The 185,598-nt window shown below is 73.2% G+C and carries 169 protein-coding genes and 1 riboswitch (1 of these 170 running past the window's edge); of the genes, 97 read left to right on the forward strand and 72 right to left on the reverse strand.

Going from position 1 to position 185,598, the window contains the following annotated elements; translation table 11 throughout:
- From ACZ514_RS23275 to ACZ514_RS23290, 4 genes are all read right to left on the reverse strand, one after another.
- Positions 1–528, reverse strand: partial view of a branched-chain amino acid ABC transporter substrate-binding protein gene (locus ACZ514_RS23275; protein WP_468697691.1) — the beginning only. The gene continues 705 nt to the left of window position 1, outside the view; 528 of the gene's 1,233 nt are visible here — the first part of the coding sequence; it begins with the start codon at positions 526–528; its stop codon lies beyond the left edge, outside the window.
- 302 nt (positions 529–830) lie between these two features.
- Complete coding sequence (locus ACZ514_RS23280) at positions 831–1,460, reverse strand: Tat pathway signal sequence domain protein (protein WP_469125553.1); 630 nt, start codon at positions 1,458–1,460, stop codon at positions 831–833.
- Between the two features lie 178 nt (positions 1,461–1,638).
- Positions 1,639–2,100 (reverse strand): PaaI family thioesterase, encoded by a 462-nt coding sequence (locus tag ACZ514_RS23285; protein ID WP_468167080.1) that lies wholly within the window; start codon positions 2,098–2,100, stop codon positions 1,639–1,641.
- Between the two features lie 54 nt (positions 2,101–2,154).
- On the reverse strand, positions 2,155–4,449 hold the full coding sequence (locus tag ACZ514_RS23290) for an FdhF/YdeP family oxidoreductase (protein ID WP_469125554.1): 2,295 nt from the start codon (positions 4,447–4,449) through the stop codon (positions 2,155–2,157).
- Positions 4,450–4,553: 104 nt separating this feature from the next.
- Here ACZ514_RS23290 and polA point away from each other — a divergent pair, with 104 nt between their 5' ends.
- On the forward strand, positions 4,554–7,277 hold the full coding sequence (gene polA / locus ACZ514_RS23295) for a DNA polymerase I (RefSeq protein ID WP_468697687.1): 2,724 nt from the start codon (positions 4,554–4,556) through the stop codon (positions 7,275–7,277).
- A gap of 36 nt (positions 7,278–7,313) precedes the next feature.
- Here polA and ACZ514_RS23300 read toward each other — a convergent pair whose 3' ends face one another.
- Complete coding sequence (locus tag ACZ514_RS23300; protein WP_468167086.1) at positions 7,314–8,174, reverse strand: DUF4184 family protein; 861 nt, start codon at positions 8,172–8,174, stop codon at positions 7,314–7,316.
- Between the two features lie 144 nt (positions 8,175–8,318).
- On the opposite strand from ACZ514_RS23300, the gene ACZ514_RS23305 reads away from it, so the two are divergent.
- The 3 genes from ACZ514_RS23305 to pgfA all read left to right on the forward strand — a co-directional run bounded on the left by ACZ514_RS23305 (position 8,319) and on the right by pgfA (position 10,873).
- A complete protein-coding gene (locus tag ACZ514_RS23305) occupies positions 8,319–9,569 on the forward strand; it encodes a lytic transglycosylase domain-containing protein (RefSeq protein WP_469125555.1) in 1,251 nt (416 codons plus the stop codon).
- Between the two features lie 176 nt (positions 9,570–9,745).
- The gene (locus ACZ514_RS23310; protein WP_468167090.1) at positions 9,746–9,886 is read left to right on the forward strand and encodes an SPW_0924 family protein; all 141 of its coding nucleotides are present in this window, start codon (positions 9,746–9,748) and stop codon (positions 9,884–9,886) included.
- 12 nt (positions 9,887–9,898) lie between these two features.
- Positions 9,899–10,873 (forward strand): cell envelope lipid trafficking protein PgfA, encoded by a 975-nt coding sequence (gene pgfA, locus ACZ514_RS23315; RefSeq protein WP_469125556.1) that lies wholly within the window; start codon positions 9,899–9,901, stop codon positions 10,871–10,873.
- Here pgfA and hrpB read toward each other — a convergent pair.
- Positions 10,863–13,394 (reverse strand): ATP-dependent helicase HrpB, encoded by a 2,532-nt coding sequence (hrpB, locus tag ACZ514_RS23320; protein ID WP_469125557.1) that lies wholly within the window; start codon positions 13,392–13,394, stop codon positions 10,863–10,865. The genes pgfA and hrpB overlap by 11 nt on opposite strands.
- A gap of 4 nt (positions 13,395–13,398) precedes the next feature.
- Positions 13,399–14,247, reverse strand: coding sequence for a class I SAM-dependent methyltransferase (locus tag ACZ514_RS23325; RefSeq protein WP_468167096.1), 849 nt, complete (start codon positions 14,245–14,247; stop codon positions 13,399–13,401).
- A 371-nt stretch (positions 14,248–14,618) separates the two neighbouring features.
- Here ACZ514_RS23325 and rpsA point away from each other — a divergent pair, with 371 nt between their 5' ends.
- The 4 genes from rpsA to ACZ514_RS23345 all read left to right on the forward strand — a co-directional run bounded on the left by rpsA (position 14,619) and on the right by ACZ514_RS23345 (position 18,506).
- Positions 14,619–16,133 (forward strand): 30S ribosomal protein S1, encoded by a 1,515-nt coding sequence (rpsA, locus tag ACZ514_RS23330; protein ID WP_007263497.1) that lies wholly within the window; start codon positions 14,619–14,621, stop codon positions 16,131–16,133.
- A gap of 234 nt (positions 16,134–16,367) precedes the next feature.
- Entirely contained in the window at positions 16,368–17,306 is a 939-nt protein-coding gene (locus ACZ514_RS23335; RefSeq protein ID WP_468167372.1) for a PAC2 family protein, read from the forward strand.
- Positions 17,307–17,417: 111 nt separating this feature from the next.
- Positions 17,418–18,032: a dephospho-CoA kinase gene (gene coaE / locus ACZ514_RS23340; RefSeq protein ID WP_469125558.1), complete on the forward strand. Its 615-nt coding sequence runs from the start codon at positions 17,418–17,420 to the stop codon at positions 18,030–18,032.
- Between the two features lie 141 nt (positions 18,033–18,173).
- On the forward strand, positions 18,174–18,506 hold the full coding sequence (locus ACZ514_RS23345) for a tetratricopeptide repeat protein (protein ID WP_468697923.1): 333 nt from the start codon (positions 18,174–18,176) through the stop codon (positions 18,504–18,506).
- A gap of 33 nt (positions 18,507–18,539) precedes the next feature.
- On the opposite strand, the gene ACZ514_RS23350 is transcribed toward ACZ514_RS23345, so the two are convergent.
- Both ACZ514_RS23350 and ACZ514_RS23355 read right to left on the reverse strand, forming a co-directional pair.
- Positions 18,540–18,800, reverse strand: coding sequence for a DUF6343 family protein (locus ACZ514_RS23350; RefSeq protein WP_468697921.1), 261 nt, complete (start codon positions 18,798–18,800; stop codon positions 18,540–18,542).
- A gap of 103 nt (positions 18,801–18,903) precedes the next feature.
- Positions 18,904–19,518, reverse strand: coding sequence for a hypothetical protein (locus tag ACZ514_RS23355; protein ID WP_469125559.1), 615 nt, complete (start codon positions 19,516–19,518; stop codon positions 18,904–18,906).
- A 405-nt stretch (positions 19,519–19,923) separates the two neighbouring features.
- On the opposite strand from ACZ514_RS23355, the gene ACZ514_RS23360 reads away from it, so the two are divergent.
- Positions 19,924–22,824 (forward strand): DEAD/DEAH box helicase, encoded by a 2,901-nt coding sequence (locus ACZ514_RS23360; RefSeq protein WP_468167102.1) that lies wholly within the window; start codon positions 19,924–19,926, stop codon positions 22,822–22,824.
- Positions 22,821–24,026, forward strand: a complete 1,206-nt coding sequence (locus tag ACZ514_RS23365) for an SWIM zinc finger family protein (protein ID WP_469125560.1) — start codon at positions 22,821–22,823, stop codon at positions 24,024–24,026. The genes ACZ514_RS23360 and ACZ514_RS23365 overlap by 4 nt, the downstream gene beginning before the upstream one ends.
- On the opposite strand, the gene ACZ514_RS23370 is transcribed toward ACZ514_RS23365, so the two are convergent.
- Positions 24,007–24,555: a hypothetical protein gene (locus tag ACZ514_RS23370; RefSeq protein ID WP_469125561.1), complete on the reverse strand. Its 549-nt coding sequence runs from the start codon at positions 24,553–24,555 to the stop codon at positions 24,007–24,009. The two genes, ACZ514_RS23365 and ACZ514_RS23370, sit on opposite strands and share 20 nt — an antisense overlap.
- Before the next feature lie 126 nt (positions 24,556–24,681).
- Between ACZ514_RS23370 and ACZ514_RS23375 the strand changes: the two genes are divergently transcribed.
- Positions 24,682–25,374, forward strand: coding sequence for a chaplin (locus ACZ514_RS23375; RefSeq protein WP_469125562.1), 693 nt, complete (start codon positions 24,682–24,684; stop codon positions 25,372–25,374).
- On the opposite strand, the gene ACZ514_RS23380 is transcribed toward ACZ514_RS23375, so the two are convergent.
- Complete coding sequence (locus tag ACZ514_RS23380; RefSeq protein WP_468167110.1) at positions 25,367–26,026, reverse strand: DUF2293 domain-containing protein; 660 nt, start codon at positions 26,024–26,026, stop codon at positions 25,367–25,369. The two genes, ACZ514_RS23375 and ACZ514_RS23380, sit on opposite strands and share 8 nt — an antisense overlap.
- 123 nt (positions 26,027–26,149) lie before the next feature.
- On the opposite strand from ACZ514_RS23380, the gene ACZ514_RS23385 reads away from it, so the two are divergent.
- Positions 26,150–26,578, forward strand: coding sequence for a cupin domain-containing protein (locus tag ACZ514_RS23385; protein ID WP_469125563.1), 429 nt, complete (start codon positions 26,150–26,152; stop codon positions 26,576–26,578).
- Here ACZ514_RS23385 and ACZ514_RS23390 read toward each other — a convergent pair.
- Complete coding sequence (locus tag ACZ514_RS23390; protein WP_468167114.1) at positions 26,542–27,987, reverse strand: WGR domain-containing protein; 1,446 nt, start codon at positions 27,985–27,987, stop codon at positions 26,542–26,544. The genes ACZ514_RS23385 and ACZ514_RS23390 overlap by 37 nt on opposite strands.
- A gap of 92 nt (positions 27,988–28,079) precedes the next feature.
- Between ACZ514_RS23390 and ACZ514_RS23395 the strand changes: the two genes are divergently transcribed.
- On the forward strand, positions 28,080–28,742 hold the full coding sequence (locus ACZ514_RS23395; RefSeq protein ID WP_469125564.1) for a nucleoside/nucleotide kinase family protein: 663 nt from the start codon (positions 28,080–28,082) through the stop codon (positions 28,740–28,742).
- Positions 28,743–28,834: 92 nt separating this feature from the next.
- Here ACZ514_RS23395 and ACZ514_RS23400 read toward each other — a convergent pair whose 3' ends face one another.
- Positions 28,835–29,734, reverse strand: coding sequence for a carbohydrate kinase family protein (locus ACZ514_RS23400; RefSeq protein WP_468697654.1), 900 nt, complete (start codon positions 29,732–29,734; stop codon positions 28,835–28,837).
- Complete coding sequence (locus ACZ514_RS23405) at positions 29,716–30,660, reverse strand: pseudouridine-5'-phosphate glycosidase (RefSeq protein ID WP_468167120.1); 945 nt, start codon at positions 30,658–30,660, stop codon at positions 29,716–29,718. The genes ACZ514_RS23400 and ACZ514_RS23405 overlap by 19 nt, the downstream gene beginning before the upstream one ends.
- Before the next feature lie 290 nt (positions 30,661–30,950).
- Between ACZ514_RS23405 and ACZ514_RS23410 the strand changes: the two genes are divergently transcribed.
- Positions 30,951–31,325 (forward strand): cupin domain-containing protein, encoded by a 375-nt coding sequence (locus ACZ514_RS23410; RefSeq protein WP_469125565.1) that lies wholly within the window; start codon positions 30,951–30,953, stop codon positions 31,323–31,325.
- Here ACZ514_RS23410 and ACZ514_RS23415 read toward each other — a convergent pair.
- The 3 genes from ACZ514_RS23415 to ACZ514_RS23425 form a co-directional block, all read right to left on the reverse strand.
- Positions 31,315–32,526, reverse strand: a complete 1,212-nt coding sequence (locus ACZ514_RS23415; protein ID WP_469125620.1) for an MFS transporter — start codon at positions 32,524–32,526, stop codon at positions 31,315–31,317. The genes ACZ514_RS23410 and ACZ514_RS23415 overlap by 11 nt on opposite strands.
- A 270-nt stretch (positions 32,527–32,796) precedes the next feature.
- Positions 32,797–33,360, reverse strand: a complete 564-nt coding sequence (locus tag ACZ514_RS23420; RefSeq protein WP_469125566.1) for a methylated-DNA--[protein]-cysteine S-methyltransferase — start codon at positions 33,358–33,360, stop codon at positions 32,797–32,799.
- Between the two features lie 72 nt (positions 33,361–33,432).
- Positions 33,433–34,335, reverse strand: coding sequence for a glycerophosphodiester phosphodiesterase (locus ACZ514_RS23425; RefSeq protein ID WP_468167125.1), 903 nt, complete (start codon positions 34,333–34,335; stop codon positions 33,433–33,435).
- 247 nt (positions 34,336–34,582) lie between these two features.
- Between ACZ514_RS23425 and uvrB the strand changes: the two genes are divergently transcribed.
- The 4 genes from uvrB (at position 34,583) to ACZ514_RS23445 (ending at position 40,792) form a co-directional block, all read left to right on the forward strand.
- Complete coding sequence (gene uvrB, locus ACZ514_RS23430; RefSeq protein WP_469125567.1) at positions 34,583–36,727, forward strand: excinuclease ABC subunit UvrB; 2,145 nt, start codon at positions 34,583–34,585, stop codon at positions 36,725–36,727.
- Positions 36,728–36,810: 83 nt separating this feature from the next.
- Entirely contained in the window at positions 36,811–37,389 is a 579-nt protein-coding gene (locus tag ACZ514_RS23435) for a TerD family protein (protein WP_468167380.1), read from the forward strand.
- A 141-nt stretch (positions 37,390–37,530) separates the two neighbouring features.
- Positions 37,531–39,516 (forward strand): TerD family protein, encoded by a 1,986-nt coding sequence (locus ACZ514_RS23440; RefSeq protein ID WP_469125568.1) that lies wholly within the window; start codon positions 37,531–37,533, stop codon positions 39,514–39,516.
- A 289-nt stretch (positions 39,517–39,805) separates the two neighbouring features.
- Positions 39,806–40,792: a TerC/Alx family metal homeostasis membrane protein gene (locus ACZ514_RS23445; RefSeq protein ID WP_469125569.1), complete on the forward strand. Its 987-nt coding sequence runs from the start codon at positions 39,806–39,808 to the stop codon at positions 40,790–40,792.
- 118 nt (positions 40,793–40,910) lie between these two features.
- Here the strand turns inward: ACZ514_RS23445 and ACZ514_RS23450 are convergent, their stop codons facing one another.
- From ACZ514_RS23450 to ACZ514_RS23460, 3 genes are all read right to left on the reverse strand, one after another.
- Positions 40,911–42,239 carry an MFS transporter gene (locus ACZ514_RS23450; RefSeq protein WP_469125570.1) on the reverse strand — a complete coding sequence of 443 codons (1,329 nt, stop codon included), beginning with the start codon at positions 42,237–42,239 and terminating at the stop codon, positions 40,911–40,913.
- Positions 42,240–42,743: 504 nt separating this feature from the next.
- Entirely contained in the window at positions 42,744–43,400 is a 657-nt protein-coding gene (locus ACZ514_RS23455; protein ID WP_468167135.1) for an MBL fold metallo-hydrolase, read from the reverse strand.
- Positions 43,401–43,409: 9 nt separating this feature from the next.
- The gene (locus tag ACZ514_RS23460; RefSeq protein WP_468697641.1) at positions 43,410–44,105 is read right to left on the reverse strand and encodes a maleylpyruvate isomerase family mycothiol-dependent enzyme; all 696 of its coding nucleotides are present in this window, start codon (positions 44,103–44,105) and stop codon (positions 43,410–43,412) included.
- Positions 44,106–44,290: 185 nt separating this feature from the next.
- Here ACZ514_RS23460 and uvrA point away from each other — a divergent pair, with 185 nt between their 5' ends.
- Positions 44,291–47,266, forward strand: a complete 2,976-nt coding sequence (uvrA, locus tag ACZ514_RS23465; protein ID WP_469125571.1) for an excinuclease ABC subunit UvrA — start codon at positions 44,291–44,293, stop codon at positions 47,264–47,266.
- 121 nt (positions 47,267–47,387) lie between these two features.
- Here the strand turns inward: uvrA and ACZ514_RS23470 are convergent, their stop codons facing one another.
- Positions 47,388–48,275: a carbohydrate kinase family protein gene (locus ACZ514_RS23470; RefSeq protein ID WP_469125572.1), complete on the reverse strand. Its 888-nt coding sequence runs from the start codon at positions 48,273–48,275 to the stop codon at positions 47,388–47,390.
- Positions 48,276–48,377: 102 nt separating this feature from the next.
- On the opposite strand from ACZ514_RS23470, the gene ACZ514_RS23475 reads away from it, so the two are divergent.
- On the forward strand, positions 48,378–48,809 hold the full coding sequence (locus ACZ514_RS23475) for a Rieske (2Fe-2S) protein (RefSeq protein ID WP_468167143.1): 432 nt from the start codon (positions 48,378–48,380) through the stop codon (positions 48,807–48,809).
- A gap of 51 nt (positions 48,810–48,860) precedes the next feature.
- Here the strand turns inward: ACZ514_RS23475 and ACZ514_RS23480 are convergent, their stop codons facing one another.
- Positions 48,861–49,808, reverse strand: a complete 948-nt coding sequence (locus tag ACZ514_RS23480; protein ID WP_468697634.1) for a hypothetical protein — start codon at positions 49,806–49,808, stop codon at positions 48,861–48,863.
- A gap of 230 nt (positions 49,809–50,038) precedes the next feature.
- On the opposite strand from ACZ514_RS23480, the gene ACZ514_RS23485 reads away from it, so the two are divergent.
- The 13 genes from ACZ514_RS23485 (at position 50,039) to pgi (ending at position 65,899) form a co-directional block, all read left to right on the forward strand.
- Positions 50,039–50,653 carry a papain-like cysteine protease family protein gene (locus ACZ514_RS23485; protein WP_468167147.1) on the forward strand — a complete coding sequence of 205 codons (615 nt, stop codon included), beginning with the start codon at positions 50,039–50,041 and terminating at the stop codon, positions 50,651–50,653.
- Complete coding sequence (locus ACZ514_RS23490) at positions 50,650–51,441, forward strand: hypothetical protein (protein ID WP_469125573.1); 792 nt, start codon at positions 50,650–50,652, stop codon at positions 51,439–51,441. Before ACZ514_RS23485 ends, ACZ514_RS23490 begins: the two co-directional genes overlap by 4 nt.
- A 218-nt stretch (positions 51,442–51,659) precedes the next feature.
- Positions 51,660–53,660 (forward strand): excinuclease ABC subunit UvrC, encoded by a 2,001-nt coding sequence (gene uvrC / locus ACZ514_RS23495; protein WP_468167149.1) that lies wholly within the window; start codon positions 51,660–51,662, stop codon positions 53,658–53,660.
- Positions 53,657–54,643, forward strand: coding sequence for an RNase adapter RapZ (rapZ, locus tag ACZ514_RS23500; protein WP_468167151.1), 987 nt, complete (start codon positions 53,657–53,659; stop codon positions 54,641–54,643). The genes uvrC and rapZ overlap by 4 nt, the downstream gene beginning before the upstream one ends.
- A complete protein-coding gene (locus tag ACZ514_RS23505) occupies positions 54,640–55,737 on the forward strand; it encodes a gluconeogenesis factor YvcK family protein (RefSeq protein WP_468167153.1) in 1,098 nt (365 codons plus the stop codon). Before rapZ ends, ACZ514_RS23505 begins: the two co-directional genes overlap by 4 nt.
- Positions 55,728–56,723 carry a DNA-binding protein WhiA gene (whiA, locus tag ACZ514_RS23510; RefSeq protein ID WP_030237199.1) on the forward strand — a complete coding sequence of 332 codons (996 nt, stop codon included), beginning with the start codon at positions 55,728–55,730 and terminating at the stop codon, positions 56,721–56,723. Before ACZ514_RS23505 ends, whiA begins: the two co-directional genes overlap by 10 nt.
- 152 nt (positions 56,724–56,875) lie before the next feature.
- Positions 56,876–59,836, forward strand: a complete 2,961-nt coding sequence (locus ACZ514_RS23515) for a M14 family metallopeptidase (RefSeq protein ID WP_469125574.1) — start codon at positions 56,876–56,878, stop codon at positions 59,834–59,836.
- Between the two features lie 232 nt (positions 59,837–60,068).
- A complete protein-coding gene (gene gap / locus ACZ514_RS23520) occupies positions 60,069–61,073 on the forward strand; it encodes a type I glyceraldehyde-3-phosphate dehydrogenase (protein WP_468167157.1) in 1,005 nt (334 codons plus the stop codon).
- A 134-nt stretch (positions 61,074–61,207) separates the two neighbouring features.
- Positions 61,208–62,419: a phosphoglycerate kinase gene (locus ACZ514_RS23525; RefSeq protein WP_469125575.1), complete on the forward strand. Its 1,212-nt coding sequence runs from the start codon at positions 61,208–61,210 to the stop codon at positions 62,417–62,419.
- 15 nt (positions 62,420–62,434) lie between these two features.
- On the forward strand, positions 62,435–63,211 hold the full coding sequence (gene tpiA / locus ACZ514_RS23530) for a triose-phosphate isomerase (protein ID WP_468167384.1): 777 nt from the start codon (positions 62,435–62,437) through the stop codon (positions 63,209–63,211).
- 115 nt (positions 63,212–63,326) lie between these two features.
- Positions 63,327–63,560, forward strand: coding sequence for a preprotein translocase subunit SecG (gene secG, locus ACZ514_RS23535; RefSeq protein WP_468167161.1), 234 nt, complete (start codon positions 63,327–63,329; stop codon positions 63,558–63,560).
- A gap of 179 nt (positions 63,561–63,739) precedes the next feature.
- Positions 63,740–64,075 carry an RNA polymerase-binding protein RbpA gene (locus ACZ514_RS23540; RefSeq protein ID WP_007263454.1) on the forward strand — a complete coding sequence of 112 codons (336 nt, stop codon included), beginning with the start codon at positions 63,740–63,742 and terminating at the stop codon, positions 64,073–64,075.
- Between the two features lie 171 nt (positions 64,076–64,246).
- Positions 64,247–65,899: a glucose-6-phosphate isomerase gene (gene pgi, locus ACZ514_RS23545; RefSeq protein WP_469125621.1), complete on the forward strand. Its 1,653-nt coding sequence runs from the start codon at positions 64,247–64,249 to the stop codon at positions 65,897–65,899.
- Between the two features lie 57 nt (positions 65,900–65,956).
- Here the strand turns inward: pgi and pgl are convergent, their stop codons facing one another.
- The 5 genes from pgl to tkt all read right to left on the reverse strand — a co-directional run bounded on the left by pgl (position 65,957) and on the right by tkt (position 72,792).
- Entirely contained in the window at positions 65,957–66,739 is a 783-nt protein-coding gene (gene pgl / locus ACZ514_RS23550; RefSeq protein ID WP_469125622.1) for a 6-phosphogluconolactonase, read from the reverse strand.
- Between the two features lie 209 nt (positions 66,740–66,948).
- The gene (gene opcA / locus ACZ514_RS23555) at positions 66,949–68,019 is read right to left on the reverse strand and encodes a glucose-6-phosphate dehydrogenase assembly protein OpcA (RefSeq protein ID WP_469125576.1); all 1,071 of its coding nucleotides are present in this window, start codon (positions 68,017–68,019) and stop codon (positions 66,949–66,951) included.
- Positions 68,016–69,545 (reverse strand): glucose-6-phosphate dehydrogenase, encoded by a 1,530-nt coding sequence (gene zwf / locus ACZ514_RS23560; protein WP_388945578.1) that lies wholly within the window; start codon positions 69,543–69,545, stop codon positions 68,016–68,018. Before zwf ends, opcA begins: the two co-directional genes overlap by 4 nt.
- Positions 69,546–69,547: 2 nt before the next feature.
- Entirely contained in the window at positions 69,548–70,669 is a 1,122-nt protein-coding gene (tal, locus tag ACZ514_RS23565; RefSeq protein WP_468167167.1) for a transaldolase, read from the reverse strand.
- Positions 70,670–70,704: 35 nt separating this feature from the next.
- Positions 70,705–72,792: a transketolase gene (gene tkt, locus ACZ514_RS23570; protein WP_469125577.1), complete on the reverse strand. Its 2,088-nt coding sequence runs from the start codon at positions 72,790–72,792 to the stop codon at positions 70,705–70,707.
- Between the two features lie 314 nt (positions 72,793–73,106).
- On the opposite strand from tkt, the gene ACZ514_RS23575 reads away from it, so the two are divergent.
- From ACZ514_RS23575 to ACZ514_RS23585, 3 genes are all read left to right on the forward strand, one after another.
- Entirely contained in the window at positions 73,107–74,054 is a 948-nt protein-coding gene (locus ACZ514_RS23575) for a heme o synthase (protein ID WP_468167388.1), read from the forward strand.
- Positions 74,055–74,078: 24 nt separating this feature from the next.
- On the forward strand, positions 74,079–74,447 hold the full coding sequence (locus ACZ514_RS23580) for a hypothetical protein (RefSeq protein WP_468167171.1): 369 nt from the start codon (positions 74,079–74,081) through the stop codon (positions 74,445–74,447).
- 106 nt (positions 74,448–74,553) lie between these two features.
- Positions 74,554–75,648, forward strand: a complete 1,095-nt coding sequence (locus tag ACZ514_RS23585; RefSeq protein WP_468167173.1) for an amidohydrolase family protein — start codon at positions 74,554–74,556, stop codon at positions 75,646–75,648.
- Positions 75,649–75,713: 65 nt separating this feature from the next.
- On the opposite strand, the gene ACZ514_RS23590 is transcribed toward ACZ514_RS23585, so the two are convergent.
- The 4 genes from ACZ514_RS23590 to ACZ514_RS23605 all read right to left on the reverse strand — a co-directional run bounded on the left by ACZ514_RS23590 (position 75,714) and on the right by ACZ514_RS23605 (position 79,608).
- Positions 75,714–76,703, reverse strand: coding sequence for a COX15/CtaA family protein (locus tag ACZ514_RS23590; protein WP_468167175.1), 990 nt, complete (start codon positions 76,701–76,703; stop codon positions 75,714–75,716).
- 4 nt (positions 76,704–76,707) lie between these two features.
- Complete coding sequence (locus ACZ514_RS23595; RefSeq protein WP_469125578.1) at positions 76,708–77,844, reverse strand: hypothetical protein; 1,137 nt, start codon at positions 77,842–77,844, stop codon at positions 76,708–76,710.
- Positions 77,845–77,917: 73 nt separating this feature from the next.
- On the reverse strand, positions 77,918–78,685 hold the full coding sequence (locus ACZ514_RS23600) for an ABC transporter permease (RefSeq protein ID WP_468697608.1): 768 nt from the start codon (positions 78,683–78,685) through the stop codon (positions 77,918–77,920).
- Positions 78,682–79,608, reverse strand: coding sequence for an ABC transporter ATP-binding protein (locus ACZ514_RS23605; RefSeq protein ID WP_468167181.1), 927 nt, complete (start codon positions 79,606–79,608; stop codon positions 78,682–78,684). Before ACZ514_RS23605 ends, ACZ514_RS23600 begins: the two co-directional genes overlap by 4 nt.
- 373 nt (positions 79,609–79,981) lie before the next feature.
- Here ACZ514_RS23605 and ACZ514_RS23610 point away from each other — a divergent pair, with 373 nt between their 5' ends.
- From ACZ514_RS23610 to ACZ514_RS23645, 8 genes are all read left to right on the forward strand, one after another.
- Entirely contained in the window at positions 79,982–80,719 is a 738-nt protein-coding gene (locus tag ACZ514_RS23610; protein WP_468167183.1) for a helix-turn-helix transcriptional regulator, read from the forward strand.
- Positions 80,716–82,131, forward strand: coding sequence for a Fe-S cluster assembly protein SufB (sufB, locus tag ACZ514_RS23615; protein WP_030846245.1), 1,416 nt, complete (start codon positions 80,716–80,718; stop codon positions 82,129–82,131). The genes ACZ514_RS23610 and sufB overlap by 4 nt, the downstream gene beginning before the upstream one ends.
- Positions 82,132–82,216: 85 nt before the next feature.
- A complete protein-coding gene (sufD, locus tag ACZ514_RS23620; protein ID WP_468167185.1) occupies positions 82,217–83,395 on the forward strand; it encodes a Fe-S cluster assembly protein SufD in 1,179 nt (392 codons plus the stop codon).
- On the forward strand, positions 83,395–83,712 hold the full coding sequence (locus ACZ514_RS23625; RefSeq protein ID WP_427716286.1) for a bifunctional 3-phenylpropionate/cinnamic acid dioxygenase ferredoxin subunit: 318 nt from the start codon (positions 83,395–83,397) through the stop codon (positions 83,710–83,712). Before sufD ends, ACZ514_RS23625 begins: the two co-directional genes overlap by 1 nt.
- Positions 83,713–83,719: 7 nt before the next feature.
- Complete coding sequence (sufC, locus tag ACZ514_RS23630) at positions 83,720–84,487, forward strand: Fe-S cluster assembly ATPase SufC (protein WP_007263436.1); 768 nt, start codon at positions 83,720–83,722, stop codon at positions 84,485–84,487.
- The gene (locus ACZ514_RS23635) at positions 84,484–85,740 is read left to right on the forward strand and encodes a cysteine desulfurase (RefSeq protein WP_468167187.1); all 1,257 of its coding nucleotides are present in this window, start codon (positions 84,484–84,486) and stop codon (positions 85,738–85,740) included. The genes sufC and ACZ514_RS23635 overlap by 4 nt, the downstream gene beginning before the upstream one ends.
- Positions 85,741–85,762: 22 nt before the next feature.
- The gene (sufU, locus tag ACZ514_RS23640; RefSeq protein WP_468167189.1) at positions 85,763–86,224 is read left to right on the forward strand and encodes a Fe-S cluster assembly sulfur transfer protein SufU; all 462 of its coding nucleotides are present in this window, start codon (positions 85,763–85,765) and stop codon (positions 86,222–86,224) included.
- Positions 86,221–86,565: a metal-sulfur cluster assembly factor gene (locus ACZ514_RS23645; protein WP_007263433.1), complete on the forward strand. Its 345-nt coding sequence runs from the start codon at positions 86,221–86,223 to the stop codon at positions 86,563–86,565. The genes sufU and ACZ514_RS23645 overlap by 4 nt, the downstream gene beginning before the upstream one ends.
- 122 nt (positions 86,566–86,687) lie before the next feature.
- Here ACZ514_RS23645 and ACZ514_RS23650 read toward each other — a convergent pair whose 3' ends face one another.
- Both ACZ514_RS23650 and ACZ514_RS23655 read right to left on the reverse strand, forming a co-directional pair.
- Complete coding sequence (locus ACZ514_RS23650; RefSeq protein ID WP_468167191.1) at positions 86,688–87,536, reverse strand: hypothetical protein; 849 nt, start codon at positions 87,534–87,536, stop codon at positions 86,688–86,690.
- Positions 87,537–87,714: 178 nt separating this feature from the next.
- Complete coding sequence (locus ACZ514_RS23655) at positions 87,715–88,590, reverse strand: winged helix-turn-helix transcriptional regulator (protein WP_468167193.1); 876 nt, start codon at positions 88,588–88,590, stop codon at positions 87,715–87,717.
- 92 nt (positions 88,591–88,682) lie between these two features.
- On the opposite strand from ACZ514_RS23655, the gene ACZ514_RS23660 reads away from it, so the two are divergent.
- Both ACZ514_RS23660 and dapD read left to right on the forward strand, forming a co-directional pair.
- On the forward strand, positions 88,683–89,981 hold the full coding sequence (locus tag ACZ514_RS23660) for an MFS transporter (RefSeq protein WP_469125623.1): 1,299 nt from the start codon (positions 88,683–88,685) through the stop codon (positions 89,979–89,981).
- Between the two features lie 9 nt (positions 89,982–89,990).
- A complete protein-coding gene (gene dapD, locus ACZ514_RS23665) occupies positions 89,991–90,971 on the forward strand; it encodes a 2,3,4,5-tetrahydropyridine-2,6-dicarboxylate N-succinyltransferase (RefSeq protein WP_468697599.1) in 981 nt (326 codons plus the stop codon).
- 104 nt (positions 90,972–91,075) lie between these two features.
- Here dapD and ACZ514_RS23670 read toward each other — a convergent pair whose 3' ends face one another.
- Together ACZ514_RS23670 and ACZ514_RS23675 are read right to left on the reverse strand one after the other, a co-directional pair.
- Positions 91,076–91,330, reverse strand: a complete 255-nt coding sequence (locus ACZ514_RS23670; RefSeq protein WP_469125579.1) for a hypothetical protein — start codon at positions 91,328–91,330, stop codon at positions 91,076–91,078.
- A 256-nt stretch (positions 91,331–91,586) separates the two neighbouring features.
- Positions 91,587–93,428, reverse strand: a complete 1,842-nt coding sequence (locus tag ACZ514_RS23675) for an endonuclease/exonuclease/phosphatase family protein (protein ID WP_468697596.1) — start codon at positions 93,426–93,428, stop codon at positions 91,587–91,589.
- Between the two features lie 374 nt (positions 93,429–93,802).
- On the opposite strand from ACZ514_RS23675, the gene ACZ514_RS23680 reads away from it, so the two are divergent.
- A complete protein-coding gene (locus ACZ514_RS23680) occupies positions 93,803–95,296 on the forward strand; it encodes a hypothetical protein (RefSeq protein WP_469125580.1) in 1,494 nt (497 codons plus the stop codon).
- A gap of 416 nt (positions 95,297–95,712) precedes the next feature.
- Positions 95,713–97,170: an alkaline phosphatase PhoX gene (locus tag ACZ514_RS23685; RefSeq protein ID WP_468697591.1), complete on the forward strand. Its 1,458-nt coding sequence runs from the start codon at positions 95,713–95,715 to the stop codon at positions 97,168–97,170.
- 105 nt (positions 97,171–97,275) lie between these two features.
- On the opposite strand, the gene ACZ514_RS23690 is transcribed toward ACZ514_RS23685, so the two are convergent.
- The 4 genes from ACZ514_RS23690 to ACZ514_RS23705 all read right to left on the reverse strand — a co-directional run bounded on the left by ACZ514_RS23690 (position 97,276) and on the right by ACZ514_RS23705 (position 100,626).
- Positions 97,276–97,452, reverse strand: coding sequence for a hypothetical protein (locus ACZ514_RS23690; protein ID WP_468167205.1), 177 nt, complete (start codon positions 97,450–97,452; stop codon positions 97,276–97,278).
- Between the two features lie 114 nt (positions 97,453–97,566).
- Positions 97,567–98,775 carry a TerD family protein gene (locus tag ACZ514_RS23695; RefSeq protein ID WP_469125581.1) on the reverse strand — a complete coding sequence of 403 codons (1,209 nt, stop codon included), beginning with the start codon at positions 98,773–98,775 and terminating at the stop codon, positions 97,567–97,569.
- A gap of 62 nt (positions 98,776–98,837) precedes the next feature.
- Positions 98,838–99,059 (reverse strand): hypothetical protein, encoded by a 222-nt coding sequence (locus tag ACZ514_RS23700; RefSeq protein WP_388945499.1) that lies wholly within the window; start codon positions 99,057–99,059, stop codon positions 98,838–98,840.
- 40 nt (positions 99,060–99,099) lie between these two features.
- Positions 99,100–100,626, reverse strand: coding sequence for an aldehyde dehydrogenase (NADP(+)) (locus ACZ514_RS23705; RefSeq protein WP_469125582.1), 1,527 nt, complete (start codon positions 100,624–100,626; stop codon positions 99,100–99,102).
- A 136-nt stretch (positions 100,627–100,762) separates the two neighbouring features.
- Between ACZ514_RS23705 and ACZ514_RS23710 the strand changes: the two genes are divergently transcribed.
- The 9 genes from ACZ514_RS23710 to ACZ514_RS23750 all read left to right on the forward strand — a co-directional run bounded on the left by ACZ514_RS23710 (position 100,763) and on the right by ACZ514_RS23750 (position 111,094).
- Positions 100,763–101,563, forward strand: coding sequence for an IclR family transcriptional regulator (locus ACZ514_RS23710; RefSeq protein ID WP_468167211.1), 801 nt, complete (start codon positions 100,763–100,765; stop codon positions 101,561–101,563).
- A 94-nt stretch (positions 101,564–101,657) separates the two neighbouring features.
- Complete coding sequence (locus ACZ514_RS23715) at positions 101,658–102,776, forward strand: hypothetical protein (protein WP_469125583.1); 1,119 nt, start codon at positions 101,658–101,660, stop codon at positions 102,774–102,776.
- A 105-nt stretch (positions 102,777–102,881) separates the two neighbouring features.
- On the forward strand, positions 102,882–104,237 hold the full coding sequence (locus tag ACZ514_RS23720; RefSeq protein ID WP_469125584.1) for a sensor histidine kinase: 1,356 nt from the start codon (positions 102,882–102,884) through the stop codon (positions 104,235–104,237).
- Positions 104,234–104,899 (forward strand): response regulator, encoded by a 666-nt coding sequence (locus ACZ514_RS23725; protein WP_469125585.1) that lies wholly within the window; start codon positions 104,234–104,236, stop codon positions 104,897–104,899. Before ACZ514_RS23720 ends, ACZ514_RS23725 begins: the two co-directional genes overlap by 4 nt.
- Before the next feature lie 62 nt (positions 104,900–104,961).
- Positions 104,962–106,410 (forward strand): peptidoglycan D,D-transpeptidase FtsI family protein, encoded by a 1,449-nt coding sequence (locus tag ACZ514_RS23730; RefSeq protein ID WP_468167219.1) that lies wholly within the window; start codon positions 104,962–104,964, stop codon positions 106,408–106,410.
- Positions 106,411–106,482: 72 nt separating this feature from the next.
- On the forward strand, positions 106,483–106,974 hold the full coding sequence (locus ACZ514_RS23735) for a GNAT family N-acetyltransferase (RefSeq protein ID WP_468167221.1): 492 nt from the start codon (positions 106,483–106,485) through the stop codon (positions 106,972–106,974).
- A 61-nt stretch (positions 106,975–107,035) separates the two neighbouring features.
- Complete coding sequence (locus ACZ514_RS23740) at positions 107,036–107,740, forward strand: DsbA family oxidoreductase (RefSeq protein WP_468697575.1); 705 nt, start codon at positions 107,036–107,038, stop codon at positions 107,738–107,740.
- A gap of 272 nt (positions 107,741–108,012) precedes the next feature.
- Positions 108,013–109,917 (forward strand): DNA/RNA non-specific endonuclease, encoded by a 1,905-nt coding sequence (locus tag ACZ514_RS23745; protein WP_469125586.1) that lies wholly within the window; start codon positions 108,013–108,015, stop codon positions 109,915–109,917.
- Positions 109,918–110,026: 109 nt separating this feature from the next.
- Complete coding sequence (locus ACZ514_RS23750; protein WP_469125587.1) at positions 110,027–111,094, forward strand: aminotransferase class V-fold PLP-dependent enzyme; 1,068 nt, start codon at positions 110,027–110,029, stop codon at positions 111,092–111,094.
- A 109-nt stretch (positions 111,095–111,203) separates the two neighbouring features.
- On the opposite strand, the gene ACZ514_RS23755 is transcribed toward ACZ514_RS23750, so the two are convergent.
- Complete coding sequence (locus tag ACZ514_RS23755; protein ID WP_469125588.1) at positions 111,204–112,277, reverse strand: aminotransferase class V-fold PLP-dependent enzyme; 1,074 nt, start codon at positions 112,275–112,277, stop codon at positions 111,204–111,206.
- Between the two features lie 67 nt (positions 112,278–112,344).
- Here ACZ514_RS23755 and ACZ514_RS23760 point away from each other — a divergent pair, with 67 nt between their 5' ends.
- Positions 112,345–113,439 carry an amidohydrolase family protein gene (locus ACZ514_RS23760; RefSeq protein ID WP_468697567.1) on the forward strand — a complete coding sequence of 365 codons (1,095 nt, stop codon included), beginning with the start codon at positions 112,345–112,347 and terminating at the stop codon, positions 113,437–113,439.
- A gap of 205 nt (positions 113,440–113,644) precedes the next feature.
- The gene (locus ACZ514_RS23765) at positions 113,645–114,535 is read left to right on the forward strand and encodes an SCO1860 family LAETG-anchored protein (RefSeq protein WP_469125589.1); all 891 of its coding nucleotides are present in this window, start codon (positions 113,645–113,647) and stop codon (positions 114,533–114,535) included.
- Between the two features lie 4 nt (positions 114,536–114,539).
- On the opposite strand, the gene ACZ514_RS23770 is transcribed toward ACZ514_RS23765, so the two are convergent.
- Positions 114,540–115,739 carry a CapA family protein gene (locus ACZ514_RS23770; RefSeq protein WP_469125590.1) on the reverse strand — a complete coding sequence of 400 codons (1,200 nt, stop codon included), beginning with the start codon at positions 115,737–115,739 and terminating at the stop codon, positions 114,540–114,542.
- 165 nt (positions 115,740–115,904) lie between these two features.
- A complete protein-coding gene (gene cobC, locus ACZ514_RS23775) occupies positions 115,905–117,326 on the reverse strand; it encodes an Rv2231c family pyridoxal phosphate-dependent protein CobC (protein ID WP_469125591.1) in 1,422 nt (473 codons plus the stop codon).
- Positions 117,327–117,433: 107 nt separating this feature from the next.
- Between cobC and ACZ514_RS23780 the strand changes: the two genes are divergently transcribed.
- Positions 117,434–118,198, forward strand: a complete 765-nt coding sequence (locus ACZ514_RS23780; protein ID WP_468167239.1) for a ZIP family metal transporter — start codon at positions 117,434–117,436, stop codon at positions 118,196–118,198.
- A 20-nt stretch (positions 118,199–118,218) separates the two neighbouring features.
- Here the strand turns inward: ACZ514_RS23780 and ACZ514_RS23785 are convergent, their stop codons facing one another.
- From ACZ514_RS23785 to ACZ514_RS23815, 7 genes are all read right to left on the reverse strand, one after another.
- A complete protein-coding gene (locus tag ACZ514_RS23785; protein ID WP_469125624.1) occupies positions 118,219–119,604 on the reverse strand; it encodes a cobyrinate a,c-diamide synthase in 1,386 nt (461 codons plus the stop codon).
- A gap of 5 nt (positions 119,605–119,609) precedes the next feature.
- The gene (gene cobO / locus ACZ514_RS23790; protein WP_468764376.1) at positions 119,610–120,209 is read right to left on the reverse strand and encodes a cob(I)yrinic acid a,c-diamide adenosyltransferase; all 600 of its coding nucleotides are present in this window, start codon (positions 120,207–120,209) and stop codon (positions 119,610–119,612) included.
- Positions 120,209–122,332, reverse strand: coding sequence for a putative cobaltochelatase (locus tag ACZ514_RS23795; RefSeq protein WP_469125592.1), 2,124 nt, complete (start codon positions 122,330–122,332; stop codon positions 120,209–120,211). Before ACZ514_RS23795 ends, cobO begins: the two co-directional genes overlap by 1 nt.
- Before the next feature lie 121 nt (positions 122,333–122,453).
- The gene (locus ACZ514_RS23800; RefSeq protein WP_469125593.1) at positions 122,454–123,974 is read right to left on the reverse strand and encodes a cobyric acid synthase; all 1,521 of its coding nucleotides are present in this window, start codon (positions 123,972–123,974) and stop codon (positions 122,454–122,456) included.
- The gene (locus ACZ514_RS23805) at positions 123,971–124,945 is read right to left on the reverse strand and encodes a cobalamin biosynthesis protein (protein ID WP_469125594.1); all 975 of its coding nucleotides are present in this window, start codon (positions 124,943–124,945) and stop codon (positions 123,971–123,973) included. The genes ACZ514_RS23800 and ACZ514_RS23805 overlap by 4 nt, the downstream gene beginning before the upstream one ends.
- A 58-nt stretch (positions 124,946–125,003) precedes the next feature.
- Positions 125,004–125,089: riboswitch (cobalamin riboswitch) on the reverse strand.
- 168 nt (positions 125,090–125,257) lie between these two features.
- Positions 125,258–125,479: a hypothetical protein gene (locus ACZ514_RS23810; protein WP_468167247.1), complete on the reverse strand. Its 222-nt coding sequence runs from the start codon at positions 125,477–125,479 to the stop codon at positions 125,258–125,260.
- Positions 125,480–125,507: 28 nt separating this feature from the next.
- A complete protein-coding gene (locus ACZ514_RS23815) occupies positions 125,508–126,782 on the reverse strand; it encodes an inorganic phosphate transporter (protein ID WP_469125595.1) in 1,275 nt (424 codons plus the stop codon).
- Between the two features lie 342 nt (positions 126,783–127,124).
- Between ACZ514_RS23815 and ACZ514_RS23820 the strand changes: the two genes are divergently transcribed.
- Both ACZ514_RS23820 and ACZ514_RS23825 read left to right on the forward strand, forming a co-directional pair.
- Positions 127,125–128,255, forward strand: coding sequence for an alpha/beta hydrolase family protein (locus ACZ514_RS23820; protein ID WP_468167251.1), 1,131 nt, complete (start codon positions 127,125–127,127; stop codon positions 128,253–128,255).
- Positions 128,256–128,395: 140 nt separating this feature from the next.
- The gene (locus ACZ514_RS23825) at positions 128,396–129,808 is read left to right on the forward strand and encodes a hypothetical protein (protein WP_469125596.1); all 1,413 of its coding nucleotides are present in this window, start codon (positions 128,396–128,398) and stop codon (positions 129,806–129,808) included.
- Positions 129,809–129,859: 51 nt separating this feature from the next.
- Here the strand turns inward: ACZ514_RS23825 and ACZ514_RS23830 are convergent, their stop codons facing one another.
- The gene (locus tag ACZ514_RS23830) at positions 129,860–130,255 is read right to left on the reverse strand and encodes a VOC family protein (protein ID WP_468167255.1); all 396 of its coding nucleotides are present in this window, start codon (positions 130,253–130,255) and stop codon (positions 129,860–129,862) included.
- Positions 130,256–130,316: 61 nt separating this feature from the next.
- Positions 130,317–131,207, reverse strand: coding sequence for a KPN_02809 family neutral zinc metallopeptidase (gene ypfJ / locus ACZ514_RS23835; RefSeq protein WP_468167257.1), 891 nt, complete (start codon positions 131,205–131,207; stop codon positions 130,317–130,319).
- Between the two features lie 257 nt (positions 131,208–131,464).
- On the opposite strand from ypfJ, the gene ACZ514_RS23840 reads away from it, so the two are divergent.
- From ACZ514_RS23840 to amaP, 8 genes are all read left to right on the forward strand, one after another.
- The gene (locus tag ACZ514_RS23840) at positions 131,465–133,063 is read left to right on the forward strand and encodes an ABC-F family ATP-binding cassette domain-containing protein (RefSeq protein WP_468167259.1); all 1,599 of its coding nucleotides are present in this window, start codon (positions 131,465–131,467) and stop codon (positions 133,061–133,063) included.
- A gap of 363 nt (positions 133,064–133,426) precedes the next feature.
- On the forward strand, positions 133,427–133,648 hold the full coding sequence (locus tag ACZ514_RS23845; protein WP_007263382.1) for a helix-turn-helix domain-containing protein: 222 nt from the start codon (positions 133,427–133,429) through the stop codon (positions 133,646–133,648).
- 203 nt (positions 133,649–133,851) lie between these two features.
- Positions 133,852–134,631 carry an enoyl-CoA hydratase/isomerase family protein gene (locus ACZ514_RS23850; protein WP_468167261.1) on the forward strand — a complete coding sequence of 260 codons (780 nt, stop codon included), beginning with the start codon at positions 133,852–133,854 and terminating at the stop codon, positions 134,629–134,631.
- Positions 134,632–134,762: 131 nt separating this feature from the next.
- Positions 134,763–135,194 (forward strand): Asp23/Gls24 family envelope stress response protein, encoded by a 432-nt coding sequence (locus ACZ514_RS23855; protein WP_469125597.1) that lies wholly within the window; start codon positions 134,763–134,765, stop codon positions 135,192–135,194.
- Positions 135,195–135,223: 29 nt separating this feature from the next.
- The gene (locus ACZ514_RS23860; protein WP_468167265.1) at positions 135,224–135,415 is read left to right on the forward strand and encodes a hypothetical protein; all 192 of its coding nucleotides are present in this window, start codon (positions 135,224–135,226) and stop codon (positions 135,413–135,415) included.
- Between the two features lie 7 nt (positions 135,416–135,422).
- Positions 135,423–135,791, forward strand: coding sequence for an Asp23/Gls24 family envelope stress response protein (locus ACZ514_RS23865; protein ID WP_468167267.1), 369 nt, complete (start codon positions 135,423–135,425; stop codon positions 135,789–135,791).
- A complete protein-coding gene (locus tag ACZ514_RS23870; protein WP_469125598.1) occupies positions 135,788–136,318 on the forward strand; it encodes a DUF6286 domain-containing protein in 531 nt (176 codons plus the stop codon). Before ACZ514_RS23865 ends, ACZ514_RS23870 begins: the two co-directional genes overlap by 4 nt.
- Entirely contained in the window at positions 136,315–136,872 is a 558-nt protein-coding gene (gene amaP, locus ACZ514_RS23875; RefSeq protein ID WP_468167271.1) for an alkaline shock response membrane anchor protein AmaP, read from the forward strand. The genes ACZ514_RS23870 and amaP overlap by 4 nt, the downstream gene beginning before the upstream one ends.
- Positions 136,873–137,824: 952 nt before the next feature.
- Here amaP and ACZ514_RS23880 read toward each other — a convergent pair.
- The 7 genes from ACZ514_RS23880 to ACZ514_RS23910 all read right to left on the reverse strand — a co-directional run bounded on the left by ACZ514_RS23880 (position 137,825) and on the right by ACZ514_RS23910 (position 144,202).
- Entirely contained in the window at positions 137,825–138,580 is a 756-nt protein-coding gene (locus ACZ514_RS23880; protein ID WP_468167273.1) for an SDR family oxidoreductase, read from the reverse strand.
- Positions 138,581–138,590: 10 nt separating this feature from the next.
- Positions 138,591–139,376, reverse strand: a complete 786-nt coding sequence (locus tag ACZ514_RS23885) for an SURF1 family cytochrome oxidase biogenesis protein (protein ID WP_469125599.1) — start codon at positions 139,374–139,376, stop codon at positions 138,591–138,593.
- 79 nt (positions 139,377–139,455) lie between these two features.
- The gene (locus ACZ514_RS23890; protein WP_468167276.1) at positions 139,456–139,689 is read right to left on the reverse strand and encodes a hypothetical protein; all 234 of its coding nucleotides are present in this window, start codon (positions 139,687–139,689) and stop codon (positions 139,456–139,458) included.
- A gap of 86 nt (positions 139,690–139,775) precedes the next feature.
- A complete protein-coding gene (locus ACZ514_RS23895; RefSeq protein WP_468167278.1) occupies positions 139,776–140,753 on the reverse strand; it encodes a DEDDh family exonuclease in 978 nt (325 codons plus the stop codon).
- Positions 140,754–140,802: 49 nt separating this feature from the next.
- Positions 140,803–141,594 (reverse strand): hypothetical protein, encoded by a 792-nt coding sequence (locus ACZ514_RS23900; RefSeq protein ID WP_469125600.1) that lies wholly within the window; start codon positions 141,592–141,594, stop codon positions 140,803–140,805.
- A 120-nt stretch (positions 141,595–141,714) separates the two neighbouring features.
- Complete coding sequence (locus ACZ514_RS23905) at positions 141,715–143,430, reverse strand: MXAN_6230/SCO0854 family RING domain-containing protein (protein WP_469125601.1); 1,716 nt, start codon at positions 143,428–143,430, stop codon at positions 141,715–141,717.
- Between the two features lie 145 nt (positions 143,431–143,575).
- On the reverse strand, positions 143,576–144,202 hold the full coding sequence (locus ACZ514_RS23910) for a TetR/AcrR family transcriptional regulator (protein ID WP_468167282.1): 627 nt from the start codon (positions 144,200–144,202) through the stop codon (positions 143,576–143,578).
- A 142-nt stretch (positions 144,203–144,344) separates the two neighbouring features.
- On the opposite strand from ACZ514_RS23910, the gene ACZ514_RS23915 reads away from it, so the two are divergent.
- Genes ACZ514_RS23915 through ACZ514_RS23930 form a run of 4 tightly spaced genes read left to right on the forward strand, consistent with a single transcriptional unit; the run spans position 144,345 to position 148,551 of the window.
- Positions 144,345–145,142 carry an acetoacetate decarboxylase family protein gene (locus ACZ514_RS23915; RefSeq protein WP_469125602.1) on the forward strand — a complete coding sequence of 266 codons (798 nt, stop codon included), beginning with the start codon at positions 144,345–144,347 and terminating at the stop codon, positions 145,140–145,142.
- A gap of 1 nt (position 145,143) precedes the next feature.
- The gene (locus tag ACZ514_RS23920; protein ID WP_469125603.1) at positions 145,144–146,028 is read left to right on the forward strand and encodes an SDR family NAD(P)-dependent oxidoreductase; all 885 of its coding nucleotides are present in this window, start codon (positions 145,144–145,146) and stop codon (positions 146,026–146,028) included.
- 10 nt (positions 146,029–146,038) lie between these two features.
- Positions 146,039–147,331 carry an amidohydrolase family protein gene (locus tag ACZ514_RS23925; protein WP_469125604.1) on the forward strand — a complete coding sequence of 431 codons (1,293 nt, stop codon included), beginning with the start codon at positions 146,039–146,041 and terminating at the stop codon, positions 147,329–147,331.
- Positions 147,328–148,551 (forward strand): amidohydrolase family protein, encoded by a 1,224-nt coding sequence (locus tag ACZ514_RS23930; RefSeq protein ID WP_469125605.1) that lies wholly within the window; start codon positions 147,328–147,330, stop codon positions 148,549–148,551. Before ACZ514_RS23925 ends, ACZ514_RS23930 begins: the two co-directional genes overlap by 4 nt.
- Before the next feature lie 29 nt (positions 148,552–148,580).
- Here the strand turns inward: ACZ514_RS23930 and ACZ514_RS23935 are convergent, their stop codons facing one another.
- The gene (locus ACZ514_RS23935; protein WP_469125606.1) at positions 148,581–151,646 is read right to left on the reverse strand and encodes an NACHT domain-containing protein; all 3,066 of its coding nucleotides are present in this window, start codon (positions 151,644–151,646) and stop codon (positions 148,581–148,583) included.
- A 92-nt stretch (positions 151,647–151,738) separates the two neighbouring features.
- Here ACZ514_RS23935 and ACZ514_RS23940 point away from each other — a divergent pair, with 92 nt between their 5' ends.
- From ACZ514_RS23940 to ACZ514_RS23950, 3 genes are read left to right on the forward strand one after another with little or no spacing between them, the layout of a single operon-like run.
- Positions 151,739–152,638: a sterol desaturase family protein gene (locus ACZ514_RS23940; RefSeq protein ID WP_469125607.1), complete on the forward strand. Its 900-nt coding sequence runs from the start codon at positions 151,739–151,741 to the stop codon at positions 152,636–152,638.
- Positions 152,635–153,333, forward strand: a complete 699-nt coding sequence (locus ACZ514_RS23945) for a lysoplasmalogenase (protein ID WP_469125608.1) — start codon at positions 152,635–152,637, stop codon at positions 153,331–153,333. The genes ACZ514_RS23940 and ACZ514_RS23945 overlap by 4 nt, the downstream gene beginning before the upstream one ends.
- 19 nt (positions 153,334–153,352) lie before the next feature.
- Positions 153,353–154,396, forward strand: a complete 1,044-nt coding sequence (locus ACZ514_RS23950) for a zinc-dependent alcohol dehydrogenase family protein (protein WP_469125609.1) — start codon at positions 153,353–153,355, stop codon at positions 154,394–154,396.
- Between the two features lie 102 nt (positions 154,397–154,498).
- On the opposite strand, the gene ACZ514_RS23955 is transcribed toward ACZ514_RS23950, so the two are convergent.
- Complete coding sequence (locus tag ACZ514_RS23955) at positions 154,499–156,040, reverse strand: S8 family peptidase (RefSeq protein WP_468167300.1); 1,542 nt, start codon at positions 156,038–156,040, stop codon at positions 154,499–154,501.
- Between the two features lie 257 nt (positions 156,041–156,297).
- Here ACZ514_RS23955 and ACZ514_RS23960 point away from each other — a divergent pair, with 257 nt between their 5' ends.
- The 3 genes from ACZ514_RS23960 (at position 156,298) to moaA (ending at position 159,446) form a co-directional block, all read left to right on the forward strand.
- Positions 156,298–156,657 carry a DUF485 domain-containing protein gene (locus ACZ514_RS23960; protein WP_468167302.1) on the forward strand — a complete coding sequence of 120 codons (360 nt, stop codon included), beginning with the start codon at positions 156,298–156,300 and terminating at the stop codon, positions 156,655–156,657.
- A complete protein-coding gene (locus ACZ514_RS23965) occupies positions 156,654–158,291 on the forward strand; it encodes a solute symporter family protein (protein ID WP_468167304.1) in 1,638 nt (545 codons plus the stop codon). Before ACZ514_RS23960 ends, ACZ514_RS23965 begins: the two co-directional genes overlap by 4 nt.
- Before the next feature lie 165 nt (positions 158,292–158,456).
- Complete coding sequence (gene moaA / locus ACZ514_RS23970) at positions 158,457–159,446, forward strand: GTP 3',8-cyclase MoaA (RefSeq protein ID WP_468167306.1); 990 nt, start codon at positions 158,457–158,459, stop codon at positions 159,444–159,446.
- A gap of 28 nt (positions 159,447–159,474) precedes the next feature.
- Here the strand turns inward: moaA and ACZ514_RS23975 are convergent, their stop codons facing one another.
- Both ACZ514_RS23975 and ACZ514_RS23980 read right to left on the reverse strand, forming a co-directional pair.
- Positions 159,475–159,708 carry a hypothetical protein gene (locus ACZ514_RS23975; protein ID WP_468167308.1) on the reverse strand — a complete coding sequence of 78 codons (234 nt, stop codon included), beginning with the start codon at positions 159,706–159,708 and terminating at the stop codon, positions 159,475–159,477.
- Between the two features lie 137 nt (positions 159,709–159,845).
- Positions 159,846–160,178, reverse strand: a complete 333-nt coding sequence (locus tag ACZ514_RS23980) for a DUF3099 domain-containing protein (protein ID WP_468167309.1) — start codon at positions 160,176–160,178, stop codon at positions 159,846–159,848.
- Between the two features lie 179 nt (positions 160,179–160,357).
- On the opposite strand from ACZ514_RS23980, the gene ACZ514_RS23985 reads away from it, so the two are divergent.
- Positions 160,358–160,636 (forward strand): GlsB/YeaQ/YmgE family stress response membrane protein, encoded by a 279-nt coding sequence (locus ACZ514_RS23985; RefSeq protein ID WP_468167311.1) that lies wholly within the window; start codon positions 160,358–160,360, stop codon positions 160,634–160,636.
- A gap of 72 nt (positions 160,637–160,708) precedes the next feature.
- Here the strand turns inward: ACZ514_RS23985 and tyrS are convergent, their stop codons facing one another.
- The 3 genes from tyrS to ACZ514_RS24000 are packed head-to-tail and all read right to left on the reverse strand — an operon-like array spanning position 160,709 to position 164,947.
- Complete coding sequence (gene tyrS / locus ACZ514_RS23990; RefSeq protein WP_469125610.1) at positions 160,709–161,977, reverse strand: tyrosine--tRNA ligase; 1,269 nt, start codon at positions 161,975–161,977, stop codon at positions 160,709–160,711.
- 52 nt (positions 161,978–162,029) lie between these two features.
- Positions 162,030–163,424 carry a metallopeptidase TldD-related protein gene (locus ACZ514_RS23995; protein WP_468167315.1) on the reverse strand — a complete coding sequence of 465 codons (1,395 nt, stop codon included), beginning with the start codon at positions 163,422–163,424 and terminating at the stop codon, positions 162,030–162,032.
- Positions 163,424–164,947 carry a TldD/PmbA family protein gene (locus tag ACZ514_RS24000; RefSeq protein WP_468167317.1) on the reverse strand — a complete coding sequence of 508 codons (1,524 nt, stop codon included), beginning with the start codon at positions 164,945–164,947 and terminating at the stop codon, positions 163,424–163,426. Before ACZ514_RS24000 ends, ACZ514_RS23995 begins: the two co-directional genes overlap by 1 nt.
- Positions 164,948–165,131: 184 nt before the next feature.
- Here ACZ514_RS24000 and fabG point away from each other — a divergent pair, with 184 nt between their 5' ends.
- The 3 genes from fabG (at position 165,132) to ACZ514_RS24015 (ending at position 167,285) form a co-directional block, all read left to right on the forward strand.
- A complete protein-coding gene (fabG, locus tag ACZ514_RS24005; protein WP_388944685.1) occupies positions 165,132–165,851 on the forward strand; it encodes a 3-oxoacyl-[acyl-carrier-protein] reductase in 720 nt (239 codons plus the stop codon).
- 5 nt (positions 165,852–165,856) lie between these two features.
- On the forward strand, positions 165,857–166,627 hold the full coding sequence (fabI, locus tag ACZ514_RS24010) for an enoyl-ACP reductase FabI (protein WP_468167319.1): 771 nt from the start codon (positions 165,857–165,859) through the stop codon (positions 166,625–166,627).
- 223 nt (positions 166,628–166,850) lie between these two features.
- Positions 166,851–167,285 carry a hypothetical protein gene (locus ACZ514_RS24015; RefSeq protein ID WP_468167320.1) on the forward strand — a complete coding sequence of 145 codons (435 nt, stop codon included), beginning with the start codon at positions 166,851–166,853 and terminating at the stop codon, positions 167,283–167,285.
- Positions 167,286–167,343: 58 nt separating this feature from the next.
- Here ACZ514_RS24015 and ACZ514_RS24020 read toward each other — a convergent pair whose 3' ends face one another.
- A complete protein-coding gene (locus ACZ514_RS24020; protein WP_469125611.1) occupies positions 167,344–168,024 on the reverse strand; it encodes a FadR/GntR family transcriptional regulator in 681 nt (226 codons plus the stop codon).
- A 123-nt stretch (positions 168,025–168,147) separates the two neighbouring features.
- Here ACZ514_RS24020 and ACZ514_RS24025 point away from each other — a divergent pair, with 123 nt between their 5' ends.
- The 4 genes from ACZ514_RS24025 (at position 168,148) to ACZ514_RS24040 (ending at position 170,528) form a co-directional block, all read left to right on the forward strand.
- Positions 168,148–169,434 carry a CynX/NimT family MFS transporter gene (locus ACZ514_RS24025; RefSeq protein WP_469125612.1) on the forward strand — a complete coding sequence of 429 codons (1,287 nt, stop codon included), beginning with the start codon at positions 168,148–168,150 and terminating at the stop codon, positions 169,432–169,434.
- Between the two features lie 5 nt (positions 169,435–169,439).
- On the forward strand, positions 169,440–169,559 hold the full coding sequence (locus tag ACZ514_RS24030) for an SGM_5486 family transporter-associated protein (RefSeq protein WP_468167323.1): 120 nt from the start codon (positions 169,440–169,442) through the stop codon (positions 169,557–169,559).
- A gap of 159 nt (positions 169,560–169,718) precedes the next feature.
- A complete protein-coding gene (locus tag ACZ514_RS24035) occupies positions 169,719–169,919 on the forward strand; it encodes a hypothetical protein (RefSeq protein WP_468167325.1) in 201 nt (66 codons plus the stop codon).
- An 87-nt stretch (positions 169,920–170,006) separates the two neighbouring features.
- Positions 170,007–170,528: a SixA phosphatase family protein gene (locus ACZ514_RS24040; RefSeq protein WP_468167327.1), complete on the forward strand. Its 522-nt coding sequence runs from the start codon at positions 170,007–170,009 to the stop codon at positions 170,526–170,528.
- 94 nt (positions 170,529–170,622) lie between these two features.
- Here the strand turns inward: ACZ514_RS24040 and serB are convergent, their stop codons facing one another.
- Positions 170,623–171,822 (reverse strand): phosphoserine phosphatase SerB, encoded by a 1,200-nt coding sequence (serB, locus tag ACZ514_RS24045; RefSeq protein ID WP_467896719.1) that lies wholly within the window; start codon positions 171,820–171,822, stop codon positions 170,623–170,625.
- A 379-nt stretch (positions 171,823–172,201) separates the two neighbouring features.
- Here serB and ACZ514_RS24050 point away from each other — a divergent pair, with 379 nt between their 5' ends.
- On the forward strand, positions 172,202–174,724 hold the full coding sequence (locus ACZ514_RS24050; RefSeq protein ID WP_469125613.1) for an ABC transporter ATP-binding protein/permease: 2,523 nt from the start codon (positions 172,202–172,204) through the stop codon (positions 174,722–174,724).
- Between the two features lie 102 nt (positions 174,725–174,826).
- Here ACZ514_RS24050 and ACZ514_RS24055 read toward each other — a convergent pair whose 3' ends face one another.
- Complete coding sequence (locus tag ACZ514_RS24055; RefSeq protein ID WP_468167333.1) at positions 174,827–175,465, reverse strand: transglycosylase SLT domain-containing protein; 639 nt, start codon at positions 175,463–175,465, stop codon at positions 174,827–174,829.
- 470 nt (positions 175,466–175,935) lie between these two features.
- Here ACZ514_RS24055 and ACZ514_RS24060 point away from each other — a divergent pair, with 470 nt between their 5' ends.
- The 3 genes from ACZ514_RS24060 (at position 175,936) to ACZ514_RS24070 (ending at position 178,121) form a co-directional block, all read left to right on the forward strand.
- Complete coding sequence (locus ACZ514_RS24060) at positions 175,936–177,072, forward strand: GAF domain-containing sensor histidine kinase (protein ID WP_469125614.1); 1,137 nt, start codon at positions 175,936–175,938, stop codon at positions 177,070–177,072.
- The gene (locus tag ACZ514_RS24065; protein ID WP_469125615.1) at positions 177,065–177,748 is read left to right on the forward strand and encodes a response regulator; all 684 of its coding nucleotides are present in this window, start codon (positions 177,065–177,067) and stop codon (positions 177,746–177,748) included. The genes ACZ514_RS24060 and ACZ514_RS24065 overlap by 8 nt, the downstream gene beginning before the upstream one ends.
- A 127-nt stretch (positions 177,749–177,875) precedes the next feature.
- Positions 177,876–178,121: a chaplin gene (locus ACZ514_RS24070; protein ID WP_468697904.1), complete on the forward strand. Its 246-nt coding sequence runs from the start codon at positions 177,876–177,878 to the stop codon at positions 178,119–178,121.
- A 111-nt stretch (positions 178,122–178,232) separates the two neighbouring features.
- Here the strand turns inward: ACZ514_RS24070 and ACZ514_RS24075 are convergent, their stop codons facing one another.
- Positions 178,233–179,006, reverse strand: a complete 774-nt coding sequence (locus ACZ514_RS24075) for a hypothetical protein (RefSeq protein ID WP_468167339.1) — start codon at positions 179,004–179,006, stop codon at positions 178,233–178,235.
- A gap of 133 nt (positions 179,007–179,139) precedes the next feature.
- Between ACZ514_RS24075 and ACZ514_RS24080 the strand changes: the two genes are divergently transcribed.
- The 4 genes from ACZ514_RS24080 to ACZ514_RS24095 all read left to right on the forward strand — a co-directional run bounded on the left by ACZ514_RS24080 (position 179,140) and on the right by ACZ514_RS24095 (position 182,372).
- On the forward strand, positions 179,140–179,940 hold the full coding sequence (locus ACZ514_RS24080; protein WP_468167341.1) for an ABC transporter ATP-binding protein: 801 nt from the start codon (positions 179,140–179,142) through the stop codon (positions 179,938–179,940).
- A gap of 76 nt (positions 179,941–180,016) precedes the next feature.
- Positions 180,017–180,445, forward strand: a complete 429-nt coding sequence (locus ACZ514_RS24085) for an NfeD family protein (protein ID WP_469125616.1) — start codon at positions 180,017–180,019, stop codon at positions 180,443–180,445.
- Positions 180,446–180,530: 85 nt separating this feature from the next.
- Positions 180,531–181,505 (forward strand): SPFH domain-containing protein, encoded by a 975-nt coding sequence (locus ACZ514_RS24090; RefSeq protein ID WP_468167345.1) that lies wholly within the window; start codon positions 180,531–180,533, stop codon positions 181,503–181,505.
- 96 nt (positions 181,506–181,601) lie between these two features.
- Positions 181,602–182,372 carry a sulfite exporter TauE/SafE family protein gene (locus tag ACZ514_RS24095; protein ID WP_469125625.1) on the forward strand — a complete coding sequence of 257 codons (771 nt, stop codon included), beginning with the start codon at positions 181,602–181,604 and terminating at the stop codon, positions 182,370–182,372.
- 63 nt (positions 182,373–182,435) lie between these two features.
- On the opposite strand, the gene ACZ514_RS24100 is transcribed toward ACZ514_RS24095, so the two are convergent.
- The 3 genes from ACZ514_RS24100 to ACZ514_RS24110 all read right to left on the reverse strand — a co-directional run bounded on the left by ACZ514_RS24100 (position 182,436) and on the right by ACZ514_RS24110 (position 184,444).
- Positions 182,436–182,939, reverse strand: a complete 504-nt coding sequence (locus ACZ514_RS24100; protein WP_249765411.1) for an HNH endonuclease — start codon at positions 182,937–182,939, stop codon at positions 182,436–182,438.
- A 149-nt stretch (positions 182,940–183,088) separates the two neighbouring features.
- Positions 183,089–183,622 carry a YbhB/YbcL family Raf kinase inhibitor-like protein gene (locus ACZ514_RS24105; RefSeq protein ID WP_468167347.1) on the reverse strand — a complete coding sequence of 178 codons (534 nt, stop codon included), beginning with the start codon at positions 183,620–183,622 and terminating at the stop codon, positions 183,089–183,091.
- A gap of 39 nt (positions 183,623–183,661) precedes the next feature.
- The gene (locus tag ACZ514_RS24110) at positions 183,662–184,444 is read right to left on the reverse strand and encodes a sporulation protein (RefSeq protein WP_468167349.1); all 783 of its coding nucleotides are present in this window, start codon (positions 184,442–184,444) and stop codon (positions 183,662–183,664) included.
- A gap of 162 nt (positions 184,445–184,606) precedes the next feature.
- Between ACZ514_RS24110 and ACZ514_RS24115 the strand changes: the two genes are divergently transcribed.
- Positions 184,607–185,248, forward strand: a complete 642-nt coding sequence (locus ACZ514_RS24115) for a DNA-3-methyladenine glycosylase (protein WP_469125617.1) — start codon at positions 184,607–184,609, stop codon at positions 185,246–185,248.
- The last annotated feature ends 350 nt before the right edge of the window (positions 185,249–185,598 follow it).

The following is a 185,598-nucleotide window of genomic DNA, read 5'->3' on the forward strand; positions in this document are numbered from 1 at the left end:
GAACGGGCCCTGGATGGCGTCCGTGGTGGCGGTGCGGAAGTAGCTCTTGTAGGTGCGGGTCTTCTGGCCCTCGGCCCACTTGGGGCCCTGGGTCAGGGACGGGCTGGTGTTGGCGGGGGAGATCTGGGCCAGCTTCGCGTCGTCGAAGACCTTCTGCATGGACTCGGAGACCGAGGAGTTGAGCGGGCCGACGACGCCGAGCACGTCCTTGTTGGCGGTGAGCTTGGTGGCGTTCTGCTGGCCGGAGGAGGCCTGGGCCTGGTCGTCGAGGGCTTCTATCTTGAAGGTGACGCCCTTGACGTACTTCTTCTCGTTGGCCTGCTTGGCGGCGAGGTCGGCGGAGTTCTTGATGCCGAGGCCGAGGGCGGAGAGGTCGCCCGTCAGCGGGGCGTCGACGCCGATGACGACGGTGGTGTTGCCGCCGTCGGCGGTGGCTCCGCCCTTGTCGTCGCGGGATCCGCAGGCGGTGAGGGTGAGAGCGCCCGCGGCGAGGGCGGCGGTCACGGCGATGAGCTGACGAGAACGCACGATCAGTCCTTTCCTGGCGCCGCGTCCCCCCGTGGGACGCGTCGAGTCGAACGCGGGGAACCGAACTGAGGAAATCCGGCGCGGTCGCGGTAACTGGCGGTGACTCTAGGCGGCTCTTCGGGGGATATGGAGGGCTGAGGCCAATGATGTGACTCTCTTGTTATGCCACGGCGTAATACATAGCGGTTCACGGGGGGTGGAACGGGGGAATTCAGGCCGGTTCGTCTTGTCCGCATGGTGAGACACAGCAGGACCGTGGAGCGGTTTGGGTCCTGTCACGCCAGGACTCTGGGGGTGTTTGGTCATGACGGGCCGGTGGTGGCCGCGTCTCGGCCTACGGGACATGCCCTGGTCAGGGCCACGGAAAGATCTCGCGCATATCGGTCACCGGGGATGTAACTGTGATCCTCTTTCTGGAATCCATTACTCAGGGTCACCTCCAAAAAGGGCAGCCCGGAATTCCGTGCTACATGCACGCAGTCTTTTACCCGAATGAGCACCAGGAGCCGGCGTTCTTCTCCCGCGCCGACCGCGGCCGGCAGCGGTGGCCGGATCGTCACGCTCAGCGCCTGCGAGGGCTGGCCGATCCGCTCCACCGCGATGGCCGGCCCCCAGCCGGTCCGCACACGCACAGTGAACGCGAACGCGTAGCCGGGGGGTGGCGGCTCCATCGGTTCCCCGTACGCCAGGGACAGGGCCTGGGAGGGGGCGGCCGGAGGCTGCGGGCGGGGCGGATCGGGCCACGCCGCGTACAGCCGCACGGCGCCCGCCGCCAGTACGGCGGCCGCGGCGACGGCCAGGACGGCCCTGCGGTGGCGGGCGTAGCGCGAGCGGATCCAGGCGGCGGCCCGGGGGGTACGCGACCCCCCGCGCGGGACGTGGCCGTCCTCCGTGCCCTCCCCGGGCTCCACGGGGCCGATGCCGGCGCTCACGGCCGGCACCCGGCGGCGGCAGGATCGCGGGCGGCGCCGGTACGGGCGACGGCGGCGGCGGACCGCGGTGCCGCCGCCCGGCATGTGGCCGTGGCGCCGCGCGGCGCCGGTCCGGATCCCATGCGGGAACGCTAGACCGGCGCCGCGGACGGCACAACGGCTCGTGCACGCCCGGCTGTTAAGACTCCGTGTCGCGCAGCAGGCAGGTGAGGCGGGCGGTGCAGACGCGGCGGTCCTGTTCGTCGGAGATGACGATCTCGTAGGTGGCGGTGGAGCGGCCGCGGTGGACCGGTGTGGCGACGCCGGTGACCCGGCCGTCGCGCACGCCGCGGTGGTGGGTGCAGTTGAGGTCGACGCCGACGGCGATCTTGTTGATGCCGCCGTGCATCATGGCGCCGACGGAGCCGAGGGTCTCGGCGAGCACGGCGGAGGCGCCGCCGTGGAGGAGCCCGTAGGGCTGGGTGTTGCCCTTGACGGGCATGGTGGCGACGACGCGTTCGGCGGAGGCTTCCAGGATCTGGATCTCCATGCGCCGGCCGAGCTCGCCCGCCGAGAACAGGGCGGGCAGGTCTATGCCCAGGGCCGCGTACTCGTCGAGGACTTCCTGGGGGAACTTCACGGCGTGCTGCTCGTCGCCCATGGGCCTGCTCCGTTCGTCAACGCTCGTTAACCAGTGTGTGTGGTGGCCGTTCTATCAGGCCGGTTCGAAGCGCACGACGACGGACTTGCTGGCGGGGGTGTTGCTGGTGTCGGCGGTGGAGTCCAGGGGGACCAGGACGTTGGTCTCGGGGTAGTAGGCGGCGGCGCAGCCGCGTGCGGTGGGGTAGTGGACGACGCGGAAGCCGGGGGCGCGGCGTTCGACGCCGTCCTTCCACTCACCGACGAGGTCGGTGTAGGAGCCGTCGGCGAGGCCGAGCTCGGCGGCGTCCTCGGGGTTGACCATGACGACGCGGCGGCCGCCGGTGATGCCGCGGTAGCGGTCGTCGAGGCCGTAGATGGTGGTGTTGTACTGGTCGTGGCTGCGCAGGGTCTGCAGGAGCAGCCGGCCGGCGGGCACGCGGGGGTACTCGACGGGGGCGGCGGTGAAGTTGGCCTTGCCGGTCGCGGTGGGGAAGCGGCGTTCGTCGCGGGGGGCGTGGGGCAGCCGGAAGCCGCCGGGGCGGGCGGCGCGGGCGTTGAAGTCCTCGAAGCCGGGGACGACGCGGGCGATGCGGTCGCGGATGGCGGCGTAGTCGTTCTCGAAGTCCTCCCACGGGGTCCTGGAGGCGGTGCCGAGGACGGCGCGGGCCATGCGGGCGACGATGGCCGGTTCGGAGAGCAGGTGGGGGGAGGCGGGGGCGAGGTTGCCGCGGGAGGCGTGGACCATGCCCATGGAGTCCTCGACGGTGACGAACTGGCGGCCGCCCTTCTGGACGTCCTTGTCGGTGCGGCCGAGGGTGGGCAGGATCAGGGCGCGCCGGCCGGTGACCGCGTGGGAGCGGTTGAGCTTGGTGGAGACGTGGACGGTGAGCGCGGCGCGGCGGACCGCGGCTTCGGTGACGCCGGTGTCGGGGGTGGCGGCGACGAAGTTGCCGCCCATGGCGAAGAGGACCTTGGCCTTGCCGTCGCGCAGGGCTTCGATGGAGCGGACCACGTCGTAGCCGTGCGCGCGGGGCGAGGTGATGCCGAACTCGCGGTCGAGGGCGTCGAGGAAGGCGGGGGCGGGGCGTTCGAAGATGCCCATGGTGCGGTCGCCCTGGACGTTGGAGTGGCCGCGGACGGGGCAGACGCCGGCGCCGGGGCGGCCGATGTTGCCGCGGAGCAGGAGGAGGTTGACGACCTCGCGGATGGTGGCGACGGAGTGCTTGTGCTGGGTGAGGCCCATGGCCCAGCAGACGATCGTGCGCTCCGAGGCCAGGATCATGGCCAGGGCGCGTTCGATCTCGGGGCGGGTGAGGCCGGTGGCGGTGAGGGTCTCGTCCCAGTCGGCGTCCGCGGCGGCGGCGGCCAGGGCTTCGTAGCCGTGGGTGTGCTCGCGGATGAAGTCCTCGTCGAGGGCGCCGGACCCCGCGCCGGAGGCGCTGTCGGACGCTTCGATGACGAGTTTGTTGAGGAGGCGGAAGAGGGCCTGGTCGCCGCCGATGCGGATCTGGAGGAAGAGGTCGTTGAGGGGGGTGCCCCTGAGCATGCCGAGGGGGCGCTGGGGGTTCTTGAAGCGCTCCATGCCGGCTTCGGGCAGCGGGTTCACCGAGATGATCTTCGCGCCGGCTTCCTTGGCCTTCTCCAGCGCGGACAGCATGCGGGGGTGGTTGGTGCCCGGGTTCTGGCCGGCGACGATGATCAGGTCGGCGCGGTGGAGGTCCTCGAGGGAGACGCTGCCCTTGCCGATGCCGATGGTCTCGCCCAGTGCGGAGCCGGAGGACTCGTGGCACATGTTGGAGCAGTCCGGCAGGTTGTTGGTGCCGAACTCGCGGGCGAAGAGCTGGAAGAGGAACGCGGCCTCGTTGCTGGTGCGGCCGGAGGTGTAGAAGAGGGCCTCGTCGGGGGAGGACAGGGCCCCCAGCTCCTCCGCGATGACCGCGAAGGCCTTCTCCCAGCTGACGGGCTCGTACCGGTCGGCGCCTTCGGGCAGGTACATCGGGTGGGTGAGGCGGCCCTGCTGGCCGAGCCAGTAGCCGCTGCGGGCGGCCAGCTCGGACACCGGGTGGGCGGCGAAGAAGTCCGGGGTGACCCGGCGCAGCGTGGCCTCCTCGGCGACGGCCTTGGCGCCGTTCTCGCAGAATTCGGCGGTGTGCCGCTCGTCGCCCTCGGGCCAGGCGCAGCCGGGGCAGTCGAAGCCGTTCTTCTGGTTGACCTTGAGGAGGGTCCGCGCGGTGCGGCGCAGCCCCATCTGCTCGTGCCCGGTCTTCAGGGTGTGCGCGACGGCGGGCAGGCCGGCGGCGGCGTGCTGCGGGGGACCGACGTGCGGCGCGTCCTGTACCGGATCACCTGCGGGCGGCTTGGTGGCCATGTCGCTCCCCTTCGAGCAGTCTTCGCGTACACGTCCGATCCTGTCACGCCCGGCCGTCATCGCCGACGGCGGATTTGTCGGCGGGGGCGCCTAGGATCGGGGGCGTGGCAGAGACAGCATCGAAGAAGACCGACCAGCCGACCGCAGCGGACCGCCCCCGCCTGATGCTCATGGACGGGCACTCCCTGGCGTACCGGGCGTTCTTCGCGCTGCCTGCGGAGAACTTCACGACGGCCACGGGCCAGCCGACGAACGCCATCTACGGCTTCGCGTCGATGCTGGCGAACACGTTGCGTGACGAGGCGCCGACGCATTTCGCGGTGGCGTTCGACGTGTCCCGCAAGACGTGGCGCACGACGGAGTTCCCCGAGTACAAGGCGAACCGCTCGAAGACCCCCGACGAGTTCAAGGGGCAGGTCGAGCTGATCGGCGAGCTGCTCGACGCGATGAAGGTGCCGCGGTTCGCGGTGGACGGCTTCGAGGCCGACGACGTGATCGCGACGCTGGCGACGCAGGCCGAGGCCCTCGGCTTCGACGTGCTGATCGTCACGGGTGACCGGGACTCCTTCCAGCTGGTCTCCGAGCACACGACGGTGCTGTACCCGACGAAGGGCGTCTCCGAGCTGACCCGGTTCACTCCGGAGAAGGTCGTGGAGAAGTACGGGCTCACCCCGCAGCAGTACCCGGACTTCGCGGCGCTGCGCGGTGACCCGTCGGACAACCTGCCCGGCATCCCGGGTGTCGGCGAGAAGACGGCCGCCAAGTGGATCACTCAGTTCGGGTCGTTCGCGGAGCTGGTGGAGCGGGCCGACGAGGTCAAGGGCAAGGCCGGGCAGAACTTCCGGGACCACCTGGAGGCCGTGAAGCTCAACCGGGTGCTGACCGAGATGGTCAGGGACGTGGAGCTGCCCCGCACCCCGGCGGACCTGGTGCGCGCCCCGTACGACCGCGCCGCGGTCACGGGCGTGCTGGACGTGCTGGAGATCCGCAACGCCTCGCTGCGGGAGCGGCTGCTGGCCGTGGACCCGGGCGCGGCCGCGGCGGAGGAGGCCCCGGCCCCGGCGGCCGGTGTGGAGCTGGACGGGTCGGTGCTGGGTGCGGGCGAGCTGGCGCCGTGGCTGGAGGCGCACGGGGGCGGTCCGCTGGGCGTGTCCACGGTGGACAGCTGGATGCTGGGAGCCGGCAGCGTCAGTGAGGTCGCGCTGGCCTCGGCGGGCGGTGCGGCGGCCTGGTTCGAGCCGTCCTCGCTGGACGAGGCCGACGAGCGGGCCTTCGCGGCCTGGGCCGCCGACGCGGAGCGCCCGAAGGTGGTGCACAACGCGAAGGGCCTGATGCGGGTCTTCCCCGAGCACGGCTGGACCCTGGCGGGCGTCACCATGGACACCGCGCTCGCCGCCTACCTGGTCAAGCCGGGCCGGCGTTCCTTCGCGCTGGACGTGCTGTCCGTGGAGTACCTGGGCCGTGAGCTCCAGCCGCCCGCCGCCGCGGGGCAGCTGGCGTTCGGCGCCGACGAGACCGCCGAGGCGGACGCGCTGATGGCGCAGGCCCGCGCGGTCCTGGACCTGGGCGACGCCTTCGCCGCGAAGCTGCCCGAGGTCGGCGCGGTCGAGCTGCTCCACGAGATGGAGCTGCCGACGTCCGAGCTGCTGGCCCGGCTGGAGCGGGCGGGCATCGCCGCCGACCGCGACCACCTGGAGGCCATGGAGCAGCAGTTCGCGGGCGCCGTGCAGCAGGCGGTGAAGGAGGCGCACGCGGCGGTCGGCCACGAGTTCAACCTCGGTTCGCCCAAGCAGCTCCAGGAGGTGTTCTTCGGCGAGCTGGACCTGCCGAAGACGAAGAAGACGAAGACCGGCTACACCACCGACGCGGACGCGCTGGCCTGGCTGGCCACGCAGACCGACCACGAGCTGCCGGTGATCATGCTGCGGCACCGGGAACAGGCCAAGCTGCGGGTGACCGTCGAGGGCCTGGTCAAGGCGATCGCCGCCGACGGCCGGGTGCACACCAGCTTCAGCCAGACCGTCGCCGCGACCGGCCGGCTGTCCTCCACCGACCCCAACCTGCAGAACGTGCCGGTGCGCACGGACGAGGGCCGTGCGATCCGCCGGGGCTTCGTCGTCGGTGAGGGCTACGAGTCGCTGATGACGGCCGACTACAGCCAGATCGAGCTGCGCGTCATGGCACACCTCTCCGAGGACGAGGGCCTGATCGAGGCGTTCCTGTCCGGTGAGGACCTGCACACCACCGTCGCCTCGCAGGTGTTCGGCGTGGAGCGTTCCCAGGTCGACGCCGAGATGCGCCGCAAGATCAAGGCCATGTCGTACGGCCTGGCGTACGGGCTGTCGGCGTTCGGTCTCGCCCAGCAGCTGAACATCGAGCCGGCCGAGGCGCGCGGGCTGATGGAGACGTTCTTCGAACGGTTCGGCGGGGTCCGCGACTACCTCCAGCGGGTGGTCGACGAGGCCCGGGCGACCGGCTACACGGCGACGGTCTTCGGCCGCCGCCGCTACCTGCCGGACCTGAACAGCGACAACCGCCAGCGCCGTGAGGCCGCCGAGCGGATGGCGCTGAACGCCCCGATCCAGGGCACCGCCGCAGACATCGTCAAGGTCGCCATGCTGCGCGTGGACAAGGCGCTCGCCGAGGCGGGCCTGAAGTCGCGGATGCTGCTCCAGGTCCATGACGAAATCGTCCTGGAGATCGCCCCCGGCGAGCGGGAGCGGGTGGAGGAGCTGGTGCGCCGGGAGATGGGCGCGGCCGTGGAGCTGCGGGCCCCGCTGGACGTGTCCGTGGGCGTCGGCGGCGACTGGGAGTCCGCCGCGCACTGAGCGGGCGCGCGGCGTCCGGGCGCCCGTCCCCTCCGCCTATGCGGTGGGGACGGGCGTTCGCGCGTCCCGTTCCGGGCGGGGCCGGTCCCGGTCCCGGCGGCGGTGGCGCGACCGCACGAGGGCCCCGTACAGCAGCAGCCCCACGGTGAGGCCGGCTCCCGCTCCGAAACAGACGGTCGGGATGATGTCGAGCGGGGTGCGGACGCGGTCGTAGAAGGTGAAGAAGCGCATCACCCGCAGGGTGATCCCGGCCGCCGCGCAGCCGGCGATCAGCGCGGCGGCGGCCCAGCGCTCCGCGCGGCCGAGCACCGGGACGGGGGCCGGCGCGGGTGCGGCCGGCAGCCGCCGCAGGCCGCTCACCGTGAACCAGAGCAGGGCGCAGGCGGCCGCCGCGGAGGAGCCGTACTGGAGGTAGGAGTAGAGGGGCAGGCCGAAGGCGAGGGGGTCACCGAGCCCCGGCAGCGCGTTCGTCCCCCAGCGGTCCAGGTGCGTGAAGCTGTCCCACACCACGTGGGTGAGCGAACCGGCCACCGCCGAAAGGTAGAACCGGAGCGCGAGCCGCGGCAGTGCCCGCCCGCGCCAGCCCTCCCCCCGTACGAAGGCGTACGCCCTGCCCCGCCAGGTCCGCGGCAGGAGCGCGACGAGGGGTTCGCGCAGCAGCAGCCAGCACGCCGCGAGGAGCGCGGTCAGGACGGCGTCCACGGTGAGCACGCCGGGCAGGGAGTGCGTGAAGCGGCCGTAGCCCATGACGCCGCTCACGACGGCGTCCGCGAAGTAGAAGGTGTCGGGAGCGAAGGAGCCCAGGACGAGCGCCGAGGCGACCAGCGGGCCCCGGGCGCGCCCGGTCCGGCGTATGGCCGGAAGCACGGCGGCCGCATGGCTGAGAGTGAACGGCACGGGGGCTCCTCGGGCTTTCGGCGTCCGGACATTATGCGTGTGCTGCGAGGGAACGTGGGGATGTGGTGAATTCCGAGCCGCGGTGCCTGCCGTGTGCAGTGAGTTGACGTAGGGTCACGCGGACGTCTAGGGGAGGGGTCCGTCATGGCGGCACGAATACGCGGACGCGGGCTGCGCAGGGGCGCGGCCGCGGCACTGGTCTCGGCGGTGGTGGCCGCCGCCATGACGGCCTCGCAGGGTCCGGCCGGCGCCGGGCAGCAGCGGATCGGGGCGGCGGGTGAGGAGTCCGCGACGCGGCAGCGGGCGGACGCCCGTTCCGGCGGGGACTCCACCTACTTCACCGAACTCCCGCCGCTGGTGAGCCCCGAGCCGCCGGCCGTCGTCCTGCCGGAGGGGCCGCCCGCCGCCGGGGAGCCGCCCGCGCCCGTGCCCTCGCCGTCGGCGGCCGTGGTACCGGCGGCGGAGCTGCCGGTGGCGCGGGGCGCGCAGGGGATACCGGCCGGCGTGCTCGCCGCGTACCGGGCCGCCGAACAGCGGGTGGCGCAGAACGATCCCGGGTGCGGGCTGCGCTGGCAGCTGCTCGCGGCGATCGGCAAGGTCGAATCGGGGCAGGCGCGCGGCGGGCTGGTGGACGCCGCCGGGACCACGTTGCGGCCCATCCTGGGGCCGGTGCTCGACGGCAACGGCTTCGCGAACATCTCCGACACCGACGGCGGGACCTTCGACGGTGACGCCCGCCACGACCGGGCCGTCGGGCCGATGCAGTTCATCCCGTCGACCTGGGCCGCCTGGGGCCAGGACGCGAACGGCGACGGCCGGCGCGACCCGAACAACATCCACGACGCCGCGCTGGCCGCCGGACGGTACCTGTGCGCGGGCGGCCGGGACCTGCGGACGGGAGCGGACCTGGACCGGGCCGTGCTGTCGTACAACCACTCCGCGGAGTACCTGCGGACGGTGCGGTCCTGGTTCGCGTACTACCTCCGGGGGGTCCAGGAGGTCCCGGACGCGGGCGCCGGCGCGGGCCCCGCCGGTACGGTCCCGGGCGCCCCGGCGGGCCGGCCGTCGGACCCGAAGCCGACGCCCAGGCCGACGCCGCCCCCGTCGCCGTCGCCGTCGCCGAAGCCGACCCCGTCACCTACGCCTACCCCGAAGCCCACCCCGACGCCTACCCCGACGCCCACACCCACGCCTACCCCGAAGCCCACCCCGACCCCGACGCCTACCCCGAAGCCCACCCCGACCCCGACGCCCACGCCGACCCCCACGCCGAGTACGACGCCCACGCCGTCCCCCACGCCCACCCCGCGCCCGTCGGCGTCGGCCTCCGCCCCCGCGCCCGGCCCGTCGGCGACCCCGGCCCTGCCGAAGCCGGGTCCCGGCACCGCCGGTTAGGCCGTCTCTTCCGGATCCTGCCTGGCCCGCGCTGCCCGGCACCGGACGCCGCAGGCCCCACCGGCAAGATCCGGAAGATGCGCCCCGTGCCCCGGCGGTCCGCGGCGGTTCTCATCTCACCCCCGCGTTGCTACGGTACGCCTCCCTGACGCACCATCAGATCCGGAGGCCCCGCCATGCGCGCACTCGCCGCCGCCGCCGTCGGACTGGCCGCCGCGCTGGCCCTCGTCCTCGCCGTCACCGCCTTCGGGGTGCCGGAGGGCGGGACCTCGCCCCGGCCGCTGCTCACCACCGCGCCCGCCGCGCCCGGCGAGTAGGGGAGGCCGGCCGTGCGACGCGGAGCGAGCCTCGTCCTCCTTGCCCTGGCCGTGTTCTGCGCGGCCCTCGCACCACTGCTGCGCTGGTACGCGTACCCGCGGCTCGCCAAGGTCCCGCCCGGCCAGTACCAGGAGATGGTCCTGGAGGCCCGGGACGCCACCCTCCTCGACTACTCCGGCGGCATGCGGCCCAAGAAGGTCGACAAGGTCACGATCGTCCAGACCCTCAAGGGCAACGTCGAGGCGTCGGAGGAGATCGAGGCCGGCGCCGGCAAGGACGTGGTCGTCTGGGACACCCTCTCCCACATCATCGGCCCGGACGGCAAGACGGTCTCGCAGATCCCCGAGCGCTACATCTTCGACGCCCACACCCAGGACCCGGTGCACGCCACCGGCGAGATGGTCGACGGGGACCCGGTCGAGCGCGAGGGCATCGAGTTCAAGTGGCCCTTCTTCACCGAGCCGCGCGACTACCTCTACTTCGACGCGCAGACCCGCACCTCCTCCCCGGTCCACTACGTCGGACCGCGCACCTACCGCGGCATGGACGTCTACTACTTCGAGCAGACCGTCCCCTGGACCAAGGTCCCCATGCCGAAGAAGATGCCGATCGAGGGCATCGACCCCGCCACCATCGAGCAGACCACCGGCACCACCCTCTGGTACACGGTCACGGCCCGGTTCTGGGTCGACCCGGTGACCGGCGCGCCCGTCAACGCCGAGCAGGACATCCAGCAGGAGATGCGCGGCGGCATCGCGGCGGGAGCCCCGGACGGCAGGCTCACCGCCTTCGCCGGGCACGTCACGATGCGCGAGGACTACGCGGAGCACACCTTCGACCTGGTCTCCGCCAACCGCGCGAAGGTCCTCGCGCTGCACACCCACGCCCCGGCCGGCCTCGCCGCCGGCGGGCTGGCGCTGCTCGCCGGCGCCCTCTGGCTGGAGGCCCGGGGCCGGCGCGCCCCGGACTGCGCCGTCAGCGCCTGAGCCGGGCGTTGGTGTGGCGGGTGGGCTCCGCCGTCGCCGGGTCCTCCGGCCACGGATGCCGGGGGTAGCGGCCGCGCAGCTCGGCGCGGACGGCGCGGTAGCCGCCCCGCCAGAAGGAGGCCAGGTCGGCGGTGACGGCGGCCGGCCTGCCCGCCGGCGACAGCAGGTGGACCAGCAGCGGCACCCCCGCCACGCGCGGCGTCTCGGCCAGCCCGAACAGTTCCTGGAGCTTGACGGCGAGCACCGGCTGCTCGGCCGCGTAGTCGACGCGGATCCGGGACCCGCTGGGGACCTCGATCCGCTCGGGCGCCAGCTCGTCCAGCCGCGCGGCCTCCCCGGTGGCCCAGGGCAGCAGCCGGTTCAGGGCCTGTCCGGCGTCGATCCGGCCCAGGTCGGCACGGCGCCGGGCGCGCGACAGCTCGGGCTCCAGCCAGTCGTCGGCCCGCTCCAGCAGTGCCGCGTCGTCCGTCACGTCGGGCCAGGGGCTGCCGAGCGTACGGTGCAGGAAGGCGATCCGGGCCCGCAGCGCCCGCGCGTCCGGGGACCAGCGCAGCAGGTCCAGGCCCTCGGTGCGCAGCCCCTCCAGCAGGGCCGCCCGCACCGGCTCCGGGGCGGGGTCGCGCAGCGGGCGCGTCACCAGCCCGATCGCCCCGAGCCGCTCGGCGGAGCGCGCGACCACGTCCCCGTCCTCCCAGCGGACCTCCTCCCCGCGGGCCAGCAGGTGTCCGGCCGCCGCCCGTGCGGTGTCCTCGTCGAGGACCGCCGCCAGCCGGACCCGTGCGGACGCCGCGTGCGGGGCCCGGTCGGCGACGGCCACCGCCAGCCAGGGCGCGTTGCGCAGCGCGGAGCCCTCGCCCAGCTCGGCGCCGGTCCCCGAGGCCATCAGGAACGCGCCGGCGCCCCTGGCGCGGGCCACCCGCTCGGGGAACGCGAGGGCGGCGACGAGGGCGGCTGCGCGGTCGTCCCCGGCCGCCGCCGCGCCCGGGCCCCCGCCCGGGGAGGCGTCCCCCGCGGCGGCGTCGCCCGACACCGCGCGCTCCAGGCGGCCCACCTCCGCCCGCCAGCGGGCCGCGTACGGGTCACCGCCCCGGCGGGCCGCACGCCAGGCGGCCGCCAGGTCGTCCCCGTACTCCCGCGGCGGCTCCTCGCTCAGCAGCGCCACCACCTCGGCGGCCCGCCGCGCGCCCAGCGCCCCGGCGCCGTCCAGCAACGCCCGCGCCAGCCGCGGGTGCAGACCCAGCCGGGCCGTCCTCCGCCCGCGCGCGGTCGGCCGCCCCGCGGCGTCCACCGCCCCGACGGCCACCAGTACCTCCCGGGCGGCGGCCATGGCGCCGGCGGGCGGCGGGTCCAGCAGCGCCAGCCCGGCGGCGTCCGGGTCGCCCCAGCAGGCGGCCTGGAGCGCGAACGGCGCCAGGTCCGCGATCCGGATCTCGGGGGAGGGGAAGGCGGGCAGCCGGCCGTCCTCCGCCTCGGCCCAGCACCGGTACACCACCCCGGGCGCCTCACGTCCGGCCCGGCCCGCCCGCTGGCGGCCCGCCGCGCGGGAGGCCCGTACCGTCGCCAGCGCGCCCAGCCCCCGGGCGTGGTCCACCCGGGGCTCGCGGGCCAGCCCCGAGTCCACGACCACCCGTACGCCCGGCACGGTCAGGCTCGACTCCGCGACGGCGGTCGAGAGGATCACCCGGCGGTGCGCCGAGGCGGTCAGCGCCGCGTCCTGCACGGCGGCCGGCGCCCGGCCGTGGACCTGGAGCACCTCGGCGTCCACCCCGGCCAGCTGCCCGGCGACGCGGGCGATCTCACCGACGCCGGGCAGGAAGCACAGCACGTCGCCGGAACGTTCCGCCAGCGCCCGGCGCACCACCGAGGCCACGTGCGCGAGCTGCGCCGGGTCCACCCGCATCCCGTGCGGCGGCCGCACCGGCCGGGCCGGGGGCGCCCACACGGTCTCCACCGGGTACGCGACCCCGGCCGCCTCCACCACCGGCGCGTCCCCCAGCAGCCGGGCCCAGCCGGCCGCGTCGGTCGTCGCCGAGGCCGCCACCAGGCGCAGCTCCGGGCGCAGGGTCTCGCGCACGTCCAGCAGGAAGGCGGCGACGGTGTCGGCGTCCAGGTGCCGCTCGTGGCACTCGTCCAGGACCACCACGTCCACCCCGGCGAGCTCCTGGTCGCGCTGGAGGCGCTGGAGCAGGACCCCGGTGGTCACCACCTCCACGGCCGTGTCCCGGCCCACGACGCGCTCCCCGCGCACCGTGAAGCCCACCGAGCCGCCGACGGCCTCGCCCAGCAGCCACGCCATCCGCCGCGCCGCCGCCCGGGCGGCGATCCGCCGGGGCTCGGCGACGACGACCCGGCGCGGCGGCCCGCCGCCCGTCAGCCCGGCCAGGACGAGCGGCACGAGGGTGGTCTTGCCCGTGCCGGGCGGGGCGCACAGCACGGCCGTGCCCCGGTCGTCCAGTGCCGAGACGAGGGCGGGCACGGCCTCCCGTACGGGGAGGGCGTCGAGGGCGGCCTGGCGGATCAAGGGATCAGTCCCTCTCGCAGACGAAGATCGCGGTGCCGGGGATCAGGTTGCCGCGCAGCGGGGACCAGCCGCCCCACTCCTGGCTGTTCCACTCCGGCCACTGCGGCTCCACCAGGTCCAGCAGCCGGAAGCCGCCCGCGACCACGTCCCGGACGCGGTCGCCGATGGTGCGGTGGTGCTCGACGTAGACGGCGCGGCCCCGCTCGTCCTGCTCGACGTAGGGGGTCCGGTCGAAGTACGAGGCGGAGACGGAGAGCCCCTCGGGGCCGGGCTCGTCGGGGAAGGCCCAGCGGATCGGGTGGGTGACGGAGAAGACCCAGCGGCCGCCGGGGCGCAGGACGCGGCGCACCTCGCGCATGACGTTCACCGGGTCGGCGACGAAGGGGACGGCCCCGTACGCCGAACAGGCGAGGTCGAAGGAGCCGTCGCGGAAGGGGAGGCGGCCGGCGTCGGCCTCGACGAGCGGGACGTCGCCGCCGATGCGCAGGGCGTGCTGGAGCTGGCGGTGGGAGAGGTCGAGGGCCACCGGGCGGGCGCCCTGGGCGGCGAGCCAGCGCGAGCACTGGGCCGCGCCGGCGCCGATCTCCAGGACGTGCTTGCCCTCGAGGGAGGCGGCGGGCCCCAGCAGGGCGGCGTCGGCCTCGTCCAGGCCCTCGGGTCCCCAGACGAAGCGGTCGTCGCCGAGGAAGGCGCCGTGCTCGCTCTGGTACTCGTCGGCGTTGCGGTCCCACCAGCCGCGGCTCGCGCGGCTGCTCTCCGCCTCGCCCGCGTCACGCCGGGTGGCCTCGGCCTCGTCCTCGGCGGTGCTGTCCGCCCCGCGGGCGTCTTCGGGGGCGTAGTCCTCTTGGTTCATGGGGCCCGTCGTCGTAGTCTGCGGATGGCTCGGTGGTCGGGGCGGCCGGAAAGTCGTACGGAGTGCTCATCACCGCGTCGCCGCCCACGAATTGCGCCGGTTTTGCGGCGATCTGCCCGCGGTGTGCGCCTTCGCGCATTGACCCTTCCCGGCTGCCCCCGTATGCTACAAGTTGCGCTGCGAGCCTGTGCTCCTCAGACCTAGCAGGCTGCGCTTGCATCTGTTGATGTCCCCTCGGTTTTCGAGGCCCTTCCCCCTTCAGGGGATTCAGGGGCTTCTTTGGCTGTCCGGCTTCTTCGGCAGGTGCCGATAAGGGCTCCCGGCGTAGCAGTACCTACGACTTTCTGTCCGTAACCGGAGCCCTTTCCCACATGACGAGCAGCACCGAGACCACCGCCACCACCCCTCCGCAGGTAGCGGTCAACGACATCGGTAACGCGGAAGCCTTCCTGGCCGCGATCGACGAGACGATCAAGTACTTCAACGACGGCGACATCGTCGACGGCGTCATCGTGAAGGTCGACCGGGACGAGGTCCTGCTCGACATCGGTTACAAGACCGAAGGCGTGATCCCGAGCCGCGAGCTCTCGATCAAGCACGACGTCGACCCGAACGAGGTCGTCAAGGTCGGCGACGAGATCGAGGCCCTGGTTCTCCAGAAGGAGGACAAGGAAGGCCGCCTCATCCTGTCCAAGAAGCGCGCTCAGTACGAGCGTGCCTGGGGCACGATCGAGAAGATCAAGGAAGAAGACGGCATCGTCACCGGCACCGTCATCGAGGTCGTCAAGGGTGGTCTCATCCTCGACATCGGCCTCCGTGGCTTCCTGCCGGCCTCCCTCGTCGAGATGCGCCGCGTCCGCGACCTCCAGCCCTACGTGGGCAAGGAGCTCGAGGCGAAGATCATCGAGCTGGACAAGAACCGCAACAACGTGGTCCTGTCCCGCCGCGCCTGGCTCGAGCAGACCCAGTCCGAGGTTCGCCAGACGTTCCTCACCACCCTGCAGAAGGGTCAGGTCCGCTCCGGCGTCGTCTCCTCGATCGTCAACTTCGGTGCCTTCGTGGACCTGGGTGGCGTCGACGGTCTCGTGCACGTCTCCGAGCTCTCCTGGAAGCACATCGACCACCCGTCCGAGGTTGTCGAGGTCGGCCAGGAAGTCACCGTCGAGGTCCTCGACGTCGACATGGACCGCGAGCGCGTCTCCCTGTCGCTGAAGGCGACGCAGGAGGACCCGTGGCAGCAGTTCGCCCGGACCCACCAGATCGGCCAGGTCGTCCCGGGTAAGGTCACCAAGCTGGTTCCGTTCGGTGCGTTCGTCCGCGTGGACGAGGGCATCGAGGGTCTGGTCCACATCTCCGAGCTGGCCGAGCGCCACGTGGAGATCCCGGAGCAGGTCGTCCAGGTCAACGACGAGATCTTCGTCAAGGTCATCGACATCGACCTCGAGCGTCGCCGGATCTCGCTGTCCCTCAAGCAGGCCAACGAGTCCTTCGGTGCCGACCCGGCGTCGGTCGAGTTCGACCCGACCCTGTACGGCATGGCCGCGTCCTACGACGACCAGGGCAACTACATCTACCCCGAGGGCTTCGACCCCGAGACCAACGACTGGCTCGAGGGCTACGAGACCCAGCGCGAGACGTGGGAGCGCCAGTACGCCGAGGCGCAGGTCCGCTTCGAGCAGCACCAGGCCCAGGTCATCAAGAGCCGCGAGGCCGACGAGGCCGCTGCCGCCGAGGGCGCTGCCGCCCCGGCCGCCGGTGGCAACGCCGGTGCGGGCGTCTCGGGTGGTTCGTACTCCTCCGAGGGTGCGGACGAGACCTCCGGCGCCCTGGCGTCGGACGAGGCCCTGGCCGCGCTCCGCGAGAAGCTGGCCGGCGGCCAGAGCTGATCGCAGCGCATCACACTCCGGTGTGAGCCGGTGTGAGCCGAGCTGAACGACGAGGCCCGTCCCCTTCGGGGGGCGGGCCTCGCCGCGTTCCCCGGCCCCGCGCCGCGGAGCGCCGCGCACCGTGGGTCCGGCCGCCGTCGCGTTGCGTTTCTGTGAACACGGCCGTCCGGGGAATGGCCGCGCGGCCCCGGACGTTCTCCGCAGGGAACACGGCGCGAGGGAGGACTGGTGACGGTGCTTGATCCACAAGGTCTGTACGAATGGGACGCCAAGGGTCTGGCGGTGGCCGACCTGGCGCTGACCCAGGACTCGGCCGGACTGGTCATGCTCTACCACTTCGAGGGGTACATCGACGCGGGCGAGACCGGAGAACAGATCGTCGAACGGCTCCTCGACACCCTGCCCCACCAGGTGGTGGCCCGCTTCGACGCGGACCGGCTGGTGGACTACCGGGCACGCCGCCCGCTGCTGACCTTCCAGCGCGACCACTGGAGCGACTTCGAGGAGCCCCGCCTGGAGGTGCGCCTGGTCCAGGACGCCACCGGCGCGCCCTTCCTGCTGCTCTCCGGCCCCGAGCCGGACGTGGAGTGGGAGCGCTTCGCCGTCGCCGTCCGGCAGATCGTGGAGCGGCTCGGCGTCCGGCTCTCGGTCAACTTCCACGGCATCCCCATGGGCGTGCCGCACACCCGGCCCGTCGGCATCACCCCGCACGGCAACCGGACCGACCTGATGCCCGGCCACCGCAGCCCCTTCGACGAGGCCCAGGTGCCCGGCAGCGCCGAATCGCTGATCGAGTTCCGACTCGCCCAGGCCGGACACGACGTACTCGGTGTCGCCGCGCACGTCCCGCACTACGTCGCCCGCTCTGCCTATCCGGATGCGGCCCTGACCGCGCTGGAGGCCATCACGGCCGCCACCGGGCTGGTCCTGCCGGCCGTCGCGCACGCCCTGCGCACCGAGGCCCACCGGACCCAGACGGAGATCGACCGGCAGATCCGCGAGGGCGACGAGGAACTCGTCAGCCTCGTCCAGGGCCTGGAGCACCAGTACGACGCCGCGGCCGGGGCCGAGACCCGCGGCAACATGATCGCCGAGCCGGCCGAGATCCCCTCGGCCGAGGAACTCGGCCGCGAGTTCGAGAAGTTCCTGGCAGAGCGCGAGGGCGAGGCGTAGGCCCCGTCGGTCAGGGGTGCCCGGACCGGGCGGTCCCCCGGGCGGTGTGGCCCGGGGGGTGTCGCCCGGGCGGTGTTTTCCGCCGGGGGGACACCGCCTAGGGTGCTGACCATGCTGAAAGTGGGCCTGACGGGCGGAATCGGTGCCGGCAAGAGCGAGGTCTCGCGGCTGCTGGCGGGGTACGGGGCGGTCGTCGTGGACGCCGACCGGATCGCGCGGGAGGTCGTCGAGCCGGGCACACCCGGACTCGCGGCCGTCGTGGAGGCCTTCGGGGACTCCGTCCTCACCGCCGACGGAGGGCTGGACCGGCCCCGGCTGGGGGCGGTCGTCTTCGCCGACCCGGCGAAGCTCCGGACCCTCAACGCCATCGTGCACCCGCTCGTCGGGGCCCGCTCCGCCGAGCTGGAGCGCGCGGCCGGACCCGGCGCGATCGTGGTGCACGACGTACCGCTCCTCACGGAGAACGGCCTCGCGCCCCTGTACGACCTCGTCGTGGTCGTGGACGCGTCCCCCGAGACGCAGCTGGCCCGGCTGACCGCGCGGCGCGGGATGACCGAGGCGGACGCCCGCGCCCGGATGGCCGCCCAGGCCACCCGCGAGCAGCGGCGGGCGGTGGCCACCTTCGTGATCGACAACGACGGGCCGCTGGAGGCGCTGGAGCCGCAGGTGCGCAAGATCTGGGAAGAGCTGACGGCCAGGGCCGCCGCCGGGGCCGCCACGGAATAGGGGCCGCGGCGGAGGGCGTTGAACGCGCCCGTAGAGGGAAGGAAAGACACCGTGTCCGAAACCACGCCCCCGCCGCCGCCCACCGGACCGGGACCCGGACCCGCTGGATCCCCGGGTTCCGCGAGCCCCGAGACCCACGTCATCGACTACCGTGCCGCCGAGCACCTCCTGGCCGCCCGCGACCCTCGCGGCGCGGTCCGGCTGCTCGACTCCGTCATAGCCGCGCACCCGGAGAACACCGCGGCCCGGCTGCTGCGCGCCCGGGCCTTCTTCGCGGCGGCCCAGCTGCGGCCCGCCCAGCTGGAATTCGAGCTGGTGCTGGAACGGGAGCCGGACAACGCCTTCGCCCACTTCGCGCTCGCCCGCACCCACGAGCGGTCCGGACGCCCCGAGCAGGCCCGCCGCCACTTCCGGCTCGCCGCCGCCCTCGACCCGCAGCCCGAGTACCTGGAAGCGGCCCGCTTCGAGCACTGAGCCCCCGCTTCGAGCACGGAGCCGCGGCCCGGATCAGCGCCGGCGCGGAGGCTCGTACGGGGGCACGTCCGCCCCCGGCTGGTAGTGCGGGCCCTGACGGATGTGCCGGACGACGACGGCCAGGTCGACGGCGGCCAGCAGCGCGACCGCCGCGCAGGCGGCCGCCCAGCCGGGACGGCCGGACAGCGAGAAGGCGGCCGCCCCGCCCCCGGCCCAGATCAGTCCCCACACGCTCAGCCAGAGCCGCAGCCGCAGCGGACTGCGCGCGGTCACCGGCTCGTTCCCGGTACGCATGGCCATCGCCCCATCCCGTACGGAGGCTTCCGTTCCATGCTCCCACCCGGGGTGCGGCGCGTTAAGGGCCGGGGCGGGGGCGGGGCGGCGGCTGCCGCCGCGGTCAGGGGCTGAGCTTGTTCACCGCCGTCGTGGTCGTCTTCTTGAAGGCGGCGACGGGAGCGTCGGGCAGGTTCCCCATCTGGCCCCACTTCACGACGGTCACGGTGGAGCCGTCGCGTCCGATCCCGTACAGGTGCGCGCCGGGCTCCGACTCCGGGATCGAGGTGCCCACCCCGTAGACGTGCGCCCCCTCCTCGACGGCCGGCTTCCCGTAGTCCTGCCAGGACGCCGTCCCGCCCGGGTTCGCGCGCAGCCAGTCCGCGGCGCAGGCGGCGACCCGGCGCTCCAGGGCCGCGGCGAGCTTCGCGGCGGCGGCGTCCGAGGCGGTGCGTACGGAGATCTGGACGGCACTGGTGTCGAGGTCGGTGCCGAAGCCGCGGTGCCAGCTGCCGGCGGCGGGCAGCGCCCCCTCCAGGCAGAAGGGCGCGGTCTCGGGCAGCCCCTTGGTGACCTTGCCCGGGTACCAGGCGGAGGAGGGGTGCGGGGGCAGGTCGGTGCCGTTCAGGAACCCGGGTGCGGTGGCGGCCGCGGCGGTGCCCGAGGCGGTCAGGGCGAGGACGGCGGCCGCCGCGAGGACGGCGGCGGCGAGGGCCGAGGTGCTGGAGCGTCGGAACACGGTGTCTCCCCGTGAGAGTGCGGTCGCGTACGTCGTGCGGTGCGGCCGGTGGACGACCGCCCGCTGGGAACAGCCTTCCCGCTCGGAGGCACGAGGGCCACAGTGAGCGGCGGAACCGGGACACCGGCACGGCTGCCCCGTGCCGACACCCCCTGCGGGAGCAGCGGGCCCGGCGGGCCGGCGGGCCGGGCGCGCCCCGCCCCGGGACCGTCGCGGCGACCCTGCACGGCCCGGCGGGTCCGGCACCCTCCACCTCGGCGGCGGGATCGCCGGGCGCGCCGGTGCCACGGCGGCCGGGCCGAGCACGGTTTCGCGAGCGAGCCGGGCCGCCGGTCGCGCTGACCGCCCCGGGGCCGGGCGTACGCGCAGGTCAGGGGCGTTGTCAGTGGGCGCGCCTAGACTCGGATGCAGTGGATCCGCCATGACCGGGCGGAGCCGAACACCAGGGAGGGGGACCCCGTGACCGCGCCGCCGACACCGGTGCGGCAGCCGTCGTTGCTGCGCCGCGCCGCCGTGTTCCTCCCCGCCGCCGTGCCCCGGGAGGGGCTGGTGGCGTTCTGGTGTCCCGAGGGAGACCCCCTGCCCGAGCTGGGGACCCCGCATCCGCTGAAGGTCGTGCGGGCGCACGGGGACGGCGTCCGCACGCGTACCGTGCCCGCGGTGGCGCTGTCCGTGGCCGCCGCCCTGCCCGTGCTGGTGCGGGCCGCCCGCAGCCCCGCCGCGCATCCCGCCACCCGCGCCTGGGGCACCGCCGCCACGCAGGCGCTGGCCCTCGCCGCGCGCGGCCGCCTGCTGCCCGGGCTCACCGCCGACGGGGTCGACGCCTGGCGCGCGGGGCCGCTGGACGCCGAGGACCTCGGGTACCTGCGCGCCGTCGCGGCCGCCCTGCCGTACGAGGGGTACGCCACCCCGCTCGCCGGGCGCCGGCCGACCGCGCTGCCCGAGCCGGAGGCCCTGGTCCGGGCCTTCCTCGACGCCGTCGCCGACGCACTGCCCCGCACGCCCGCCGCGCCCTTCGCCACCGGGCGGCCGTTCGCCGCCGCGGAGCCGCAGCGGGTGCCTGGGATACGGGAATGGGCCGCGCAGGTCGCCGCCGGAGCCGATGCCGGGGTGGGGATCTCGCTCCGGCTGGACCTGTCCTCCTTCCGCCTGTTCGACGAGGCCGAGCCGGAGGACGTCCGCCGCGCCGGAGCCGCCGTGGTCCAGGTGCACAGCCTCGCCGACCCCACCCTGATCACCGACGCGGGACAGCTGTGGGCCGGGACGGCGGGCGCCGGCTTCGGCCCCCGCGCCCGGATCGACGCCGTGCTCGCGCTGCGCCGGGCGGCCAGGGTCTGGCCGCCGCTGCTGCGCCTGCTCGACCAGCCGGTGCCCGACGCCCTCGCGCTGTCCGACCCCGAGCTCGAGGACCTGCTGGGCACCGCCGCGACCCGCCTGGCCGCCGCCGGGGTCCTCGTGCACTGGCCGCGCGAGCTGGCCCGTACGCTCTCCGCGACCGCCGTCGTACGGCCCGCCGCGCCCGGATCCGCGACCGACGGCACCGCCTTCTTCGACGCGGCCGCCCTGTTCTCCTTCTCCTGGGAGCTGGCCCTCGGCGGGGACCGGCTCACCCCGGGCGAGATGGACGCGCTCGCGCAGGCGCACCGGCCCGTGGTGCGGCTGCGCGACCAGTGGGTGCGGGTCGATCCCGAGCTCGTGCGCAGGGCGCGCAAGCGGGAGCTGGGTCTGCTGGACCCGGTGGACGCGCTGGCCGCCGTACTCACCGGCACGGCCGAGGTGGACGGCGAGGCGGTGCCCGCGGTCCCCGTGGGGGCGCTGGCCGCCCTGCGGGACCGGCTCGCAGGCGAGCCGGCCGCGGTCCCGGCGCCCGCGGGCCTGCGGGCGACCCTGCGGGACTACCAGCTGCGCGGGCTGGCCTGGCTGGACCTGATGACCTCCCTGGGCCTGGGCGGCTGTCTCGCCGACGACATGGGCCTGGGCAAGACCGTCACCCTGATCGCCCTGCACCTGCACCGGGCCCGCCCCGAGCCCACCCTCGTGGTCTGTCCGGCGTCCCTGCTGGGCAACTGGCAGCGGGAGATCGAGAAGTTCGCCCCCGGCACCCCCGTGCGCCGCTTCCACGGCGCCGGCCGCAGCCTCGACGGAGTGGGCGGGGGCTTCGTGCTCACCACGTACGGGACGATGCGCGCGGCGGCCGCCCGGCTGGCCGGGCACGACTGGGGCATGGTCGTCGCGGACGAGGCCCAGCACGTGAAGAATCCCCACTCGGCCACCGCGAAGGCCCTGCGCACCATCCCCGCCCCGGCCCGCGTCGCCCTCACCGGGACGCCCGTCGAGAACAACCTCTCCGAGCTGTGGGCCCTGCTCGACTGGACGACCCCGGGACTGCTGGGCCCGCTCACCGCCTTCCGGGCCCGGCACGCCCGCCCGGTCGAGCACCAGCAGGAGGAGGACGGGGGCAACGAGGCGGCGGTGGCCCGGCTGGCCGCCCTCGTCCGGCCGTTCCTGCTGCGCCGCAAGAAGTCCGATCCCGGGATCGCCCCCGAGCTTCCCCCCAAGACGGAGACCGACCACCCGGTGTCCCTGACCCGGGAACAGGTCTCCTTGTACCAGGCCGCGGTGGACGAGGCGATGGCCGTGATCGAGGGCAGCGAGGGCATCGGGCGGCGCGGCATGATCATGAAGCTGCTGGCCTCGCTCAAGCAGATCTGCAACCACCCCGCGCAGTACCTGAAGGAGGAGCAGGGCGCGCCGGGGACCGGTCCGCGCACCGCGCACCGCTCGGGCAAACTCGCCCTGCTGGACGAGCTGCTGGACACGATCCTGGCCGAGGACGGCTCGGTCCTGGTCTTCACCCAGTACGTGACCATGGCCCGGATCCTGGAACGGCACCTCACCGACCGGGGCATTCCCTCGCAGCTCCTGCACGGCGGTACCCCCGTCCCCCGGCGCGAGGAACTGGTCGACCGCTTCCAGTCCGGCGAGGTCCCCGTCTTCCTGCTGTCCCTCAAAGCCGCGGGCACCGGTCTCAACCTCACCCGCGCCGGACACGTGATCCACTACGACCGCTGGTGGAACCCGGCCGTCGAGGAGCAGGCCACCGACCGCGCCTACCGCATCGGACAGACCCAGCCCGTCCAGGTCCACCGCATCATCGCCGAAGGCACCGTGGAGGACCGCATCGCCGAACTATTGGAGAGCAAGCGGGCCCTGGCCGATGCCGTCCTCGGCTCCGGCGAGTCGGCCCTGACCGAGCTGACCGACCGCGAGCTGGCCGATCTCGTCTCCCTGCGGAGGCCGGCGTGATCACCGCGCGGGACGACCGCCGCCGCACCTTCGAGACCGTGCCCGCCGGGGCGGGGGCCGCGACCTGGTGGGGCCGGGCGTGGGTGGCCGCCCTGGAGGAGCGCGCGCAGGACGCCGCCCGCCTCCAGCGCGGCCGGGCCTACGCCGCCGAAGGCCATGTCGACGCCGTGACGGTCACCCCCGGCCGGATCGTGGCCTACGTCCGGGGCAGCCGGGCCCGCCCCTACCGCACCGAACTGTCCCTGCCCGCCTTCGCGGACGCCGAGTGGTCCGCACTGCTGGAGACGCTGGCCGCCGACCCCTCGGCCCTCGCCGCGCTGCTGGAGCGGGAGGTCCCGCGGTCCCTCGCCGACACCCTGCTGCCCGGCGCGGGGGAGCACGTGGCGCGCTGCTCCTGCCCGGACACCGTGCGGCCGCCCTGCAAGCACGCCGCGGCCCTCTGCTACCGGGCGGCGCGGCTCCTCGACACCGACCCCTTCGTCCTGCTGCTCCTGCGGGGCCGCGGTGAGCGCGAACTCCTCGACGAACTGGCCCGGCGCAACGCCGCTCACGCGGCGCGCGAACGACCCGGCACCGCCCCGGACTTCCCCGGGGTCCCGGCCCGCGCGGCGCTCGCCCGGACCAGCCTGCCCCCGCTGCCCGCCCCGCTCCCCGCACCCGCCGCCGCGGGCCCGCCGCCGGCCTACCCCGCCGATCCGGCAGCGCCCGATCCGCTGGCCCTGGAGCAGCTCGCCGGTGACGCGGCCGCCCGCGCGCTGGCCCTGCTCGGCACCGGCGAGGACCCCATCGCCGGGCTCACCCTCTGGCAGGACGCCGTCCGGCTGGCCTCGGCGCATCCCACCTCCGGACTCACCGGCGCCGCCCGCGCCCTCTACCGCGACCTGGCCCGGGCGACCGGCCGCAGCACCACGGACCTGGCCCGCGCCGCCGCGGCATGGCGGCAGGGGGGCCTGCCCGCGCTCACCGTCCTCGAAGAGCCGTGGGACCCTCCGGCCGGGCCCTTCGACCGGGCCCGGCCCGCCCTGCTCGCCGCCGGCCAGGGTTCCTTCCGCCCCGAGCGCAACCGCCTCACCGCCCGCACCCGGCAGCTGCGTCTGAGCCGTGAGGGCCTCTGGTACGCCTACGAATCCCGCCCGGAGGCCGCTGACTGGTGGCCCACCGCCGGCCCGTCCCCGGACCCGGTCACCGCCCTGCTGCGCTGACCTCCCGCGCCCACGCGGCCAGGGCGGCGAAGTCCCGCTCGCGCAGGCCGTGGCGGGGATGAACGCGCAGCAGGAGGCTCGGAGCCGGGTGGTGGGAGGAGACCCAGGCCCGGTCCCGGGGGGTGATCATGTCGTCGACCCACGCGAAGGGCCGGCCGGCCGCCCAGTCGAGCAGCGGGCGGGTCTTCCAGAGGAGGCCGTCGGGGTCCCGGGCGAAGAGCTCCGGCCATTCCACCACGGGCAGGTCGCAGGGGAGCCCGATGTGCGGGGCGATCAGGGTGTTGGCCTGGTGCGTCCAGGCCGTGGCCCAGGCGAGGTCGAAGGGCAGGGCCCGCAGCCGGGCGCCGTGGGAGGGGTGGAGGCGCACCCGGACACCGCGCCGGGCCCTGCGGGACTCCGGGTCGCGGTAGGAGAGCCAGACGTCCGGGCGCATCCGGTGGCTCGTATAGCCGCGCAGGCCGGCGAAGCGGGACCGGAACGGGTTCAGCGGGCCGTCCACGTCGAGCAGCAGGAGCGGTCGTTCAGTCATGAAGTAGGCACTACCCAGTACACGATGGGGTGAAATGCCTACCGGCTCTATAACCCGAACGGGTCTACCGCGTTGTCTCCGGTGCGGGCTCGATGCCCCTGGAACCCTCCGGAAGGCAGGAAACTGATGCGTCACACTCGTCGGAACGGCTTGATCGCGGTGATGGTCGCGGGCGGCGGACTGGCGGTCGCGGGGGTGGGCGGCCTCGCGCACGCCGACGCCGAAGCGGGCGGGCAGACCGAGCGCTCCCCCGGGCTGCTCTCCGGGAACCTGGTGCAGCTGCCCGTGCACACCCCGGTGAACGTGTGCGGGAACACCGTGAACGTGGTCGGTGTGCTCAACCCGGCGGCGGGCAACAACTGTACGAACACGGCGTCCGGCGGCGGGAACCCGGACCCGCGGCCCTCCCATCCGTCGAAACCGGGGTCCGGGAACGGGGGAGGCGCCGTGGCCGGCGGAGGGACGAAGGGTTCCCCCGGGGTGCTGTCCGGCAACGGCCTCCAGCTTCCCGTCGATCTCCCGCTGAACGTCAGCGGGAACTCCGTGAACGTCGTCGGCGTCGGCAACGGCACCCACGGCAACACCGCCGTGAACGGCGGGGCCCCGTCCGGCCCGAAGCCGGCGCAGCCGCCCGCCGCGCAGCCGCCGGTCTCCCCGCGGCCGGTGACCCCGCCCGCCGCGCCCGCCCCCTCCGCCGCGGGCCAGGAGCCGTCGGCCCTGGCCCACACCGGCTCCGACGGGCTCGGCTACCTGCTGCCCGGCGGTGGCGCCCTGCTGCTCGGCGGAGCACTCCTCTACCGCCGTTTCCGGCTCAGCTGACGTTCCCCGCGCGCCAGCCGTCCAGGACGGCGTCGATCCGCGCCGCCAGCCGGGCCCGCGCCGCGAACCGCGGGACCCCCGCCATCAGCAGGGCGTCGTACTCGGTGTCGGTGTGCCGCACGGCGGCCCGGACCGCCACCGACACCGCCTGCTCGTCCAGTGCCCGGCCGGCGGCGGTACGCCCGACCCGGCCGCTGCCGCGCACCGAGGCGTGGGCGGCGATCGCCTGCGCCCGGTCGGGCGGACAGCCGGGGAACAGCCGTCGTATCTCGGCGGCGAAGGCCGCGGTGAAGCGGACGTCCTCGGCCGCGCGGCGCAGCCGGTCGCGCTCCCGGCGGCGGGCCCGGGCATCGGCGTCGGCCAGGCAGGCGCGCTCCGCGCGGGCCAGCGCGGCGTCCTCCACCAGCAGGCCCTGGCGTTCGTAGCGGCGGCGGCCCCTGTGCCGGCGCACGACGACGGCGTGCAGCGAACTGGCCTCCCGCGCACGGCGGGTGAGCGCCGCGTCACCGCGCGGCAGGTACACGAGATGGCCGAGGTCGGCGCAGTCCAGGCAGCGGGGCACCCCGGATTCGCGGACGAGGTGCCGCAGCGGTCCCCGTCGGCAGGCGGCGCAGTGGATCGGCTTCTGTGACTCGAAGACGACGAGACTCATGCCGTTGTGATACCGCTCGTCCGCCCCCCTATCACCTTGTGGCGTAAGGTCGTTGGTCTTTCATAAGATCCGACTGGAACTGGTGAGGTTCGTCTACCGTGAGCCGACGGCAAGGAGGGGCACATGGGTGGACGGCAGGCGACGGTACGGCGCCCGAGGGCGTCGCGGGCCTCGAGAGCGGCGGTGCCCTCGGGCCTCACCGGCCGGGAGGTCGTCATACCGCCCGGCGGCTGCACCGGATGGCACTACCACCACGTGCCGCTCATGGCGGTGGTCAAATCCGGGACGCTGACCCGCTTCCTGGCCGACGGCACCGTGGAGGTGCACCCGACGGGGGCCACCTTCGTCGAACCGGCGGGCGCCGACCACGTACACCTCGGCCGCAACCTCGGCTCCCGGCCCGTCGTCCTCCAGGTGACCTGCGGCCTGGCCGAGGACGACCCCTGGTCGGTGCCGGCCCCGGCCCCGACCGACGCCGTGCCCTGCAGCTGCCCCGAGGACCCCCGGTGCGCCGCTCAGACCAGTCGGCGTATCTCCCCGCGCACCCGGTAGAAGCCCCCGCTCGCCGCGTGCAGGCCGTCCACCACGTACCGCGCTCCGGCCTCCCGGATGCCGCGCGGGAACTGCACGTTCCAGCCGTGCTCGAAGCCCTCCGAGACCACCTGCACCCGCATCCGCCCTCCCTGCTGGACGCACTCCACCACCACACCGCCGGCCGGCACCGAGGCCACCGAGACCGTCGCCACCGCCGAGGCCGACGCCGCCGGGGTGAAGACCGGCAGCGCCGCCGCCGACTTCACGTCCACCGCGGTCGGGACGGAACCCTGCTGCGCCGCGGCGATCGCCGCCTCGCTCGCGTCCACGCACACCAGTGAGCCGTCCGTGGTGACGAGGTAGAGCCGCTCGTCCAGGTACTGCATCGAGAGCGCCGAACCGCCACCGGTGCCCAGCTTCCACAGCCGCCGCCCGTCGGCGTCGAAGCAGTACACCGAGGAGGACGAGTCCCCGGCGAAGACGTGACGGCCGTCCGGGGAGGTCGCGCACGAGTACACCGCCGCGTCGCACGGGTACGAGGCCTCGACCCGGCCCGTCGCCTTCGACAGGCGCTGCACGGTGTTGCGTACCGTGCCCGCGTACACGGCGTGCTCCTCCTGCCAGCCGAACAGCACCCCGCCGGGCGTCGCCGTGTGCCACAACTGGCCGGTGCCGTCGGCCGCGTAGGCGGTCACACCGCCGCTGTGACCGTGGTAGACGGCCCGCTCGTCCGCCCGGACCATCCAGGCCCCGGTCCCCGAGGACTTCCGGGACCACTGGTGCTCGTCCTCGTGGTCGATGACCGTCAGACCGCCGCCCGCGTCCGAGACGTTGAGCACGCCCTCGTGGATGTCGAGCCAGTAGATGTCCACGTCCGCCGCTATCCCGTACGCCCCGAACGGGACCTTCGAGGACAGGTCGTACACCGTGCCGTCGTCACAGCCCGCGTATATCCAGAACTCGTCCGCGACCAGGCACTTCACCCCGTCCGGCAGGGAGTAGCGGGCCAGCACCTCGCCGCCGTGGCTCACCGTGTAGACGTCACCCGCCTGGTTGCCGACCCAGCAGCGGTCCTCGTCCACATGGATGCCGAAGGCCGAGGAACCGGTGCGGAAGCGCCACAGGACCGGCGCCACCGCGCGGGCCGTCGACGGCGCCGAGGCCACCTGCCGGCGGGTGACCGAGCGGGCGGCGCGCGCCCCCCGGACCGCCGGTGCGTACCCCTTGCGGACCTTCTCGCCGATCTTCTTGGCGGCGGCCGCGCGGGCCTTCTCGGCCGTGGGGAAGGAGGAGCTCTGCACCTGGCCGGCCGCCCCGATGCGGCCGTAGCGCACCGAGACGGCGGTGCCGTCGACGGTCACCTCGTAGAACTTGTGCGCCGCGCCGTCCTCCTGCGACAGCTCCAGATACGTCGTCTCCCGAGCCATGACAGACCCCTCCCCAAGAGCCGGGCCGCCGGCTCCTGTCCACCGGTGATCCCTCGTGAAAAACGTTAGGGCGCACCACTGACAATGGGCCGGTGAAGCTGGAAGCGATCACCTGGCAGCGGATGGCCGAGCGGCTCGCCGGTCACCTGGACGACTCCCGCCACCCCGGGGGCCAGGAGCGGACGTGGCAGCGCGTCGGCATCGACGGCGCGCCGGCGGCCGGTACCGGGGTCCTCGCGGGAGAACTCGCCGACGCGCTGCGCTCGCGCGGGCGGTCCGTGCTCGTGGTCGCGGCCGGCGGCTTCCTGCGGCCGGCGTCGCTGCGGTTCGAGTTCGGGCGCGAGGACGTGGACGCGTACCTGACGGGCTGGTACGACACGGGCGCGCTGTGGCGCGAGGTGTTCGGCCCGACGGACCCCGGCGGCAGCGGGCGGGTGCTGCCGGACCTGTGGGACCCGGTCCGCCCCCGGGCCACCCGCAGCCCGTACGCCGAACTCCCGCCGGGCGGCGTGCTGGTGGTGCACGGGCCGCTGCTACTGGGGCACTGGTTCCCGTTCGACCTGAGCGTCCACATCAGCCTCTCCGGGGGTGCGCTGGCGCGGCGCACGGAGGAGGCGCAGCGGTGGACGCTGCCGGCGTTCGCCCGCTACGAGAGGGAGACCGGCCCGGGATCGGCCGCGGACGTCCTGGTCCGCGCGGACGACCCGCGGCACCCGGCCTGGACGGGCGTCCGGCAGCCCCGGGACCAACCGTGACCCTCCGGACCGGCGGTGACCCCACGGAGCCGGCCGTCCCCCCGGACCAGCCGTACGCCCCCCGGAACCAGCCGTGGCCCCCGGCCGGGCCGCTACGGGCGGCCGCCCAGGCGGGTGACCGCGCTCGCCGCCGCGCGGCAGCCCGCGCGGGCCGATTCCGCCGGGCCGGCGCCCGAGAGGCGGGCCGCCAGGAAGCCGCCGGTGAAGGCGTCCCCGGCGCCCGTGGTGTCCACCGCCTCCGCCGGTTCCGCCTCGACCTCGGCGGTGATCCGGCCGTCCTGCGCGACGAGCGCTCCGCCGGGACCCCGGGTGACCACCACCAGCGGCACCCTGCGGCTGAGCTCCTCCGCCGCCCGGGCCGGTTCCCGTACGCCGGCCAGCAGCCGGGCCTCGTCCTCGTTCGGCAGGAGTACGCCGGCCCCCGCCACGGCGGCCAGGAAGCGCTCGGGGCCGAGCCCGGCCAGGAACCCCGCCGAGGCGGGATCGACGCTGACGGGCACCCCCCGGGTCCGGGCGGCCCGCAGCGCGACCAGGGCCAGCTCCCGGCTGCTGTCCGCGAAGAACAGGTAGCCCGATAAGTGCAGGTGTCCGGCACCGTCCAGCAGGGCCGGCACCCAGTCGGCCGGGCACAGCCGCAGCGAGGCCCCGCTGTCGGTCAGGAACGTCCGCTCCGCGTCCCCGCCGACCAGCGCCACCACCGTCCCCGTCGGCTCCGCCGGGTCCACCACCAGCCGGGGCCGTACTCCCGCGTCGACCAGGGCCCGCTCGTGCCAGTCGGCCGACTCGCACCCCACCCGCGCCAGGAGACGCACGTCCGAGGTGCCCGCACGGGCCGCCCAGCAGGCCGCGTTGGCGCCGGCCCCGCCCGGGAGGGTGCGGATGCGGGCGGTGGTGTCGGTGGCCGGGGCCAGGGGTCCGCGGTGCACCGCCACCACGTCCGTCACCACGTCACCGACCACCAGCAGGGCGGCCGTCACGCGCGGGCCGCCCACGCCCGGGCGATGCGGGCGCCGAGCCGCACGTTGCCCCGGACCGCCGCCAGGTTCGCCTCCAGCGAGGCGCCGCCGGTCGCGCGCACCAGGAACCCCAGCAGGAACGGCGTCACCGCCTGCCCCGTGAGACCGCGTTCGCGGCACTCGGCCAGGGCCTCGGCCAGGACCCGGTCGTGGAGCGCCGGATCCAGCTGCTCCGCCTCCGCCACCGGGTTGGCGACGAGCAGCGCCGCCTCGGGGCCGCCGAGGTCGTCCTGGGCGGCCATCACCGCCGCCACCTCTTCCGGCTCCCGGACCGTCCAGTCGACCGGCTCTCCCGAGTCGGTGAGGTAGAAGCCCGGGAAGCGGTCCGTCCGGTATCCCAGGACGCCGATCCCGAGCGTTTCCAGGCGCTGGAGCGTGGCCGGCACGTCCAGGACCGACTTCACCCCCGCGCACACCACGGTGATCCGGGTCCGGGCGAGCAGCGACAGGTCCGCCGACTCGTCCTGCGAGAGTGTCCACTCCCGGTGTACGCCGCCCAGCCCGCCCGTGGCGAACACGCGCAGCCCCGCCCGGGCGGCCAGGAGCGCCGTCGCCGACACCGTCGTCGCCCCGGTCGCCCCGGTGGCGAGGGCGGGCGCGAGGTCCCGGTGGCCCAGCTTGCGCACGTCCTCGCCCGTCGCGATCCGCTCCAGCGCGTCCTTGTCGAGGCCCGCCCGGGCCACCCCGTCCACCACGGCGACGGTCGCCGGGACCGCGCCCTCCGCCCGGACCAGGTCCTCCAGTTCCAGGGCCGCCCCCAGGTTGCGGGGACGCGGCAGACCGTGCGAGATGATCGTCGACTCCAGGGCGACTACGGGCCGGCGGGCGGCGAGCGCCTCGCGCACCTCTTCCGACAGGACCGGTCCCCCGGACAGGGGTGCAGTTGCTCTGTGCTGTGGCATGTCCCCATCCCTGGCACGGGACCCGTGCCGCCAAACGCGCCCGTCCCGCTCCGGCGCGAACCCGTCCGGGGGCGCGCCCGGACGGACCGCTCCCGCACCGGGCCCCCACCGTGCCGCACACCGTGCCGGCCGACGGGGACGTGCGGGCGGCTCTGGCCGAAAGCCGCCGGGTGCCGTGCGCGCACCGGCACGGGGTGCTGACGCGCTCGACGCAATGACGCGCCGGAGGCGCCCGCGCTGGACGCTGTGGTCACCCCGCGGGCGGGGCGGCGGCCCTACGCTGACGCACCATGAGCACCCGTCATCACGAAGCCCCCGCCTCCTTCGCCGTGTCCGTCGCGGACGTCCCGGACGCCGAGCTGGAGCCCGAGGAACTCGACCCCGCGCAGATCGTCTCGGGGACCCCGGCCGTGACCGGGAAGGTGCTGTGGGAGTCAGCGGACGGTTCGCAGGTCCGGGGGATCTGGCAGATCACCCCCGGGGTGGTCACCGACACCGAGGCCGACGAACTGTTCGTGGTGGTCAGCGGCCGCGCCACCATCGAGGTCGAGGGCGGCGCGCGCTTCGAGGTGGGGCCGGGCTCGGCCTGTGTGCTGCGGGAGGGCGACCGGACCACCTGGACGGTCCACGAGACGCTCCGCAAGGCCTACCACATCAACTGCTGAGGTCCCCCGGCCCCGTGCGTGCCGGATACCGCCGGGCGGTGAACAGGGCGAGCGCCGCCATCGGCAGCAGCAGGGCCGCGCTGATCGCGTTGAGCCAGCCGTAGCCGGCCCGGGACATGATCAGCCCGGCGGCCGCCCCGCCCACGGCGGCGGCGGTGTTCATCGTCAGGTCGGCCAGGCCCTGTACGGCGGCCCGCGCGGCCTGCGGTACCGAGTCGGTCAGCAGCGCCGAGCCGACGACGATCCCGGCGGACCAGCCGAGCCCGAGCAGGAAGAGGCCGGCCGCGATCTGGGCGTGGTTCCCGCCGGCGGTCCCGGCGAGCAGGGCGGCGAGGGACAGCAGCCCGGCGGTGAGCCCGATCACGGACAGCCGGCCGAGCCGGTCGGCGAGCCAGCCCATGACGGGGGAGAAGGCGAACATGCCCGCGATGTGCCCGCTGATCACCAGGCCGATGAGCCGCAGGTCGGCACCGTGGTGACCGAGGTCGACGGGGGTCATCACCATGATCGACACCATGGCGGTGTGCGCCACGGCGACGGTGAGCAGGGCGAGCCGGGCCCGCGGTGACGCCTTGACGGCGGCGACGCCGGCGCGCAGCGAGCGGGCCTGCCGGGACTGCTCTGCGGAACCGGCCAGGGCCCGGGCGGTCAGCAGCGGATCCGGCCGCAGGAACACGGCGAGCAGCGCGCCGGTGAGTACGAAGACGGCGCCGGCCCATACGAAGGGTCCCGCCGTCTGGGGTATGGAGGTGCCGGCGAAGCTGTCGCTGGCGGGCGCCGAGAGGTTGGGGCCGAGCACCGCTCCCAGGGTGGAGGACCAGACGACCAGCGAGATCGCGCGGGCCCGCCGGTCGGGCGCGGCGAGGTCGGTGGCGGCGAAGCGGGCCTGGAAGGTGGCGCAGGAGGCCGCGCCGAAGGCGGCCATGCCCACCAGCAGCAGGGGGAAGCTGTCGACGACGGCGGCCAGGACCACCAGGGCCGCGCCGATCGCACCGATCGCGTACGCCACCACCAGCCCCCACCGGCGTCCGCGCGCGGTCATCAGGGCGGCGACCGGCAGCGAGAACAGGGCGGTGCCGATCACGGCGGCGGTCGACGCGACCCCGGACAGGGCCTCGGTGCCGCTGATCTCAGTGGCCAGGACGGGGGCCAGGGCGACGCTGATCGGCACGCCCAGGCCGCCCAGCATCTGGCTGGCCATCAGCACGGCGGAGGTCCGGCGCCGGAGCCGGGACAGCGCCGCCGCGTCGACGGGCGCGGGCGTGGCCTCGGTGCCGGCGGAGGTTCCGGGAGCGGCGCTCACGGCCGGCACCGCCGTCGCGGGGGTTCGGCGGAGGCGGACGGGAGGGGGCCTGGTGCGGCGGGAGTGGTCACGGCGGCAGTTTCCCACCGCCGGCCGCGCGGGGGAACCGCGTATCGCGGTCGGCGGCCCCCTCACCACCCGCTGTCACCGCCCGGCGGCGCCCGCGGCTCAGAACAGGGGCTGCGGGAGCACGCCCTCCAGCGCGAGCAGGATCCGCTTGGTCTCCACCCCGCCCCCGAACCCGCCGATGCCCCCGTCGTTCTCGACGACGCGGTGGCAGGCCACGACCACGGGCAGGGGATTCGAGCCCATGGCGTTGCCCACGGCCTGGGCCGCCCCCGGCTGCCCGGCCCGGGCGGCGAGCTCCCCGTAGCCGACGACCGCCCCGTACGGCACCGAGCGGTCGAGCTCCAGCAGCACCTGCCGGTTGAAACCGGAGCTGAGCCGCCAGTCCAGCGGCAGCTCGAAGCGCCGCAGCGAACCGGCGAAGTAGGCGGCCAGCTGGCGTATCGGTTCGGCCAGCAGCACCTCCTCGCCCGGCTCCGGCCGCCACGCGTCGGCGCCGAGCCGGGAGACGAGCGAGCCGATCATCCGGCCGGCCCGGTCCGGGCGCGCGTGGAACTCGACCCGGACCAGACCCTCGGGGGTCGCGGCCAGGAGCAGGGGACCGATGCCGCTGGGCACGACGGTCCATTCGAGGTGCGGCCCGCGGGGCCGCTCGGTGCTGTCCACGCCTCCACCGTACGGCCCGCCACCGACAGCCCGGACGGGCCCGTTTCCGCCACGCACTGCCGCACCGGGCCCTCAGAAGCCGAGCACGGCGTTGCGCACCACGTCGGGCGCGTTGGTGATGATCCCGTCCACGCCCATGTCCCGCACCTTGCGGGCCGTGGCCGCGTCGTCCACGATCCAGGTGTCCACCTCCATGGCCCGGCCGTGGGCCCCCAGCAGGCCGTGCACCGCCGTCACCCAGTCCGCCGAGATCGTCGTGTGCCACGGGTTGATCCGGTCCGTGAACCGCGCGTAGCGCGGCAGGTCGGCCACGGGCGGGGTGCCCAGGAAGGCCGTCACCAGACCGGGGTGCAGGCCGTGCACGGTGCGTACGGAATCGGCGCTGAAGCTCTGCACGACCAGGCGGTCCGCGACGTCGTCCTCGTCCAGCCAGCCGGTCTCGTCCAGGAGCTCCAGCGTCTCCGCCTCGATCCCCGGGTACAGCTCCGGCTTCTTGATCTCCAGCAGCAGCTTCTGCCGGTTCTCCCCGGCCCGCTCCAGGTACGTGCGCAGGGTCGGTACCCGGGCGCCCGCGAAGCGGGGTGCGAACCAGCTGCCCGCGTCCAGCCGCCCGATCTCCTCCGCGGTGAAGTCCTTGACCCGCCAGGGCCTGCGGTCGGGGAAGACCTGCTCGACGTCGGTGGTGCGGGCGAGGGTGTCGTCGTGGATCACCACCAGCTCGCCGTCCCTGGTCCGCTGGACGTCGTTCTCGACCCAGTCGAAACCCAGCCGCCTCGCCAGGTCGACCGCTTCGAGGGTGTTCTCCGGGGCGTAGGCGGAAGCCCCCCGGTGGGCGTACACGACGGGGCCCAGGACCCCGCTCGCGGCATCCGGGGAACCGGGGCGGGCGGCGGCCGGGGAGGCCGTCCCGCCCAGCACCGTGAGGGTGAAGCCCAGGATCGCGGCGGCGGCCGCGGTGGCGGGTCGGACGTACATGTGCTTTCTCCTCGGGTCGTGAGCCCTGTTCCTGCGTCAGACGGGCGCGGAGCGGCAGACGTTGCGGCGATGCACTTCACGGCGGGCGTTCACCGCGATCATGGGCTCGAAGATCACCGGGCCGCCACCGAACTACGACAAACAGACCGGAAAGGAGGAGATCCACTCCGCCCGCCGGACCTGTCCGCGGGCCCGGCGGACCCGTCGGGAGGGCGTGCGTGTCAGTGCGGGGTCGTACGGTGGACTCATGCGGCCCGTATCGAAGATCGAACGCACGGTGGCACCTTTCGAGGTCGTCAGCCCGTACCAGCCCAGCGGTGACCAGCCGGCGGCCATCGCCGAGCTGGAGAAGCGCATCCGCGCAGGTGAGAAGGACGTCGTACTGCTCGGCGCGACGGGCACGGGCAAGTCCGCCACCACGGCCTGGATGATCGAGAGGCTCCAGCGCCCCACGCTGGTGATGGCGCCGAACAAGACGCTGGCCGCCCAGCTGGCGAACGAGTTCCGCGAGCTCCTGCCGAACAACGCCGTCGAGTACTTCGTCTCGTACTACGACTACTACCAGCCCGAGGCCTACGTACCGCAGTCGGACACCTACATCGAGAAGGACTCCTCGATCAACGAGGAGGTCGAGCGGCTGCGCCACTCCGCGACGAACTCGCTGCTGACCCGGCGCGACGTGATCGTCGTCGCCTCCGTGTCCTGCATCTACGGCCTCGGCACCCCGCAGGAGTACGTGGACCGGATGGTCTCCCTCAAGGTGGGCGAGGAGATCGACCGGGACCAGCTGCTGCGCCGCTTCGTCGACATCCAGTACACCCGCAACGACCTGGCCTTCACCCGCGGCACCTTCCGGGTGCGCGGCGACACCATCGAGATCTTCCCGGTCTACGAGGAACTGGCCGTGCGGATCGAGATGTTCGGCGACGAGATCGAGGCGCTCTCCACCCTGCACCCGCTGACCGGCGAGGTCATCAGCGAGGACCGCGCGCTCTACGTCTTCCCCGCCAGCCACTACGTCGCCGGCCCGGAGCGCATGGAGAAGGCGATCACCGGCATCGAGACCGAGCTCGCCGAGCGGCTCGCCGAGCTGGAGAAGCAGGGCAAGATGCTGGAGGCCCAGCGGCTGCGGATGCGCACCACCTACGACCTGGAGATGATGCGCCAGATCGGCTCCTGCTCCGGCATCGAGAACTACTCGCTGCACATGGACGACCGCGAGCGCGGCTCGGCCCCCAACACCCTCATCGACTACTTCCCCGAGGACTTCCTCCTCGTCATCGACGAGTCGCACGTCACCGTGCCGCAGATCGGTGCCATGTACGAGGGCGACGCCTCGCGCAAGCGCACCCTGGTCGACCACGGCTTCCGGCTGCCGTCCGCGCTCGACAACCGGCCGCTGAAGTGGGAGGAATTCCTGGAGCGGGTCGGCCAGACCGTCTACCTGTCGGCCACCCCCGGCAAGTACGAGCTCTCCCGCTCCGACGGCTTCGTCGAGCAGATCATCCGCCCCACCGGCCTCGTCGACCCCGAGGTCGTGGTCAAGCCCACCGAGGGCCAGATCGACGACCTCGTGCACGAGATCCGCACGCGGGTGGAGAAGGACGAGCGGGTCCTGGTCACCACCCTCACCAAGAAGATGGCCGAGGACCTCACCGACTACTTCCTGGAGCTGGGCATCCAGGTCCGGTACCTGCACAGCGACGTCGACACCCTGCGCCGCATCGAGCTGCTGCGCGAGCTGCGGGCCGGCGAGTACGACGTCCTGGTCGGCATCAACCTGCTCCGCGAGGGCCTCGACCTGCCCGAGGTGTCGCTCGTGGCGATCCTCGACGCCGACAAGGAGGGCTTCCTGCGCTCGGGGACCTCCCTCATCCAGACCATCGGCCGCGCCGCCCGCAACGTCTCCGGCCAGGTCCACATGTACGCGGACAAGATGACCCCGGCGATGGAGAAGGCCATCGAGGAGACCAACCGGCGCCGCGAGAAGCAGATCGCGTACAACACGGCCCACGGGATCGACCCGCAGCCGCTGCGCAAGAAGATCAACGACATCGTCGCCACCATCGCCCGCGAGGAGCTGGACACCGAGCAGCTCCTCGGCACCGGCTACCGCCAGGCCAAGGACGGCAAGGCCGCCAAGGCGCCGGTTCCCGCGCTCGGCGGCGCGGCGGCCGCCAAGGGCAAGGCCGGCAAGGCGGCGAAGGGAGGGGCGGCCGCGACGCCCACCGACCGGCCCGCCGCCGAACTGGCCGCGCTGATCGAGCAGATGACCGAGCGGATGCGGGCGGCGGCGGCCGAGCTCCAGTTCGAGGTGGCCGCCCGGATCCGGGACGAGGTGGGCGAGCTCAAGAAGGAGCTTCGCCAGATGAGGGAAGCGGGCCTCGCCTGACCCGTGGGTGGTCAGTAGGGTGTGGAAACGCCGCAGGTGACGCTGCGGTCCTTTAGGGGCGGGCTATGGAGAGGGGAACGCGCGTGACGGTCAACATGACCAAGGGTCAGGCCATCAGTCTGCAGAAATCGGACGGTGGCACGCTGACCGCGGTCCGGATGGGCCTCGGCTGGCAGGCGGCCAAGCGCCGCGGCCTGTTCGGGTCGCGGACGCGGGAGATCGACCTGGACGCGTCGGCGGTGCTCTTCGCCGACAAGCAGCCGGTGGACGTGGTGTTCTTCCGGCACCTGCAGAGCGACGACGGCTCGGTCCGCCACACCGGCGACAACCTGGTCGGCGGCGTGGGCCAGGGCGGGGACGACGAGGCCATCCTCGTCGACCTCCAGCGGGTCCCGGTCCACATCGACACGATCGTCTTCACGGTGAACTCGTTCACCGGCCAGACGTTCCAGGAGGTCCAGAACGCCTTCTGCCGCATCGTCGACGAGACCAACGGCCAGGAACTGGCCCGCTACACCCTCGACGGCGGCGGCCAGTACACCGCGCAGATCATGGCGAAGGTGTCCCGGGCCGGTGCCGGCTGGCAGATGACGGCCCTCGGGAACCCGGCCAACGGCCGGACCTTCCAGGACCTGATGCCGGCGATCCTGCCGCACCTGTAGGACCGGCCCGGGCCCGGCCGCGCGACCGGCCCCGGGCCCGGCCCCCCGGGTCCGCACCCGCGAGACCGGACCTGCCCACGGGTCCGCGACGGCAAGAACAGTACGGAACAAGAGAAGAAGGCACGGGGGAGGGGCTGCACGATGACGGCCGAACTGGTCCGGGGGCAGAACCACCCCGTGCCCCACGACAGGATCGAGGTCAGGGTCTCGGCGGGCACACCCGTGCTCGCCCTCGCGTCCCTCGCCGACGAAGGGGGCCGCCTCGCCGGCCCCGGGGCGCTGGCCCGTCCGGGCGCCCCGGCCCCGTCCTGGATACGGCTGCCGGGGGAGGTCGCCGACCGGCACACACTGGCCGTCGACCTCGACGCCGTCGCCGCCGAGGTCCACCGGATCGGCCTGCTCCTCGTCTTGCCGCCCGGCGGACCGGCGGGCTTCGGATCCGTCCCGGCCGCGCACACCGCGGTGGCCGCCCCGGGCGGGCCCGAGTTCGCCGGCTTCACCCTGACCGGGCTGGACGCCGAGACGGCCGTGGTGGCCCTGGAGCTCTACCGGCGCCAGGGCGCCTGGAAGGTCCGGGCCGTCGGCCAGGGATACGCCGAAGGACTGGGCGCGCTGCTCACCGACGGCGGCCTGGCCGCGCCGGAGGCCGCCCGGCTGGCCGGTGCCGCCCTCCGGGAGGCCACCGGGCCCGGCGGTGCCGCCCCCGGGGACACCACCGCGCCCGGCGGGGGCGACCGTACGCCCGCGGCCCCGGCCCCGCGGGCCCCGGGCGCGCCGCGTCCCGGCCGGCAGCCCGCCCCCGAGCCCCCGGAACCCGTCCCGGTCTCCGGGGTTCCCTACGCAGGCACCCCCGGCCCCGCGCCGGCCACCCCGGGCGAACCCGCGGCCGGCCCGCCCACCATCGACTACGCGCACCCGCGCCGCCGGCGCACCAGCACCGAAGCCCCCGAGCCGGCCCCCCGGCCCGCGCCCGCCGCCGAACCCGGCCGGCCCCCGGTCCCGGTCGCCGGGGACGCGAGCGGCTGGTCCATGGACGAGCGGCTCTACAACCAGGTCTGGGGCATGTTCGAGGACCTGGCCCGGACCGTCGCCGCCTACCGCGGCGCCGTCGACTTCGCCGACGCGCGGCTGGACCGCGAACTGGACGAGGTCCTGTCCGACCCCCGCCACCGCGTCGGCGGCGCGGGTGACGCCGCGCGCGACACCGCCCGGGCCCGCCGGGACGACCTGGTCGCGCGGGCCAGGGCCGCCCTGGACCGGGACCTGGCCCAGCTGGCCGCCGAGTCCGAGGTGGTCGAGCCCGCGCTGCCGGCCGCGTACGCCCGTTGGGACAACCCCGTCTGGCACGGCGGGGACGTCCCCGAGGAGCCCCCGCTGGCGCTGCGCCTCGGCGACCTCAGCCTGCCCGAGAAGCCGGGCCTGCGGATCCCGATGCTGATGCGGCTCCCGCTGGAACGCGGCCTGTGGATCGACAACGGCCGCACCGGTTCCGAGACCGCCATGGCCATGGACACCGACCGGCTGCGCCGCGCCGCCATGGACATGGCCGTCGCGCACGCCGTACGGCTGCTCGCGGTCCATCCGGCCGACCGGATCTCCGTGCACGTCATCGACGCCGCGGGGGCCGGCGCCGCCTCCCTGGCCCCGCTGGTGCGCGCCGGAGTGCTCGCCGCGCCGCCCGCGGCGGGCGCCGAGGGGGTCGCGCGCACCCTGGCACGGCTGACGCGGCGCGTGGACCTCGTACAGATGGCGCTGCGCGCGGGCGCCCCCGAGGAACTGCCCGCCGACGTGGACCGGGCCGGGCAACTGCTGCTGGTGCACGACTTCCCGCACGGCTTCGACGACCGGGCGGTCACGCAGCTGCGCTACCTGGCCGACGAGGGGCCCGCGGTGGGGGTGCACCTGCTGATGGTCGCGGACCGCGACGAGGCCTCCGCGTACGGACCGCTGCTGGATCCGCTGTGGCGCTCGCTGATGCGGCTGTCGCCGGTGCCCGACAGCCACCTCGCCGACCCCTGGGTCCAGCACGCCTGGACCTTCGAGCCGGACCTGCCCCCCGAGGGCAGTGCGGTCCTCGACCGGGCGCTGGAGCGGGTGCGGCGGGCGCGGCGGGAGGCCCGCCCCTGAGCGGCCATGAGCGGCCATGGCCTGTCCATGGCCGGTCCATGACCGGCCGGTGACCGCTTCTTGGTGAGCCCTTTACCTTTTGCCTCCTCCGCGGGTACTCTGGGACCTGCGGAGGGGAGTATTCCTGCTATTTCCTGCGCGGCGTGCCCGTCAATACGGACCAGTGTGCTCATCTGGCGCAGTCGGTCCCGGGGCGTCGGCCCGCGGCCTGTGGCCGCCGGGTGGAAGAGACCTCCGGCAGCGATGACGCTGACCATGTGCTGAGCCATCCGCCGGAGGCGTGAATACCGTGGACGTTTCTCTGACCCTGTGGGCGCTGACCGTTGCCGGTCTGTGCATCCTCATCGGCGCCGACTTCCTCATCGGTCGCAAACCGCACGACGTTTCGATCAAGGAAGCGGGCGCCTGGACCGTCGTCTGGATCGTGCTCGCCGTCCTCTTCGGCCTCGGCCTGCTGTTCTTCGGCAACGGCCAGGCCTCCCAGGAGTTCTTCGCCGGTTTCATCACCGAGAAGTCCCTGAGCGTGGACAACCTCTTCGTCTTCGTGCTGATCATGGCGAAGTTCTCCGTGCCCTCCCACCTCCAGCAGCGGGTGCTGCTGGTGGGCGTGCTGATCGCCCTCGTGCTCCGAGCGATCTTCATCGCGGCCGGCGCCGCGATCATCACCACCTTCTCGTGGGTCTTCTACCTCTTCGGCGCCTTCCTGATCTACACCGCCTGGAAGCTGATCCAGGAGGCCCGCAAGGACGAGGACGAGGAGGAGTTCGAGGAGAACCGCCTCCTCAAGTCGATCGAGAAGAAGTTCGGCGTCGCCGACCGCTACCACGGCACCAAGCTCTTCATCCGGAACAACGGCAAGCGCGTCCTGACCCCCCTGATGGTCGTGATGCTGGCCATCGGCACCACGGACGTGCTCTTCGCCCTGGACTCGATCCCCGCCATCTTCGGCCTCACCCAGGACCCGTACATCGTCTTCACCGCCAACGCCTTCGCCCTCATGGGCCTGCGCCAGCTGTACTTCCTGATCGGCGGCCTGCTCAAGAAGCTGGTCCACCTCAGCTACGGCCTGTCCGTGATCCTCGGCTTCATCGGCGTGAAGCTGGTGCTGCACGCCCTGCACGAGTCCGGGGTGCACGTCCCGCAGATCTCCATCCCGCTCTCCCTGGGCGTCATCTGCGGTGTCCTCGTGATCACCACCATCACCAGCCTGATCGCCTCGAAGAAGCAGGCGGCGGCCGAGGCCTCCGCCGCGGAGGCCAGGAGCGTCGACGCCTGACCGGCCGACCGTACGGCGAAGGGCCCGGGAGCACGCTCCCGGGCCCTTCGCCGTACGTCCCCGGTACCGGTCCGGCGTACCCGCGACCGGCCGCCGCACGGGTCCGCCGGCCGCTGCCTCACACCACGGCGGGCTCGTTCCTCGCCGCCCGCGCCGGCGCGGGGCGGGTCTCCGGGAGCAGGGCGAAGCAGCCGAGGCTGGCCAGTGAGACCGCCGTCAGGTACACCGCCACGCCCCACGGCGGGCCCGGGCCGTCCGACAGGGCCGTCGCCACGAGCGGGGTGAGCGCACCGCCCAGCACGCCGCCCAGGTTGTAGCCGACGGCCGCGCCGGTGCAGCGCAGGCGCGGGGCGTACAGCTCGGGCAGGTAGGCGCCGACCACGGCGAACATCGTCACCATCGCCAGCAGCGCGACGACGCAGCCCACCGTCATCAGCAGCGGGTCCGCCGTGTCCAGCAGGGCGACGAAGGGGAACATCCACACCGCGCACGCCGCGCTGCCGGCCAGGCACAGCGGCCGCCGTCCCCAGCGGTCGCCGAGCACCGCCAGCACCGGGGTCGCCAGCCCCTTGAGCAGGACCGCCGCCATCACGATGGCCAGCATCACCGTGCGGTCCACGCCGGCGCGGCCGGTGGCGTACGCGAGGGACCAGGTGGTGACCGTGTAGAAGACGGCGTACCCGACCGCCATCGCCCCGCCGGTCAGCAGCAGCAGCCGCCAGTGGCCGCGTACCACCTCGGCGAGCGGGGCGTCGGCCTGCCGGCCGGACGCGGCGAGCGCGCGGAACTCCGGGGTCTCCTCGACCGACCGGCGCAGCCACAGCCCGGCCAGCGCCAGCAGCCCGGCGGCCCAGAACGGCACCCGCCAGCCCCAGGCGGTGAACTGGGCCTCGCTCAGGGACCAGGACAGCGTCAGGGCGAGGCCGTTGGCCAGCAGGAACCCGGCGGCCGGGCCCATCTGCGGGAAGCTCGACCACAGTCCGCGGCGCCGCTCCGGAGCGTGCTCGGCGGTCAGCAGGACCGCCCCGCCCCATTCACCGCCGAGGCCCAGCCCCTGGAGGAAGCGCAGCAGGAGCAGCAGGACGGGCGCGGCGATGCCGATGGCGCCGAAGGAGGGCACGCAGCCGACGGCCACCGTGGCGAGGCCGGTCAGGAGCAGCGAGCCGAGCAGCACGGGGCGGCGGCCGTAGCGGTCGCCGATGTGGCCGAAGAGGACGGAGCCGAGCGGGCGGGCGAGGAAGCCGACTCCGAACGTGCCGAAGGCGGCGAGGGTTCCGGCGAGCGGGGAGAAGGAGGGGAAGAAGAGCGGGCCGAGCACCAGGGCGGCGGCCGTGCCGTAGACGAAGAAGTCGTAGAACTCGATGGCGGTGCCCACGAGGGAGGCGACGGCCAGCCGCAGCATCGAGGGGGAGGCGGGAGGGGAGGGCGCGGAGGGGTCTCGTTGCATGGTGCAGCAACTACCGCAGTCCTCGCCTCCAGGACAGGCGTTCGGTCAAGGTCGACCGGAAGGAGTGCCCCGCCCCGCGGGATTGACGTCCGACGCGGGTCCGCGGTCCCGGCTGGTTCCGCGGTACGGCAAGGGCCCGCGCGGCCGGTCGGGTCGTGCGGGCCCTTGCGCCGTGCGGGTGGGAGACGGGCCGGCGGGCGCGCCGCCGCGGCGTCGCCGCCCGCCTCGGGGCCGTCCCGGGAGGGCCGTCCTCGTCAGGAGCGGAGGTCCTTCCGCTCGGCGATCAGGCGGCCGGCTGACGGATCGTCACGGCCGGTCCTGTTCGTGACTGGCTTTCTGCTCAAACGGTCTGGAATCGGCGTTCAGGACACGAGAAAGCGGAAATGTCTGAAAATCGCAGGCGGCGGCGCCCCCAGTTCCCGTCACGGGAGCGGGGGCGCCGCTGTCACCGGACCGGTTGGCGGCGGGCTCGGGCGGGACCGCCCGGCCGGGCCGTCGCCGGGGTCACCAGCCGCGCTCGCGCCACTCCGCGAGGTGCGGGCGCTCGGTGCCGAGCGTGGTGTCGTTCCCGTGGCCCGGGTAGACCCAGGTCTCGTCCGGCAGCCGCTCGAAGAGCTTGTGCTCGACGTCGTCGATGAGGCGGGCGAAGTTCTCCGCGTCGCCCCACGTGTTGCCCACGCCGCCCGGGAAGAGGCAGTCGCCGGTGAACACGTGCGGGTGCCCGTGCGGGTCGTCGTAGACCAGCGCGATGGAGCCGGGGGTGTGCCCGGCCAGGTGGCGCGCGGTCAGGGAGACCCGCCCGACGGTGAGGGTGTCCCCGTCCTCGACCAGGACGTCCGTGGCGACGGGGATGCCCTCCGCGTCGTGGACGCCCGCGTACGTCCGGGCGCCCGTGGCGTCGACGACCGCCTGGAGGGCGCCCCAGTGGTCCCCGTGCCGGTGCGTGGTGACGACGGACGCGATGCCGTCGTCACCGATCAGCTGCAGCAGGGTGTCCGCCTCGGCTGCCGCGTCGATCAGCAGCTGCTCGCCGGTGGCCCGGCAGCGCAGCAGGTAGGCGTTGTTGTTCATCGAACCGACCGCGACCTTGGAAATCATCAGGTCGGCGAGTTCGTGCACGTCGGCGGGACCGCCGACCTTGACCGCTCCGCTGTACGTCATGTCGGAATCCTAGAGCGCGGGGAGCTCGGGCAGGCGGTCGCCGGCCTCGACGGTGAGGCGGGCGCCCTTGGTGCCGCGGCCGGCCAGCCAGCCGAGCAGCTCCTCCTTCGGGCCGCTGAGGGTCACCGGCGTGCCCTCGGCGCCGCCCGTGCGGGCGACGGGCTCGCCGCCGGGGAGGGTGAGGGTCACCGGCGGGACGCCGGGGCGTCCGGACCAGCGGTCGGCGAGGAAGGCGATCTCCCGGTCGGTGAACTCCTCGGAGAGGTCGCCGAGCCCGTAGCCGATGTTCAGGTCGACGTGGTGGAGCTCGACCTCGACCAGGCGCCGGAAGGGCACGTTGGCGGCGAGGTCGGTGACGCCGTTGCGCAGCTCGACGGTGCGCTGCCAGTCCTGGCCGGTCGCGGTGGCGGCGAGGAAGCGGGCCCCGGAATCACGGAGGTCCGTCAGGTGTTCTTCCAGGGGCCGGCCGGCGTCGCGCTCGATGTCCGCGTCGCGGGCGGTGGCGCTCTCGTACATGGGGCGGCCCTCGAAGACGTTGACGAGGGCGTCGGCGTTGCGTGCCAGGTGGGCCAGGATGTGGCCGCGGGTCCATCCCGGGAGGTGTGACTCCTCGGAGAGGGAGGCGTTGTCCAGTTTCGCGACCGCGTTCAGCAGCCGTTCCGTGGCTTCACGTACAGATGCCAGGTCGTGCACATGATCAGTCATGGATCCGAGCCTAGTGGCCGCGGGCCCTCGCCACACGATCGGGTGAAGCGGGCTTGCGAGTGCCGTAAATCGAATGTGCGTGCTATACGCTCGGGAGTCAGACTCCATCCCATCGCAGAGGCGCCCCCCATACCCTGGACAGTCGGGGCCCGTGCCCCCGCTCTCTCAAGAAAGGTGCGACCGGCGTGACCGACCGTCTCATCGTTCGTGGCGCTCGCGAGCACAACCTGAAGAACGTCTCGCTCGATCTGCCCCGCGACTCGCTCATCGTCTTCACCGGGCTCTCCGGCTCGGGCAAGTCCTCCCTGGCCTTCGACACGATCTTCGCCGAGGGCCAGCGCCGCTACGTGGAGTCGCTGTCCTCCTACGCCCGGCAGTTCCTGGGGCAGATGGACAAGCCCGACGTCGACTTCATCGAGGGCCTCTCCCCGGCCGTCTCGATCGACCAGAAGTCGACCTCGCGCAACCCGCGCTCCACCGTCGGCACCATCACCGAGGTCTACGACTACCTCCGCCTGCTCTTCGCGCGCATCGGCAAGCCGCACTGCCCCGAGTGCCGCCGGCCGATCTCCCGGCAGTCGCCGCAGGCGATCGTCGACAAGGTCCTCGCCCTCCCCGAGGGCAGCCGCTTCCAGGTGCTGTCCCCGCTGGTCCGCGAGCGCAAGGGCGAGTTCGTCGACCTGTTCGCGGACCTCCAGACCAAGGGCTACAGCCGGGCGCGGGTGGACGGGGTGACCGTCCAGCTCTCCGAGCCGCCGACGCTGAAGAAGCAGGAGAAGCACACCATCGAGGTGGTCGTCGACCGCCTCACCGTCAAGGACGGCGCCAAGCGCCGGCTCACCGACTCCGTCGAGACCGCGCTGGGCCTCTCCGGCGGCATGGTGATCCTGGACTTCGTCGACCTCGCCGAGGACGACCCCGAGCGCGAGCGGATGTACTCCGAGCACCTCTACTGCCCGTACGACGACCTGTCCTTCGAGGAGCTGGAGCCGCGCTCCTTCTCCTTCAACTCGCCCTTCGGCGCCTGCCCCGAGTGCACCGGCATCGGCACGCGCATGGAGGTCGACCCCGAGCTGATCGTCCCGGACGAGGACAAGTCCCTGGACGAGGGCGCCGTCTCGCCGTGGTCGCTCGGTCACACCAAGGACTACTTCCAGCGGCTGATCGGCGCGCTCGCCGGGGAGCTGGGCTTCCGGACGGACATCCCGTGGGCCGGGCTCCCGCAGCGCGCCCGGAAGGCGCTGCTGTACGGCCACAAGACCCAGATCGAGGTCCGCTACCGCAACCGGTACGGGCGCGAGCGGGCGTACACGACGGCCTTCGAGGGCGCCGTGCCCTTCGTCAAGCGCCGGCACGCCGAGTCCGAGAGCGACGCCAGCCGCGAGCGCTTCGAGGGCTACATGCGGGAGGTGCCCTGCCCGACCTGTGAGGGCACCCGCCTCAAGCCGATCGTGCTCGCGGTGACGGTGATGGAGCGGTCCATCGCCGAGGTCGCGGCGATGTCGATCAGCGAGTGCGCCGACTTCCTCGGGCGGCTGAAGCTGGACGCCCGCGACAAGAAGATCGCCGAGCGGGTCCTCAAGGAGGTCAACGAGCGGCTGCGCTTCCTCGTGGACGTGGGCCTGGACTACCTCTCCCTCAATCGCGCCGCCGGCACCCTGTCGGGCGGCGAGGCCCAGCGCATCCGGCTCGCCACGCAGATCGGCTCCGGCCTGGTCGGCGTGCTGTACGTGCTGGACGAGCCGTCCATCGGCCTGCACCAGCGGGACAACCACCGGCTGATCGAGACGCTGGTACGGCTGCGGGACATGGGCAACACCCTCATCGTCGTCGAGCACGACGAGGACACCATCAAGGTGGCCGACTGGGTCGTGGACATCGGTCCCGGCGCCGGCGAGCACGGCGGCAAGGTCGTGCACAGCGGCTCCCTGAAGGAGCTGCTGGAGAACGGCGATTCGATGACCGGCCAGTACCTGTCCGGCAAGAAGTCGATCCCGGTGCCCGACGTACGCCGCCCCGTCAACGGCGACCGGAAGCTCACCGTGCACGGCGCCAAGGAGAACAACCTGCGGGACATCGACGTGTCCTTCCCGCTGGGCGTGCTCACGGCGGTCACCGGTGTCTCCGGCTCCGGAAAGTCGACCCTGGTCAACGACATCCTGTACACGCACCTGGCGCGCGAGCTGAACGGCGCCCGGTCGGTACCGGGCCGCCACACGCGGGTCGAGGGTGACGACCTGGTGGACAAGGTCGTCCATGTCGACCAGTCGCCGATCGGCCGCACCCCGCGCTCCAACCCGGCGACGTACACGGGCGTCTTCGACCACGTGCGCAGGCTCTTCGCGGAGACCATGGAGGCGAAGGTGCGCGGCTACCTGCCGGGCCGCTTCTCCTTCAACGTCAAGGGCGGCCGGTGCGAGAACTGCTCCGGCGACGGCACCATCAAGATCGAGATGAACTTCCTGCCGGACGTGTACGTCCCGTGCGAGGTGTGCCACGGCGACCGGTACAACCGGGAGACGCTGGAGGTCCACTACAAGGGCAAGTCCATCGCCGAGGTCCTGAACATGCCGATCGAGGAGGCGCTGGACTTCTTCGAGGCCGTACCGACGATCGCGCGGCACCTGCGCACGCTGAACGAGGTGGGGCTGGGCTACGTCCGCCTCGGCCAGTCCGCGCCGACCCTCTCGGGCGGTGAGGCGCAGCGCGTCAAGCTGGCCTCGGAGCTGCAGAAGCGGTCGACGGGCCGGACGGTCTACGTCCTGGACGAGCCGACCACGGGTCTGCACTTCGAGGACATCTCGAAGCTGATCAAGGTGCTGTCCGGGCTGGTGGACAAGGGGAACTCGGTGATCGTCATCGAGCACAACCTCGACGTCATCAAGACCGCCGACTGGGTCGTCGACATGGGCCCCGAGGGCGGGTACGGCGGCGGCCTGGTGGTGGCCGAGGGCACGCCCGAGCAGGTCGCGTCGGTCGGCGCCAGCCACACGGGCAAGTTCCTGCGGGACATCCTCGGAGCCGAGCGGATCTCCGACGCGGGTGCGCCCCCGGTTCCGGCCCGGCGGGCGAAGAAGACGGCCCCGGCGAAGAAGGCGGCGCCCGCCGCGAAGAAGGCCGCCCCGGCGAAGAAGACGGCGGCCCGCACCCGCAAGGCGTAGCCCCGGGACCCGGCCGTCGCCGGGACCCGTGGGCCGCCGGCGGGAGCGGCGGCGGCACCGCCCCGTCACGGGGGAGGTGCGGCCGCCGCCCTCCCGCGCGGCGTCGGCGGGCCGGTCGCGGTCAGCGGCCTCGTTCCAGCTCCGCCGCGTACGGCGGCTCGGCGCCCGCCCGGGTACAGGTCAGCGCGGCGGCGCGGGCCGCGTAGGCCAGCACGTCCGGCCAGTCCGCCCCGCCCGGGTCCGGGAGCCCCGCGAGCCGGTGCAGCAGCGCCGCGTTGACCGTGTCGCCCGCGCCGATCGTGTCGGCCACGGCGACCGGGCTGGCCGCCGCGCTGTGCTCCGCGCCGTCCGAGGTCCACACCGTCAGGCCCGCCGCGCCCCGGGTCAGCACCACCGCCGACGGGCCCGCCGCCAGCCAGTCCCCGGCCCGGCCGCCCAGCCACGCCGCGTCCTCCTCCGACAGCTTGAGCACGGACACGTACGGCAGCCAGCCCAGGAACCGCTCCCGGTACGCGGCCGGGTCCGCGATCAGCGCCGGGCGGACGTTGGGGTCCAGCAGGGTCAGCAGCCCGCGCCGGGACTCCCGCCGCAGCAGCTCCTCGTACGCGGACGCGCCCGGCTCCAGCACCAGCGAGCAGGTGCCGAGCGCGAGGGCCCGCGCTCCCGGCGGCAGCTCGGGCGGCAGCGCGAAGAGCCGGTCGGCCGTGCCCTCGACGTAGAAGCCGTACACGGCCGAGCCGTCCGGCCCGAGCGAGGGCACGGCCAGCGTGGTCGGCTCCGGCCCGCGCTGCACCAGCGACAGGTCCACCCCGGCGGCCCGCAGACCGGCCAGCAGGCTCTCCCCGAAACCGTCCGAAGACACCCGGGAGCAGAAGGCGACCTCGGCGCCCAGCCGGCCCAGCGCCAGGGCGGTGTTGTAGGGGCCGCCACCGGGCCGGGGCAGCAGTGCGCCCGGCGGCCGTTCGAGGGGCACGAGGTCGATCAGGGCTTCTCCACCGACGACGATCACGCGGGGAAGGTATCCCATCGGACGCCGGTATCGTCGGGTGGAGCCCGGGTGGAGCCCGGGTGGAGCCCACCCCGGGGCCCGTCACTCGTGCAGGAGAACCACATGTCCGCGTCGCAGTCCGCCGCCCGCCGTACCGTGCTCAAGGGAGCCGCAGCGCTGGCCGGGGCCGTGGGCGCGGGGACGGCGCTCACCGCGTGCTCCACCGAGACCAACAGCGGCGCCGGCGGCCCGGCCGTCCCGAAGGAGCCGGTCGAGCTGGGCGGGGTGGCCGACGTGCCGGTCGGCGGCGCGAAGCTGTTCCGCGAGCGCAAGGTCGTCGTCAGCTGCCAGGCGGAGGGCCAGTACAAGGCGTTCAGCGCCCAGTGCACCCACGCCGGCTGCGTCCTGGACAAGATCGTCGAGGGTCAGGGCAACTGCCCCTGCCACGGCAGCCGTTTCGACGTCACCACCGGCAAGGTCCTGCGCGGCCCCGCCACCGACCCGCTCCCGGCCGTTCCGGTCAAGGCGGAGAACGGCAGGCTGATCGCCGGATAGCGGCGGCCCGCGGGGGACGGCCCGGGCGGAGCTGCGGACCGGCCGCGCGGCCTACTCCCAGTCCCAGGCGATCCCCAGGATCCCGCACCGGACGCCCTGTTCCACCAGGTGCACCGCCCGGTGGCGGCCGCTCGGGGTGAGGTCGCCGAAGGCGGTGCGCGGCGACCGGGGGCCCGCGCGGGCGAAACGCCGGCAGCGCACCGGCAGGGCCGCCTCGTCGAAGGAGACCTGGAGCATGTACTGCCCGCCCGCGTAGCTGAAGCCCCGTACGTACTCCGTGCTGCGCCCGCCGGTGCCGTCCTCGATGCCGTAGCCGAAGACGTACGTGTCCCCGCGCCGCAGCCGCGCGTCGAACAGCAGCTCCGCCACCACCACGCCGGCCTCCCGGTGGCAGCGCACCCGGCCCGTGCGGCAGTTCTCGTACGCCGTCACCTCCACCCGCGTCGCGTCGCAGCCGGGATCGCCGTGGTGGACGGCGAGGTAACGGTCGACGCCGTCGCGGTGGGCCCGGACGATCTGCTGCGACTCCCGGGTGCGCAGCTCGCCGCCCGGCCCGATGCGGACCCGTTCGTGGTGGGCGAGCGAGTGCAGGCCGCCGTCCGCCGGGAGTTCCAGCCCGGCCAGCAGCTGTTCCACCGCCGCGCCCACGCTCACCAGCGCCCGGTACGAGCGGGTGGCCGGGCGGGCGCCGGAGGCGGGGACGGGGTCGGCCAGCAGGCGCAGCAGGGCGCCGGCGGGCAGCTCCAGGATCTCCTCCAGGGCGGAGACCGCCCGCAGGGACTCGGCGCGGCGCGGCCGCCGGGCGCCCTGCTGCCAGTAACTGAGACTGGTCACCCCCACCCTGACGCCGCGGGCCGCCAGATGGTGCCGCACGCGGTGCAGGGGCAGGCCGCGGGCGGCGAGGGCGGCGCGCAGCGCGAGGTGGAAGGGGCCCGCGCCGAGCAGCTCGTCCAGCTCCGCCGCGGCGGCCGTGTCCGGCCGGTCGCCGGTGGGCCGCATGGCGACTCCTCTGTGAACGTTCACGCGCGCCGGGTGGGGGGCCGGGCCGGTGGTGCCGGGGACCTGGTGGAACGGCGGCGGCCGTTCACACCGCAGCCGCACCGTTCACACCGCGATCTCACCGCGTATTGAAGCGTGTTGACCTGATCGCGACAACACCCTGATGCTCCTCCACAGCGTCCGGACGCGCTCCCCCCCACACCTCGAGTCCCCACCTCGGGAGGAACGCGATGCGCAACAGAAGCGGGCGGCTGTCCCTGGCCGCCATGATCTCCGCCCTGCTCCTCGTCCTGCTGCCCCTCGGCATCGGCGCCGGTACCGCCACCGCCGCCGGCACGGGAGCGGACACCGCGAGCACGGCCCTGGCGTACAAGCGGCTCGACATCACCATGCAGGCGCAGCAGAAGAGCAACTGGTGCTGGGCCGCCGGCGGCAACACCATCGCCACCTGGTTCGGCCGCTCCTACAGCCAGAACCAGTTCTGCAACGCCGCCTTCAACCGTCAGCAGGGCACCGAGTGCCCGAACAACCAGGCCACGCTGGGCAACGTCCAGACCGCCCTGCGCTGGGCCGGCATCAACGCCGGCAGCTATGTGAACGGCTGGCTCCAGTACTCGACCGTACAGACCGAGATCAACGCCAACCGGCCGGTCGAGACCCGCATCCAGTGGTCCAACGGCGGGGGCCACATGCACGTCGTCTACGGCTACGACACCGCCGGAAGCTGGGTCTACTGGGGCGACCCCTGGCCCTCCAGCGACCGCTACAACTGGGCCTCCCACGCCTGGTACGTGGACAACAGCACCTTCTCCTGGACCCACTCGCTCTACCGGATCGGGGCGTGACCGCCATGACCCTGCGCGCATCCGCCGCCGTCCTCGCGGCCGCCGCCGTCCTGTGGGCCACGGGCGGGCAGGCCTCCGCCGCCCCGGTACCGCAGCCCCAGAGCGTCACCGCCGAGAGCCGGGCCGCCGCCCGCGAGGCCGCCGCCGCGCCCGCCACCCTGGCGACGCTCTCCCGGTTCTTCGCCCGGGAGGGGAGGATCCGGGAGACCGAGGCCCGGCCCCGGATCGAGGGGGAGGTGACCCCCGTCAGCTACCTCGCGCCCGACTTCGTCGCCGGGAAGGCCGGGGCCCCGGTCGCCCGCCTGGAGTTCCTGGCGAGCGCGGCCGTCTCCTCGGACGGGCAGAAGGCGTCCTTGTGGACCGCGCGGACCGGGGCCGGCTGGCAGGTGGTGAACATCGCCACCGGTGACGACGAGTTCCGCTACGCCCGGCTGGGCGCGGAGAGACTGCCCGGCGGGACGGTGTTCCGCGAGCCGCAGACCGACGCCTGGTACGTGGCGCGGGAGGACCGGGTCCTTCCGCTGGACGAGGACGCGGTGCGGGCCGTGGGCGACCGGGGGGCCACGCTGGCCGCCTACCGGGCCAGGGTGACCGCGCTGTACGGGGACAAGCTGCCCGCGTCCGCGTACGCGAAGGAGGGCAGGGCCGGGGGCTTCGCCGAAGCGGGCGGGGACGCCGGCACCGGGCCCGCCGGGGCGCCGGTGGCCGTGGCCGCCGGGGCGCTGGCGCTGGGCGCGGCCGGGGCGGTGGCCCTGCTGCGGCGGCGCCGCCCCTGCGCCGGGGCGTGACCCCGGAGCCTGCTCCTCCCGCCGCGCGGGACCCGGCACCCGTCCGGGCCCCGCGCGGCCGGCGCCCCCGCCGGGCCGGGCCCCGCGAGCCGCCCCGCAGCCCGGGCCCGGCCACCGCCGGGCCCGGGCGGGGCCCACGCCGGCGGCACCGATTCCGCACCGGCCGGGCCGCCCGGCGGTGCGGGGGGTTGTCGGCCCCCGCCAGTAGGGTGGTTGGCATGGCCGACCCTTCCAGCTACCGTCCCGAGCCCGGGCAGATCCCCGACTCCCCGGGGGTCTACAAGTTCCGCGACGACCACCGCAGGGTGATCTACGTCGGGAAGGCCAAGAGCCTGCGCCAGCGCCTGGCGAGCTACTTCCAGGACATCGCCGGCCTGCACCCCCGTACCGCCACCATGGTCACCACGGCCGCCTCCGTCGAGTGGACCGTCGTGTCCACCGAGGTCGAGGCGCTCCAGCTCGAGTACTCCTGGATCAAGGAGTACGACCCGCGGTTCAACGTCAAGTACCGGGACGACAAGAGCTACCCCTCCCTCGCCGTGACCATGAACGAGGTGTACCCCCGGGTCCAGGTCATGCGCGGGCCCAAGAAGAAGGGCGTGCGCTACTTCGGCCCGTACGGGCACGCCTGGGCCATCCGCGAGACCGTCGACCTGATGCTGCGCGTCTTCCCGGTGCGGACCTGCTCCGCCGGCGTGTTCAAGCGGTCCGCGCAGATCGGCCGCCCCTGCCTGCTCGGCTACATCGGCAAGTGCTCCGCGCCCTGCGTCGGCCGGGTCACCCCCGATGAGCACCGCGAACTCGCCGAGGACTTCTGCGACTTCATGGCGGGCCGGACCGGCACCTACCTCTCGCGGCTCGAGAAGCAGATGCACGAGGCCGCCGAGGAGATGGAGTACGAGAAGGCCGCCAGGCTCCGCGACGACATAGGCGCCCTGCGCCGCGCGATGGAGAAGAACGCCGTCGTGCTCGCCGACGCCACCGACGCCGACCTCATCGCCGTCGCCGAGGACGAGCTGGAGGCGGCCGTGCAGATCTTCCACGTCCGCGGCGGCCGGGTCCGCGGCCAGCGCGGCTGGGTCACCGACAAGGTCGAGGCGGTGGACACCGCCGGGCTCGTCGAGCACGCCCTCCAGCAGCTGTACGGGGAGGAGAAGGGCGAGGCCGTCCCCAAGGAGGTGCTGGTGCCGGCGCTCCCCGAGGACACGCCCGCCCTCAGCCAGTGGCTCGCCGGCCGGCGCGGTTCCGGCGTCAGCCTGCGCATCCCGCAGCGGGGGGACAAGAAGTCCCTGATGGAGACCGTCCACCGCAACGCCCAGCAGTCCCTCGCCCTGCACAAGACCAAGCGCGCCAGCGACCTCACCACCCGCTCCCGGGCCCTGGAGGAGATCGCCGAGGCCCTGGAGCTGGACGGCGCGCCCCTGCGCATCGAGTGCTTCGACATCTCCCACCTCCAGGGCGAGGACGTCGTGGCGTCGATGGTGGTGTTCGAGGACGGGCTGGCCAGGAAGAGCGAGTACCGCAGGTTCCAGATCAAGGGCTTCGAGGGCCAGGACGACGTCCGGTCCATGCACGAGGTCGTCTCCCGGCGCTTCCGCCGCTACCTCCAGGAGAAGCTGAAGACGGGGGAGTGGTCCCCCGAGGACGGCGAACCCGAGGACGACGGGCGGCCCAGGCGCTTCGCGTACCCCCCGCAGCTCGTGGTGGTCGACGGCGGGCAGCCCCAGGTGGCGGCCGCCAAGCGGGCCCTGGAGGAGCTCGGGATCGACGACGTGGCGGTGTGCGGGCTCGCCAAGCGGCTGGAGGAGGTCTGGCTGCCCGGCGAGGACGACCCCGTCGTGCTGCCCCGCACCAGCGAGGGCCTCTACCTGCTCCAGCGGGTGCGTGACGAAGCCCACCGCTTCGCCATCCGGTACCAGCGCGACAAGCGCGGGAAGCGCCTGAAGGCGGGCCCGCTGGACGACGTACCGGGCCTGGGGGAGAGCCGCAGGCTGGCCCTCGTCAAGCACTTCGGTTCGGTGAAGAAGCTGAGACAGGCGACAATCGACCAGATCTGCGAGGTCCCGGGCATAGGCCGCAAGACGGCGGAGACCGTGGCCGCCGCCCTCGCCGGGGCGGTTCCCGCCGGTCCTGCCGTCAACACGGCGACAGGAGAGATCATTGAGGACGAGGTGTCCGCACCTGCGGAGACATCGCCCGAACGGGGGACCGCGCCATGACCGAGCACGAGACCGCACAGACCGACCAGACCGCACAGACCGCAGACACGAACGAGCACGACCGAGACGGAGCACAGGTGAGTACGGGCACGACCGTGGAGCCCGGCGACAACGCCGAGGCGGCCATCCCCGAGCTGGTGATCATCTCCGGGATGTCCGGAGCCGGCCGCAGTACGGCGGCCAAGTGTCTGGAGGACCTCGGCTGGTTCGTCGTGGACAACCTCCCGCCGGCCCTGATCCCCACCATGGTGGAACTCGGCGCCCGCTCCCAGGGCAACGTGGCGCGCATCGCCGTCGTCGTCGACGTCCGCGGCCGCCAGTTCTTCGACGCCCTGCGCGAGTCCCTCTCCGACCTGGAGGCCCGCGGCGTCACCCGGCGCATCGTCTTCCTGGAGTCCTCCGACGACGCGCTGGTCCGGCGTTTCGAGTCGGTCCGCCGCCCCCACCCGCTCCAGGGCGACGGCCGCATCGTCGACGGCATCGCCGCCGAGCGCGACCTGCTGCGCGAGCTGCGCGGCGACGCCGACCTGGTCATCGACACCTCCAGCCTGAACGTGCACGAGCTGCGCGCCAAGATGGACGCCCAGTTCGCGGGCGACGAGGAGCCCGAGCTGCGGGCCACCGTCATGTCCTTCGGCTTCAAGTACGGCCTGCCCGTCGACGCCGACCTCGTCGTCGACTGCCGCTTCATCCCCAACCCGCACTGGGTGCCCGAGCTGCGGCCCTTCACCGGGCTGAACGAGGAGGTGTCGGGCTACGTCTTCAGCCAGCCCGGCGCCAAGGAGTTCCTCGACCGCTACACCGAGCTGCTCCAGCTCATCGCCGCCGGCTACCGCCGCGAGGGCAAGCGGTACGTGACCATCGCGGTCGGCTGCACCGGCGGCAAGCACCGCAGCGTGGCCATGTCCGAGAAGCTCGCCGCCCGCCTCGCGTCCGAGGGCGTCGAGACCGTCGTCGTCCACCGGGACATGGGGCGCGAGTGACCGGTCGGACCCTGCGGCTGCGCCGCCTGCGCCGCCTCACCCCCGGCCGGGGCGAGGACGGCGCGGGCCGCGCCGGCCGCCGCGGCGCGGCGGCGAAGGTGGCCGCACCCAAGGTCGTCGCCCTCGGCGGCGGCATGGGCCTGTCGGCCTCCCTGGCCGCGCTGCGCCGGATCACCGGCGAGCTCACGGCGGTGGTCACCGTCGCCGACGACGGCGGCTCCAGCGGACGGCTCCGGGAGGAGCTGGGCGTCCTGCCCCCCGGCGACCTGCGCAAGGCGCTGGCCGCGCTGTGCGGGGACGACGACTGGGGGCAGACCTGGGCCCGGGTCATCCAGCACCGCTTCCAGTCCGAGGGCGACCTGCACGGCCACGCGGTCGGCAACCTGCTGATCGTCGCCCTCTGGGAGCAGCTCGGCGACCCCGTCCAGGCCCTCGACCTCGTCGGGAGGCTGCTGGGCGCGCAGGGCCGGGTGCTGCCGATGTCGGCGGTGCCGCTGGAGCTCCAGGCCCTGGTCAAGGGGCACGACCCGGTCCGCCCGAACGAGGTCGACACGGTCCGGGGGCAGGCCACGGTGGCCCTCACCCCCGGCGAGGTGCTCTCCGTGCAGGTCGTGCCGGCCGACCCGCCGGCCGTGCCGGAGGCCGTGGCCGCCGTGCTCGACGCCGACTGGGTGGTGCTGGGACCGGGGTCCTGGTTCTCCTCCGTGATCCCGCACCTGCTGGTGCCGGAACTGCTCGACGCGCTGGTGCAGACGAAGGCCCGCAGGGTCCTGTCCCTGAACCTGGCACCGCAGCCCGGCGAAACCGAGGGCTTCTCTCCGCAGCGTCATTTGGAGGTTTTGGCCCGACACGCCCCTAAACTCGCCCTGGACGTGGTGCTGGCCGACGAGGCCGCCGTGCCCGACCGCGAGTCCCTCGCCGATGCCGCGAAACGGTTCGGTGCCGCGGTCGAGCTGGCTCCAGTGGCCTGGCGTGGGGGTACCTCCCAGGCCGAGGGCGCCGGGGCGGGTTCTCCGAAGCACGATCCGGAGCTGCTGGCCGCCGCGTACGACCGTATTTTTCGGATGCATGGAAGGATCGGCCCATGGCGATGACGCCCGCGGTGAAGGATGAGATCTCACGCCTCCCCGTCACCCGGACCTGCTGCAGGAAGGCGGAGGTCTCGGCGATCCTGCGGTTCGCGGGCGGCCTGCACCTGGTGAGCGGCCGCATCGTCATCGAGGCGGAGCTGGACACCGGCATCGCCGCGCGACGGCTGCGCAAGGACATCCTGGAGATCTTCGGACACTCCTCCGACCTGGTGGTCATGGCCCCCGGCGGACTGCGCCGCGGCAGCCGCTTCGTCGTGCGCGTCGTGGCGGGCGGGGACCAGCTGGCACGGCAGACGGGCCTGGTGGACGGCCGGGGCCGTCCCATCCGGGGTCTTCCCCCGCAGGTGGTCTCCGGGGCCACCTGTGACGCGGAGGCGGCCTGGCGCGGTGCCTTCCTGGCCCACGGCTCCCTCACCGAGCCCGGGCGCTCGTCCTCCCTGGAGGTCACCTGCCCCGGCCCCGAGGCCGCCCTGGCCCTGGTGGGTGCCGCCCGCAGGCTCTCCATCGCCGCCAAGGCGCGCGAGGTGCGCGGCGTGGACCGGGTCGTGGTCCGCGACGGGGACGCCATCGGCGCCCTGCTGACCCGCCTCGGCGCCCACGAGTCGGTGCTGGCCTGGGAGGAGCGGCGGATGCGGCGCGAGGTGCGCGCCACCGCCAACCGCCTCGCCAACTTCGACGACGCCAACCTGCGCCGCTCCGCGCGGGCCGCGGTGGCCGCCGGCGCCCGGGTGCAGCGCGCCCTGGAGATCCTCGGCGAGGAGGTCCCCGAGCACCTCGCCGCGGCCGGCCGGCTGCGCATGGAGCACAAGCAGGCCTCCCTGGAGGAGCTGGGCGCGCTCGCCGACCCGCCGCTGACCAAGGACGCCGTCGCGGGCCGGATCCGCCGCCTGCTGGCGATGGCCGACAAGCGGGCCCAGGACCTCGGCATCCCGGGCACCGAATCGAACCTGGACCTCAGCGAGGAGCTGGCCGACAACATGGCGGGCTGACCAGCGCCTCCCCGCAGGCACGCCGTGACGGGCCCGCACGCTCCCCGCGTGCGGGCCCGTGCCGTTCCCGGTTTGTCCCGTTGACATGGGCATCGCCGGATCGTGAGCCTGGCGTCCGAACGTTTCGTGGCAGACGACGCCCAGGGGGGCACATGAGGCACCGCGCGAGTTCGATCCTCGCCGCAAGCGCACTCGTCCTGGCAACCACACTCGCCGCGCTGCCCGCCGCGGCCCAGCCCCGGCCCGCGTCCGGCACGGCACCCGCCGCCGACGAGGTACGGACCTACGACGCCGACATCACCCGCGAGCAGGTCCCGCTCGTCCTCGCCGCCGGCCAGGACGGCCACGAACTCTCCGAGCGCGCCCCCGGGACGGGGACCGCCCGCGTGGAGCTCTACCTCACCGGGGAGCAGGCCGCGCGGCTCGCGGCCCAGGGGATCCGGCTCGCCGAGCGCGAGGTCTCCCCCCAGGGGCTGGCGCGCGCCAAGGCCGCCGGGGACGGGGTCTTCCGCCCGTACAGCGGCGAGGGAGGCCTGCGGGAGGAGATCCTGCGGACCGCGCGGGAGAACCCGGCGCTCACCAAGGTCGTCTCCATCGGCAAGACCGTGCGGGGCAAGGACATCCTCGCCCTCAAGGTCACCAAGGACGCCAGGACGACCGCGGACGGTGACAAGCCGTCCGTGCTCTACCTGTCCAACCAGCACGCCCGCGAGTGGATCACCCCCGAGATGACCCGGCGGCTGATGCACCACACCCTCGACCACTACGGCAAGGACGAACGGATCACCCGGCTGGTGGACTCCACCGAGCTGTGGTTCCTGCTCTCCGCCAACCCCGACGGGTACGACCACACCTTCACCTCCGACGGCGCCCGGCTGTGGCGCAAGAACCTCCGCGACAACAACGGCGACGGCAGGACCACCGCGGCCGACGGGGTCGACCTCAACCGCAACTTCGCCTACAAGTGGGGCTACGACAACGAGGGTTCCTCCCCCAACCCCTCCAGCGAGACCTTCCGCGGCCCCGCGGCGCAGTCCGAGCCCGAGACCCGGGCCCTCGACGCCTTCGAGAAGCGCATCGGCTTCGCGTACGCCGTCAACTACCACTCGGCCTCCGAGCTGATCCTGTACGGCGTGGGCTGGCAGGTCGCCACCCCCACCCCGGACGACGTCGCCTACGGGGCGCTCGCCGGCACGCCCGAGAAGCCCGCCGTCCCCGGCTACCGCCCGCAGCTCTCCTCCGAGCTCTACACCACCAACGGGGAGGCCGACGGACACGCGGCCAACGCCAACGGCGTCATGATGTTCACCCCGGAGATGACCACCTGCCAGACGGCCTCCGCGATCGACCCGGACGACGCCTGGAAACCCGAGGACTGCGCCTCCGGGTTCAACTTCCCGGACGACGAGAAGCTCATCCAGCAGGAGTTCGCCAAGAACGTCCCCTTCGCGCTGAGCGTCGGTGAGAGCGCCGCCCACCCGGACCGGCCCTCGTCCTCCGTCGGCGCGAGCGCCGCCGACTTCACCCCCGACGCCTTCACCACCTCCTACGCGGCCCGCGGCGAGGACCAGACGGTCGCCGTCACCGCCCGCAAGGCGCTCAGGGACAAGCGGCTCAACTTCCGCGTCAACGGCGGGCGCACGCACGACGACGAGCTGAAGGCGTGGAAGGGCGGGAACGTCTACGGCGGCGAGGACAACAACTGGTTCGACGAGTACCGGGCCACGGTGGACGGCACCAGGCCCGGCGACCAGGTCGAGGTCTGGTTCACCGGCCGCGACCGCTCCGGCGGGCCGGTCTCCAGCGAGCGCTTCACGTACACCGTGGCGCAGCGCCCCCGCGCGGACGTACTCGTGATCGCCGAGGAGGGCGCGAAGGCGCAGCACGCCCAGAGCTACGTGGACGCGCTGCGGGCCAACGGGAAGTCCGCGGCCGTCTGGGACGTGGCCGCCCAGGGTGCCCCGCACCCCCTCGGCGTGCTCTCCCACTTCGGTACGGCCGTCCACTACACCGGCGCCGCGGCCCCCGGCGGCCCCACCCAGCTCGCGGTCCGCGACTTCCTCAACGAGGGCGGCAAGCTCGTCGAGGCCGGGGAGCTGGCGGGCGGCCGGGCCCAGGTCGGCCGGGCGCTGACGGACGACTTCAGCCAGTACTACCTCGGCGCCTACGGCCGCGCCCCGGCCAAGGGCGCGACCGGCTTCACCGGCGCGGGGGCCCTCGCCGGGACCAAGGGCTCCCTCGGTGACGCGGCGGGCCACCCGCTGGGCACCCCCGGGGCCTACACCGTCACCTCCGACAGCCTGCCCGCGGCGCAGTTCCCCCAGTTCAGGAGCGCCCAGGCGGGCCAGTACGCCGGTGTCGTGAACCCGTACGCCCCGTACGCGGGCAGCGGGATGGCCGCGGCGGCCCATGACGACGACGACTGGAAGCGGCTCACGCGCACCATCGACCTCACCCACGTCACCGCCGCCGACCAGCCGAAGCTGAGGATGGCCCTCAACTGGAACACCGAGGAGGGCTACGACCACGCCGTCCTGGAGGCCCGCACGGCCGGCGGGGACGACTGGACCACACTTCCGGAAGCGGGCGGGCTGAGCTCCGCCACAGTCCCGGCGGAGTGCGAGGCCGGGTTCTTCCTGGGCGGCCACCCCTTCCTGCGCCGCTACCTCACCCTGGACTCCGGCGGCTGCACCGCCTCCGGCAGCAGCGGAGCGTGGCACAGCTTCACCGGCTCCTCCGGGGGCTGGAAGCAGGCCGCCTTCGACCTGAGCCCCTACGCCGGGAAGACGGTCGAGGTCTCCCTCTCCTACGTGACCGACCCCGGATCGGGCGGCCGCGGTGTCTTCGCCGACGAGGCACGGGTGTCCGTGGGCGGCGCCGAGCAGCCCGCCGAGGGGTTCGAGACCTCCCTCGGGGCCTGGTCCGCGCAGGGCGCGCCCGCCGGAAGCCCGGACGTGCCGGGGGATTGGTCCAGGTCCGGAGAGCTGTTCAAGTCGTACGCGGCGGTCACTACGCGTGACACGGTCCTGCTCGGTTTCGGGCTGGAGCACGTCCCGGCCGCGGCGGACCGGGCCGCAGTGCTCGGCAAGGCGCTCGCGTCGCTGGACCGCTGATCCGCCACCCGGTCCCCGCTCACGCTGAGTGACGGGGGCCGGAGCCGCCCGAGGTCCCGTGCCGCGGCCACTGGTACAGGGCTTCGGGGCCTCCCCCGTGGGGCAGGGGGAGTGTCAGGCCCCGACCGATGTCACTCCGAAGCTCACAGAGAGGTAGGGTCGTAAGCGGTCGGGGACATCCCATACAGCTCGCCGGCGGGACAGGCCGGCGCACCAACGAGGAGATCGGTTCGTGACGATCCGCGTAGGCATCAATGGTTTTGGCCGAATTGGCCGTAACTACTTCCGGGCTCTTCTCGAGCAGGGAGCGGACATCGAGATCGTCGGTGTCAACGACCTGACGGACAACGCCACCCTGGTGCACCTGCTCAAGTACGACACCATCCTGGGCCGCCTCAAGGCCGAGGTCTCCCACACCGACGACACCATCACGGTCGGCGGCAACACCTTCAAGACCTTCGCCGAGCGCGACCCCGCGAACCTCCCGTGGGGCGAGCTGGGCGCCGACATCGTCATCGAGTCGACCGGCATCTTCACGAAGAAGGCCGACGCGGCCAAGCACATCGCGGCCGGCGCGAAGAAGGTCCTCATCTCGGCTCCGGCCAAGGACGAGGACATCACCATCGTGATGGGCGTCAACCAGGACAAGTACGACGCGGCGCAGCACCACGTGATCTCCAACGCCTCCTGCACCACCAACTGCGTGGCGCCGATGGCCAAGGTCCTCGACGAGAACTTCGGCATCGTCAAGGGCATGATGACGACGGTCCACGCCTACACCAACGACCAGCGCATCCTGGACTTCCCGCACTCGGACCTGCGCCGCGCCCGCGCCGCCGCCGAGAACATCATCCCGACCTCCACCGGTGCCGCCAAGGCCACCGCGCTGGTCCTGCCGCAGCTCAAGGGCAAGCTCGACGGCATCGCCATGCGCGTCCCGGTCCCGACCGGCTCGGTCACCGACCTCGTCCTGGAGCTCGACCGCGAGGTCACCAAGGACGAGATCAACGCCGCCTTCCAGAAGGCCGCGGAGGGCCAGCTCAAGGGCATCCTCGACTACACCGAGGACGCGATCGTCTCCTCCGACATCGTGAACTGGCCGGCCTCCTGCACCTTCGACTCCTCCCTGACCATGGTCCAGGGCAAGCAGGTCAAGGTCGTCGGCTGGTACGACAACGAGTGGGGCTACTCCAACCGACTCGTCGACCTGACCGTCTTCGTCGGCGGTCAGCTCTAAGAACGTAGGGCAAGGCAACACGATGTGAGCACAGGGTCCGTTCGGCGCGATGAGGCGCCGTCCGGGCCCTGTCGCTTGCCTGGTCCTCCCGTCCTCGCCCTCCGGGTGAAGGTCTCCTAAGGAGTAGGAAACACATGAAGACGATCGACGAACTGCTCGCCGAGGGCGTCGCCGGCAAGCGGGTCTTCGTCCGCGCCGACCTCAACGTGCCCCTGGCGAACGGTGAGATCACCGATGACGGCCGCATCCGCGCCGTCCTGCCGACCATCGCGAAGCTGGCCGAGTCCGGCGCCCGCGTGGTCGTCGCCTCGCACCTGGGCCGCCCCAAGGGCGCCCCGGACCCGGCGTTCTCGCTCGCCCCGGCGGCCAAGCGCCTCGGCGAGCTGCTCGGCGCGGAGGTGGCCTTCGCCACCGACACCGTCGGCGCCTCCGCCAAGGAGACCGTCGCGGCCCTCGCCGACGGACGGGTCACCGTCATCGAGAACCTGCGCTTCAACGCCGGCGAGACCTCGAAGGACGACGCCGAGCGCGGCGCCTTCGCGGACCAGCTCGCCGAGCTGGCCGACGTCTACGTCGGCGACGGCTTCGGCGCCGTCCACCGCAAGCACGCCTCGGTCTTCGACCTGCCCGCGCGCCTCCCGCACGCGGCCGGCTACCTCATCGCGACCGAGGTCGGCGTCCTGCAGAAGCTCACCGCCGACGTCCAGCGCCCCTACGTGGTCGTCCTCGGCGGCGCCAAGGTCTCCGACAAGCTCGCCGTCATCGACGAGCTGCTCGGCAAGGCCGACCGCATCCTCATCGGCGGCGGCATGGCCTACACCTTCCTCCACGCCAAGGGCTACGAGGTCGGCATCTCCCTGCTCCAGAAGGACCAGGTGGACACGGTCAAGGAGTACATGGAGCGCGCCGAGCGGAACGGCGTCGAGCTGGTCCTGCCCGTCGACATCCTGGCCTCCTCGGACTTCCCCGACCTCAAGGAGAAGACCCCGGCGGAGTTCGTCACCGTCGCCGCGGACGCCATCCCGGCGGACAAGGAGGGCCTGGACATCGGCCCCAAGACCCGTGAGCTGTACGCTGCGAAGATCGCCGATGCCGCGACCGTCTTCTGGAACGGCCCGGTGGGCGTCTTCGAGCACCCCGACTACGCGGGCGGCACCACCGCCATCGCGCAGGCCCTCCTCGACAGCCGGGCCTTCACCGTGGTCGGCGGTGGCGACAGCGCCGCCTCCGTCCGCATCCTCGGCTTCGACGAGAACGCCTTCGGTCACATTTCCACCGGTGGTGGCGCCAGCCTCGAATACCTCGAGGGCAAGACGCTCCCCGGCCTCGCCGCCCTGGAGGGCTGAACCCCCATGACCACTGTGAACGGCCGCACCCCGCTGATGGCGGGCAACTGGAAGATGAACCTCAACCACCTCGAGGCCATCGCCCACGTCCAGAAGCTCGCCTTCGCGCTCACGGACAAGGACTACGACGCCGTCGAGGTCGCGGTGCTCCCGCCCTTCACCGACCTGCGCTCGGTCCAGACCCTGGTCGACGGCGACAAGCTGAAGATCAAGTACGGCGCCCAGGACATCTCGGCGCACGACGCCGGCGCGTACACCGGTGAGATCTCCGGCCCGATGCTGTCGAAGCTGAGCTGCGCCTTCGTCGCCGTCGGCCACAGCGAGCGCCGCCAGTACCACGGCGAGAGCGACGAGATCTGCAACGCCAAGGTGAAGGCCGCCTACCGCAACGGGATCACCCCGATCCTGTGCGTCGGCGAGGGCCTGGACGTCCGCAAGGCCGGCAACCAGGTCGCGCACACGCTGGCCCAGGTCGACGGCGGCCTCAAGGACCTCCCGGCCGAGCAGGCCGAGTCCCTCGTGATCGCGTACGAGCCGGTCTGGGCGATCGGCACCGGCGAGGTCGCCACCCCCGAGGACGCGCAGGAGGTGTGCGGGGCGATCCGCGGCCGCCTCGCCGAGCTGTACTCCCAGGAGCTGGCCGACAAGGTCCGCATCCAGTACGGCGGCTCGGTCAAGGCCGGCAACATCGCCGCGATCATGGCCCAGCCCGATGTCGACGGCGCGCTGATCGGCGGCGCCGCGCTGGACGTGGACGAGTTCGTCAAGATCGTCCGCTTCCGCGACCAGTGAGTATGCGGTAGGGCCGATCCGTCGTACCCTTGCGGGGGCCGGGGGCCGCGTACGCGCGGCCTGCCGGCCCCCGCTTCCTCCCAGCAAGCCCAGAAAGTAGGAATCAGCCGTGGTTATGGGGTTCTCGATCGCCCTGCTCGTCTTCAGCGCTCTGCTGATGCTGCTCGTGCTGATGCACAAGGGCAAGGGGGGCGGCCTTTCCGACATGTTCGGCGGCGGCATGCAGTCCTCGGTCGGCGGTTCCTCCGTGGCCGAGCGCAACCTCGACCGCATCACGGTCGTCGTCGGCCTGCTGTGGTTCGCCTGCATCGTCGCGCTCGGCCTGCTCATGAAGTCCTCCGCGGCCTGACGGTTCCGGCCGTTCGGCCCGTCCCGGCGGTCCCGCCCGGCCTATCATGAGGGCCTGCGTCCACGGCCGGAGCGAGTAACTCCGGTTGCTGGACGCGCGTTGGGCCTTACGTAGACTGGGGCGCCCGCAGCGGACATCCCCTCACGCTCCGCGGCACCATCACGCAGGGAGTTACGACCGTGGCAAGTGGCAACGCGATTCGTGGAAGTCGGGTCGGAGCCGGGCCGATGGGCGAGGCCGAGCGCGGTGAATCCGCGCCCCGCCTGCGCATCTCCTTCTGGTGCTCGAACGGGCACGAGACGCAGCCGAGCTTCGCCAGCGACGCGCAGGTGCCGGACACCTGGGACTGCCCGCGCTGCGGGTTCCCGGCCGGCCAGGACCGGGACAACCCGCCCGCGCCGCCGCGCACGGAGCCGTACAAGACGCACCTCGCGTACGTCCGCGAGCGCCGCACGGACGCCGACGGCGAGGCGATCCTCGCCGAGGCCCTCGCCAAGCTCCGCGGCGAGATCTGAGCGGCCCGTCCGCACACGGCCGGCCGCGCTCGAGAGCGGCTCGGGGGCCCGGTCCGCGGGAGGGGCAATCCCGCGGACCGGGCCCCTTCGTGCGCGTTGTCCCCCTTCCGATCCCTTAAGTTGGACGGTGGCGGGGCACAACAGGACGGAAGAAGTGGGTTGATGTCCGAGATGAACGCAGACAGCCGTACGAGGCTCAACCGGACGCCCGAGTGGCACGCCCTCGGCAAGCACCGGGAAGAGCTGGGGCAGACGCATCTGCGGGAACTGTTTGAGTCGGACCCGGACCGGGGCACCGGCTACACGCTGCGCGTCGGGGACCTGCACATCGACTACTCGAAGCACCTCGTCACCGACGAGACGCTCGGGCTGCTGCGCGAACTGGCCTCGGCCACCGGCGTGGCGGAGCTGCGGGACGCGATGTTCCGCGGCGAGAAGATCAACGTGACGGAGGACCGCGCGGTCCTGCACACCGCGCTGCGCGCCCCCCTGGACGCGGTCGTCGAGGTGGACGGCGAGAACGTCGTACCCGGCGTGCACGAGGTCCTCGACAGGATGGCGGCCTTCTCCCGCCAGGTCAGGTCGGGGGAGTGGACCGGATTCACCGGCGAGCGCATCGAGAACGTCGTCAACATCGGCATCGGCGGCTCCGACCTGGGCCCCGCCATGGCGTACGAGGCGCTGCGCGCCTTCACCGACCGCGACCTGACCGTGCGGTTCGTCTCCAACGTGGACGGCGCCGACCTGCACGAGGCCGTGCGCGATCTCGACCCGGCGCGGACGCTGTTCATCATCGCGTCGAAGACCTTCACCACCATCGAGACCATCACCAACGCCACCTCCGCACGGGAGTGGCTGCTCGCGGGCCTGGGCGGCGACCAGGCCGCCGTGGCACGGCACTTCGTGGCGCTGTCCACCAACGCCGAGAAGGTCACCGAGTTCGGCATCGACCCGGCCAACATGTTCGGCTTCTGGGACTGGGTCGGCGGACGCTACTCCTTCGACTCCGCCATCGGCCTCTCCCTGATGATCGCCATCGGCCCGGACGCCTTCCGCGAGATGCTCGGCGGCTTCCACGCCATGGACGAGCACTTCCGCACCGCGCCCCCCCAGCGCAACGCCCCGCTGCTGCTGGGCCTGTTGGGCATCTGGTACGGGGCGTTCTTCGACGCGCAGTCGCACGCCGTGCTCCCGTACAGCCACTACCTCTCCCGTTTCACGGCCTACTTGCAGCAGCTGGACATGGAGTCCAACGGCAAGTCCGTGGACCGGGACGGCAATCCGGTGGACTGGCAGACCGGCCCGGTGGTGTGGGGCACGCCCGGAACCAACGGACAGCACGCCTACTACCAGCTCATCCACCAGGGCACCCGGATGATCCCGGCGGACTTCATCGGCTTCGCCCGCCCGGTGGCGGAACTGCCGCCGGCGCTGGCCGCCCAGCACGACCTGCTGATGGCGAACTTCTTCGCCCAGACGCAGGCCCTGGCCTTCGGCAAGACCCCGGACGAGGTGCGTGCGGAGGGCGTCGCCGAGGAACTCGTCCCGCACAAGACCTTCCGGGGCAACCACCCGACCACGACCATCCTCGCCGCCGAGCTGACGCCGTCGGTGCTGGGACAGCTCATCGCGCTGTACGAGCACAAGGTGTTCGTACAGGGCGCGGTGTGGAACATCGACTCCTTCGACCAGTGGGGCGTCGAACTCGGCAAGGTCCTCGCCAAGCGCGTGGAGCCGGCGCTGACGGAGGGCTCGGACGTGGAGGGCCTCGACCCGTCGACGCGGGCGCTGGTGACCGCGTACCGCGAACTGCGCGGCCGCTGACGCACGGCGAAGGGCCCCGCACCGGCTGCCGGTGCGGGGCCCTTCGCGCGGCTCCCGTCAGGCGGAGGCCGGGGGGTACAGCCCGGCGGGCAGCTTGGCCGCCGCCGCGCGGTCCAGCAGCCACAGGGTGCGGCTGCGGCCGTGGGCGGCCGCAGCCGGGGCCTGGACCGCGCCGGCCCCGCCCAGGGCGATGGCCACCGCCCCCGCCTTGTCCTCGCCGGCCGCCAGCAGCCAGACCTCGCGGGCCGCGCGGATCGCCGGGAGGGTGAGCGAGACGCGGGTCGGCGGCGGCTTGGGGGCGCCGTGGACGCCGACGACGGTGCGCTCGGTCTCACGGGCCGCCGGGTGCTCGGGGAACAGGGACGCCACGTGGGTGTCCGGGCCCACGCCCAGCATCAGCACGTCGAACGTGGGCACCGGGCCGTGGTCCTCGGGCCCGGCGGCCTTGGCCAGTTCCGCGGCGTAGGCGGCCGCGGCGGCGTCGACGTCGTCGCCGTACGGTCCGTCGGAGGCGGGCATCGCGTGCACGCGCGCCGGATCCACGGGGACCGAGTCCAGCAGTGCCTCGCGGGCCTGGACGTGGTTGCGCTCGGGGTCGTCGGCGGGGACGTAACGCTCGTCGCCCCACCAGAGGTCGATGCGCGACCAGTCGACGGCGTCCCGGGCGGGGGCGGCGGCGAGCGCCGCCAGCAGGCCGTTGCCGTTGCGGCCGCCGGTCAGGACCACGGAGGCCGAGCCGCGGGCCGCCTGCGCGTCCACGATCTTCGTGATGAGCCGGGCCGCCGCGGCCTGGGCCATCAGCTCCTTGTCCCGGTGGACGACGACCTGGGGAGTCGTCATACCCATGTGCTGCCGCCTTCTTGGTAGTTCTGGGATGAATGGTGCGCGCGGGTGTGCGGTGCCGCCGCGCGGAGCCGCACACCCGCCCCGCCCCTTCCCGGAAGACCGGGGCCGGGGTCCGGGCGCCGGGTGGAGCGGGCCGGTGGAGCTGTGGGATCCAGCTCCACCGGCCCGTTCCGGTCCGGCCCCGGCCGGCCGTCAGCCCGCCGTTACTTCGCCGCCGCCCGCTTGGCCGGCTTCGGCTTCGCGGAGGGCGCTTCGGCCCCGGCTCCGGCTCCGGCCGCGGCCGCGGCGTCGGCCTTGACGGCGGTGCCGGCGCCGTTCCCGCCGCCCGTGGGCTCCGCCGGAGCCGCGGCGGCCGCCAGGCGGCCGACGCCGAACTTCAGCGACGCCTCGTACGTGTTGTCCGGGTCCAGCCGGCGCAGCTCCTCCGCCAGCAGCTCCGCCGTGTCGCGGCGCTTGAGCGCCACCGCACGGTCGGGCTGCCCCGGCATGCACAGCGTCGCCAGCGCACCGTCCGCGCGGTCCAGGACGATCACGCCGTCCTTGGTCTCCAGGCGTACGGCGGTCAGCCCCGGCCCGTCGGACAGGGCCCGGTGGACCGGGACCCCGAGGCGGTCCGCCAGCCACATGGCCAGCAGCTCGCAGCTCGGGTTCTCGTCCTCGCCCTCGACGGTCGCGGAGACGACCGACACCGCCTGCTGGTCCAGCGCGGCGGCCAGCATGGAGCGCCAGGGGGTGATCCGGGTCCACGACAGGTCCGTGTCACCGGGCTTGTACGCCTCCGCCCGCAGGGCGAGGGCGCCGAGGGGGTCCTCCGAGGAGTACGTGTCCGCGATCCGGCGCTGCCCCAGCGCGCCCAGCGGGTCGCCCGCCAGGTCCGCGGGAGCGCCCTCCGGCCACCAGACGACCACGGGGGCGTCCGGCAGGAGCAGCGGGAGCACGACCGACTGGGCGTGGTTGACCAGTTCCCCGTGCAGGCGCAGTACGACCGTCTCCCCGGTGCCGGAGTCCGCGCCGACGCGGATCTCCGCGTCGAGGCGGGCGTCGCGGCGGCTGCGGGGGGAGCGGCTGACCCGCTTGACCACGACGACGATCCGCGAGGGGTGTTCGTGGGAGGCGTCGTTCGCCGACTTGAGCGCGTCGTACGCGTTCTCCTCGTCGGTCACGATCACCAGCGTGAGGACCATGCCGATGGCCGGCGTGCCGATGTCCCGGCGCGCCTGCACCAACGCGGCGTTGATCTTGCTGGAGGTGGTCTCCGTGAGGTCGATCTTCATGGCCGGCGCCAGCTCCGTCCGTCTCGTGCGAGCATCTCGTCCGCCTCGACCGGCCCCCAGGTGCCCGCCGCGTACTGGGCGGGCTTGCCGTGCTTGTCCCAGTACTCCTCGATCGGGTCGAGGATGTTCCAGGACAGCTCGACTTCCTGGTGGCGCGGGAAGAGGTTCGCGTCACCGAGGAGGACGTCGAGGATGAGCCGTTCGTAGGCCTCGGGGCTGGACTCCGTGAAGGACTCGCCGTAGGCGAAGTCCATCGTGACGTCCCGGACCTCCATGGAGGTGCCCGGCACCTTCGAGCCGAAGCGGACCGTCACGCCCTCGTCCGGCTGGACCCGGATGACCAGGGCGTTCTGGCCCAGCTCCTCGGTCGCGCCCGATTCGAACGGCAGGTACGGGGCCCGCTTGAAGACCACCGCGATCTCGGTCACCCTGCGGCCCAGGCGCTTGCCCGTCCGCAGGTAGAAGGGGACGCCCGCCCAGCGGCGGTTGTTGATCTCCAGGCGGATGGCCGCGTAGGTGTCGGTCTTCGACTTGGGGTCGATGCCGTCCTCTTCGAGGTACCCGACGACCTTCTCGCCGCCCTGCCAGGCCGCCGAGTACTGGCCGCGCACGGTGTGCTTGCCGAGGTCCTCGGGGATCTGGACGGCGCTGAGCACCTTCAGCTTCTCCGCCACCAGGGCCTTCGGGTGGAAGGAGCCGGGCTCCTCCATCGCGGTGAGCGCCAGCAGCTGGAGCAGGTGGTTCTGGATGACGTCGCGGGCCGCGCCGATGCCGTCGTAGTAGCCGGCCCGGCCGCCGATGCCGATGTCCTCGGCCATGGTGATCTGGACGTGGTCGACGTACGACCGGTTCCAGATCGGCTCGAACATCGTGTTGGCGAAGCGGAGCGCCAGGATGTTCTGGACGGTCTCCTTGCCCAGGTAGTGGTCGATCCGGAAGACCTCGTCCCGGGGGAAGACCTCGTGGACGACCTGGTTGAGCTCTTCCGCGCTCTTCAGGTCGTGCCCGAAGGGCTTCTCGATGACGGCACGCCGCCAGGAGCCCTCCTTCTGCGCCAGCCCGTGGTTCTTGAGCTGCTGGACCACCTTGGGGAAGAACTTGGGCGGCACCGAGAGGTAGAAGGCGAAGTTGCCGCCCGTCCCCTGGGCCTTGTCGAGTTCCTCGATCGTCGACTTGAGCGTCTCGAAGGCCGCGTCGTCGTCGAACTCGCCCTGGACGAACCGGCAGCCCTGCACCAGCTGCTGCCAGACCTCCTCACGGAAGGGGGTGCGCGAGTGCTCCTTGACCGCCTCGTACACCTCCTGGGCGAAGTCCTCGTCCTGCCATTCACGGCGGGCGAAACCGATCAGCGAGAAGCCCGGGGGCAGCAGGCCGCGGTTCGCGAGGTCGTAGACGGCGGGCATCAGCTTCTTGCGCGACAGGTCACCCGTAACGCCGAAAATGACCAGGCCGGACGGCCCCGCGATCCGCGGGAGCCGCCGGTCCTGTGCGTCACGAAGCGGGTTCGCTCCGTTTACCGACAAAATACTCAGTCCTCCGCGGGGGCGAGGCGCGTCAGCTCCGCCTCGGTCGACTTCAGCAGGTCGTTCCACGACGCCTCGAACTTCTCGACGCCTTCGTCCTCGAGCAGCTGCACCACATCGTCGTACGAGATGCCGAGCTTCGCGACCGCGTCCAGCTCGGCGCGCGCCTGCTCGTAGGTGCCGCGGATGGTGTCACCGGAGACCTCGCCGTGGTCGGCGGTGGCCTCCAGGGTGGCCTCGGGCATGGTGTTCACGGTGCCGGGCGCGACCAGGTCCACCACGTACAGGGTGTCCTTGTACGCCGGGTCCTTGACGCCGGTGGAGGCCCACAGCGGGCGCTGCTTGTTGGCGTGCGCCTTGTCCAGGGCCGCCCAGCGCTCGCCGCCGAACACCTCCTCGTACGCCTCGTAGGCCAGACGGGCGTTGGCGAGGGCCGCCTTGCCCTTCAGGGCCTTGGCCTCGTCGGTGCCGATGCCGTCGAGGCGCTTGTCGATCTCGGTGTCCACGCGGGACACGAAGAAGGAGGCGACCGAGTGGATCTTGGAGAGGTCCAGGCCGGCGGCCTTCGCCTTCTCCAGACCCGCCAGGTACGCGTCCATGACCGCGCGGTAGCGCTCCAGCGAGAAGATCAGCGTGACGTTGACGCTGATGCCCCTGCCGATGACCTCGGTGATGGCCGGCAGGCCGGCCTCGGTCGCCGGGATCTTGATGAGGGTGTTGGGGCGGTCCACCAGCCAGGCGAGCTGCTTGGCCTCGGCGACGGTCGCCGCGGTGTCGTGCGCCAGGCGCGGGTCGACCTCGATCGACACGCGGCCGTCCTGGCCCTCGGTCGCGTCGAAGACCGGGCGCAGGATGTCGGCGGCGTCACGGACGTCCGCCGTCGTGATCATGCGGATGGCCTCGTCGACCGTGACCTTGCGGACGGCGAGGTCCGCGAGCTGCTGCTCGTAGCCGTCGCCGCTGCTGATCGCCTTCTGGAAGATCGACGGGTTGGTGGTGACACCGACCACGTGCTGCTGGTCGATGAGTTCGGCGAGGTTGCCGGACGTGATGCGCTTGCGGGACAGGTCGTCCAGCCAGATCGCCACGCCCTCGTCGGAGAGGCGCTTGAGTGCGTCTGCTGCCATGGGAATTACATCTCCTACTGGGTCAGTGCCGGTCTTCAGCGCGCGGCGGCGGTGAGGGAGGCCTTGGCGGCTGCGGTCACGGCTTCGGCGGTCAGGCCGAACTCGCGGAACAGGACGGCGCCGTCGGCCGAGGCACCGAAGTGCTCCAGCGAGACGATCCGGCCCGCGTCCCCGACGTAACGGTGCCAGGTCAGGCCGATGCCGGCCTCGACCGCCACTCGGGCCTTGACGGAGGGCGGCAGGACGCTGTCCTTGTACTCCTGGTCCTGCTCCTCGAACCACTCGACGGAGGGCATCGAGACGACGCGCGCCGGGACGCCCTCGGCCTGCAGGGCCTCGCGCGCGGCGACGGCCAGCTGCACCTCGGAGCCGGTGCCGATGAGGACGACCTGGGCGGGACCGCCCTCGGCCTCGAAGAGCACGTAGCCGCCCTTGGCGGCGTCCTCGTTGAGTTCGTAGGTGGGCACGCCCTGGCGGGTGAGCGCCAGACCGTGCGGGGCGCCCTTGCCGTACACCTTGGTGTGGCGCTTGAGGATCTCGCGCCAGGCGACGGCGGTCTCGTTCGCGTCCGCCGGGCGGACCACGTTCAGACCCGGGATGGCGCGCAGCGAGGCGACGTGCTCGACCGGCTGGTGGGTCGGGCCGTCCTCGCCGAGGCCGATGGAGTCGTGCGTCCACACGTACGTCACCGGCAGGTGCATCAGCGCGGAGAGGCGGACGGCGTTGCGCATGTAGTCGGAGAACACCAGGAAGGTGCCGCCGTAGATCCGGGTGTGGCCGTGCAGCGCGATGCCGTTCATCACGGCGGCCATCGCGTGCTCGCGGATGCCGAAGTGGATGGTCCGGCCGTACGGGTCGGCCTCCGGCAGCGGGTTGCCCGCCGGCAGGAACGAGGAGGTCTTGTCGATGGTCGTGTTGTTGGAGCCGGCCAGGTCGGCCGAGCCGCCCCACAGCTCGGGGATGACCGAGCCGAGGGCCTCCAGGACCTTGCCGGAGGCGGCGCGGGTGGCGACGCCCTTGCCGGTCTCGAAGACGGGGAGCTTGTCCTCCCAGCCCTCGGGCAGCTCGTTGGCCTCGATCCGGTCGAAGGCGGCGGCGCGCTCCGGGTTGGCGGTGCGCCAGGCGGAGAAGTCCTTCTCCCAGGCGGCGCGCGCGTCACGGCCGCGGTCCACCAGGCTCCGGGTGTGGCCGAGGACCTCGTCGGACACCTCGAAGGTCCGCTCGGGGTCGAAGCCGAGGACGCGCTTGGTCGCGGCGACCTCGTCGTCGCCGAGGGCCGAGCCGTGGGAGGCCTCGGTGCCCTGGGCGTGCGGGGCGGGCCAGGCGATGATCGAGCGGGCCGCGATGAAGGACGGGCGCCCGGTCTCGGCCTTGGCGGCCTGGAGGGCGGCGAACAGGGCCTTCGGGTCGAGGTCGCCGTTCTCCTGCTGCTCGACGCGCTGGACGTGCCAGCCGTACGCCTCGTAGCGCTTCATGGTGTCCTCGGAGACGGCCGTCTCCGTGTCACCCTCGATGGAGATGTGGTTGTCGTCCCACAGCAGCACCAGGTTGCCGAGCTTCTGGTGGCCGGCCAGCGCGGACGCCTCGTGGGAGATGCCCTCCTGGAGGCAGCCGTCGCCCGCGATCGCGTAGACCATGTGGTCGAACGGGGAGGTGCCCTCGGCGGCCTCCGGGTCGAACAGGCCGCGCTCGTAACGGGCGGCCATGGCCATGCCCACCGCGTTGGCGATGCCCTGGCCCAGCGGGCCGGTGGTGGTCTCGACGGCGGCGGTGTGGCCGTACTCCGGGTGCCCGGGGGTCTTGGAGCCCCAGGTGCGGAACGCCTTGAGGTCGTCCAGCTCCAGGCCGAACCCGCCCAGGTAGAGCTGGGTGTAAAGAGTCAGGGACGAGTGCCCCGCGGAGAGCACGAAACGGTCACGCCCGACCCACTCCGGGTCCGAGGGGTCGTGCCGCATGACCTTCTGGAAAAGCGTGTACGCGGCGGGGGCCAGGCTCATCGCCGTACCGGGGTGTCCGTTCCCGACCTTCTGGACCGCGTCGGCGGCCAGGATGCGGGCGGTGTCGACGGCCCGCTGGTCCAGTTCGGTCCACTCGAGCTCTGGGGTGGTCGGCTTGGTGCTCACCGTTGGTCAGGGCTCCTCTCCACATGTTGTATTGCCGGTGACGAACGGTGACACCGGCGCGATTCCGAGCCTACCCCCGCCAGGGCGTGGGGCTATTCGAGTGCAGGCAGTGCGTCGTCGTCCCGCTGCCCGCCGTTCACCCGGGATCCGCCGCCGAGGACGCGCGGGTCGGTCCGATCGGCCCAACACGAGGCGACCCCCGCGCAGGGCGAGGTAAGAGCTACGTCTACAGTGGCGTGGTACGCGCAAGCCTTTACCGGCCCTTCATCCACTGACAGGGGCCGTGACGGAGCTTGCTGGATTCTCTCTCAGGGGTGTGCGTGACGGCCGTCGAATCCCGTCCAGCGGGGGTGCTCGGGACGAGCCCCGGTCACCGGCCGTTCGGGGCCCGGGCCATGGCTTTCGTGGCTTTGACCAAGCCGCGGATCATCGAACTTCTGCTGATCACCACAGTGCCGGTGATGTTCCTCGCCGAGCAGGGCGTGCCGTCGCTGTGGCTGGTGCTCGCCACCTGCTTCGGCGGCTACCTCTCCGCGGGCGGCGCCAACGCGCTGAACATGTACATCGACCGCGACATCGACGCGCTGATGGACCGCACATCGCAGCGGCCGCTGGTCACCGGCATGGTGAGCCCCGCCGAATGCCTGGTCTTCGGCATCTCGCTCGGGGTCGTCTCGACCCTGTTCTTCGGCCTGCTGATCAACTGGCTGTCGGCCGCCCTCGCCCTCGGCGCGCTCCTCTTCTACGTGGTCGTCTACACGATGCTGCTGAAGCGGCGCACCGCGCAGAACATCGTCTGGGGCGGGATCGCCGGCTGCATGCCGGTGCTCATCGGCTGGTCCGCGGTCAAGAACGAGGTCTCCTGGGCCGCCGTCATCCTCTTCCTCGTCATCTTCTTCTGGACGCCGCCGCACTACTGGCCGCTGTCCATGAAGGTCAAGGAGGACTACGCGCGGGTCGGCGTGCCGATGCTGCCGGTGGTGGCGGGCAACAAGGCCGTGGCGCGCCAGATCGTCCTCTACAGCTGGGTGATGGTGGCGGTCTCGCTGCTGCTCACGCCGCTGGGGTACACGGGCTGGTTCTACACCTCGGTGGCGCTGCTGGCCGGCGGCTGGTGGCTGTGGGAGGCGCACGCGCTGAGCGCCCGGGCCAAGGCCGGGGTGACGGGCGCGAAGCTCAAGGAGATGCGGCTGTTCCACTGGTCGATCACCTATGTGTCGCTCCTCTTCGTCGCCGTCGCCGTGGATCCCTTCCTCCGTTGATTACTCGCCGGTAGCATGCCGTCCATGGCAGAGACCGCAGAGACCGCAGACACCTCCGGGGCCACGGCGCCCGCGGACAAGAAGCAGAGCCGTACGGCCGCGAAGCTGGCCCGGCAGATCGGCGCGTTCGCCAAGCGGCACGGCGGCGCCGAGGGCCAGCTCGCGCACATCGGCCAGGCCGGCACCCGGATCGTGCTCGTCGGCACCGACGGCGGCTGGGGCGACCTGGTGGCCCCCAGCTACGCCGTGGCCCAGCTCGCCGCCGAACAGGCCGGACTGACCCTCCACGAGGAGTTCGACGGGGAGTTCGCGGCCCGCGTCAGGACCGGCCCGTACGAGTGGACGCGGATGGCCGGCATCCAGCTCGGCGGCCCCGCCAACCCGGCCGCCTGAGGACCTCGAACGCGGGTCGGTCAACAGAGCGGGCAATACTTCACACCCCGCTCACCCGTTAGGACGTGTGGAAGCCGCTTCCTCACGTCCGCAACGGGATGACCGGATGATCGAAACGCCGCCCCTGGTGGACCAGCACTGCCAGGGAGTGCTCCGTACGGAGCTGGGGATCGCCACCTTCGAGGCCCAGCTGATCCACCCGGCCGGCCCGCCCGCACCGGGGACCACCTTCTTCGACACCCAGACCGGCTTCGCCGTGCGCCGCTGGTGCCCGCCCCTGCTCGGCCTGGAGCCGCACTGCGCACCCGCCAGGTACCTGGCCCGGCGCCGCGAGCTCGGGGCCGCGGAGAGCACCCGACGGCTGCTGAGGGGCTCGGGGACGGGCGCGTACCTCGTCGACACGGGAGCCCCCGGGGACCTCACCGGGACCAAGGAGCTGGCCCTGGCCGGGAACGCCGAGGCCTTCGAGGTGGTCCGGCTGGAGCTGCTCGCCGAGCAGGCCGCCGACACCTCCGGGACCGTCGTCGCCTTCCTCGCCAACCTCGCCGGAGCCGTCCACCACGCCGCGGCCTCGGCCGTCGCCTTCGCGTGCGGGGCCCGCACCGGCTGCGCGGCCGCCCTGGCCGGAGCCCCGGAACCGCCGGTGCCGGGCGAGGTACGGGCGGCCGCCGGGCGGTGGCTGGCCGTACGGGCCAGGGGAGGGGAGCTGCGGGACCCCGTACTCCTGCGGCACCTGATGTGGAGCGCGGCGGGCTCCGGGCTGCCGCTGCAGCTGCACACCGGCGGGGCCGACCCGGAGCCGCTGACCGGGTTCGTACGGGCCACCGCCGGCACGGGCGCGCAGCTGGTGCTCAGCGGCGGGTACCCGTACCACCGGCACGCCGCCCGGCTGGCGGCGCAGCACCCGCACCTCCACGCCGACGTCGGCCCGGGCCTCGCCCGCACGGGGGCGCGGGCCGCCGCCGTACTGGCGGAACTGCTGGAGCTCGCGCCCTTCGGCAAACTGCTGTTCTCCAGCGGCGGGCGGAACCTGCCCGAGCTGCACGCGGTCGGCGCACTGGTGTTCCGCGAGGCGCTCGACCGGGTCCTGGGCGGCTGGGTCGCCGAGGGGGCCTGGTCCTGGCAGGACGCCCAGCGCGTCGCCGGGATGCTGGCGGCCGGCAACGCGCGGCGCCTCTACCGGCTCGACGAGCGCGGCTGACGGCCGGGTGCGCGGCGGACGTGCCGGCCCGCGGGGGCCTCGGGGCCGGGGCCGGCGCCGCGGGGTCAGACCGCCGAGAGCTGCTCCTCGTCCCGTGCCGGGGCCTCCACCCGGTCGCCGGAGCGCTCGCGCAGGGCGAGGGCGAGGCGCAGCACCGCGATCCACACCAGGCAGGAGCCCAGCATGTGCGCGGCGACCAGTACCTCGGGCAGCTGGGTGAAGAACTGGACGTAGCCGATCGCACCCTGGGCGAGCAGGACGACCAGCAGGTCGCGGGCGCGCGCCCGGGTGTCGCCGGGGGCGTCCACCACGCGCAGCACCAGCCACATCGCTACGGCGAGCGCGCAGACCAGCCAGGCGGCGATCGCGTGCACGTGGGCGGTGGCCGCCCAGTCGAACGGCATCCGCTTGATCTCGCTCTTGTCGCCGGCGTGCGGACCGGAGCCGGTCACGACCGTGCCCGCCGCGATCAGTACGAGGGTGGCGGCGACCAGCGCCCACGCCAGCTTGCGCACCGGCCCGGGCACGCGCGGCCGCGGGGCGCCGTCGCCCTCGCGGGTGCGCTGCCAGGAGACGGTGGTGACCGCGATCAGGCCGGTGGCGAGCAGGAAGTGCCCGGCGACGCTGTACGGGTTGAGGCCGGTCCGGACGGTGATGCCGCCGAGGACCGCGTTGCTCATCACGAGGGCGAACTGGGTCCACCCGAGCTTCGTCAGCGAGTGCCGCCACGGCTTCGCCGCGCGCGCCGCGAGGATGAACCAGCCGACGGCCGCGCTCAGCACGTACGTCAGCATCCGGTTGCCGAACTCGATGACCCCGTGGAAGCCCTGGGCCTGCGTGACGACGAGGCTGTCGTCGGTGCACTTGGGCCAGGTGTCGCAGCCGAGACCGGATCCGGTCAGCCGCACCGCGCCGCCGGTGACGATGATGGCCACGCTCATCAGGAGCGCGGCGGCCGCGGCCCGCCGGACGGTCCGGGGTGACGGCGTCCAGCGGTCGGCGATGTATGCGAATGGGTTCAACACGGCGCCTATCGTATGCGGCGCCTTGTGCAAAGTTTCACGAGGGGGTCCCGGCGGCGGCGTCGGGCCCGACCGTCCGGCGGAACCGGGCCCCGGCCGGATCCCCCTCCTCGTGCCACCACACCAGCACCCGCCACAGTCCGCCCCCGCCGGGCCGCGCCGGCGACCGGGCGAACCCCCGCACCAGCCCGTCCCCGACCTCCTCGGCGGTCAGCCCCCTCACCTGCGCCGACCCCCGCCACGGGTCCGGCTGTACGGTCCACAGCCCGTCGGCGCCCCGCACCTCGACCCGCCACACCGCGCGCCACGGGGTCACCTCCAGCATCGTGGCGACCTGCTCGGCGTCCAGACCCAGCCGGGCCGCGATCACCGCCTCGGGCACGCCCCGGATCCGGGCGGCCACCACCGCCTGCGGCAGCAGCCGCTCGGGCAGCAGCCCGTCGGCCCGGAGCCCCGCCAGCGCGTCCAGGTCCAGGAAGCGCAGCCGCAGTTCCAGCTGCCGGCCGATGTGGTCCAGGGCCTCCTCCGCCTCCCGCGCCGCCTCGGGCCCCGGGTCCGCGAGGAGCAGCCGGCGGAACCCCGACTCGGCGTCCACCGCCCACGCGACCGCCTGCGACGCGGAGCCCAGCTCCGCGAGCCGGTCCGCGAGGAACACCTTGGCCTGCGCGAGCCCCCGCCGGTTGACCGGGTCCTCCTGGTCCAGGCCGGCCCAGACCTCGACGGCGGCCCGCGTCACGTCACGGGCCCGTTCGCCGGCGGCCCGTTCCATCGCGTCCGGGCCGCTCCCGGCGCCGCCGCCCAGGGGGTGCCGTGGCAGCCGGGCGCCGTCGCTCAGCGGCCAGGCCAGCCAGACCCCCTGGTTGATCAGCCCCCGCGCGTACCACCGGGCGTACTCCGGCGCGTGCGGCGCGGCCCGCCGCGCGTGGCCGAGCCCCTCTTCGATCGCGGCCAGCGCCCCGGCCCGGTCCCCGCCCCCGAACCGGCGTGCGGCGAGGTCGCCCAGGCGCAGCCCGAGCCGGGCGGCGCACTCGGGATCGGTCAGGGCGGGCCCGCGCAGCGCGCCGATCAGCTCCCGCAGCAGCCGCTCGCTCTCGGCGGGCCCGGCCGCCGCCGCCCCCGACCGGATCCGCGCCCATTCCCCGTCCAGCCGCAGAGCGGCCTCCCGCTGCGCCATGCCACGCCCCCCGGCGTTCCGATGTGTGGAGGCTGGTCATCCTCCCGCCGGGGCAACGATCAGGAGCGGTGATTCACTCCCAGCGGAACAGCCTCGCCGCGGCGCCCAGGCCCAGTACGGCCCAGCCGCCCAGTACGGCCGCGTCGCCCCACGGGAGCGCGGCCCCGTGCTGGAGGACCTCCCGCAGCCCGTGCGAGAGCGCCGAGATCGGCAGCAGGCCGAGCACGTCCCGCACGGCGCCGGGGAACTTCTCCAGCGGCACGATCACCCCGCCGCCGACCAGCAGCAGCAGGAACACCAGGTTGGCCGCGGCCAGGGTCGCCTCGGCCCTGAGGGTGCCCGCCATCAGCAGCCCCAGCCCGGAGAAGGCCGCCGTACCGAGCAGGATCAGCGCCGCGACCGACAGCGGGTTCCCCTGCGGGGACCAGCCGAGCGCGAGGGCGATCACCGTCAGCAGGGCCACCTGGAGCACCTCGGTGACCAGCACGGACAGCGTCTTGGCGGCCATCAGCGCCCAGCGCGGCAGCGGGGAGGCCCCGAGCCGCTTGAGCACGCCGTAGCGGCGGTCGAAGCCGGTGGCGATGGCCTGGCCGGTGAAGGCGGTGGACATGACCGCGAGCGCGAGGACGCCCGGTGCCAGGAAGTCGACGGCCTCCCCCTCCCCGGTGTCGACGATGTCGACGGCGGAGAAGAGGGTCAGCAGCAGCGCCGGAATGATCACGGTCAGCAGCAGCTGCTCCCCGTTGCGCAGCAGCATCCGGGTCTCCAGCGCGGTCTGCGCCCAGATCATCCGGGACACGGGCGCGGACCCCGGCCGGGGGGTGAACGTACCGGCGCTCATGCGCGCAGCTCCTTGCCCGTGAGCTCGAGAAAGACGTCTTCGAGGGTGTGCCGCTCCACGGAGAGGCTGTCGGGCATCACCCCGTGCTGGGCGCACCAGGAGGCGACGGTGGCCAGCAGCTGCGGATCCACGTCACCGGTGACCCGGTAGGCGCCGGGGGTGAGCTCGGCGGCCTGCGTGCCGTCGGGCAGGGCCTTGAGCAGGGAGGCGAGGTCGAGGGAGGGACGGCCGGTGAAGCGCAGGGTGTTCTCGGCGCCGCCCCGGCACAGCACCTCGGGGCTGCCGTGGGCGATGACCCGGCCGGCGTCGACGATGGCGACCTCGTCGCAGAGCTGTTCGGCCTCGTCCATGTGGTGGGTGGTGAGGACGACGGTGACCCCGTCGGCGCGCAGTTCGCGTACGAGGTCCCAGGTCGCGCGGCGGGCCTGGGGGTCGAGGCCGGCGGTGGGCTCGTCCAGGAACACCAGCTCGGGGCGGCCGACGACGGCCATGGCCAGGGCGAGCCGCTGCTGCTGGCCGCCGGAGAGCCGGCGGTAGGCGGTGCGGCCGCAGCCGCCGAGGCCGAGGCGTTCCACGAGGGCGTCGACGTCGAGGGGGTCGGCGTACAGCCTGGCCATGTGGCGCAGCATCTCGACGGCGCGGGCGCCGGAGTAGACCCCGCCGGACTGGAGCATCACGCCGACGCGCGGGCGCAGCCGCCCGGCGTCGGCGACCGGGTCGAGACCGAGGACGCGGACGGTTCCGGCGTCGGGGCGGTGGTAGCCCTCGCAGGTCTCCACGGTGGTGGTCTTGCCCGCGCCGTTGGGGCCGAGGACCGCGGTGACGGAGCCGCGCCGGACGGTGAGGTCCAGGCCGTCCACCGCCGTTTTGGGGCCGTACCGCTTCACCAGTCCGCGGATCTCCACGGCGGGGTCGTTGCTCATGGTGACTGAGTCTACGGAGCCCCGGAAGGGGGTCTCCGCCCCGGGGTGGGAGGGCGTCGGACACGGATCGCCGGTCGCGCAAGAGGTTCTTTTCCGCCGTGCGGCCTCCGTGGTCCGGCGGCTTTCGGTGACGTCCCCGGAACCTGACGTTCAGCCCCGGAACGCCCGCCCCGGGCGGAGGTCCGCTGGTGGGAGGCGCTGCGAGGCCCGTCGTAGGGGTTCGGAATGGAAGCGGAATTCCATATACCGATTAACTCTCCGTAGATAAATAAGGTAACCCTTAGTGATGGACGCCACCGGGCGTGGCTCCGGTCACGGCTTGTCGGGGCTCGCTTAATTACGCAACAATGGCGTTGTGAAATACGGCGAACGGATGAGCGAGGCCCCCCAGGGGGAACTCGCGACCGGGGAGCGGTCCACCCGCAACCGGGTCGCGCGGTCCATCCTGGACCACGGCCCCTCCACCGTCGCCGACCTCGCTCAGCGTCTCGGCCTCACCCAGGCCGCCGTCCGCCGCCACCTCGACACGCTCGTCGCCGACGACGTGGTCGCACCCCGGGAGCAGCGCGTGTACGGCACGCGGACCCGGGGCCGGCCCGCCAAGGTGTTCGCGCTGACCGACTGCGGCCGCGACGCCTTCGACCAGTCCTACGACACCCTCGCCGCGGACGCCCTGCGCTGGATCGCGCAGTCCGTCGGCGGGGGCGAGAAGGGCGAGGCGGCCGTCGCCGCCTTCGCGAGGGCGCGGATGGAGACGCAGGCACAGGCCTACCGGGAAGCCGTGGAGGCGGCCGCCCCCGCGGCCCGCACCGAGGCCCTGGCCAAGGCGTTGACCGCGGACGGGTACGCTGCTACGGCGAAGAGCGCTCCCGGTCCGCACAGCGGTGAACAGCTCTGTCAGCACCACTGCCCGGTCGCACACGTCGCCGAGCAGTTCCCGCAGCTCTGCGAGGCGGAGACCGAGGTCTTCTCCCGCCTGCTCGGGACGCACGTGCAGCGCCTCGCCACGATCGCCCACGGCGACGGGGTGTGCACCACGTTCATTCCGCGAAGCGCCACACAGACCGACACATCAGCATCTGCAAGTACGGCCGGGAGGAACCCCGCATGACCACGGAGACTGCTCACCCTGAGCTCGATGGCCTGGGCACCTACGAATACGGCTGGGCCGACTCCGACGCGGCCGGTGCCGCTGCCAAGCGGGGTCTGTCCGAGGACGTCGTCCGCGACATCTCGGCGAAGAAGTCCGAGCCGGAGTGGATGTTGAACCTCCGGCTCAAGGGCCTCAAGCTCTTCGGCAAGAAGCCCATGCCCATGTGGGGTTCCGACCTCTCCGGCATCGACTTCGACAACATCAAGTACTTCGTGCGCTCCACCGAGAAGCAGGCCGCTTCCTGGGAGGACCTGCCCGAGGACATCAAGAACACGTACGACAAGCTCGGCATCCCGGAGGCGGAGAAGCAGCGCCTCGTCGCCGGTGTCGCGGCCCAGTACGAGTCCGAGGTCGTCTACCACCAGATCCGTGAGGACCTGGAGGAGCAGGGCGTCATCTTCCTCGACACGGACACCGCGCTCAAGGAGCACCCGGAGCTCTTCCAGGAGTACTTCGGCACGGTCATCCCGGTCGGCGACAACAAGTTCGCGTCGCTGAACACCGCCGTGTGGTCGGGCGGCTCCTTCATCTACGTCCCCAAGGGTGTCCACGTGGACATCCCGCTCCAGGCCTACTTCCGCATCAACACGGAGAACATGGGCCAGTTCGAGCGGACGCTGATCATCGTCGACGAGGACGCCTACGTCCACTACGTCGAGGGCTGCACCGCCCCGATCTACTCCTCGGACTCGCTGCACAGCGCCGTGGTCGAGATCATCGTGAAGAAGGGCGGCCGCTGCCGCTACACGACCATCCAGAACTGGTCGAACAACGTCTACAACCTGGTCACCAAGCGCGCCGTGGCGTACGAGGGCGCGACCATGGAGTGGATCGACGGCAACATCGGTTCCAAGGTCACCATGAAGTACCCGGCCGTCTACCTGATGGGCGAGCACGCCAAGGGCGAGACCCTCTCCATCGCCTTCGCGGGCGAGGGCCAGCACCAGGACGCCGGTTCCAAGATGGTCCACATGGCGCCGAACACCTCCTCCAACATCGTCTCCAAGTCGGTGGCGCGGGGCGGCGGCCGCACCTCCTACCGCGGCCTGGTCGAGATCGGCGAGGGCGCCGCGGGCTCCAAGTCCAACGTGCTGTGCGACGCGCTCCTCGTCGACACCATCTCCCGCTCGGACACCTACCCCTACGTCGACGTCCGCGAGGACGACGTGACGATGGGCCACGAGGCCACCGTCTCCAAGGTCTCCGACGACCAGCTCTTCTACCTGATGCAGCGCGGCCTCACCGAGTTCGAGGCCATGGCCATGATCGTGCGCGGCTTCGTAGAGCCGATCGCGAAGGAGCTGCCGATGGAGTACGCGCTGGAGCTGAACCGGCTCATCGAGCTTCAGATGGAGGGCTCGGTCGGCTAGTCCGACGGCGGCCGGCCCCCGCCGGCCGCCCCCGCCCCGCGGCACATTCGTTAGACGTACGTAGGAAGAGAGCAAGACGACAGCCATGGCTGAGGCTCAGAACATTCCGGCGGGCTCCACCACCGCCGGCGCGATCGCGGTGGCCGCAGAGTCCACCGTCGCCACCCGGATGAGCGCGCCCCCGTCCTTCGACGTGGCCGACTTCCCCGTGCCGCACGGCCGCGAGGAGGAGTGGCGGTTCACCCCGCTCGCCCGCCTCAAGGGCCTGCACGACGGCACCGCGGTCGCCAACGGCACCATGAAGGCCCAGATCGACGCCCCCGAGGGCGTGACGGTCGAGTCCGTCGAGCGCGGTGACGAGCGGATCGGCAAGGCCGGCGCCCCCGTCGACCGCGTCTCCGCGCAGGCCTTCTCCTCGTTCGCCAAGGCCACGGTCGTCACCGTGCCCAAGGAGACCGTGCTCGCCGAGCCCATCCGGGTCGCGCTGCACGGTGAGGGCGGCACGACCTTCGGGCACACCGTCTTCGACATCAAGCCCTTCGCCGAGGCGATCATCGTGATCGACCACACCGGCGACGGCGTGCGCGCCGCCAACGTCGACATCCTCGTCGGCGACGGCGCCAAGGTGACCTTCGTGTCCGTCCAGGACTGGGACGACACGGCCGTCCACACCTCGCAGCACAACGCCCTCATCGGCCGCGACGCCAGCTTCAAGTCCGTCGTCGTGACCTTCGGCGGCGACCTGGTCCGCCTGCACCCGCGCGTCAGCTACGCCGGCCCCGGCGGCGAGGCCGAGATGCTCGGCGTGTACTTCACGGACGCCGGCCAGCACCAGGAGCACCGCCTCCTGGTCACCCACGACGCCCCGCACTGCAAGTCGAACGTGGTCTACAAGGGCGCGCTCCAGGGCCAGGACGCCCACGCCGTCTGGATCGGTGACGTGCTCATCGAGAAGACCGCCGAGGGCACCGACACCTACGAGATGAACCGGAACCTCGTCCTGACGGACGGCGCCCGCGTCGACTCGGTGCCCAACCTGGAGATCGAGACGGGCGAGATCGTCGGCGCCGGCCACGCCTCCGCGACCGGCCGCTTCGACGACGAGCAGCTCTTCTACCTCCAGGCCCGCGGCATCCCGGCCGACGAGGCCCGCCGCCTGGTCGTGCGCGGCTTCTTCGCCGAGCTCGTCCAGCAGATCGGTGTCGCGGACATCGAGGAGCGCCTGATCGCGAAGATCGAGGCCGAGCTGGCGGCGGCCGTCTGATGACGTACGTCAAGGCCTGTGCGCTGAGCGAGCTGGAGGAGAACACCCCCAAGCGGGTGGAACTCGACGGCACGCCGGTGTCCATCGTCTCCACCGAGGGGGAGGTGTTCGCGATCAACGACATCTGCTCGCACGCGAACGTCTCGCTCTCGGAGGGCGAGGTCGAGGACTGCATGATCGAGTGCTGGCTGCACGGGTCGGCCTTCGACCTGCGCACCGGCAAGCCCTCCGGTCTGCCCGCGACGCGCCCCGTCCCCGTTTACCCCGTCAAGATCGAAGGGGACGACGTGCTCGTCTCCCTCGCCCAGGAGTCCTGAGGTACCCATGGCAACGCTTGAAATCCACGACCTGCACGTCTCCGTCGAGGCCGAGAACGGCGCCCGCGAGATCCTCAAGGGCGTCGACCTCACCGTCAAGCAGGGTGAGACGCACGCCATCATGGGCCCCAACGGCTCCGGCAAGTCCACCCTGGCGTACTCGCTCGCCGGTCACCCGAAGTACACCATCACCGGTGGCACCGTGACCCTCGACGGCGAGGACGTCCTGGAGATGTCCGTCGACGAGCGCGCCCGCGCCGGCGTCTTCCTCGCCATGCAGTACCCGGTCGAGGTCCCCGGCGTCTCGGTCTCCAACTTCCTGCGCACCTCCGCCACCGCCATCCGCGGCGAGGCCCCCAAGCTGCGCACCTGGGTGAAGGAGGTCAAGTCCGCGATGGAGCAGCTCCAGATGGACCCGGCCTTCGCCGAGCGCAACGTCAACGAGGGCTTCTCCGGCGGTGAGAAGAAGCGCCACGAGATCCTCCAGCTGGAGCTCCTCAAGCCGAAGATCGCGATCCTCGACGAGACCGACTCCGGTCTGGACGTCGACGCGCTGCGCCAGGTCTCCGAGGGCGTCAACCGCGTCCGCGCGACCGGCGAGGTCGGCACGCTGCTGATCACGCACTACACGCGGATCCTCCGCTACATCAAGCCGGACTTCGTCCACGTCTTCTCGGAAGGCCGCATCGTCGAGTCCGGCGGCGCCGAACTCGCCGACAAGCTGGAGGCGGAAGGCTACGAGTCGTACAGCACGAAGGGTGGCGCGACCGCGTGACACAGCTGCCTGGCCTCCTCGACATCGAGGCGATCCGCAAGGACTTCCCCCTGCTGGATCGTGTGGTCCACGACGGGAAGAAGATCGTTTACCTGGACAACGCGGCGACTTCGCAGAAGCCGCGCCAGGTGCTCGACGCGCTGAACGAGTACTACGAGCAGCACAACGCCAACGTCCACCGCGGCGTTCACGTGCTCGCAGAGGAGGCCACGGCGCTGTACGAGGGCGCCCGCGACAAGGTCGCCGCCTTCATCAACGCGCCGAGCCGCGACGAGGTGATCTTCACCAAGAACGCCTCGGAGTCGCTCAACCTGGTCGCGAACATGCTCGGCTGGGCGGACGAGCCCTACCGGGTCGACAGCGAGACCGAGATCGCCATCACGGAGATGGAGCACCACTCCAACATCGTGCCGTGGCAGCTGCTCGCACAGCGCACGGGCGCGAAGCTGAAGTGGTTCGGCCTCACCGACGACGGCCGGCTCGACCTGTCCAACATCGAAGAGGTCATCACGGAGAAGACGAAGATCGTCTCCTTCACGCTGGTCTCCAACATCATGGGCACCGTCAACCCGGTCGAGGCGATCGTCCGGCGCGCCCAGGACGTGGGCGCGCTGGTCCTCGTCGACGCCTCCCAGGCCGCCCCGCACATGCCGCTGGACGTACAGGCGCTCGGCGCCGACTTCGTGGCCTTCACCGGCCACAAGATGTGCGGCCCGACCGGCATCGGCGTCCTCTGGGGCCGCCAGGAACTCCTGGAGGACCTGCCCCCGTTCCTCGGTGGCGGCGAGATGATCGAGACCGTGTCGATGCACGCCTCGACGTACGCCCCGGCGCCCCACAAGTTCGAGGCCGGCACGCCCCCGATCGCCCAGGCCGTCGGCCTCGGCGCGGCCGTGGACTACCTGACCTCGATCGGCATGGAGAACATCGCCGCGCACGAACACGCGATCACCGAGTACGCGGTCAGGCGCCTCCTGGAGGTGCCCGACCTGCGGATCATCGGCCCCACCACGGCCGAGGACCGCGGAGCCGCGATCTCGTTCACGCTCGGTGACATCCACCCCCACGACGTGGGCCAGGTGCTGGACGAGCAGGGCATCGCGGTCCGCGTGGGACACCACTGCGCGCGCCCCGTCTGCCTGCGGTACGGAATTCCCGCGACCACGCGAGCGTCTTTCTACCTGTACTCCTCTCCCGCCGAGGTCGACGCGCTGATCGACGGGCTGGAGCACGTACGGAACTTCTTCGGCTGACGAAGGCGACGAGGACGAGGCTGTGAAGCTGGATTCGATGTACCAGGAACTGATCCTGGACCACTACAAGCACCCGCACGGGCGCGGCCTTCGTGAAGGCGACGCCGAAGTGCACCACGTCAACCCGACGTGCGGCGACGAGATCACCCTGCGCGTGAAGTACGACGGGCAGACGCTCACCGACGTCTCCTACGAGGGCCAGGGCTGCTCCATCAGCCAGGCCAGCGCGTCCGTGCTCAACGAGCTGCTCGTCGGCAAGGAGCTCTCCGAGGCGCAGAGGATCCAGGGCGTGTTCCTGGAGCTCATGCAGTCCAAGGGCAAGCTGGAGCCGGACGAGGAGATGGAGGAGGTGCTGGAGGACGCGGTCGCGTTCGCCGGTGTCTCCAAGTATCCGGCGCGCGTGAAGTGTGCTCTGCTGAGCTGGATGGCGTGGAAGGACGCGACCGCCCAGGTGCTGGGCGACGCGGAGAGGAAGACGGCATGACCGAGAACGCGACGCCCGAGGCGTCGATCAAGCCGGCCACCGAGGAAGAGGTCCGCGAGGCCCTCTACGACGTGGTCGACCCCGAGCTGGGCATCGACGTCGTCAACCTGGGCCTGATCTACGGCATCCACATCGACGACGCGAACATCGCCACCCTCGACATGACCCTGACCTCGGCGGCCTGCCCGCTGACGGACGTCATCGAGGACCAGGCGAAGTCGGCGACGGAGGGCATCGTCAACGAGCTGCGCATCAACTGGGTCTGGATGCCCCCGTGGGGCCCGGACAAGATCACGGACGATGGGCGCGAGCAGCTGCGCGCGCTCGGCTTCAACGTCTGAGCTTCGGCGTCCGCGCTTCGGCGTCCAGACGTCTGGACGACGCCTGCGCGTGAGGGCCCCCGGCACGGTCGTGCCGGGGGTCCTTCCCGTTCCCGGGGTCGTACGGGGGCCGTCGTACGGAGCTACGGCACCCGCGGGACCGCCTGGAAGTCGAACGACGCTCCGTTGTCGGCGGTGTTCGCGTCGCCGGTACCGGTGATCGAGGCGTGGATGGTTCCGTTGCCGGTGTTCTTCACCGCGACCAGGAACGGGATCTCCTTCTTCTCCCCGGCCTTGACGGTGCCGCCCGCGCAGCGGAAGCCCGCGGCGCCGGCGGGCGCGCAGGTGAACCCGCTGAAGGTGCCGTTCTCCGGGGGCCTGCGGAGCGTCATCGGCCCCGTCGCCCAGACCTCGAGCACGACGCCCGTCGCCTCCGCGCCCTTGTTCGCGTAGCCCACCCAGTAGTTCCGGTTGGTGCCGGCGGGCGGCCTGGCCTCGCCGGTGATCGGGCCGGTCGACAGGTCCGTCTGCGCGGACTGGGGCTTGGACGGGTCGGTGGGGTCCGCGCACACCTTGTTGGACTCGGGGGTGTCCGGGTCCTCCAGCTCATAGGGGTTGATCACCGGATCCTCGTAGTGGACGGTCGCCCTGATCGTCGCGCAGTAGGCCACACCGGGTTTGATCCCCGCGGCCGAACGCGTGGCGACCCGGCCCGTCCCGGGCACCCGCCCGGGCGCCGTGCGCACGATCTTGGTGTAGCCCGGGTTGTCCTTCTCGGTGAGGGTGATCGTGTACAGGGTGTCGGGTTCGGAGTTGTCACGGAAGGTGAGATAGGCCGTCGGCGCGTCCAGCCGCAGGGTCAGCAGGGTCGGCGCTCTGACGATGGGGTCGACGGCCGCCGCCGGGGCGGTCGTCACGGCCGCCAGGCCGCATGCCATGCCGACACCGGCGGAGACGCGCAGGAACCGGCGTATGCGTTTCGCGGATGCCATCGGACTCCCCGTTTCCTCGCCGTACTGGGACGTGCCCCCGCTCGCGGCCGCCCGGCCGGGGGCGGCGCCCCCGCCCCCGGGCGCAGTCCCATTCTCCGCCGCGCCGGGGTCCGCGGCACTCCGGGCGCCCGTAGCGCGCCGTACCGCGCGCCGGGGTCCGCGGGGCGCGGCCGGAAGGTCAGGCCGTGCCGCGGACCGCTTCCAGGGCCGCCGTCACGCTCGCCCCGATGTCCGTGATCGGGTAGATCACCTCGCGCACCGTGCGGTCCCGGTCCACGACCAGCGTCAGCCGCTTGATCCGGCTCACCCCGGCCGCGCGGAACGTCGGCAGCCGCAGCGCCGTCACCAGGTCCAGTCCGGCGTCCGAGAGGAGCGGGAAGCGCAGCCGCTCCTGTTCGGCGAACTCCCGCTGCTCGTCCGGGCGCTGCGTGGAGACCCCGTGCACGGTGGCGCCGGCGGAGGTGAACTCCGCGAGCTGGTCGCGGAAGGTGCAGGATTCGAGCGTGCAGCCCTTCGCGCCCGGGATCCCGGCCCAGCCGGGCGGGTAGGACTCGGCCCGGGCGTACGCGCCGGGGAAGCAGTACAGGACGGTGAACGGGGTCTCCGCCACCGGGTCGCGGAGTTCGCCGAAACGGTCCGGCAGCAGCAGCTCCGGCAGCCGGGTGCCGCGCAGCGCGTGCACGCGTACGGCCTCCCTCGAGGCCTCCTCGGTCGTGGCCGTCATCTCTCCCTCTCCCAGGACCCAGGTGTCACCCCAGTCCTGGAGGGCCACCAGGACCGGCAGCAGGCCCCGCCCGCGCGGGGTCAGCCGGTACTCGTGCCGCACCGGGCGCTCCTGGTACGGCTCGCGCGTCAGCACCCCGGCCTCGACCAGCAGCTTCAGCCGCTCGGCGAGCACCTTGCGGGATACGCCGAGCTCGCGCTGGAGCTCGTCGAAGCGGTACAGGCCGCGCGCGGTGTCGCGCACGATCAGCAGCGTCCACCAGTCGCCCACGACGTCCAGGGCCTGGGCGATGGAGCAGTCCGCATCGCCGAGGTGCGTGCGCTGGGCCATGGGAACTCCTTTGTCCGTTGACCCAAGGCTGTCATGCTGACATAGTCCGTTCCCAAAAGGAACTCACTACGGGGATACGGGGGAACGGTGTGCTGAAGGGGTTCAAGGACATTCCGAGGGTCGTGTGGCTGCTGGCCGCGGGGATCTTCGTCAACGCCGTCGTCAGCTGCACCTTCGTCTTCGTCTTCCTCTACCTGACCGGCCCGCGCGGCCTCGGTGCCGTGCAGGCCGGCGCGCTCACCGGCCTCGGCGGCGTGGGCCTGGTGACGGGGAACTTCACCGGAGGCTGGTACGGCGACCGCTTCGGCCACCGCCGGGTGCTGCTCGCCGCCTCCGCCCTCGGCGGGCTCACCCTGACGGTCCTCCCGGCGCTGCCGACGGCGCTGCTGTACGCCGCCCTGCCGCTGGCCCAGTACGCCTCCGGCGTGGTCCGGGCGGCGAACTCCGCGCTGGTGGCCGTCGCCGTCCCCGAGGGAGCGCGCCGCCAGGCCTTCGCCCTGGTGCGGAGCGCGGCCAACGGCGGCTTCACCCTCGGCGCACCCCTCGGCGCCCTGGTCGCGGCGGGGCTCTCGTACCACTGGCTCTTCCTCGGGGAGGGCCTCGGCACCCTGCTCCTGGCCCTCTGGACCGCCCGCGTCGTCCCCGCCCGCGTCGTCCCCGCCCGCGTCGTCCCCGCCCGCGGAGCCGCCCGCAGGCCCGCCGCGGCCCCGGACGGGGGTCCGGGCCGCGGCGGGCTGTGGGCGGAACTGCGGGCCCGGCCGGCGGTCCCGGTGCTGCTCGGCGCGATCCTCGTCGCGGACGTGGTCTACCGCCAGCACTACTACACCTTCCCGGTGTTCCTCGCCGACCACGGCCTCGACGCACGCGCCTTCGGCCTGGTCATCGCCCTCAACGGGGCCGTCGTCCTGCTGCTGGAGCTGCCCGCCGCCGTCGCCCTGCGGTCCCGGCCGCCGCTGGCGGTCGTCGGGACGGGGCTGGTACTGGTCGGTGCCGGGTACGCGGCCCTGCTGCTGGGCGCCGGGGCGGCCACCGCGGTCGCCATGATGGTGCTGCTGAGCGTCGGCGAGATCCTCTACAAGAGCACCGCCACCGCGTACGTCGCCGACCAGGCGCCCCCGCACGCCGTCGGACGGTTCCAGAGCCTGTACGCCGGGGTCTCCGTCAGCGGGGTCGTCCTCGGCCCGCCGGCCGGCGGTGCCCTCTACGCGGCGGCGCCCTGGCTGCTGTGGCCGCTGTGCGCGGCGCTGGCGGCGGGGGCCGGGGCGGTGCTGCTGCGGCTGTCGGTACGGCAGCGGCGCGCGGCCGCCGGGGCGCCCGGGGAGGGCGCGCCGCCGCCCGCCGCGCGCCCGGCACCTGAGACCGGTTCGCGACCGCGGCCCGTCGCCGGTTAGGTTTCGGGCATGACTGCTACGCGTACCACCGGCGCCGTCGCCGCCGGACTTGCCACCATCGCCGCCGACGGCACCGTCCTCGACACCTGGTTCCCCGCCCCCGAGCTCTCCGCCGAGCCCGGCCCGGCCGGCACCGAGCGCCTCACCGCCGAGCGGGCCGTGGAACTCCTCGGCGCGGCCGCGGCCAAGGCCATCCGCTCGGACGCCGTCCGCGGGGTCGAGGTCGTAGCCGTCCGCACCGTCATCGCCTCCCTGGAGGACAAGCCGCTGGACGCGCACGACGCGTACCTGCGCCTGCACCTGCTGAGCCACCGCCTGGTCAAGCCGCACGGCCAGAACCTGGACGGCGTCTTCGGCCTGCTGGCCAACGTCGCCTGGACCTCCCTGGGCCCGGTCGCCGTCGACCAGGTCGAGACCGTCCGGCTGAACGCGCGCGCCGAGGGCCTGCACCTCCAGGTCACCTCGATCGACAAGTTCCCCCGCATGACCGACTACGTCGCCCCCAAGGGCGTGCGCATCGCCGACGCGGACCGCGTCCGCCTCGGCGCGCACCTCGCCGAGGGCACCACCGTCATGCACGAGGGCTTCGTCAACTTCAACGCCGGCACCCTGGGCACCTCCATGGTCGAGGGCCGCATCTCGGCGGGCGTCGTGGTCGGCGACGGCTCCGACATCGGCGGCGGCGCGTCCACGATGGGCACCCTCTCGGGCGGCGGCAAGCAGATCATCTCGATCGGCGAGCGCACCCTGGTCGGCGCCGAGGCGGGCATCGGCATCGCGCTGGGCGACGAGTGCGTCGTCGAGGCCGGCCTCTACGTCACCGCGGGCACCCGCGTGACCCTGCCGGACGGCCAGATCGTCAAGGCCCTGGAGCTCTCCGGCGCCGACAACATCCTCTTCCGCCGCAACTCGGTCACCGGCGCCGTCGAGGCCCGCCCGTACAAGGCGAACTGGGGCGGCCTCAACGAGGTCCTGCACAGCCACAACTGACGCCGGTCCGGCGGCGCCTGCCGTCCGTCACGACGAGTGCCCTCCCGCGGGACGCGGGAGGGCACTCGTCGTCGGTACGGGGGAAGGCTTCGGGCGGAGGCCCGTCAGGTCGGGGTGATCGTGCGGATCAGGCCTGCGAAGGCCTGCTCCTCCGCCTCGGTCAGCTGCACCGACTCCATCGGGTGCGTGTCCGCGCGGCGCTGGGCCGGGATCACCGGCAGGCCCTCGTGGGCGGCCGGCTCGGGGTGGCGGAAGCGGCTGCCCCGCAGCATGTGGCCGAGGCCGAAGACCCAGACGAGGGCGGCCACGGCGAGGACGGCGAGGCCGAGTTCCTGGACGAGCGGGACGGAGGGGAACACGAGCGGTCCTCCCGGAGTGCGGGGTACAAGGAGGGCAAGTTCGGGCGTGGGGACACTCAACACCACAACCGGAAGATTTTGGCCCCGGTGTGTCCAGCGTCACGCCAGAGCCGAAGGTCCCGACCGCCGACCGCCGACCGCCGACCGCCGCCCTGCGCGCGGACCGGCGGGCCACCGCCCCGCCGGTCCGCGCGGATCCGTACCGCCCCCACCGGGGTCCGGCCGCCGGGAGGGCGGCCGGACCCCGGGGCGCGGGTTACGGGCGGAAGCGCAGGACCTGCGGGTCGTGGTCGCTGTTCTGCGCGGCGAACTCGGCGTTGATGTGCACGCTGTCGTAGCTGAAGTTCTTGATCGACGGGCTCGTCAGGATCTGGTCCAGCACCTGCGCGTTGCCCTGGAAGACGTAGGAGTATCGTTCCGCCTTCGGCAGCGACTTGACGGCCGAGTAGAGCGCGCCGCCGTCCTCCAGCGCCTGCGTCGTCGCGGAGAACTCGAAGTCGTTGATGTCGCCGAGGGCGAGCACGGACGCGTTCTTGTCGACGGCCAGCAGCTGCTTCACGAAGCCGTTCACGGCCTGCGCCTGGAGGAGCCGCTTCTCCTCCGACTTGCGCACCGGCGGCTGGTGGTGCGAGGTCAGGGCCTCGTCGCCGCCCTTGGAGCCGAAGTGGTTGGCGATCACGAAGACCGTGCGGCCGCGGAAGAGGAACTCGCCGGCCAGCGGCTTGCGGCTGTCGGCCCACGCCGGGTTCGCCGGGTCGATCCGGCCGGGGGAGTGGGTCAGGGCGGCCTTGCCCCGCTCCGTGGTCACGCCGGTCGCCGTCGCCGCGTCGCCGGCGGCGCGGTCGGTGAAGGAGACCCGCTCCGGGTTGAACAGGAACACCTGGCGGATGTTGCCGCCGGGCTCGCCGCCGTCCTTGTTGTTCTCCGGGGCGACGGAGCGCCACTGGTACGCCGGGCCGCCCGCCGCCTTGACCGCCTCGGTGAACTTCGTCAGCGTCTGCTCGGCGGAGACGGTGCCGTCGTTCTTCGCGCCGTTGTCGTCCTGGATCTCCTCCAGGGCCACGATGTCGGGCGAGGCCAGGTTGGTCACGACCGCCTTGGCGAGGTTGTCGAACTTCTCCTGCGGGTCGGTCGGGTCGAGGTTCTCCACGTTGTACGTGGCCACCGCGAGCTCGCCGGGCGACTGGGCCTTGGTCTTCTCGGGCGCCAGGGTGCCGGCCTTCACCGTGCCGAGGGTGCGCGCCACCAGCGTGTAGCCGCCGAACTGGTTGAAGTCGAGGGGACCCTCGGTGGTGCCGGTCAGCCGGTCGCCGACGTTGGCCACCGGGAAGGGCTGCTGCGCGAGCGGCGCGAGCTGCTGGATCTGGAGGCGGCCGGTGTTCTGGGACTCGTACGAGCCGTAGACGGTCCCGCCGCGCTTGGCGGCGTTCTCCCAGCCCTTCACCGTCACCCACAGCTCGGCGTGCGGATCGGTGGCGCCGACCACGCGCGAGGTGCCGATGCGGACGTTCATGCCCTCGAGGGACTCGTAGTGGTCCAGGGCGTAGCGGGACGGCTCCAGGGTCAGGCCGTTGACGCTGCCGCCGGCGGCCGGGTCGCCCGCCGGGGCGTACTCCGCGGGGACGGTGTACTCGGTGATCGCGGTGGCGGCGGGCAGCGCGTTGCCCGAGGAGACGACCGTCACCGCGGGCTTGCCGATCTGGGTGACGGACTGGTTGCCGGAGTTCGCGCCGCCGGGGACGTACTCGCTGACCGTGCCGGACACCTTGACGGCGTCGCCGACGGAGACGGACGGGACGGAGCCGGTGAAGACGAAGACGCCCTCACTGGTGGCCGGGTCGTCGTCGGCGTCCGGGTCCTGGATCCAGAAGCCGCGCGAACCGTAGGTGCGCACGCCCGTGACGACGCCCTCGACGTCGGCGACCTGCTTGCCGTTGAAGGGGGAGATCCGGGTCGTGCCCTGGATGTCGTGGATGCGTATCGGATCGGCGGACACGGCGCCTTCGGCCGCGTCGGCCGTGCCCACGAGCAGGCCGGTGGCCAGGGCGGTGGCCACGAGGGCGGCGACGGCGGCGGAACGGGGATGCGAGGAGCGCATGGGCGGGAACTCCGGTGTGTGGAGGAGGGGGGTGCGGGCTCTTGACGGCCCATGTACATCTACGCGCGTCAATTTCCTGGGTGACCAGGGACGTTGTCAAGGCCTCCAGGGGATACGGAGGCTGACTGTGGGATGAACCGAAGGTGATGGCCGCCGGGCCTGCCCCGATTGCGTCTACGCTGGGTCGCCGCAACGGGCCTGACGGCCCGTCCGCATGTGTTTTCAGCCACATGTCCGGATGGCTCCCGCCATCCGGACGGCGCCACCCGTCCGTACCACCGCCCGCCCCCGTCCCGCCGCACCGCCCGCCCATCGTCCGCCCGCCGTTGAGCCGCCCCACCGCCCCGCGCGTCCCGTCCGAGGAGAACCACCCCATGTCCGCAGAGCCGCACCCCACGCTGCCGCCGGTACGGCTGCACTCCGATGCGGAGCTGGCCCGCGACGCCCTCGTCGCCCCGCTGTTCGCCCGCGCCGTCCGCCTCGCCCGCTGGGCCGGACCCGACACCCGCGTGGACGTCGGCGGCGAGCTCGCCCCCGACCAGCTGCCCGAGGCCGTCGAGGTGCTCGGCCTCGACGCCGCCGACGAGGACTCCGCGGTGTACGCGAGCCAGGCCTGGCGGGTGGCCGTCGACACCGGCCTCGTCGACGTGACCGAGCCCGAGGAGGACAGCGGCGACGGCGCCGAGGCCGGCGAGCCCGAGTACGGCACCGCCACCCCAGGCGAGGACCTCGCCCTGCTGGCCGGCGGCGCGCCCGGCGACGTACTCGACCTGTGGCTGGCCGCCCTGGACACCGTCCTCGCGGACGCGGCCGTACCCGACCTGGACGACCTCGTCGACGCACTCGACGCGGGCGGCGAGATCGACTTCGACCGCCTCGACTGGAACCCCCAGCGCGAAGCGGACTTCCTCGACGGAGTGCTCGCCAACCTCTACCTGCTCACCGTCACCGAAGGCGGGGCGGGCGACGGCCCGGTGCCGCTGCCGGTGCTCGCCGCGTCGATGATCGTGCCGGACGAGATGGGCGACCCGACCGACGCCGTGCTGGAACAGGTGTCGGACGCGATGATGCGCCTCGACGACCAGTTCCGTCAGCTGGAACCCATCGGGCTCGTCGAGTACCGGCCCGTGGACGAGGCCCTGCTGGCCGAGGCGGACGAACTGGGCGACACCGCCGCCGGAGGACCGGGGGAGGAGGACGACGAGGACGTCTCCCGGTACGGGATGGTACGGCTGACCCCGCTCGGCCTGTACGGCGTCCGCGCCCGGATGCTCGAGGCCGGGGTCGAGGCCCCCGCCGTCGGGGAACTGGCCGACAAGGGCGCCGACGCGCTGCTCGACGCCGTCTCCTTCTACCCGGAGGAGGCGGCCCAGGCCGAGATCGAGCAGTGGCTGGCCGGGCGCGCACTGCCGGACGCCGTCGCCGAACTGCTGGCCGCCGCCCGCGGTGACGACGAGGGCGCCCCGCTGCGGCGGCTGCGCTGCCAGCAGGCGCTCGCGCCGGCCGGGCCGGAGGCCGAGCCGGCGGTCCGCGCCGTCCTGGACGACCGGGAGCTGGGCGGGCTCGCCCGGGTCTGGCTCGCCGAGCACGGGGCGGCCGGCGTACCGGCGCCCGACGGGGAGATGGTGTTCTGGCTGACGGTGGACACGATCGCCGCGCAGCTCGCCGCCGACGGGGAGACCGGGGAGCTGCCGCTGCTCATGCGGAGCCTGACGGAGCACCACACCGGCTTCTTCGAGCAGGCGTGGCGGGTGGAGCACCCCGCCACCGCGTACGTCCTGGAGGCGATGGGCCGGCTCCACCCGGACAAGAAGGCCGCGAAGGAGGCGCGCAAGGCCGCGTTCAAGGCCCGCTCCCGGCAGCCCTGACCGCGGGGGACGCCCGCCGCCGGACACGGCGGGCGTCCGGACGGCGTCGCGGCGAGGGGCGGTGCGGGCGCGGCCGGGCGGGTGCGGTGCGGGTGCGGTGGGGGCGCGACCGGGATGCGATGCGGGCGCGGCCGGGCGGGTGCGGTGCGGGTGCGGTGGGGGCGCGACCGGGATGCGATGCGGGCGCGGCCGGGCGGGGGACCTCGCGCGCGGGTGTCCGGTGGGGTGTCCCCTGTCCGCCTGTCCGTCGGGGGTGGACAACAGGCCGATTCCGGGGCCGGAGCTCGCCATTCCGCCGACGGGCAAGGGCTCGGTCCGCATTCGCGGGTAGTTCAGCCGCCGTTCACGTACGGGCGGGAGCGTGTGCGCCTGCGACCGTACGTCAGGCGCACCACCTCCCCACCCCTGGAGACCCGATGCCCCTCAGCCGCAGAGACTTCACCGCCCGCACCGCACTCGCCGGTGCGGGCGTCGCGCTCACCGGGACGGTCGGCGCCCTCGCCACCGCCCCCGGGGCCCTGGCCGCCGACGACCCCCGGCCCGACGGGCCCGACGCCCCCGACGCGCACGGCCGCCCGCACGCCCCCGGCTACGGACCGCTCGTCGCCGACCCCGCCGGGCTGCTGGCCCTGCCCGCCGGTTTCGGCTACCGCGTGATCACCCGCACCGGCGTCACCACCCTCGACTCCGGCGAGAGCACCCCGTCCCACCACGACGGGACCGCCGCCTTCGAGGGGCACCGCGGAGTCACCCTGCTCGTCAACAACCACGAACTGAAGGGCCCGCGCAGCCGCTGGACGCACCCCGTACCGCTCGCCGAGGGCCTCGTCTACGACCCGGCCGCGTCCGGCGGCTGCACCGTCGTGGAGGTCCGGCGCGGCGGCGAGGTCGCCGAATGGGTGGGCATCGCCGGTACGTCGACCAACTGCGCCGGCGGCGCCACCCCCTGGGGCACCTGGCTCACCTGCGAGGAGACCGAGGACCTGGCCGGGAAGAACGGCATGACCAAGGACCACGGCTACGTCTTCGAGGTCGACCCGCACGACCGCCGGGCCAACCGCGACCCGCGGCCCGTCAAGGCGTTCGGCCGGTACGCGCACGAGGCCGTCGTCATCGACCCGCGCCAGGGTCACGCGTACCTGACCGAGGACGCCTCGGGCCCCAACGGGCTCCTCTACCGCTGGACTCCGCCCCACGGTTTCCGGCACGGGCGCGGCAGGCTGCGCACCCTCGCCGACGACGCCGGAGTGCTCGCCGCCGCCAAGTGCTTCGACAGCCACGGCCGGTTCGTGGACGACCTCTCGCGCGCCACGAAGACGGGCACCGTGTACGGGGTGGACTGGGTGGAGGTGCCCGACCGCGACGCGCGCGGCGTTGCGGTGCGCAAGCAGTTCGCGGCCGGCGCCGTCACCAGGGGACGCAAGCTGGAGGGGATGTGGTGGGCCGACGGGGGCGCCTACTTCGTCTCCTCCTACGCGCGTGAGGAGAGCCCGGGCGCCGCGCACGACGGCCAGGTGTGGTTCTACGACCCCAAGCGGCGCACGGTCCGGCTCGTCGTCCTGATCGGCGTCAACCGGGACCCGTCCGCCGAGGGCGGCCTCGACGGTCCCGACAACATCACCGTGTCGCCGTACGGGGGCCTGGTCATCGCCGAGGACGGTGAGGGCCGCCAACACCTGCTCGGCGCCACGGAGTCGGGCCGCGTCTACCCGCTGGCGCGCAACGAGCTCAACATCGGGACGGCCGAGGAGCCGGAGTACTCGGAATTCGCCGGGGTCTGCTTCTCCCCGGACGGGCGCACCCTGTACGCCAGCATCCAGGACCCGGGCATCATGGTGGCCATCACCGGCCCCTGGCGGCGCTCCCCGCGCTGACGCGGACGCCTGGCGGACGCGCCCCGGCCGCAGCGGCGCTGCCGTAGGGGCGCTGCCGTAGGGGCAGGACGGCGTCCCGGGGCACCCCTGTGCCCCGGGAACGCTTCACCGGACGGTGGCCATCTCCTCGGCGCGCGAGGCCGCTGCCCACTCCTCGAGCAGGAACTCGTACGCCTCCGAGGGCCACTCACCGTCCCAGGTCTCGACCAGGTGCCGTATCGCCGCGTTCGCCTCGGCGGCGGACGGACGCGCGGGACCCGCGGGCCGGAGTGTGTTCTGCATGGTTCCAAGGCTACGGGCGGGCACTGACAGCCACCTCCGGATTACGCGTGGCATCCATCACCCGGGTCGCCGCCCAACCGGCCCGCCGGAACCGGCATATGCCCGCCCACCTGCTCAGAGGGCCTGCGAGGCGGGCTTGACCATGCCGCGCACTGTGCGGGACTTCACAAACTCGCCCATGGCCGTCATCTCCCATTCGCCGGAGAACTGCTTGATGAGCTTGGCCATCATGACCCCGGTCTGCGGCTCGGCCGAGGTCAGGTCGAAGCGGACCAGCTCCTCCCCGCTCGCCGCGTCCATCAGCCGGCAGTAGGCCTTGGCGACCTCGGTGAACTTCTGGCCGGAGAAGGAGTTCACCGTGAAGACCAGCCCGGTGGCGTCGGCGGGCAGCCGGCCGAGGTCCACGACGATGACCTCGTCGTCCCCGGCGCCTTCACCCGTGAGGTTGTCCCCCGAGTGCTTGATGGCGCCGTTCAGGATCGACAGCTTGCCGAAGTAGCAGCTGTCGATGTGGTTGCGCTGCGGGCCGTAGGCGATGACGGACGCGTCGAGGTCGATGTCGCGGCCGCGGAAGGCGGGCTCCCAGCCCAGCCCCATCTTCACCTGGGAGAGCAGGGGGCGGCCGCCCTTGACCAGGGAGACGGTCTGGTTCTTCTGGAGGCTGACCCGGCCCTTGTCGAGGTTGATCTTCCCGGCGCCCACGGGCGCGGGCGCGGCGGGGGGTGCCGTCGGCACCGGCGGCGCGGCCGGGGCCACGGGCACGGCCGGGGGCGCGGGCACGGCCGGGGGCACGGGCGCTGCCGGGGCGGCGACCGCGGGCGGAGCCGGCTCCTCCTCCACGGACACCCCGAAGTCGGTGGCGATGCCGGCGAGGCCGTTGGCGTACCCCTGGCCGACCGCGCGCACCTTCCAGACACCGCCGCGCTGGTAGATCTCGACGACCACGAGCGCGGTCTCCGCGCCGAGCCGCGGCGGGGTGAACGTGGCGATCACCGCACCGCCGGCCGCGTCCCGCACGGTGGCGGTGGGCTCGACGCCCTGGAACGTCTGCCCGGCCGCGTCGGGACTGGCCGTGACCACGATCCGCTCGATGCCGGGCGGCAGCGCGCCGGTGTCCACGGTGATCGAGTCCGGCGCCGCGCCGCCGCCGGACCGGTACTCGACACCGGGCCCGGAGGGCTGGTTGTAGAAGATGAAGTCGGCGTCGGAGCGCACCTTGCCGTCGGCCGTGAGCAGCAGCCCCGACACGTCGAGACGCACCGGGGCAGCCACGTCCACCGTCACGCGGGCGGTGTCGAGCGGCCGGTTGGAACCAGGGGTCATAGCGGTCATGCCCGGAGAACGACCGGAGGCCCTTTGCCGTTCCCTTACCCTCGGCCCGGATTTCAGCGCCGGTTGCGGGGGTGGTTCCGGGCGGTGCGCTCGTTGCCGAACTTGTAGGCGCCGGTCCAGCGCGCCATCACCAGCTGCGCGTCACCGGACTCGACCTCGGCGAGGAACCTGTCGGCGCGGGCGCCCCGAAGGGTGCCCGCGGCGCGGCCCCGGTGCGTGATGCGGACGGTGCGGTCGCCGTGCACCTCGTACGTGAACCCCTGCGGCTTTGGCATGGAGCGAAGCCTGCCCCGCCGGGAGCGGGGCGGCAACCGATTACCCGGCGCCGGTCACGCGGCGCGGCACGCCCAGCGGGTTGGCCTCGCGCAGCTCGGGCGGAAGCAGCGCGTCCGGCACCGACTGGTAGGCCACCGGACGCAGCCACCGCTCGATCGCGGTGCCGCCGACGGAGGTGGAGTGCGAGGTGGCCGCCGGGTACGGGCCGCCGTGGTGCTGGGCCGGGGCCACCGCGACACCGGTCGGCCAGCCGTTCACCACGATCCGCCCGGCCAGGCCCGTGACCTGCTCGATCAGCGCGGCGGCCGGCCCGGGTGCGCCCTCGGTCTCGGCGTGCGACAGCTGGAGGGTGGCGCTGAGGTTCCCGCCGAGCCGGCCCAGCACTCCGGCGGCCTCCTCCGGGCCGGCGTACCGGACGACGACGGTCACCGGGCCGAAGCACTCCTCCAGGAGCACCTCGTGGGCGCCGTCCGCCAGCAGGGCGCCCGCGGGCACGCTCAGGAAGCCGGCGCCGACGGCGTGCTCACCGTGCGGGCCCGGGGGGACGGGCGCGGTGACACCGGCGAGGGCGGCCCGCTCCCGGACGCCGGAGAGGAAGCCGTCCCGCATCCGCTGGTCGAGCAGGACCCCGGGGGCGGTCTCCGCGAGGGACTTGGCGAGGGCACCGGTGAGCCGGTCGCCGTCGGGGCCGTCCGGGACCAGGACGAGGCCGGGCTTGACGCAGAACTGGCCGACGCCCAGGGCCACCGAGCCGGCGAGCCCGGCACCGATCTCCTCGGCGCGCTCGGCGGCGGCCGCCGGGGTGACCACGACGGGGTTCAGGGAGCCGAGCTCACCGTGGAAGGGGATCGGCACCGGCCGCGCGGCGGCCGCGTCGAACAGCGCCCGCCCGCCGCGGAGGGAACCGGTGAACCCGGCGGCGGCCACCAGCGGGTGGCGTACCAGTTCCAGCCCGGCGTCGAAGCCGTGGACGAGGGCGACCAGTTCCGCCGGCAGCCCGCAGGCCACCGCCGCCCGGCGCAGCAGCGACGCGCACAGCTCCGAGGTGGCCGGATGGTCGGGGTGGGCCTTGACCACCACCGGGCAGCCCGCGGCCAGCGCGCTCGCGGTGTCGCCGCCGGGCACGGAGAAGGCCAGCGGGAAGTTGGAGGCGGCGTAGACGGCGACGACGCCCAGCGGCACCTTGTAGCGGCGCAGCTCCGGGCGCGGCGGGCTGAGGGAGGGGTCGGCGCGGTCGATCCGGACGTCGAGGTAGGAGCCCTCCTCGACGGCGTCGGCGAAGGCGCGCAGCTGGCCGGTGGTGCGCGCCAGTTCACCGCCGAGGCGGCCCGGGCCCAGCGCCGTCTCGGCGTCGGCCGTCTCCACCACGAGCGGCCCGGCCTCGTCCAGCAGACCGGCGGCCGTGCGCAGGAAGCCGGCCCGGACGGCGGCGTCGGCCAGGGACCCGCGGGCGGCGTGGGCCGCGCGTACGGCCCGGTCCACGTCCTCGGGTGTGGCTTCCGCCGCAACCGGTTCGCGCCGCTTCCCGGTGCGGGGGTCCACACTCCAGACTGGTGTCGCTGCCATGGCCCGCTACCTCCTGGGCCGTTCAGTATTCTGAACGGCGTTCCGGTGGATGAATGATCACTTCTGGTGCGGACTCTATTTCCGCGCCCACCGGGTGACAAGAGGCGATCAGAGCCGACCAGAGGGGAAGAGGCGTATGACGACAGCCGAGACGGCCGGGCCGGCCGGGCCGGAGGTGCCCGCGACGGCGGCGCCGGTGAAGTCGGCGGTGCGCACGGTCCAGCTCCTGGAGCACTTCGCGGCACGGCCGGGCCTGCACAGCCTCGCCGACATCCAGAACGACCTCTCCCTGCCCAAGTCGAGCCTCTACATGCTGCTGCGCACGCTGGTGAACCTGGGCTGGGTGGAGACCGACGCCACCGGTACGCGGTACGGCATCGGCGTACGGGCCCTGCTGGTCGGGAGCTCGTACATCGACGGGGACGAGGTGGTGGCGGCGGCCCGGCCCACCCTGGACCGCCTCTCCGACGACACCACGGAGACCATCCACCTGGCGCGGCTGGACGGGACGAGCGTGGTCTACCTGGCCACCCGGCAGTCCCAGCACTACCTGCGGCCCTTCACGCGGGTGGGGCGGAGGCTGCCCGTCCACTCGACCGCGCTCGGCAAGGCGCTGCTGGCCACGCACAGCGACGCCGAGGTGCGCGCGCTGCTGCCGAAGCGGCTGGAGGCGGTCACGGAGCACACCATCACCGACCGGGAGCAGCTGGTGGAGGAGCTGGCGCTGGTGCGGGAGCAGGGGTACGCGGTGGACCGGGAGGAGAACACGCTGGGTCTGCGCTGCTTCGGCGTGGCCATCCCCTACCGGACGCCGGCGCGTGACGCGGTGAGCTGTTCGGTGCCGGTGGCGCGGCTGACGGCCGGGCACGAACGGGTCATCAAGGCGGCCCTGTTCGAGGCGCGGGACCGGCTGTCGGTCGTGACGCGGCGCATGTGAGGAGCCGCGCCGGACACCGCCTCCCCCGTGCGGGGGAGACGGTTCACCTTCGCGGGGGAGGTGGCGGGGGTCGGGTACGGGCGACCGTGGGGACATGACCACAGGAGCAGTCCACGCGAAGCAGCCGACCGGCCCCATCGACCTCACCGGCCCCATCGACCTCATCCATTCCACCGACTCCGCCGACTCCGCCGACGTCTCGAACCCGTCGACCGCGAGGGCCGCGACGCACGCGATGACCGCGACGAACCCGACCACCGCGACGAACCCGACCACCGGGACGGGTATGACGACCGGGCGGCGGATCCTGCGGGCCGTGGCGCTGGCCGCCACCCTGCCGTACCTGACGCTCAAGACGGCCTGGCTGAGCGGGAGCGACATCGGCATACCGGCGGGCAGCGTACTGCTGGAGGGCGGTCTGCCGGTCACCGTGGCCAACGCGGTGACGCTGGCCATGGACGCGACGGTCATCGTGCTCGTGCTGGCGCTGACCATGCCCTGGGGCAGACGGCTGCCGGGATGGCTGCCGGCCGTTCCGGCGTACGTCGCGTCCGGGCTGCTGACCCCGATAGCCCTGGGGTTCCCGGCCCAGGTCCTCGTGAAGGCCCTGGGCATGGGGGCCGGGGAAGCCGTGGAGGCGGCCCGGGAACCCTTCCTCGACCCCTGGGTGTTCACCGTGGTCTACAGCGGTTTCATCCTCCAGGGGATCGCCCTCGCCGGTCTCTTCGTCTCCTACGCGCGGGAGCGGTGGGGCGACGGCCGGCCGGGCGCGCCGGAGCGGCGGCTCCCGCCTCCCACGGGGGTGGTGGCGGGAACCGCCGCGCTGGCGGGCGGTGCGGTGGGCGCGGTGTGCCTCTACTGGGCTTTCGGCGGGAGCGCCGGGCTGCCCGCCCAGCGGGTGGCCGTCTACTCGGCGGAGACCGGCGTGGTGTCGGCGGCGCACGCGATATGCGCGCTCGCCGCGGCGGTGGGGGCGGTCCTGCTGGCCCGGGGCGGGCGCCCGGCTCGGTGGCCGCTGGCCCTCACCTGGATCGGCTCGGCGGCGACGCTGACCTGGGGGGCGTGGATGCTGAGCGCCGCTCTCGGAGTGGATTTCGGGACCGGTGAACAGGCCACCGCCGTCACCTGCCTGACCTACGCTGGCCAGATGATCACCGGGCTGCTCGCCGCGGCGGTCCTCGTCCGTCACCTCCTCTCCCGCCGAGCGCGCTGAGGCGGTACGGGCGGCCCTCGGGCGCGGGGCGGGGCCCGGGCCGCGGTCGGCGCGGCGGGGGACGGGCGGGCCGGGACGGGCGGGCCGCGGGGAAAGGGGGAGGGCATGAGCGCGACCGGTGCGGTGCGCGGGTCGGGGACGGTGCGCGGGACCGGTGCGGTGCGCCGGTGGTGCGGGTTCGCACTGGGGGCACGGGCCCGGCTGCGCTGGGTGCACCTGATACTCGGCGGCGCCCTGCTGATGCCGTACTTCCTGCTCAGCCAGGTGGTGGTCGGCATCGCCGCCGGAGGGGTCAATGCCCTGTCCTCCTTCCCCTTGACCCTCGTCGCGTACGCCGCCGCGCTGCCGCTGGCCGCCGTCACCGGGCTGTACGGGCTCGTCCGGCCGCTCTCGGCGTCGGCGGTGCGGACCCTGTGCGAGGCGCCGGGGGACGCGCCGGCCGACGGGCCCGCCCGGTCGTGGGGGGCGCGGTGGCGGGCCTCCGCCTGGTGGACCCTGCACCTGGGGGTCGGAGCGGTGATCAGCGGGATGACCCTCGCGGCGACGCCCGCGGCGCTGGTGCTGATCCTGCTGCCGTTCTCCGGCACCCTGCGCCAGGCCTCCGTCGCGGCCGGCTGGCCCGGCACCGGCCCGTACCGCTACGCCTCCCCCCTGCTCGGGGTGGGGCTGCTGACCCTGGTCGTCCTCGGCTCCGCGGCGGCGGGGGCGCTGCTCGCCCGGCTCGCGCCCGTACTCCTCGGGCCGACCGCGGCGGACCGGCTGGCCGCCGCGGAGGAACGGGCCGCGGACCTCGCCGTCCGCAACCGGCTGGCCCGGGAACTGCACGACGCCGTGGGCCACGCCCTGAGCGCCGTCACCCTCCAGGCGGGCGCGGCCCGGCGGGTTCTCGACCGCGATCCGGAGTTCGTCCGGGAGGCGCTCGCCGCGATCGAGGAGACCACCCGGCGCACCGTCGGCGAACTCGACACGGTGCTCGGCCTGCTGCGGGACGGGGACCCCGCCCGGGCCGACGCCGCACCCGCCCCGACCCTCGCCGCCGACCTCGAGGGGCTGCTGTCCCGCACCAGGGCCGGCGGCACCACCGTCACCGTCCAGCAGGACCCCGGGCCGGCCGGGGACTGGGAGCAGCTCCCCGCCATCGCCTCCCGGGAGGCCTACCGGATCGTCCAGGAAGGACTGAGCAACGCCCTGCGCCACGGCAGGGGACCCGTCGCCCTGCTGATCCGCGTCCACACCCCCGGCCGTCACCGCGAACTGGAGATCACCATGACCAACCCGCCGGCCCACGCCCCGGCCGCCCCCGAGGGGGAACGGCGGCGCACCACCGGGGGCCGCGGACTGCGCGGCGCCGCCGAGCGCGCCGCCCTGCTCGGCGGCAGCGTCGAGGCCGGTCCGCTCGAGGGCCGGTGGCGCCTGCGCGCGGTGCTGCCGCTCGGTGCGGCCACCGGAGCCGGGCGATGAGCCGGCCGCCGCTGCGCGTCGTCATCGCCGACGACGAACGGATGGTCCGTACCGCCCTGCGGGTCATCCTCGAAGCGGAGCCCGACATGGAGGTCGTCGGCGAGGCGGCCACGGGTGCGGAGGCCGTCCCGCTGGTCCGCTCCCTGTCCCCGGACGTAGTGCTGATGGACGTGCGCATGCCGGAGATCGACGGCATCCGCGCCACCGGGCAGATCCTGCGGTCCATGACCGACCCGCCCCGGATCGTGGTCGTCACCACCTTCGAGAACGACTCCTACGTCTACGACGCGCTGCGCGCCGGCGCCTCGGGCTTCCTCCTCAAGCGGGCCGACCCGGACGAGCTGATCGGCGCGGTCCGCCTCGTCGCCCGGGGGGACTCGCTGCTCTTCCCGGCGGCGGTGCGCTCCCTCGCCGAGGCCCACACGGAGCCCGCCCCGCCCGTGGCCCCGCCCTGGGCGGCCCGCCTCACGGACCGGGAGGCGGACGTCCTGCGCCTGATGGCCACCGGACTGTCCAACCACGAGATGAGCGAGCACCTCGGCGTCGGCCCGCAGACGGTCAAGACCCATGTGGCCGCGGTCCTCGCCAAGACCGGCTCCCGCGACCGCACCCAGGCCGTCATAGCCGCCTACGAGGGGGGCTTCATCATGAGGAAAGGCTGAGAACCCGGCCACAATCGGGGCACAGCGGAACGGCCGCGGCCGCTCGTACGTCCTTCTGGGGGATGAACAAAACGATCAGGCGTGCGTCGGTCTTCTGTCTGCTTCTGGTGCTGGCCCTCATGGTGCGGGTCACCTGGGTGCAGGCGTACCAAGGCCAGGCCCTCGCAGACGACAAGAACAACAGGCGCAACCTCATCGGGCAGTACGAGAACCCGCTGGGGAACATCATCGTGGGCGGCGAGGCCATCACCGGTTCCGTGCGGACGGGCGGCAAGGACTTCGCGTACAAGCGGACCTATGCGGACGGTCCGCTCTACGCCCCGATCACCGGACACAGCTCGCAGGCCTTCGGCACGACCATGCTGGAGGGCGTCTACAAGAACGTCCTCAACGGCTCGGACACCCGGCTGAAGACGATGATGGACATGCTCACCAACAAGCGGGCCGACCCGGGCAACGTCCTGACCACCATCGACAAGGGTGTGCAGAAGACCGCCTACGACGCCCTGGGCGGCAAGCAGGGGGCGGCGGTGGCCATCGACCCGGCGACCGGCCGGATCCTCGCCGTGGTCAACAACCCCTCCTACGACCCGGGCCGGATCACCGGCGCCAACGACTCCGCGGCCTGGGAGGAGCTGTCCGCCGACAAGGGCAAGGCCATGGAGAACGTGGCGCTGCGCAAGCCGCAGGCGCCCGGTTCCACCTTCAAGCTGGTCACCCTCGCCTCGGCGATCGAGAACGGCCTGGTGACCAGCATCGACACGCCGACGGGCGTGCCGGGCGCGTACACGATCCCCGGCACCCGCACCAAGCTGCCCAGCGAGGCGGGTGACGAGGCCTGCAACAACGTCTCGGCCCGCACCGCGCTCAAGCTGTCCTGCAACAACGTCTTCGCCGAACTGGCCTCCAAGCTCGGCCAGGACAAGATGCGCGCGACGGCGGAGAAGCTCGGCTTCAACACGCAGATCGACACCCCGGTCCGCACCAACCCGCCGAGCAAGTACCCGACGAAGAAGCTGTCGGTCGACCAGGTCGCGCAGACGGGAATCGGCCAGTTCGACGTGCAGGCCACCCCCCTCCAGATGGCCATGGTGACCGCCGCGATCCAGAACGGCGGCAAGCTGGTCGCCCCGCACATGGTCTCCCAGGTCACCGACGCCGACGGCAACGTGCTGGAGGACTTCAAGGACCCGAAGACGGAGCAGGTGATGAGCCCGAAGACGGCCTCCATGCTCCAGGACGCCATGCGCACGGTCGCCACCGAGGGCGGCGGGAAGCCCGCGCAGGTCCCGGGTGCCGAGGTCGGCGGCAAGACGGGTACCGCCCAGCGCGGCGTCAACAACAACATCCCGCCGCTGGCCTGGTTCACCTCGTACGGCAAGGCGGGCGGCAAGCAGATCGCGGTGGCCGTGATGATCGAGAACTCGGACACCGACCGTTCCGAGATCGGCGGCGGCAGGCTGGCCGCGCCGATCGCCCAGAAGATGATGGCGGCCTGGCTGAAGAAGTAACCACGCCGCCCCGCCCCGCCCACGCGCCCGCGCGCCGGGAACCGGCACGGTTCCCGGCGCGTTCCCCTTCTCATGATCCGAACCGCACAGGCCTCCGACCTCGACGCCATCGTCGCCCTGCACACCCGTGCCCGGGCCACCTACTACCGGGGCCACGTCCCCGAAGAGGCCTACGCGGGCGAGGCCGAGCTCGCCCGCACCCGCGAGGCCTGGTCGCGGGCGGTGGCCCGGCCCGCCGCCCAGGGGCGGGTCCTGTGCGCCGAGCGGGACGGCGAGGTCACCGGGGTGGCGGCCTACCTCACGGCCGACGGAGTGACCACGCTGACCCAGCTCCACGTCGACCCAGGCCACTGGCGCCGCGGCACCGGAGCCGCCCTGCACGCCGCCTGCCTCGCCGAGTGGCGGCGGGCCGGGATCGAGCGGGTCCGCCTGGAGGTCTACCGGCACAACCTGCGCGCCCAGGCCTTCTACGCCTCCCACGGCTGGCGGCCGCAGCCCGACGGGGCGCCCGCCGGCTCCCACCGCACGCTCCGGCTGGAGGTCGGCCCGGCGTCCGGGGAATGAGACGGAAGACCAGTTGGTTGAAACGCTAACCGATTGGTCCTCCCTGGAGAGAAGAAGGAACATGCGCGTCGAGATCTGGAGCGACATCGCCTGCCCGTGGTGCTACATCGGCAAGGCCCGGTTCACGAAGGGGCTGGCCGAATTCGCTCACCGCGACCAGGTGGAGGTCGTCTTCCGGTCCTTCGAGCTGGACCCGAACGCCGCCAGGGGCGTCACCGCCCCCGTCCTGGAGATGCTCGCCCGCAAGTACGGCCGCACCCTCGAGGAGGCGCGCGGCATGGAGGAGCACGTCGCCGCCAGTGCGCGCGCCGAGGGGCTGGAGTACCGGACCGAGGGCCGCGACCACGGCAACACCTTCGACATCCACCGCCTGCTGCACCTGGCCGCCGCCCGGGGCCGGCAGGAGGAACTCCTCGACCTGGTGTTCCGCGCCCACTTCGCCGAGGAGCGGTCCGTCTTCGACCCCGAGGCGCTGCTCGCGCTGGCCGTGGAGGCCGGGCTCGACGAGGCCGAGGCCCGGGCGGTCCTCGCCGACGGCTCCGCCTACGCGGACCGGGTGCGGGCCGACGAGCGCGAGGCGGCCGAACTGGGAGCCAACGCCGTGCCGTTCTTCGTCCTGGACCGGCGCTACGGCATCTCCGGCGGCCAGCCCGCCGAGGTGTTCACCCGTGCGCTGGAGCAGGCCTGGGCCGGACGCGAGACCGTGGAGACCGCCGCCGCCGACGCCTGCGAGCCCGACGGCGCCTGCGCCGTCCCCGGTGCCTGAACCGCTGCGCGGAGCCTGAACCGCTCCCCGCCGATCCGGGGCGCCCGCGTACCTCCGTACCGGGCGCCCCGCCGCCGTACCACCCGCAGTGCCCGTACCCGTGCCGCCCCCACCACCGGGCCGCCGGCGCGCCCGCCCGGGGGCTCCGCCGTAGGCTGGACGTGCGCGCACGGTGCGGGCTCCGGCCTGCTCCGGTGCGCCGGCCGGCTTCGACTCCGGCTTCGGCTTCAACCAGCTCGGGGACCTCGACTCCTTTGCGGAAGGAGACCCCGATGGCCGCCAGGAAGCGTGCGTCCGCCAAGGCCGGGTCAGGGTCCGGGGCCGCCACCCCGGCGGACGGGCAGGACAGGCTCATCAGCTCGGCCAAGCAGTACATCCGTACCCACGGGTCCAGTTACCTCAAGGACCCGAACATCTCCTCGATCGGCATCGGCTACAAGGAGACGAAGGGCAAGCGCGGCAAGGAGCTGACCCTCCAGTTCACGGTCGACACCAAGGTGCGGCCGGAGGGGATGCGGCTCCTGGGGACCACGGAGATACCCCCGGCCGTCGACATCGGCGACGGCATCGTGCTGCCCACCGACGTGATCGAGCGCAGCTACCGGCCGCACTTCCTCGTCGTACCGGAGGCGCAGACGCCCGAGCGGCAGAAGCGCGTCGACCCGGTCCGTCCCGGTGTGAGCGTCGGGAACGTCCGCCTCCACGCGGGCACCCTCGGCTGCATCGTCTACGACAAGAACGACGGTGCCGTCTGTCTGCTGAGCAACTGGCACGTGCTGAACGGCCGCAAGGGCAAGGCGGGCGACGAGGTCGTCCAGCCGGGGACGGACGACGACAGCCGCTTCGCCGTCAACCGGATCGGCGCACTCCGACGCGGTCATCTGGGCACCTTCGGGGACTGCGCCGTGTCGACCGTCACCGGGCGCGGGGTCGACACCGCCATCCTCGGTCTCGGGGTCACGCCGAGGCGGCTGGGGGAGCCGCACATCGACGACAAGGTCGTGAAGTCCGGGCGGACCACGGGCGTCACGCACGGGATCGTGACCCGCCCCTTCGTCAAGGTCCGCGTCCCCTACGGGCCGCCGACGGGGGTGAAGGAGATCGAGTGCTTCGAGATCGGCCCCGATCCCCGGCACCCCCCGGACGGCGGTGAGATCAGCACGTTCGGCGACTCCGGTTCGGCGTGGGTGTTCAAGAAGCGGTCGGGCAGGCCCTCGGACGTACTGGCCGGCCTGCACTTCGGCGGTGAGGACGAGTCCGATCCCGTGGACCGGGCGCTGGCCTGCTTCCCGCGCCCGGTCTTCGATCAGCTGAAGATCACCCTGGACCCTCCGGCGGCGGCCTCGCGGGAGGACCCGGCGGGCTATGACCCGGGCTTCCTCGCGGTGCCGGTGGGCACCCCGTCGCTCGCCCCGTCGATCAGGGACACCGCCGTACGCCTCGACGGCTCCGAGGTGATCCCGTACACGCACTTCTCGCTGGCCCTGAGCAAGGAGAGGCGCTTCGCGATATGGGTGGCCTGGAACATAGACGGCGGGACGCTCAAGAAGCTCGACCGCAAGGGGATCGACTTCGTCAAGGACCCCCGCCTGTCGCCCGGGGACCAGGTCGACAACGAGCTGTACAAGGACAAGGGCGGCAGGACCAACCGGCTCGACCGGGGCCACATCGCGCGTCGCGCCGACGTCTGCTGGGGGCCGCTGCCCGAGGCGCAGCGCGCCAACGAGGACTCCTTCTTCTACACCAACATCACTCCGCAGATGGACGACTTCAACCAGAGCAAGCGGGCCGGGCTCTGGGGGAGGCTGGAGGACGCGGTGTTCGAGGACGTCGAGGTCGACGGTCTGAGGGTGAGCGTGTTCGGCGGCCCGGTCTTCCAGGAAGACGACCGCCTCTTCCGCGGGGTGCGGATACCGCGCGCGTTCTGGAAGGTCATCGCCTATTCCGAACACGGCGCGTTCCGGGCCAAGGCCTTCCTGCTGGCCCAGCACCTCGTCCTGCCCGAGGCCCTGGAACTGGACGAGTTCCGCACGTTCCAGGTCAAGGTCGCGGAGATCCAGAAGCAGGCCCGCATCCGCTTCCCCGCCGTGATCACCGATGCCGACACGCTGGTGGTGCCGGAGTCCCTGGAAGACCGGGCGCCGCTGGAACGCCAGGCCGACATCGACTGGAGCTGAGCCGCCGGTCCGCACCCGGCCGCTCCGCCGCCTTCATAAGCAACCCTTTGGCTGGTCACGCAAAACCCGGCAATGGACTTTGGGTTGTTCCTGGCTCAGAGTGGACGCCATGGATCTTCCGCTCTCCGACGTCTCCCGCGCGTGCGCCGACGAGTTCGCGCACTCCACCACCTTCCTCAACACCGCGGGCGCCGGCGTGCTCCCGAAGGCCGCCGTCGCCGCGGTCCGGGAGCTGGCCGAAGCGGCGGGGGCCGGACTCCCGGCCGGAGCCGGCGACTTCGACCGCGTCGAGCGGGTGCGGGCCGCCTTCGCCCGGCTCGTCGCGGTCGACCCACGGCGCGTGGCCGTCGGGTCGTCCGTCGCCACCCACGTGGGCCTGATCGCGGCCTCCCTGCCCGCCGGCGCCGAAGTCCTGGTCCCGGAGCGGGACTTCGCCTCCGTCATGAACCCGTTCGTGCTGCGCGGCGACCTCAAGGTCCGCTTCGCCCCGCTGGAATCCCTCGCCGAGGCCGTCCGCCCGGACACCGCCCTGGTCGCGCTGAGCGCCGTACAGTCCGCCGACGGCCGTACGGCGGACCTCGCCGCCGTCCGCGCCGCGACCGCCGCGCACGGCGCCCGGATGCTCGTCGACGCCACGCAGGCCGCGGGCTGGCTGCCCTTCGACGCCTCGCCGTACGAGTACACCGTCACTGGCGGCTACAAGTGGCTGCTCGGCGGCCGCGGCGCCTCGTACCTGACGGTCTCCGCCGAGGCCCAGCCCGGACTGACCCCGCTGCACGCGGGCTGGGTGGCGGCCGAGTCCAAGTGGGAGGCCGTCTACGGCCCCATGCGGCGACTCGCGGCCGACGCCCGCCGCTTCGACGAGTCGGCGGCCTTCCTGCCCTACTACGCCGCCGAGCCCTCGCTGGCCCTGCTGGAGCGCGTCGGCATCGAGGCCGTCCACGCCCACGACACCGCCCTCGCCGCCCGCTACCGGGACGGGCTCGCCCGTCTCGGCCACGAGCCCGTCCCCGGCGACGCCGCGATCGTCTCCGTACCGGGCCTGGCACACCGCCAGCCCGACCTGGCGGCCGCCGGGGTCCACACCTCCGCCCGCGGGGGCGCCCTGCGGGCCTCCTTCCACCTCTACAACACCGAGGCGGACGTCGACCGGCTGCTGGACGTCCTGTCCGGCTGACCGGCGCCGGACCCGGACCGCGGCGACCCGGACCGACCCAGCACCGGATCCGGACCGGCCCGGACCGCGGCGATCCGCCGTCGCCCGCGACCTGACCGACCCGGGACCGCTACGCCACCCAGGCCGCCGAGGCCGCGGCCAGGGCCGGCGCCGGATCCGCGCCGAGGGCCCGGGCCAGCGCGCCCAGCGCGGCCCCGACCGCCTCCGGCGAGGCCGCCGGGCCGTAGTGGTTGACCCGCACCATCTCCCCGGCCAGCACCCCGCCGCCCGCCGCGAGCGGGGCCGAAAGGTCCGCCGCCAGGGCCTCCGCCACCACCAGCGAGGCGTCCGCGACCCGCAGCGTGGTCGCCACCGGCGCCGCCTGGGCCGGGTCCCCGACCCATGGGGCGACGCCCAGCGCCTCGGCGCCCGCGCGGGTGGCCCGGGCGGCCGCCGCGTGCCGCCCCATGACGCCTGCGGGACCCTCGGCCTCGATCCGGTCCAGGCAGGCCTCCAGCGCCAGCATCTCCAGCTGCGCGGGCGCGTGGAGCAGCGCCTTGCGGCCGGCGTCGATCCAGCGCTCCTTCCAGTCGAGCAGCGACAGGTACGAACGGCGCGGCGCGGCCGGATTGGCGGCGAACCGCTCCCAGGCGCGCCCGCTCACCGACACCGCCGACACCCCCGCCGGGCCGCCCATCGCCTTCTGCGCGCCGATCACGCACAGGTCCACGCCCCACGCGTCCGGCAGCAGCGGCTCGGCGCCCACCGACGCCACCGCGTCCAGCATGAACAGCGCCCCGTGGGCCCGTACCGCCTCGCCGATCTCCGCGACGGGATTGGTGTTCCCGGTGGCCGCCTCGGCGTGCACCAGCGAGACGAAGTCGATCTCCGGGCGGGCGGCCAGCGCCGCGGCGACCTGCTCACCGGTGACGGCCGTGTCGAAGGGCACCGCCAGGTCCAGCACGTCCGCCCCGGCGTCGCGCAGCCAGTTGCCGAAGGTGGTCCCGTACGGCCCGGTGACGATGTTCAGCGCCGTCGAACCCGGCCGCGCCCCGGAGCGGATGCACCCTTCCAGCGGGAGCAGCGCCTCGCCCTGGGTGACCACCACGTCGTTCCGGGTCTCCAGCAGCCGCGCGACCCCCCGCTCGATCGACGCGAAGTGCTCGGCGGTCAGCGGCGGCAGGTCCAGCAAGGGGTGGCTCACGTCGGTGCTCTCTTCGTCATCCGGGGTTACCGGCCGAGCCTACCCAGCCCGCACGTACAGTGCGGGCATGAGTGATCACAACGGTGTGCTCCATGTGAAGGGGCGGGTCCTGGTCGGGCCCCACGAGGTGCGCGACGAACTGTGGGTCGTCGGCGGGCGGGTCACCTTCGAGCGGCCGGCCGCCGCCCGCGAGGTCACCACGGTCACCGGCTGGGTCCTGCCCGGCCTGGTCGACGCCCACTGCCACGTGGGCCTCGACGCCCACGGCCCGGTCGACGCCCCCACCGCCGAACGGCAGGCGCTCACCGACCGGGACGCCGGCACCCTGCTCATCCGCGATGCCGGATCTCCCTCCGACACCCGGTGGATCGACGACCGCGAGGACCTGCCGAAGATCATCCGGGCGGGCCGCCACATCGCCCGCACCCGCCGCTACATCCGCAACTACGCCCACGAGATCGAGCCGCCCGAGCTCGTGGAGTACGTCGCCCGGGAAGCCCGCCGCGGCGACGGCTGGGTGAAGCTGGTGGGGGACTGGATCGACCGCGACGCCGGTGACCTGACGGCCTGCTGGCCCCGCGCCGAGGTCGAGGCCGCCATCGCGGAGGCGCACCGGCTCGGGGCCCGGGTCACCGCGCACTGCTTCGCGGAGGACTCGCTGCGGGACCTGGCCGAGGCGGGCATCGACTGCGTCGAGCACGCCACGGGGCTCACCGAGGACACCATCCCGCTGTTCGCGGAACGCGGCGTGGCGATCGTGCCGACCCTCGTGAACATCTCGACGTTCCCGAAGCTGGCGGCGGGCGGCGAGGCGAAGTTCCCCCGCTGGTCGGCGCACATGCGACGGCTGCACGAGCGGCGCTACGACACCGTCAGGGCGGCCTGGGACGCGGGCATCCGGGTGTACGTCGGCACGGACGCCGGGGGCTCCTTGCCGCACGGCCTGGTCGCCGCCGAGGTCGCGGAGCTGGTGAAGGCCGGGATCCCGCCGCTGGACGCCCTCTCCGCGACGGCCTGGGCGGCACGCGACTGGCTCGGCCGGCCCGGTCTGACCGAGGGCGCCCCCGCCGACCTCGTGGTCTACGCCGCCGACCCGCGGGCCGACGTACGGGCCCTGGCGCAGCCGGAGCGGGTCGTCGTGAACGGGGTGGTCCGGGCCTAGACGGTGTGGCGGGCGGGACTCCTGGGCCGGACGGGGCGCGGAAAATCGAATACATGCATGGAAACCACCCTTTGGGGTGAAGTGACGTCAGGTCGCTGACCGTTCACTCCCGGTGCGCAAGGATTCGAACGTCGAAGCCGTCGGCGTGCGCGATGTCCCCCATTGGCGCCGCGACGGCACCCAACTCCCCGGGGGTTCCACCATCTTGAACAGCAACACCTTCCGCATGCCCGCGGCCGTTCTGCTCGCCACGGGAGCGGTGGCCCTGCTCGCCGCGCCGGCCGCCCTCGCCACGGGCGGCGGCACCGGGAGCGAGGGAACGTCCGGCGCCGTCGTTCTGCGGACCGGACTGGACGTGGGCCTGCTCAACAAGGCCGTCCACGTCCCGCTGAAGGCCACCCTCAACGAGGTCACCGCCCCCGCCACCGCCGCGAAGACCGCCCTCACCGTCACCCTCGACGGGGCCGAACAGGGGCGGCCGGTCAGTGTCCTGCGGGCGGACGTCGCCACCGCCCGGGCGACCGCCGACAAGAGCCGCGCCGAGGCCGAGTCGCGCCTCGCCCACGCCAAGGTGCACGTCCCGGGCCTGCCCGCGCTCTCCCTCATCGAGGTCGAGGAGGTCACCTCCAAGGCCGTCTGCGAGGCCGGGAAGAAGCCCGTCGCCTCCTCCAACGTCCTCGGCACGGTCACCGCCCTCGGCAAGAAGGTCACCCTCACCTCCGGCGGCCCCACCAAGGTCGAGGTGCCCGGCGTCGGCCTGGTCTCCCTGGAACTCTCCGGTACGCGGACCACCTCCACCACCGCCGCCGCGTCCGCGCTGCGCCTGAAGGTGTCGGTCAACCCGCTGAACCTGAACGTGGCCGAGGTCGACGGCGAGGTCGTGCTCGCCGAAGCGCACTGCGAGGCCCCCCGGGGAACCGCCCCGGGCCCCGGCCCCGCGGCGAAGCCGGACGTCAAGCCGCAGACCGTGCCCCAGGCCAACCTCGCCGAGACCGGGGCCGGTTCGGTGACCCCGTACGTCGCCGGCGGCGCCCTCCTGCTGCTCGGCATCGGCGCGGGCGCCCTCGTCGTCACCCGCCGCGGCAGGACCCGCTAGCCGGTCAGCGCGAGGCCCGCTCCAGCCCCTGGCCGACGGCGCCGCGCGAGGTGACGGCCGCCGTGACCTCCTTGTCGGCCCGGGCGTGGTCGGACCTCCGGGCGGCGCCGTCCGCCGCGCAGGAGGTGCACACGACCCGGAAGGGCGGGCCCATGTCGGAGAACTGCGTGAAGTACTCGGCCTTGACGACCTCCCAGCGGCCCGGGCGCCCCGCCGCCGGGGCGAAGGTGAACCGGGGGATCGAGGACATGTTGCCCCGCGCCTTCTCCGCCTCGTAGAAGCTCGCGACCTGATCGCCCATGCCGAACACCACCCAGGTGCCGTTGATCTTCTCGTAGGGCTGCGGCACGTGGTTGTGGGTACCGAGGACCAGATCGATGTCGGGGAGGCCGTCCGCCCCGCGCGAGGCCGTCAGCGCCTGCGCCAGATCGCGCTGCTGCTGGTCGGGCGCCGTCTGCCATTCGGTGCCCCAGTGGATGCTGAGGACGACGACGTTCGCGCCGGCCGCACGGGCCGCGCGGGCGTCGGCGATGATGCGGCCCTGGTCGATCAGGTTGACGGCCCAGGGCTTGCCCGCCGGGAGCGGTATGCCGTTGGTCCCGTACGTGTAGTCCAACTGGGCGACCTTCGCGCCGCCGGCCGAGAGCAGGGCCGGCGCCTTGGCCTCGTCGGCGCTCCGCGCCGAGCCGACGTGCTTGAGGCCGACCCGGTCGAGGTGGTCGAGGGTGCGGGTGAGGCCGTCGTAGCCGTCGTCGAGGGTGTGGTTCGAAGCGGTGGAGCAGCTGTCGTACCCGGCGTCCTTGAGGGCGTCGGCCAGCTGGTGCGGGGCCTTGAAGGCGGGATAGCCGGTGTAGGGGCCGCCGGGCCGCCCGTACGGTATCTCGTGGTGGCATATCGCCAGGTCGGCGGCGGACACGATGGGCTTCACGCCCGCCAGTATCTTCCGGAAGTCGTACTCCCCGGCCTTGCCGCCCGCGTCGTCCGCCGCCCGCTGGATGATCGAGGGGTACGGGATGATGTCGCCGGTCGCGACCAGCGTGAACGGCGTCCCGCCCGGCACGGACCGGTCGGTCCCCGGCTTCGCCCCGAGCCGCTGCTCGGGGGCGGTGGCCCCGTCCCCCAGCAGCCGGGGCGCGGCGTACACGCCCCCGCCGACCACCACCAGTCCGGCCAGCCCGACCGCTATCCGCGCCGCCACCTTCATGGACCGTCCCCCGTTGCCGTAGTTCCGGCCATCGTAGGCGCCCCGGAGCCCCCGCGCCGGACCGGTACGACGGGCAGGCTCGCCGGCTCCGGCACCGGCCCCGCCCGGCCCCCGGGGCGACGGCGACGCCATCCGCCCGGCCGGGGCGGCGCCCCCGCCGCCTCCCTACCGCGCGGCCAGCGCGAGCGCGTGGTCCAGCGCCTGCAGCAGCCTCCCCGTCGTCGCCCTGTCGCGGACCGCCAGGCGCAGCCACGTCGCGTCCAGCCCCGGGAAGGTGTCCCCCCGCCGCACCGCGAAGCCCAGCGCGCGCAGCCGGGTGCGGACCTCCGCCGCGCCCGGGATCTGGACCAGCACGAACGGCCCCTCGGCCACCCCGGACACCCGCACCTCCTCGAACTCCGCCAGCCCGGCCAGCAGGTGCTCCCGGTCGACCGCGATCCGCCGCGCCGCGTCCTGCGCCTCCGCCAGCGCCGCCGCCGACACGCACGCCTCCGCCGCCACCAGCGCCGGCGTCGACACCGGCCACAGCGGCTGCGCCCCGGCCAGCTTCGCGATGACCTCCGGCTCCGCGAGCACGTAGCCGATCCGCAGCCCGGCCAGCCCCCACGTCTTCGTCAGGCTCCGCAGCACGACCAGTCCGGGTACGTCCATCCGCCCGGCCAGCGCCTCCCGCTCGCCCGGGACGGCGTCCATGAACGCCTCGTCCACCACCAGGATCCGCCCCGGCCGGGCCAGCTCCGCCAGGACCCCCGCCGGGTGCAGGACCGACGTCGGGTTGGTGGGGTTGCCGACCACCACCAGGTCGGCTTCCTCCGGCACCGCCGCCGGGTCCAGCCGGAAGCCGTCCCCGGCCCGCAGCAGCACCCGTTCCACCCGGTGCCCGGCGTCCCGCAGGGCCGCTTCCGGCTCGGTGAACTGCGGATGCACCACGACCGGCCGTACGGCCCCCAGTGCCCGTGCGATCAGCACGAACGCCTCCGCCGCCCCCGCCGTCAGCAGCACCCGCTCGACGGGCAGCCCGTGACGGGCCGCCACCGCCGCCCGCGCCGCCCGGCCGTCGGGGTAGGCCGCCAGGTCGCCCAGGCAGGCCGCGATCCGCTCCTTGAGCCACCGGGGCGGCGTGTCCGCGCGTACGTTCACCGCCAGGTCCACCAGCGCGCCGCCCGCGTCCGCGACCTCCACGTCCCCGTGGTGGCGCAGGTCGTGGTCCTCGGCGGTGGCCACCGCGCAGGTCGCCGCGACCGAGCGCCGCTTCGGCACGAGGAGTTCCCCGCCGCCGGCCAGCGCCGCCGCCTCCGCCACCGAGGCCGTGCCGGAGGCGTCCCGCACCGCCGCCGACGGGTGCGGTACGGGGATGCGCGCGAGCCGGTCCGCCGGATAGCCGACCAACGGCACGCCGAAACGTTTCGCCGCCCCCGCGATCCCCGGCTCCCCGGTCTTCGACTCCACCGTGGCCAGCGCCGCCACCGCCCCGGCGGCCAGCCCGGCCCCCCGGAGCGTCTCCTCCACCAGCGCGCAGACCTCCTCGACGGAGACCCCCGCACGCCCGCCGACCCCGACCACCAGCCGCGTCACGTACTCGCCCACAGCGATCCCTCCTCCGTCCCTCGTCCGTCTCTCGTCGTCAACACGCTGCCGCCCGCCCCCCGCGCACGGAAGTGCGCACCCGGCCGCCAGTCGGTATGCAGGGGCACATGGCGGTGATCGTGGCTTTGGGCGCGTTCCTGATGACGCTGGCCGGCGGCTGGACGGCGCAACGCGTCACCGACCGCCGCCACCTCGTGCTCGGCCTGGCCGGCGGGCTGATGCTCGGCGTGGTGGGCCTCGACCTGCTGCCCGAGGCCATGCACGCGGCAGGCGAAGAGGTGTTCGGCGTACCGCTGGCCCTGCTGCTCTTCGTGGGCGGCTTCCTGACCGCCCACGTGGTGGAGCGCCTGCTCGCCGTACGCCAGGCCGCGCACGGCGCCGGGACCGAGGGCGCGGCCGCCGGCGAGGACCGCCACGGTCCCGGCGGCGCCCGCGTCCCGCAGGTCGGCCTCACCGCGGCCGCCGCGATGGTCGGCCACAGCGTCGCCGACGGCGTGGCCCTCGGCGCGGCCTTCCAGGTCGGCGGCGGCATGGGCGTGGCCGTGGCGCTGGCCGTCATCACCCACGACTTCGCCGACGGGTTCAACACGTACACGCTCACCCGCCTCTACGGGAACGCCCGCCGCAAGGCCCTGATGATGCTCTTCGCGGACGCCGTGGCGCCGGTCGTGGGCGCCGCGTCCACCCTGCTGTTCACCCTTCCGGAGGAACCCCTCGGGGCGTACCTCGGATTCTTCGGCGGCGCCCTGCTGTACCTGGCCGCCGCCGAGATCCTCCCCGAGGCGCACCACCGGCACCCCGCCCTCTCCACGCTGATGTGCACGGTGGGGGGAGTGGCGGGGATCTGGCTCGTGGTCGGCCTCGCCGAATGACCGCCGGCCGGGGCGGGCGGTCACCGGTGGGCTGCCGCGGCTTCCGCGAAGCGCCGGGCGACCGAGGGCCGCGCCGCCCAGTGGGTGTGCAGGTAGCTGGCGTGGACGCCCTGGCGTACGAAGCCCTCGACGCGGCGCTCGGGATGCGTGAACCCCCACGCCGGCTCGGCTCCGGCACCCGGCTCGATCACCGTCCGGTGGAACTCGTGCCCCCGCAGCCGCGTCCCCGCGGCGGCGAGCGAGCTGTCCGTCACCGCCACCGCCTCCCGGTAGCCCAGCGTGAGCCGTTCCGACATCCGGGCGTCGGCGTCGAGCACCCCGCACATCGGCTTCCCGTCCAGGGAACGCGCCAGGTACAGCAGCCCCGCGCACTCGGCGGCGACCGGCCCGCCGGACGCCGCGAAGTCCGCGACGGCCTTGCGCAGCGGCTCGTTCGCCGACAGCTCCGGCGCGTACACCTCCGGGAACCCGCCGCCGATCACCAGTCCGCGGGCCCCCTCGGGGAGCGCCTCGTCCCGGAGCGGGTCGAAGGTGACCACCTCCGCTCCGGCCGCCGTCAGCAACTCCGCGTGCTCGGCGTACGAGAACGTGAACGCGGCCCCGCCCGCGACGGCGACGACGGGCCGCCGGCCCCCGGGCTCCGCGACGGCGGAGACGGTGTCCGCGACGGCGGAGACGGCGTCCCGCGGCGACCACGCCGCGCAGTCCAGCTCCGGGGCCGTCCGGGCCAGCGCCATCAGCGCGTCGAGGTCGCAGCCGGCCCGCACCTGCGCGGCCAGCGCCGCCACCGCGGCCAGGGCGTCGGCCCGCCGCTCCGCCACCGGCACCAGGCCGAGGTGCCGGGACGGCGTCGCCACCTGCGGGGCCCGCCGCATGACACCGAGGACCGGCATCCCGGCCTCCTCCAGCGCCTCCCGCAGCATCGCCTCGTGCCGGTCGGAGCCCACCTTGTTGAGGATCACCCCGCCCAGCCGCACCCGCGGGTCGAACGAGGCGAAGCCGTGCACCAGCGCCGCCACCGACCGCGACTGCGAGGAGGCGTCCACCACCAGCACCACGGGCGCCCGCAGCAGCTTCGCCACCTGCGCCGTCGAGGCGAGCTCACCCCGCCCCGCGGCCCCGTCGTACAGCCCCATCACGCCCTCGACCACGGCGAGGTCGCACCCGGCGGAGCCGTGCGCGAACAGCGGCGCGACCAGCTCCGGCCCGCACATGAAGGCGTCCAGGTTGCGCCCCGGCCGGCCCGTGGCCAGGGCGTGGTAGCCGGGGTCGATGTAGTCGGGCCCGGCCTTGTGCGGGGACACGGCGAGGCCGCGCTCCGCGAAGGCCGCCATCAGGCCCGTCGCCACGGTGGTCTTGCCGCTGCCGGAGGACGGCGCGGCGATGACCAGCCGGGGCACGTTCACGGACGTCACCACTCGATGCCCTTCTGGCCCTTCTGGCCGGCGTCCATGGGGTGCTTGACCTTGGTCATCTCGGTGACCAGGTCGGCGAACTCCACGAGCTTCTCGGGCGCGTTGCGGCCCGTGATGACCACGTGCTGGGTCCCGGGGCGGCTCCGCAGCACCTCGATCACCTCGTCGACGTCGATCCAGCCCCAGTGCATCGGGTACGCGAACTCGTCGAGCACGTACAGCCGGTGCGTCTCGGCGGCCAGGTCGCGCTTGACCTGCTCCCAGCCCTCCTTGGCGGCCTGCTCGTTGTCGAGCTGCGCGTCCCGCTGGACCCAGGACCAGCCCTCGCCCATCTTGTGCCAGACGACGGAACCGCCCTCGCCGGAGGCGCCCAGCACCTTCAGCGCGTTCTCCTCGCCGACCTTCCACTTCGCCGACTTCACGAACTGGAACACCCCGATCGGCCAGCCCTGGTTCCAGGCGCGCAGCGCCAGGCCGAACGCGGCCGTCGACTTGCCCTTGCCCGGGCCGGTGTGCACGAACACGAGCGGGCGGTTGCGGCGCTGACGCGTCGTGAGCCCGTCGTCCGGAACGACGGTCGGCTGTCCCTGCGGCATTACGCGGCCCTCCTGGAGGATTCGGATGTCACTGCGGTACGTACGTTCTTCACGAGCCCGGCCAGCGAATCGGCCCGCAGCCCGTCGAGGGTCACCGCCGGCCCGCCCAGATCGGCGGCCAGCGCCCCCGCCAGCCCGAGCCGGACCGGCCCGGACTCGCAGTCCACGACCACCGAGGCGATCCCCCCGGCCGCCAGCAGCCGGGCACTGCGCCCCGCCAGCTCGCGCGGGTCACCGCCCAGGGACCCGGCCGAGGTGGCCCGCCCGTCGGTGACGACCACCAGCAGCGGGCGCCGCGAGGGGTCCCGCAGCCGTTCGATCCGCAGCACCTCGTGGGCCTTGAGCAGGCCCGGGCCGAGGGGGGTGCGGCCGCCGGTCGGCAGCTTCTCCAGCCGGGCGGCCGCCGCGTCCACCGAGGACGTCGGCGGCAGCGCCAGCTCGGCACCGGCCCCGCGGAAGGTGATCAGGCCGACCTTGTCGCGGCGCTGGTACGCGTCCAGGAGCAGGGAGAGCACCGCGCCCTTGACCGCGCTCATCCGCTGCCGGGCCGCCATCGAGCCGGAGGCGTCCACCACGAAGAGCACGAGGTTGCCCTCGCGGCCCTCCCGGGTGGCCTGGCGCAGGTCGTCCTTGCGGACGACGAGGCCGCGCCCGGCGCGCCCGCGCGCCTTCTGGTGGGGTGCGGCGGCGTGCACGGTGGCCGCCAGGTGCAGCTTCGTCAGCTGCCCCCGGGGCCGCTGGGCGCCGGTGGTGCGGCCGTGCGCGGTGCGGGCGCGAGAACGCCGCCCGGCCGCGCCCTCGCCGAGGCCGGGCACGCTGAGCATCTTGGTGCGGAACGGTTCGGCGGCCCGTACGGCGGCCTGCTCGGCGCCGCCGGCCCCGCCCCGGGGGGCGGAGGGCTCCGGCTCGGGGGCCTCGCCGGCCGGTTCGGCCTCGGCGGGCCCCTCCGGCGTGTCCGGCGTGTGCCCGGTCCCGGGCCCGCTCTCGGGTCCGCCGCCCTGCGGGGGCACCCCGCCGCCCCCGCCGGGTCCGCCCCCGTCGCCGCCGTCGCCGCCGTCGTCCGGACCCTCGGGCTCCGGGTCGGGCTCGGGCTCCGGGTCGGGCTCCTCGTCGGGGAACCGGTCCAGGATCTCGTCGAGCTTGTCCTCGTCGAGGCCCGGCGCGTCGAAGGGCGCCCGCCTGCGGCGGTGGGGGAGGGCCAGCAGGGCGGCCTGGCGGACGTCCTCCTTGCGTACGGAGGTCCGCCCTGCCCAGGCCGCGAGCGCCGTCGCGGTACGGGCCATCACGATGTCGGCGCGCATCCCGTCGACCTCGAAGCCGGCGCAGGCGGCGGCGATCCGCAGCAGCGCGGTGTCCCCGAGCCGTACCCGCGGCAGCAGCGCCCGCGCCGCCACCACCCGGGCGCGCACCTCGTGCTCGTCCGCGGCCCAGCGGGCGGCGAAGCCCGCGGGGTCGTCCTCGTACGCGAGCCGGCGGCGCACCACCTCGACGCGCTGCCCGGGCTCCCGGGAGGCCGCGACCTCGACGGTCAGGCCGAAGCGGTCCAGGAGCTGCGGGCGCAGCTCGCCCTCCTCGGGGTTCATCGTCCCGACGAGCAGGAAGCGGGCGGCGTGCCGTACGGAGACGCCCTCGCGCTCCACGTACGAGGCACCCATCGCGGCCGCGTCGAGCAGGACGTCCACCAGGTGGTCGTGGAGGAGGTTCACTTCGTCGACGTACAGGATCCCGCGGTGCGCGTCGGCGAGGAGCCCCGGCTCGAAGGCCTTCACGCCCTCGGCGAGGGCCCGCTCGATGTCCAGGGCGCCGACGAGCCGGTCCTCGGAGGCACCGACGGGCAGCTCGACCATGCGGGCGGGCCTGGCCTGGCCCGGGCCGGGCTCGTGCGGCCCGTCGGGGCAGGCCGCGTCCGGTGCGTCCGGCGCACAGGAGAACCGGCAGCCGGGGACGACGTCGACCTGCGGCAGCAGCGCCGACAGCGCGCGCACGGCGGTGGACTTGGCGGTCCCCTTCTCCCCGCGCACGAGCACGCCGCCGACCGCGGGGCTCACGGCGTTGAGCAGCAGGGCCAGCCGCAGGTCGTCCTGGCCGACCACCGCTGTGAACGGGAAATGGGTGATGCTCATCCGCTGATCGCTCCTTCGAGTGGAATGCGCCCGCCGCCCAGGGAGCGAGGGTGGCCCGCGGCGCGGGCACCTGACCGGACCGCTTCTCCGGTCCCCGGGTCCACGGGGACGCCGGAGGCCCTCACGGGGCACCCGGCGGGAGGAAGGGGAGGCCGGACGGGGCGCCCCCCTCGATGAGGGCCAGCAGCGCGCGGGTGTCGGCGTGTTCCTCGATCAGGTCCCCCAGCAGGTCCAGCTGCTCCTCCCGCAGGGCGGCGAAGGAGGTGTCCGGGGCCGGGACGAAACGCCGTCCGGCCGCGGCCGCCACCTCCCGCAGGAACGCCCGGCGGAAGCCGTCCGACTCCAGCGAGCCGTGCCAGTGGGTGCCCCACACCGATCCGACCCGGCACCCGTCGAGGAAGGGCTCCCCGCCCAGCACCTCGGCGACCCCGTGGTGGATCTCGTAACCGTCCACCGGCTCGCCCAGGGCGGTACCGGTGGGCCGGGCCAGGGTCTTCTCCGGCGCGAACCGCACCCGGACCGGCAGCAGCCCGAGGCCCGCCACCGAGCCCGCCCGGGACTCGACCTCGTCCTCGATGTGCTCGCCCAGGGCCTGGAAGCCGCCGCAGATGCCGAGCACCGGGCGCCCCTCGGCGGCGCGGCGGGCCAGCGCGTCCGCGAGTCCCCGCTCCCGCAGCCACTCCAGGGCCCGCACCGTGCCGCGCGTACCCGGTACGACGGCCAGGTCCGCGTCGGCCAGTTCCTCGGCCCGGTCCACGAACCGCACGACCACGCCCGGCTCCGCCGCCAGCGCGTCGACGTCGGTGAAGTTCGACATCAGCGGCACCGCGCACACCGCGACCCGCAGCACGTCCTCGCCGACCGGCGGCGCGACCATGGACTCGCGCACCGCGCCGCGCAGGGAGACCCTCAGGCCGTCCTCCTCGTCGATGCCCAGCCCGTGCCGGTACGGCAGCACGCCGTACGTCGCCCGCCCGGTCAGGCCGCGCAGCATCTCCATGCCGGGCTCCAGCAGCGACACGTCACCGCGGAACTTGTTGACGAGGTATCCGGCGATCAGCGACTGGTCCTCGGGGGACAGCAGGGCCGTCGTGCCGAAGAAGGAGGCGAAGACCCCGCCCCGGTCGATGTCACCGACCACCACCACCGGGAACCGCGCGGCGCGGGCGATCCCCATGTTCACGATGTCGGTCCGGCGCAGGTTGATCTCGGCCGGACTGCCCGCCCCCTCGCAGATCACGGCGTCATAGGTGCCCCGCAGCTGCTCCAGGCAGTCCGTGACGATGCCGAGGAGCCGCTCCTGCCGGCCGCCGTGGTAGCCGCGGGCGCTCATCTCGCCCACCGGCTTGCCCAGCAGCACCACCTGGCTGCTGCGGTCGCTGCCCGGCTTGAGCAGCACGGGGTTCATCAGCGCGGTCGGCTCCACCCGGGCCGCCTGGGCCTGCATGGCCTGGGCGCGGCCGATCTCGGCGCCCTCGCGCGTCACGAACGAGTTCAGCGACATGTTCTGCGCCTTGAACGGGGCCACCTTCACGCCCTGCCGGGCCAGCCAGCGGCAGATGCCCGCCGTGACCACGCTCTTGCCCGCGTCCGAAGTCGTACCCGCGACCAGCAGTCCGCCGCCGCGCTTCGTGCCGCTCATCTCCCCGCCCTCCTCGTGCGGCGGCCCGTCCACGAGCGGGCCGCCAGCGTCCGGGCCGCCACGCAGGCCCCCAGCGCCAGCCAGGTCACCCGCCGGGACAGCCGTACCGCGCGTTCGATGTCCGCGGCCTCCACGGGCCGCCCCCGCTCCCCGTTCAGCACCGCCCGGTGCTCGACCCGGCCCCCGTAGGACAGGGTCCCGCCGAGCCGCACGCCGAGCGCCCCGGCGAAGGAGGCCTCCACCGGCCCGGCGTTGGGGCTGGGGTGGGCGGCGGCGTCCGCGCGCCAGGCCCGTACGGCCCCCCGCCGGTCGGGACCGGCCGCCACGGCGGCGAGGGCCGTGAGCCGGGCGCCGGGCCAGCCCGCCACGTCGTCGAGTCGGGCGGAGGCCCAGCCGTAGCGCAGGTAGCGGGGCGACTTGTGGCCGACCATGGCGTCCAGGGTGTTCACGGCGCGGAAGGCCAGCAGCCCGGGGACGCCGGCGACGGCACCCCACACCAGGGCCCCGACCACCGCGTCGGAGGTGTTCTCGGCGACGGACTCCACGACGGCCCGCGCCATCTGCTGCTCGTCCAGGGCCTGGGGGTCGCGCCCGCACAGGTGGGGGAGCCGTTCCCGGGCCACCTCCGCGTCCCCGGCGGCGAGCGCCCCGCCGATCGCGCGGGCCTCCCGGCCCAGCGAGGTGCCGCCGACGACGGCCCAGGTGGCCGCCGCGGTCAGGGCGATACGGGCCGCCGCGGGCCGGGAGCGCACGGCGCGCGCTCCCAGCGCGCCGACGGCGGCGGCGCCGCCCGCGCAGAGGAGGGTGTGCAGGAGGCCCCGCGCGCGGTCGTCGCGCCACAGGGCGCCCTCGACTGCGGCGGCGGCTCGTCCGAAGGCGGCCACGGGGTGCCCCCGGCGCGGATCCCCGAGGATCCGGTCGCCGATCAGCCCCGCCGTGACGCCGTACGCGAAGACGCGGTCGGCACGCATGGTGGCAGGTATGTCCTCACTCAGGGTCCGCGCCCTGGTTCGACGTGTCCGGCGGCGAGAGTTCCTGGCTCCCGGGGCGCACGCGTCGCGTGCGCTCCCCGGTGACAGTGGCGGGACCGCGCCGGATTCGCACCGGACTTCCTCTCCATGCCGCCGTATTGGCTCGGGCAGTCCACCACGGCCTGCGAACGCCCGTCAACTTGCCGTTGACCTGGTGGGACGGACGGCGGAGAAGGGGCGCGGGTGCGCGAAAGCTCCCTCCGGGGGATCCCGGAGGGAGCTTTCGTACGCGGTGCCCGGTGTCGGCCGGTGTCAGCTGACGATCAGGTAGATCCCGTAGGCCACGGCCGCCGCGCAGAGCGCGAAGCAGGCGTAGGCGCCGCTGCGGGCCAGGCCGGCCGTTCCGCCCTGCTCGGTGGCGGCCTCGTGCTTGGACAGGCCCACCAGGCCGAGGGTGAAGAGGGCCACGAGGGCGACGGTGGCGGAGAGGCTGACCCCGAAGACGGAGCCGAGTGCTGCCCAGTCGATCTTCATACTGCCGTTTCCTCTGTCGTTCTCGGGCTCAGACCGCCGCGGCCGGAGCCGCCGGGGTCGTGGGGGCGGCCGTCGCGGCCGGGATGGTGGCCTTGAGGTCCTCGTCGGTCACCGCCGCGGTGGTGCCGGCGGCCGGCGGGACGGCGACGGCGGCCATGGCGGTGGTGACCACGCCGGGCTGCTCGGCCGCGGAGGCGTCCGCGGCCGGGGCGTTGACGTTGGTGTGGTCGACGACCTGGCGGCGGGAGATGAACCAGATGGCGGCACAGGAGGCGACCAGGAAGACCGTGACGGCGGCGACGCCGACGTCACCGGTGCGCATGACCAGCTCGGCGCCGGCGGCGACCAGGGCGGCGGCCGGCAGGGTCAGACCCCAGGCGATGAACATGCGGGTGGCGGTGGACCAGCGGACCACACCGCCCTTGCGGCCCAGGCCCGCGCCCATGACGGCGCCGGAGCAGGCGTGCGTGGTGGAGAGGGAGAAGCCGAGGCTGGAGGAGGCCAGGATGACGCTCGCGGCCGAGGTCTGGGCGGCGAAGCCCTGCTGCGGCTGGAGGTCGGTCAGGCCGGAGCCCATGGTGCGGATGATGCGCCAGCCGCCCAGGTAGGTGCCCATGGCGATGGCCAGACCGGCGGAGACGATGACCCAGACCGGCGGGTTGGAACCGGGCGCGAGCGCGCCGCCGGCGACCAGGGCCAGGGTGATGATGCCCATCGTCTTCTGCGCGTCGTTGGTGCCGTGCGCGAGGGAGACCAGTCCGGCGGAGGCGATCTGGCCGGCCTTGTAGCCCTTGACGGAGGTCTTCTGACCGACCTGGCCGTTCAGCTTGTACGTGAGCTTCGCGGCCAGCATCGCGGCCACGCCGGCCACGATCGGGGCGGCGACGGCGGGGATGAGCACCTTGGTGACGACGACGCTGCCGTTGACGGCGCCGAGGCCGGCGGAGGCGACGGCCGCGCCGATCAGGCCGCCCATCAGAGCGTGGGAGGAGCTGGAGGGGAGGCCGACCAGCCAGGTGACGAGGTTCCAGAGGATCGCGCCGACCAGGGCCGCGAAGATCACCTCCGGCTGGATGCCCTCCTCGTTGACGAGGCCCTTGGAGATCGTCTTGGCGACCTCCACGGACATGAACGCGCCGACGAGGTTGAGCACGGCGGACATGGCCACCGCCGTCTTGGGCTTGAGGGCGCCGGTCGAGATGGTGGTGGCCATCGCGTTGGCTGTGTCGTGGAAACCGTTCGTGAAGTCGAACACGAGAGCGGTGATGATCACGATCCCGAGGAGAAGCGTTATGTGCTCCATTTACCCAGGCTTCTGTTTGGCGTCAGTGGCACGGCGACCGTAGGCAACCTGGGTGAACGGAAGATGAACTGACTCGGGCGGCACGGTGTCCCCACGCGCCACACCATCAGGCCATTCGTCCCGATTCTTTCGTAGGCATCCCGGTTCGTGCACGTCAAAGGCGGGTGAACGGGTCCGTCCGGTGCGATCCGACGCCCCGCTGACCGCCGCCCGCCGGCCCCCGGAAGAGAGGCAGATCACTCCTTCCGGGGCCGCGTCCGGATCCCGCCCGGCCCGGCCGCGCCAGGCGCGGAATGATCTCCTCCGGTGGCCCCCGCGCCGTCGCGCCCCGAGACTGGAACGGTGCGTACCGCCACAGCGACGGCAGCGGCCGTCACCACGACCCTGATCGGTGCCGGAGCGGCCGCGGTCGCGGCCGGCCGGTACGCCGCCGACGCCGCCCTGCGGCCCGAACCCGGCCGCCCGCTGCCCGGCGGCCCCCGCCTCAGCGTCCACTCCACCGGCCCCGGCCGGGTGGTCCTCACCCGCTCGCTGGCCTCCCTGCGCCCCGGCGTCCACGGACTGGAGGCGCCGGGGGTGCACGCCGTGGTCGGCTCCGTCCTCACCGACGTCCCGCACGGCGCGGACACCGTCGTACGCCGTCTCCTCGCCGTCACCCACGGCAGCCTGACCCCCGGCACGCGGGTCCACCTCACCCCCCAGGTCCACCGGGGCGACCCGCGCTCCGCCCTCGGGCTCGACCACGCCGACGTGGACGTGCCCGGGGAGCTCGGCCCGCTCCCCGCCTGGTTCCTGCCCGGGGCCCGGGGCACCTGGGTGATCACCGTCCACGGGCTCGGCACCGGCCGCGAGCACCCGATGGTGGTCATGCCCTTCCTGCACCGCCACGGCCTCCCCGTGCTCGACCTCGGTTACCGGGGCGACCCCGGAGCCCCCGCCTCCCCGGACGGCCTCGGCCACCTGGGCGAGTCGGAGTGGCGGGACCTGGACGCCGCCATCCGCTACGCCGTGCGCTACGGGGCCCGCCGGGTGGTCCTGTACGGCTGGTCCACCGGGGCGGCCATGGCCCTGCGCGTCCTGGAGCGCTCCGCCCTGGCCGGGCGGGTCTCCGGGGTGGTGCTGGACTCGCCCGTCCTGGACTGGCACGCCACCCTGCGCGCCCTCGCCGCCGGCCGGCGCACCCCGGCCCCGCTGCTCCCGCTCGCGGTCCGGGCCGCCGAGGGCCGCGCCGGGCTGCGCGCCGACCACCTCGCCCCGGGGGCCGACCCCGGCGCGCTGCGGGTCCCCGTCCTGCTCTTCCACGGGCCGGCCGACGCGGTCGCCCCCTGGGAGCCCTCCCGCCGGCTCGCCGCCGCCCGGCCCGACCTGGTCACCCTGCACACCGTCATGGACGCCGGGCACGGGGCGATGTGGAACGCCGACCCGCTGCGGTACGAGGAGGCGCTGCGGCGCTTCCTGATTCCGCTCATGTGACGTGTGGTGTGGCGCCGGGGTGAAGGGGCTGTGGCGGACGGGACGGGGCGGGTGATTCATCCCGGTTCCTCCACCCCGTGACCTGTGGAAACGACCGGTTCCGTTTGGGCTTTCGGCCAGTGACGGGCGAGACTGCTTCCGTGACGTCCCGAAAGCCTGATGAGCAGTTGGCTCGCGACTCCAGACTCCGACTCGTCTCCCAGCGCTCCGTCGCCACGGCGCGCAAGGCGGTGACCGACCGGCGAACCCGGTCGGCCACCCGGCCCCCGGCGGGCACCCCCGCCACGGCAGACCTGGCGAACCGCGCCCGCGCCTCCCTCGCCGACGCGGTACGGCTGGCCCGCTGGGCCGAGCTGAACCTCGGCGCGGGCGACGGCGGCCGCCCCGCACCGGCGGGCGCGCTGCCCCCTGCCGACGTCGAACGGGCCGCCGCGGAACTGGGGCTGACGCACGGCCAGATCCAGGTCGGCTGGGACCGCGCCCGCCTCTCCGGCCTCGTCGAGGTGCACGGCGGACACGCCCGCCCCGGCTGGCGGCTGCGGGCCTGGGGCCGCGACGACACGGCCGTACTGCGCGGCTGGGTCGCCCTGTTCGACGCCTGGTCGCTCGTCCACCCGGCCCCCGCGGACATCGCCCCCTCGGCCGTCGCCGAAGTGGTCGAGGCCATGCCGCAGCTGCTGTCGCTGCTCCAGCTGTCCGCCGGCCCGGTCTCCGTCCCGGACCTCCTGGACCTCCTCACCCAGCGGGTCACCGAGCTGCGCGACGAGCGCTGCGAGGTCCCCTACGGCCCGGAGCCCGCCGCCGGCTCCGCCACCGCCGAACCCCGGCCCCTCCCGCTCGCCCGGCTGCTGCGCTGGGCCCTCGGCGGACTCGCCGCCGTGGACGCCGTCACCCTCGGCCCCGCCCGGGCCACCCTCACCCCCCTCGGCAGCTGGGCCGTGTGGGTGAAGCTCGAGCAGATCTGCGTCGCCGCCCAGAGCCCGGCCGGGAACATCGAGCAGTCCGCCGCCGCCATGCTGCACGGCTGCGCCCGCCTCACGCCCGGACCGGCCCGCGCCGAGTACCAGGCCTGGCTCGCCGCCCGGCCCGTCGGCCACGCCGTCAGCGAGCTCCTGCACGCGGCCCGTGGGGAGGACGCCCTGCTGCGCGGCCTGGCCTTCGAGGCCCTGCGCGTGGTCGGCGCCCCCGCCGAGCCCGAGGTGCGCGCGGCCCTGCGCGAGCCCGCGCTGCGGCCGTACGCCCTGCTCTGGCTCGCCGAGCACGACGGGGCCGACCCCGACGACGCCCAGGACGTCCTCACCCCCGAGGAGTCGACCTGGCTCTGGGTCGACACCGCCGCCGCCATCGCCGACCACGGCGAGGCCGACCTGCTGGCCCGGCACCTCGACTCCGCCGTCCGCACCACCGTCCCCCGGCTGCTGGACGAGGTCCGCGCGGTCGGCCACCCGCGCACCGTGCAGGTCCTGGTCGCGCTGGCCGCCGCGCACCCCGACCCGGCCCTCGCCAAGGCGGTCCGCCGGGCCGCCTTCCAGGTCCACACCGGCGGCGCGTAGCCCGCGGGAGCGGGGGCGGCGGCACGGACGGGGGCCGTACCGCCGCGGGGCTCAGACCTGCGGCGCGTACGTCCCGAAGCTCCAGATGTTGCCCTCGGCGTCCCGGGCCATGTAGTCGCGGGAGCCGTAGTCCTGGTCGGTGGGCTCCATCAGGACCTCCGCACCGCGCTCGACGGCCCGCCGGTGGTGGGCGTCCACGTCCTCGACCACGACGTAGACCCCCGAGGGCCCCGCGTCGCCCATGGCCTTGTCGAAGACCCCGCCGGTGCCCTTGCTGCCCAGCATCACCACGCCGTTGCCGTACGCCAGCTCCGCGTGCACCACCGAGCCGTTCTCCCCCTCGTACACCGCGACCTGGCTGAAGCCGAAGGCCTCGGTCAGCAGCTTGATGGCCGCCTTCGCGTCGCGGTAGACCAGCGTGGGACAGATGGACGGAACGCCTGCCATGACGATCACTCCCTCTCGTGACGGTGACCCGCGTCACAGCATGGCAGGAGCCGCGCGCCCGTCAGCGGAAGGTGTCGCACCGGGCCATGTCGCCCGTCCGGTAGCCCTGGTAGAACCACTGCTGGCGCTGCTCGGCCGAGCCGTGGGTCCAGGACTCCGGGGTCACCCGGCCCTGGAGCCGCTCCTGGATCCGGTCGTCGCCGACCGCGGCCGCCGCGTCCAGCCCGTCCCTGATGTCCTGGTCGGTGAGGCTGGTGATCAGCGGCCTCCCGGTGGACTCGTCCGGTGTCCTCGTCGCGTTGTGCGCCCACACCCCGGCGTAGCAGTCGGCCTGGAGCTCGACCTTCACCGCGCTGCTGTTCGCGCCCTGCTGCCCGTCCTGGGCCCGCTGGAGCGTGCCGGTCAGGTTCTGGACGTGGTGCCCGTACTCGTGGGCGACGACGTAGGCCTGGGCGAACGGGCCGCCGCTCGCCCCGAACTTCGTCCGCAGCTCCCGGAAGAAGTCCAGGTCGAGGTAGACCTGCCGGTCGCGCGGGCAGTAGAAGGGGCCGACCGCCGAGGTGGCGGCCCCGCAGGCGGTGTTCACCCGGCCGGTGAAGAAGACCGTGGACGCCGGGCGGTAGGCGCCGCCCCGCTTCTGGAACTCCTGCCTCCAGAAGTCCTGGGTGCTGTTGACCACCGCGACCAGCCGGCAGTCCTCCCGCGTGTTGGCGTCCCGCCCGGTCCGGCAGGACTGCTGCACCTGGGCGGCCGAGGAGGAGGTCGCGGCAGGCTCCGGACTCCCGTCCGACAGGCCCAGCTGCTCCGGGCCCACCCCGAAGAGCAGGCCCAGCACCAGTGCGACCAGGCCGACGAGGCCACCGCCGATCGTGGCCCTCCCGCCCGGGACGCGGCTGCCGCGGACGTCCTTGACCTCGGACGTGTCCAGATTGGCGTTGTCGTCGAACTGCATCCCGCACCGCCTCTATCGGTGAGACCGCAGGGACGGCCCGGCCGCCCCTGCGGCGAGTATCAACCCGTTCATCCTGATACGCGCCCCGGGGTGCCCGCGTGGCCCGTGCGCCGAACGGGGGACGGGAGGTCCCGAAAAGTGGTTGCGCGCCCCCGGTAGAATGAATCCCATGGCAAATCTCCTCGCGGATTAGCGGCGTCGAAGCAACGCGCGTCCTGCCCCCACTTCCGCCGTCCCCACCGCCCTGGAGTATTTCCGTGATCACCGCCACCGGCATCGAGCTGCGCGCCGGCGCCCGCATCCTCATCGAGAACGCGTCGTTCCGCGTCGCCAAGGGCGACCGCATCGGGCTCGTCGGCCGCAACGGAGCCGGCAAGACCACCCTCACCAAGTGCCTCGCGGGCGAGGGCCAGCCCGCCGGCGGCACCATCACCCGGTCCGGCGAGGTCGGCTACCTCCCGCAGGACCCGCGCACCGGTGACCTCGACGTACTCGCCCGCGACCGGATCCTGTCCGCGCGCGGTCTCGACGTACTGCTCAAGAAGATGCGCGCCAACGAGGAGCGCATCGCCACCGGCTCCGGCGCCACCCGCGAGAAGGCCCTGAAGCAGTACGAGCGCCAGGAGACCGAGTTCCTCACCAAGGGCGGCTACGCCGCCGAGTCGGAGGCCGCGACCATCTCGGCCGCCCTCAGCCTCCCCGACCGGGTCCTCGGCCAGCCCCTGCACACCCTCTCCGGCGGCCAGCGCCGCCGTGTCGAGCTCGCCCGGATCCTCTTCTCGGACGCCGACACCCTGCTCCTCGACGAGCCCACCAACCACCTCGACGCCGACTCGATCGTGTGGCTGCGCGACTACCTGAAGAACTACCGCGGCGGCTTCATCGTGATCTCCCACGATGTCGACCTGGTCGAGACCGTGGTCAACAAGGTCTTCTACCTCGACGCCAACCGGGCCCAGATCGACGTCTACAACATGGGCTGGAAGCTGTACCAGCAGCAGCGCGAGGCCGACGAGAAGCGCCGCAAGCGCGAGCGCCAGAACGCCGAGAAGAAGGCCGCGGCCCTCAACGCCCAGGCCGACAAGATGCGCGCCAAGGCCACCAAGACCGTCGCCGCCCAGAACATGGCCAAGCGCGCCGACCGGCTGCTCTCCGGCCTGGAGGCCGTCCGCGCCTCCGACAAGGTCGCCAAGCTCCGCTTCCCGGACCCGGCGCCCTGCGGCAAGACCCCGCTGACCGCCGAGGGCCTGTCGAAGTCCTACGGCTCGCTGGAGATCTTCACCGACGTCGACCTGGCCATCGACAAGGGCTCCCGCGTCGTCATCCTCGGCCTCAACGGTGCCGGCAAGACCACCCTGCTGCGCCTGCTGTCGGGCACCGAGAAGCCCGACACCGGCACGGTCGTGCCCGGTCACGGCCTCAAGCTGGGCTACTACGCGCAGGAGCACGAGACGCTGGACCCGGACCGCACGGTCCTGGAGAACATGCGCTCCTCCGCGCCCGACCTGGACCTGGTCGAGGTGCGCAAGACGCTCGGCTCCTTCCTGTTCTCCGGTGACGACGTGGACAAGCCCGCGGGCGTGCTCTCCGGCGGCGAGAAGACCCGTCTGGCCCTGGCCACCCTGGTCGTCTCCTCGGCCAACGTGCTGCTGCTCGACGAGCCCACGAACAACCTCGACCCGGCCAGCCGCGAGGAGATCCTCGGCGCGCTGCGCACCTACAAGGGAGCGGTCATCCTCGTCACGCACGACGAGGGCGCCGTGGAAGCCCTGGAGCCGGAGCGGATCATCCTGCTCCCCGACGGGGTCGAGGACCTGTGGGGCCCGGACTACCGGGACCTCGTCGCCCTCGCCTGAGTTCCGCCCGACCGCCTCCGCCGTGTTGATCCAGTTCCTTATGGATCATTCGGCCCAGGCGTGATCCATCATCTGAGTGAGACGGTCTCGTACCGTCGCGCTCTGTACGACGGCCCCGGCCGCGTCCTCCCGGACACGCGACCGGGGCCGTCTTTCTGCCCTGACCGGCCCCTGACCTGGTGATTCCCGTCGACAGTGGAGAAATGTGACGGAGGTCATGCAGCGGAAGAGGAGATTCCGTTCTGCTCGGGTGTCCACGGCCCCCGAAATGCCGTGGCACCGACCTTGCCGAATGGGTGGCCAGGAAGCCGGGGAGGGGTGATCATGAGAAGTCCAGAGCGCACTTCCCACGAGGAGGCACGGGTGGCCGAGACTCTGAAGAAGGGCAGCCGGGTGACCGGCGCCGCGCGCGACAAGCTCGCGGCAGACCTGAAGAAGAAGTACGACTCCGGTGCGAGTATCCGGGCGCTGGCCGAGGAGACCGGCCGGTCCTACGGATTCGTCCACCGGATGCTCAGTGAGTCCGGAGTCACGCTGCGCGGTCGCGGTGGCGCGACACGCGGCAAGAAGGCGGCTGCGGCCTGACCCCGGCCGTCAGGCCGGGGCCGTACCGAAGACCGCTCGACAGCTCCGTTCTCTTCCACGCTGTCTGATCCGTGCTGTCCGTCTCATCCGTTCCACGCACGGCACCTTCGGTGACCCCCGGTCGGCCCCCCGGCCGGCTGGGTGGTTACTGTGCAGTCACTTAGGCCGAGTACGCGGCCACGACTGCACACCGGAGGCACCAGATGGCTCTGCTCGACAAGGATGGCGTACGGCTCACCATCGACGACACGGTCGCCACGGTGACACTGACCAATCCGGCCAAGCGAAACGCTCAATCCCCCGCGCTCTGGCGGGCGTTGGCGGAGGCCGGACGGTCGCTGCCCGGCACCGTCCGGGTGGTCGTGCTGCGCGGCGAGGGCAAGTCCTTCTCCGCCGGGCTCGACCGCCAGGCGTTCACCCCCGAGGGCTTCGAGGGCGAGCCGTCCTTCCTCGACCTGGCGCGCGGTTCCGACGAACTGCTCGACTCCACCATCGCCGAGTACCAGGAGGCCTTCACCTGGTGGCGGCGCAATGACATCGTCTCCATCGCCGCCGTACAGGGCCACGCGATCGGCGCCGGCTTCCAGCTCGCCCTCGCCTGCGACCTGCGCGTCGTCGCGGACGACGTGCAGTTCGCCATGCGCGAGACCAGTCTCGGCCTCGTCCCCGACCTGGCCGGCACCCAGCCGCTGACCGCCCTGGTCGGTTACGCCCGCGCGCTCGAGATCTGCGCGACGGGCCGCTTCGTGCACGCCGAGGAGGCCGAGCGGGTCGGCCTGGCCAACCTGGTGGTCCCGGCCGGTGAACTGGAGGCCGCCGTCCAGGACCTCACCACCGCCCTGCTGGCCCCGGCCCGCGACGCCGTCATCGAGACCAAGGCGCTGCTGCGCGGGGCCCCGTCCCGAACCTACGACGACCAGCGCGCCGCCGAGCGGGCCGCGCAGGCCCGCCGCCTGCGCGACCTGGCGGGCCTGTCCGACTGACGCCGTACGCACGCACGCCCGAGGAAGGCCGGAACGGCGGGACCGCTCCGGCCTTCCGGCGTAGTTCCCGGGGCGCCGGGAACCGTACGCGCTTACCGTGGTCGGGAGGCTCCCCTTCCTAAGGACGTCCCATGACCGATTCCGCAGCGACGGGCTTCGCCAAGGACCCCGCGGACCGTGGCCGCACCAGCATCGCCGACGGTGTGGTCGAGAAGATCGCCGGGCTGGCCGCCCGGGAGGTGGCCGGCGTCCACGCCATGGGCAGCGGCAGCGGACTCTCCCGTACCTTCGGGGCCGTCCGCGAGCGGGTCCCCGGCGGAGCCAGGGCCGCGGCCGCCCGAGGCGTCAAGGCGGAGGTCGGAGAGGTCCAGACCGCCCTCGACCTGGAGATCGTCGTCGACTACGGGGTGGAGATCCGCGAGGTCGCCCGGGCCGTCCGGGAGAACGTCATCGCCGCCGTCGAGCGGATGACCGGCCTGGAGGTCGTCGAGGTCAACATCGCCGTCAGCGACGTCAAACTGCCCGACGAGCCCGACGACGAACCGGATTCCCGGCTCCAGTAGCGGGCCCGGAAACGGAGAGGAGTCACGCGATGAGCATGGCGGTCGCCGGCCTGTTCGCCGGCATGGCCCTGGCGTTCGCCGGGTACTTCGGCGGCTTCGGGGCCTTCCTGCTGGTGGGGGCACTGGGCACCATCGGCTTCCTCGTCGGCCGGTACCTCGACGGGGACCTCGACCCGGGCGACCTGTTCCGTCCCCGCGGCCGGGACGGCCGGCGCGGGTGAGCGGCCGATGAGCGCGCCCCGGCCCCTGCCGCCCCGGGTGCCGCCCGCCGAGCGGGGCGCCCTGCGGATCGCCGACCGGGTCGTCGCCAAGATCGCGGCGCAGGCGGCCCGCGAGGCGCTCGACAGCCCGCCCGGGGCCGTCCCGCACGCGACCGTCACCGTCCACCACGACATCGCGCGGGTCAGGATCGGCCTGGAGCTGGACTACCCCTCCGACCTCGCCGCCCAGTGCGCGGCCGTGCGCGAGCAGGTGGCCCGGCGCGTCCGGCAGTGCGCGGCGATGGCGGTCCCCGAGGTGGCCGTCGACATCGAGCACCTGCACTCCGCCCACACCCGGCCCGGCGCCCCCGCCGGGCGGGACCGGCGGCTGAGGTGAGCCGGCCGCACCGCTTCCGGTCGCCGCGCAGGGGCCCGGCCGGGGTGGTCGCCCTGGTGGTGCTCGCGGTGGCGGGGCTCTTCCTCTACGACCTGGCCGCGGTACGCGCGCACCGGCCCGGCATGCGCTGGCGGCGCGAACTGACCGCCCTGCTCGAGCGGCACGGCCCGGCCGACGCGCGGGTGCTGGCGGGCGGGGCGCTGCTGGCCCTGGCCGGAGCGGTGCTGCTGGTGCTCGCGCTGGCTCCCGGGCTGCGCCGGGTGCTGCCGATGCGGACCGAGCCGGGGCTGCGGGCGGGCATCGGACGCCGGGCCGTCGCGCTGATCCTGCGGGACCGGGCCATGGAGGTCGCCGGGGTCCGCTCGGTCCGGGTCAGGGTGGGCCGTACCCGCGTCGGGGTCCGGGCCACCTCGCACTTCCGCGAACTGGACGACGTACGGGCCGACCTGGACGAGGCGCTCGCCGTCGGCATCGGGGAACTGGGGCTCGCGCGACCGCCGCGGGCCCGGATCAGGGTCAGGAGGTGAGCGGCGTGCCGTTGCTCGGCGTGGTGAACCGGGTGGTGCTGGCGCTGGCCGGTCTGGTGCTGCTGGCGGCGGGCCTGTCGGTCCTGACGGCGTCCTGGCCGTTCGCCGGACGGCACGCGCCGCTGCTCGCGCGGCACCGGGGCCTGGAGGGCGGCTGGTGGTGGGCGGTGTTCGCCGCGCTGGCGGTGTGCGTGCTGCTGGCGCTGTGGTGGCTGGCGGCACAGCTGCGGCGTCCGCGGCTCGCGGTGGTCGCGGTGGACACCGGCGACGGGGACTTCGCGCTGCTGCGGGGGCGGGCGCTGGAGTCGGCGGTGGCGGCCGAGGCGGCGGCCTTGGACGGCGTCGCCCACTGCCGGGTCGTGCTGCGCGGCCGGCGGGCGGCGCCTGCCCTGCGGGTGGCGCTGGAACTGGCACCGCACGCCGTGCCGGCGGACGCCCTCGCGGCGCTGGCGGGTCCGGTCCTCACCCACGCCCGCACCGCGACGGGCCTCCCGTCCCTCCCGGCGGAAGCCCGCCTGCACGTCAGTCCGCACCCGGCACGACGGGTCACGTGACGGGGACCGCTGGGGACCGCCGCTCTGACCGGGCGGGGTTCCCCGGGGGCGTCGCGGGGTGGGGCGTCGTCCGGGCGGGCTTCGATGTTCGGCGCCCGTTCCTGGTCTGAGGGGCGCGGGGCACCGGGCGCCGAATTCGTCTCGTTCCGGAGAGTGGTGGCAGCGGCCAGTGCGGTGGCCATGTGGTGTGTGCGCATCGCGCCCCTGTGTCCGCCGGGCGACTGCTGCGGGGCGGCTGGGACCATGGATGGACGTCCAGCAGAAGCGTCGGGTGTGGATTGTGCTACATGCCTCGAAGGATCACCATTAAGACGAACCCGACGAGTGCTACCAGGAAGATGACGCCGATACACCCGCAGCAGTTTTCAAAGGGCCCCCTTACGTCTTCACCGTTGGCGCGTCGGATTGCGCGCTCCATCGCGTACTCGTCCATGAACTCCCCGCTGTCAGTCATGACACGCTGCTGAAGGCAAGCGTCTGGCGTTCCGAGGGGATTGGGAAGGGCGCTGGGCGCGCGAAAGCCCCGCGCGTGGGCGGGGCTTCGGCGTCCGGGCACGCCGGAGATGCCCCAAGGACGGGACACGACTTCGGATTTTGCAACTGGGTGCAGAGAAGAGCCACCGCCGCACGGGGCGTGGCGACGGGGGCTCGGGTGGCCAGCGCGGTTGGGTGGGAGGCGCTGGTCCCCCTCCAGGTGGGCACACGCTACGCCTCAGGTGGCCGGACCAACACCCCTTGCACGGCTGGATTTAGACCTCCGGTCGCCGTTCGGCTCGGTAGTCCGGGTGGTCGGCATATGGCAGGGCGAGGAGGCCCCGGACGACACCCCACCCCGTCCCCGCCCCCTCACGTCCGTTGTCCGCCCGCCCGTGTGGTGCACCCGCAGGCGTGCTGCCGGCGACTCCCAGCCTCGCCGGGCAGCGCGGGTCAGGCAAGATCCGGAAGGGACGGCCTAGAAGCCGTGGCGGGCTCCGCCGTCCACCGGGAGCATCACGCCCGTGAGGTACGACGCCGCCGGGGAGAGGAGGAACGCCGCCGTGCGGCCGAACTCCTGCGGGGTGCCGTAGCGGCGCAGCGGGATGCGGGACTCGTGGCCCGCCCGGGCCGCGTCGGCGTCGCCGGACAGCGCGTCCAGCTCCCGTACCCGGTCCGTGTCGATCCGCGCCGGCAGCAGCCCGACCACGCGGATCCCGCGCGGGCCCAGCTCGACCGACAGGGACTTGGCGAAGCCCGCCAGCCCGGGCCGCAGGCCGTTCGAGATGGTCAGGCCGGGGATCGGCTCGTGGACCGAGCCCGACAGCACGAAGCCGATGACCCCGCCCTCGCCCAGCTCGGCCGCGGCCGCCCGGGCCAGGCGGACCGCGCCGAGGAAGACCGTCTCGAACGCCGCCGCCCACTGCTCGTCGGTGTTGTCCGCCGCGGAGCCCGGCGGGGGACCGCCGACGCTGATGAGGACGCCGTCGAAGCGCCCGAAGCGGTCCCGCGCGGTGGCGACCAGCCGCGCCGCCACCTCCGGGTCGGAGTTGTCCGCCGCCACACCGACCGCGTGGGGCCCGAGTCCGGCGGCCGCGTCCGCGGCGCGCTTGGCGTCCCTGCCCGTGAGTACGACCTTCGCCCCGTCGGCGGTGAGCTCGCGCGCGGCGGCGAAGCCGAGGCCCCGCGTGGCACCGGTGACGACGTAGACACGGTCCTTCAGTCCAAGATCCATGCCGGACAACCTACGCCGAAGCGGGCTCCGGAGACACCGCCTTGGCGGCCGCCTCCTCGCGGTCGCGCTTCTCCCGCCGCACCAGCACCAGCCATCCCACCGGCACCGCCGACGCGAAGAGCCACCACTGCACGGCGTAGGCCATGTGGGCGCCGATCGAGTCGTGGTCGGGGTCGGCCACCGGCTCGGGGCTGCCGCCGGCCGGTTCGGGCGCGGTCAGTTCGAGGTAGCCGCCGAGCACCGGCTTGCCCAGGGCGGCAGCCTGCTGCTCACTGTTGATCAGCATCACCTGGCGGTCGGGCAGGCCCTTGCGGTCCTTGATCCCGCTGCCGCCGCTGGTCTCGTCGGCCTTGAGCCGCCCCGTGACCGTGACCTGCCCCGAGGGCGCCGCCGGCACCGGGGGGAAGGCGCGCGGGTCGCCGCCGCCGGGCACCCAGCCGCGGTTGACCAGGACCGCCCGGCCGTCGTCCAGCACCAGCGGCGTCACCACGTGGAAGCCGACCTTGTCGCCGTTCGAGGTGCGCATCCGTACGACGACCTCGTGCGCCGGGTCGTACGTGCCGGTGGCGGTGACGGCCCGCCAGTAGTCGGCCCTCGGGACCGTGTGCCCGGGCGAGGTGACCTCGGTCACGGGCACCGGCTTCCCGTACAGGTTCCTCGCGATCAGCTCGTTCTGGGCGACCCGGTGCTCGTGGCGGTGGAACTGCCAGAACCCCAGCTTGACCATCACGGGGACGAGGACGAGGGCGACGAGGGTGAGGGACACCCACTGCCGGGTCAGCACAAAGCGGTACACGCCCACGACGGTACCCCCAGCGGGGAGGACCCCGGCGGCCGGGTGGCCTTCCGGGGTCCGGGGGGAAGGGGGAGAGGGGTCAGACGTGGTCGACGATGCCCACCTTCCCCTCCGCGCGGGCGCAGTGACCGCCGCAGTACCACCGGCCCTCGACCTCGACGCCCTGGCCGATGATCTGGACCCGGCAGTGTTCGCAGATGGGCGCCATGCGGTGGATGGCGCAGGAGAAGCAGTCGAAGACGTGCACCGCGCCCTGCGCGTGCACCTCGAAGGACATGCCGTAATCGTTTCCGCAGACCTCGCAACGTGCCATGCGCCGCATGCTCGGCGGGGCGGCCGGACGGAACAAGATCCACCGGGGTGAGTCGCCGCGCCTGCACCCGGCCGGAGCAAGGGCCGTTACTTCTCCGCGGCCGCCGCCACGTCCCGCAGCAGCTGGGTGAAGGCCGCCTCGTCCACGATCGGGGTGCCGTACGACTTGGCCTTGACCGTCTTCGAGGTGGGGGAGTCGGGGTCGTTGGTGACCAGCAGGCTGGTGAGCCGGGACACGCTCGTCGCGATGTGCAGGCCCGCCTCCACCGCCCGGTCCTCCAGCAGCTCCCGGTCCACGGAGGTGTCGCCCGAGAAGGCGATCCGCATGCCCTGCTTGAGCGGCTTGCCGTCCTCGAAGCGCCCCGGGTTCGGGTACGGGCACGGCGGCCGCTTGCGCGAGACCCGCCAGTTGCCGCCGTTCCCGTACGAGGACTGGTAGCCGACGCGGGGAGCGGCGGGGGAGTCCGACCACTCGGTCAGCGGGCGGCACTCCAGCAGGGGCAGCCGTACGCCGTCGCGCGCGGCCGCGTGCAGCGACGGACGGAAGGCCTCCGCCAGTACCCGGGCGTCGTCGAGGGCGTGGTGGGCGCGCTGCTGGACCACGCCGTAGTGGGCGGCGAGGGACTCCAGCTTGTGGTTGGGCAGCGGCAGGTTCAGTTCCTTCGACAGGGCGATGGTGCACAGCCGCTGGCGCACGGGCGCGGTCACGGAGGCCCGCGCGTACTCCCGGGCGATCATCTGCCAGTCGAACATGGCGTTGTGCGCGACGAGCACCCGGTCGGCGAGCCGGCCCCCGAACTCCTCGGCGATGTCCTCGAAGAGCGGAGCGTCCTGGAGCATCGCGGTGGTCAGGCCGTGGATCCAGGTCGGTCCCGGGTCACGGCGCGGGTTGACCAGGGTGTACCAGTGGTCCTCCACGTTGCCCTGCGCGTCGAGCCGGTAGACGGCCGCGGAGACTATCCGGTCGTCGCGAGCGAGCCCGGTGGTCTCCACGTCGACGACCGCGTACCCCTGCGGGTACGCGGTCGGCCATTCCGTCTCTGCGGTCGTACGGTCGTAGAGCATGGTCACAGAGGATATCGGCACGCACCGACACCCGTGGTCCGATGCCCTTTCAGGACGGCTCCGGCTCCGGCCCGGCCGCCAGCTCCGCCACCAGGTCCGAGGCGCTCACCGACGTGAAGGATCCGGCCACTTCGGCCGGGCCCGGGAAGAGCCGGAAGGCCGTTCCCGAAGCGCCCGGCCCGGCCGCGGTGGCGTGCACCGTGACCAGGAACACCCTGCGGCCCGCGCTCTCCTCGGCGACGGCCGCCCCGGCGTCCGGGGCCGCGCGCCGCTCCTCGGGCCCGCCCGCCGCCGCGACGCGGGCGGCGAATCCGGCCACCGTCTCGGCCGCGCCGGCCCGGTACCTCCAGATCTCCCCGTCCCGCAGGACGGCCACCTCGCGGGAGCGGGCCGCGGCCCGCCAGACCGCCAGGTCCCACAGGGTGGTGCGGGTGCCGGACCCGAAGTGGTCCCACACGTCGCGGGCGACGGACCCGAGCCGCTCGCCGTGCGCGGCGACGCTCTGGAAACCTTCGGACGCCGGCAGGTGGACGTCCGCCCACAGGGCCCGGCGGGCGGCGAGGTCCACGACCATCGGCAGGCAGACCCGTGAGTCGCCCGTCAGGTCGAAGCGCTGACGCATGCTCCGGGGGTCGTACGAGGAGCCGCGCGGACCGTCCGCGGGCAGGGCCATGAAGCCCGCGAAGGCGTCCGGCAGTTCGTCGAAGGGCACGTTGTTGTAGCTGAAGACCAGCGGTACCGCGTACACGTCGCCGTTCCCGGCGAGGGCCGCCAGGTCCAGGTCCACGTACTCGGTGGCACCGTCCGGAGCGGGCGCCGAGGTCAGGTCGCCCGAGTGCACGGCGGCCGTCCGCGGCCCGTACCGCAGGCGCGTGTAGTCGCACAGCCCCCGGTACTTCCAGTCCGCGTCGAAGAAGGCGACGGACAGGTCCAGGTCGGTGCGGTTGCCGGCGGGCTCCGTTCAGTGCAGGAACAGCCGCAGCACCTCGTCCCCCGGCAGGGTCTGCGTACTGCCGCGCGGGACGGCGACCAGCGACCGGGACGCGTTGCGCTCGCCGGAGGGCACGGTCAGGTCCGAGAGCCCGGCGTCCAGGACCGCCAGGTCGTACGCCTCCCCGCCCGCGGCGGCGAACCGGCGCAGCACCTCCGCCTCCAGGCGGGCCGTGACCGCCCCGACGAGGGGCGCGGGCAGCGGGGCCCGCTCCTCCCACGCCACCTGCGCGCGCGCCACCCGGCCGCGCGGGAAGAACACCCGGCGCCCGCCGGTACGGTCCCCGGCGCGGGTGCGCAGCGCGCCGAACGCCGACAGCAGCGGTCCGGCCCCCGCCTCGGGCAGTCCCCGGCCGAGGGCCCGCTCCAGCTCGGGCAGGAGTTCCGCGCCCGGGTGCAGGCGCAGCAGGTGGTCGAGGCGGCGTACGAGTTCTCCCGGGCGCTGCCCGGCGAGCGCGGCGGCGGCCGCCGCGTCCCCCTCGGCGAGGGCCTGCTCGAGCCGGCCGGCCCAGGTGACGGGCCGGATCCGGTCCCCGTCCACGCGGACGGCGTCCGGGTGCGCGGCGGCGCGGGCCAGCAGCGCCGCGCCGAGCGGGGTGGCGGCGGACACGGCCGTGCCGCGCAGCACGGCGAAGGCGAGCGCGGCCCGGGGGTGCCGGTCGTGCCGCTCGAAGGGGTGCAGCAGCTCGGCGGCCCGCTTCCAGGCGGCCGGGTGCCGCAGCAGGTCCTCGACCAGGTACCGCGGGTCCAACGCGTCGAGCACCGCGAGGAGTTCGCGGCGCAACGGCCGTCCGGGGTTCACGAACCGGGGCGGCGGCAGCAGACCGGCGTCGCCGCCGGACAGCACGGCGAGCAGCCGCAGCACGTCGGTGGCCGTGGTGAGCCGGGCGGCGAGCAGCGGCCGTACCGCGTCGGCGGTCCGCCAGGCGCGCAGCAGGGTGCCGAGGACCTGCGCCTTGGTCTCGCGCACGGGGATCTGCTCGGGGAGCCAGCCGAGGTCCGCCGGAGCGGTGTGCAGCAGCAGGTCCAGGTCCTCGCGGTCCTCGGGGGACAGCGGCGTCTGCCGGGCCAGCAGCCGGGCGACCACGCGGCCGCAGTCGGCCTGCCGGTCGGTGCCGAGCCGCAGCAGCCGCAGCGGGCCCCCGGCTCCGTGGCCGGCGGGCGCGGCGGATCCGCGGGGCCGGTCGGGGACCGGGCGCAGGAAGGGGTCGGCGGGGTCGACGCGCCGGTGGCAGACGGGGCAGCCGGTGTAGTCGGCGCCGTCCCAGCAGGCGCGGCAGACGAGATGGGCGCAGGGCGCGACGGGGTGAACCGTGCCGGCCTCGCCGCACAGGACGCACGGCTGCGCGGGTTCCTGGAGCAGCAGGGCGAAGACGCGGCTGACGTACCAGTGTTCGGTGTCGTGCGGGACGGAGAAGGGGAAGCGGCGGAAGAGGGGCTTGTGCACCCGGTCGGAGCCCGTCAGCCGGTCCAGCAGCGCCAGCAGCCGCAGCCGCTCGTCGGCGAGGTCGGTCGGCGCGAGCCGTGAGAGCGCGGCGTGCAGCTCCGGGCTCAGCGCGTACCCGCGTTCGAGGAGCTCGCCCTCCAGGGGGCGCACTCCCTCGCGGCCGGGTGACGCGGCGGCGTCCGGCAGGTCGACGTAGACGGTCCTGAGCCGGTGCAGCAGGACGGACTCGATGGCGGACACGGGTGGCACCCCCTCCGGGAACGACAGGGCGGGGGCGGAGAGTGGGCGCGCGGATTCTTGGTAAAGGAGTGGAGAAGGATGCGCGCCGGGGAGCCGCCCCCGCACGGCCGATCTGATCACGCGGCCGGGCACCCGGGCAATCCGATTATCCTCCGGACCCGGTGAGCAGGGCCCGCGTCAGAGCCCGTACCGACAGCAGGAACAGCCGTTCCGGGTCGGCCGGGCGGGCCAGGGCGCGGGCCAGCGCCGGGTCGCCGGGGGCGGACCGCGGGTCCCACAGCTCGCCCTCGCCCGGCGACTGGGCGGGGGAGCGCTCGCGGTTGCGCTCGACCAGGAGGAAGCCGACGGTCTGGAACTGGACGGCGCGCACCGCGTCGGCGGCCCGCGCCCCGCGCAGTCCGGCGGCGTGCACCTCGTCGGCCAGTGCCCGCTGGGCGGGCAGGAACATCCGCTCGGTGAGCCCGCGCTCGTGGACCATCGCGATCAGGTGCGGGCGTGCCCGGATCTCCCGCCGCAGGGCCAGGGCCACCGAGACGATCCGCTCGGCCGGGGTGCGGCCGGCGGGGCGCACCGCGCCCATCTCCTGGACGGTCCGCTCCACCAGGGCGTCGAGGAGCCGCTCGCGGTTGCCGACGTGCCAGTAGATGGAGGTCACCGCGGTGCCCAGCTCGGCCGCGAGGCCGCGCATGGTCAGGGCCGCCGGACCGTGCCGCCTGACCAGCGACGCGGCCGCTTCCAGGACTTCGTCGCGGGTCAGCGCGTTTCTCGCCATCGCCGGGGCCGCCAATCTGTCTGACGGAGCGTCGGTTTCCGTGTGCGCACGGCTCTTTACCCTTCATCGGCGCCGGTGTAACTGTGTTACAGAACCGCCTCCGGCCCCCGCCGGGGGAACCCTCGGAAGGGTGGTGCGCGACATGGCACGCATACGGTACGGAGCGCGGACCGAGGCCGAGATCACGGCATCGCGCGAGAAGAGCGCCAGGCTCCCCGACATCTGGTCCACCGGAGTGGTGGCCGTCTGGGAGACCGACCCCGACGTGGTGGCGGCGGTCCTGCCCCCACCGCTCAAGCCCGCCGAACGGCCCCTCGTACGGGCGAACATCAGCAAGGTCGACCTGCCCGGCTACCCCCTCGGCGCCGGCTCGGTGGCCGTGGCGGCCCGGCACGGCGCGGTCGACGGCTGGTACCCCCTCGTCATGCCGATGACCCACGAGCGCGCCCTGACCGGCGGCCGCGAGGTGTTCGGCGAGCCGAAGAAGCTGGGCGAGGTCACCGTCGAGCGCGAGGGGCTCGTCGTACGCGCCGCCCTCGCCCGGCACGGCATCGCCTTCGTCGAGGTGCGCGGGGCCGTCGACCGCGAACTGCCGCCGCCCGGGCCGACCGTGAAGACCGACTTCTACTTCAAGTTCCTCCCGGCCGTGGACGGCTCCGGCCTCGACGGCGATCCGGTGCTCGTGCACTGCACCCGCAACGAGAAGGTCCGCAGACTGGAGCACCTCACCGGGGACGTGGTGCTGCGCGAGTCGATGTACGACCCCGTCGCCGACCTTCCGGTACGGCGCCTCGTGGAGCTCACCATCGGCGAGAAGACCACCGACCAGCGGGGCAGGATCGTCGAACGGGTCAGTGCCCGGGCGCTGCTCCCCTACGTCCACCAGCGCTACGACGACCCCCTCCAGATCCTCGACGGCCCGCCCGAGGGGAGCGTGTGACGTGCGGCTCGCACCCGGACAGGTGGCCGTCGTCACCGGTGCCGCGAGCGGCATCGGCCTCGCCCTGGCCCGCCGTTTCGCCGCCGAGGGCCTCAAGGTGGTCCTCGCCGACGTGGAGGAGGCCGCCCTGCGCGAGGCCGCCGACGCCCTCGCCGCGGACGGCGCGGAGGTGCTCGCCCGGACCGTCGACGTCAGCGAACGCGACTCCGTCCTCGCCCTCGCCGACGCCGCCCACGAGACCTTCGGCGCCGTGCACGTCCTGTGCAACAACGCGGGCGTCGGATCCGGCGCCGAGGGCCGGATGTGGGAACACGAGCCCAACGACTGGAAATGGGCCTTCGCCGTCAACGTCTGGGGCGTCTTCCACGGCATCCAGGCCTTCGTCCCCCGCATGATCGCCTCCGGCGCCCCCGGCCACGTCGTCAACACATCCTCCGGCGACGGCGGCATCGCCCCCCTGCCCACCGCCTCCGTGTACGCCGTCACCAAGGCCGCCGTGGTCACCATGACCGAGTCCCTCTACGCCCACCTCAAGGCGGAAGGCGCCCCCGTGGGCGCCTCCGTCCTCTTCCCCGGCCCGCACATGCTGCGCACCGGACTGTGGGAGTCCCACCGCAACCGGCCCGCGCGCTTCGCGAAGGAGCGCCCGCGCAGGTCCCCGTACCGCGGCCTCGACCAGTACGAGGCCGCGATGAGGGAGGCCGGGCACGAGGTCCGCTTCACCCCGGTCGAGGAGGTCGCGGAGCACGTCGTCGACGGCATCCGCGCCGACCGCTTCTGGATGCTGCCGCCGAGCGAGCACAGCGACCGGCAGATCCGCGCCCGGTCGAGGTCGATGCTCGACCGCGCCAACCCCGCCTACCTGGAGAGCTTCATCCTCGACTGAGGAGCGTCGTGTGAGCGAGTACGCGTACGAAGACCCGTACCTGATCATCTCCTCCGACTGCCACGCGGGCCTGCCCACCGAGCGGTACCGCCCCTATCTGGCGTCCCGTTTCCACCGGGCGTTCGACGAGTTCCTCGGCGGGCGCGACGCCCGCCGCGAGGAGGCCACCCGGCTCGGCGTCCGCAACGAGGCCTTCGCCGAGAAGTGGTTCCACGACAACGAGGAGGGCCTCAAGGGCGGCTGGGACAGCGACCGGCGGCTGAAGGAACTCGACGGCGACGGGGTGGCCGCCGAGGTCGTCTTCCCGGACGCCGACGCCGTCGACAGCCGGACCGCCGCTCCCTTCGGGGTGGGCCTGGGCCTGTCCGGCGACCAGGACCCCGAGCTCGGCATGGCGGGCGCGCGGGCGCACAACCGCTGGCTGGCGGAGTTCGTCGGGCGCGCCCCCGAACGCCACTGCGGTGTCGCCCTGCTGCCCATCACGGGCGAACCGTCCGAGGTCGTCGCCGAGATCCACCGGGCCAGGGAGTCCGGCCTCGGCGCCCTGATGATCCCGTCCATGTGGGTGGACCGGGCGCCCTACCACCACCGCCGTTACGACCCCGTGTGGGCGGCCGCCGCCGAGACGGCGATGCCGGTCGTCACCCACTCGGGGGCCGCGCCGCGCCACGAGTACGGCGACCACCTGGGCATCTACGTCTCCGAGGTCACCTGGTGGCCGGCCCGCCCGCTGTGGTTCCTGCTCTGGTCCGGGGTCTTCGAGCGCCACCCGGGCCTGAGGTTCGGCGTCGCCGAGTCGGGCTGCTGGTGGCTGCCGAACCTGCTGTGGTTCATGGACCGCCTCTACCTCGGCGCCCACGGCGGCAAGAAGCTCTCCCCCTTCGCCGAACTGAAGCGCCCGCCCAGCGAGTACCTCGACCGGCAGGTGTTCGTCTGCGCCACCAACACCAAGCGGCGCGAACTCGCCCAGCGCTACGAGATCGGCGTGGACAACATCCTGTGGGGCTCGGACTTCCCGCACCCCGAGGGCACCTGGCCCGACACCCGCGGCTGGCTGAGGAAGACCTTCCACGACATCCCGGTCGCCGAGACCCGCCGGATGCTGGGCCTGGCCGCCGCCGAGGTCTTCGGCTTCGACACGGAACGGCTCGCCCCCCTCGCCCGCCGCATCGGCCCCACCCCGGCCGAGCTGGGCCAGAGCCCCGACCAGGCGGCGGTGGAGGCCTCCTGGGCGCGCTCCCGCGAGACGGGCCGCCACTGGCTCACCGGCGACGACTTCCCCTCGCTGGGGGTGACCCGGTGACGGCGGACGACCGCTACACGGTCATCTCGGCGGACTGTCACGCGGGAGCCGACCTGCTCGACTACAGGCCGTACCTGGCCAAGCGCCACCACGAGGCCTTCGACGCCTGGGCCGCGTCCTACGTCAATCCGTACGAGGACCTCCTCGCCGACTCGGCGGACCTCAACTGGAACTCGCGCCGCCGCCTTGCCGAGCTGGAGGCCGACGGCATCGTCGCCGAGGTCGTCTTCCCGAACACCATCCCGCCCTTCTTCCCCAAGGCCTCGCTGATGGCCCAGCCGCCGACCGCCGAGGAGTACGAACTGCGGTGGGCCGGGCTCCAGGCGCACAACCGGTGGCTGGCCGACTTCTGCGCGGACGCGCCGGGCCGGCGGGCGGGCGTCGCCCAGATCCTCCTCAACGACGTGGACGCGGCGGTGGCGGAGGTCCGCCGCACCCGGGAGGCGGGCCTGACCGGCGGCATCCTCCTGCCCGGCGTCCCGCCCGGCTCACCCGTCCCCGAGCTGTACTCGGCCGCGTACGACCCGATCTGGGCGGTGTGCGCGGAACTGGACGTCCCGGTCAACCACCACGGCGGCTCGGCCTCGCCCCCGCTGGGCGACGAACCGGCCGCGCGGGCCGTCTTCATGGTGGAGACCACCTGGTTCTCGCACCGCGCCCTGTGGCACCTCGTCTTCGGCGGCGCCTTCCGCCGCCACCCGGGCCTCAAGCTCGTCCTGACGGAGCAGGGCTCCGGCTGGATCCCGGGCGTGCTGGAGATGCTGGACTACTACCACGGCCGCCTGGTCGCGGCGGCGTCCACAGCCGAGGCCAAGTTCGGCGCGGGCCTGGCCGAGTCCATGGGCCGGGGCCCGAGCGAGGTCTGGCGGGACAACTGCTTCGTGGGGGCCAGCTTCATGCGCCCCCACGAGGTCCCGCTGCGGGAACGGATCGGCCTGGACAAGATCATGTGGGGCAGCGACTTCCCCCACGACGAGGGCACCGCCCCCTTCTCCCGCGAAGCCCTGCGCATCGCGTACGCGGGCCTGCCGAGGGAGGAGGTCGCGGCCATGACCGGCGGCAACGCGGCCCGCGTGTACGGCTTCGACCTGACCCTGCTGGACGCGGTCGCCGCGAAGGTCGGCCCGACGGTGGCCGAGATCTCCGTCCCGCTGACGGAGGTTCCGGCCACGGCCACCAGCCCGGCCTTCGCCCGCGGAGCCTCGGTCCGGGTCTGGTAGCCACGGAGTCCCCCGCCGGGCGGCGACGTTCAGTGGAACTTCAGCCGTTCCGGAGGGAAACCCTCCGCCCCGCGTACGTCCGTCCCGCCGTAGAGGTGGACGACGAGGTCCGGGAGCCCGCGCAGGGGCGCCAGGTCCACTGTGCCGCAGGCGCTGAGGGAGAGCGTCCGAAGCCGGCCCAGCTCGGCGATGCGCTGCTCGGTACCCGGCGGGAGTACGCAGTCCGACAGGAAGAGGCTGGACAGGCGGGGGAACCGGAGGAGTTCCTCCGCCTCGAACTCCTGTCGGTGGATCATCTGGAGGAACTCCAGCTCCGGCACCCGGCCCATCTTCCGCAGGTACGCGCCCTGGGAGTCACCGGTGATGCTGAGCGCACTCAGGTCCGGCCAGCGGTCGAGGCCCTCCAGCGACATGGCCGCCGCCCCCTCGTAGAGCCACAGGCCGGTCAGGGGCTGCCGGACGGGCAGCTCACCCACCGCCCGGAACCGGCCCCCCGAGTCCAGGCCCAGTACCGTCAGCTCCGGCAGCTCGGCCAGGACGTCGAGGGATACCCCGCCGCTGCCCGCCAGGAAGAGGCTGTGCAGCGGGAGTCCGGCCACCGGACCGAGGTCGTGCACGGCCGGGCAGGACTGCAGGCTGAGGTGCTCCAGCCCGCGCAGGGCGGCCAGCGGCCGCACGTCGGTCAGCTCGGGGGAGTTCAGGACGTAGAGCATCCGCAGGTCGGTCCGGGCGGCCAGTGCGGCCGGGATCCGGGAGACCTCGAACAGCCGCAGCCTCCTGAAGTGCGTGAGGTCCTCCAGGCTGGTGAGCTGCTCAGCGGTGCGGAAGGAGATCAGGGCTTCCTCGGCCACGACGTCGGCGAGCACGCTGTCGGCATAGGTCCGGGTGTCGAAGCGCCCCCAGGCCTCGTCCAGCTCCTGGAGCGCCAGCGGCCCCTGCTCGTGGCGGAACCGGCGCACCACCGACAGCGCCCGGTCTCCTCCGACCAGAGCGGCGGTCCGGATGGTGGCCGCCGTCTCCGGGTCGCCGAGTCCTTCGTCCGGGCCGGGCAGGAGCTCGAGTACCAGCTCGCCGGCCTTGGCCAGCTCGGCCGCCTGGGACGGGTCGCGCGGCGGCAGCAGTTCCGCCGTGCGGGACTGGATCTCGCCGCGCAGGGCCGGGTCCAGTTCCGGGGCGTGTTCCAGGCAGGCGGCAGCCAGGAGCACCAGCCGGCTCCTCGCCCCCTTGACCTTGTCGGCGCGCTTCAGGAGGCCCCGGAGGATGCGGACGCGTTCGTCCGGGCGGGCGTGGCCCACCGCCATGCGGACCACGTCGTCCCAGGTGTCGTCCTGGGCGTTCCTCACCAGCACGCCGAAGTCCCGCGACTCCACCGCCGCCTTGGCTCCCAGGTAGTCCTGGAAGGTGCGGTGCACGAAGTCCACCGAGCCCTTCACCGGCTCCCGCAGCAGCCCGCTGCGGACCAGCAGGTGCGCGAAGACCTGCTCCGCGCCGCCCTGCTCCCGGACCTGCGGCATGGCCTCCAGCCACTGCCCCACCAGCTCGACGGCCTCCTCCCGGCCCGCCTCCACCTGGCCGTTGCGGATCAGCCAGTACGCGAACCGCTGGAGCAGCAGGACCTGTTCGTCCCGGGTGAGGTGGACGCCCTCGACCCCGCTGATCTCCCGTTCCGTGTCCCGGCGGACCAGCAGCATGTCCAGGGCCGCGTCGTACAGCTCCTTCCGCGCACGTGGCAGCCGCATCCGCCGGTCCCGGTTCAGGGCGCACAGCAGCGCGCACATCAGTGGGTTCGTCGCCAGCCGGCCCAGGTCCCTGCGGGCGGATACCGCCTCCCGCAGGGAGGCTTCGTACGGGCCGAGGGCCTCGCCCGGGTACTCCACGGCGGCGGCCCGGTGCCAGTGTCCGATGAACGCCCCGACGTCCTCGCGCTCCATCGGCAGCAGCGAGTGCGGTACGAAGCCCTCCCGGGCGAGCCAGTCCTCCGGGACGGCCGAAGGGCGGGTGGTGACCGCGTAACGGGCGTCCGGGAACGCGGAGACGAGCCCGCGCAGCCAGCTCTCCGTACGGCCGCGCAGCCGCTGTGGGACCTCGTCCACCCCGTCCACCAGGACCAGGGCCCGGCCGCTCAGCATCAGCTCCTCGGCCCAGCCGGCCGGTGCTGACAGCGGCACGCCGCACCTCTCGAGGAAGTCCTCCGGCCGGGGCAGGACCTCGGCGGTGGTGAAGGAGCGCAGGCGCAGCACGAACGGAACGCGGGTGCTCTGCCGGGCGGCGTTCACGGCGAGCCACTGCAGGAGCGTGCTCTTGCCCGAGCCGGCGGGCCCCCGCAGCAGGACGCGGTCCGCCTCGCCGAGCGCCTGTTCCGCCCGGACCGGCGTACGGTGCCCGCCCGGCTCGCCCGGCAGCGGCGGATGCTGCTCCCCGCTGACGGCGAGGCTGATGTAGGCCAGGTCCAGCGGCCACTCCTCGCGGGCGCGGCCGGTCGTCAGGCCGAAGAGCTGGAGCCGGCCGTGGGTGTCGGCCACCCAGCGCGCGTACCGCTCCTCGAAGGCGTACGCCGCCGCCCCGCCTGCGGGCCGCGCGAGCCTGTCCACCGACCGCTGCAACGCGCCGGCACGGCGTACGAGTTCCACCTCGGCCCGCGCCCCGAACGACGGCAGGGTGGTCAGGTACTCGACGGTGTGGACGCACGCCAGCCGGATCAGGTCCCGGGCCAGTGCCTCGGCCGCCGCGCCCAGGCCCGCGGCCGGGGGTACGGGCACCTTCGCCGCCAGCTCCGCCGGGTCCAGGTCCGCCGCGAAGAGGGCGTCGGCGTCCAGCCGCCCCAGCGCGGCGAAGGCGTCGGCCACCGCCTCGAGCGCCGCCAGCCGTTCGTGCTCCGGCAGGCGGGCGGCGGCCGCGTCCAGCCGTGGCGCCAGTCCCTGTGCGAGGCGGCGCAGTTCCGGTGTGCCGAGTTCCGCGGGCCGGCGCCAGCGCGGAGCCGGTCGCACCGCGTCGTCGGCGAGGCCCGCGCCGGGCACCTGCCCGACCCTCGCCCTCCACAGCGACCCCGCCGCGGTGGTCGCCGCCCTTAACGCGGCCGTTTCGAGTCCTGCCATGCGCCCTCCCCCTTGTACCCGGGGTAACCCCGTCGGATACTGATCGGTAACAACCCCTGGCGGCAGCCCGGAACCCGCCCTAAGGTGCGCCCATGCCAAATCTGCCCGATGTCGTGCTGTGGTCCATACCCGCCTTCGTGCTGCTCACCGTCATCGAGGTGGTCAGCTACCGGCTCCATCCCGACGAGGACGCCGCCGGCTACGACGCCAAGGACGCGGTCACCAGCGTCACCATGGGGCTCGGCAGCATCGGCTTCGACCTGCTGTGGAAGATCCCGGTCGTCGCCGTCTTCACCGCCGTCTACGAACTGACCCCGCTGCGCGTGCCGTTCCTGTGGTGGACCGCCCTGCTGATGCTGCTCGTGCAGGACTTCCTCTACTACTGGCAGCACCGGCTCCACCACGTCATCCGCATCCTGTGGGCCTGCCACGTGGTCCACCACAGCAGCCGCAGGTTCAACCTCACCACCGCCCTGCGCCAGCCGTGGACCAGCGCGACCACCTGGTGGTTCTACCTGCCGATGGTCGCCCTCGGGGTGCACCCGGCGGCGATCCCGTTCTGCTACGGCATCAACCTGCTCTACCAGTTCTGGGTGCACACCGAGCGCATCGGGAAGCTGCCGAGGCCCTACGAGTACGTCTTCAACACCCCCTCCCACCACCGCGTCCACCACGCCTCCCAAGGCGGCTACCTGGACCGCAACTTCGGCGGCATCCTGATCGTCTGGGACCGGATGTTCGGGTCCTGGGTGGGGGAGACCGAGCGGCCCGTCTACGGGCTCACCAAGAACATCGACACCCACAACCCGCTGCGCGTCGCCACCCACGAGTACGCCGCCATCGCCCGCGACGTGCGCGCCGCCGACAGCTGGCGCGAGCGCGCCGGGCGGGTGTTCCGGGGCCCCGGCTGGCAGCCGGCGGCCAAGCGCGCCGGTGCCGCGCGGGCCGCCGCCCCCGCTCCCGCCGCGAAGGCGCCGGAGCGCGCCGCGTGAGCGCCGCCGGGACGCGTACGCCCTCCCGGGCGGCGCGGCCGGTGGCCGCCGGACGCGCCGGACGCGTCCTGCTCGCCGCCTTCGGCGCGGCGGCCGCCGCCGACCTCGGCTCGCTGCTGGCCGACTGGCACCCCGGGCACGTCCTCGCCAAGCCGCTGCTGATGCCGCTGCTGGCGGGGTACGCGCTGACCCGCGGCGCGCCCCGCCCGCTGGTCGCCGCCCTGCTCTTCGGCTGGGGCGGGGACCTCGCCCTGCTCTTCGACGCCGAGCCCGCCTTCCTCGTCGGCATGGGCTCCTTCGCCCTCGGGCACGTCTGCTACCTGCTCCTCTTCGGCCGCGGCCGGACCGGCCCCGCGCTCGGGGGCGCGTACGCCCTCGCGCTCGCCGGGACCGTCGCGCTTCTGTGGCCGGACCTGCCGGCGGACCTGCGGATCCCCGTCGCCGGGTACAGCCTGCTGCTCACCGCCATGGCCTACCGCTCCAGCGCGCTCGGCCGCGCGGCGGGCGCCGGCGGGGCGCTGTTCCTGCTGTCCGACACCCTCATCGCCACCGGGGTCGCCGGGTGGCCCCAGCTCCCGCGGCCCGACTTCTGGATCATGGCGACCTACCTCGCCGCCCAGTACCTGCTGGCCCTGGGCGCGATCACCAGGGGGCGGGCGTACCGTAGGGAGGTCATACAAGACTCAACCACTTGATCCGGAGGGCTGCACCACCATGCGCGCCACCGTCATCCACGCCCCGCACGACATCCGCGTGGAGGAGGTGCCCGACGCCGCGATCCGGCGCCCCGAGGACGCCGTCGTCCGCGTCCTGCGCGCCTGCATCTGCGGCAGCGACCTCTGGGCCTACCGCGGCGAGGCCGCCCGTCAGCCCGGCCAGCGCATCGGCCACGAGTTCCTCGGCGTCGTCGAGGAGACCGGACCGGCCGTCTCCGGCCTGCGCGCCGGTGACCTCGTCGTCGCCCCGTTCATGTGGTCCGACGGCACCTGCGACTACTGCACCGAGGGCCTGTACACCTCCTGCCCCCACGGCGGCTTCTGGGGCTCCGTCGGTCACGACGGCGGCCAGGGCGAGGCCGTCCGTGTCCCGCACGCCGACGGCACCCTCGTGAAACTGCCCGCCGAGGCCGTCTCGGACGACCACCTGCTGACCGGCCTGCTCGCGCTCTCCGACGTCATGGGCACCGGCCACCACGCCGCGCTGGGCGCCGGTGTCCGCGCGGGCTCCACCGTGGCCGTCGTCGGTGACGGCGCGGTCGGACTGTGCGGCGTCCTCGCGGCCAAGCGGCTCGGCGCCGAGCGGATCATCGCACTGGGCCGCCACAGCGCCCGTACGGACATCGCGAAGGTCTTCGGGGCCACCGAGGTGGTCGCCGAGCGCGGTGAGGCCGCCGAGGCCGCCGTGCGCGAGCTGACCCGGGGCCAGGGCGCGCACGCCGTCATCGAGGCGGTCGGCACCGAGCAGTCCATGCGCACCGCCGTGAACATCACCCGCGACGGCGGCGCCATCGGCTACGTCGGCGTCCCGCACGGCAGCGGCACCGGCCTCGACCTCGGCGTGATGTTCGACCGCAACATCACCCTGCGCGGGGGCGTGGCACCGGTCCGGGCCTACATCCCCGAGCTGCTGGAGGACGTGCTGAGCGGCGCCATCGACCCGTCGCCCGTCTTCGACCGGGCGGTGTCCCTGGACGAGGTCCCGGACGGCTACCGCGCGATGGACGACCGCAGCGCGCTGAAGGTCCTGATCAAGCCCTGAACCGGCGGGCGCGGACGGCCGGGCGGGGCCGGACGGGCCGGGCGGGGGAAAGCGAAGGGGCCGGGCGGGGAACACCCCGCCCGGCCCCTCACGCGTGCGCCGTTACTTGACGGCCTTGAGCGCGTCGACCACGCCCGAGCCGTAGTACGCCGTCTGGCCCCACTTGGTGGTGCAGGTGGTGGCGTCGATCAGGTTGCCGGTGCCGTCGTAGACCTTCTCCGGGCAGGCCGTCTTCGTGGCCTGGGCCTTCAGCATGGCCTGGAGCTGGGACGGCGTGGCCGTCGGGTGCGCGCTCTTCAGCAGCGCCGCGACGCCCGCCACGTGCGGGGAGGCCATCGAGGTGCCCTGCTTGTAGCCGTATCCGCCGGGGACGGTCGACAGCACGCGGCCGTTGGCGTCCGGGGTGGCGGGGACCTGCCACTTGTCGCCGCCCGGGGCGGCCACGTCGACGACGCCCAGGCCGTAGCTGGAGTAGTACGACTTGAAGCCCTTGTCACCGGTCGCGCTCACGGTGACCACGCCCGGCAGCTGGGTGGGCAGGTCCAGGCAGACCTTCGGGTCGATCGTGCGCGGGCCCGGGGTGGAGTCGTTCGGGCTGGAGTCGTCGAGGATCGAGTCCGCGGCCAGGTCGTGGTTGGAGTTGCCGGCCGAGGCGACGTGGAGCACGCCCTTGCGCTCGGCGTACTTGGTGGCCCGGCCGAGGGCCTCCACCAGCGCCTTCTGGTCGTCGTCCGCCTTGCAGTTGTAGAGCCACGGGTCGACGTAGTAGCTGTTGTTGGTCACCTCGATCCCCTTCTCGGCGGCGAACATGAAGCCGCACAGGACCGCCTCGGTGTAGAAGAGGCCGCTCCCGGGCTCGCTGACCTTGATCCCGGCGACCTTCGCGCCCGGCGCGACACCGCTGATGCCCACGCCGTTGCGGGCGGCGGCTATGGTGCCGGCCACGTGGGTGCCGTGGTCGCTGCCGTCCGCGTACGGGCGCCAGGCGCCCTCACTGGTGTCGGCGACACCGCCGACACAGTTGGCCGACTGCTCCTTGGAGAAGTTGGCCGCCAAGTCGGGGTGAGTGTCGTCCACACCCGTGTCGATGACGCCGACGGTGACGTCCGGGCTGCCATCGTTGATCTTGTGCGCCGCGTCGGCCTTGATCGCCCGCAGGTCCCACTGGTTGGACTCCAGGGGCTCCTGGCCCGGCTCGGCCTGCGCCGCCGCGTTGGCGGCGGCCTCCGCGCTCAGCCGCTGGGTCGTGCCCTCATCGGTGGTCTGCACCGGCTGGAGGGGGGCCGTGCGGGTGGCGCCGACCGAGACGAAGAGGCCGCGCTGCGCCCGCAGCTGCTTGGCGAAGTCCGGGTTCTCGGAATGCGCGACGATGACCCCGATCTGCTCGTGGGCGATCACCACCGTCCCACCGGCCCGCTCGATGGCCTTCTTCGCCGCCGTCGCCGTGGCGTACACGTTCAGGTTCGCCACGTAGGACAGCTTCGGGCCGGTGGCGGCGGTCTTCGAGGCCGTCACCGAGTCCGCCGTGGTGCCCAGCGGCGCCGCCGAGGCGGCCACCGAGGGCAGGAAGGCGAGCGAGGCCGTGAGCGCCAGGCCGACCGGAACGGCGAGAGCTCGCCGGCGGCCGTGTCCCAGATGAGCCATGGGTTCTCCACATCATCCGTCAAAAAGCCGTCCGCACGCGGTCGCGCGGGACGGGTTCATGACAGGCGAACCTAGCGCCGACGTTCCTGTTTGCGCCATGCGTTCGAGAAAGAAGTTCTGGAAGCAGCGGTGGATGTTGAACCGTCCCGGCACGCCGGCCGTGCCGTTGACAGGGGGGATCAGCACCACCGTCCCCCCACACGGAGGTTGATTTGTCCGTCGTCCCCACCGCACCCGCGTCACAAGGAGAACCCCCCGTGACCACCGAAGCAGCGCCGCCGCCCGGCGGCGCGGGACCGGCCCGCCCGTCGGCCGAAGAGTTCACGCGCGTCCAGCAGAGCCCCGAATTCGCCGAACTGCGCGGGTCGTACCGGTCGTTCGCCTTCCCGCTCACCGTGGCCTTCATCGCCTGGTACCTGCTCTACGTCCTGCTGTCCAGCTACGCGGGCGGCTTCATGGGGATCAGGCTCTTCGGCAACATCAACGTCGCCCTGGTCCTCGGCGTCGCCCAGTTCCTGACGACCTTCCTGATCGCCTGGCTGTACTCGCGGCACGCCGCCGCCAGGCTCGACCCCAAGGCCGAGGCCATCAAGGAACGCATGGAGGCCGGAGCATGACCACGAGCACGAGCGCGGTCCCCGCGATGACGGCCGCCGCCGGGGCGAGCGAGCACCGTCCGCTGATCATCACCCTCTTCGGGCTGTTCGTCGTCGCCACCCTCATCATCACCGTCTGGGCCGGCCGCCAGACCAAGGACGCCGCCGACTTCTACGCGGGCGGCCGCCAGTTCACCGGGTTCCAGAACGGCCTGGCCATCTCCGGCGACTACATGTCCGCCGCGTCCTTCCTCGGCATCGCCGGGGCCATCGCGCTCTTCGGCTACGACGGCTTCCTGTACTCCATCGGCTTCCTCGTGGCCTGGCTGGTGGCCCTGCTGCTCGTCGCCGAGCCGCTGCGCAACTCCGGCCGCTACACGATGGGCGACGTCCTCGCGTACCGGATGCGCCAGCGGCCCGTCCGCACGGCCGCCGGCACCTCCACCATCGTGGTCTCGATCTTCTACCTGCTCGCCCAGATGGCCGGCGCCGGCGTGCTCGTCTCGCTCCTCCTGGGCATCACCAGCGACGGAGGCAAGGTCGCCGTCGTCGCCCTGGTCGGCCTGCTGATGATCGTCTACGTCACGATCGGCGGGATGAAGGGCACCACCTGGGTCCAGATGGTCAAGGCGGTCCTCCTCATCGCGGGCGCCCTGCTCATCACCTTCCTGGTGCTGCTGGAGTTCGACTTCAACATCTCCGCCCTGCTGGGCCAGGCCGCCGAGAACAGCGGCCAGGGCACCAAGTTCCTCGAGCCCGGGCTCAAGTACGGCAAGGACGGGCTGACGAAGCTGGACTTCATCTCCCTCGGCCTCGCCCTCGTCCTCGGCACCGCCGGCCTGCCGCACATCCTGATCCGCTTCTACACGGTCCCCACCGCCAAGGCCGCCCGCAAGTCCGTGAACTGGGCCATCGGCATCATCGGCGCCTTCTACCTGATGACGATCGCCCTCGGCTTCGGGGCCGCGGCCCTGCTCGAGCGGGCCGACATCCTGGCCTCCAACAAGGCCGGCAACACCGCCGCGCCGCTCCTCGCCCAGGAGATCGGCGGCGGTGCGGACTCCACCGGCGGCGCGGTCCTGCTCGCGGTGATCTCGGCGGTGGCCTTCGCCACCATCCTCGCCGTGGTCGCGGGCCTGACCCTGGCCTCCTCGTCGTCGTTCGCGCACGACATCTACGTGAACGTCATCCGCAGGGGACAGGCCACGGAGAAGGAGGAGGTGCGCGCCGCCCGCTGGTCCACCGTGGTCATCGGCGCCGTCGCCATCTTCCTCGGAGCCCTCGCCCGCGACATGAACGTCGCCGGCCTGGTCGCCCTCGCCTTCGCGGTCGCCGCCTCCGCCAACCTCCCGACCATCCTCTACAGCCTCTTCTGGAAGCGCTTCACCACCCAGGGCGCGCTGTGGTCGATCTACGGCGGGCTGATCTCGGCGGTCGGGCTCGTCCTCTTCTCGCCGGTCGTCTCCGGCAAGCCCACCTCGATGTTCAAGGACGCCGACTTCTACTGGTTCCCCCTGGAGAACCCGGGGATCATCTCCATCCCCCTCGGCTTCCTCCTGGGGTGGCTGGGAACCGTCCTCTCCAAGGAAGAGGCCGACCCGCAGAAGTTCGCCGAACTCGAGGTGCGCTCCCTCACCGGCACCGGAGCCCACTGACCGGCGGCTCCCCGAGACCGTACGAACACCGTGCGTGGCCGCGTCGTACTTCCCTACGACGCGGCCTCGTTACGTATCGTTCATTCGGGCATCCCTCCCTGACACACGGGTCGCGTACGCTCGAGCCATAGAACCTCTAGAACCGGACAGGGGAGGGGGCCCACAGTGCTTCTCGACACGTACGGCCGCGTGGCCACTGACCTGCGCGTCTCACTCACCGACCGGTGCAACCTGCGGTGTACCTACTGCATGCCCGAGGAGGGCCTGCAGTGGCTGGGGAAGTCCGATCTGCTCAGTGACGACGAGATCGTCCGGCTGATCCGCATCGCCGTGACGAGCCTCGGCATCACCGAGGTCCGTTTCACCGGCGGGGAGCCGCTGCTGCGGCCCGGCCTGGTCGGGATCGTGGAACGGTGCGCGGCCCTCGAGCCCCGCCCCAGGATGTCCCTGACGACCAACGGCATCGGCCTCAAGCGCACCGCCCAGGCCCTCAAGGCCGCCGGCCTGGACAGGGTGAACGTTTCCCTGGACACCCTGCGGCCCGAGGTCTTCAAGACGCTCACCCGCCGCGACCGCCACCACGACGTCATCGACGGCATGGCGGCCGCCCGCGAGGCCGGCCTGACCCCCGTCAAGGTCAACGCCGTCCTGATGCCGGGGCTGAACGACGACGAGGCGCCCGACCTGCTCGCCTGGGCCGTGGAGAACGAGTACGAGCTCCGCTTCATCGAGCAGATGCCGCTGGACGCCCAGCACGGCTGGAAGCGCGAGGGCATGATCACCGCCGGGGACATCCTGGAGTCCCTGCGCACCCGCTTCACCCTCACCGAGGAGGGCGCCGAGGAGCGCGGCTCGGCCCCGGCCGAGCGCTGGCTGGTCGACGGCGGCCCGGCCACCGTCGGGGTCATCGCCTCCGTCACCCGCCCGTTCTGCGGCGCCTGCGACCGCACCCGGCTCACCGCCGACGGCCAGGTCCGGACGTGCCTGTTCGCCACCGAGGAGTCGGACCTGCGGTCCGCGCTGCGCTCGGGCGCCCCGGACGAGGAGATCGCCCGCCTGTGGAAGGTGGCGATGTGGGGCAAGAAGGCCGGGTCCGGACTCGACGACCCGTCGTTCCTCCAGCCCGACCGTCCCATGTCGGCGATCGGCGGCTGACGCCTCCCGGTGCCCCCGCCGAGACCGTCTAGCGCTCGCGCTCGGACCCCTCGGGCTGGACCCACTCCTCCAGCCGCACGACGTCCTTGAGGAAGCCGCGGACGCCCAGGAACTGGGACAGGTGTTCGCGGTGTTCCCCGCACGCCAGCCAGGTCTTGCGGCGCTCCGGCGCGTGCAGCTTCGGGTTGTTCCACGCCAGGACCCATACGGCCGCGTCGCGGCAGCCCTTGGCGGAGCAGGTCGGGGTTTCGGGAGAAGTCACGGGCCCAACCCTAGAACGGAAGGTCGACGCCGGGCAGCCACGGGGGGAGCTGCCCGGCGTCGGTCCGTCGCTCCGACGGGGGATGCGGAGCGCGTAGGCAGTATGTCACGCACGACCCGGTGCGGTGCACCGGAACTTCATGATTGATCTGAGCTTTTATTGAGGTTTCCCGGCTCCAGTGCGGGGCGCACAGGGGCGGGCACGAAGTGCGAGGGCAGCGAGGGCGTCGATTCGCGCCCCGCGTTGGCGATGACGACGGCGATGTACGGCAGCAGCAGCCCGGCGGCCAGCGTCACGACGGCCACATGGCGCTCCACGTTCCACAGGATGACCGTGGCCACCACCGACAGGGTCCGGATCCCCATCGAGATGACGTACCGGCGCTGGCGCCCCCGTACGTCCTCGGCCAGGCCCATGCGGGCTCCCGTGATCCGGAAGACCTCGGGTCCGTTCCGTTTCGTCCGCTGCATGCTCCACCACCCGATCAGCCCGCCGGACGCTCCCGGTCCGGACCACTCCACGGTACGCCGCCGGCGCCCGCGGGGAGGAGAGGGGGTGTCCCCCGAACGGCAGTGCCCGAAATGCGCCGTACGCCGGAGGGGCCGAGACTGGGCCCACATGCGCACAACGCGCCACGAGGAGGCTCGACATGCAATGGTTGTGGGCGATCATCGTCGGTTTCGTGCTGGGCCTCATCGCCCGGGCCGTCCTGCCCGGCAAGCAGCACCAGCCCCTCTGGCTGACCACCATCTTCGGCATCGTCGGCGCGATCCTGGGCAACGCCGTCTCGCGGTGGATCGGCGTCGAGGACACCAAGGGCATCGACTGGATCCGGCACCTGCTCCAGCTCGCCGGAGCCGTCGTCATCGTCGGCCTCGGCGACATGATCTACATGGCCCTCCGGGGCGGCAGGCGCCACACCGTCTGACGGCGGCGGCACGGCCGGGGGGCCGGTGCGGACGACGGAGTCCGCACCGGCCCCCCGGCCGTGTCCGCGCGCTCAGGCGCCGGTGACCTCCACCGCGGCCAGGTTCTTCTTGCCGCGGCGCAGCACCAGCCAGCGCCCGTGCAGCAGGTCCTCCGGGGCGGGGACCGCGTCCTCGGCGGTGACCTTCGCGTTGTTCACGTAGGCGCCGCCCTCCTTCACCGTCCGCCGGGCCGCCGACTTGCTGGCGACCAGGCCCGTCTCGGCGAACAGGTCCACGACCGGGCCCAGCCCGGTGACCCGGGCGTGCGGCAGCTCGGAGAGGGCCGCGGCCAGCGTGGCCTCGTCCAGCTCCGCGAGCTCGCCCTGGCCGAACAGCGCCTTCGACGCGGCGATCACGGCGGCGCACTGGTCCGCGCCGTGCACCAGCGTGGTCAGCTCCTCCGCCAGCGCCCGCTGGGCGGCCCGCGCCTGCGGACGCTCCGCGGTCTGCGCCTCCAGCTCCTCCAGCTCCTCGCGGGACCTGAAGGACAGGATCCGCATGTAGGTGGAGATGTCCCGGTCGTCCACGTTCAGCCAGAACTGGTAGAACGCGTACGGGGTGGTCATCTCCGGGTCCAGCCAGACGGCCCCGCTCTCGGACTTGCCGAACTTGGTGCCGTCCGCCTTCACCATCAGCGGGGTCGCCACCGCGTGCACGTGCGCGCCCGGCTCCACCCGGTGGATCAGGTCGAGGCCCGCCGTCAGGTTGCCCCACTGGTCGGAGCCGCCCTGCTGGAGGGTGCAGCCGTAGCGGCGGTACAGCTCCAGGAAGTCCATGCCCTGGAGCAGCTGGTAGCTGAACTCCGTGTAGCTGATGCCCTGCTCGGAGTCCAGCCGCTTGGCGACCGAGTCCTTCGTCAGCATCTTGTTGACGCGGAAGTGCTTGCCGATGTCCCGCAGGAACTCGATGGCGGACAGGCCCGCCGTCCAGTCCAGGTTGTTCACCATGACCGCCGCGTTCTCGCCCTCGAAGGACAGGAACGGCTCGATCTGCGTGCGCAGCCGGTTCACCCAGTTCGCGACCGTCTCCGGGTCGTTCAGGGTGCGCTCCGCCGTGGGGCGCGGGTCACCGATCTGGCCGGTGGCCCCGCCGACCAGCGCCAGCGGCCGGTGCCCGGCCTGCTGGAGCCGGCGCACGGTGAGCACCTGCACCAGGTGCCCCACGTGCAGGGAGGCCGCGGTCGGGTCGAAGCCGCAATAGAACGTGACCGGACCGTCCGCGAAGGCCTTGCGCAGCGCTTCTTCGTCAGTGGACTGGGCGAACAGCCCGCGCCACTTCAGTTCGTCGACGATGTCCGTCACGGTCTCTCGACTCCTTGCGAAATGTGGAAATGCCGAGTTCAGTCTAGGTGGATCAGACGCCCTTGCTGACCGAACTCATGTGGAAGTCCGGGATGCGGACAGGAGGCATCGCGGCCCGCGTGAACCAGTCGCCCCACTCGCGCGGAAGGGTCTTCTCGGTCCGCCCCGCCTCCGTGGCCCGCGACAGCAGGTCCACCGGCGACTCGTTGAACCGGAAGTTGTTGACCTCGCCCGTGACCTGTCCGTTCTCCACCAGGTACACCCCGTCGCGGGTCAGGCCCGTGAGGAGCAGCGTGGCCGGGTCGACCTCGCGGATGTACCAGAGGCAGGTCAGCAGCAGACCCCGCTCGGTGCCCGCCACCATCTCCTCCAGGGACTTCTCGCCGCCCCCGTCCAGGATCAGGTTCCCGAAGGCCGGGGAGAGCGGCAGCCCGGTCAGCGCGGAGCTGTGCCGGGTCGTGGTCAGCCGCGCCAGTTCCCCCTCGCGGATCCATTCCGTCGCGGGGACGGGCAGGCCGTTGTCGAAGACCGACGCGTCGTCGCCCGAACTGTGCGCGATCACGAACGGCGCGGACTCCAGGCCGGGCGCGTTCGGATCGCTGCGCAGGGTCAGCGGCAGCCGCGAGAGCCGCTCGCCGATCCGGGTGCCGCCGCCGGGCCGGGAGAAGACCGTCCGGCCCTCCGCCGCGTCCCGGGCCGCCGCCGACCACATCTGGTAGATCAGCAGGTCGGCCACCGCGGTCGGCGGCAGCAGGGTCTCGTACCGGCCGGCGGGCAGCTCGACCTTCCGCTCCGCCCAGCCCAGGCGTACGGCGAGCTCCGCGTCCAGGGCGGTCGGATCCACGTCCTTGAAGTCGCGCGTGGCCCGGCCCGCCCAGGCCGAACGCAGCCGGTCGGGGGACTTGGCGTTGAGCTCCAGGGTGCCGTTCGGCTGGTCGTGGCGCAGCCGCAGCCCGGCCGAGGTGCCGATGTACGTGGAGGTCATCTCGTGGTTCGCGAAGCCGTACAGCTCGCGGCCGCCCGCCCGGGCCCGGGCGAAGGCCTCGCCGAGGGCCGGGGCGAAGTCGGCGAACACCGCCGAGGAGGTCTCGTCCGGCGCGTCGGTGAAGTCCGGGGAGGCCGGGGTCCCGGTCACCAGCGGCTGCGCGTCCTCGGCGGGCCCGGCCGCGCGCGCGGCCGCCTCGGCGGCCCGTACCAGCGGCTCCAGCTCGGCGGCGGTGACGGCGGAGCGCGAGACGACCCCCGAAGCCGTGCCCTCGGTGCCGTCGACGGTGGCGATGACCGTCAGGGTGCGGCCGCGGGTGACCCCGTTGGTGGTGAGCGCGTTGCCGGCCCAGCGCAGGTTGGCGCTGGACTCCTCGTCCGCGATGACGACGCAGCCGTCGGCGGTGGACAGCTCCAGGGCCCGCTCGACGATCTCGTGGGGCTTCGTGCGGTTCGGCGACATCAGCGTCCTGCCTCCTGGGTGGTGTTCAAGATGTTCACGTCGCGGAACAGGGCCGACGGGCAGCCGTGCGAGACCGCCGCGACCTGGCCCGGCTGGGCCTTGCCGCAGTTGAAGGCGCCGCCCAGGACGTAGGTCTGCGGGCCGCCGACCTTCTCCATGGAGCCCCAGAACTCGGTGGTCGTGGCCTGGTACGCGACGTCGCGCAGCTGCCCGGCCAGCCGGCCGTTCTCGATCCGGAAGAAGCGCTGCCCGGTGAACTGGAAGTTGTAGCGCTGCATGTCGATGGACCAGGAGCGGTCGCCGACCACGTAGATCCCTCGCTCCACCCCGCCGATCAGGTCCTCGGTGGAGAGGCCGCCCGGATCCGGCCGGAGCGAGACGTTCGCCATCCGCTGCACCGGCACGTGCCCGGGGGAGTCGGCGTAGGCGCAGCCGTTGGAGCGGCCGAGGCCGGTCAGCCTGGCGATGCGCCGGTCGGTCTGGTAGCCGGTCAGGACGCCGTCCCTGACCAGGTCCCAGCTCTGCGCCTCGACGCCCTCGTCGTCGTAGCCGATGGTGGCCAGGCCGTGCTCGGCGGTGCGGTCCCCGGTCACGTTCATGATCGAGGAGCCGTACTTGAGCGTGCCCAGCTGGTCGAAGGTGGCGAAGGAGGTCCCCGCGTACGCCGCCTCGTAGCCCAGCGCCCGGTCGAGTTCGGTGGCGTGGCCGATGGACTCGTGGATGGTGAGCCACAGGTTGGACGGGTCCACGACCAGGTCGTAGCGCCCGGCCTCGACGCCGGGGGCCCGCATCTTCTCCGCGAGGAGGGCGGGGATCTGCTCCAGCTCGGCGTCCCAGTCCCACCCGGTGCCGGTCAGGTACTCCCAGCCGCGCCCGGCGGGCGGGGCGATGGTGCGCATGGAGTCGAACTCGCCGGTGGTGCCGTTGACGGCGACCGCGGTGAGCTGGGGGTGCAGGCGCACCCGCTGCTGGGTGGTGGTGGTGCCCGCGGTGTCGGCGTAGAACTTGTTCTCGTGGACGGCGAGCAGCGAGGCGTCGACGTGCGCGACGCCCTCGGCCGCCAGCAGCCGCGCGCTCCAGTCGGCGAGCAGGGCCGACTTCTCCGCGTCCGGCACCTCGAAGGGGTTCACGTCGTAGGCGGAGATCCAGGTCTTGTCCGCGTGTACCGGCTCCTCGGCCAGCTCCACCCGCTCGTCCGAGCCGGCGGCCTTGATCACCTGGGCCGACAGCTTCGCCATGGCCACGGCCTGCGAGGCCACCTTGGCCGCTCCGTCCATGGTCAGGTCCACGCCGGAGGCGAAGCCCCAGCTGCCGCCGTGCACCACCCGGACCGCGTAACCGAGGTCGGTGGTGTCGGAGCCGCCGGAGGGCTTGGCGTCGCGCAGCCGCCAGGAGGCGCTGCGGATCCGCTCGAGCCGGAAGTCGGCGTGGTCGGCGCCCAGCGCGCGCGCCCGGGCGAGTGCCGCGTCGGCGAGAGCCCGCAGGGGCAGCGCGGTGAAAGCCGCGTCGATGGAATGGGGCACGGGAGTCCTCCCGGGGTCGGGGCCGGTCGCCCCGATCATGTCGCGCCCGGAGCCACTGTGCCTACCGCTTTCTGTAGGGACTCGACAGAGCCCGTCGCGCGGCCCTGTCGGAGCCCGATTCTCCGGATGACCGGCCCGGCCTATAGGTTTTTGCCATTCAGACCGCTAGGGAAAGGGTGATCCGTTGAGCCGCTCGGTTCTCGTCACCGGAGGAAACCGGGGCATCGGCCTCGCCATCGCCCGAGCCTTCGCAGAGGCCGGCGACAAGGTCGCCATCACGTACCGCTCGGGTGAGCCCCCCCAGGAGCTCACCTCGCTCGGTGTGCTGGCGGTGCGCTGCGACATCACCGATTCCGAGCAGGTGGAGCAGGCCTACAAGGAGATCGAGGAGAAGCACGGCAACGTCGAGGTGCTGGTGGCCAACGCCGGCATCACCAAGGACACGCTGCTGATGCGGATGTCGGAGGAGGACTTCGCGTCCGTCGTCGACACCAACCTCACCGGCACCTTCCGGGTGGTCAAGCGAGCCAACCGCGGCATGCTCCGGGCCAAGAAGGGCCGCGTCGTCCTGATCTCCTCGGTCGTCGGCCTGCTGGGCTCGGCCGGCCAGGCCAACTACGCCGCCTCCAAGGCGGCCCTGGTGGGCTTCGCCCGCTCGCTCGCCCGCGAGCTGGGCTCCCGCAACATCACCTTCAACGTGGTCGCCCCCGGCTTCGTGGACACCGACATGACGAAGGTGCTCACCGACGAGCAGCGCGCGGCCATCGTGGCGAACGTGCCGCTCGCGCGCTACGCGCGGCCCGAGGAGATCGCGGCGGCCGTCAGCTTCCTGGCGTCCGACGACGCCGCGTACATCACAGGAGCCGTCATTCCCGTTGACGGCGGATTGGGCATGGGTCACTGATCACCATGAGCGGAATTCTCGAGGGCAAGCGCATCCTCATCACCGGGGTGCTGATGGAGTCGTCCATCGCTTTCCACACCGCCAGGCTGGCCCAGGAGCAGGGCGCCGAGGTCATCCTCACGGCGTTCCCGCGGCCGACGCTGACCGAGCGCATCGCCAGGAAGCTGCCGAAGCCGGTCAAGGTGATCGAGCTCGACGTCACCAACGACGAGCACCTGGGCCGTCTGGAGCAGCTCGTCCGTGACGAGCTCGGCGGCCTCGACGGGGTCGTGCACTCCATCGGCTTCGCCCCGCAGGACGCCCTCGGCGGCAACTTCCTGAACACCCCGTTCGAGTCGGTGGCCACCGCCATGCACGTCTCGGCGTTCTCGCTGAAGTCGCTGACCATGGCCTGCAAGCCGCTGTTCCCGGCGGAGGGCGCGGCCGTCGTCGGCCTCACCTTCGACGCGCAGTACGCCTGGCCGCAGTACGACTGGATGGGCCCGGCCAAGGCCGCCCTGGAGGCCACCAGCCGCTACCTCGCCCGTGACCTGGGCAAGGAGAACATCCGCTGCAACCTGGTCTCGGCCGGTCCGATCGGCTCGATGGCCGCCAAGTCCATCCCGGGCTTCTCGGAGCTGGCGGACGTCTGGAACTCCCGCTCGATGCTGGAGTGGGACATGAGCGACCCGGAGCCGGCGGGCAAGGGCGTCGTGGCCCTGCTGTCGGACTGGTTCCCGAAGACCACCGGCGAGATCGTCCACGTGGACGGCGGCCTGCACGCGATGGGTGCCTGATCCCGGGACCCTCCCCCGTACGGCGGTGGCCGCGCCTTCCTCCCGGCAGGCGCGGCCACCGCCGTTCGCGTGCGCGGAGCCGGGCCGGAGGGGGCCGTCGGGCGGCCGCCCGTGACCGGATGTCCGGGCCCGGCCGGGTCATCCCGAGTCGAGAACCGGTACAGATGCCTGCAAAATGACCATGCCGGGATCTTCCCGGTGTGTGCGGGGAGGAGGTCCGGGCATGCGCGCGAGGCCGAGCCGAGCGGTATCGCTGCTGGTCACCTCGGTGGTCCTGACCGGTCTCCTGGGTCCCGGCGCCCTCGCCCAGCCCGGTGTACGGGAACCCGCGCCCGGCCCCGAAGCGGGCGCCCCGGCCGTGGTGGACCTCGAGGACATCCCCGCCGAGCCACCCGTACGGCCCGCCCGGCCGCCCGCGGGGGAACTCTTCGGCTCCGACTGCGACACCGAGATCACCGGCTCGACGGTGGTGGCCTCCTGCCACAACGCCTACCCGCGGACCGACCTGCTCCGCCTCCACGTGGAGTGCGAGCGCTGGTGGGACCTGGACGCGGACGGCGCCCTCGTCCCCCTCGACCCGGCCGGGCGCACCCGGCTCGCGGGCCGCTGCTGGAAGGAGGTCCGCACGGCCTGGGTGAGCCACCAGCGCACCCCCTGAGCGCGCCCCGCGGGCCCGGACCCCAGGGGCCGCGGGGGCTTCAGGGGCCGTACGGGCTTCAGGACGGCGCGCCCTTGCCCAGGCAGGCGAAGGGGTAGCCCGCGGCCTCCGCCGCGGCCGTGTCCGCGTCCCCGCGCCGGATCGCCTCGATCAGGCGGGCGTGGTCCAGGTGGTCCGCCGGATCGAGCTCGGTGCCGACGTCCGTCCGCAGCCAGTCCGCGACGAGGTCGCCGAGGTCGGCGTACAGCCCGGTCAGCACCTCGTTGTGCGAGGCCGTCACCACCGCCATGTGCAGGCTCACGTCCGCCGCCACGAACAGCTCCGCGTCCCCGCTCTCCCACGCCTCCTCGCGCCGCGCCAGCAGCGCGTCCAGCTGGACGAGGTCCCGCTCGGTCCGCCGCTCCGCCGCCAGCCGGGCCGCCGCGGACTCCAGCGTGGAGCGCAGCTCCGCGACGTGCCGCGGGTCGGCCCCGGCGAAACGCCGGTGCATCACCCCGGCCAGCTCGCTGGTGGCGAGCACGTACGTCCCCGAACCCTGGCGGATGTCGAGGAGCCCGTTGTGCGCGAGGGCGCGGACCGCCTCCCGCACGGTGTTGCGGGCGACGCCCAGCAGCTCCACCAGTGCGGGCTCGGTGGGGATCCGGCTCCCGACCGGCCACTCGCCGGAGGTGATCTGGTTCTTCAGCTGGGCGATCACCTGATCGACGAGCGCGGAGCGCCGGGGCGAGGTCAGCGGCATGGCGGGTGGAACCCCCTCGGGGTCGGCTGGAGCGGGCCGGGCGGGACGGACGGTCCCGTGCGGGACTGCCCCGGACCGCCCGCGACTGGACAACCAATCATCCCATGATTCTATGATGGCGGGATGCGTGACGAAGACATCCAGACCGTGAACCGCCCGGCGGTCGCGGACGGCGGCCCCGCCCGGCCCGCCCCCGCCCCGCCCGAAGCCGCCCCCGCGTGGCTGGGCCCGGTGCTCATCGTCGGGATCGTGCTGGCCGCCCTCAACCTGCGGCCCGCCATCACCAGCCTCGGCGCCCTCTTCGAGGAGGCCCGCACCGGCCTCCACATGAGCGGCACCGTCGCCGGGCTCATCACCTCGGTCCCCGCCCTCTGCTTCGCCGTCTTCGGCGTCACCGCGCCCCGGCTCTCGTGCCGCTTCGGCCCGGCCGCGGTCGTCTGCGCCGGCATGGCCGCCGTCGCCGCCGGCCTGCTGGTCCGCCCCTTCGCGGACAGCGCCGCCGGGTTCCTCGCCGCCAGTGCCCTGTCCCTGGCCGGCATCGCCCTGACCAACGTGCTGCTCCCGGTGATCGTCAAGCGCTACTTCCCGGACCGCGTCGGCACCATGACCGGCCTCTACTCCATGGCCCTGGCCGCCGGCACCTCCCTCGCCGCCGCCGCGACCGTCCCGCTGACCGACGCCCTCGGCGGCAGCTGGCGCACCGGCCTGCTGATCTGGGCCGGCCTCGCCGTGGCCGCCGTACTGCCCTGGCTGCCCGTCGCCGCCGCGGGCCGCCGGGAGCGGGCCGCCGCGCCCGCCGCCGCGACCGCCGCGACCGGCCCCTCCGTCGTCCGCAGCCGCACCGCCTGGGCCCTCGCCTGCTACTTCGGCCTCCAGGCCACCGGCGCCTACGTCACCATGGGCTGGCTCCCGCAGATCTTCCGCGACGCGGGCGTCTCCGCCTCCACCGCCGGCGTCCTGCTCGCCGTCACCATGGTCATGGGCGTCCCCCTGGCCTTCGTCATCCCCGGCCTCGCCGGACGCATGCGCAACCAGGGCCCGATCGCCGCCGTCCTCGGCGTCTTCGGCCTCGTCGGCTACCTCGGGCTCTACCTCGCCCCCGCCGCCGGGGCCTGGGCCTGGGCGCTGCTGCTCGGCATCTCCAACTGCGCCTTCCCCCTCGTCATCACGATGATCGGGCTGCGCGCCAAGTCCCCGGCCGGAGTCGTCAAGCTCTCCGCGTTCGCCCAGAGCACCGGTTACCTCATCTCCATCCCGGGCCCCCTGGTCATCGGCACCCTCTACCAGCACAGCGGCGGCTGGGACCTTCCGCTGTCCCTGATGGCGGGCCTCCTCGTCCCCCAGGTCGCCCTCGGTCTCCTCGCGGGCCGGGACCGCACGATCGAGGACGAATGCGGCGTGCGAGACTGAACGGCATGTCGCCCGTACTCGAACCCAACCCGCAGAACGGTCACCGGAAGCTCGGCCTCGTGCTCGGCGCGATGCTGCTGGTGTCCGTGATCATCGCCGTCATCGCGACCGTCGCCTCCCCGTGACACCGGGGACCGGGGGGCATGGTGGGGACAACCCCACCCTCCCCTAGGGGGCCAGGCTCAGGGTCGACTGGGGTGCGCCCCGGATGGGAACCGCTGCTCCGGATCCATAGATTCGAAGGAGAGCGAGCCCGTCCCACCCGCACACACACGGAGGCGGCCATGTCGGCCCCCACACACGCGTCCGGCCCCCGCACCAGCGCCCCCGGCACCCGGCTGCACTGGTGGACACTGGCGCTGCCCGCCCTCGCGTTCGGCCTCCTCCTGCTCCTCCTCGCCGGGTCCGGCCAGGCACACGCCGCCGCCGGAGAGGGGTCCGCCCTGGTCCAGGTCACCCACCAGCTGCTGCGCGCCGTCGGCTGACCCGTGCGCGGGACACGTCCCACCGCGGGGGGAAGGCCCCCCCAACACCCTGCGCCCGGCAGCCCGTTTCGTGCGAAGCTGGGAGCCATGAGCGCCGACACACCCCGCAGGATCGCCCTCCTCCGGCACGCCAAGGCCGACTGGCCGCCGGTGTCCGACCACGACCGCCCGCTGGCGGAACGCGGCCGCAAGGACGCGCCCGCCGTCGGACTGAAGCTGGCCGAGACCGGCATCGCCTTCGACCTGGCCCTCTGTTCCACCGCCGCCCGCACCCGGGAGACCTGGAAGCTCGCCGTCCAGGAACTGCCGACCCGGCCGAAGACCGTGTACGAGGAGCGGCTCTACGAGGCCTCGCCGGGCGAGCTCATCGCCCTGCTGAACGAGACCCCCGACGAGGTGTCCGATCTCCTCCTCGTCGGCCACAACCCCGGCATGCACGCCCTCGCCGACGGCCTGTGCGGACGCGCCGAGGGCGACGCCCTGTCACGGATGACCCGTACGGGCTTCCCGACCGCCGCGCTGGCCATCGTGTCCTTCACCGGCCCGTGGAAGTCCCTCGAACTCGGGGCGTGCACCCTGCTGGACTACTGGACGCCCAAGGAGCACTGAGCCCGGGGCCGCACGGCCCGGGCACCACGCGAGGACGTACGCCCGGCCGGAGACGATCCGGCCGGGCGTACGGGGTGACGGCGGGTGTAGGGCCTCAGGCCAGGTTCGCCGCCTCCACTTCCTCGCGCGTGACGCCGAGCAGGTACAGCACCGCGTCCAGGAAGGGCACGTTCACGGCGGTGTGGGCGGCCTCGCGGACCACCGGCTTGGCGTTGAAGGCGACGCCCAGTCCGGCCGCGTTCAGCATGTCCAGGTCATTGGCGCCGTCACCGATCGCCACCGTCTGCGACAGCGGCACCCCGGCCTCCTCCGCGAAGCGGCGCAGCAGCCGGGCCTTGCCCGCCCGGTCCACGATCTCGCCGGTGACCTTGCCGGTCAGCTTCCCGTCGACGATCTCCAGCGTGTTGGCCGAGGCGAAGTCCAGCCCCAGCCGCTCCCGCAGGTCGTCCGTCACCTGGGTGAACCCGCCCGAGACCACGCCCACCTGGTAGCCCAGCATCTTCAGGGTCCGGATCAGGGTCCGCGCGCCCGGCGTCAGCCGCACCTCCGAGCGGACCTTGTCCACCACCGACGCGTCCAGCCCCGCCAGCAGCGCGACCCGGGCGTGCAGGGACTGCTCGAAGTCCAGCTCGCCGCGCATGGCGCGCTCGGTCACCTCGGCCACCTCGGCCTCGCAGCCCGCGTGCGCGGCGAAGAGCTCGATGACCTCGTCCTGGATCAGGGTCGAGTCCACGTCCATGACCACGAGCCGCTGCGCCCGGCGGTGCAGCCCGGCCGAGACCACGGCCACGTCGACACCGATCTGCGCGGCGGTGGTGGCCAGGGCGGTGCGCAGCGGCTCCGTCTCGACGCCGGACACGGCGAACTCGACCGCCGTGACCGGGTACTTCGCGAGCCGGAAGATACGGTCGATGTTGCCGCCGGCCGCGGTGATCCGGGCGGCGATGGTCGCCGTCGACTCGGCGGTGAGGGGGTGCCCGAGGACCGTGACGTGGGAGCGGCCGCTGCCGCGCGGCCGGTTGTCACCGGTACCGGAGATGATCTCCGCCTGCAGCTTGAGCGACTCGGCCCAGCTGTGCACGGTGGCGCGCAGCCCGCCCTCGGAGCCGGCGGCGGGCTTGGTGACGAGGGCGCACAGGACGATGCGGCCGCGGGTGACGACCTGCTCGATGTCGACGACATCGACGGAGTAGGCGGCGAGGGTGTCGAACAGCCCGGCGGTGATCCCGGGACGGTCCTTGCCGAAGATCTTGACGAGGAGGGTGGGGACGTCGGAGGTCTGCGAAGCGCTCATGGTGCTCCCACCGTATCTTCCCGCCCCCCGGCCCCGGACCCCCGTCCCATCCTTCAGACGCCGCGCCCCAGCCGTCCCGGCCTCCGCCGGCTCCCGCCTCCCGCCCCCGGCCGCGCCCCCGCTCCCGGGCGGACGGCCGAAGCGGCGACGGGGAACCGGCGGGGCCCGGCCGAACGCGGGTGAGAAGTCCCGTATCGCACTCTCCGGGTGCCTTTCGCCCCCGTCGGCGGGCGTGCGGAGGGGCCGGCGGAAGGCCCCGATTCCACATGTGGCCCCAGGCCTGAAATAGTTCCCCCGGATGTTCGCCATCCCTAGACTCCCTGACGTCGTTCTCCCTGGACGCCAGGGGGATTCTCGGGGGACCTTAAGTGGGGCTGGAGTGCCGGAACTCGTACTGGAATTGAACGGAAGGACTTGGACGCTCGATCCGTCCAGGTCGTACTCGCTGGGGCGCGATCCCCAGGGAGACGTGGTGATCGACGATGCGCGGGTGTCGTGGCGGCACGCCACCATCGGCTGGAACGGCCGCGGTTGGGCCATCGAGGACCACGGCAGCACCAACGGTACCTACGTGCACGGCGCGCGGGTCCAGCAGACGGAGCTCGTGCCCGGTACGCCGGTGCACCTGGGCAACGCGACCGACGGCCCGCGGCTGAATTTCAGCGCGGCCGCCGCGGCGGCGCCGCAGCCGGCCTACCAGGCCCCGGCCGCGCAGGCACAGCAGCAGGCGCAGGCCCCGGCGTACCAGGCCCCGGTGCGGCAGCCGCAGCAGCAGCCCGCCTGGGACCAGCACCAGCAGCACCAGCAGCAGCACCAGCACCAGCAGCCGTACGTGCCGCCGCAGCAACAGGGCGGCGGCGGTCCCGCGCAGTCCGCGGCCCCGGGCCACAGCGACCACCGCAGCCCGACGACGTTCCACCAGATCGCCGTCGGCCGCGTCATGCGCATCGGCCGTGCCCTGGAGAACGAGCTCGTCGTCTCGGACCTCCAGGTCTCGCGCCACCACGCGGAGTTCCGCTCCACCGGCGGCCGCTTCGAGATCCACGACCTCGGCAGCCACAACGGCACCTACGTCAACGGCCAGCCGCTGCCCAAGTCCGGCACCGCGCTGCTCGGCCCGAACGACATCGTCGGTGTCGGCCACTCGACGTTCCGGATCGTCGGTGACCGGCTCGAGGAGTTCGTCGACACCGGTGACGTCTCCTTCTCGGCCCGTCACCTCACGGTCACCGTCGACGGCGGCAAGCAGATCCTGAAGGACGTCACCTTCGGCGTCCCGGAGAAGTCGCTCATCGGCGTCATCGGCCCCTCCGGCTCCGGCAAGTCGACGCTCCTGAAGGCGCTCACCGGCTACCGGCCCGCCGACCAGGGCGACGTCCTCTACGACAACCGCAACCTGTACAAGCAGTTCGCGGAACTCCGCCAGCGCATCGGCCTGGTCCCGCAGGACGACATCCTGCACAAGGAGCTGAAGGTCAGCACGGCCCTGAAGTACGCGGCCAAGCTGCGCTTCCCCGGCGACACCGCCGAGTCCGAGCGCGCCGCCCGCATCGACGAGGTGCTGCGCGAGCTCAAGCTCGACATCCACAAGGACAAGCGGATCACCTCGCTCTCCGGCGGCCAGCGCAAGCGCGTGTCCGTGGCCCTGGAGCTGCTGACCAAGCCCTCGCTGATCTTCCTGGACGAGCCGACCTCCGGCCTCGACCCGGGCATGGACCGCGACGTCATGCAGCTGCTGCGCGGCCTCGCCGACGACGGCCGCACGGTCCTCGTCGTCACCCACTCGGTCGCCGAGCTCGCCCTGTGCGACAAGCTGCTGGTGATGGCCCCGGGCGGGTCCGTCGCGTACTTCGGCCCGCCCGACGAGGCGCTGAACTTCTTCGGCTACACCACCTGGGCCGACGTGTTCTCCGCCTTTGAGAACTACCGCGACTACGACTGGGCCGGCCGCTGGAAGGGCTCGCAGCACTACCAGCTCTACGCCGCGGACCTCGACGCGGTCGCCCCGCAGCAGGTCGCGATGCCCTCGCCGCAGCAGATGAACCCGCCGAAGCCGCAGGGCTGGGGCTCGCAGCTGTGGACGCTGATGCGCCGCTACGTCTCGGTGATCGTCTCCGACAAGGGCTTCCTGGCCCTGATGCTGCTGATGCCCGCCGTCCTGGGCATCGTCTCCACGGTGATCCCCGCGAAGTTCGGCCTGGCCCCGCCGACCCCGCCGTCCCGCTTCAACGGCGACGCGGGAACGATCATGCTGATCCTCGCGGTCGGCATGTGCTTCTCGGGCGCGGCCAACTCGGTCCGTGAGCTGATCAAGGAACGCGTCATCTACGAGCGTGAGCGCGCGACCGGCCTGTCGCGGTCGGCGTACCTCATGTCGAAGGTGATCGTCCTCGGCGTGATCACGGTGATCCAGGGCGTGATCATCTGCGCCATCGCCTTCACCCCGCGCAAGCTGCCCGCCGAGGGCCTGTTCATGAGCCCGGCCGTCGAGCTGTGCGTCTCCGTCACCGCGCTCGGCTTCACCGCGATGATGTTCGGCCTCGTGATCTCCTCGCTGGTGAAGACCGCCGAGAAGACCATGCCGCTGCTCGTCATGTTCGCGATCGTCCAGGTCGTCTTCACCGGCGTCCTGTTCCAGCTGTACGACAAGATCGGCCTGGAGCAGTTCGCCTACCTGATGCCGTCCCGCTGGGCCATCGGCGCCGCCGGCACCACCCTGAACCTGGGCAGGCTCATGGCGCCGTGGGACCCGCAGAACCCCACCAACACCGACCCGCTGTGGGACCACACCACCGGCCAGTGGTTCCTGGACGTCTCCGTCCTGCTGCTGCTCGGCGTGATCTGCGGCTTCGCGGTCGCGCGCCTGCTGCGCCGCCACGAGCCCGAGGTCATGCGCAAGTAGCGGGCGCGGTCCCCCACCGCCACGCGGAACGCCTCAGGGCGGCACCCGGAACTCCGGGGGCCGCCCTGAGGCGCATGGGGGGTACGGGGGCGCGGGGCCCGCTCAGTACGCGCTGTTCACGTTGTCCATGGAGCCATAGCGGTCGGCGGCGTAGTTGCACGCGGCGACGATGTTCGCGACCGGGTCGTACTGGTCGAACTTGGTGCCCTTGACGTGGTACGCCTTGAAGGTCGGGGCGATCACCTGGAGCAGGCCCTTGGACGGGATGCCGTTCTTCGCGTTGATGTCCCACAGGTTGATCGCGCGGGGGTTGCCGCTCGACTCGCGCATGATGTTGCGGTGGATGCCCGCGTAGCTGCCGGGGATGCCCTCGCGCTTCATGATGAAGAGCGCTTCCTTGATCCAGCCGTCGAGGTTGTTCGCGAAGACCGGGGCGCGGGCCGCGGAACGGCTGGCGGCTTCCTTGGCCTCGCGGTCCTTCTTCGCCTGCGCCTCGGCCTTGGCCTTCGCCGCGTCCTTGGCCTTCTGGTCGGCGACGACCTGCTGGGCGCCGAGGTGCTTCTGCACGGACTGGGTCCAGGCGACCGGGGCGGCCTCGAACGTCTGGGCCTGAGCGCTCTCGGCACCGGCGGGGACGAGGGAGAAGGCGAGGGCGGCGGCACCGAGGGTGGCGACACCGGCGATCGACAGCTTGTACGCCTTCGTCAGACGACTGTGACCGGGAGTGCTGGAAGCAGACATGCGGGGCAACCTCTTCGAATAGCGGGGGCCGCAGGAAAGCGCCGCTCGGATCCGGGATCCGCGGCGCTGTGCGACGGGTGTCATTCTTAGCGGCGGCAAAATCACCTGGCAAAGGTGTGACGTACGATCCCGCTTAGTGGATCACGCCCGCCCGGCCGAGCGGGATTTCCACCCCAGCCGCTACGCGCAGCAGCACTGACGGCGTCCTTATGCCTCCACTACGCAGCTTCGTAAGTGATGTGCGTCCTATGCCCGGGCTCACATCGGGCGCGTAACAGTCTCACCCAGGGTTGCGCGCGCAATTCAATGCGTGACCAAACTCCGACTCGAGGATGAACCGAACGGCCCCGGCCTCATCCCCAGGTCAGAGAATCCGCCCCCACACCCCCTGCCGGGCCCCGCGTCCTCGGGCCCGGGACCTACGCCCGCCGCCCGATACCCCGGCCCAGGGCCGCCGGTACGGTGACCCCATGCACCACGGACCCGCTACGGGAGGACTGGCGGCCGTCAGTGCCGCACTGCTCGCCATGAGCCGCCGGCTGGAGGTCCACGACGTCCTGCGCACGATCGTCGCCTCCGCCCGCGAGCTGCTGGACGCCCGGTACGCGGCCCTGGGCGTCCCGGACGACCACGGCGGCTTCGCCCAGTTCGTCGTGGACGGCATCAGCGAGGAGCAGTGGCGCCGCATCGGTCCGCTGCCCCGCCAGCACGGGATCCTCGCCGCGATGCTCCACGAGGAGACCCCCCAGCGGCTGGCCGACGTGCGCGAGGACCCGCGCTTCGGGGGCTGGCCCGCCGCCCACCCCGAGATGTCCGACTTCCTCGGCCTCCCCGTCCGGGACGGGGAGGAGAACCTCGGCGCCCTCTTCCTGGCCGACAAGAACGGCCCCGGCGGCTTCACCGACGAGGACGAGGCGCTCCTCTCCCTCCTCGCCCAGCACGCGGCCATCGCCCTCACCAACGCCCGCCTCTACGAGCGCAGCCGCGAGCTGACGATCGCCGAGGAGCGCTCCCGGCTCGCCCACGAGCTGCACGACGCCGTCAGCCAGAAACTGTTCTCCCTCCGCCTGACCGCGCAGGCCGCCGCCGCCCTCGTGGACCGCGACCCGGCCCGCGCCAAGGGGGAGCTCCAGCAGGTCACCGCGCTCGCCGCCGAGGCCGCCGACGAACTCCGCGCCGCGGTGACCGAGCTGCGGCCGGCCGCCCTGGACGAGGACGGCCTCGTCCACACCCTGCGCGACCACGTCCGCGTACTGGACCGCGCCCACACCGCCCGCGTCACCTTCACCTGCGAGGGCGTACGGGCCCTGCCCGCCGCCCAGGAGGAGGCGGTGCTGCGGGTCGCGCAGGAGGCCCTGCACAACGCCCTGCGCCACTCCGGAGCGGACCGCGTCGACGTCACCCTCGCCCGTACCCCCGCGGGCGGCGCCGTCCTGCGCGTACGGGACGGCGGCCGCGGCTTCTCCCCGTCCGCCGTCCGCACCGCCGGCCGGCACCTCGGGCTCGTCTCCATGCGGGACCGCGCGAGCGGCGCCGGAGGCCGGCTGGAGGTCCGCTCGGCACCCGGCGCGGGCACCACGATCGAGATGGAGGTCCCCGGTGGCTGACGCCCCCGGCCGCGGCCGGATCCGCGTCCTGCTGGTCGACGACCACCAGGTGGTCCGGCGCGGCCTGCGCACCTTCCTGGAGGTGCAGGAGGACATAGAGGTGGTCGGCGAGGCCTCCGACGGCGCGGAGGGCACCGCCCGGGCCGAGGAGCTGCGGCCCGACGTGATCCTCATGGACGTCAAGATGCCCGGCACCGACGGCGTCGAGGCCCTGCGGCGGCTGCGGGACCTGGACAACCCGGCCCGGGTCCTGATCGTCACCAGCTTCACGGAACAGCGCACCGTGGTCCCCGCCCTGCGGGCCGGTGCGGCCGGATACCTCTACAAGGACGTCGACCCGGAGGCCCTCGCCGGAGCCATCCGCTCCGTGCACGCGGGACACGTGCTGCTCCAGCCGGAGGTCGCCGAGACCCTGCTGACGGCCCAGGACGACCGGAGCGGCCCGGGAGGCCGCGCCGGAGCGCTGACCGACCGCGAGCGGGAGGTCCTCGGCCTGATCGCGGACGGCCGGGCGAACCGGGAGATCGCCAGGGCCCTCGTCCTGTCCGAGAAGACGGTCAAGACGCACGTCTCGAACATCCTGATGAAACTGGACCTCTCCGACCGGACCCAGGCCGCGCTGTGGGCCGTCCGGCACGGCCTCACCGACTGGCCGGCCGACGGCCGCGCCGAGTAGTGCGCTGAGCTGAGATTCATACGGTCGGGTGTATGTAGCCCACATGGCGTATCCCGGCCGGGGTGCGGCCGTTCTCCATGGCATGCCGCGACGGCTGGTCGCGGCGGACGCACTGGAGGACGAGAACGTGAAGAACTTCAAGAAGGCCGCAGCCGCCACCATGATCGCGGGCGGCCTCGTCGCCGCCGGCGCCGGTGTCTCCTCGGCGCACGGCGGTGCGTCCGCGGAGGGCGAGGCCCTGAACTCGCCCGGCGTGGCCTCCGGGAACCTGCTCCAGGTCCCCGTGCACGTCCCCGTGAACGCGGTCGGCAACGCCGTCACCGTGATCGGCCTGCTCAACGGCGCCTTCGGCAACACCGGCGTCAACGCCTGACCCGCGCCCCCACCGGCCCCGCTTCCCCCCTTCTCCCCGGGAAGCGGGGCCGTGCCGTTCTCCTCCGGAGGCCTTCCCGAGGCGCGGGGGCCGGGACGCGGCCACCGGAGGCTACCGCTCCTCCACCGCCGCGTTGTACGCCGCCACGAGCGCCCGCCGCGCCACCCGCTCCACCGGCCGCAGCGCCTCCGCCCGCGCCGCGATCTCCGACGCGGCCACCGCACCCCCGTGCCCGCGCTCGTACGCCAGCGACACCATCAGGTCCACCCGCTGCGCCAGCGCCAGCACCCGCACCGCCCGCGCCGGATATCCGGGCGCCAGCACCTCCCGCCCCGCCTCCGCCCGGGCCCGGTACGCCGACAGGGCCGCGTCCGCCACCGGACCCGACGCCGACACGTCCAGCCGGGTCAGCACCACCGTCGCCTCGCGCAGCGCCTCGGCCAGCTCCCGCTCCGCCTCGCCCAGCGACGGCACGTCCGCCGGCGGGGCCTCCCGTACCGGCAGGCAGTGCCACACCACCGAGACGTGCACGTCACCGGCCGGACCCGCCTCCGTGACCTCCGGCACCAGCCCCAGCGCCGCCCCCGCGCACACCACCGCCTCCTCGGCCTCCAGCGCCCGCGCGTTGAACTCCGGCGGCCCGCTCAGCCCGAGCGGATGCCCCGCCACCGGCAGCGCCACCCGCAGCCCCGACACCCCCAGCGCCCGCAGCCGGCCCAGCGCCAGCGTGAGCCCCACCGGACCCGCCTCGCCGGGCAGCCCCGCCACCCGGTGCACGGCGTCCTCGCCCACGATCGACAGCGCGGCCTCGTCGGGCGAGACCAGACCGGCCAGCAGAGCGTTCCCCCAGGCGGCCAGCCGCCCTGAACGCGGTTCGAAAAGCATCCCCCCACTCTACGGATCGGCCCCCCGACCCGGCCTGGCGCCCGGAGCCCTCCGCGAGTGGCGTAGGTTTTCCCCTGGGGCTGCGCCTGCCGGCGCACAGAGAACCGTGACTGCAAGGGGTGACAACACGCTCATGAGCGATGTTCTGGAGCTGGTGGACGTATCCGTGGTCCGCGAGGGCCGGGCTCTGGTGGACCAGGTCTCCTGGTCGGTGAAGGAGGGGGAGCGCTGGGTGATCCTCGGCCCCAACGGCGCCGGCAAGACCACGCTGCTGAACCTCGCCTCCAGCTACCTCTTCCCCACCACGGGCGCCGCGACCATCCTCGGCAGCACCCTCGGCAAGCCCGGCAGCGACGTCTTCGAGCTGCGCCCGCGCATCGGCGTCGCCGGCATCGCGCTCGCCGACAAGCTCCCGAAGCGGCAGACCGTCCTGCAGACCGTGCTCACCGCCGCCTACGGCATGACCGCGACCTGGCAGGAGCAGTACGAGGAGATCGACGAGCAGCGGGCCCGCGCCTTCCTCGACCGCCTCGGCATGACCGACTACCTCGACCGCAAGTTCGGCACCCTCTCCGAGGGCGAGCGCAAGCGCACCCTGATCGCCCGCGCCCTGATGACCGACCCCGAGCTCCTCCTCCTCGACGAGCCCGCCGCCGGCCTCGACCTCGGGGGCCGCGAGGACCTCGTACGCCGCCTCGGCCGCCTGGCCCGCGACCCCCTCGCCCCGTCCATGGTCATGGTCACGCACCACGTCGAGGAGATCGCCCCCGGCTTCACGCACGTCCTGATGATCCGTCAGGGCAAGGTCGTCACCGCCGGCCCCATCGAGCTGGAACTGACCTCCCGCAACCTCTCCCTCTGCTTCGGCCTCCCCCTCATCGTCGAGCGCAACGACCACGACCGCTGGAGCGCCCAGGGCCTGCCCCTGCGCTAGCGCCTCTCCCGGGGGCCGCGCCGGCCGGGCCGTTCGCGCCCTGTCCGGCCGCGCCGGCCCGGCCTACCATGACCACGTGGACATCGACGCGTGGGTGTGGTGGCTCATCGGCGCGGTCGGACTGGGCATCCCCCTCGTCCTGACCGCCATGCCGGAGTTCGGCATGTTCGCGGTCGGCGCGGTCGCCGCGGCCGTCACCGCGGCCGTCGGCGGGGGAGTGGTGGCCCAGGTCCTGGTCTTCGTCATCGTGTCGGTCGCGCTGATCGCCGTCGTTCGGCCCATCGCCAACCGCCACCGCGACCAGCGGCCCCAACACCGCAGCGGCATCGAGGCGTTGAAGGGCAGATCCGCCGTCGTGCTCGAACGGGTCGACGGCAGCGGCGGCCGCATCAAGCTGGCCGGCGAGGTCTGGTCCGCCCGCCCCCTCGACGCGGACACCAGCTTCGAACCCGGCCAGTCCGTCGACGTCGTCGACATCGACGGAGCGACCGCGGTCGTCATGTGAGCAAGCAGCCCACCCGCGGCCCCGGGGTCTGCGAGACTCCGTTCAACGGGGCAGCACAGACAGCCGGAAGGGCACGGGGAACCGCATGCAACCGATCATCATCGTCCTGATCATCCTGGTGGTACTGGTCTTCATCGCCCTGGTCAAGACGATCCAGGTGATCCCGCAGGCCAGCGCCGCCATCGTCGAACGGTTCGGCCGCTACACCCGCACCCTCAACGCGGGCCTCAACATCGTCGTCCCGTTCATCGACTCCATCCGCAACCGGATCGACCTCCGCGAACAGGTCGTCCCCTTCCCGCCGCAGCCCGTCATCACCCAGGACAACCTGGTCGTCAACATCGACACCGTCATCTACTACCAGGTGACCGACGCCCGCGCCGCGACGTACGAGGTGGCCAGCTACATCCAGGCCATCGAGCAGCTCACCGTCACCACCCTGCGCAACATCATCGGCGGCATGGACCTGGAACGGACCCTCACCTCCCGCGAGGAGATCAACGCCGCCCTGCGCGGGGTCCTCGACGAGGCCACCGGCAAGTGGGGCATCCGCGTCAACCGCGTCGAGCTGAAGGCCATCGAGCCGCCGACCTCCATCCAGGACTCGATGGAGAAGCAGATGCGCGCCGACCGCGACAAGCGCGCCGCGATCCTCCAGGCCGAAGGCGTCCGCCAGTCGGAGATCCTGCGCGCCGAGGGCGAGAAGCAGTCCTCCATCCTGCGCGCCGAGGGTGAGGCCAAGGCCGCCGCCCTGCGCGCGGAGGGCGAGGCCCAGGCCATCCGTACCGTCTTCGAGTCCATCCACGCCGGCGACGCCGACCAGAAGCTCCTCGCCTACCAGTACCTCCAGATGCTCCCGAAGATCGCCGAGGGCGACGCCAACAAGCTCTGGATCGTGCCCAGCGAGATCGGAGACGCGCTCAAGGGCCTCTCGGGCGCCATGGGCAACTTCGGCCCCCTCGGCGGCGGTCCGGCCGGCTTCAACCCGCAGAACCCCGGCAAGCCCGCCCCCGGCGGTGACGGCACCTCCGAGCGCCGGGAGCAGCCCCCCATCGACTGACGGCCGCCCCCTTTCGTGCATGATCGGTGAGGCCCCTCGACCTTCATGGCGGGGAGGCGACTCACCCACACAAAGGGGATGGCTCCGTCCATGTCCATGTCCGTCCTGGAATCGCTCGCGGTCTTCGCCGCCGGAATCGGCGCCGGCACGATCAACACCATCGTCGGCTCCGGCACCCTGATCACCTTCCCGGTGCTGCTCGCCACCGGACTGCCCCCGGTCACGGCCAACGTCTCCAACACCCTCGGCCTCGTGCCCGGTTCCCTCAGCGGCGCCATCGGCTACCGCAGGGAACTCCGGGGCCAGCGCGCCCGCATCATGCGGCTCGGTGCCGTCTCCCTCGCCGGCGGCCTCGCGGGCGCCGTCCTGCTCCTGAACCTGCCCTCGGACTCCTTCGACACGATCGTGCCCGTCCTCATCGGCCTGGCCCTGGTGCTCGTCGTCCTCCAGCCCCGTCTCGCGGCGGCCCTGCGCCGGCGTCAGGAAGCCGCCGGTAGCGAGCCGCGCCGGGCCGACGGCGGGGCCGCCCTGCTGGCCGGCATGCTGCTCTCCAGCGCCTACGGGGGCTACTTCGGCGCCGCGCAGGGCGTCCTCTACGTCGGCCTGATGGGCCTGCTGCTGCACGAGGACCTGCAACGGATCAACGCCGTCAAGAACGTGCTCGCCGCGCTCGTCAACGGCATCGCGGCCGTCTTCTTCCTCTTCGTCGCCGAGTTCGACTGGACGGCGGTGCTCCTCATCGCCGTCGGTTCCACCATCGGCGGCCAGATCGGCGCCAAGGTCGGCCGCCGGCTCCCCCCGGCCGCCCTGCGCGCCCTCATCGTCGCCGTCGGGATCCTGGCCATCGTCCAACTGCTGCTCCGCTGAGCGGCGTAGAAGAAATACGCCGCCCAGCGCACGGCATCCCCCGGCGGACGGGGCGGGCAGGACTCAGGCGCTGCGCGCCAGCCACTCGGGCAGCGCGTCCTCCCCGCCCACCCCCAGGGCGAGCAGCATCGCGTCCGCCGGGGACGGCACGAACGGCTTCCGCAGCAGCGGCATCCCGGCCTCCTCCGGCGTGCGCGCCGCCTTGCGGTGGTTGTCCTCGGCGCACGAGGCCACCGTGTTCAGCCAGGTGTCTCCGCCCCCCTGAGCACGCGGCAGCACGTGGTCGACCGTCGTCGCGCGCTTCCCGCAGTACGCGCACCGGTGCTGGTCCCGCACCAGCACCCCCCGCCGCGACCAGGGAGCATGTCTTCGGAAGGGCACCCGTACGTACCGGCAGAGCCGGATCACCCGGGGCATCGGAAGCTCCATGGTGGCCGCGCGCACGCGCAGCTCGGGATGCGACTGTTCGACGACCGCCTTGTCCTGGAGGACCAGCACCACGGCCCGGTTCAGCGTCACCGTCGACAGCGGCTCGAAGCTCGCGTTCAGTACCAGCGTGTCCCGCATCTCGCCCACCTCCCGTGTGCAGGCCCGCGACCACCCTGGCGGCAAGACCCGGCACCACTCTGGCCGCGCGCGCCACGCGGGACAACGCAATAAAAATGCCCGGTCCTGGCCGTCTTTAGACCAGGACCGGGCAAACACCGGAAGAACGCTCAGCCGGCCGGCGACTCGTACTCACCGATCAGCTGGGCGCGCCCCAGGGCGTGGAAGCGGAGGTGGAAACCGACCGACGCCGGAGAGGAGTCCTCGTCGGTCCCCAGTTCCTCCCGGTCCACCGCGTACACGGTGAACACGTAGCGGTGCCGCTCCCCGCGCGGCGGAGCCGCACCCCCGAAGTCCCGGGTGCCGTAGTCGTTGCGCGCGTGCACGGCCCCCTCCGGCAGCCCCTCGAAGTCGCCGCTGCCCGCTCCGGCGGGAAGCGAGGTCACCGAGGCGGGGATGTCGAAGAGCACCCAGTGCCAGAAGCCGCTGCCCGTCGGCGCGTCCGGGTCGAAACAGGTCACCGCGAAGCTCTTCGTCCCCTCGGGGAAGCCCTCCCACCGCAGCTCCGGCGAGACGTTGCCGCCCGTCAGCACCTGCGCCGCGGACAGCTCCGCCCCCGGCGCGAGGTCCGGGCTCGTCACGGTGAAGCTCGCCACCTCGGGGTGGAAGGCGTGCGGAAGGGGCGCCCTGTTCTGCTCGGCCACTGCTGTCCTCCTGGATCGGATGAGGGGTACGGGCCGAGCCTAGAACCAGTTGCGCTGCGAACCGACCGAGGCGATCCACTGGTTCAGGTACGCCGCCCAGTCGGTCCCCTGGTACGACTGCAGCCCCACCTGGAAACAGCGGTAGGTGTCGCTGCCCTCGCTGAACAGACCCGGCTTCTTGTCCATCTCCAGCACCACGTCCATCTCGTGCCCGTCCGAGACGAAGGTCAGCTCGACCTGGTTCAGCCCCCGGTACTGCGACGGCGGCAGGAACTCGATCTCCTGGTAGAAGGGCAGCGTCTGCCGGGTGCCGCGGATGTGCCCGCGCTCCATGTCCGCGCTGCGGAACGTGAAGCCCAGCTGCCGGAACGCGTCCAGGATCGCCTGCTGCGCCGGCACCGGGTGCACGTTGATCGGGTCCAGGTCACCGGCGTCCACCGCGCGCGCGATCTCCAGCTCGGTGCTGACCCCGATGTTCATCCCGTGCAGCTGCTGCCCGCCGAAGTGGGTGACCGGCGTCTCGGCCGGGATCTCCAGCCCGAAGGGCACCACGTGCAGCGCGCCGGGCTGCACCTTGAAGGCACCGCCGAGGCGCTGCTTGGTGAAGACGACGTCCTGCTTGTACTCGCCGTCGCCGCCCTCCACCTCCACCCGGGCCTGGAGCCCGACGGACAGGCCCTCGATCTGCTGCTCCACGGACCCGCCCTGGATCCGGACCTCGCCCTGGACGATCCCGCCGGGCACGACGTTCGGCTCGGTGATGACCGTGTCCACCGAAGCACCGCCGGCACCCAGGCTCGCGAACAGCTTCCTGAACCCCATGCTCAATCTCCCTCTACGCATCTCAGACCTGGCGACTCCAGAGGCGGCGACCAGACCTGCTGCCATCTGCCGCGCTCCGCTGTCCGCAGCGCGACCGCCCCTTACCACTGCGGAACAGTAGGCCCCGGTTGCAGCGGCGTGCGTTCCAGTACCCTCGACCGGATGAGCGCGCGCCCCGACCGTACGCCCCTGTCCCGGTCCTTCTTCGACCGCCCGGTCCTCACCGTGGCCCCCGACCTGCTCGGCCGCATCCTGGTCCGCCGTACTCCGGAGGGCCCCATGGAACTGCGGATCACGGAGGTGGAGGCGTACGAGGGCCAGACCGACCCCGGCTCCCACGCCTACCGCGGCCGCACCGCCCGCAACGCGTCGATGTTCGGCCCGCCCGGACACGCGTACGTCTACTTCATCTACGGCATGTGGTTCAGCCTCAACCTCGTCTGCGGCCCGGCGGACCACGCCAGCGGGGTGCTGGTGCGGGCGGGGGAGGTGACGGTGGGCGCCGAGCTGGCTGCCAAACGTCGGCTTTCAGCCAGAAACCCGCATGAACTGGCCAAGGGCCCGGCCCGCCTGGCCACCGCCCTGGACGTGGACCGCTCCCTCGACGGCACCGACCTCTGCGCCGGCCCCGACTCCCCCCTGTCCCTGCTCAACGGCACGCCCACCCCGCCCGACCTGGTGAGCAACGGCCCGCGCACAGGAGTGGGCGGCGAGGGCGCCGCCCACCCCTACCGCTACTGGATCACCGGCGACCCGACCGTCAGCCCGTACCGGGCCCACGCGCCCCGCCGCCGCGCAACTTGACTCGATCTTGGGAGACGCCTAACGTAGCCCGAGCCGCTGGAACGGAGCACTGCGTTCAGCAGACCCCGAGCGGCCAAACCACTACCTACGACTTGCCCCTGGCGGGGTCCAATTCGGCGTTCCCGAATTCCCTGCCGACCGGCTCGATTATGAGCCGGGAGGGAAAAGCGTTAACGTAGTGACCACGCCGAAAGGGAAAGCGCGAAAGCGCAGGACCTGGAGAGCGCCGAGGAAATCGGACACGAAAGAGTCTGATAGAGTCGGAAACGCAAGAACGAAGAATGAAGAACGAAAGCCCGGAGGAAAGCCCGCGAGGGTGAGTACGAAGGAAGCGTCCGTTCCTTGAGAAC

It is taken from the genome of Streptomyces sp. NPDC034086 (assembly GCF_055575515.1).

What these genes read in the sequence shown, in the direction of transcription:
- ACZ514_RS23285 (WP_468167080.1), bottom strand. Translation starts at nt 2,100, where the DNA reads ATGGGCGACGAGCAGCACGCCGTGAAGTTCCCCCAGGAAGTCCTCGAC.
- ACZ514_RS23290 (WP_469125554.1), bottom strand. Translation starts at nt 4,449, where the DNA reads ATGGCCACCAAGCCGCCCGCAGGTGATCCGGTACAGGACGCGCCGCAC.
- ACZ514_RS23305 (WP_469125555.1), top strand. Translation starts at nt 8,319, where the DNA reads ATGGCGGCACGAATACGCGGACGCGGGCTGCGCAGGGGCGCGGCCGCG.
- ACZ514_RS23310 (WP_468167090.1), top strand. Translation starts at nt 9,746, where the DNA reads ATGCGCGCACTCGCCGCCGCCGCCGTCGGACTGGCCGCCGCGCTGGCC.
- ACZ514_RS23325 (WP_468167096.1), bottom strand. Translation starts at nt 14,247, where the DNA reads ATGAACCAAGAGGACTACGCCCCCGAAGACGCCCGCGGGGCGGACAGC.
- rpsA (WP_007263497.1), top strand. Translation starts at nt 14,619, where the DNA reads ATGACGAGCAGCACCGAGACCACCGCCACCACCCCTCCGCAGGTAGCG.
- coaE (WP_469125558.1), top strand. Translation starts at nt 17,418, where the DNA reads ATGCTGAAAGTGGGCCTGACGGGCGGAATCGGTGCCGGCAAGAGCGAG.
- ACZ514_RS23350 (WP_468697921.1), bottom strand. Translation starts at nt 18,800, where the DNA reads ATGCGTACCGGGAACGAGCCGGTGACCGCGCGCAGTCCGCTGCGGCTG.
- ACZ514_RS23360 (WP_468167102.1), top strand. Translation starts at nt 19,924, where the DNA reads ATGCAGTGGATCCGCCATGACCGGGCGGAGCCGAACACCAGGGAGGGG.
- ACZ514_RS23370 (WP_469125561.1), bottom strand. Translation starts at nt 24,555, where the DNA reads ATGACTGAACGACCGCTCCTGCTGCTCGACGTGGACGGCCCGCTGAAC.
- ACZ514_RS23375 (WP_469125562.1), top strand. Translation starts at nt 24,682, where the DNA reads ATGCGTCACACTCGTCGGAACGGCTTGATCGCGGTGATGGTCGCGGGC.
- ACZ514_RS23380 (WP_468167110.1), bottom strand. Translation starts at nt 26,026, where the DNA reads ATGAGTCTCGTCGTCTTCGAGTCACAGAAGCCGATCCACTGCGCCGCC.
- ACZ514_RS23385 (WP_469125563.1), top strand. Translation starts at nt 26,150, where the DNA reads ATGGGTGGACGGCAGGCGACGGTACGGCGCCCGAGGGCGTCGCGGGCC.
- ACZ514_RS23390 (WP_468167114.1), bottom strand. Translation starts at nt 27,987, where the DNA reads ATGGCTCGGGAGACGACGTATCTGGAGCTGTCGCAGGAGGACGGCGCG.
- ACZ514_RS23405 (WP_468167120.1), bottom strand. Translation starts at nt 30,660, where the DNA reads ATGCCACAGCACAGAGCAACTGCACCCCTGTCCGGGGGACCGGTCCTG.
- ACZ514_RS23410 (WP_469125565.1), top strand. Translation starts at nt 30,951, where the DNA reads ATGAGCACCCGTCATCACGAAGCCCCCGCCTCCTTCGCCGTGTCCGTC.
- ACZ514_RS23415 (WP_469125620.1), bottom strand. Translation starts at nt 32,526, where the DNA reads ATGGCCAGCCAGATGCTGGGCGGCCTGGGCGTGCCGATCAGCGTCGCC.
- ACZ514_RS23425 (WP_468167125.1), bottom strand. Translation starts at nt 34,335, where the DNA reads ATGTACGTCCGACCCGCCACCGCGGCCGCCGCCGCGATCCTGGGCTTC.
- uvrB (WP_469125567.1), top strand. Translation starts at nt 34,583, where the DNA reads ATGCGGCCCGTATCGAAGATCGAACGCACGGTGGCACCTTTCGAGGTC.
- ACZ514_RS23440 (WP_469125568.1), top strand. Translation starts at nt 37,531, where the DNA reads ATGACGGCCGAACTGGTCCGGGGGCAGAACCACCCCGTGCCCCACGAC.
- ACZ514_RS23450 (WP_469125570.1), bottom strand. Translation starts at nt 42,239, where the DNA reads ATGCAACGAGACCCCTCCGCGCCCTCCCCTCCCGCCTCCCCCTCGATG.
- ACZ514_RS23455 (WP_468167135.1), bottom strand. Translation starts at nt 43,400, where the DNA reads ATGACGTACAGCGGAGCGGTCAAGGTCGGCGGTCCCGCCGACGTGCAC.
- ACZ514_RS23460 (WP_468697641.1), bottom strand. Translation starts at nt 44,105, where the DNA reads ATGACTGATCATGTGCACGACCTGGCATCTGTACGTGAAGCCACGGAA.
- ACZ514_RS23475 (WP_468167143.1), top strand. Translation starts at nt 48,378, where the DNA reads ATGTCCGCGTCGCAGTCCGCCGCCCGCCGTACCGTGCTCAAGGGAGCC.
- ACZ514_RS23480 (WP_468697634.1), bottom strand. Translation starts at nt 49,808, where the DNA reads ATGCGGCCCACCGGCGACCGGCCGGACACGGCCGCCGCGGCGGAGCTG.
- ACZ514_RS23485 (WP_468167147.1), top strand. Translation starts at nt 50,039, where the DNA reads ATGCGCAACAGAAGCGGGCGGCTGTCCCTGGCCGCCATGATCTCCGCC.
- uvrC (WP_468167149.1), top strand. Translation starts at nt 51,660, where the DNA reads ATGGCCGACCCTTCCAGCTACCGTCCCGAGCCCGGGCAGATCCCCGAC.
- rapZ (WP_468167151.1), top strand. Translation starts at nt 53,657, where the DNA reads ATGACCGAGCACGAGACCGCACAGACCGACCAGACCGCACAGACCGCA.
- whiA (WP_030237199.1), top strand. Translation starts at nt 55,728, where the DNA reads ATGGCGATGACGCCCGCGGTGAAGGATGAGATCTCACGCCTCCCCGTC.
- ACZ514_RS23515 (WP_469125574.1), top strand. Translation starts at nt 56,876, where the DNA reads ATGAGGCACCGCGCGAGTTCGATCCTCGCCGCAAGCGCACTCGTCCTG.
- ACZ514_RS23525 (WP_469125575.1), top strand. Translation starts at nt 61,208, where the DNA reads ATGAAGACGATCGACGAACTGCTCGCCGAGGGCGTCGCCGGCAAGCGG.
- secG (WP_468167161.1), top strand. Translation starts at nt 63,327, where the DNA reads ATGGGGTTCTCGATCGCCCTGCTCGTCTTCAGCGCTCTGCTGATGCTG.
- pgi (WP_469125621.1), top strand. Translation starts at nt 64,247, where the DNA reads ATGAACGCAGACAGCCGTACGAGGCTCAACCGGACGCCCGAGTGGCAC.
- pgl (WP_469125622.1), bottom strand. Translation starts at nt 66,739, where the DNA reads ATGACGACTCCCCAGGTCGTCGTCCACCGGGACAAGGAGCTGATGGCC.
- opcA (WP_469125576.1), bottom strand. Translation starts at nt 68,019, where the DNA reads ATGAAGATCGACCTCACGGAGACCACCTCCAGCAAGATCAACGCCGCG.
- tal (WP_468167167.1), bottom strand. Translation starts at nt 70,669, where the DNA reads ATGGCAGCAGACGCACTCAAGCGCCTCTCCGACGAGGGCGTGGCGATC.
- ACZ514_RS23580 (WP_468167171.1), top strand. Translation starts at nt 74,079, where the DNA reads ATGGCAGAGACCGCAGAGACCGCAGACACCTCCGGGGCCACGGCGCCC.
- ACZ514_RS23585 (WP_468167173.1), top strand. Translation starts at nt 74,554, where the DNA reads ATGATCGAAACGCCGCCCCTGGTGGACCAGCACTGCCAGGGAGTGCTC.
- ACZ514_RS23595 (WP_469125578.1), bottom strand. Translation starts at nt 77,844, where the DNA reads ATGGCGCAGCGGGAGGCCGCTCTGCGGCTGGACGGGGAATGGGCGCGG.
- ACZ514_RS23600 (WP_468697608.1), bottom strand. Translation starts at nt 78,685, where the DNA reads ATGAGCGCCGGTACGTTCACCCCCCGGCCGGGGTCCGCGCCCGTGTCC.
- ACZ514_RS23605 (WP_468167181.1), bottom strand. Translation starts at nt 79,608, where the DNA reads ATGAGCAACGACCCCGCCGTGGAGATCCGCGGACTGGTGAAGCGGTAC.
- ACZ514_RS23610 (WP_468167183.1), top strand. Translation starts at nt 79,982, where the DNA reads ATGAGCGAGGCCCCCCAGGGGGAACTCGCGACCGGGGAGCGGTCCACC.
- sufB (WP_030846245.1), top strand. Translation starts at nt 80,716, where the DNA reads ATGACCACGGAGACTGCTCACCCTGAGCTCGATGGCCTGGGCACCTAC.
- sufD (WP_468167185.1), top strand. Translation starts at nt 82,217, where the DNA reads ATGGCTGAGGCTCAGAACATTCCGGCGGGCTCCACCACCGCCGGCGCG.
- ACZ514_RS23625 (WP_427716286.1), top strand. Translation starts at nt 83,395, where the DNA reads ATGACGTACGTCAAGGCCTGTGCGCTGAGCGAGCTGGAGGAGAACACC.
- sufC (WP_007263436.1), top strand. Translation starts at nt 83,720, where the DNA reads ATGGCAACGCTTGAAATCCACGACCTGCACGTCTCCGTCGAGGCCGAG.
- ACZ514_RS23645 (WP_007263433.1), top strand. Translation starts at nt 86,221, where the DNA reads ATGACCGAGAACGCGACGCCCGAGGCGTCGATCAAGCCGGCCACCGAG.
- ACZ514_RS23650 (WP_468167191.1), bottom strand. Translation starts at nt 87,536, where the DNA reads ATGGCATCCGCGAAACGCATACGCCGGTTCCTGCGCGTCTCCGCCGGT.
- ACZ514_RS23655 (WP_468167193.1), bottom strand. Translation starts at nt 88,590, where the DNA reads ATGGCCCAGCGCACGCACCTCGGCGATGCGGACTGCTCCATCGCCCAG.
- dapD (WP_468697599.1), top strand. Translation starts at nt 89,991, where the DNA reads ATGACTGCTACGCGTACCACCGGCGCCGTCGCCGCCGGACTTGCCACC.
- ACZ514_RS23675 (WP_468697596.1), bottom strand. Translation starts at nt 93,428, where the DNA reads ATGCGCTCCTCGCATCCCCGTTCCGCCGCCGTCGCCGCCCTCGTGGCC.
- ACZ514_RS23680 (WP_469125580.1), top strand. Translation starts at nt 93,803, where the DNA reads ATGTCCGCAGAGCCGCACCCCACGCTGCCGCCGGTACGGCTGCACTCC.
- ACZ514_RS23685 (WP_468697591.1), top strand. Translation starts at nt 95,713, where the DNA reads ATGCCCCTCAGCCGCAGAGACTTCACCGCCCGCACCGCACTCGCCGGT.
- ACZ514_RS23690 (WP_468167205.1), bottom strand. Translation starts at nt 97,452, where the DNA reads ATGCAGAACACACTCCGGCCCGCGGGTCCCGCGCGTCCGTCCGCCGCC.
- ACZ514_RS23695 (WP_469125581.1), bottom strand. Translation starts at nt 98,775, where the DNA reads ATGACCCCTGGTTCCAACCGGCCGCTCGACACCGCCCGCGTGACGGTG.
- ACZ514_RS23700 (WP_388945499.1), bottom strand. Translation starts at nt 99,059, where the DNA reads ATGCCAAAGCCGCAGGGGTTCACGTACGAGGTGCACGGCGACCGCACC.
- ACZ514_RS23705 (WP_469125582.1), bottom strand. Translation starts at nt 100,626, where the DNA reads ATGGCAGCGACACCAGTCTGGAGTGTGGACCCCCGCACCGGGAAGCGG.
- ACZ514_RS23710 (WP_468167211.1), top strand. Translation starts at nt 100,763, where the DNA reads ATGACGACAGCCGAGACGGCCGGGCCGGCCGGGCCGGAGGTGCCCGCG.
- ACZ514_RS23715 (WP_469125583.1), top strand. Translation starts at nt 101,658, where the DNA reads ATGACCACAGGAGCAGTCCACGCGAAGCAGCCGACCGGCCCCATCGAC.
- ACZ514_RS23720 (WP_469125584.1), top strand. Translation starts at nt 102,882, where the DNA reads ATGAGCGCGACCGGTGCGGTGCGCGGGTCGGGGACGGTGCGCGGGACC.
- ACZ514_RS23725 (WP_469125585.1), top strand. Translation starts at nt 104,234, where the DNA reads ATGAGCCGGCCGCCGCTGCGCGTCGTCATCGCCGACGACGAACGGATG.
- ACZ514_RS23730 (WP_468167219.1), top strand. Translation starts at nt 104,962, where the DNA reads ATGAACAAAACGATCAGGCGTGCGTCGGTCTTCTGTCTGCTTCTGGTG.
- ACZ514_RS23735 (WP_468167221.1), top strand. Translation starts at nt 106,483, where the DNA reads ATGATCCGAACCGCACAGGCCTCCGACCTCGACGCCATCGTCGCCCTG.
- ACZ514_RS23740 (WP_468697575.1), top strand. Translation starts at nt 107,036, where the DNA reads ATGCGCGTCGAGATCTGGAGCGACATCGCCTGCCCGTGGTGCTACATC.
- ACZ514_RS23745 (WP_469125586.1), top strand. Translation starts at nt 108,013, where the DNA reads ATGGCCGCCAGGAAGCGTGCGTCCGCCAAGGCCGGGTCAGGGTCCGGG.
- ACZ514_RS23750 (WP_469125587.1), top strand. Translation starts at nt 110,027, where the DNA reads ATGGATCTTCCGCTCTCCGACGTCTCCCGCGCGTGCGCCGACGAGTTC.
- ACZ514_RS23760 (WP_468697567.1), top strand. Translation starts at nt 112,345, where the DNA reads ATGAGTGATCACAACGGTGTGCTCCATGTGAAGGGGCGGGTCCTGGTC.
- ACZ514_RS23770 (WP_469125590.1), bottom strand. Translation starts at nt 115,739, where the DNA reads ATGAAGGTGGCGGCGCGGATAGCGGTCGGGCTGGCCGGACTGGTGGTG.
- ACZ514_RS23780 (WP_468167239.1), top strand. Translation starts at nt 117,434, where the DNA reads ATGGCGGTGATCGTGGCTTTGGGCGCGTTCCTGATGACGCTGGCCGGC.
- cobO (WP_468764376.1), bottom strand. Translation starts at nt 120,209, where the DNA reads ATGCCGCAGGGACAGCCGACCGTCGTTCCGGACGACGGGCTCACGACG.
- ACZ514_RS23795 (WP_469125592.1), bottom strand. Translation starts at nt 122,332, where the DNA reads ATGAGCATCACCCATTTCCCGTTCACAGCGGTGGTCGGCCAGGACGAC.
- ACZ514_RS23800 (WP_469125593.1), bottom strand. Translation starts at nt 123,974, where the DNA reads ATGAGCGGCACGAAGCGCGGCGGCGGACTGCTGGTCGCGGGTACGACT.
- ACZ514_RS23805 (WP_469125594.1), bottom strand. Translation starts at nt 124,945, where the DNA reads ATGCGTGCCGACCGCGTCTTCGCGTACGGCGTCACGGCGGGGCTGATC.
- ACZ514_RS23810 (WP_468167247.1), bottom strand. Translation starts at nt 125,479, where the DNA reads ATGAAGATCGACTGGGCAGCACTCGGCTCCGTCTTCGGGGTCAGCCTC.
- ACZ514_RS23815 (WP_469125595.1), bottom strand. Translation starts at nt 126,782, where the DNA reads ATGGAGCACATAACGCTTCTCCTCGGGATCGTGATCATCACCGCTCTC.
- ACZ514_RS23830 (WP_468167255.1), bottom strand. Translation starts at nt 130,255, where the DNA reads ATGGCAGGCGTTCCGTCCATCTGTCCCACGCTGGTCTACCGCGACGCG.
- ypfJ (WP_468167257.1), bottom strand. Translation starts at nt 131,207, where the DNA reads ATGCAGTTCGACGACAACGCCAATCTGGACACGTCCGAGGTCAAGGAC.
- ACZ514_RS23850 (WP_468167261.1), top strand. Translation starts at nt 133,852, where the DNA reads ATGGCTCTGCTCGACAAGGATGGCGTACGGCTCACCATCGACGACACG.
- ACZ514_RS23855 (WP_469125597.1), top strand. Translation starts at nt 134,763, where the DNA reads ATGACCGATTCCGCAGCGACGGGCTTCGCCAAGGACCCCGCGGACCGT.
- ACZ514_RS23860 (WP_468167265.1), top strand. Translation starts at nt 135,224, where the DNA reads ATGAGCATGGCGGTCGCCGGCCTGTTCGCCGGCATGGCCCTGGCGTTC.
- ACZ514_RS23865 (WP_468167267.1), top strand. Translation starts at nt 135,423, where the DNA reads ATGAGCGCGCCCCGGCCCCTGCCGCCCCGGGTGCCGCCCGCCGAGCGG.
- ACZ514_RS23880 (WP_468167273.1), bottom strand. Translation starts at nt 138,580, where the DNA reads ATGGATCTTGGACTGAAGGACCGTGTCTACGTCGTCACCGGTGCCACG.
- ACZ514_RS23890 (WP_468167276.1), bottom strand. Translation starts at nt 139,689, where the DNA reads ATGGCACGTTGCGAGGTCTGCGGAAACGATTACGGCATGTCCTTCGAG.
- ACZ514_RS23895 (WP_468167278.1), bottom strand. Translation starts at nt 140,753, where the DNA reads ATGCTCTACGACCGTACGACCGCAGAGACGGAATGGCCGACCGCGTAC.
- ACZ514_RS23910 (WP_468167282.1), bottom strand. Translation starts at nt 144,202, where the DNA reads ATGGCGAGAAACGCGCTGACCCGCGACGAAGTCCTGGAAGCGGCCGCG.
- ACZ514_RS23915 (WP_469125602.1), top strand. Translation starts at nt 144,345, where the DNA reads ATGGCACGCATACGGTACGGAGCGCGGACCGAGGCCGAGATCACGGCA.
- ACZ514_RS23935 (WP_469125606.1), bottom strand. Translation starts at nt 151,646, where the DNA reads ATGGCAGGACTCGAAACGGCCGCGTTAAGGGCGGCGACCACCGCGGCG.
- ACZ514_RS23940 (WP_469125607.1), top strand. Translation starts at nt 151,739, where the DNA reads ATGCCAAATCTGCCCGATGTCGTGCTGTGGTCCATACCCGCCTTCGTG.
- ACZ514_RS23950 (WP_469125609.1), top strand. Translation starts at nt 153,353, where the DNA reads ATGCGCGCCACCGTCATCCACGCCCCGCACGACATCCGCGTGGAGGAG.
- ACZ514_RS23955 (WP_468167300.1), bottom strand. Translation starts at nt 156,040, where the DNA reads ATGGCTCATCTGGGACACGGCCGCCGGCGAGCTCTCGCCGTTCCGGTC.
- ACZ514_RS23965 (WP_468167304.1), top strand. Translation starts at nt 156,654, where the DNA reads ATGACCACGAGCACGAGCGCGGTCCCCGCGATGACGGCCGCCGCCGGG.
- ACZ514_RS23980 (WP_468167309.1), bottom strand. Translation starts at nt 160,178, where the DNA reads ATGCAGCGGACGAAACGGAACGGACCCGAGGTCTTCCGGATCACGGGA.
- ACZ514_RS23985 (WP_468167311.1), top strand. Translation starts at nt 160,358, where the DNA reads ATGCAATGGTTGTGGGCGATCATCGTCGGTTTCGTGCTGGGCCTCATC.
- ACZ514_RS23995 (WP_468167315.1), bottom strand. Translation starts at nt 163,424, where the DNA reads ATGTCGCCGAACCGCACGAAGCCCCACGAGATCGTCGAGCGGGCCCTG.
- fabI (WP_468167319.1), top strand. Translation starts at nt 165,857, where the DNA reads ATGAGCGGAATTCTCGAGGGCAAGCGCATCCTCATCACCGGGGTGCTG.
- ACZ514_RS24015 (WP_468167320.1), top strand. Translation starts at nt 166,851, where the DNA reads ATGCGCGCGAGGCCGAGCCGAGCGGTATCGCTGCTGGTCACCTCGGTG.
- ACZ514_RS24020 (WP_469125611.1), bottom strand. Translation starts at nt 168,024, where the DNA reads ATGCCGCTGACCTCGCCCCGGCGCTCCGCGCTCGTCGATCAGGTGATC.
- ACZ514_RS24025 (WP_469125612.1), top strand. Translation starts at nt 168,148, where the DNA reads ATGCGTGACGAAGACATCCAGACCGTGAACCGCCCGGCGGTCGCGGAC.
- ACZ514_RS24030 (WP_468167323.1), top strand. Translation starts at nt 169,440, where the DNA reads ATGTCGCCCGTACTCGAACCCAACCCGCAGAACGGTCACCGGAAGCTC.
- ACZ514_RS24035 (WP_468167325.1), top strand. Translation starts at nt 169,719, where the DNA reads ATGTCGGCCCCCACACACGCGTCCGGCCCCCGCACCAGCGCCCCCGGC.
- ACZ514_RS24040 (WP_468167327.1), top strand. Translation starts at nt 170,007, where the DNA reads ATGAGCGCCGACACACCCCGCAGGATCGCCCTCCTCCGGCACGCCAAG.
- serB (WP_467896719.1), bottom strand. Translation starts at nt 171,822, where the DNA reads ATGAGCGCTTCGCAGACCTCCGACGTCCCCACCCTCCTCGTCAAGATC.
- ACZ514_RS24055 (WP_468167333.1), bottom strand. Translation starts at nt 175,465, where the DNA reads ATGTCTGCTTCCAGCACTCCCGGTCACAGTCGTCTGACGAAGGCGTAC.
- ACZ514_RS24060 (WP_469125614.1), top strand. Translation starts at nt 175,936, where the DNA reads ATGCACCACGGACCCGCTACGGGAGGACTGGCGGCCGTCAGTGCCGCA.
- ACZ514_RS24075 (WP_468167339.1), bottom strand. Translation starts at nt 179,006, where the DNA reads ATGCTTTTCGAACCGCGTTCAGGGCGGCTGGCCGCCTGGGGGAACGCT.
- ACZ514_RS24080 (WP_468167341.1), top strand. Translation starts at nt 179,140, where the DNA reads ATGAGCGATGTTCTGGAGCTGGTGGACGTATCCGTGGTCCGCGAGGGC.
- ACZ514_RS24090 (WP_468167345.1), top strand. Translation starts at nt 180,531, where the DNA reads ATGCAACCGATCATCATCGTCCTGATCATCCTGGTGGTACTGGTCTTC.
- ACZ514_RS24095 (WP_469125625.1), top strand. Translation starts at nt 181,602, where the DNA reads ATGTCCGTCCTGGAATCGCTCGCGGTCTTCGCCGCCGGAATCGGCGCC.
- ACZ514_RS24100 (WP_249765411.1), bottom strand. Translation starts at nt 182,939, where the DNA reads ATGCGGGACACGCTGGTACTGAACGCGAGCTTCGAGCCGCTGTCGACG.
- ACZ514_RS24110 (WP_468167349.1), bottom strand. Translation starts at nt 184,444, where the DNA reads ATGGGGTTCAGGAAGCTGTTCGCGAGCCTGGGTGCCGGCGGTGCTTCG.
- ACZ514_RS24115 (WP_469125617.1), top strand. Translation starts at nt 184,607, where the DNA reads ATGAGCGCGCGCCCCGACCGTACGCCCCTGTCCCGGTCCTTCTTCGAC.